General features: G+C 69.1%; 244 protein-coding genes, 4 tRNA genes, 1 other RNA gene and 1 pseudogene (2 of these 250 cut by a window edge). 178 read left to right on the top strand and 72 right to left on the bottom strand.

The window, feature by feature from the left end:
- A protein-coding gene (locus KY498_RS04530) for a hypothetical protein (RefSeq protein ID WP_223849521.1) crosses the window boundary here: on the bottom strand, positions 1-754 show its 5' portion. The gene continues 179 nt to the left of window position 1, outside the view; the window shows 754 of its 933 coding nt (coding positions 1-754); it begins with the start codon at positions 752-754; the stop codon falls past the left edge of the window.
- Between the two features lie 67 nt (positions 755-821).
- Positions 822-1,514 carry an NTP transferase domain-containing protein gene (locus tag KY498_RS04525; protein WP_060960196.1) on the bottom strand — a complete coding sequence of 231 codons (693 nt, stop codon included), beginning with the start codon at positions 1,512-1,514 and terminating at the stop codon, positions 822-824.
- A gap of 198 nt (positions 1,515-1,712) precedes the next feature.
- Between KY498_RS04525 and KY498_RS04520 the strand changes: the two genes are divergently transcribed.
- From KY498_RS04520 to KY498_RS04510, 3 genes are read left to right on the top strand one after another with little or no spacing between them, the layout of a single operon-like run.
- Positions 1,713-3,320: an ABC transporter ATP-binding protein gene (locus tag KY498_RS04520; protein ID WP_191008439.1), complete on the top strand. Its 1,608-nt coding sequence runs from the start codon at positions 1,713-1,715 to the stop codon at positions 3,318-3,320.
- Positions 3,296-4,849 (top strand): hypothetical protein, encoded by a 1,554-nt coding sequence (locus KY498_RS04515; protein ID WP_191008440.1) that lies wholly within the window; start codon positions 3,296-3,298, stop codon positions 4,847-4,849. The genes KY498_RS04520 and KY498_RS04515 overlap by 25 nt, the downstream gene beginning before the upstream one ends.
- A 55-nt stretch (positions 4,850-4,904) precedes the next feature.
- On the top strand, positions 4,905-5,180 hold the full coding sequence (locus KY498_RS04510) for a DUF3039 domain-containing protein (protein WP_060959143.1): 276 nt from the start codon (positions 4,905-4,907) through the stop codon (positions 5,178-5,180).
- A gap of 28 nt (positions 5,181-5,208) precedes the next feature.
- Here KY498_RS04510 and KY498_RS04505 read toward each other — a convergent pair whose 3' ends face one another.
- Positions 5,209-6,543: a nicotinate phosphoribosyltransferase gene (locus KY498_RS04505; RefSeq protein ID WP_191008441.1), complete on the bottom strand. Its 1,335-nt coding sequence runs from the start codon at positions 6,541-6,543 to the stop codon at positions 5,209-5,211.
- 94 nt (positions 6,544-6,637) lie between these two features.
- On the opposite strand from KY498_RS04505, the gene murI reads away from it, so the two are divergent.
- The 5 genes from murI (at position 6,638) to KY498_RS04480 (ending at position 10,621) form a co-directional block, all read left to right on the top strand.
- Positions 6,638-7,474: a glutamate racemase gene (murI, locus tag KY498_RS04500; protein ID WP_191008442.1), complete on the top strand. Its 837-nt coding sequence runs from the start codon at positions 6,638-6,640 to the stop codon at positions 7,472-7,474.
- Positions 7,471-8,208 (top strand): ribonuclease PH, encoded by a 738-nt coding sequence (gene rph, locus KY498_RS04495; protein WP_101306098.1) that lies wholly within the window; start codon positions 7,471-7,473, stop codon positions 8,206-8,208. The genes murI and rph overlap by 4 nt, the downstream gene beginning before the upstream one ends.
- The gene (rdgB, locus tag KY498_RS04490; protein WP_191008443.1) at positions 8,205-8,852 is read left to right on the top strand and encodes an RdgB/HAM1 family non-canonical purine NTP pyrophosphatase; all 648 of its coding nucleotides are present in this window, start codon (positions 8,205-8,207) and stop codon (positions 8,850-8,852) included. The genes rph and rdgB overlap by 4 nt, the downstream gene beginning before the upstream one ends.
- 65 nt (positions 8,853-8,917) lie before the next feature.
- The gene (locus tag KY498_RS04485) at positions 8,918-9,835 is read left to right on the top strand and encodes a cation diffusion facilitator family transporter (protein ID WP_191008444.1); all 918 of its coding nucleotides are present in this window, start codon (positions 8,918-8,920) and stop codon (positions 9,833-9,835) included.
- Positions 9,836-9,874: 39 nt separating this feature from the next.
- Entirely contained in the window at positions 9,875-10,621 is a 747-nt protein-coding gene (locus KY498_RS04480) for a spermidine/putrescine ABC transporter permease (RefSeq protein WP_223848913.1), read from the top strand.
- Between the two features lie 2 nt (positions 10,622-10,623).
- On the opposite strand, the gene KY498_RS04475 is transcribed toward KY498_RS04480, so the two are convergent.
- Positions 10,624-13,050, bottom strand: coding sequence for an ATP-dependent DNA ligase (locus tag KY498_RS04475; RefSeq protein ID WP_219879546.1), 2,427 nt, complete (start codon positions 13,048-13,050; stop codon positions 10,624-10,626).
- A 59-nt stretch (positions 13,051-13,109) separates the two neighbouring features.
- Between KY498_RS04475 and KY498_RS04470 the strand changes: the two genes are divergently transcribed.
- Complete coding sequence (locus KY498_RS04470) at positions 13,110-13,958, top strand: Ku protein (RefSeq protein WP_191008447.1); 849 nt, start codon at positions 13,110-13,112, stop codon at positions 13,956-13,958.
- Position 13,959: 1 nt separating this feature from the next.
- On the opposite strand, the gene KY498_RS04465 is transcribed toward KY498_RS04470, so the two are convergent.
- From KY498_RS04465 to KY498_RS04450, 4 genes are all read right to left on the bottom strand, one after another.
- Positions 13,960-14,685 carry a DedA family protein gene (locus tag KY498_RS04465; protein ID WP_060959151.1) on the bottom strand — a complete coding sequence of 242 codons (726 nt, stop codon included), beginning with the start codon at positions 14,683-14,685 and terminating at the stop codon, positions 13,960-13,962.
- A 132-nt stretch (positions 14,686-14,817) separates the two neighbouring features.
- Positions 14,818-14,899 (bottom strand) — tRNA-Leu (locus KY498_RS04460).
- Positions 14,900-14,911: 12 nt separating this feature from the next.
- Positions 14,912-15,739, bottom strand: a complete 828-nt coding sequence (locus KY498_RS04455) for a formate/nitrite transporter family protein (protein WP_060959152.1) — start codon at positions 15,737-15,739, stop codon at positions 14,912-14,914.
- 81 nt (positions 15,740-15,820) lie between these two features.
- A complete protein-coding gene (locus tag KY498_RS04450; protein ID WP_060959153.1) occupies positions 15,821-16,168 on the bottom strand; it encodes an Lsr2 family protein in 348 nt (115 codons plus the stop codon).
- 178 nt (positions 16,169-16,346) lie between these two features.
- On the opposite strand from KY498_RS04450, the gene KY498_RS04445 reads away from it, so the two are divergent.
- Positions 16,347-16,862 carry a hypothetical protein gene (locus tag KY498_RS04445; RefSeq protein ID WP_258186439.1) on the top strand — a complete coding sequence of 172 codons (516 nt, stop codon included), beginning with the start codon at positions 16,347-16,349 and terminating at the stop codon, positions 16,860-16,862.
- Here KY498_RS04445 and KY498_RS04440 read toward each other — a convergent pair.
- From KY498_RS04440 to KY498_RS04430, 3 genes are read right to left on the bottom strand one after another with little or no spacing between them, the layout of a single operon-like run.
- A complete protein-coding gene (locus tag KY498_RS04440; protein WP_219879545.1) occupies positions 16,859-18,514 on the bottom strand; it encodes a recombinase family protein in 1,656 nt (551 codons plus the stop codon). The genes KY498_RS04445 and KY498_RS04440 overlap by 4 nt on opposite strands.
- A complete protein-coding gene (locus KY498_RS04435) occupies positions 18,447-18,884 on the bottom strand; it encodes an ImmA/IrrE family metallo-endopeptidase (RefSeq protein ID WP_219879544.1) in 438 nt (145 codons plus the stop codon). The genes KY498_RS04440 and KY498_RS04435 overlap by 68 nt, the downstream gene beginning before the upstream one ends.
- 16 nt (positions 18,885-18,900) lie before the next feature.
- Positions 18,901-19,386 (bottom strand): helix-turn-helix transcriptional regulator, encoded by a 486-nt coding sequence (locus KY498_RS04430; RefSeq protein WP_219879543.1) that lies wholly within the window; start codon positions 19,384-19,386, stop codon positions 18,901-18,903.
- Positions 19,387-19,475: 89 nt separating this feature from the next.
- Here KY498_RS04430 and KY498_RS04425 point away from each other — a divergent pair, with 89 nt between their 5' ends.
- The 66 genes from KY498_RS04425 (at position 19,476) to KY498_RS04105 (ending at position 60,137) form a co-directional block, all read left to right on the top strand.
- Positions 19,476-19,739, top strand: a complete 264-nt coding sequence (locus KY498_RS04425) for a helix-turn-helix transcriptional regulator (protein WP_219879542.1) — start codon at positions 19,476-19,478, stop codon at positions 19,737-19,739.
- Positions 19,736-19,882 (top strand): hypothetical protein, encoded by a 147-nt coding sequence (locus KY498_RS04420; protein ID WP_219879541.1) that lies wholly within the window; start codon positions 19,736-19,738, stop codon positions 19,880-19,882. The genes KY498_RS04425 and KY498_RS04420 overlap by 4 nt, the downstream gene beginning before the upstream one ends.
- Positions 19,883-20,147: 265 nt before the next feature.
- A complete protein-coding gene (locus tag KY498_RS04415; protein WP_219879540.1) occupies positions 20,148-20,657 on the top strand; it encodes a hypothetical protein in 510 nt (169 codons plus the stop codon).
- The gene (locus KY498_RS04410; protein WP_219879539.1) at positions 20,654-21,076 is read left to right on the top strand and encodes a hypothetical protein; all 423 of its coding nucleotides are present in this window, start codon (positions 20,654-20,656) and stop codon (positions 21,074-21,076) included. Before KY498_RS04415 ends, KY498_RS04410 begins: the two co-directional genes overlap by 4 nt.
- A complete protein-coding gene (locus tag KY498_RS04405) occupies positions 21,073-21,582 on the top strand; it encodes a hypothetical protein (protein WP_219879538.1) in 510 nt (169 codons plus the stop codon). Before KY498_RS04410 ends, KY498_RS04405 begins: the two co-directional genes overlap by 4 nt.
- On the top strand, positions 21,579-21,791 hold the full coding sequence (locus KY498_RS04400; protein ID WP_219879537.1) for a hypothetical protein: 213 nt from the start codon (positions 21,579-21,581) through the stop codon (positions 21,789-21,791). The genes KY498_RS04405 and KY498_RS04400 overlap by 4 nt, the downstream gene beginning before the upstream one ends.
- Positions 21,779-21,910, top strand: a complete 132-nt coding sequence (locus tag KY498_RS16495) for a hypothetical protein (RefSeq protein WP_258186438.1) — start codon at positions 21,779-21,781, stop codon at positions 21,908-21,910. The genes KY498_RS04400 and KY498_RS16495 overlap by 13 nt, the downstream gene beginning before the upstream one ends.
- On the top strand, positions 21,907-22,431 hold the full coding sequence (locus tag KY498_RS04395) for a crossover junction endodeoxyribonuclease RuvC (RefSeq protein WP_219879536.1): 525 nt from the start codon (positions 21,907-21,909) through the stop codon (positions 22,429-22,431). The genes KY498_RS16495 and KY498_RS04395 overlap by 4 nt, the downstream gene beginning before the upstream one ends.
- 7 nt (positions 22,432-22,438) lie before the next feature.
- The gene (locus tag KY498_RS04390; RefSeq protein WP_219879535.1) at positions 22,439-22,753 is read left to right on the top strand and encodes a hypothetical protein; all 315 of its coding nucleotides are present in this window, start codon (positions 22,439-22,441) and stop codon (positions 22,751-22,753) included.
- Positions 22,753-23,361, top strand: coding sequence for a hypothetical protein (locus KY498_RS04385; protein WP_219879534.1), 609 nt, complete (start codon positions 22,753-22,755; stop codon positions 23,359-23,361). Before KY498_RS04390 ends, KY498_RS04385 begins: the two co-directional genes overlap by 1 nt.
- Complete coding sequence (locus KY498_RS04380) at positions 23,358-23,606, top strand: hypothetical protein (RefSeq protein ID WP_219879533.1); 249 nt, start codon at positions 23,358-23,360, stop codon at positions 23,604-23,606. The genes KY498_RS04385 and KY498_RS04380 overlap by 4 nt, the downstream gene beginning before the upstream one ends.
- Complete coding sequence (locus tag KY498_RS04375; RefSeq protein WP_219879532.1) at positions 23,606-24,490, top strand: PD-(D/E)XK nuclease-like domain-containing protein; 885 nt, start codon at positions 23,606-23,608, stop codon at positions 24,488-24,490. The genes KY498_RS04380 and KY498_RS04375 overlap by 1 nt, the downstream gene beginning before the upstream one ends.
- Positions 24,490-25,335: a hypothetical protein gene (locus KY498_RS04370; protein WP_219879531.1), complete on the top strand. Its 846-nt coding sequence runs from the start codon at positions 24,490-24,492 to the stop codon at positions 25,333-25,335. The genes KY498_RS04375 and KY498_RS04370 overlap by 1 nt, the downstream gene beginning before the upstream one ends.
- On the top strand, positions 25,332-25,664 hold the full coding sequence (locus tag KY498_RS04365; protein WP_219879530.1) for a hypothetical protein: 333 nt from the start codon (positions 25,332-25,334) through the stop codon (positions 25,662-25,664). The genes KY498_RS04370 and KY498_RS04365 overlap by 4 nt, the downstream gene beginning before the upstream one ends.
- A 50-nt stretch (positions 25,665-25,714) precedes the next feature.
- Complete coding sequence (locus KY498_RS04360; RefSeq protein ID WP_219879529.1) at positions 25,715-26,176, top strand: hypothetical protein; 462 nt, start codon at positions 25,715-25,717, stop codon at positions 26,174-26,176.
- 26 nt (positions 26,177-26,202) lie between these two features.
- Positions 26,203-26,547 carry a hypothetical protein gene (locus KY498_RS04355; protein WP_219879528.1) on the top strand — a complete coding sequence of 115 codons (345 nt, stop codon included), beginning with the start codon at positions 26,203-26,205 and terminating at the stop codon, positions 26,545-26,547.
- Entirely contained in the window at positions 26,544-26,954 is a 411-nt protein-coding gene (locus KY498_RS04350) for a hypothetical protein (RefSeq protein WP_219879527.1), read from the top strand. Before KY498_RS04355 ends, KY498_RS04350 begins: the two co-directional genes overlap by 4 nt.
- Positions 26,951-27,775, top strand: coding sequence for a helix-turn-helix domain-containing protein (locus tag KY498_RS04345; protein WP_219879526.1), 825 nt, complete (start codon positions 26,951-26,953; stop codon positions 27,773-27,775). Before KY498_RS04350 ends, KY498_RS04345 begins: the two co-directional genes overlap by 4 nt.
- Positions 27,772-28,089: a hypothetical protein gene (locus KY498_RS04340; RefSeq protein ID WP_219879525.1), complete on the top strand. Its 318-nt coding sequence runs from the start codon at positions 27,772-27,774 to the stop codon at positions 28,087-28,089. Before KY498_RS04345 ends, KY498_RS04340 begins: the two co-directional genes overlap by 4 nt.
- A gap of 193 nt (positions 28,090-28,282) precedes the next feature.
- Positions 28,283-29,512, top strand: a complete 1,230-nt coding sequence (locus KY498_RS04335) for an AAA family ATPase (RefSeq protein WP_219879524.1) — start codon at positions 28,283-28,285, stop codon at positions 29,510-29,512.
- A gap of 26 nt (positions 29,513-29,538) precedes the next feature.
- The gene (locus KY498_RS04330; protein ID WP_219879523.1) at positions 29,539-29,772 is read left to right on the top strand and encodes a hypothetical protein; all 234 of its coding nucleotides are present in this window, start codon (positions 29,539-29,541) and stop codon (positions 29,770-29,772) included.
- Positions 29,769-30,092, top strand: coding sequence for a hypothetical protein (locus KY498_RS04325; protein WP_219879522.1), 324 nt, complete (start codon positions 29,769-29,771; stop codon positions 30,090-30,092). The genes KY498_RS04330 and KY498_RS04325 overlap by 4 nt, the downstream gene beginning before the upstream one ends.
- Entirely contained in the window at positions 30,092-30,490 is a 399-nt protein-coding gene (locus KY498_RS04320; RefSeq protein WP_219879521.1) for a hypothetical protein, read from the top strand. Before KY498_RS04325 ends, KY498_RS04320 begins: the two co-directional genes overlap by 1 nt.
- Entirely contained in the window at positions 30,487-30,810 is a 324-nt protein-coding gene (locus KY498_RS04315; protein ID WP_219879520.1) for a hypothetical protein, read from the top strand. Before KY498_RS04320 ends, KY498_RS04315 begins: the two co-directional genes overlap by 4 nt.
- Positions 30,807-30,980: a hypothetical protein gene (locus KY498_RS04310; RefSeq protein WP_219879519.1), complete on the top strand. Its 174-nt coding sequence runs from the start codon at positions 30,807-30,809 to the stop codon at positions 30,978-30,980. Before KY498_RS04315 ends, KY498_RS04310 begins: the two co-directional genes overlap by 4 nt.
- Positions 30,980-32,044 (top strand): helix-turn-helix domain-containing protein, encoded by a 1,065-nt coding sequence (locus KY498_RS04305; RefSeq protein ID WP_219879518.1) that lies wholly within the window; start codon positions 30,980-30,982, stop codon positions 32,042-32,044. Before KY498_RS04310 ends, KY498_RS04305 begins: the two co-directional genes overlap by 1 nt.
- The gene (locus tag KY498_RS04300) at positions 32,041-33,843 is read left to right on the top strand and encodes a DNA cytosine methyltransferase (RefSeq protein WP_219879517.1); all 1,803 of its coding nucleotides are present in this window, start codon (positions 32,041-32,043) and stop codon (positions 33,841-33,843) included. Before KY498_RS04305 ends, KY498_RS04300 begins: the two co-directional genes overlap by 4 nt.
- An 89-nt stretch (positions 33,844-33,932) precedes the next feature.
- Complete coding sequence (locus tag KY498_RS04295; RefSeq protein WP_219879516.1) at positions 33,933-34,691, top strand: hypothetical protein; 759 nt, start codon at positions 33,933-33,935, stop codon at positions 34,689-34,691.
- 222 nt (positions 34,692-34,913) lie between these two features.
- A complete protein-coding gene (locus tag KY498_RS04290) occupies positions 34,914-36,011 on the top strand; it encodes a DNA adenine methylase (protein ID WP_219879515.1) in 1,098 nt (365 codons plus the stop codon).
- On the top strand, positions 36,011-36,265 hold the full coding sequence (locus KY498_RS04285; RefSeq protein WP_219879514.1) for a hypothetical protein: 255 nt from the start codon (positions 36,011-36,013) through the stop codon (positions 36,263-36,265). Before KY498_RS04290 ends, KY498_RS04285 begins: the two co-directional genes overlap by 1 nt.
- Before the next feature lie 154 nt (positions 36,266-36,419).
- Entirely contained in the window at positions 36,420-36,758 is a 339-nt protein-coding gene (locus KY498_RS04280) for a DUF4031 domain-containing protein (protein WP_219879513.1), read from the top strand.
- A complete protein-coding gene (locus KY498_RS04275; protein ID WP_219879512.1) occupies positions 36,755-37,060 on the top strand; it encodes a hypothetical protein in 306 nt (101 codons plus the stop codon). The genes KY498_RS04280 and KY498_RS04275 overlap by 4 nt, the downstream gene beginning before the upstream one ends.
- The gene (locus KY498_RS04270) at positions 37,057-37,296 is read left to right on the top strand and encodes a hypothetical protein (RefSeq protein WP_219879511.1); all 240 of its coding nucleotides are present in this window, start codon (positions 37,057-37,059) and stop codon (positions 37,294-37,296) included. Before KY498_RS04275 ends, KY498_RS04270 begins: the two co-directional genes overlap by 4 nt.
- A 340-nt stretch (positions 37,297-37,636) precedes the next feature.
- Positions 37,637-38,266: a GIY-YIG nuclease family protein gene (locus KY498_RS04265; RefSeq protein ID WP_219879510.1), complete on the top strand. Its 630-nt coding sequence runs from the start codon at positions 37,637-37,639 to the stop codon at positions 38,264-38,266.
- 308 nt (positions 38,267-38,574) lie between these two features.
- Positions 38,575-38,808: a hypothetical protein gene (locus KY498_RS04260; protein WP_219879509.1), complete on the top strand. Its 234-nt coding sequence runs from the start codon at positions 38,575-38,577 to the stop codon at positions 38,806-38,808.
- Positions 38,809-38,935: 127 nt separating this feature from the next.
- The gene (locus KY498_RS04255) at positions 38,936-39,100 is read left to right on the top strand and encodes a hypothetical protein (RefSeq protein WP_191008863.1); all 165 of its coding nucleotides are present in this window, start codon (positions 38,936-38,938) and stop codon (positions 39,098-39,100) included.
- A gap of 116 nt (positions 39,101-39,216) precedes the next feature.
- The gene (locus KY498_RS04250) at positions 39,217-39,519 is read left to right on the top strand and encodes an HNH endonuclease (RefSeq protein ID WP_219879508.1); all 303 of its coding nucleotides are present in this window, start codon (positions 39,217-39,219) and stop codon (positions 39,517-39,519) included.
- A 685-nt stretch (positions 39,520-40,204) separates the two neighbouring features.
- The gene (locus tag KY498_RS04245; RefSeq protein ID WP_191008862.1) at positions 40,205-40,687 is read left to right on the top strand and encodes a hypothetical protein; all 483 of its coding nucleotides are present in this window, start codon (positions 40,205-40,207) and stop codon (positions 40,685-40,687) included.
- Positions 40,599-42,167: a hypothetical protein gene (locus KY498_RS04240; RefSeq protein ID WP_191008861.1), complete on the top strand. Its 1,569-nt coding sequence runs from the start codon at positions 40,599-40,601 to the stop codon at positions 42,165-42,167. The genes KY498_RS04245 and KY498_RS04240 overlap by 89 nt, the downstream gene beginning before the upstream one ends.
- Positions 42,168-42,184: 17 nt before the next feature.
- Positions 42,185-43,471: a hypothetical protein gene (locus KY498_RS04235; protein ID WP_191008860.1), complete on the top strand. Its 1,287-nt coding sequence runs from the start codon at positions 42,185-42,187 to the stop codon at positions 43,469-43,471.
- On the top strand, positions 43,468-44,739 hold the full coding sequence (locus KY498_RS04230) for a head maturation protease, ClpP-related (RefSeq protein WP_191008859.1): 1,272 nt from the start codon (positions 43,468-43,470) through the stop codon (positions 44,737-44,739). Before KY498_RS04235 ends, KY498_RS04230 begins: the two co-directional genes overlap by 4 nt.
- Positions 44,740-44,753: 14 nt before the next feature.
- A complete protein-coding gene (locus KY498_RS04225) occupies positions 44,754-45,140 on the top strand; it encodes a capsid cement protein (RefSeq protein ID WP_191008858.1) in 387 nt (128 codons plus the stop codon).
- A 17-nt stretch (positions 45,141-45,157) separates the two neighbouring features.
- Complete coding sequence (locus KY498_RS04220) at positions 45,158-46,057, top strand: major capsid protein (protein ID WP_191008857.1); 900 nt, start codon at positions 45,158-45,160, stop codon at positions 46,055-46,057.
- Positions 46,057-46,242, top strand: a complete 186-nt coding sequence (locus KY498_RS04215; protein ID WP_191008856.1) for a hypothetical protein — start codon at positions 46,057-46,059, stop codon at positions 46,240-46,242. Before KY498_RS04220 ends, KY498_RS04215 begins: the two co-directional genes overlap by 1 nt.
- 17 nt (positions 46,243-46,259) lie before the next feature.
- Positions 46,260-46,622: a hypothetical protein gene (locus KY498_RS04210; RefSeq protein WP_191008855.1), complete on the top strand. Its 363-nt coding sequence runs from the start codon at positions 46,260-46,262 to the stop codon at positions 46,620-46,622.
- A gap of 32 nt (positions 46,623-46,654) precedes the next feature.
- Positions 46,655-47,041 (top strand): hypothetical protein, encoded by a 387-nt coding sequence (locus tag KY498_RS04205; protein WP_191008854.1) that lies wholly within the window; start codon positions 46,655-46,657, stop codon positions 47,039-47,041.
- 16 nt (positions 47,042-47,057) lie between these two features.
- Positions 47,058-47,429 (top strand): TM2 domain-containing protein, encoded by a 372-nt coding sequence (locus KY498_RS04200; protein ID WP_219879507.1) that lies wholly within the window; start codon positions 47,058-47,060, stop codon positions 47,427-47,429.
- 37 nt (positions 47,430-47,466) lie between these two features.
- Complete coding sequence (locus tag KY498_RS04195) at positions 47,467-47,751, top strand: HK97 gp10 family phage protein (protein ID WP_191008853.1); 285 nt, start codon at positions 47,467-47,469, stop codon at positions 47,749-47,751.
- The gene (locus KY498_RS04190; RefSeq protein WP_191008852.1) at positions 47,744-48,178 is read left to right on the top strand and encodes a hypothetical protein; all 435 of its coding nucleotides are present in this window, start codon (positions 47,744-47,746) and stop codon (positions 48,176-48,178) included. The genes KY498_RS04195 and KY498_RS04190 overlap by 8 nt, the downstream gene beginning before the upstream one ends.
- A gap of 75 nt (positions 48,179-48,253) precedes the next feature.
- Positions 48,254-49,108 carry a hypothetical protein gene (locus KY498_RS04185; RefSeq protein WP_191008851.1) on the top strand — a complete coding sequence of 285 codons (855 nt, stop codon included), beginning with the start codon at positions 48,254-48,256 and terminating at the stop codon, positions 49,106-49,108.
- Positions 49,109-49,199: 91 nt separating this feature from the next.
- Complete coding sequence (locus KY498_RS04180; protein ID WP_191008850.1) at positions 49,200-49,520, top strand: hypothetical protein; 321 nt, start codon at positions 49,200-49,202, stop codon at positions 49,518-49,520.
- A 68-nt stretch (positions 49,521-49,588) separates the two neighbouring features.
- Complete coding sequence (locus KY498_RS04175) at positions 49,589-49,882, top strand: hypothetical protein (RefSeq protein WP_112931213.1); 294 nt, start codon at positions 49,589-49,591, stop codon at positions 49,880-49,882.
- A 13-nt stretch (positions 49,883-49,895) separates the two neighbouring features.
- Complete coding sequence (locus KY498_RS04170; RefSeq protein WP_191008849.1) at positions 49,896-52,091, top strand: hypothetical protein; 2,196 nt, start codon at positions 49,896-49,898, stop codon at positions 52,089-52,091.
- A complete protein-coding gene (locus KY498_RS04165) occupies positions 52,091-52,912 on the top strand; it encodes a hypothetical protein (RefSeq protein ID WP_219879506.1) in 822 nt (273 codons plus the stop codon). Before KY498_RS04170 ends, KY498_RS04165 begins: the two co-directional genes overlap by 1 nt.
- A 9-nt stretch (positions 52,913-52,921) precedes the next feature.
- Entirely contained in the window at positions 52,922-54,226 is a 1,305-nt protein-coding gene (locus KY498_RS04160) for a hypothetical protein (RefSeq protein WP_219879505.1), read from the top strand.
- A complete protein-coding gene (locus KY498_RS04155) occupies positions 54,223-55,092 on the top strand; it encodes a hypothetical protein (protein WP_219879504.1) in 870 nt (289 codons plus the stop codon). Before KY498_RS04160 ends, KY498_RS04155 begins: the two co-directional genes overlap by 4 nt.
- A 3-nt stretch (positions 55,093-55,095) precedes the next feature.
- Entirely contained in the window at positions 55,096-55,590 is a 495-nt protein-coding gene (locus KY498_RS04150; RefSeq protein WP_191008178.1) for a hypothetical protein, read from the top strand.
- On the top strand, positions 55,587-56,471 hold the full coding sequence (locus KY498_RS04145) for a M23 family metallopeptidase (protein WP_219879503.1): 885 nt from the start codon (positions 55,587-55,589) through the stop codon (positions 56,469-56,471). The genes KY498_RS04150 and KY498_RS04145 overlap by 4 nt, the downstream gene beginning before the upstream one ends.
- Before the next feature lie 38 nt (positions 56,472-56,509).
- A complete protein-coding gene (locus KY498_RS04140; RefSeq protein WP_191008180.1) occupies positions 56,510-56,956 on the top strand; it encodes a hypothetical protein in 447 nt (148 codons plus the stop codon).
- Positions 56,943-57,371 (top strand): hypothetical protein, encoded by a 429-nt coding sequence (locus tag KY498_RS04135; protein ID WP_101305657.1) that lies wholly within the window; start codon positions 56,943-56,945, stop codon positions 57,369-57,371. The genes KY498_RS04140 and KY498_RS04135 overlap by 14 nt, the downstream gene beginning before the upstream one ends.
- On the top strand, positions 57,368-57,733 hold the full coding sequence (locus tag KY498_RS04130; protein ID WP_191008846.1) for a hypothetical protein: 366 nt from the start codon (positions 57,368-57,370) through the stop codon (positions 57,731-57,733). Before KY498_RS04135 ends, KY498_RS04130 begins: the two co-directional genes overlap by 4 nt.
- Positions 57,733-58,185, top strand: a complete 453-nt coding sequence (locus KY498_RS04125) for a hypothetical protein (RefSeq protein WP_191008845.1) — start codon at positions 57,733-57,735, stop codon at positions 58,183-58,185. The genes KY498_RS04130 and KY498_RS04125 overlap by 1 nt, the downstream gene beginning before the upstream one ends.
- A 24-nt stretch (positions 58,186-58,209) precedes the next feature.
- Positions 58,210-58,419 carry a hypothetical protein gene (locus KY498_RS04120; protein ID WP_191008844.1) on the top strand — a complete coding sequence of 70 codons (210 nt, stop codon included), beginning with the start codon at positions 58,210-58,212 and terminating at the stop codon, positions 58,417-58,419.
- A gap of 1 nt (position 58,420) precedes the next feature.
- The gene (locus tag KY498_RS04115) at positions 58,421-59,311 is read left to right on the top strand and encodes a hypothetical protein (RefSeq protein ID WP_191008843.1); all 891 of its coding nucleotides are present in this window, start codon (positions 58,421-58,423) and stop codon (positions 59,309-59,311) included.
- Complete coding sequence (locus KY498_RS04110) at positions 59,308-59,745, top strand: hypothetical protein (protein WP_191008842.1); 438 nt, start codon at positions 59,308-59,310, stop codon at positions 59,743-59,745. Before KY498_RS04115 ends, KY498_RS04110 begins: the two co-directional genes overlap by 4 nt.
- Positions 59,746-59,879: 134 nt before the next feature.
- Positions 59,880-60,137 carry a hypothetical protein gene (locus KY498_RS04105; RefSeq protein ID WP_219879502.1) on the top strand — a complete coding sequence of 86 codons (258 nt, stop codon included), beginning with the start codon at positions 59,880-59,882 and terminating at the stop codon, positions 60,135-60,137.
- Between the two features lie 334 nt (positions 60,138-60,471).
- On the opposite strand, the gene KY498_RS04100 is transcribed toward KY498_RS04105, so the two are convergent.
- Positions 60,472-60,771 carry a hypothetical protein gene (locus tag KY498_RS04100; protein WP_219879501.1) on the bottom strand — a complete coding sequence of 100 codons (300 nt, stop codon included), beginning with the start codon at positions 60,769-60,771 and terminating at the stop codon, positions 60,472-60,474.
- 60 nt (positions 60,772-60,831) lie between these two features.
- On the opposite strand from KY498_RS04100, the gene KY498_RS16490 reads away from it, so the two are divergent.
- From KY498_RS16490 to KY498_RS04060, 9 genes are all read left to right on the top strand, one after another.
- On the top strand, positions 60,832-61,074 hold the full coding sequence (locus KY498_RS16490; protein ID WP_258186437.1) for a DUF3263 domain-containing protein: 243 nt from the start codon (positions 60,832-60,834) through the stop codon (positions 61,072-61,074).
- Between the two features lie 112 nt (positions 61,075-61,186).
- Positions 61,187-61,852, top strand: a complete 666-nt coding sequence (locus KY498_RS04095; protein ID WP_375140950.1) for a CpaF family protein — start codon at positions 61,187-61,189, stop codon at positions 61,850-61,852.
- Positions 61,849-62,706, top strand: coding sequence for a type II secretion system F family protein (locus tag KY498_RS04090; protein WP_191008449.1), 858 nt, complete (start codon positions 61,849-61,851; stop codon positions 62,704-62,706). Before KY498_RS04095 ends, KY498_RS04090 begins: the two co-directional genes overlap by 4 nt.
- Positions 62,703-63,629 carry a type II secretion system F family protein gene (locus KY498_RS04085; protein ID WP_191008450.1) on the top strand — a complete coding sequence of 309 codons (927 nt, stop codon included), beginning with the start codon at positions 62,703-62,705 and terminating at the stop codon, positions 63,627-63,629. The genes KY498_RS04090 and KY498_RS04085 overlap by 4 nt, the downstream gene beginning before the upstream one ends.
- Before the next feature lie 224 nt (positions 63,630-63,853).
- Complete coding sequence (locus KY498_RS04080) at positions 63,854-64,849, top strand: hypothetical protein (protein ID WP_191008451.1); 996 nt, start codon at positions 63,854-63,856, stop codon at positions 64,847-64,849.
- Positions 64,850-65,888: 1,039 nt separating this feature from the next.
- Positions 65,889-66,068: a hypothetical protein gene (locus KY498_RS04075; RefSeq protein ID WP_191008452.1), complete on the top strand. Its 180-nt coding sequence runs from the start codon at positions 65,889-65,891 to the stop codon at positions 66,066-66,068.
- Between the two features lie 12 nt (positions 66,069-66,080).
- The gene (locus KY498_RS04070) at positions 66,081-66,470 is read left to right on the top strand and encodes a TadE/TadG family type IV pilus assembly protein (RefSeq protein ID WP_191008453.1); all 390 of its coding nucleotides are present in this window, start codon (positions 66,081-66,083) and stop codon (positions 66,468-66,470) included.
- Positions 66,471-66,474: 4 nt separating this feature from the next.
- Positions 66,475-66,927 carry a TadE family protein gene (locus KY498_RS04065; RefSeq protein WP_223848914.1) on the top strand — a complete coding sequence of 151 codons (453 nt, stop codon included), beginning with the start codon at positions 66,475-66,477 and terminating at the stop codon, positions 66,925-66,927.
- Entirely contained in the window at positions 66,924-67,349 is a 426-nt protein-coding gene (locus KY498_RS04060; RefSeq protein WP_101306109.1) for a pilus assembly protein TadG-related protein, read from the top strand. The genes KY498_RS04065 and KY498_RS04060 overlap by 4 nt, the downstream gene beginning before the upstream one ends.
- On the opposite strand, the gene KY498_RS04055 is transcribed toward KY498_RS04060, so the two are convergent.
- The gene (locus KY498_RS04055) at positions 67,342-68,013 is read right to left on the bottom strand and encodes a DUF6226 family protein (protein ID WP_191008455.1); all 672 of its coding nucleotides are present in this window, start codon (positions 68,011-68,013) and stop codon (positions 67,342-67,344) included. The genes KY498_RS04060 and KY498_RS04055 overlap by 8 nt on opposite strands.
- A gap of 35 nt (positions 68,014-68,048) precedes the next feature.
- Entirely contained in the window at positions 68,049-69,296 is a 1,248-nt protein-coding gene (locus KY498_RS04050) for an MFS transporter (protein WP_082734130.1), read from the bottom strand.
- 73 nt (positions 69,297-69,369) lie between these two features.
- Here KY498_RS04050 and prfB point away from each other — a divergent pair, with 73 nt between their 5' ends.
- The 4 genes from prfB to smpB all read left to right on the top strand — a co-directional run bounded on the left by prfB (position 69,370) and on the right by smpB (position 73,069).
- The gene (gene prfB / locus KY498_RS04045) at positions 69,370-70,482 is read left to right on the top strand and encodes a peptide chain release factor 2 (RefSeq protein ID WP_191008456.1); all 1,113 of its coding nucleotides are present in this window, start codon (positions 69,370-69,372) and stop codon (positions 70,480-70,482) included.
- Between the two features lie 90 nt (positions 70,483-70,572).
- Entirely contained in the window at positions 70,573-71,610 is a 1,038-nt protein-coding gene (gene ftsE / locus KY498_RS04040; protein WP_191008457.1) for a cell division ATP-binding protein FtsE, read from the top strand.
- Positions 71,607-72,521, top strand: coding sequence for a permease-like cell division protein FtsX (gene ftsX, locus KY498_RS04035; protein WP_060959356.1), 915 nt, complete (start codon positions 71,607-71,609; stop codon positions 72,519-72,521). Before ftsE ends, ftsX begins: the two co-directional genes overlap by 4 nt.
- A gap of 71 nt (positions 72,522-72,592) precedes the next feature.
- Positions 72,593-73,069, top strand: coding sequence for an SsrA-binding protein SmpB (smpB, locus tag KY498_RS04030; protein WP_060959357.1), 477 nt, complete (start codon positions 72,593-72,595; stop codon positions 73,067-73,069).
- A 65-nt stretch (positions 73,070-73,134) separates the two neighbouring features.
- On the opposite strand, the gene KY498_RS04025 is transcribed toward smpB, so the two are convergent.
- On the bottom strand, positions 73,135-73,791 hold the full coding sequence (locus KY498_RS04025) for an SIMPL domain-containing protein (RefSeq protein WP_191008458.1): 657 nt from the start codon (positions 73,789-73,791) through the stop codon (positions 73,135-73,137).
- Between the two features lie 84 nt (positions 73,792-73,875).
- Between KY498_RS04025 and ssrA the strand changes: the two genes are divergently transcribed.
- Positions 73,876-74,245: a transfer-messenger RNA gene (ssrA, locus tag KY498_RS04020) on the top strand.
- Between the two features lie 84 nt (positions 74,246-74,329).
- Here ssrA and KY498_RS04015 read toward each other — a convergent pair.
- Positions 74,330-74,929 (bottom strand): nitrate ABC transporter substrate-binding protein, encoded by a 600-nt coding sequence (locus tag KY498_RS04015; RefSeq protein ID WP_191008459.1) that lies wholly within the window; start codon positions 74,927-74,929, stop codon positions 74,330-74,332.
- 20 nt (positions 74,930-74,949) lie between these two features.
- The gene (locus KY498_RS04010; RefSeq protein WP_191008460.1) at positions 74,950-75,789 is read right to left on the bottom strand and encodes an inositol monophosphatase family protein; all 840 of its coding nucleotides are present in this window, start codon (positions 75,787-75,789) and stop codon (positions 74,950-74,952) included.
- A gap of 114 nt (positions 75,790-75,903) precedes the next feature.
- Between KY498_RS04010 and KY498_RS04005 the strand changes: the two genes are divergently transcribed.
- Positions 75,904-75,979 (top strand) — tRNA-Lys (locus KY498_RS04005).
- A gap of 123 nt (positions 75,980-76,102) precedes the next feature.
- Positions 76,103-76,546: a hypothetical protein gene (locus tag KY498_RS04000; RefSeq protein ID WP_191008461.1), complete on the top strand. Its 444-nt coding sequence runs from the start codon at positions 76,103-76,105 to the stop codon at positions 76,544-76,546.
- A gap of 54 nt (positions 76,547-76,600) precedes the next feature.
- Here KY498_RS04000 and KY498_RS03995 read toward each other — a convergent pair whose 3' ends face one another.
- Positions 76,601-77,836 carry an MFS transporter gene (locus tag KY498_RS03995; RefSeq protein ID WP_191008462.1) on the bottom strand — a complete coding sequence of 412 codons (1,236 nt, stop codon included), beginning with the start codon at positions 77,834-77,836 and terminating at the stop codon, positions 76,601-76,603.
- Positions 77,833-78,264, bottom strand: coding sequence for a MarR family winged helix-turn-helix transcriptional regulator (locus tag KY498_RS03990; protein ID WP_060959363.1), 432 nt, complete (start codon positions 78,262-78,264; stop codon positions 77,833-77,835). Before KY498_RS03990 ends, KY498_RS03995 begins: the two co-directional genes overlap by 4 nt.
- Before the next feature lie 155 nt (positions 78,265-78,419).
- Here KY498_RS03990 and KY498_RS03985 point away from each other — a divergent pair, with 155 nt between their 5' ends.
- The 9 genes from KY498_RS03985 to KY498_RS03945 are packed head-to-tail and all read left to right on the top strand — an operon-like array spanning position 78,420 to position 87,059.
- A complete protein-coding gene (locus KY498_RS03985) occupies positions 78,420-79,628 on the top strand; it encodes a substrate-binding domain-containing protein (RefSeq protein ID WP_191008463.1) in 1,209 nt (402 codons plus the stop codon).
- Between the two features lie 25 nt (positions 79,629-79,653).
- On the top strand, positions 79,654-80,442 hold the full coding sequence (locus KY498_RS03980) for an ABC transporter ATP-binding protein (RefSeq protein WP_191008464.1): 789 nt from the start codon (positions 79,654-79,656) through the stop codon (positions 80,440-80,442).
- Positions 80,439-81,149, top strand: coding sequence for an ABC transporter ATP-binding protein (locus KY498_RS03975; protein ID WP_191008465.1), 711 nt, complete (start codon positions 80,439-80,441; stop codon positions 81,147-81,149). The genes KY498_RS03980 and KY498_RS03975 overlap by 4 nt, the downstream gene beginning before the upstream one ends.
- A complete protein-coding gene (locus KY498_RS03970; protein WP_101306188.1) occupies positions 81,146-82,021 on the top strand; it encodes a branched-chain amino acid ABC transporter permease in 876 nt (291 codons plus the stop codon). Before KY498_RS03975 ends, KY498_RS03970 begins: the two co-directional genes overlap by 4 nt.
- A complete protein-coding gene (locus KY498_RS03965) occupies positions 82,018-83,160 on the top strand; it encodes a branched-chain amino acid ABC transporter permease (RefSeq protein WP_101306189.1) in 1,143 nt (380 codons plus the stop codon). Before KY498_RS03970 ends, KY498_RS03965 begins: the two co-directional genes overlap by 4 nt.
- A gap of 22 nt (positions 83,161-83,182) precedes the next feature.
- Positions 83,183-84,745 carry a class I adenylate-forming enzyme family protein gene (locus KY498_RS03960; RefSeq protein WP_191009685.1) on the top strand — a complete coding sequence of 521 codons (1,563 nt, stop codon included), beginning with the start codon at positions 83,183-83,185 and terminating at the stop codon, positions 84,743-84,745.
- On the top strand, positions 84,732-85,409 hold the full coding sequence (locus KY498_RS03955) for a TetR/AcrR family transcriptional regulator (RefSeq protein ID WP_191008466.1): 678 nt from the start codon (positions 84,732-84,734) through the stop codon (positions 85,407-85,409). Before KY498_RS03960 ends, KY498_RS03955 begins: the two co-directional genes overlap by 14 nt.
- Positions 85,402-86,154 carry a 3-hydroxybutyrate dehydrogenase gene (locus KY498_RS03950; protein ID WP_101306192.1) on the top strand — a complete coding sequence of 251 codons (753 nt, stop codon included), beginning with the start codon at positions 85,402-85,404 and terminating at the stop codon, positions 86,152-86,154. The genes KY498_RS03955 and KY498_RS03950 overlap by 8 nt, the downstream gene beginning before the upstream one ends.
- Entirely contained in the window at positions 86,151-87,059 is a 909-nt protein-coding gene (locus tag KY498_RS03945) for an alpha/beta fold hydrolase (RefSeq protein WP_191009684.1), read from the top strand. Before KY498_RS03950 ends, KY498_RS03945 begins: the two co-directional genes overlap by 4 nt.
- 121 nt (positions 87,060-87,180) lie before the next feature.
- Here the strand turns inward: KY498_RS03945 and KY498_RS03940 are convergent, their stop codons facing one another.
- Positions 87,181-87,969 (bottom strand): IclR family transcriptional regulator, encoded by a 789-nt coding sequence (locus tag KY498_RS03940; RefSeq protein WP_101306193.1) that lies wholly within the window; start codon positions 87,967-87,969, stop codon positions 87,181-87,183.
- Between the two features lie 107 nt (positions 87,970-88,076).
- On the opposite strand from KY498_RS03940, the gene KY498_RS03935 reads away from it, so the two are divergent.
- Genes KY498_RS03935 through KY498_RS03925 form a run of 3 tightly spaced genes read left to right on the top strand, consistent with a single transcriptional unit; the run spans position 88,077 to position 90,713 of the window.
- Positions 88,077-88,877: a CoA transferase subunit A gene (locus KY498_RS03935; protein WP_191008467.1), complete on the top strand. Its 801-nt coding sequence runs from the start codon at positions 88,077-88,079 to the stop codon at positions 88,875-88,877.
- Position 88,878: 1 nt separating this feature from the next.
- Positions 88,879-89,532 (top strand): 3-oxoacid CoA-transferase subunit B, encoded by a 654-nt coding sequence (locus KY498_RS03930; protein ID WP_174524650.1) that lies wholly within the window; start codon positions 88,879-88,881, stop codon positions 89,530-89,532.
- On the top strand, positions 89,529-90,713 hold the full coding sequence (locus tag KY498_RS03925; RefSeq protein ID WP_191008468.1) for an acetyl-CoA C-acetyltransferase: 1,185 nt from the start codon (positions 89,529-89,531) through the stop codon (positions 90,711-90,713). The genes KY498_RS03930 and KY498_RS03925 overlap by 4 nt, the downstream gene beginning before the upstream one ends.
- A gap of 40 nt (positions 90,714-90,753) precedes the next feature.
- Here the strand turns inward: KY498_RS03925 and KY498_RS03920 are convergent, their stop codons facing one another.
- Positions 90,754-91,380: a TetR/AcrR family transcriptional regulator gene (locus KY498_RS03920; protein ID WP_191008469.1), complete on the bottom strand. Its 627-nt coding sequence runs from the start codon at positions 91,378-91,380 to the stop codon at positions 90,754-90,756.
- A gap of 81 nt (positions 91,381-91,461) precedes the next feature.
- Between KY498_RS03920 and KY498_RS03915 the strand changes: the two genes are divergently transcribed.
- Both KY498_RS03915 and KY498_RS03910 read left to right on the top strand, forming a co-directional pair.
- A complete protein-coding gene (locus KY498_RS03915) occupies positions 91,462-92,970 on the top strand; it encodes an MFS transporter (protein WP_223848915.1) in 1,509 nt (502 codons plus the stop codon).
- Between the two features lie 74 nt (positions 92,971-93,044).
- A complete protein-coding gene (locus tag KY498_RS03910; RefSeq protein ID WP_060958415.1) occupies positions 93,045-93,485 on the top strand; it encodes a GNAT family N-acetyltransferase in 441 nt (146 codons plus the stop codon).
- A 42-nt stretch (positions 93,486-93,527) separates the two neighbouring features.
- Here KY498_RS03910 and KY498_RS03905 read toward each other — a convergent pair whose 3' ends face one another.
- Positions 93,528-93,782 (bottom strand): hypothetical protein, encoded by a 255-nt coding sequence (locus KY498_RS03905; RefSeq protein WP_060958416.1) that lies wholly within the window; start codon positions 93,780-93,782, stop codon positions 93,528-93,530.
- 43 nt (positions 93,783-93,825) lie between these two features.
- Between KY498_RS03905 and KY498_RS03900 the strand changes: the two genes are divergently transcribed.
- The 10 genes from KY498_RS03900 (at position 93,826) to serA (ending at position 104,646) form a co-directional block, all read left to right on the top strand.
- On the top strand, positions 93,826-95,244 hold the full coding sequence (locus tag KY498_RS03900; protein WP_060958417.1) for a trehalose-6-phosphate synthase: 1,419 nt from the start codon (positions 93,826-93,828) through the stop codon (positions 95,242-95,244).
- Positions 95,241-96,023, top strand: a complete 783-nt coding sequence (gene otsB / locus KY498_RS03895; protein WP_191008471.1) for a trehalose-phosphatase — start codon at positions 95,241-95,243, stop codon at positions 96,021-96,023. Before KY498_RS03900 ends, otsB begins: the two co-directional genes overlap by 4 nt.
- A gap of 9 nt (positions 96,024-96,032) precedes the next feature.
- On the top strand, positions 96,033-97,739 hold the full coding sequence (gene ilvD, locus KY498_RS03890) for a dihydroxy-acid dehydratase (RefSeq protein WP_060958419.1): 1,707 nt from the start codon (positions 96,033-96,035) through the stop codon (positions 97,737-97,739).
- Positions 97,740-97,798: 59 nt separating this feature from the next.
- Entirely contained in the window at positions 97,799-99,598 is a 1,800-nt protein-coding gene (locus tag KY498_RS03885; RefSeq protein WP_191008472.1) for an acetolactate synthase large subunit, read from the top strand.
- A gap of 1 nt (position 99,599) precedes the next feature.
- The gene (gene ilvN, locus KY498_RS03880) at positions 99,600-100,109 is read left to right on the top strand and encodes an acetolactate synthase small subunit (RefSeq protein WP_036290481.1); all 510 of its coding nucleotides are present in this window, start codon (positions 99,600-99,602) and stop codon (positions 100,107-100,109) included.
- 71 nt (positions 100,110-100,180) lie between these two features.
- Positions 100,181-101,206, top strand: coding sequence for a ketol-acid reductoisomerase (gene ilvC / locus KY498_RS03875; protein WP_060958421.1), 1,026 nt, complete (start codon positions 100,181-100,183; stop codon positions 101,204-101,206).
- A gap of 106 nt (positions 101,207-101,312) precedes the next feature.
- Positions 101,313-102,038: a copper homeostasis protein CutC gene (locus KY498_RS03870; RefSeq protein WP_061781832.1), complete on the top strand. Its 726-nt coding sequence runs from the start codon at positions 101,313-101,315 to the stop codon at positions 102,036-102,038.
- Positions 102,035-102,571 (top strand): DNA polymerase III subunit gamma/tau, encoded by a 537-nt coding sequence (locus tag KY498_RS03865; protein ID WP_191008473.1) that lies wholly within the window; start codon positions 102,035-102,037, stop codon positions 102,569-102,571. The genes KY498_RS03870 and KY498_RS03865 overlap by 4 nt, the downstream gene beginning before the upstream one ends.
- Positions 102,568-102,939 carry a bacitracin resistance protein gene (locus KY498_RS03860; RefSeq protein WP_191008474.1) on the top strand — a complete coding sequence of 124 codons (372 nt, stop codon included), beginning with the start codon at positions 102,568-102,570 and terminating at the stop codon, positions 102,937-102,939. Before KY498_RS03865 ends, KY498_RS03860 begins: the two co-directional genes overlap by 4 nt.
- Positions 102,940-103,041: 102 nt before the next feature.
- Entirely contained in the window at positions 103,042-104,646 is a 1,605-nt protein-coding gene (gene serA / locus KY498_RS03855) for a phosphoglycerate dehydrogenase (protein WP_191008475.1), read from the top strand.
- Between the two features lie 111 nt (positions 104,647-104,757).
- On the opposite strand, the gene KY498_RS03850 is transcribed toward serA, so the two are convergent.
- The gene (locus KY498_RS03850; RefSeq protein WP_101306205.1) at positions 104,758-105,300 is read right to left on the bottom strand and encodes a TetR/AcrR family transcriptional regulator; all 543 of its coding nucleotides are present in this window, start codon (positions 105,298-105,300) and stop codon (positions 104,758-104,760) included.
- A 67-nt stretch (positions 105,301-105,367) separates the two neighbouring features.
- Here KY498_RS03850 and KY498_RS03845 point away from each other — a divergent pair, with 67 nt between their 5' ends.
- The 5 genes from KY498_RS03845 to KY498_RS03825 all read left to right on the top strand — a co-directional run bounded on the left by KY498_RS03845 (position 105,368) and on the right by KY498_RS03825 (position 111,219).
- Complete coding sequence (locus tag KY498_RS03845) at positions 105,368-106,915, top strand: MFS transporter (RefSeq protein WP_061781816.1); 1,548 nt, start codon at positions 105,368-105,370, stop codon at positions 106,913-106,915.
- Positions 106,916-106,993: 78 nt separating this feature from the next.
- Positions 106,994-108,046 (top strand): 3-isopropylmalate dehydrogenase, encoded by a 1,053-nt coding sequence (locus tag KY498_RS03840; RefSeq protein WP_060958428.1) that lies wholly within the window; start codon positions 106,994-106,996, stop codon positions 108,044-108,046.
- Between the two features lie 49 nt (positions 108,047-108,095).
- Entirely contained in the window at positions 108,096-109,226 is a 1,131-nt protein-coding gene (locus KY498_RS03835; RefSeq protein WP_060958429.1) for a branched-chain amino acid aminotransferase, read from the top strand.
- Positions 109,223-109,990 carry a fumarylacetoacetate hydrolase family protein gene (locus KY498_RS03830; RefSeq protein ID WP_060958430.1) on the top strand — a complete coding sequence of 256 codons (768 nt, stop codon included), beginning with the start codon at positions 109,223-109,225 and terminating at the stop codon, positions 109,988-109,990. The genes KY498_RS03835 and KY498_RS03830 overlap by 4 nt, the downstream gene beginning before the upstream one ends.
- A 14-nt stretch (positions 109,991-110,004) precedes the next feature.
- Complete coding sequence (locus KY498_RS03825; protein ID WP_101307220.1) at positions 110,005-111,219, top strand: MFS transporter; 1,215 nt, start codon at positions 110,005-110,007, stop codon at positions 111,217-111,219.
- Positions 111,220-111,563: 344 nt separating this feature from the next.
- On the opposite strand, the gene KY498_RS03820 is transcribed toward KY498_RS03825, so the two are convergent.
- Entirely contained in the window at positions 111,564-112,616 is a 1,053-nt protein-coding gene (locus tag KY498_RS03820) for an aminotransferase class V-fold PLP-dependent enzyme (RefSeq protein ID WP_191008476.1), read from the bottom strand.
- A gap of 78 nt (positions 112,617-112,694) precedes the next feature.
- Between KY498_RS03820 and KY498_RS03815 the strand changes: the two genes are divergently transcribed.
- Both KY498_RS03815 and gltX read left to right on the top strand, forming a co-directional pair.
- Positions 112,695-113,645 carry a LysR family transcriptional regulator gene (locus KY498_RS03815; protein WP_191008477.1) on the top strand — a complete coding sequence of 317 codons (951 nt, stop codon included), beginning with the start codon at positions 112,695-112,697 and terminating at the stop codon, positions 113,643-113,645.
- Between the two features lie 73 nt (positions 113,646-113,718).
- Entirely contained in the window at positions 113,719-115,233 is a 1,515-nt protein-coding gene (gene gltX, locus KY498_RS03810) for a glutamate--tRNA ligase (RefSeq protein WP_191008478.1), read from the top strand.
- 12 nt (positions 115,234-115,245) lie between these two features.
- On the opposite strand, the gene KY498_RS03805 is transcribed toward gltX, so the two are convergent.
- A complete protein-coding gene (locus KY498_RS03805) occupies positions 115,246-117,279 on the bottom strand; it encodes a glycosyltransferase family 39 protein (RefSeq protein WP_223848916.1) in 2,034 nt (677 codons plus the stop codon).
- Between the two features lie 400 nt (positions 117,280-117,679).
- Between KY498_RS03805 and KY498_RS03800 the strand changes: the two genes are divergently transcribed.
- The 9 genes from KY498_RS03800 (at position 117,680) to KY498_RS03760 (ending at position 128,859) form a co-directional block, all read left to right on the top strand.
- Positions 117,680-117,751 (top strand) — tRNA-Gln (locus KY498_RS03800).
- A 214-nt stretch (positions 117,752-117,965) separates the two neighbouring features.
- Positions 117,966-118,193 carry a hypothetical protein gene (locus tag KY498_RS03795; RefSeq protein ID WP_060958434.1) on the top strand — a complete coding sequence of 76 codons (228 nt, stop codon included), beginning with the start codon at positions 117,966-117,968 and terminating at the stop codon, positions 118,191-118,193.
- Positions 118,194-118,920: 727 nt separating this feature from the next.
- On the top strand, positions 118,921-121,698 hold the full coding sequence (locus KY498_RS03790; protein WP_191008480.1) for a hypothetical protein: 2,778 nt from the start codon (positions 118,921-118,923) through the stop codon (positions 121,696-121,698).
- A complete protein-coding gene (locus tag KY498_RS03785; RefSeq protein ID WP_191008481.1) occupies positions 121,695-122,396 on the top strand; it encodes an alternate-type signal peptide domain-containing protein in 702 nt (233 codons plus the stop codon). The genes KY498_RS03790 and KY498_RS03785 overlap by 4 nt, the downstream gene beginning before the upstream one ends.
- Positions 122,393-123,304, top strand: a complete 912-nt coding sequence (locus tag KY498_RS03780) for a hypothetical protein (protein ID WP_191008482.1) — start codon at positions 122,393-122,395, stop codon at positions 123,302-123,304. Before KY498_RS03785 ends, KY498_RS03780 begins: the two co-directional genes overlap by 4 nt.
- A 77-nt stretch (positions 123,305-123,381) precedes the next feature.
- A complete protein-coding gene (locus KY498_RS03775; protein ID WP_191008483.1) occupies positions 123,382-124,194 on the top strand; it encodes an alternate-type signal peptide domain-containing protein in 813 nt (270 codons plus the stop codon).
- Between the two features lie 95 nt (positions 124,195-124,289).
- Complete coding sequence (locus KY498_RS03770) at positions 124,290-125,180, top strand: signal peptidase I (RefSeq protein WP_191008484.1); 891 nt, start codon at positions 124,290-124,292, stop codon at positions 125,178-125,180.
- A gap of 14 nt (positions 125,181-125,194) precedes the next feature.
- Positions 125,195-126,169 (top strand): LPXTG cell wall anchor domain-containing protein, encoded by a 975-nt coding sequence (locus KY498_RS03765; protein ID WP_219879499.1) that lies wholly within the window; start codon positions 125,195-125,197, stop codon positions 126,167-126,169.
- Between the two features lie 107 nt (positions 126,170-126,276).
- Entirely contained in the window at positions 126,277-128,859 is a 2,583-nt protein-coding gene (locus tag KY498_RS03760; protein WP_191008486.1) for a LuxR C-terminal-related transcriptional regulator, read from the top strand.
- A gap of 21 nt (positions 128,860-128,880) precedes the next feature.
- On the opposite strand, the gene KY498_RS03755 is transcribed toward KY498_RS03760, so the two are convergent.
- The 4 genes from KY498_RS03755 to KY498_RS03740 all read right to left on the bottom strand — a co-directional run bounded on the left by KY498_RS03755 (position 128,881) and on the right by KY498_RS03740 (position 135,048).
- On the bottom strand, positions 128,881-129,606 hold the full coding sequence (locus tag KY498_RS03755; RefSeq protein ID WP_060958442.1) for a hypothetical protein: 726 nt from the start codon (positions 129,604-129,606) through the stop codon (positions 128,881-128,883).
- Between the two features lie 79 nt (positions 129,607-129,685).
- Positions 129,686-131,353, bottom strand: a complete 1,668-nt coding sequence (locus tag KY498_RS03750; RefSeq protein WP_191008487.1) for a serine hydrolase — start codon at positions 131,351-131,353, stop codon at positions 129,686-129,688.
- 99 nt (positions 131,354-131,452) lie between these two features.
- Positions 131,453-132,892 carry a diacylglycerol kinase family protein gene (locus KY498_RS03745; RefSeq protein WP_223849523.1) on the bottom strand — a complete coding sequence of 480 codons (1,440 nt, stop codon included), beginning with the start codon at positions 132,890-132,892 and terminating at the stop codon, positions 131,453-131,455.
- A gap of 116 nt (positions 132,893-133,008) precedes the next feature.
- Positions 133,009-135,048, bottom strand: coding sequence for a DUF262 domain-containing protein (locus tag KY498_RS03740; RefSeq protein ID WP_191008488.1), 2,040 nt, complete (start codon positions 135,046-135,048; stop codon positions 133,009-133,011).
- A 135-nt stretch (positions 135,049-135,183) separates the two neighbouring features.
- Here KY498_RS03740 and KY498_RS03735 point away from each other — a divergent pair, with 135 nt between their 5' ends.
- The 5 genes from KY498_RS03735 (at position 135,184) to KY498_RS03715 (ending at position 140,233) form a co-directional block, all read left to right on the top strand.
- Entirely contained in the window at positions 135,184-135,957 is a 774-nt protein-coding gene (locus tag KY498_RS03735) for a hypothetical protein (protein WP_060958446.1), read from the top strand.
- A 157-nt stretch (positions 135,958-136,114) separates the two neighbouring features.
- Positions 136,115-136,897 (top strand): DeoR/GlpR family DNA-binding transcription regulator, encoded by a 783-nt coding sequence (locus tag KY498_RS03730; RefSeq protein WP_061781810.1) that lies wholly within the window; start codon positions 136,115-136,117, stop codon positions 136,895-136,897.
- Positions 136,894-137,841, top strand: coding sequence for a 1-phosphofructokinase family hexose kinase (locus tag KY498_RS03725; RefSeq protein ID WP_191008489.1), 948 nt, complete (start codon positions 136,894-136,896; stop codon positions 137,839-137,841). Before KY498_RS03730 ends, KY498_RS03725 begins: the two co-directional genes overlap by 4 nt.
- Positions 137,842-137,880: 39 nt before the next feature.
- Complete coding sequence (locus KY498_RS03720; protein ID WP_101306216.1) at positions 137,881-139,920, top strand: fructose-specific PTS transporter subunit EIIC; 2,040 nt, start codon at positions 137,881-137,883, stop codon at positions 139,918-139,920.
- Positions 139,921-139,960: 40 nt separating this feature from the next.
- Positions 139,961-140,233 carry an HPr family phosphocarrier protein gene (locus tag KY498_RS03715; RefSeq protein ID WP_060958450.1) on the top strand — a complete coding sequence of 91 codons (273 nt, stop codon included), beginning with the start codon at positions 139,961-139,963 and terminating at the stop codon, positions 140,231-140,233.
- Positions 140,234-140,305: 72 nt separating this feature from the next.
- On the opposite strand, the gene KY498_RS03710 is transcribed toward KY498_RS03715, so the two are convergent.
- Positions 140,306-140,944: an MBL fold metallo-hydrolase gene (locus KY498_RS03710; protein ID WP_101306217.1), complete on the bottom strand. Its 639-nt coding sequence runs from the start codon at positions 140,942-140,944 to the stop codon at positions 140,306-140,308.
- A gap of 121 nt (positions 140,945-141,065) precedes the next feature.
- On the opposite strand from KY498_RS03710, the gene KY498_RS03705 reads away from it, so the two are divergent.
- Positions 141,066-141,141, top strand: a tRNA-Glu gene (locus KY498_RS03705).
- Positions 141,142-141,218: 77 nt separating this feature from the next.
- On the opposite strand, the gene KY498_RS03700 is transcribed toward KY498_RS03705, so the two are convergent.
- Both KY498_RS03700 and KY498_RS03695 read right to left on the bottom strand, forming a co-directional pair.
- Entirely contained in the window at positions 141,219-142,349 is a 1,131-nt protein-coding gene (locus tag KY498_RS03700; protein ID WP_191008490.1) for a DUF4349 domain-containing protein, read from the bottom strand.
- Positions 142,346-142,909 (bottom strand): RNA polymerase sigma factor, encoded by a 564-nt coding sequence (locus tag KY498_RS03695; protein ID WP_191008491.1) that lies wholly within the window; start codon positions 142,907-142,909, stop codon positions 142,346-142,348. Before KY498_RS03695 ends, KY498_RS03700 begins: the two co-directional genes overlap by 4 nt.
- Positions 142,910-143,174: 265 nt before the next feature.
- Here KY498_RS03695 and KY498_RS03690 point away from each other — a divergent pair, with 265 nt between their 5' ends.
- The 7 genes from KY498_RS03690 to KY498_RS03660 all read left to right on the top strand — a co-directional run bounded on the left by KY498_RS03690 (position 143,175) and on the right by KY498_RS03660 (position 150,783).
- The gene (locus KY498_RS03690) at positions 143,175-144,242 is read left to right on the top strand and encodes a TerC family protein (RefSeq protein WP_191008492.1); all 1,068 of its coding nucleotides are present in this window, start codon (positions 143,175-143,177) and stop codon (positions 144,240-144,242) included.
- A 148-nt stretch (positions 144,243-144,390) separates the two neighbouring features.
- Positions 144,391-145,860, top strand: coding sequence for a 3-isopropylmalate dehydratase large subunit (leuC, locus tag KY498_RS03685; protein ID WP_191008493.1), 1,470 nt, complete (start codon positions 144,391-144,393; stop codon positions 145,858-145,860).
- Position 145,861: 1 nt separating this feature from the next.
- The gene (gene leuD, locus KY498_RS03680) at positions 145,862-146,458 is read left to right on the top strand and encodes a 3-isopropylmalate dehydratase small subunit (protein WP_101306221.1); all 597 of its coding nucleotides are present in this window, start codon (positions 145,862-145,864) and stop codon (positions 146,456-146,458) included.
- Between the two features lie 76 nt (positions 146,459-146,534).
- Entirely contained in the window at positions 146,535-147,893 is a 1,359-nt protein-coding gene (murA, locus tag KY498_RS03675) for a UDP-N-acetylglucosamine 1-carboxyvinyltransferase (protein ID WP_060958456.1), read from the top strand.
- On the top strand, positions 147,890-148,675 hold the full coding sequence (locus KY498_RS03670) for a 1-acyl-sn-glycerol-3-phosphate acyltransferase (RefSeq protein ID WP_060958457.1): 786 nt from the start codon (positions 147,890-147,892) through the stop codon (positions 148,673-148,675). The genes murA and KY498_RS03670 overlap by 4 nt, the downstream gene beginning before the upstream one ends.
- Before the next feature lie 13 nt (positions 148,676-148,688).
- A complete protein-coding gene (locus KY498_RS03665; RefSeq protein WP_060958458.1) occupies positions 148,689-149,801 on the top strand; it encodes an NAD(P)H-dependent glycerol-3-phosphate dehydrogenase in 1,113 nt (370 codons plus the stop codon).
- Positions 149,701-150,783: a D-alanine--D-alanine ligase family protein gene (locus KY498_RS03660; RefSeq protein ID WP_082734051.1), complete on the top strand. Its 1,083-nt coding sequence runs from the start codon at positions 149,701-149,703 to the stop codon at positions 150,781-150,783. Before KY498_RS03665 ends, KY498_RS03660 begins: the two co-directional genes overlap by 101 nt.
- Positions 150,784-150,816: 33 nt before the next feature.
- Here KY498_RS03660 and KY498_RS03655 read toward each other — a convergent pair whose 3' ends face one another.
- The gene (locus KY498_RS03655; protein WP_060958460.1) at positions 150,817-151,296 is read right to left on the bottom strand and encodes a DUF3515 family protein; all 480 of its coding nucleotides are present in this window, start codon (positions 151,294-151,296) and stop codon (positions 150,817-150,819) included.
- A 22-nt stretch (positions 151,297-151,318) separates the two neighbouring features.
- On the opposite strand from KY498_RS03655, the gene thiL reads away from it, so the two are divergent.
- The gene (gene thiL, locus KY498_RS03650; protein ID WP_191008494.1) at positions 151,319-152,299 is read left to right on the top strand and encodes a thiamine-phosphate kinase; all 981 of its coding nucleotides are present in this window, start codon (positions 151,319-151,321) and stop codon (positions 152,297-152,299) included.
- Positions 152,300-152,343: 44 nt separating this feature from the next.
- On the opposite strand, the gene rsmD is transcribed toward thiL, so the two are convergent.
- Together rsmD and KY498_RS03640 are read right to left on the bottom strand one after the other, a co-directional pair.
- Positions 152,344-152,901: a 16S rRNA (guanine(966)-N(2))-methyltransferase RsmD gene (gene rsmD / locus KY498_RS03645; RefSeq protein ID WP_101306225.1), complete on the bottom strand. Its 558-nt coding sequence runs from the start codon at positions 152,899-152,901 to the stop codon at positions 152,344-152,346.
- Positions 152,902-152,922: 21 nt separating this feature from the next.
- A complete protein-coding gene (locus KY498_RS03640; RefSeq protein WP_101307222.1) occupies positions 152,923-153,528 on the bottom strand; it encodes a 1-acyl-sn-glycerol-3-phosphate acyltransferase in 606 nt (201 codons plus the stop codon).
- A gap of 85 nt (positions 153,529-153,613) precedes the next feature.
- Here KY498_RS03640 and KY498_RS03635 point away from each other — a divergent pair, with 85 nt between their 5' ends.
- The 6 genes from KY498_RS03635 to mutM are packed head-to-tail and all read left to right on the top strand — an operon-like array spanning position 153,614 to position 158,776.
- A complete protein-coding gene (locus KY498_RS03635; RefSeq protein ID WP_191008495.1) occupies positions 153,614-155,791 on the top strand; it encodes an ATP-dependent DNA helicase RecG in 2,178 nt (725 codons plus the stop codon).
- A 43-nt stretch (positions 155,792-155,834) separates the two neighbouring features.
- Positions 155,835-156,332, top strand: coding sequence for a pantetheine-phosphate adenylyltransferase (gene coaD, locus KY498_RS03630; RefSeq protein WP_191008496.1), 498 nt, complete (start codon positions 155,835-155,837; stop codon positions 156,330-156,332).
- Between the two features lie 52 nt (positions 156,333-156,384).
- Complete coding sequence (locus KY498_RS03625; protein WP_060958465.1) at positions 156,385-156,933, top strand: DUF177 domain-containing protein; 549 nt, start codon at positions 156,385-156,387, stop codon at positions 156,931-156,933.
- 2 nt (positions 156,934-156,935) lie between these two features.
- Positions 156,936-157,145 carry a 50S ribosomal protein L32 gene (gene rpmF / locus KY498_RS03620; protein ID WP_005050211.1) on the top strand — a complete coding sequence of 70 codons (210 nt, stop codon included), beginning with the start codon at positions 156,936-156,938 and terminating at the stop codon, positions 157,143-157,145.
- A gap of 16 nt (positions 157,146-157,161) precedes the next feature.
- Complete coding sequence (rnc, locus tag KY498_RS03615; protein WP_191008497.1) at positions 157,162-157,854, top strand: ribonuclease III; 693 nt, start codon at positions 157,162-157,164, stop codon at positions 157,852-157,854.
- A complete protein-coding gene (gene mutM / locus KY498_RS03610) occupies positions 157,847-158,776 on the top strand; it encodes a bifunctional DNA-formamidopyrimidine glycosylase/DNA-(apurinic or apyrimidinic site) lyase (RefSeq protein ID WP_191008498.1) in 930 nt (309 codons plus the stop codon). Before rnc ends, mutM begins: the two co-directional genes overlap by 8 nt.
- A gap of 19 nt (positions 158,777-158,795) precedes the next feature.
- On the opposite strand, the gene KY498_RS03605 is transcribed toward mutM, so the two are convergent.
- Together KY498_RS03605 and KY498_RS16485 are read right to left on the bottom strand one after the other, a co-directional pair.
- Positions 158,796-159,881, bottom strand: a complete 1,086-nt coding sequence (locus KY498_RS03605; protein ID WP_191008499.1) for a GNAT family N-acetyltransferase — start codon at positions 159,879-159,881, stop codon at positions 158,796-158,798.
- Positions 159,882-159,939: 58 nt separating this feature from the next.
- Entirely contained in the window at positions 159,940-160,071 is a 132-nt protein-coding gene (locus KY498_RS16485; protein ID WP_255266054.1) for a hypothetical protein, read from the bottom strand.
- Positions 160,072-160,463: 392 nt separating this feature from the next.
- Between KY498_RS16485 and smc the strand changes: the two genes are divergently transcribed.
- Genes smc through KY498_RS03590 form a run of 3 tightly spaced genes read left to right on the top strand, consistent with a single transcriptional unit; the run spans position 160,464 to position 165,429 of the window.
- Entirely contained in the window at positions 160,464-163,973 is a 3,510-nt protein-coding gene (gene smc / locus KY498_RS03600) for a chromosome segregation protein SMC (RefSeq protein ID WP_191008500.1), read from the top strand.
- Between the two features lie 34 nt (positions 163,974-164,007).
- Positions 164,008-164,880, top strand: a complete 873-nt coding sequence (gene ftsY, locus KY498_RS03595; protein WP_060958470.1) for a signal recognition particle-docking protein FtsY — start codon at positions 164,008-164,010, stop codon at positions 164,878-164,880.
- A 48-nt stretch (positions 164,881-164,928) separates the two neighbouring features.
- On the top strand, positions 164,929-165,429 hold the full coding sequence (locus KY498_RS03590) for a DUF2004 domain-containing protein (protein ID WP_191008501.1): 501 nt from the start codon (positions 164,929-164,931) through the stop codon (positions 165,427-165,429).
- 122 nt (positions 165,430-165,551) lie between these two features.
- Here the strand turns inward: KY498_RS03590 and lipA are convergent, their stop codons facing one another.
- Both lipA and lipB read right to left on the bottom strand, forming a co-directional pair.
- Positions 165,552-166,577 carry a lipoyl synthase gene (gene lipA / locus KY498_RS03585; protein ID WP_191008502.1) on the bottom strand — a complete coding sequence of 342 codons (1,026 nt, stop codon included), beginning with the start codon at positions 166,575-166,577 and terminating at the stop codon, positions 165,552-165,554.
- Complete coding sequence (gene lipB / locus KY498_RS03580) at positions 166,574-167,221, bottom strand: lipoyl(octanoyl) transferase LipB (RefSeq protein ID WP_191008503.1); 648 nt, start codon at positions 167,219-167,221, stop codon at positions 166,574-166,576. The genes lipA and lipB overlap by 4 nt, the downstream gene beginning before the upstream one ends.
- Before the next feature lie 118 nt (positions 167,222-167,339).
- On the opposite strand from lipB, the gene KY498_RS03575 reads away from it, so the two are divergent.
- Complete coding sequence (locus tag KY498_RS03575; RefSeq protein ID WP_191008504.1) at positions 167,340-167,882, top strand: TetR/AcrR family transcriptional regulator; 543 nt, start codon at positions 167,340-167,342, stop codon at positions 167,880-167,882.
- Between the two features lie 32 nt (positions 167,883-167,914).
- On the top strand, positions 167,915-169,471 hold the full coding sequence (gene ffh, locus KY498_RS03570) for a signal recognition particle protein (RefSeq protein WP_061781802.1): 1,557 nt from the start codon (positions 167,915-167,917) through the stop codon (positions 169,469-169,471).
- A gap of 4 nt (positions 169,472-169,475) precedes the next feature.
- On the opposite strand, the gene KY498_RS03565 is transcribed toward ffh, so the two are convergent.
- On the bottom strand, positions 169,476-170,225 hold the full coding sequence (locus tag KY498_RS03565; protein ID WP_191008505.1) for an SGNH/GDSL hydrolase family protein: 750 nt from the start codon (positions 170,223-170,225) through the stop codon (positions 169,476-169,478).
- A 75-nt stretch (positions 170,226-170,300) separates the two neighbouring features.
- Entirely contained in the window at positions 170,301-171,464 is a 1,164-nt protein-coding gene (locus tag KY498_RS03560; protein ID WP_060958476.1) for a glutamate--cysteine ligase, read from the bottom strand.
- 185 nt (positions 171,465-171,649) lie between these two features.
- Between KY498_RS03560 and rpsP the strand changes: the two genes are divergently transcribed.
- Genes rpsP through trmD form a run of 4 tightly spaced genes read left to right on the top strand, consistent with a single transcriptional unit; the run spans position 171,650 to position 173,609 of the window.
- Positions 171,650-172,069, top strand: coding sequence for a 30S ribosomal protein S16 (rpsP, locus tag KY498_RS03555; protein ID WP_060958477.1), 420 nt, complete (start codon positions 171,650-171,652; stop codon positions 172,067-172,069).
- A gap of 5 nt (positions 172,070-172,074) precedes the next feature.
- The gene (locus KY498_RS03550; protein ID WP_191008506.1) at positions 172,075-172,305 is read left to right on the top strand and encodes an RNA-binding protein; all 231 of its coding nucleotides are present in this window, start codon (positions 172,075-172,077) and stop codon (positions 172,303-172,305) included.
- Position 172,306: 1 nt separating this feature from the next.
- Positions 172,307-172,915, top strand: coding sequence for a ribosome maturation factor RimM (gene rimM, locus KY498_RS03545; protein ID WP_191008507.1), 609 nt, complete (start codon positions 172,307-172,309; stop codon positions 172,913-172,915).
- Position 172,916: 1 nt separating this feature from the next.
- Entirely contained in the window at positions 172,917-173,609 is a 693-nt protein-coding gene (gene trmD / locus KY498_RS03540; protein WP_101306236.1) for a tRNA (guanosine(37)-N1)-methyltransferase TrmD, read from the top strand.
- Positions 173,610-173,640: 31 nt separating this feature from the next.
- Here trmD and map read toward each other — a convergent pair whose 3' ends face one another.
- Entirely contained in the window at positions 173,641-174,423 is a 783-nt protein-coding gene (gene map, locus KY498_RS03535; RefSeq protein ID WP_191008508.1) for a type I methionyl aminopeptidase, read from the bottom strand.
- A 52-nt stretch (positions 174,424-174,475) separates the two neighbouring features.
- On the opposite strand from map, the gene KY498_RS03530 reads away from it, so the two are divergent.
- The 8 genes and pseudogenes from KY498_RS03530 (at position 174,476) to KY498_RS03495 (ending at position 180,502) form a co-directional block, all read left to right on the top strand.
- A complete protein-coding gene (locus KY498_RS03530; RefSeq protein ID WP_060958482.1) occupies positions 174,476-174,970 on the top strand; it encodes a hypothetical protein in 495 nt (164 codons plus the stop codon).
- A 167-nt stretch (positions 174,971-175,137) separates the two neighbouring features.
- The gene (gene rplS, locus KY498_RS03525; RefSeq protein WP_060958579.1) at positions 175,138-175,482 is read left to right on the top strand and encodes a 50S ribosomal protein L19; all 345 of its coding nucleotides are present in this window, start codon (positions 175,138-175,140) and stop codon (positions 175,480-175,482) included.
- Positions 175,483-175,626: 144 nt separating this feature from the next.
- Positions 175,627-176,379: a signal peptidase I gene (gene lepB / locus KY498_RS03520; protein ID WP_060958483.1), complete on the top strand. Its 753-nt coding sequence runs from the start codon at positions 175,627-175,629 to the stop codon at positions 176,377-176,379.
- A complete protein-coding gene (locus tag KY498_RS03515) occupies positions 176,376-177,035 on the top strand; it encodes a ribonuclease HII (protein ID WP_101306238.1) in 660 nt (219 codons plus the stop codon). The genes lepB and KY498_RS03515 overlap by 4 nt, the downstream gene beginning before the upstream one ends.
- A 54-nt stretch (positions 177,036-177,089) precedes the next feature.
- Complete coding sequence (locus tag KY498_RS03510; RefSeq protein WP_060958485.1) at positions 177,090-177,413, top strand: DUF2469 domain-containing protein; 324 nt, start codon at positions 177,090-177,092, stop codon at positions 177,411-177,413.
- A gap of 117 nt (positions 177,414-177,530) precedes the next feature.
- On the top strand, positions 177,531-177,893 hold the full coding sequence (locus KY498_RS03505) for a YraN family protein (RefSeq protein ID WP_101306239.1): 363 nt from the start codon (positions 177,531-177,533) through the stop codon (positions 177,891-177,893).
- Positions 177,890-178,822 (top strand): annotated as a pseudogene (locus KY498_RS03500) (ATP-binding protein); the annotation flags it as partial. The gene KY498_RS03505 and the pseudogene KY498_RS03500, both read left to right, overlap by 4 nt.
- Positions 178,823-178,858: 36 nt before the next feature.
- Positions 178,859-180,502 (top strand): recombinase family protein, encoded by a 1,644-nt coding sequence (locus KY498_RS03495; protein WP_219879498.1) that lies wholly within the window; start codon positions 178,859-178,861, stop codon positions 180,500-180,502.
- A 183-nt stretch (positions 180,503-180,685) separates the two neighbouring features.
- On the opposite strand, the gene KY498_RS03490 is transcribed toward KY498_RS03495, so the two are convergent.
- The 6 genes from KY498_RS03490 to dprA form a co-directional block, all read right to left on the bottom strand.
- The gene (locus tag KY498_RS03490) at positions 180,686-181,282 is read right to left on the bottom strand and encodes a DUF4913 domain-containing protein (RefSeq protein WP_219879497.1); all 597 of its coding nucleotides are present in this window, start codon (positions 181,280-181,282) and stop codon (positions 180,686-180,688) included.
- Positions 181,283-181,291: 9 nt separating this feature from the next.
- The gene (locus KY498_RS03485; RefSeq protein ID WP_219879496.1) at positions 181,292-181,756 is read right to left on the bottom strand and encodes a single-stranded DNA-binding protein; all 465 of its coding nucleotides are present in this window, start codon (positions 181,754-181,756) and stop codon (positions 181,292-181,294) included.
- 47 nt (positions 181,757-181,803) lie between these two features.
- Positions 181,804-183,621: a TraM recognition domain-containing protein gene (locus KY498_RS03480; protein ID WP_219879495.1), complete on the bottom strand. Its 1,818-nt coding sequence runs from the start codon at positions 183,619-183,621 to the stop codon at positions 181,804-181,806.
- Positions 183,618-184,202, bottom strand: coding sequence for a hypothetical protein (locus KY498_RS03475; RefSeq protein ID WP_258186434.1), 585 nt, complete (start codon positions 184,200-184,202; stop codon positions 183,618-183,620). Before KY498_RS03475 ends, KY498_RS03480 begins: the two co-directional genes overlap by 4 nt.
- A gap of 155 nt (positions 184,203-184,357) precedes the next feature.
- Complete coding sequence (locus tag KY498_RS03470; protein WP_219879494.1) at positions 184,358-187,300, bottom strand: hypothetical protein; 2,943 nt, start codon at positions 187,298-187,300, stop codon at positions 184,358-184,360.
- A 141-nt stretch (positions 187,301-187,441) separates the two neighbouring features.
- A complete protein-coding gene (gene dprA, locus KY498_RS03465; RefSeq protein WP_219879493.1) occupies positions 187,442-188,455 on the bottom strand; it encodes a DNA-processing protein DprA in 1,014 nt (337 codons plus the stop codon).
- On the opposite strand from dprA, the gene KY498_RS03460 reads away from it, so the two are divergent.
- From KY498_RS03460 to nhaA, 3 genes are all read left to right on the top strand, one after another.
- Positions 188,397-190,061 carry a glycosyltransferase gene (locus KY498_RS03460; RefSeq protein WP_308813216.1) on the top strand — a complete coding sequence of 555 codons (1,665 nt, stop codon included), beginning with the start codon at positions 188,397-188,399 and terminating at the stop codon, positions 190,059-190,061. The genes dprA and KY498_RS03460 overlap by 59 nt on opposite strands.
- 89 nt (positions 190,062-190,150) lie before the next feature.
- A complete protein-coding gene (locus KY498_RS03455) occupies positions 190,151-190,540 on the top strand; it encodes a hypothetical protein (RefSeq protein WP_219879491.1) in 390 nt (129 codons plus the stop codon).
- Positions 190,541-190,623: 83 nt separating this feature from the next.
- On the top strand, positions 190,624-191,964 hold the full coding sequence (gene nhaA, locus KY498_RS03450) for a Na+/H+ antiporter NhaA (protein ID WP_219879490.1): 1,341 nt from the start codon (positions 190,624-190,626) through the stop codon (positions 191,962-191,964).
- An 84-nt stretch (positions 191,965-192,048) separates the two neighbouring features.
- Here nhaA and KY498_RS03445 read toward each other — a convergent pair whose 3' ends face one another.
- The 5 genes from KY498_RS03445 to KY498_RS03425 are packed head-to-tail and all read right to left on the bottom strand — an operon-like array spanning position 192,049 to position 197,534.
- On the bottom strand, positions 192,049-193,554 hold the full coding sequence (locus tag KY498_RS03445; RefSeq protein WP_219879489.1) for an ATP-binding protein: 1,506 nt from the start codon (positions 193,552-193,554) through the stop codon (positions 192,049-192,051).
- Positions 193,551-194,342 carry a hypothetical protein gene (locus tag KY498_RS03440; protein WP_219879488.1) on the bottom strand — a complete coding sequence of 264 codons (792 nt, stop codon included), beginning with the start codon at positions 194,340-194,342 and terminating at the stop codon, positions 193,551-193,553. Before KY498_RS03440 ends, KY498_RS03445 begins: the two co-directional genes overlap by 4 nt.
- A gap of 12 nt (positions 194,343-194,354) precedes the next feature.
- Positions 194,355-195,821: an SCO6880 family protein gene (locus tag KY498_RS03435; protein WP_219879487.1), complete on the bottom strand. Its 1,467-nt coding sequence runs from the start codon at positions 195,819-195,821 to the stop codon at positions 194,355-194,357.
- Between the two features lie 3 nt (positions 195,822-195,824).
- On the bottom strand, positions 195,825-197,234 hold the full coding sequence (locus tag KY498_RS03430; protein WP_191902606.1) for a conjugal transfer protein TrbL: 1,410 nt from the start codon (positions 197,232-197,234) through the stop codon (positions 195,825-195,827).
- A gap of 30 nt (positions 197,235-197,264) precedes the next feature.
- Positions 197,265-197,534: a DUF6112 family protein gene (locus tag KY498_RS03425; protein WP_024355940.1), complete on the bottom strand. Its 270-nt coding sequence runs from the start codon at positions 197,532-197,534 to the stop codon at positions 197,265-197,267.
- Positions 197,535-197,619: 85 nt separating this feature from the next.
- On the opposite strand from KY498_RS03425, the gene KY498_RS03420 reads away from it, so the two are divergent.
- Positions 197,620-198,525 (top strand): hypothetical protein, encoded by a 906-nt coding sequence (locus KY498_RS03420; protein ID WP_191902607.1) that lies wholly within the window; start codon positions 197,620-197,622, stop codon positions 198,523-198,525.
- 25 nt (positions 198,526-198,550) lie between these two features.
- Here KY498_RS03420 and KY498_RS03415 read toward each other — a convergent pair whose 3' ends face one another.
- The 17 genes from KY498_RS03415 to KY498_RS03335 form a co-directional block, all read right to left on the bottom strand.
- Positions 198,551-198,817 (bottom strand): DUF6112 family protein, encoded by a 267-nt coding sequence (locus tag KY498_RS03415; protein ID WP_191902608.1) that lies wholly within the window; start codon positions 198,815-198,817, stop codon positions 198,551-198,553.
- Positions 198,817-199,995: a M23 family metallopeptidase gene (locus tag KY498_RS03410; protein ID WP_219879486.1), complete on the bottom strand. Its 1,179-nt coding sequence runs from the start codon at positions 199,993-199,995 to the stop codon at positions 198,817-198,819. The genes KY498_RS03415 and KY498_RS03410 overlap by 1 nt, the downstream gene beginning before the upstream one ends.
- A gap of 6 nt (positions 199,996-200,001) precedes the next feature.
- Entirely contained in the window at positions 200,002-200,694 is a 693-nt protein-coding gene (locus KY498_RS03405) for a hypothetical protein (protein ID WP_219879485.1), read from the bottom strand.
- 79 nt (positions 200,695-200,773) lie between these two features.
- On the bottom strand, positions 200,774-201,841 hold the full coding sequence (locus KY498_RS03400; RefSeq protein WP_191902611.1) for a ParB N-terminal domain-containing protein: 1,068 nt from the start codon (positions 201,839-201,841) through the stop codon (positions 200,774-200,776).
- Positions 201,838-202,695, bottom strand: coding sequence for a hypothetical protein (locus KY498_RS03395; RefSeq protein ID WP_219879605.1), 858 nt, complete (start codon positions 202,693-202,695; stop codon positions 201,838-201,840). Before KY498_RS03395 ends, KY498_RS03400 begins: the two co-directional genes overlap by 4 nt.
- 500 nt (positions 202,696-203,195) lie before the next feature.
- A complete protein-coding gene (locus KY498_RS03390) occupies positions 203,196-203,879 on the bottom strand; it encodes a DUF2637 domain-containing protein (protein ID WP_219879484.1) in 684 nt (227 codons plus the stop codon).
- A complete protein-coding gene (locus KY498_RS03385; RefSeq protein WP_191902613.1) occupies positions 203,876-204,784 on the bottom strand; it encodes a bifunctional DNA primase/polymerase in 909 nt (302 codons plus the stop codon). The genes KY498_RS03390 and KY498_RS03385 overlap by 4 nt, the downstream gene beginning before the upstream one ends.
- Positions 204,784-205,866 carry an ArdC-like ssDNA-binding domain-containing protein gene (locus KY498_RS03380; RefSeq protein WP_219879483.1) on the bottom strand — a complete coding sequence of 361 codons (1,083 nt, stop codon included), beginning with the start codon at positions 205,864-205,866 and terminating at the stop codon, positions 204,784-204,786. Before KY498_RS03380 ends, KY498_RS03385 begins: the two co-directional genes overlap by 1 nt.
- 227 nt (positions 205,867-206,093) lie before the next feature.
- Positions 206,094-207,023, bottom strand: coding sequence for an AraC family transcriptional regulator (locus KY498_RS03375; protein ID WP_258186433.1), 930 nt, complete (start codon positions 207,021-207,023; stop codon positions 206,094-206,096).
- A gap of 173 nt (positions 207,024-207,196) precedes the next feature.
- Positions 207,197-207,556, bottom strand: a complete 360-nt coding sequence (locus tag KY498_RS03370) for a hypothetical protein (RefSeq protein ID WP_219879481.1) — start codon at positions 207,554-207,556, stop codon at positions 207,197-207,199.
- Between the two features lie 52 nt (positions 207,557-207,608).
- Complete coding sequence (locus tag KY498_RS03365) at positions 207,609-208,301, bottom strand: response regulator (RefSeq protein WP_191902617.1); 693 nt, start codon at positions 208,299-208,301, stop codon at positions 207,609-207,611.
- Positions 208,298-210,793 carry an ATP-binding protein gene (locus KY498_RS03360; protein WP_219879480.1) on the bottom strand — a complete coding sequence of 832 codons (2,496 nt, stop codon included), beginning with the start codon at positions 210,791-210,793 and terminating at the stop codon, positions 208,298-208,300. Before KY498_RS03360 ends, KY498_RS03365 begins: the two co-directional genes overlap by 4 nt.
- A 2-nt stretch (positions 210,794-210,795) precedes the next feature.
- Positions 210,796-211,410 carry a potassium-transporting ATPase subunit KdpC gene (kdpC, locus tag KY498_RS03355; RefSeq protein ID WP_067243073.1) on the bottom strand — a complete coding sequence of 205 codons (615 nt, stop codon included), beginning with the start codon at positions 211,408-211,410 and terminating at the stop codon, positions 210,796-210,798.
- A 26-nt stretch (positions 211,411-211,436) separates the two neighbouring features.
- Entirely contained in the window at positions 211,437-213,584 is a 2,148-nt protein-coding gene (gene kdpB / locus KY498_RS03350; RefSeq protein ID WP_191902620.1) for a potassium-transporting ATPase subunit KdpB, read from the bottom strand.
- Between the two features lie 3 nt (positions 213,585-213,587).
- Positions 213,588-215,261 (bottom strand): potassium-transporting ATPase subunit KdpA, encoded by a 1,674-nt coding sequence (gene kdpA, locus KY498_RS03345; protein WP_219879479.1) that lies wholly within the window; start codon positions 215,259-215,261, stop codon positions 213,588-213,590.
- Complete coding sequence (locus tag KY498_RS16620; RefSeq protein ID WP_035731468.1) at positions 215,261-215,350, bottom strand: potassium-transporting ATPase subunit F; 90 nt, start codon at positions 215,348-215,350, stop codon at positions 215,261-215,263. Before KY498_RS16620 ends, kdpA begins: the two co-directional genes overlap by 1 nt.
- Positions 215,347-215,514 carry a hypothetical protein gene (locus KY498_RS03335; protein WP_219879627.1) on the bottom strand — a complete coding sequence of 56 codons (168 nt, stop codon included), beginning with the start codon at positions 215,512-215,514 and terminating at the stop codon, positions 215,347-215,349. The genes KY498_RS16620 and KY498_RS03335 overlap by 4 nt, the downstream gene beginning before the upstream one ends.
- Before the next feature lie 350 nt (positions 215,515-215,864).
- Between KY498_RS03335 and KY498_RS03330 the strand changes: the two genes are divergently transcribed.
- The 3 genes from KY498_RS03330 to KY498_RS03320 are packed head-to-tail and all read left to right on the top strand — an operon-like array spanning position 215,865 to position 217,407.
- Entirely contained in the window at positions 215,865-216,299 is a 435-nt protein-coding gene (locus KY498_RS03330) for a hypothetical protein (RefSeq protein WP_258186432.1), read from the top strand.
- 5 nt (positions 216,300-216,304) lie between these two features.
- The gene (locus KY498_RS03325; RefSeq protein WP_219879478.1) at positions 216,305-216,844 is read left to right on the top strand and encodes a hypothetical protein; all 540 of its coding nucleotides are present in this window, start codon (positions 216,305-216,307) and stop codon (positions 216,842-216,844) included.
- Positions 216,844-217,407, top strand: coding sequence for a hypothetical protein (locus KY498_RS03320; RefSeq protein WP_067243083.1), 564 nt, complete (start codon positions 216,844-216,846; stop codon positions 217,405-217,407). The genes KY498_RS03325 and KY498_RS03320 overlap by 1 nt, the downstream gene beginning before the upstream one ends.
- Positions 217,408-217,477: 70 nt before the next feature.
- Here the strand turns inward: KY498_RS03320 and KY498_RS16585 are convergent, their stop codons facing one another.
- Positions 217,478-218,023, bottom strand: a complete 546-nt coding sequence (locus KY498_RS16585) for a DUF6611 family protein (protein ID WP_308813215.1) — start codon at positions 218,021-218,023, stop codon at positions 217,478-217,480.
- 291 nt (positions 218,024-218,314) lie between these two features.
- Positions 218,315-219,199, bottom strand: coding sequence for a DNA cytosine methyltransferase (locus tag KY498_RS03310; protein ID WP_258186431.1), 885 nt, complete (start codon positions 219,197-219,199; stop codon positions 218,315-218,317).
- Between the two features lie 467 nt (positions 219,200-219,666).
- On the opposite strand from KY498_RS03310, the gene KY498_RS03305 reads away from it, so the two are divergent.
- Both KY498_RS03305 and mobF read left to right on the top strand, forming a co-directional pair.
- Complete coding sequence (locus KY498_RS03305; RefSeq protein WP_219879477.1) at positions 219,667-220,470, top strand: hypothetical protein; 804 nt, start codon at positions 219,667-219,669, stop codon at positions 220,468-220,470.
- An 84-nt stretch (positions 220,471-220,554) separates the two neighbouring features.
- Positions 220,555-223,346, top strand: the 5' portion of a protein-coding gene (gene mobF, locus KY498_RS03300; RefSeq protein ID WP_219879476.1) for a MobF family relaxase. It continues 757 nt past the right edge of the window; 2,792 of the gene's 3,549 nt are visible here — the first part of the coding sequence; the start codon lies at positions 220,555-220,557; its stop codon lies beyond the right edge, outside the window.

Here is a 223,346-nt window from a genome sequence, read left to right as displayed (position 1 = left end):
GCGGCTCGAGCTCCGCCGGGTACGCGACGGGCGGCAGACCGAACGCGCGGTGGGATCCCACCACCACGCGGCGGCCGAGCAGGTGGTTTCCGGTTCCGCCGATGGCCGCACCGATGCCGAAGGGGAGCGCCTTGCCGATGACCGAGGCGCTGCCCTTGGTCGCGAACTGCCGGATGAAGGACGACTTGAGCCGGTCGACGAGCGGGCCGACGGCCGCGCGGGGCAGCGACTTCGTCACGAGCTCGCCCCAGTACGAGGTGCGCGAGCCACCGGTGCCGGCGACCTGTCGCCCGAGCTGCGCGACGAGGTCGACACCCTCCTGGCCGAGCATCAGCGTCAGCACGAGCGCGCGGGCGCGATCGGGATTGTCCACGCGGATGCCGTGCAGCTCGGCGAGCGACTGGGCGAACAGCGCCGTGGCCTCCAGGAACCCGACGGTCTCGATGCCCGAGAGGGCCAGGGTGACCCCGGTCCCGATGCCGGGTACGACCGCCGTCGCGCCGACGGCGGCGCCGCCGGTGGTCACCGCCGCCAGGTAGCGCCGCTCCAGCATCCGGACGATCTGCGCCGTCGTCGCCTCGGGATGGCGTAGACGGATGCTGCGCAGGTGCGCGATCACGACCGGGCGCTGGACCTGCAGCATCCGATCGAGCGCCCGCACGGTGCGCGGGTGCTCGGGCGATCCTTCCGGAGGAAGGCCACCGTCCCACGGCGCGTCGTCGGGGAGGGAGTGGATGCGATGGATCTTGGCCATGACGGCACGATCCTATGGACGGCCCCTGAGCGGCGGCTGAGCGGTCGGGGTGTCGTCGATCGTCCGGTCAGACGAACTGGTTGGCGCGCTCCAGATCTTCCGCGAAGTCGACCTCGACGGCATAGAGGTCGGAGATGTCGAGCGGTTCGAGCAGAAGGCCGTTCTCGGCGATGGCGAGCTCGAGCCCGCGCTCGAAGTAGTCCTGGTCGTCGACGCGGCTCAGCTGTGCGATCAGTGCGCGCTTGTCGGCCGCGGAGATGTAGTTGATCCCGACCGCTTCACCCACGCCGCCGCGGACGGTCTTCGACAGCTCGGCGATGAAGCCCTCCGAGGACACCGTGTACTTGACCTCCTCGTCGCTGACCGAGGAGGTGTTGACGGTCGCGAAGGACTGCTCGGCATCGATCAGGGGGCGGGCCCGGCCGAGCACCCGCGGGTCGAAGACGACGTCGCCGTTGAGCCACAGGACCCCGGCGCGCCCCGTCGCGCGGAGGGCCCGCAGAAGGCTCTTGGACGTGTTGGTCTGGTCGTAGCGCTCGTTGTAGACGTACTCGGAGTCGGGGAACGCATCGACGATGGCCTCGGCGCGGTAGCCCACGACGGTCGTGATGCGGGCGGCCGATCCGAAGGCGGCGCGGATGTTGTCGTGCTGCTGCTGCATGATGGTGCGGCCGTCGCTGAGTGCGGTGAGCGGCTTGGGCAGCGAGCGCCCGAGGCGCGAGCCCATGCCCGCTGCGAGGATGACGGTCTGAAGTGTCACGAGTGTGCTCCCGGGGAAGTGTTCACGGAGTATTCGGCGTTCAGCCACTTCCTTGTGCTCCGGCTATGGTAGCGGCTCGACCTGGGAAGGTGCGGGAAGTGGCTGATCCGTCAGGTTTTCGCCCCGCGAACCGCACGCATTGTCACGCTCTGTGGACGACTCGCGGCAATCGTCGGGCGTGCTTGCTAGGTTTGTCGGGTGAGCGCCCCCCAGCCGATCCCCCAGGACGACGACGGCGTGCACGCCCTGCCGCCGCTGCCCCCGGTCGCCGCTGCGGAGGCCGCCGCTCGGCTCGATCGGACGCCCTCGGATGCCGACGAGGCGCCCGCCGTCGACGCTCCGGCGCCCGCCGCTCCGCGCCCACGCCGCCCGCCGGCGAAGCGTGCGCCGCGCGCGCGGAAGCCGAAGGTCGCGACGCCGCCGCGCCCCGAGATCGCCCCGGAGATCGCCGCGGCGCGCTTCGAGGCCGCCGCGGCCGATCGCTCGGTGATCGTGCCCGCCGATTCCGACACCGCGCCGACGGTCGAGGAGCCGGCCGAGGACGCCGAGGAGCAGGTCCCGGTGCCGGACGCGGTCGAGTCGCAGGCGGACGTCGCAGAACCGGCGCGCCCGCATTCCGAGCCCGAAACCGAGGTCGCCGAGTCCGCTGTCGAGCCGGAGCCGGAATCCGCGGATGTGGCAGAGACCGAGACCGCTGCTGAGACCGTAGAGCCTGAGCCTGTGGCGGAGTCCGAAGCGGATGCCGCGGACCCGGAGCCCGAGGTGGTGGAGGCGCAGGCGGAGGCCGTGGAGCCCGAGCCCGAGCCCGAGCCGGACGCTGTGGAGCCGGAACCGCTGGCGGAGGCCGAGCCGGAGGCTGTGGAGGCGGAGTCCGAAGCGGACGCCGCCGACCTCGAGCCTGACCTCGCCCCGGCATCCGGACCGGAGCGGGAAGACGACCCGGCAGAGGTGCCCGAGCCGTCGGTGGCGGAGGTCTTCGGAGACCTGGCCGACGAGGTGTTCGTCGTGGCGAGCGAAGAGGCCGTGTCCGAGGCGGCGGCATCGCCGACGCCGGCCGTGCACGTGCGGGGCGTCACGAAGTCGTTCGGCGCGACGGTCGCGGTGGACGCGATCGACCTGCGCATCCCGGCGGGGACCTTCTACGGGATCGTGGGTCCCAACGGCGCCGGCAAGACGACCACGCTCTCCATGATCGCGGGCCTGCTGCGCCCCGACAGCGGCGACATCGCGATCGCCGGCATCGACCTCGCCGCGGACCCGCGCCGCGCGAAGCAGCAGATGGGGATCCTCCCCGACCGGCTCCGCACGTTCGACCGGCTCACCGGGCGCCAGTTGCTCCACTACTACGGCGTGCTGAGGGGACTGCGCTCCGCGGTCGTCGAAAGCCGCAGCGCCGAGCTCGCGCGCGCGTTCGACCTGACCGACGCCCTGGCGCGGCCCGTGTCGGACTACTCCGCGGGAATGACGAAGAAGATCATGCTCGCCGGCGCGATGATCCACTCGCCGCGGGTGCTGGTGCTCGATGAGCCGTTCGAGTCGGTCGATCCGGTGTCCTCCGCGGTCGTCCTCGACATCCTCTCCGCGTACGTGGCCCACGGGGGGACGGTCGTGCTCTCCAGCCACGGGATGGAGCTCGTGGAGCGGGTGTGCTCCGGCCTGGCCGTCATCGTCGGAGGTCGGGTCCTGGCCGAGGGGACGGTGGACGAGGTCCGCGGCGACCTCACCCTCGAGGAGCGTTTCATCGAGCTCTCGGGCGGCATCAGCGACGCGGAGGGGCTCGAGTGGTTGCACACGTTCTCCGACTGAGGCTCGATCTGCTGATCGGTGCGCTGCGGGGCGAGCGCCGACAGGCGGTGCGGACGGTCGTGGGGTTCGTGGTCGTGGCGCTGGCCGTCGGCGCCGTGTGGGCGGGCGCCCTGCGGCTGCGCTCGTCGTCGGACGAGGCCGCCTTCGCCGTCACGATGGTGGCGGCATCCGCTCTGACCGTCGGCTTCCTGGTGACGGCGCTCATCGGCGGCGTGGACGATCAGCTCGATCCGCGCCGGTTCTCCGTCCTCGGCGCCTCGCCGCGTGCGACGGCCGCCGCGACGCTGCTGGCGAGCGTGATCAGCGTGCCGATGATCGCGCTCATCGCGATCGCGAGCGCGCTGGCCACCCTCTGGTCGGAGCGCGGAGCGCCCGCGGCCGTCGTCGTGCTGTCGTCGATCGCCGGGGTGCTCACCTGCCTGCTCCTGTCCAAGATCGCCCTCGCGATCGGAGGGCTCCTGCATGAGCGACGGTCGCGGGAGCTCACGGGTGTCTTCCTCATCGCCGTGATCGCGGTGGTGGTGCCCGTCGTCGTCTTCCTCGCGTCGCTGCAGTGGGCCGAGGGCGTCCCGTCGGCCCTCACCGAAGCGGTCGACGTCCTGGCGCTGACGCCGTTCGGGGCGGCCTGGGCGCTCCCGCACCGAGCCGTCCACGGCGGACTGCTCGGGCCCGCGATCGTGGCGGTCCTCACGGTTGCACTTCTCGCGGTCTGCTGGTTCTGGGTCGTCGGGCGCCTGATGACGACGACGGAGCGCCCGGGCGCGGCCCGCGAGCGGCGCGGTCTGGGATGGTTCGACCTGACCGGAGGCACGCCGGCGGGCGGTGTCGCCGCACGGAGTCTCATCTACTGGTTCCGCGACCCGCGCTACCTGGTGAACATGATCATCGTGCCCGTGGCCGCGGCCGTGACGATCGTGCCGCTCGTGCTCGTCGGGGTGCCGCTGTCGATGGCGGTGCTCATCCCCGCGCCCCTCATCGCCCTCTTCCTCGGATGGCTGCCGCACAACGACCTCGCGTACGACTCGACGGCGCTGTGGATGCACATCGCCGGGGCGGTGCGCGGTGCGGCCGACCGGGCCGGGCGGCTCGCCCCGATCTCCCTCGTGGGCGTCGTGGTACTGGCGGTCGCGATCCCCGTCACCGTCTCCATACACGGCCGGTGGGCGATGCTCCCGGCGATGATCGGCGTGTGCGCCGGCCTCTTCCTCAGCGGGCTCGGCCTGTCCTCTCTGGCCTCGGTCATCGCTCCCTACGCCGTCTCCCGGCCCGGGGACAGTCCGTTCCAGCAGCCGCAGCGCACCGGCGGCGGTCTCTCGCAGGGCGTCGTGATGCTGGGAGCGCTGGCGTGCGGGGCTCCGGCGCTGTGGTGGGCCTGGCTCGCCCTGACGGTGGACGAACAGTGGTCGTGGACCGCGTTGTGGGGCGGCATCGGCATCGGCGCGGTGGTGCTGCTCGCCGGCATCCTCGGCGGCGGCGCCGTGTTCGATCGCACGGGCGAGCGGTTGATGGAGTTCGCGGAGTCGACCTGATCCGCTGTGGACGAACTCGGCCGGGCGGGTCGCCGCGCGGATAGAATCGGACACCATGAGCAGCCCTCTCGACAGCCCCGACGGCCCCGGCGACGGCGGCGTCGCCACCCTCGACCGGGAGCTCGAGGAACTCCTGCGCGAAGAGAACATCGAGCCCGGCGACCACGAGCGCTTCTCCCACTACGTCAAGAAGGACAAGATCCTCGAGTCGGCCCTGACGGGAAAGCCGGTGCGCGCCCTCTGCGGCAAGAAGTGGACGCCCGGCCGCGACCCGGAGAAGTTCCCGGTGTGCCCGACGTGCAAGGAGATCTACGAGTCGCTCATGAGCTGACCCGTTCACCGTCGGTCCGGGCCTCCTGTCACGCGTCGATGTAGACCGTCGGCAGCGCCGGGTCGGACCGGCTCAGCGCGAGTGCCGTCACCGGCAGCTCTTCGCGCACCAGGGCGTGGTGCGCGCGGGCCTGCGCGACACCGCCGGCGCCCTCGTACGCGGCATCCGGCTCACCGTGGTCCACGAGCGTCACCTGCAGCGCCCGGGCGTCGGGATGGTCGTCGGAGGTCTGCACGGCGTCGAACCCGTCCGACACCGCGATGAGCTCGCTGGTGGCCGTCCCGTGCGACAGGGTGCGGAACGCGGCCTTGCGTCCGCCCCGCGAGCCCTTGTCGGTGGACGCCTTCGCCACGGCGACCCAGCTGCCCGCCGCATCCTGGCGTGCGACCAGCTTGTAGACCATTCCGGCCGTCGGAGCGCCCGATCCGGTGACGACCGACGTGCCCACCCCGTAGGCGTCGACGGGGGATGCCGCCAGCGCCGCGATCGCGAACTCGTCGAGGTCGCTCGTGACCGTGATCCGCGTCGACGTCGCGCCGAGCTCGTCCAGCTGCGCGCGCACCTCCGCTGCGACGGTGGGCAGGTCGCCGGAGTCGATCCGCACCCCGCCGAGCCCCGTTCCGGCGACGCGCACCGCGGTCTCGACGCCGGCGCGGATGTCGTAGGTGTCGATGAGCAGCGTGGTGTCGATGCCGAGCGCATCGATCTGGCTGCGGAAGGCCTCCTCCTCGGTGTCGTGCAGGAGGGTCCACGCGTGCGCGGCCGTCCCCATCGTGGGGATGCCCCATTCGCGACCGGCTTCGAGGTTGCTCGTGGCGCCGAAGCCCGCGATGTAGGCGGCGCGCGCGGCGGCGACGGCCGATCTCTCGGCGGCCCGGCGCGATCCCATTTCGGCCAGGGGGCGGTCGCCGGCGGCGATGCTCATGCGGGCGGCGGCGTTCGCGACGGCGGAGTCGTGGTTCAGGATGCTGAGGGCCAGCGTCTCGAGCACCACGGCCTCCGCGAACGAGCCCTCCACGGTGAGGATGGGCGATCCGGGGAAGTAGAGCTCGCCCTCGCGGTACCCGCGGATGGTGCCCGTGAAGCGGTAATCCTCCAGGAAGCGCAGCGTCTGCGTGCCGACCACCCGGTGGTCGCACAGGTAGCGCAGCTCGTCGTCGCCGAAGCGGAACGCGCGCAGCTGCTGCAGCAGCCGCCCGGTGCCCGCTACCACGCCGAAGCGGCGCGCACCCGGCAGGCGTCTGCCGAACAACTCGAACACGCACGGTCGCGACGCGGTCCCGTCGCGGAGGGCGGCGTCGATCATCGTGAGCTCGTACCGGTCGGTCAGCAGGGCGGACGACGGGGCATCGGCGCGGGTCATTCCGTCACTCTAGCGACGCCGTCGAGGCCGTCGAGCGCTGGGCCGGGTCCGCGTGCGGAGATCCTCCCGGGACCGGCGGGTAGGGTGGAGGATCGTGAATGACGCGCCGATCGGGATCTTCGACTCCGGCGTGGGCGGGCTCACCGTGGCCCGGGCGGTCTCGCAGCTCCTTCCGCGCGAATCCGTGCTCTACCTGGGCGACACGGCGCACTCGCCGTACGGTCCCAAGCCCATCGCGGACGTCCGGCGGTACAGCCTCGACGTCCTGGACACGTTGGTGGAGCAGGGCGTCAAGATGCTCGTGATCGCCTGCAACACGGCATCCGCCGCCGTCCTGCGCGACGCGCGGGAGCGTTACGACGTGCCGGTCGTCGAGGTCATCGGCCCGGCGGTGCGCACGGCGATCTCGACCACGCGCAACCGGCGCATCGGCGTCATCGGGACGGTCGGCACCATCGGCTCGGGCGTGTACCAGGACATGCTGGGGGTCAACGAGCAGCTGGCGGTGTTCACGCAGGCCTGCCCGCGTTTCGTCGAGTTCGTCGAGGCCGGTGTCACGGGCTCGGCTGAGGTGCTGCGGGTGGCGGAGGACTACCTCGCGCCGCTACGGCACGCGGGCGTCGACACGCTCGTGCTCGGCTGCACCCACTACCCGTTCCTGGAGGGAGCCATCAGCTACGTGATGGGGCCCCAGGTCTCGCTCGTCTCGAGCGACACCGAGACCGCGAAGGACGTCTACCGACAGCTCGTCTCGCGCGACCTCCTCGCCGGTCCGGATGCGGTCGCCACCCACACCTACGAAGCGACCGGCGACTCCGCCGATGACTTCCTCCGCCTCGCCGACCGGCTCATGGGCCGCGGCGTCTCCAGCGTGCGCCTCGTGCAGACGGGCGCCATCGACCTGCCGGACCCCCTGAAGGGAACCCCATGACCGAGACCACCACCCGCGCCGACGGCCGCACGCCCGACCAGCTCCGACCCGTCACGATCGAGCGGGGCTGGAGCGCGCACGCCGAGGGGTCCGCCCTGATCTCGTTCGGCGGCACGAAGGTGCTGTGCACGGCATCCTTCACGGGGGGCGTGCCCCGCTGGCTGACCGGCAAGGGCAAGGGGTGGGTGACGGCGGAGTACGCGATGCTGCCGCGCGCCACCAACTCGCGCAACGACCGGGAGGCCGTCAAGGGCAAGATCGGCGGGCGCACCCACGAGATCTCGCGTCTGATCGGTCGTGCGCTCCGCGCCGTCGTCGACACCAAGGCGCTCGGTGAGAACACCATCGTCATCGACTGCGACGTGCTGCAGGCCGACGGCGGCACGCGCACCGCCGCGATCACCGGTGCCTACGTCGCCCTGGCCGATGCGATCGAGTGGGGCCGCGCGAAGGGTCTCGTCGGCAAGAACGCGAAGGTGCTGCTCGACTCCGTCGCCGCCGTGTCGGTGGGCATCATCGACGGCGAGCCGATGCTCGACCTGGCCTACGTCGAGGACGTCCGCGCCGAGACCGACATGAACGTCGTCGTCACCGGTCGCGGTCTGTTCGTCGAGGTGCAGGGCACCGCCGAGGGGGCCCCGTTCGACAAGCGCGAGCTCGACGCCCTGCTCGAGCTCGGCGTCGCCGGCTGCGCCGACCTCCGCGACGCCCAGACCGAGGTGCTCGCCTCGTGACCGGCGTCCCGAACTCCTCCACGGCGGACGCCGGACCCCGCCGTATCGTCTTGGCGACCCACAACCCGCACAAGGTGGAGGAGTTCGGCGCGATCGTCGCGCGCGTGCGCCCCGATCTGGAGGTCATCGGCTACGACGGCCCGGAACCCATCGAAGACGGCGTGACCTTCGCCGCGAACGCGCTCATCAAGGCGCGAGCGGCCGCGGCCCACACCGGGCTTCCCGCGCTGGCCGACGATTCCGGCGTCTGCGTCGACGTGCTCGGCGGCGCCCCCGGCGTCTTCTCCGCGTACTGGGCAGGGCACCGCAAGGATGCCCGCGTCAACCTCGAGCTGCTGCTGGACCAGCTCTCCGACATCGCCGACCCGCACCGGACGGCCCAGTTCGTTTCGACCATCGCCCTCGTGGTGCCCGGGCCCGACGGCCGCATCGTGCACGAGGAGACGGTCGAGGGCGTCTGGCCGGGCCGGCTCGCGACGGCGCCCTCCGGCGACGGCGGGTTCGGCTACGACCCGATCTTCCTGCCCGACGACCAGCAGGGGCGGACGGCCGCCGACCTGTCGGCGGAGGAGAAGAACGCGGCCTCGCACCGCGCCCGCGCGTTCGTCGCGCTCGCGCCGCTGCTGAGCGCGCTGGAGCGATAACCGCTTTCATTCCCGACTAGTGCGCGAGCGGGTGCGCGGGCGGCGCCGCGGCTTAGCCTCGTTCTATGCACGATCACGCACCCACCGGCATCCGGGACTCGAGCAATCGGCGACTGCTGACGATCTCGCTGTGTCTGACGGCCGGAGTGATGCTCGTCCAGATCGTCGGCGCGCTGCTGACCGGATCGCTCGCCCTGCTGGCCGACGCGGCACACATGTTCACCGATTCGTCGGCGCTGGTGATCGCCCTCATCGCCTCGGCGGTGGCCGGGCGACCGGCCGACGATCGCAACACCTACGGCTATCAGCGCGCCGAGGTCTTCGGCGCCCTCGTGAACGCGCTGATCCTCATCGCCCTCATGGTCTGGATCGCCGTCGAAGCGGTCCAGCGTCTCGTCGGACCGACCGAGGTCGAGGTCGCGGGAGGGCTGATGCTCCTCGTGGCCGCGGTGGGTCTCGTCGCCAACGCCGTGTCGATGTACCTGCTCAGCGCGGCGCAGAAGCGCAGCATCAACGTGCGCGGCGCCTACATCGAGGTGCTCGGCGACCTCATCGGCTCGGCGCTCGTGATCGTCGCGGCCGTCGTCATCTGGACGACGGGCTGGATGCCGGCCGACGCCCTCGCCTCGCTGCTCATCGCGGTGATGATCCTGCCGCGGGCCGTCGGACTCCTGCGCGAGGTCTTCTCCGTGCTCGGCGAGCGGGCGCCGCACGGCACCGCCGTGGCGGACATCCGCGACCACATCCTCGGCGAGCCCGGCGTCGTCGACGTGCACGACGTGCACGTGTGGCAGCTGACGCGCGGCGCCCCCGTCTTCACCGCGCACGTCGTCGTCGCGGACGACGTGCTCGCCGGTGACGCCGGAGGTGCGGGGGCGCTGCTGTCGCGTCTGCAGAGCTGCCTGTCGCGTCACTTCGATGTCGAGCACTCCACGTTCCAGCTCGAGCCGGCCGGGCACCGCGAGCACGACGCGCACGTGTAGCGACGAAGACCGCCCGGCGACTGTGCGACGATGCAGGGCATGGACGATGCCGATCTCCGTGAACTCTCCCTGCTGCGCACGCGCGCGTACGGACCGGATGCCGACATCGAGCGCGATCCGGACGCGCTGGCCCGCCTGCGGGTGCTGGAGGAACGGCGCCGCACGCAGGCCGCGGTGACGCCCGCGGCCACGCCTGTACCCGCGCCGGGCGCGACCGTCGAGACCGCCCCGGAGGACGGCGGCGCGCCGCCTCCCCGTCCGACGGAAGCGCCCGCGGCGATACCGCCCCGCATCGGACGTGCGCTGGCGATCGGATGGGCGGCGTCGATCGCGGTGGCGGCCGTCGTGGTGGGTGCGCTCGTCTTCGGTCTGGCCTCGCTCCGTCCGGTGTCACCGGTCACCGGAGCGCGGCAGGTCGCGAGCCTGGACGAGCCGTTGACCAGTCCGCCGGCGGCGATGCCGTGGTTCGGCGAATCCGAGGAGAACTCCGCCTACGCGTTCTCCGGGCTCGTGGTGGTCGCCGTCGCGCGTGACGTGCTGGACTCCTCGGGCGAGTGTCTGATCGTGAGGCCGCGGGTCCCGGCCGCCGACGGATCGCGGTTCGGGACCAGCGGCTGCGGCGCGGGGCCGTTCCACCCGACCGTCGCGCTGCTCGTCGCCGATGACAGCCCCGAGGAGCTGCGCGCCGCCTTCCCGGTGGGCACCGCGCTGCAGTTCGTGTGGGACGGGAACGCCGTCGCCGTCTTCGCGACCGACCCGCAGGGTCCGACCGCCGCGCCGGCCTGAGCTCAGTCTTCCCGGCGCACGTCTGCGGGATCCACATCCGGACGCAGACCGCGCCACCGGGCGTGGCGCAGGGTGCCGCTCGGCGTGAACTCCGCGTACTCCACCTCGCCGACGAGCTCCGGCCGCACCCACAGCGCATCGGCGGCGTCCGCGACCGGCACGCCGAGCAGGGGCGAGGAGTCGGTGCGCAGCGGCTCGAGCAGTGCCGCGAGCCGGTTCAGCTCGCGGTCGCCGAATCCGGTGCCGACGCGTCCGACGTAGTGCAGGCCGTCCTCGTCGGGGATGCCGAGCAGCAGCGATCCGATACTGCCGCGCCGTCCCCCTTTCCCGGGGCGGATGCCACCGATCACGACCTCCTGCATGGCCGTCAGCTTGACCTTGAGCCACTCCTCGGATCGGGCTCCGCGACGGTAGGGAGACCGAGGGTCCTTGACGACCACACCCTCCAGGTGCAGCTCCGCAGCGGCCGCCAGCGCATCGGAGACGTCGTCCGCGACCGGCGGCACGGCGACGGCGGCGATGGCGTCGGCCGCGATCGTCTCGAGGATCTCGCGGCGTTCGCGCAGGGGACGTCCGGTGACGTCCTCGTCGCCGACGCGCAGCACGTCGAAGAGGAAGTAGTCGACGGGGATGCGCTGCGCCTCCCGCGCGATCTCCGGCGCCGAGGTCAGGTGCATGCGCGACTGCAGCCGCGTGAAGCTCGGGCGGCCCGCGGCATCCCCGGCGACGATCTCGCCGTCGAGAACCGCCGGGCGGGGGCCGAAGCCGACGTCTCCGGAGGTCAGTTCGGGGTAGCGGTCGGTGATGTCGGCGCCGCTGCGCGCTCGCAACCGCAGGCGGCTGCCGTCCCACGTGCCGACGGCGCGGATGCCGTCCCACTTGAACTCGACCCAGGGGAGGTCGCCCCACCTTCGCGCGGCCGCCGCGGCGAGCGCCGGCGTGGTCGACACCGCGAGCATCGGGGCGTCGGGCCCGCTCGCCGTTCGCGCGGGCGCACGATGCCCTGCGCGCGCGGCGCGGACCGGCGGCGTGGCGGCATCCTTCGTGCGGTGCAGGAGCCACTGGGACTTCTCTCCCGAGCCGGCCGTGCGGATCAGGGCGATCCGCACACGTCCGAGCGGCCCGTCCGGCCGGCCGGAGAGGGTCGCGATCACCTCGTCGTCGCGCCACTTCTCCGCCGTGAACGTGCCGGTGTCCCAGACGGTCATCGTTCCCGCGCCGTACTCTCCGGCGGGGATCTCGCCGGCGAAGGTGAGGTACTCGAGGGGGTGCGCCTCGGTCATGACCGCGAGGTGGTTGCGATCGGGGGTCGCCGGGATGCCGCGCGGCACGGCCCAGCTGACGAGCACCCCGTCGTGCTCCAACCGGAGGTCGAAGTGCAGACGCGACGCGTGATGCTCCTGGATCACGAACCGCCACGACTCGTGCGAGCCGCTATGCCCCGCCGGGCCGGGGCGTGGCGGGTCGGCCAGGGCGTGTCGGTTCGCGGGCGCGGGAAAGGGTTCGGGCGTGGCGGAGGGGGTGCGCTTCGCCAAGTAGGAAGAGAGGGGATCGGGGGAGACGGGCGCCAGGGGCGCGAGCAGGTCGCCGTCGGAGGCGGCGCGGGCGAGCACCTCGTCGAACAGCAGGTGCCGCAGGTCGGGATCGTCGAGCTCGGCCCAGGTGCGGGGGGCGGCGACCGTCGGCTCCGCGCGTCCGCGGAGCGAGTAGGGCGCGATCGTGGTCTTGGCGGCGTTGTTCTGGCTCCAGTCGACGAACACCTTGCCGGGGCGTGCGTTCTTGCTCATCGCGCTCACGACGAGATCGGGATCGTCGGCTTCCAACGCGCGTGCCAGCTCGCGCGCGAACGCCGAGATCTCGTCGCTCGTGCGCGTCGCGTCCAGGGGTGCGTACAGGTGGAGGCCCTTCGACCCGCTGGTCACCGGCAGCGGGTCCATGCCCATGTCCGCCAGGATGCCGCGGGCCCGGCGGGCCACCTCGGCGCACTCCGGAAGCCCGACGCCGGGGCCGGGGTCGAGGTCGAGCACGAGCCGGTCGGGCGATCCGCGGCCGCCGCCGTCGAAGCGCCATTGCGGCGTGTGCAGCTCGAGGCTCGCGACCTGCGCGAGGTACACCAGGCCCGCGACGTCGTCGATCAGCGGGTAGTCCTTGGCTCCGCCGGAGTGATCGATCGCGCGGCGCCGGAGCCAGTCGGGTGCGCCGGCCTCCAGGTCTTTCGCGAAGAAGGGGGGCTCGCCGGTGCCGTCGGGCCACCGCAGCCGCGTGACGGGTCGGCCCGCGAGATGGGGGAGCAGGAGCGGAGCGATACGCGAGTAGTAGTCGATGACCTCGGCCTTGGTGGTGCCGGTCGCGGGGTACAGCACCTTGTCGAGGTTGCTCAGCCGGAGGCGTCGTCCGCCGACCTCGACGACCTGTGCTGCCTGTGCCATGGCGCCAGGGTAGCGGCCAGCCCCTGGCGAACCGGTGCAGGAGCCGGTTTGATGGGCCCATGAGATCGATCTGGAAGGGCGCGCTCACCTTCGGGCTCGTCAACGTGCCGGTGAAGGTGTACTCGGCCATCGAAGACCACGACGTGCCGCTGCATCAGGTGCACGCGGCCGACGGCGGACGCATCCGGTATCAGCGCATCTGCGAGCTCGACGGCGAGGTGGTGCCCTACGCCGACATCGACAAGGCGTACGACGACGGCGACCGCACCGTGGTGCTGACCGCCGAAGACCTCGCCTCGCTCCCGGCGGAGCGCAGTCGCGAGATCGAGGTCGTCGAGTTCGTCCCCAGCGACCAGATCGATCTGCTCACGCTCGACCGGCCCTATTACCTGGAGCCCGACTCCGCCTCGCCGAAGGCCTACGTGCTCCTGCGCAAGACCCTCGAGCAGACCGATCGCACGGCGGTGGTGCGCTTCTCCCTGCGCCAGAAGACGCGTCTCGCCGCGCTCCGGGTGCGGGGAGACGTCCTCGTGCTGCAGACGCTGCTCTGGGCCGACGAGGTGCGGGAAGCCTCGTTCCCGGCGCTGGATGAGCCGGTCAAGATCTCCGACAAGGAGCTCGAGCTGTCGGCATCCCTCGTGGAGAGCTTCTCGTCGGACTTCGACCCCGCGCAGTTCGTCGACGAGTACCAGCAGGAGCTGCGGACCCTGATCGACGCCAAGCTCGAGAAGGGCGACGCGCTCGATACGTCCGAGACATTCGGCGAGAAGGCCGAGAAGGATGCCGGGGGCGAGGTCATCGACCTGATGGCAGCGCTGAAGGCCAGTGTGGAGCGCAGCCGGGCCGCCCGTGCGGAGAACGAGAAGGTGGCCCCGCCCAAGAAGGGCAAGGCCACCAAGGCGTCGTGACTCAGGCTGCGGGCGTGCCGTCCTCGAGAGGCTCGACGGTCTCGGGCGCGAGGCCGGCGGCCTGCTCCTTCTTGACCTTGCGACGCTCGGAGAAGTAGTGCCACACGGTCACCAGGGCCGTGCCGCCGACGGCGGCGAGCAGGATGAGGTCGATGTAGTTCTCGACGAACGTGGCCACCGGCGGGATGAAGCCGATGAGGTAGCCGAACATCGTGAGGCCGAAGCCCCAGAGGACCGCACCGATGAGGTTGTAGAGCGAGTACTTGCGCCATGGCATGTGGCCGACGCCCGCCGCCACCGGGGCGAACGTCCGGACGATCGGCACGAAGCGGGCGAGGATGACGGTGAGGCCGCCGTAACGCTCGAAGAACGCGTTGGTGCGCTCGACGTTCTTGCGACTGAAGAGGCCGGAGTCCTTGCGTTCGAACACGGCGGGTCCGCCCTTGTGCCCGATGTAATAGCCGAGCTCGCCGCCGACGAAGGCCGCGAGGCCGATCAGCAGCGCCACCCACCAGACGCTGATGCCGAAGATCCCGTGCGGCAGCGTCGGCGTGGAGTGCGACAGCAGGCCCGAGATCACCAGCAGCGTGTCGCCGGGGAGCAGGAAGCCGACGAGCAGACCCGTCTCGGCGAAGACGATGAAGCAGACCACCAGCAGGGCCCACGGGCCCGCGTTCTGGATGATGGCCGCAGGATCGAGCCAGGGGATGAGGGCGAGAGCGTGCACAGGGTTCCCGTCGGTAGATCGGCGGTGGAAGGTCGCTCAGGGGAGCGGTCGCGGTCAGTCTACCGGCGCGGTTCCCGAGTGATTGCGGTGAATCGGCTGATCACACCGGCCGCTCTGCGGCGACGTCGTCCGTGCGGAAGGTGGGACTTGAACCCACACGCCCGAAGGCACAGGAACCTAAATCCTGCGTGTCTGCCGATTTCACCACTCCCGCGCGGCGACCAGTCTAGCCAGTGGTCTCGACCGACTCCGGAGCGGATACCGTCGACGCGGCTGCCAGACGGGGACGGCCGCCGATGATCCAGTAACCCAGACCGACGACGATCCCGCCGCCGACGAGGTTGCCCAGGCCCACCCAGAGCATGTTGTTGGCGAAGAGGCCCCATGTGAAGTGCGGGTCGCCGCTGAACAGGCCGATGCCGTACGTGGTCATGTTCGCGACGACGTGCTCGAAACCCGAGCTGATGAAAGCGAGGATCGCGGCGAAGATCAGGAGGATCTTTGCGACGTCGGAGCGCACGCGTGCACACATCCAGATCGCAAGGCACACGAGCACGTTGCAGAGGATGCCGCGGACGAACAGCTGCAGGGGGCCTTCCTCCGCCTTCGCGGCGAGCATGTCGGCGATCATCTTGCCGGCGGGTGCGTTGGCGTGCAGCACGCCCGAGGCGACGATGAGCGCGGCGAAGAGGAGGGCGCCGACGAGGTTGGCGAGGAAGGTGGCCGCCATGGTGCCGATCGCACGCCACCAGCCGACGGCTCCCATGAGGGCGCCCTGGGGGAGGATCATCATCGCGCTCGTGAGCAGGTCGGCCCCCGCGAAGACCACGAGGGTCAGGGCGACGCCGAACACGACGCCGGCGACCAGCTTGGCGAGGCCATCGCCCGCTGCCAGGAGGGGGCCGGCGGTGGCGACCATGAGGACGACGCCGATTCCGATGTAGGCGCCGGCCAGCATGCCGGAAACGGCGAAACGCCCGGGGGAGAGGACGCCGTCCGCCTTATGGACCGCCGCGTCGGCCTGCGCCTGAAGGGTCTCGGGAATCGTGAGCACGAAGAAATCGTACTCTGTGGTCAGACCACAACACAAGCAGGGCGCCGCGGTGGAGGATCCGCCCGCCCGCCGTCGGAGGAATCAGTGCGCGGCGTCGTACGCCTCCAGCAGGGACTTCGCCACTCGTCCGCGCGTGCTCACGGTGTGGCCGTTGGAGCGCGCCCAGGCGCGGACGGCCTCCAGATCTCGCGTGCGCGCTGCGGGAGCGGCGCGCCGCGCCGGCGCCGCGCCGAACGAGCGCACCCGTCGGGCCTTGTCGATGTAGGGGGCGAGGAAGTCATCCAGCTTCGTCGCATTCTGCCTCGACAGATCGATTTCGTACGCCTGCCCGCCGTAGCTGAATTGAATGCTGACGGAGTCCTCTTCGGGAATCTCCTCGCCGGTGAGATCGTCGACCACGATATACGTCTTGATTTCTCTGCGTGCCATGGCCGAGAGATTACCGCACCTTTTCCTGTTCTTCGACAGGGTTGTTTCTTTTCTGCTGCAACGGTAAAGGGCGGGGTTTCTTTTCTCTTGCCGCCCGTCCTCGGCATTCCGCGCGACGGCGCGGGAGCGCTGTGGATAGTCTCGGCGCGCCGGCCCTCGTCGATGTGAGGATGCCGCCATGACCCCCTCCGCATCCGCCCCCACGTCCGTCGCGCCGGAGGGAACGATCTCGGCGGCGGCGTCGACGATGGTGCTGCGCGCGATCGCCGACCGGGTGCGCGACCGCCTGCGCGATGAGCAGGCCGACCCGCTGCGGCATCCCGATCGCGCCGCGCAGCTGGCGACCGCGGAGGTGAGACACCACAATGACTACGCCCTCGCACGGGGACTGGAGTTCGTCGACGACGAGGACGCGGCGGTGCGCGAGGTGCTCGCGCGCGTCACCGGCTACGGTCCGTTGCAGGTGCTCCTGGATGATCCGCAGGTCGAGGAGATCTGGATCAACGGCCCGGGCGCCGTCTTCGCGGCCCGAGCGGGGCGAAGCGAGCGCGTGGCGATGCGACTGACCGACGAGGCGGTGCGCGATGTGGTCGAGAAGATGCTGCACGCCACCGGGCGCCGAGTCGATCTCAGTCAGCCGTTCGTCGACGCCTCGCTCCCGGACGGGAGTCGACTGCACGTAGGTGTGCGCTAACCGATGGGAGCCCACGTCGGGATGATCTCGACCCGCTCCCGCCAGACGCCCGTGCCCTGCCTGATCGGCTTGCGGATCCGCACCTGGCGAATGATCGAGCGGAGCATGTTCCGCTTCTCGATGACCGTCAGGCTTGCCCAATCGGCTGAGAGGCACGCTGCGACCTTCTGCGGGTCGACCTCGACGCGGTCGCGCGGGGCGGCCTTCTTGCGGCGCTCACGGAGCTCGGCGAGGTCCTCGTCGAGCTTGGCGATCGCAGCATCGTAGGCGTCGTCGGACATCTTGCTGCCCGGCGCCGACCAGCGAATCGTGATGCGACCCATGCGATCCTGCAGGTCGGCAATCTTGCTGTCGAGCGTCGCGACGTTGTCGAGCTGCACGACGCGGCGCTCACGCTGTTTCGCGAGCCGCTCCATTGCCCCGTCGACGTCGGCCGCGATCTCGTCCACCCAATCCCGGACGCGCTGCTCGACGAGGGCGCGAGTCATGTACATGCCCGGGACGTCTCGTCTCTCCATCGCCCGTGAGCACTTGTAGTCCTTCATGCCCTGGTTGCCGACGTGCATCGGCGCGCCGCAGTCGTCGCACACGATCAGCCCGGTGAGGAAGTACTTCGGTTCGACCACAGCTGGCGCCGCGGGAGCGTCGAGCCGCATCGCCATGTAGGCGTCCCACTCCGCTGCAGTGATCACGGCGGGGTGCGCGGCTGTGTGGAACGTCGCCTCGCCGATTCGCCAGTCCCGCCTCTGGCCCTGGGTGGGGCGCTGGATGATCTTCCCGGCCCCGAACCCGGCATCGAGGAGATGCGTCAGGACGACCCGCGACCATGTGCCGCCCTTCTTGGTCGGGTGCCCGGAGTCGTTCAGCCACTTCACGATCCGGGTGAACCCCTCGCCTCGCAGATACCGTCGGTACATCTCGGCGAGCACGGGAGCTTCGGTCGAGTTCGGCTGGTAGCTGCCGTCTGGCTGCTTGTCGTACCCGTAGCGGGGGCCGCCGTCCGCCGGAAGCCCCAGGCGCCGACGCCGGGCGTGCGTCTCCTTCCACTGCTCGCCGATCTGCTCCGACTGGAACGCGGCGTACTCGGTCATCACGCCGCGCGCGAACCGGCCGGATGCTGTCGCCGTGTCGAGCGGCTCCGTCGCCGACTCGATGCGGCCGCCGGCGACATCGCATCGGTCGATCGCGAGCGCCCAGTCCTTCCGGTTGCGCGAGAGGCGCGACCACTTCCACAGCACGATCACGTCTGCCGCCCCGTCGTCCACCATGCGCATCACGCGCTGGACGGCGGGGCGTTTCCATGTCCGCCCGGAGATCCCCGGGTCGGACTCGACCGCGACGACGTCGTAGCCGTGCCGGTGGCAGTACTCGCGTCCCGCAGCTTCCTGCAATTCGAGCGAGATCGACTCCTCGCGGTGCACCGACTGTCGCAGGTACAGAACGGCGCGCTTCCGGTCGAGGCGCGGCAACGGCTTCACGTTCACTGCCAGATGCCTCTCTGACCGGTTCGGCTCGACTGGCGGCGTAGTTGGTGCACGCCCACCAGAAATCGCGGCAGACGCTCTCGTGTGGTCGCTCGCGAGGTCATACGGCCACCTCGTGACGGTGTGACCACTGCCGAGCGCCCATGCGCGGCTTCGCGTACGTGACACCCCGGAGCTTGATGAGGCACGCCTGCATCCACAAGTTCAGGACGTCCACGGTCACGCCGAGCTCCTCGGCGATGTCGTGCTGGTGGAGGCCCTGCTGCTCGAGCTCGGCGTAGACCTTGGGGTCGATGAGCAGCTGCGCGGCGAACACGTCGGCTCGCTCCTCGACGTCGACGTCGCCCTCGCATCGGTCGCCGTAGTGGGCGTGGCCGAGCTCGTGCGCGATGGTGAACACCGCCTCGTCCGGGGACTGCGTGATGTCGAAGTAGATCTCGCGCTCGTCCTCGTACCACTCGCCGAGTGTGCCGGGCTCGAGGTGGGCGCCGTGCACGCTGATGCCGAGGCTGGCCGCGTATCGCAGGATCGTTCTCATCGGTCCACCTCCTGGACTAGTCGGCGTGCGGCGCGGTGTCCGCCTTCCGGGTGCCCTTGCGTGCCGCGGTGCGCTTCTTCGCGGGCGGCTGCTTGATCCCGGGCTCATCATCGTTCGACCCGCCGACACCGAACTTCCCGGAGACGATGTTGGATGCCGTGCGTACGGCGTCGCTCACGGGCGCGTCGAAGAGCGTGGATGCCCCGGCGATGCCGAGGCGACGGCCAACCTCCACGATGAGTTCTTCGTCGGTCGCTGACTGCAGTGCGACCTCGACGCCGCTGAAGCCGGCTTCCTCGGGCGTGATGTGCCCGTTGCTGACGAGCGCGGCAACGGGCGAAACGCCGTAGGCGCGCGCGAGCTCGATCGCGGTGTCCATGAGGAACCGACCCGAGGCGATCTGGCGGCTGAGCGTTGCGTGGCTCAGTCCAGAGCGGGCTGCGATGTCTCGGAGGGACTCGGTCGCTCCGATGGCCTTGAGCCATTCGTAGGGGGTGGGCATGTCCCAAGCATGAGACATAACCGTCTCAGTGTCAAACCAATTGGTGCATGCACCTTGACGTCATGTCTCGTTCATGTTTCCATCGTTCCATGACTGAACCACTTGGTACGACGGTGAGAATCCGTCCCGGTCTGCTGACCCGGCTGAAGCAGAACGCCGGCATCCGCAGCGATGAGGCGTTCGCCCGCACCATCGGCATCACCCGCGCCACGCTGGCCCGCCTGAACGGGGGAGAGGAGCCTTCGCTCCGCACGATCCTCGGCATCATGCAGGCGTTCGGCCTCGCCTTCGGTGAGGTCACCGAGGTCGTGCCGGCGGTCGAGGATGAGCGCGCCGAGGCGGTCGCGTCATGAGAAACGGTCCCTGGGGTGACCGCATCCCGACTCGCGAGGAGGCGATCGAAGGTGCGGCCACGGTCTACCTCGAGGCGAAGCTCCGCATCGAGACCGAGAAGGCGATCGCCGAGCTGACCTCAGCGCCGGAGCGTGCCGCGTGAGCGCGCGTCGTGTCCTGGCTGCGGCCGCGGTCATCGTGATCGCTGCTCTGTCGGCGCCGGCTGCTGCGGCTCCCGGGGTCAACTCCGCAGACCTGATCTGCATTCTTGCGCCGTTCGCGCTCCTCACGGTGTGCGTTGTGCGGCGTTCTCACGCTCCCGTCGAGGCTCCGGAGAGCCTTCCCCAGGGCGTACCCAGCCGGGGTCTCGACGGGTCTGAACAGGAGGGATGGGACCGATGACTGGTGTGGCGATGGAGGCTCGCCCGGTGATCACTCTCGAGGTGGCGCGGCATGTGCTGTATCACTTCGGGGATTCGAACCTTGGGCAGCAGCCCGGGCATTTCCTGCAGCGGCTGCTGATGCTCGCGTCGGCGGCGGACACGGAGAACTTCGAGAAGTTGCGCGCGGGGTGGCCGGAGTATGTGGCTGCGTTCGAGGCGGTGGCTCGGAAGCCGTGGGGTCTGGATTGGCTTCGCGGGATCGTGAAGGCGGATCTGGATGCGCGTGAGCGTGGCCTGGACTTCACGGCGGCGGATGCCAGCGTGGTCGGCCTCATCAAGGGCCAGCAGTACGTGGGCGCTGTCACCGGCATCCTGCGCGGCGAGCGTGTCAGCCGGGACGTGACGTTCACGGCTGCTCGTGATCAGGATCCCGAGCCGTTCATCCGCGACCGCGAGAACACGCCCGACCAGGATCGCGTGTTCGTCGTACATCCGCACGGCTCGGCGCCGCAGCTGTTCGTGACCGGTTCGATCCGCTCGGCGGTGACGTCGTGACTGCCGGGATCTGCCGGCAGTGGATCGGCACGGCATCGGGCGGGCACGTCTGCGGTGCGCAGGCGGAGGCTCTGAGCCTGTGCGCGAAGCACTACGAGCTCGCGAAGGCGAAGACGCAGCGGGGGCTCGATGCTCGTCAGGAGCGGCACGACCGGCAGGAGGCGGCGTGGCGTGAGCGTAACGCGCGGAAGGCGCCGGCGTGGCGTGCGCAGTTGGCGCAGGCGGAGCGGGAGTACGCGCGGCGTACTCAGTCGGTTGTTGCTGATCGTGCGGCGGTTGGTGGGGTGATGCACCCGTCGGTCGTGCGTGCTCAGCGGTCGGTGCTGGCGGATTCGAACGTGGCTCGGGTGGTTGAGCTGGAGCGGATCATCGGCCGGTTGAGGGCTGACCTGGCGCGCTTGAAGGGCGGTGCGTCGTGAGCGAGTTCACCGCATCCAACGGTGTGACGATCCACGAACAGGCCACGGGTACAGATAGGGGCAAGGGCGTCATCGTCGATGGCTACTTCCTGCCGCCGAACGATGTCATGGCGTTGCGTGAGTTTTTCCAGAAGGAGAACGACGACCGCCTCGGACGGTGGCGTTGGCGCGAGGACCCCGACTACGTCGTGTACCCGTTAGTCACTGGTCTCGTGGCGGTCGTCGAGGAGAAGAACGGCACCAGCGGGACCTTCTCCCGAATCGAACACACCAACTCCGGTCATGGTGATGCGGCGAGAGCATACTTCCTGGCTCACCCGGACCCGAAGCCGTGGGACGAAGCGAAGCCGGGCGAGGTGTGGGTCTTCACTCTCCGCGATGCGCCGGAACTCTCTCACGCGGCGGTCCTCGACGACTGTGCGACGTGGACGTGGACCGACGGAGGACAGGTCGATCTCACGACGATCACCAGCGGGCGTCGTATCTGGCCGGAGGTGGCGTCGTGAGCGCCCGCGCGGTGGCCGTGGCGCCGTCCGAGCAGCCGCCCGCACCGTTCGCTCCGTTCCCTGCTCGTCGTGCCGTGTCGGGCCCTGTGGTGGCGCTGGTGCGTGTGCCGGCTGCTGACCGCGCGGTGCGTGCGGTTGCGACGGTGACCGGTGTGAGCGTGCTCGTGCTGGCCGTCCTCGGATGGGTGGTGCTGTCGTGGCCGATCTGATCGTCCATTCCCGTCGCGGTGAAGCCGTCGTGCGGGTGACCTCGCAGGAGGAAGCGGAGAAGTATCAGCGGATCCTGAAGGGCGAGATCCGTCCCGCTGATGGTGGTGAGCAGTCGTGACCCGGTTCATCGGCATCGACTACTCGACGACGTCGTGCGGTATCGCGATCGTCGACGGTGGCCACTGGCAGACGTTCACGGTGAAGTCGAAGCCCGCTGGGGCGGGTCTGTCGGCGTACTACGAGCGGATCCAGGATCTGAGCTTCGACATCGTCGCGACCCTCGACCTGCACCTCGGCGACGTCATCGGGATCGAGGGGCTCGCGTTCGCCGGCCGCGGCTCGTCCGTCGACCGCCTGCATTACGCGTGGCATCGGACGGTCGAGTTCCTCACGAAGGTGAACCATGCGGAGCCGCTGGTCGTCACCACGAACCAGGTGAAGCAGCTCGCCACGGGGAGGGGCAACGCGGACAAGGATGCCGTGCTGCTCGCGACGGAGCGTCGCCTGCCTCAGGCGGACGTGAACGGAAATGACGAGGCCGATGCGGTGTGGATCGCGGTCGGCGCATCGATTCTCGCCGGGACACCGGTGATTGACCTGCCTGCGGCGCACATGCCGAAGGCACTGATGAAGGGATGAGGAACCCATGTCCGAAGGGATCAAGCCGACCGCTCTGAAGCGGGGGATGCCGGGGGAGCAGTCGAACGGGCTGCTCGGTATCGAGGAGGACCTGATCGAGCGTCCGGAGGGGGATCAGATCATCGCGATCGTGACCCTCACGGTCGATGAGGTGATGGAGAAGCGTCACGCGGGGGAGGTGTGGCCGGTCGTCGCGATCAAGCACATCGAGCCGTTGCACGTCGACGCGGACATCAAGAAGGCGATCGCGTTGCGCGACTCGGCGTACAAGAAGCGCACGGGCGCGAACACGCTCCCCGGGATCGACGGGGAGGACGACTGATGCCTACCGGGTACACGCAGCCCCTGTACGAGGGCACACCGATCACGTTCGAGCAGTTCGTGCTGCGATGCTCCCGCGCGATGGGTGCGGCGATCATGCAGCGCGACGATTCGCTCGACGCGGAGATCGCTCTGCGGAAGGTCAAGGACTACGAAGTCCAGCAGCTGCAGGAAGCGATCGCCGCGCTGGAGGAGGCGGCGAACATCACCGACGAGGAGTGGGCGGCGAGACAGGACGCCGAGTTCGCAGAGGCGGTGCAGTCGCGTCGTGAGGCAGAGGAGCGCCGGGTGGCGATCGGGGGGCGCTACGAGGCGATGCTCGAGCAGGTGCGGGCATGGGAACCGCCGACGCACGAGCACGAGGGGCTGAAGGACTTCATGATCAGTCAGCTCGAGGAGTCGCTGCGGTTCGACGCATCAAGGTTTCCGCTTCCGCCGCTCGAGATCCTCCCCGTGGACGCGTACCGCGCGACCCGGATCGAAGAGCTGGCGAAGACGGTCGCGATGCGCGCCGAACGCTACGCCGACGAGGTCGCTCGGGTGCGTGGGCAGAACGCGTGGGTGCTCGCTCTGCGCGCATCGCTGGGTGTCGCCGAGGGGGTGGCATGATGCGCGTCCGGCACTATGCGGCTCCGCGCCCGGTCGCGGTGGAGCGTCAGCGGATCGAGGGGAAGCTGCGCCCGTCGGCACGGGACTTGTTCCCGCTGCTGCGTGAGCGGCTACTGGCGTCCCGTCCGATCATCGGCGACATGCGACCCATCAAGGGTGCGGATGGTGTGAAGACGCCGCTGCGTCCCATGTACGGTGCGCCGACGTTCCGGAACCGTATCGACGAGAACGGGCGGCTGGTCTGATGGGCGGGCCGGCCGAGCTCGTCGCACCGGAGGTCGTGTCCGGCCGGTTCGTCGAGGGCATGAGCGAAGACGAGTACCACGCGCACCCGTCGCTGTCGTCCACGGGGATGAAGGAGCTGCTGCGTTCGGCGAAGTACTACCGGATGCGTCGTTCGTTGCATCGGGCGAAGGCGGAGTTCGACGAGGGGCACGCGGTCCACGCGCTCGTCCTGGGCGTGGGGGCTCCGATCGTGGAGATCCCGGCGAGCATCCTCGCGTCGAACGGTGCGATCTCCACGCGTGAAGCGAAGGCTTTCGTCGACGAGGCGCGTCAGGCGGGACAGGTGCCGTTGAAGCCGGACACGTTCGCGCGGATCACGAGGGCTGCGGAAGCGATCCTCGCGAACGAGAAGGCGCGTGTGCTGCTGGAGAAGCCGGGGTTCACGGAGGTGTCGCTGTTCGCGACGGACCCGGCGACGGGTGTGGATCTGCGGTGCCGGTTCGACCGGCTCACGGCGGACCTGCTGCCCGTGGATGTGAAGTCCACGACGGATGTGTCGGTGCGGAAGATCGAGCGGTCGGTCGTCGACTTCGGGTACGACGTGCAGGCGTTCGCGTACCGGTACGTGCTGTCGCTGGTTCTCGGTGTCGCGGTCGATGAGGTCGAGCCGATGACCTTCATCTTCGCGGAGAAGGACCTTCCTCATGAGGTGCGTGTGGTGCGCCTCGCTGACCCGGTGTGGGCGGCTGGTGGGGAACAGAAGATGCGCGCCGCGATCGACCTGTTCGCGTGGTGCACCGAGCAGGGCGTGTGGCCCGGTGATGACGAAGACGGCGGTCCGGTGATGGATCTGCCGGCGCCCGGTTGGTATCGGGCGCAGACGACGGAAGTGGAGGTGTACTGATGAGCGCTGGTGATGTGACCGCTGAGATCGCGGTGCGGGAGCAGGCGCGGCAGGAGGTCGCGGCGCGGTTCGATGGTGCGTCGGGTGCGATGACGACGTTCCTCGCTGACCTGCAGGTCGCGTACGAGATCGCGTCGCGTCTGGTGACGACGTCGTTCGTGCCGCAGTCGTACGCGAACAAGCCGCAGGAGGCGGCCGCGGCGATCGTCGCGGGTCAGGGTGTCGGCCTCGGGCCGATGGAGTCGCTGCGATCGATCGACATCATCCAGGGGACCCCTGCGATGCGTGCGATCGCCCTCCGAGCGATCGTCGTGTCCGCCGGTCATGAGATGTGGCTGGAGGAGTCGACCGCCACGCGGTGTGTGTATGCGGGTCGTCGGCGCGGGTCTGATGTGATCCAACGTTCGACGTGGGACATGCAGCGTGCGCAGGCGATGAATCTCACCGGGAAGGACAACTGGCGGAAGCAGCCGGGCGCGATGCTCGTGGCTCGTGCGACGGCGGAGTGCGCTCGGCTCGTGGCTGCGGATGCGCTTCTCGGTATCCCGTACTCGTCGGAGGAGCTGCAGGATCTCGACGCTCCGGCCGCTGCGACGCGGACCGCGCCTCGGCAGCTGCAGACCGTCGCTGCGCGGTCGCGCGCGGCCTCGGAGGCGCGAGCAGCGGTGGATACCCCCGCGATGACGGAACTGGCGCCCAGCGAACCCACACAGCCGCCCGTGTCGGGTTCCACGGAGGCGTTCCCGTGTGATCGGTGTGGTGAGCCGGCGGTGGAGAAGCCGGGTTCGATCTGTGAGCCGTGTGAGGCCGAGGTTGAGGCGGAGATCGCGGGGGCCGACGCGTGAGCGGGGTTGAGGCGCCGATGGTGCGCAACGAGCACCGCGCGATCCTCGGGGTCGACTACCGCCGGACGGACATGTCGCCGGTGACGGTGCCGGGGTGGATCGCGGTGGAGGCGGTCATGCCGGGCGACACGGTCCGGTTCGGGCGTGACGAGCTGGTGGTCCTGTCGAAGCTGTCGCGGGGTGCGGTGATGCACCTGCGGGCACGGACCACGGGTGGGGCGGAGATCGTGCACGAGCATGCGGCGGGGTCGTACGTCGAGGTGACCGCGGTCGGCGCGTTCGATCCGGAAGAGACTCCCGCGGGTCACTCGACCGATGGGAGGGAGTGATGGGGCTTGGGGATGAGAGAGCTGACGGCGGATACCGCGAGTCGGGTCTCGTGACCGCCGAGGTGGACGTTCTGACGTGGCCGGACGGGACGCTCGTCGATGTCGAGTCGATCCGTGCGAACACGGACGCGGCGCAGAAGGTCGCGGAGACGAACCCCGCTGACCGTTCCATCCGCACCCCGGACTGGGCTCTCGACGAGCTCACCCGGGTGTCGTATCACGCGGCACGGATGGTGGTGGTGATCGCGCATGCGGAGGAGTTGAAGCGGACCGCGGCGACCACCCTGGCTCGCGCGAAAGCGACGGCGCGAATCGCGTTGAAGGATCTCCCTGCGGCGCACCAGACGGCACGGATCGTCCTCGCGGTCGAGGTGGAGCAGGACGCGTACGACGTCGCGGTGACCGCTTTCGAGTACGCACGCCGGATCGGGAACCTCCTCTCGGATTACACGAGCCGGGTGCAGTCGATGGCGAAGCTCATCGACATCACCTACCAGCAGGGCGGTGCGTGATGATTCCGCACACGCAGACGACCTTCGTGAACGACCCCCGCGGTATCCCCGGCGACTGCATGCGCACCGCCGTCGCATCGCTGCTCGATCTGCCGACCGAGGCTGTGCCTCACTTCGTGCTCTTTGGTGCACCCGGCGTCTGGTTCCAGGTGTTCAGCATGTGGCTCGAAGGTCGCGGCCTAGGGATCAAGCCACTCACTCGCGACGCGGTCGACCGGGAGTGCCTCGCGATCGGAATGTCGCCCCGCGGCGTCGAGCACATCGTCGTGTGGGGGCCCGAGGGTCTCGTGCATGACCCGCACCCGTCTCGCGCGGGAATCGAGGCGCGACAGTTCTGGGCGATCGAGGCCGTGGGGGGCGAGAGGTCATGACCGCCGAGTACACCACGAAGCAGGTGCGGCACCTGTTCTTCGAGCGTGAAGGCCAGCGGTGCTTCTACTGCCGCCGCGTGCTGTCGTTCCAGCTGCGCGGGTCACTGCTCGACGGGGGATGGTCCATCCATCACCGCAAAGGCCGCGGCGCCGGGATGAACACCTACTCGAACGGGATCGTGCTGTGCGGAACGGGCGGTCCTGCGAAGTCCGGCCCGGTGAAGAACTGCCACGACGAGGTCACCCGTAACCCGTCGTGGGCGTACGAGATGGGACTCGCGATTCTCCGGAACGCGACGACGGCGGAGTACCAGCCCCAGAACGTCAGGGTCCGCGATCGCGCGGGCCGGTGGTTTCTGCTGACCGAGCACGGTCGAGCAGTCGAAGTGGAAGGACCGAACCGATGAGCGTCAAGGTGTCGAGCTGGGTGTGGCACGGCGACGAGTGCGCGACCCTCACCGGCAACGAGCTGATCCTGATGCTCGCGCTCGCCGATGTTGCGGGCGATGAGGGGCGATGCCGGTACCTGGACGACGAGTCCGACATGACCTACGGGGCGCTCGCGAAGAAGGTGCGGGTCGACAAGCGGACGATCATTCGCCTCGTCGCGAAGCTGCGTGCTGCGGGACTGCTCGAGCAGAAGCGTGGACAGAACGGACGGCCGAATGAGTTCACCGTCGTGGTCCCGTGGGCGTCCCGACGGACCGGTGACAACTTGTCACCAGTGCCCGAAGCCGAACCGGTGACACCTGTGCGCCAACCGGTGACACCGGAGACGCGAACCGGTGACAAAGTCCCCATCGACTCCTCTTATAGACGTATAGACGTAGAAGACGTATATACGTCGGACGTCGCAAGCGACGACCTCCCGAAGTACTCCTCCGAGATCATCCGACTCTGCGATCTCCTCGCCTCCCACGTCAGAGCGAACGGGCACAAGGTCGGTGTCGTGGGGGAGACGTGGCACGCCGCGTGCGACCGTCTCATTCGCCTCGACGGGTACACGGTCGAGCAGGTCGAGTGGATGATCCGGTGGGCGACCGCGGACGAGTTCTGGGCGGCGAACATCCGGTCGATGCCGACGCTGCGGGAGAAGTTCTCGACCCTCGTCCTGCAGGCGAAGCGGAAGGCGCAGCAGAGCCCCACGCATCGTGCCTCATCGGTGATCGACATGGGACGCCGGCTGCAGCAGCAGGCCGATGCGCAGCGGCGGGGGATCGCCTCGTGAACATCCAGCAGACCGCCGAGCTCCTCGCGATCATCCAGGTGATCGACTCCCGCCGTGTCGACGAGGCGACCGTCCTCGAGTGGCATGCGCTCGTCGGTGACCTTGACCTCGCGACTGCTGTGGAGGCTGTGCGGCTTCACCGGATGGAGTCGACCGCTTACCTCCTCCCCGCGCACGTCCGTGACGGGGTTGCGCGGATCCGCAACGCGGACCCGGAACCGACCGACCAGTTCGGTAACCCCCTCGACCGGGATCAGGCCGCGCTGAACGCGCGCGACCGGATCTCTCAGACACGGAAGGCGGTGACGGCATGACCGTTGCGATGTTCGACTCCCGCTGCGCTGACTGTGACGGGCAGATCAAGTCCGGCACGGAGATCACCTCGTCGGATGCGGGGTGGGTGCATGTGGTGTGCCCGCCGGCGCGTTTCGACCTGCAACGCCCGATCTGCCAGGTGTGCTTCACGGAGATCTCCGTGTCGGGTGCGTGCATGTGCGGAGCGGTGTCATGAGCGAGTACGACGACGCCTACGCGTCCGGGCCCGCTCCGATGTCGCCTTCGCAGCTCGCGGAGCGTCACGTCCTCGGCGCGATCATGTCGGACCCGTCCGTGCTCCGTGCGGTGCAGGCGGAGGTGGTTCCGGGTGACTTCGACGATCTGCGTCTCGCGGCGATCTACCGGGGCATCATCGGCATGGTCGCCGCGCAGGAGCCGATCGACTACCTGGCCGTGTTCGACCACCTGACCGACTGGGATGTCCGCGGATTGGACCTGCGGGACCTGGACGAGTGGTGCCGGGAGGTCCCGACTCGCACGAACGTCGCCTACCACGCACGCCGGATCCGTGAACGCTCCGTCGCACGGAAGCTCCGCCAGATCGGTGAGTCGCTGGTGCAGGCGGAGGATCCGGGTGTGGCGCTCGCATCTGCGATGACCCGTCTCACCGAGATCCGGGATCGGGATGTCGCGACGGATGCGCCGGCGCGGACGTTGCGGGATGTGCTGGCGGTTCCGGAGGAGGAGGACGTGTACGACTGGGTCGTCCCGAACGTCCTCGAACGCAACGACCGTCTCGTCCTCACGGGAGGGGAAGGCGCCGGGAAGTCGACGCTGCTGCGTCAGATCGCGGTGATGCCGGCGGCGGGGTTGCACCCGTTCACCCAGTCCCGCATCGACCCGATCCGGGTGCTCGTGGTGGATGCGGAGAACAGCGAGCGGCAGTGGCGGCGGGCAGTGCGGCGGATGGCGAGCCTCGCAGCGATCAACGGCTCCCGCGACCCGCAGGATCACGTCGCGCTCGAGTTCCTGTCGAAGTCGGACATCACGGACCCGGCGACGTTGGGCGGGATTCACCGTCGCATGGATCACGCAGCACCGGACCTGGTTCTGATCGGCCCCCTGTACCGGTTGGCGCCGGGGTCGATCAAGGACGACGACGACGCCGCACCGGTGCTGAACGCGTTGGACAGCATCCGTGAGCGTGGGGTGGCGATGCTCATCGAGGCCCACGCCGGCCATGAGACGTCTCGTCAGGGTGTCCGCAATCTGCGGCCGCGGGGTTCGTCGGCGTTGCTGGGGTGGCCGGAGTTCGGGATGGGGCTCGCGGAGGACAACGAGCGTGTCGGCGGGGTTCGCCGGTACTCGCTGGTCCGGTGGCGGGGGGATCGGGATGAGCGGGCGTTCCCGCACAAGTTCGTTCGCGGTCAGTCGTGGCCGTGGGAGGTGTCCGCGTGGTGAGCGGACAGGAAGAAGGGATGAGACGGATGGGTACTGAGACGAAGCGTCGCACGCAGGTGGATGCGATCGACGATCTGACCGCGGAGTTGCGCACGGCGAATGTGCTGGCGGCGCTCGCGCTGGGTGGGTCGGCGTTGGAGCACGACGCGAAGGGCGAACAGTCCCCGGTCGCGTCTACGGCGGCGCGCGCGAAGGTCCGCAACGCGCTGCGGCAGGTGGCCCGTGAGGGACTCGGGATCAAGAACGGAGACGCATCGTGAGCAAGAAGGAGCACCGCCCGATTCAGGTCGGTGACCGGTTCGAGACGCGGGACCGGCGGGACGCTGGACGCATCGTCGAAGTCGTGGAGGCACTGGGGATCCGCGATCGTGGCCGGCAGCGGCTGGCTCGCATCGAGGCTGGCCCTGATGTGACCTGCTGGGGCGAGGCGAAGGCTGATCTTCTCCGGTGGGTTCGAGAGCAGGAAACGATCTACCGGATCCGCACGATCACGAACCCGCGGGTGCCGCATGCCACCGGACGTCACGTGAAGGTGCAGGAGAACACGCTGCGCGCGAAGTACAAGCGGGTGAGCGACTGATGATCCTCCACGAGACGAAGACGGTCCCGATCGCTGAGGCCGATTGGACCGATGACGGGATGGTCGAACTCCTCACCTTCCCCACCCCGGACGGGCATCGGACGCACATGACCCCGGGGACGGCGCGTGCGCTCGCTGAGCAGCTTCGCCGGGCCGCGGATGACGCGGATGCGGCAGCGATGGTTTCGGGCGTCCAGCGACGCGACAGGGCCGTGCAGCACGGGTTTGATGTCGATTCGCGCGATGCGACTCGCGAGATCGTGTGTCGCGCGTGTGGCTTGCGTGCCTATGTCTACCCCGACGGTCATGGATTTCACTCCTCCGGCCAAGACCTTCCCCCGCTCGATTCGTGGGTCGCCCATGAGCCGGTCGAGGCAGAAGGGGATGGTCAGCCATGAGCGCGGTCCTGTCTCCGGCTGAGCAGCAGGAGGTCACCCGGTTCGGGATCCACGACGAAGACGTGATCGCCGTCATGGAGGCGCACCTCGACGACATCGTCCCGTGCAGCGCACCGTCCTGCACGAACGAAGCGCGCTGGCAGATCATCATGATCTGCTGCGGCGCAGCGTTCCCCATGTGCGGTGAGCACCTGACCCGTCACCGGGTCCGCGCATCGTTCATCCTCGACACCGCGAGGAACCGGACCTTCTGCAAGAGCTGCCTAGCGTCGCTGAACGGGCTCGACTATGACGAGGTGTTCCGGACGGTGACCCTGTGAGCGTCTCCACGGCCGCGAAGGACCGGGTGTGCGCTCCCGGCACCGCCACCCGGGGGACGCTCGGGAAGTCGTACTGCGGGCGTTCCAAGGTGCCCGTGTCGAAGTCGTGGCTGTCCGTGACCGGCTCCGACTGCAAGGCCGCGCGCAGCGCCGATGAGGGTGTGAACTGATGGGTGATCTGAAGGTCAGCGAACCGGCGTGGATGTGGTCCGACGCATCCATCCGCGCCGAGGACGCGGCAACCGTCCGCGCCGGTGTCAGCTCTCGGTTCAAGGGTGACGAACGGGACCAGATTCTCGGGATGCTCCTCGGCAGCACGCAGCCCACCATCCCCGCCGCGATCTCGAAGCTGCGGCAGGGCGACAAGCTCCCCGACGAAGCGAAAGCGCAGATCCTCGCGCTCGTTGCCACCGGTATGAGCGACGCAGAGATCGCCGACCAGCTCGGGGTCTCACGACAGGCGGTGACGGGCGTTCGCTCGCACGCGCAGAAGCGAGCGGCCAGGACCGCCACACGGGAGGAGACGACCATGGAAACACCCACGAAGACCCAGACCGAGGCGGCACCGATCCGGAAGCCGAAGCGGGGACCGAAGATCGCACCGACAGCATCCGGGCGGACGAAGGCGGAACTCGCGGAGATCCGCCAGTGGGCGAAAGACAACGGTGTGCCCCACACGGTCACCGGGCGGATGCCGCGCGCGACGATCGCCGCGTACGACGCCGCTCACGCCGCCTCGGAAGCTCGAGCCGATGACGGCGCGAAGCTCACGCCGCCTCGGAAGCTCGAGCCGATGAAGCCCGTCGAGCAGCCGGCCGCGCTCAAGGAGCCCGCCGCGCACGAACTGGCCGGTGTCGCTGAAGCGATCCAGGTCGCGATCGTCCACGGCGCCGTCGCACCCGACATGGAGACCCGCGCGGAACTCTTCAACGAGGGGTGGGAAGCGGCCGAGGAGTCGTACGGGCCCGTCGTCGACGATCTGCTCCGCACGGAGGCGTCGCTCGAGTTCGTCCTGCAGAAGTGGGGGGAGGAGTCCCGCCGTCGCCGCGCGCAGTCCGCGCTGCTCCGGTCGATGGCACGTCAGGTGATCCTCGCCGAGCAGGAACGCCGCGACGACGCGGAACTGCTCGCAGCGATGGATACAGCGCTCGCGGAGGCGTACGAGCGGATCGCGCAGCTCACCGCCGAGCTCGCCGCTCGTCCCGAGCCGTGGTGGAAGCGGTTCGCATCATGACGGCGCCGATCGGATACCAGCGCCCCTCGGTGCCGTGGAATGGCCTGACCGTCACGGACCTGTTCTGCGGCGCGGGCGGATCTTCGTCGGGCCTCGTGGAGGCGGGCTACAAGGTCGTCATCGCGGCGAACCACTGGCCGCTGGCGATCCAGTCGCACCAGGCGAACCACCCCGACACCGATCACGCGCAGGCCGACATCTCCCAGGTCGACCCCCGCTACTTCCCCCGCACCCACGTGCTGTGGGGCTCCCCGGAGTGCACGAACCATTCGATCGCGAAGGGCGTGAAGCGTCAGCGGATGCAGGATCAGGCTCTCTTCGAGCTCGACGGCACCCGCCCGCTGCCCGACGAGGCCGCGAACCGGTCCCGCGCGACGATGTGGGACATCCCCCGCTTCGCCGAGCACCACCGGTACATGGCGATCATCCTGGAGAACGTCGTCGACGCGTACCGGTGGGACCAGTTCCCCGCCTGGCAGATGGCGATGGAGGCTCTCGGCTACCGGATGCGGTTCGTGTGGCTGAACAGCATGCACGCGCAGGTCGGCGGGCTGCCCGCGCCGCAGTCCCGCGACCGCATGTACATCGTGATGTGGCGCTCCGACCTCGCCTCGAAGCGGAAGGCCGGGCCCGACGTCGCGAAGTGGACCCGCCCCCTCGCGTTCTGCCCCGAGCATGGCCAGATCAAGGCCGCGCAGGCGTTCAAGAAGGCCGAGCAGTGGGGCCGCTACCGCGCGCAGTACCTGTACCGGTGCCCGGAGTGCTGGCAGGTCGTGGAGCCGGGCTGGCTGCCGGCGTCGTCGATCATCGACTGGTCGATCCCCGCGCAGCGCATCGGCGACCGGGAGAAGCCGCTCGCGGAGAAGACGCGGGAGCGCATCCGCCGTGGCATCGAACGGTACTGGTCGCCGCTGGTCGTGAAGGCCGCGGGGAACACGTACGACGGCGTCACGACCGGGTCCGGCTACCTGCGGGTGTCGGACGTGCGGTCGCCGCTCCCGGTGCAGCTCGGCACGTCGGAGCACGGCGTCGCGGTCCCTCCGTTCCTGTCGCAGTTCCGCGAGCGGGACCGCAACACGCCCGTGAGCGACCCGCTCAACACGGTCGTCGCCGACGGCGCGAATCACGCGCTCGTCGTGAACCTCGTCTCGGGCGCGGACGACTCCCGCTCGAAGCCGGTCTCCGAGGTGCTGCCGTCGATCGTCGCCGGCGGCACGCATGCCTCGCTGCTGATCCCGGTCGAGGGCCGGGAGGGGAAGACCGCGCAGTCGAGCGGCGACCCGCTGCGGACGCAGTCGACGCGGAACGAGACGGGCCTGCTGGTGCCGTACTACTCGAACGGTGTCGCTCGTCCGACGTCGGAGCCGATGGGCACCGTGACGACCGTCGACAGCGCCGCGCTCGTGGTGCCGTTGCGCAACCACGGGGTCGCGAAGCCGACCGATCAGCCGATCGACACGGTGAGCGCCGAGGGCAACCACCACGCGCTTCTCATGCGGAACAACCTCGGCGGCGCGGAGATGTCCACCCCCGTGCACGAGCCGATGCGCACCCTCACGACGGGCGGTCACCAGTCACTCCTCGAGCCGGGAGCGCCGATCAGCCTCGACGTCGACGACGCCGGCTTCCGGATGCTCGAACCCCACGAGATCCAGCTCGGCATGGGCTTCGCCGCCGACTATCTCCTGCTCGGCACGAAGCGCGACAAGGTCAAGCAGGCAGGCAACGCGGTCACGCCGCCGGCCGCGCGCGACCTCGGCCACGCGGTCGCCGAGTTTCTCCTGGAGGTGGCAGCATGAGCGTCCCTCTGAATGCGATCGACCCGGAAGCCGCGTCGCTGCGTGAGCGTCGACTCTTCGAACACCACCTGGATCTTCTGGTTCCGGTGATGGATGCGATCGTCACGTCCACGGTTCCGAGTATCCGCGCGTCGGTGACGGACAAGGTGCTGGTGTCTGGTGGGGGACCGGTCGACAACATGACCGCGTTTCTGGCTGCCTTCGACCAGTCCAGTCAGGGGCGGGGGACGGGTGCGGGTGGTGCTGCTCGGGACGCCGGCTACCTGTGGTGGGAGGTCATCGAGTACACCCGTGCGGTGACGGCCTGGCTGAACGTGAACATCGCCGCCCCGTACGCACCGGACCTTCCCCCCACGTGGACGCACCGCGTCAACCCGGACCCCCTCACCGCCCGCGCGATCGCGATGACGACCGCCGGATGGTTGATCGACCGGTGGCACCTCATCCAACCGATCACCGAACTCACCCCGGCGATGGATGACCTGTTCACCGAGATCCGGCACATGCAGGGCCGGTACGGGGTGCACCCGAACCCGCGCCGACCCCGCGCCCGCTGCGCGACCTGCGGAGCCCTCGCCGTCGTCGTCACCTGGATCGACAACCCCAACGGCGGCGCGAAGCCCGTCAAGGCCGGGAAATGCCGCAACTGTGCAGAGACCTACACCGAAGCCCCCACGCCCGTCAGCAAGCCGCACACAGCCGCCCACGCGGTCCTGTCACCCGAGTGCGAACTGCTGAACCACGACCAGTGCATCAGCGTGCACTGCGAATGCCCCTGCGGGCATCCAACCGAAGGAGGAACCCGAGATGACCCAGACACCCAACCACACGGATGGGAGGAGCGATGACTGACCGACGTTGTTCGACGACGGCCCCGCAAAGGGAACTCCTCGCGTGGATCGTCTCGGCATGGCATTCATCTGGCCCGAGATGTCTTTGGCAGGCGAGCGGTTCTACTCGGTGCGATGCCGGTGCGGATGGGAAGGACCGATCACTTACGCGCCGGGCGACGCGGACTATGCCGCCGGCTATCACGACGCTCAGCACCATCGACCGAAGGAGGAGCCCGCATGGTCCAAGCAGAACAGTTGACTGCGCCGTTCCCGTACTTCGGTGGTAAGAGGCACGTCGCGCCCATGGTGTGGGACCTTCTGGGCGACGTTGAGGCCTACGTGGAACCGTTCGCCGGCTCGGCGGCCGTCCTTCTCGGGCGGCCGGAGGTGAAGGGACATCGACGCGAGGTACTCAACGACCTCGACGGGTGGATCACGAACCTCTGGCGCGCTATCCGTGACCGACCCGACGAAGTGATGTCCTATGCGGGCGGTCCCGTGATGGAACTGGACTTGCATGCGCGTCTCGCTTGGTTGCGGGAACGGAACAACGGCGAGCTGGCGGATTGGCTGGCAGGCGATCCCGAGCATTGCGACCCGAAGGCTGCTGCATGGTGGTTGTCTGCAACGATCGGAAGCATCGGCGGGGGAACCAACCGCGGCCCATGGAAGTCGGACGGCGAGTACTTACGCAAGACGCGGGGCGCGAAGGACGGCATCTGCCGCGCGATCCCGCATCTTGGGCAAGGGCGCGCAGGCATGCGAGTGCTCGCCGCTGATCTTCCGGCCCTCTCAGCGCGGATGAGGAACGTCGTTATCACCTGTGGTGACTGGAAGCGTCCGTTGTCGAAGAACCTCCGTCACTACACGACAGTTGGCGTCCTGCTCGACCCGCCGTACGAAGACAGCAAGCGTACGAGCGACGGTCAGGAGATCTACCAGCATGACAGCGCCGATGTTTCGGCGGAGGTGCGTGCTTGGTGCGCCAAAGCTCCACGGGACTGGCGAATCGTGTTGTGTGGATACGACGACGAACACGACGAACTCGTGGATCGGGGGTGGCGGAAGTTGACGCCGCCCAAGGCGGTCAGTTCGGGTTACAACGTCACTGATCTCAACTCTCAGCGTGACCGCCTGTGGGTGTCGCCGGCGTGCCTCGAACTGAACACACAGCAGGCGTTCGACTTCGACGCGCTGCTGGCTCACGGATCGGCCGATCCGTCGCCGTGCTGCGCAGCGTGCGATCGCTTCGGCGACGACGGAGACCCCACTGCACGCGGGTGCGGACTGCCCGGCTGCGGATGCCACAACCACACGAACGGTAGGAGCAGGTGATGAGCGACCAGATGACATCAGTCCACCTTCCCGAGTCTGGCTCAGGGACATTTAGCAGCGGATTCGCTGACCACGGTCGCCGTGATCCAGCCGAGATGATCGCGCGACTCCGCGCGATCGCACGCAGGGATCTTGACACAGCGCAGCGCATCATCGACGCACCTGATGAAGCCTTCATCGTGGAGACCTATACGGGACACCATGTGCAACGTAATCGAGTGCGCCTCTGGCCCGAGCAGGGTGATCCGTCATGAAGCGCCTCATCTGTTGGTGGTACGGGCATACCTATGTCTTCGGACGGGTCTGGTTCACCGAGGCTCTGGTGAATCACACTGGCCCGGCGTACCGCGCTGCCATTTGCCTGCGATGCGGAATTCACTCTCTGACCCAGGAACCGGGTGATCCGTCATGAGCGTCTACGTGGATGACATGTTCAAGAAGGCCACCGTTCCGAACGGTGCGCGAAGCGTGACGGGCGAGTGGTGCCATATGCAGGCCGACACCCGCGAAGAACTCGACGCGATGGCCGACAAGATCGGTCTGCGCCGTTCGTGGATTCAGTACCCCGACGACGATGTTAAGCGCCATTACGACGTGACGCGACCCCGACGAGCCGCCGCTGTCGCGGCCGGTGCGGTCGAGATCGGGATGCTCGACCTCGCGCGGCTGCGCGCGAAGTGGCGAGCTGACCGCAAGGCACGCAGTTCGGCTGTACAGGACCACACGAACGGTAGGAGCGCACGATGAGCACCGAGACTGATCCGCTCGTGTGGAGCGTAGACCGCTCCTGGGGCAATGTGAAGAAGAACCGCGACGGCGATATGTATCCGAGCGACTATCGCAAGTATCACGTCGACCGAGGTGACACGACGGCAAAGTGCAACAGCCGCATCTTCCTCAACTCGATGAAGCTCACTCGCCCGGTGGGCTTCGGGGGCGCGATCTATGACGACATGCCAGCGGGGCGGGCGTCCGAGTTGAACCGTGAGGACGTGTGTCGGCGGTGTGTCCCGTTGATGCCTCAACCGGCTGAACGGGAGTCGTCGTGACTCGTCGAGCTCTCTCATCCCTGACCCGCACGGACATCGGATCCCATCTGACCGCGCTGATCAACGGCACTCCTGTCGAAGGGACGCTCCGCGCGTTCACCCACGGGATCTTCAACGCCCCTCACCAGCAGCGGTACAACGTGCCCCTCGTCGGGATCACCGTGTACCGTCCCGGCTCCCACGAGACGGTGTGGGCGTCACCCGACACCACCGCAGAACTCACCCAGGAACCATGACGCACCAGATCCCCGACGACGAACCCGTCTGGCTCACCTACCGAGAGGCAGCGAAACGGGTCCAGCGGTCCGTCCGCACCATCAACAGGTGGCGCCGCGCCGGCATGCCCATGCGGCACGACGACGACGGACTACGAGTCGTCGAGGAGAAGGTGCTCCTGCGCTGGTGGCGAGCACGCCTGGACGCGTGGCCGCCCCACCAGTACCGGCTCCGCGCACTCGGCGTGGGCAAGCTCGCCCCGAAACCTTCGAACGTACAATCGAAAGAGCCCCCGGCGAGTGGTGGAACACTCCCGAGGGCCTGACCCTGAATCGAACATCACTCGATCGGAGGGCTGCGATGCAGTCTACCCACGCACCCGGCGCCAACATGTGCGGCATCATCCTTCCCGACGGATCCGACTGCCTCGGCCCGATCCCCGAAGAAGCGCCACTCAACCTCTGCGCAGTCCATCTCATCGAGGCTGCCACATGGGTGAACCGCAACGACGAGACCACCCGCCCCCGCACGCGCTGCACGCTCTGCGGAGAACGGGAAGCCAGACAAGACCCCGCGGGCGGCATCTTCTGCGGACGGTGTGGATACCAGTCACCCGACTTCGAAGGCACCGCCCGTCTCACCGCCGCTGAGCAGGACGAAACACACCCCATCCGTCAAGGTCGCCGGCCCGTCCACGTCGTCTACTACATCCGATTCGGCGACCGGGTGAAGATCGGAACCACCCGCAACCCGCACCGTCGCATGACCGAGCTCCCGCACGACGAGATCCTCGCTTTCGAACCCGGCGGCATCCACCTCGAAGCGATGCGACACCTGCAGTTCCGCGAGAGTTGTATCCGCGGGACAGAGTGGTTCCACGTCACACCTGAACTCCTCGCCCACGCCGCAGAGATGCGAGGCGAAGGCACCGCCTGGGACGATCTTCGTCGCATCAACCTCCGAAACGACACGCCGAAGAAAGCTGCTTGACTCGAAGTTCTGTCATAGATCAGTCTTCAATCGGAACAGTCCATCTACGGACCGAAGGCCCCGCCCACGCGCAGCGGGGCCTTCCCCGTTCCCGGCCGGTCGGCTGACACCACGCTCCTCATCCCGTGGTGATCGTGCGGACCGGCCCCACTCTCTCCCGGCACGCCGCCTGACACGCGACGCACTGTCGGTGAACGCGGCACCCGTGCCGCACAGACCCTCGGAACAGAACCCGGGGGAGCGAGCCGGGGCGGCCCTGAGCGGCCTCCACGCCGGGACCGCCCCCGCTCGCACACGGGAGCACCAGCATGAACCCACCCCCTGTCGACGTCGTCGACCGCAACCCGCCCGCCGTCGTCGAAGTCGCCGCGGACACGTGCGACGCGTGCCCCGCCGTGGCGCACGTGAAAGCGTTCGTGTTCATCCGACTGCGATCCGGCCGGTCACTCGCGTTCTGCGGATCCCACGGCGCCCACCACATGGACGCCCTCGTCACGGCCGGCGCGACCATCATCGACCTTCGTCATCTGATCGGCTCATGATCCCCCGAGGGTGGCGGTTGATCGCTTGCCTGCTCGGTGTGCACGCGTGGACTCGTGTGGTGGGTACGGCGACGTTCGCTCAGGCTTGCCGCCACTGCGGCTGGCCCCGCACACGATAGGAGCCACGATGAGCACCGCAACTCGCAAGGCCCGCAAGCGCGCCGGCGTCCCGTTCACCAAGCCCGCGAAGACCCCCACCTACGCCGGGGCCGACAGCAACGAGCACCGCGGCCTCGGGTTCACGTCCCGCGCGGAGATCCTCGCCGGCATCCTCATCCGGGGCACGCGGTGACCTGCCCGATCTGCGGCGCCCACCACCTCATCCCCGGAGTCTGCTGCGACCCCGCCGTCGAAGACGACGACGAGCAGGACAGCATCATCCGCTCCATCGACTGACGGAGGCACACCGTGAGCAACCGCCGCATCCGGGATGGGAAGGGCAAAGCCGCCTACAAGCGGAAGCGCGCAGCTCTGAAACGCCGCACCCGTGAAGAGAACCTCCCCTGCGGGTACGGGTCACCCCACGGCTTCGGATGCGGCGAACCGATCGACACCACACTCGACCGCCGCCACCCGATGTCGTTCACCGCCGACCACATCACCCCCCTCGCCCACGGCGGACACCTCCTCGGACCCCTCGTCCCCATGCACCTGTCCTGCAACAGCCGCAAAGGCGACAACTTCCCCACCGAGATCTGGGAAGCATCATGACCGACCCGTGCCCGTGTGGCGGAGATGACGACGCTTGCAACTGCATGTACGTCGACTCCGGGTACCCCTGGTGCCGCCCCTGCCATGAACACCACCGCCCACCCGAGTGCCCCATCGACCAGCAAGGCCAACCCCTCGCACCATGCGGCCACCCCTGGGCAACCCACACCCCCACCTGCCCCACCGCAGAAGAGCTCCGCCCCGACAAGCAACCCAAGGGCGGGACACGCCCCATCGGGCGCCCACGGAACCCACATCGGCAGGCATCGTGACCGCCGACTTCGAGCACCACCCACTCCAATGCCAGTGGGCGCACCCCGAGACCTGCGTACGGATCAACTGCGAAGACATGCCCACCGAGCTCCTCCCCACATAGACCGCTGCGCGCACGCAGATTGCATGGACCGGGACCAGTCCCCGGCCACAGGAACCACGTGCGCACAGCCCACCCGTGATCGGACTGGTGTGGTGGCTGACCGCTGAGAACGCGGCGTAAGGCATGGCCACCGACGCGCAACGCGTCACGCCCCTCGGGGCGGCAGGTTCGAATCCTGCGAGACGATCACGCCCCACCCCGCCGAAAAATCCATCAACACCCAACCCACGGCCACCTCCCGCGCGGCGTGTCCGCAAATCCCCCCGTCGCGTTTCGTGTGTCGTCGCGTTTCACTCCTGGGAGGTGCTCATGCCTCGTGTTGCCGCGGATCACGGGACGTATCGGGCGTATCTCCGGTGCCGGAAGCGCGACGAGGGTGCGTGCACGGCGTGCGTCGAGGCGAAGCGGGACCGGGCGGCGAAGGTGTCGAAGTCTTCGGCGTCGAGGATCGCCGCGGCGGCGGGCGCTGTAGCGGCACCGACAGAGCCGCCGCAGGTACCGGTGGGGGATGCCCCGCTGACCGAAGAGGGCCACATCTCGCGCCTGGAGGTGCTCAAGGAGCTGCTGCAGGAGCAGCGCGAGCTGGTTCCAGTTCTGAAACAGAAGGACCCGGCTCGGGCATACCTGCTCATGCGGGATCTGAAGGACACGATGCGCCAGATTGCCGAGATCCAGGGCAACGGTCAGGTGAAGGGGGTCACGCTTGCCGACCAACTCGCCGAAGCCCGAGCTCGTCGGGAGGCAGGAGCCAAGGCTGCTGCGGATCCCGGAGCGCGCGGGGTCGCTGGCTGACGAGGCTCTGGATCTCGCTTACCTGGCTGGGGTGGGGTGCGATCCCTGGCAGGAAATCGAGCTGGATGCGATCTTCTCGATCGACGCGTTCGGCCGGTGGGTGTGCACGGAGTACGGCAAGCTTGTGGCTCGCCAGAACGGCAAGGGCAACATCATCTTGCCGTTCGAGCTGGCTCACCTGTTCCTCTGGCCGAAGCCCGACGGTGAGCCGAAGACGATTGTCCACACCGCCCACGAGCTGAAGACCGCGAAGGAAGCGTTCCGACGCCTGAAGCGCGTCATCACGGGCTCGCCGATCCTCATGGGCGAGCTGCTCGGTGGTGAGCGCGGGATCAAGGACAACAACAACGAGCGCGGGTTCGAGCTGGCGAACGGCAACCGCCTGCTGTTCATCGCTCGGTCGAAGAACTCCGGTGTCGGCTTCTCGGTTGATGTGCTCGTGGTTGACGAGGCGCAGCAGACGCCCATGGCCGCGATGGACGCGCTCCTGTTCACGACCTCGGCCATGGACAACACGCAAGTGCTCTTCACAGGCACGGTGCCCGACGAGCTGAACGACGCGGAGTACTGGGAGGGTGTCCGCGATCGTGGTCGCAGCGGCTCGGACCCGCGCACCGGCTGGTCCGAGCACAACCCCGAAGGGTCCGACGACCCCGATCGTGCATCGCTGATCGACATCCGTGACCCCGAGAACTGGAAGGCCTCGAACCCCGGCCTCGGATACCGCGCGGGACTGAACCGCGCGACGATCGAGGACGAGATATCCCGGCTCACGCCCGATGCCGTCCGGCGGCTCCGGTTCTCGGTGTGGCCGAACCGTCGGCCGGCGGAGGCAGCGAAGCTGTCCGAGTTGGACCTCGAGGTGTGGAAGCGCCACGAGCGTGAGGACGCCGGCGTGACCGGTGATGGTGTGGTGCTGTCGCTCGCGCTGGGCCGCGGCGGTGGGTACGCGACGATCGGCGCTGCGGTTCGTGCCGACTCGGAGAGCATCGCGGTCGAGCACCTGCACACGGACCGCGGCACGCTGTGGGTTGCGCCGATGCTGAAGGAGCTGAAGGCGCAGCACGGGAACGCGCTCGTTGTCCTTGACCCGAAGAACGCGGCCTCGGTCATCGCGTCGTTGGATCAGGCGAAGGTGAAGTACCTCGCGATGAACCTCGACGAGATTGCCGCCGCGCACACCCTGTTCATCGAGCACGTCAACGCGGGTCTCGTCCCGCACCGTTCACAGGACGAGGTGACGAAGTCGCTGGAGCTTGCGACGACCCGCAACATCGGCCGCGCCGGGGTGACGTGGGAGCAGTCGGACCCGACGAAGCCTGTCTCTATGGCGCAGGCGGTCACGTGGGCTCTGTGGGGCGTCTTGAAGTCCGAGGCCAGCCCGAAACGTCAACCGGCACCTTTGCCGCCGTCACCGACCGTTGTGCGGCGTGCTGATGGTGGCCGTCATGAGGAAGATCTGCGGACTATCCGCTTCTAGACCGAGGAGGTCCGCCGTTGCCCGAGATCGGATATCAGGCGGACCCGGGTCTCACCGGGTGGTCGTCGCTGCTGAACTGGATGACGGAGCGGAACCCGGATCTGCAGTGGCCGCAGTCGGTTGAGGTGTTCGACCGGATGCGTCGTGAGGATCCGCAGGTGAAGTCGGTGCTCCGCGCCGTGACTCTCCCGATCCTCCGCACCGACTGGGTGATCGACGGGTCCGGGTGTCGCGACGTGGTCACGAACCACATCGCTGATGATCTCGGCCTGCCGGTGAAGGGTCAGCCGTTCGTCGCTCCGCTGCGGACGAAGGGTCGGTTCTCGTTCAAGGAGTTCCTGCGGCTCGCGGCGCTCGAGCTGGTGTACGGGCATTCGTTCTTCGAGCAGGTGTACGACATCGGGTCTGATGGGCTCGCGCACATCGGCAAGCTCGCGTGGCGGCCGCCGCGCACAATCTCGGAGATCGACGTCGCCTCGGACGGCGGGCTGGTCGCGATCAAGCAGCAGGCGCTGAAGGACGGCAAGGCCGTCATCATCCCGGTGGATCGTCTGGTCGCGTTCGTGAACGAGCGTGAGGGTGCGAACTGGTTCGGGGAGTCGTTGCTGCGCGCCGCGTACAAGATGTTCATCCTGAAGGACCGGGTGCTGCGGATCCAGGCTCTCACTGCGGAACGCAACGGCCTCGGCCTGCCGGTTTACAAGGCGCCGCCGCTGCCGGAGAACGCGGTCGACTGGACGTTCGAGCAGGCTTCGACGTGGCTCGACGATCAGATCGAGGCGGGCAAGAAGCTCGCCACCGAGGCGCGCGCCGGTGACGCAGCCGGTGTCGGGCTCCCGAACGGTGCCGACTTCGCCTTCATGGGCGTCACCGGGAAGCTGCCCGACACGGATGCGCTGATCCGGTACTACGACGAGCAGATCGCCGCCGGCGCGCTGCTGCACTTCCTCAGCCTCGGCGGCGACAACGCGACCGGTTCGTACGCGCTGGGGGAGACGTTCGCGACGTTCTTCACCGACTCGCTCAACGCCGTCGCGCAGCACCTCGCTGAGGTGATCCAGCAGCACGTCATCGAAGACCTCGTCGACGCGAACTGGGGACAGTCGGAGCCGGCGCCGCGGATCATCCCTGCGGTCATCGGTGAGACGCAGCCGATCACCGCTGACGCGTTGAAGGCGCTCGTCGACGCGCGGGTGATCTTCCCCGACGCGTCGCTCGAGGCGTGGACGCGCGCGAAGTACGGCATGCCGGTGAAGGATCCGGCGACATCCACCGCTCAACCGACACAGGGAGCTGCAGCATGACCACCGTCCGACAGAACCGCCCCGCTCAGACCGCGCCGGAAGCCTTCCGGGGCGACCGCCGGTACTGGGGGTCGGTGGAGCCGCCCACGTCGAAGGCTGCCTTCTTCGGCGCGGTGACCGCACCAGCCGCGGAGGGCGACGCCACCGTCGCGACGATCCGCATGTACGGCCCGATCGACTCGTGGGGCGGATGGTGGGGCATCTCCGCTGAGGACGTCGCAGGGGTTCTCGACGCGCTGCCCGCCTCGGTGGAGCAGATCATCCTCCGCATCAACTCGCCGGGCGGTGAGGTGTGGGAGGCGATGGCGATCCTCAGCATGCTCGGCGCGCACCGGGCTCGAGTGACCGCGGTGGTCGACGGGATTGCCGCGTCGGCAGCTTCGTTCATCGCTGCGGGCTGCGCCGAGACGGTGATGAGCAAGGGCAGCCAGATGATGATCCACTCGGCTCACTGCATCGCCTGGGGCAACTCCGAGGACATGCGGAAGACAGCGGACATCCTCGACGTGATGAACGCCTCCGCGATCGAGGTGTATACCGACAAGGCCGGCGAGAAGGACTGGGTTTCCCTCCTCGCCGCTGAGACCTGGCTCACCGCCACGGCCGCCGTCGAACTGGGCCTCGCCGATCGCATCGACGTTGTCCCCGACGCAGGCGTCACCGCGACCGTCGGCACGACCGACGACGTCCAGGAGGACGTGGTCGTCGTCGTGGTCGATGAGAACCCGGAGGACGCCGTGAGCGCCCGCATCCGTGCCGCGGCGGCGTCCGCGCGCGCGGCCATCCCCAAGCCCCCGAGCTCGTCCGAGCCGGGTACCCCCAACCGAAAGGAGACCGTCGTGGCAAACGACGAGCCCCAGGCTGGCGTTCAGGAGCGGCTCGGCGCGACCGAGACCGAAACCCCGGAGGTCGCTGCGGCGGCTCCCGAGGTGACCCCGACCGCCGCCGCCCCCACCGCTGGCCTCCCGGAGGGCATCGTCGCGATCGACGCGAACGTGCTCGCCGAGCTGCGCAGCAACGCTGCCCGCGGCGCCGAGGCCCGCGCGGAGCAGGACCGTGCACGCCGCGACGGGATCATCGCGACCGCACTGCAGGAGGGCCGCATCAGCGCGTCCTCGCGTGAGCACTTCCGGGCGCTGCTCGAGAAGGACGAGGAGGGCACCACCGCGGTGCTCGCCACGCTCGCGAAGAACACCGTCCCCGTCGAGGAGCTCGGCCACCAGGCCGTCGCGTCCGACGACGCCTACCCCGCGCACTGGGCGCGCTGAGAGGAGCCAGCATCATGGCAAACGAGTGCATCCCGGCGTACGAGCCGGGAACCCACCTGACCGCGATCGTCGGCTCCGGCGGCGTCACGGGCAAGACGTTCGTCGACATCTCGGCGGCCCTGTCGGTGTCGGCCGGTACGCCGGCGACCGTCGTCACCGCGACCGCGGCGGGCCTGTCCGTCGGTGTCGCGGTGCGTGACGCGGCCGCGGGTGCGAAGGTCCTCGTCTTCCGTTCCAAGGGTGCTGTGGTGCCCGTGACCGCCGGTGGGAACATCGCGGTCGGTGCGGAGGTCGAGATCGGTTCGAGCGGGCGTGCCGTCACGCTCGCTTCTGGCAAGGCCCGTGGCCGTGCCTGGTCGGCCGGAACGTCCGGCAACGACGTCTTCATCGAGCTCTACTGAGAGAGGAGAGCACAACCATGGCACAGAACGCTGCGGCGTACCCGCTCGCGGGCCCCACGGTCTCGGGCTCCACCATCACGGTGGAGACGATGCTGAACCAGCCGACTCGCATCACGCGGTACCTGTCGGACATCACGCTCCGCAACTACATCAGCCCTCTGTTCTTCTCGAGCCCGGGTGGTGTTTCGGGTGGTGCGGTCATCTACGACCAGCTCACCCTGAACGACCTGTTCCCGACTCGGGATGTGCAGGAGGTCGCGCCGGGTGGCGAGTTCCCGCTCGTCACGTCGGACAACGGCACCCCGAGTGTCGCGGCGGTCGAGAAGCACGGTGGCAAGTTCTTCGTCACCGACGAGGCTCGCGACCGCAACGACGGTGGTGTGATCCAGCGCGAGGGCCGCAAGCTCATCAACGCGATGATCCGTCGTCAGGACGCGCGCGCCATCGCGATCGTCGACGCGGCGATCGCGGGCATCGGCTCGCAGACCGTCGTCGGCCTGAACTGGAACAACACCGTCACCGGTGGTTCCAGCCAGTCGAACGCGTCGGCGTGGCCGGCTGCGGACTTCGCGAAGGTGCAGCTGCTCGCCGATCAGCAGGAGCTGGGCGTCGAGATCAACACGTGGGTTCTGAACCCGTCGCAGTACGCGCAGCTGCGGCTCGTGTACGGCTCCGACTTCGAGGCGGTCGCCGCCTCGTACGGTCTCACCTTCCAGCCGTCGAACCGTGTCGCCGCGGGCACGGCGTACGCGCTCGAGGCGGGTCAGCCCGGGGAGCAGCGGTACGAGAAGCCGCTGTCCACCGAGACGTGGCGCGACCCGGACCATCAGCGCACGTGGGTCCAGACCGACGCGCGCTTCGTCCAGTACGTCACGAACCCGTACTCGGTGTTCAAGGTGACGGGTCTGGCCGGCTGATGGCCAAGCGGACGATCCGGGCGGGCATCGCAACCTACCGGGCGGCCGATGGCCGTGAGGGCGTGTTCGGGTTCCTCGGCGACGAGGTCGACGTCCACAAGGACGATCTGGAGCGGTTTGACCGTCTCAACCCGGCGGAGCCCGAGAAGGACAACGACGACGGCGACGCTTCGGCGTCGGCCTGACGAGAGGGGGCGGTGGGATGGGTATCACACCGGATGTCATCGGCACGGACGAGGATCTCGTCCGTGAGGTGCTGGCGGAGGCTCGTTCCATCGCCCCCTGCATCTTCGCTCTCGACGAGACGTCGGAGGAGTGGAAGACGGCCGTGTCGATCCTGAAGCGGGTCTACGCGGATGTCGAGGACCGCGGCTCCCGGATGGTGAAGTCGGAACGCATCGGCTCCGCTGGTGTCGATTGGGCCGATGTGGTGTCGGCGTTCGATGGGTCGCGTACGCGTGCTCTGCGGTCGCTGTGCGGCTCTACGGTGGCGTCTGGTCTTCCGGTGGGTTCGTTCCCGTTGGAGCGGCCCATCAGTCGCTTGTGGCCGGAGCGTGACTGCTGATGCACCGGATGCGGTTCCCGTATGGGCGGACCGTGTGGCGGTTGCGTGGCGGTCCGGAGTGGGACGAGTACAGCGAGACGTACAAGCCGGAGGACTGGGAGCACCCCATCCTGCTCGCGCTCCCGAAGTCGTTCATCGCGCAGACGTCCACGGCGTTGCTGGCGACGGCGACGCGTGATCAGGCGTCGGAGTCGAAGTCGCTGTTCTGCGATGGTGCTCTCGACGTGCAGAAGGGTGACCGGATCTTCGACGGCACCTTCACCCCGCCGCTCCCGGAGTCGGCGACAGCGATCCCTGCAGGGACGGTGTTCGTGGGTGCGACGTACCAGATCGATGGCATCCCGCCGGCCGCGGATACGAACCCCTTCACTCGGTTCACGCCGCCGCGGGAGATCCCGCTGACGCGTTACGTCGGCTGACGATACGATCTCGCTCATGACGATCGATCGACCGAGCGCGACGCCTCCAGGGTGGTACCCGAACCAGAACGGCGCGCTGCAATGGTGGGACGGCGCGTCATGGGGTCAGCTTGCCCCGGCCGTAGCGCCGATCGTGATCCACACCCGTCCGATGAAGGACGCAGGTATCGGCTACCTGCTGCTCATCCTCTTGGGCGGGTTCGGAGCCCACCGGTTCTACCTCGGTCGCGCGGGCAGCGCAGTCGCAATGCTCCTGATCTGGTGGTCGGGCTGGGCTCTGACCGTGATCGGAGTCGGCATCTTCATGCTCCTCGCGGTCGTCATCTGGTGGATCGTCGATCTCTTCCTGATCCCTTCGATGGTCAACGAGTACAACACGCACCCGTAACAGCAGCGACGGGCGCCCGATGAGTCGGAGGCCCGCGATGCCAATCGATTTCAACGAGAGCTTCTTCGATCAGCTCGGACGCTCCCAGGGCGTGATCGACATCGTCGATGCTGCCACGGCAGCGATCGCCGAAACGGCACGCGAGACAGCACCCGAGGACAGCGGCGACTACAAGAACGGCATCGGCACCGCCGGGAAGTTCCAGAAGCGCTACGTCGGGCTGGTCGTCGCCTCTGACCCGAAGTCGATGATCATCGAGTCGAAGACGGGGAACCTTGCGCGCGCGCTCCGCAAGAACGCCAAGGGGCGCCGTCGTGCCTGACCCGATCCTCATCCACGATGACCTCGAGCTCTACCTCATTCGCAGGTTCCGCGAGCTACTGTCCAGCCGACCCGAGCCGGTGTGCTCGGACGTGAAGGTGGACAGGGTCGAACCGTCCGGTGAGTCCTCATCCTGGCCCGCGCGCGTCCTCATCATCCGCGACGACGGGACGACGGATCTCGAGCTTCACACAGGCGAGGCTTCAGTCGGGTTCACCGTTCTCGCCGGGACGAAGAAGAGTCCGAAGGAAGCGAAGGATCTCGCCGCGATCGTCCGCGGGCTGATCGACGAACTGCCGTCAGCTGACCCTTCGAACCCAGTCGCGGCCGTGACCAGCCGGTTCGGGCCGGTGATGGTCGCGGAGAACCAAGACCGTGCACGTGTGTACATCACTGCGACCCTCCGCGTCGTCGCACGCGCTCACTGAGCCACCCACAGGGCCTTCGCCCGACCACCCAACAATGCGCCCCGACCGGGGCGTTCTTCATTGAAAGGACAACCCATGACTGTCGACAGCTCTGGGAACGACATCGAAGCGGTCGGCGTCCCGGTCTCTGGCCGCATCGCGTTCGCTCCGTTCGGCACTCCGCTCCTGACGCCCTCGCAGGGCAACCAGGGCGACATCACGTCCCTGATGGGACTGTTCACCCCGATCGGTCTGTTGAAGACCGACGGGGGCCCTCAGTTCGCGTGGGCCGCCTCGGGTGACCCGATCGAGTTCTGGCAGGAGGGCTACTCGATCCCCAGCGGACTCGCAGACGTCACCCTGGGCATCACCGCCGCTGAGGCGCTCCGAGCGGCGGTGCGGGCGATCATCTCCGGCATGACTCCCGACGCCAACAACATGACCGTCATCGACGGAGGCGGACACGCGACCCGCTGGGTCGTGTACTCCGAGGAGATCTTCAAGAACGGTGCCGTGCGCCGCCGTCAGGCACCCAACGTGCAGCTCGCATCCTCAACCGAGGATCGCAGTGAGCGCGGCGGGGTCATGGGCAACGCACTCTCGTTCAAGATCAACCGCGACATCGGCATCGGGGGGCACTTCCGCGAGTGGGTCATCATGTCTCCCGCCTCCGGCGCGAAGACCGGATGGAACGTCACCCTCAACGGTTCGCCGACCGGGGGATCGTTCGCGCTCTCCGTCAACGGCGCGTGGACCGCTCCCATCGCGTACAACGCAAACGCCGCGGCGGTCGCTGCCGCGATCAACGCCCTCGCCGGCGTCACGGGCATCAGCGGAGTGACGGCCTCGGGTACCTCGCCGATCGCGCTGACGTTCCCGTCCGCGGTGCAGCTCGCCGCGAACGGCTCGGGCCTGACGGGCGGAACCTCGCCGTCGGTGACGGTCGCGTAACGACTGGCGGGTGGCGGCGATCGTGGGTGACGCCGCCACCCGCCTCTCATTTCACCCACTTCACCCACATCACCCACGGAAGGACACCCACATGGCTGAGAAGCCGATGCCCGAAAAGGGCAAGTACGACGTCATCGATGACGTGTTCCGATACACGTCCAAGAAGGGCGTCAAGTTCGTCATCGACCTCGATATGCCTGCCGAGGTCATGGAGGTCGCGACCGGCGGCGAGGAGAAGACCGAGGAGCAGCAGTTCGATGCCGTCGCTGAGTGGCTCGGCGCGGACGTCCAGGAGGCATACAAGGGACTCGGTGGGCTGGAACGAGCCCGCTTCATGCGAACCTTCTTCACCGAGTTCGCGAAGGCGGCGCAACTTCCCCTGGGGGAATCCCTGAGCTCCTCCGTTTCGTAGAGGAGCACCGCTCAGCACTCACATGGGACTTCAAGCGCTATCTCGGCGTCAGGTTGTCGCGTCTCGGCGTGGACTTCACCTACGGCGAGGCGCGCACATGGATCGAGGAGCTCGGCCGAGAAACAGGGTCTCACCTGGTCGCCGAGATGTCCGGGTTCGTGCGTGCGGCGACGCACGCAGAAATCGCGACCGTCCTGCAAGCGGAAGCCACGCTTAACCGCTACCGCAACACGAAGGCAGTTCCGGAGCCGATCGAACTCCCGCTGCCATGGCGTCGTCACGACAACAACGAGGATCTGACTCCGCAGATGCGGGCCGACCTCGAGCTGCGACTGAATGCGGTGTCCGCGTTCCCTGACTGAGCGGAGGATCCGGATGGCCGGTGATGGTCCTCAGGTTGGTCAGGGAACAGTCGCAATCGTCCCCACGTTCGTCGGGTTCCGGTCGGCGACGAACAAGGAGATGGACGCCGCGGCCCAGACCGGCAGCGCCGGTTTCAAGCGTGCGTTCGCTCGGACCGGGCAGGACTCTGGTAAGCAGGTCGGCGCAGGCTTCAAGGCCGCGTTCGACCAGCAGTCGACCGGGTTCTCCGACAAGGCGGTGCGTGACCTTCAGGCCAGCGTCACAAAGGCCACGCGGACGCTCTCGGCGGCACGTCTGAAGGAGCAGGACCTCGCCGGCAACGTGCGTGTCGCGGAGGCACAGCTCGCGGAGGCGCGCACGAAGTACGCTTCCGACTCGTCTCAGGTTGTGCGAGCCCAGGAGCGGCTCGCAGCAGCCGCGCGGAAACTCGGCGTGGCACAGGACACGACGCAGGCGTCGACCGAGGATCTCCGCGCCGCACAGAAGCGCCTCGCCGATGCGGCCGACAGCGCCGGCGATCAGCTTGCACAGGCGGGCCGTCGCGGCGGCGAAGGATTCAAGTCCGGCTTCCTCGGAGGACTCTCTGGCCTGAAGGCCGGTGTCGTCGGCGTGATCGCCGCGATCGGGCTGGGACGGATCATCGAATCCGCCGTCAGCGGTGCGCGCGATCTCGTGGTCGGTTCGATCGAGATCGCTTCTGACCTGAACGAATCCATCAACGCAGTTCAGGTCGCGTATGGGGATGCGTCCTCGTCGGTGCTGAAGCTCGGCGACAACAGTGCGAAGTCGTTCGGGCTCAGTAAGCGGGAGCTGAACTCTTACGCGACCCAGTTCTCCTCGTTCGTTCAGACGATCGCGGGTCCAGGCGGCGACATCGCGGGAACATTCCGCGAGCTCGTTGGGCGAGGGTCCGACTTCGCGTCGGTGTTCAACATCGATGTCGCTGAAGCTCTTTCGACGTTTCAGTCTGGCCTCGCTGGCGAGTCGGAGCCGCTGCGCAAGTACGGCATCGATCTGTCAGCGGCGACCGTCCAGGCGTTCGCGTACTCGCATGGAATCGCCGCTGCCGGGTCCGAGCTGACGGAAGCGCAGAAGGTGCAAGCCCGTTACGGGGCGTTGCTCGCGCAGACGTCAAAGGTTCAGGGCGACTTCGCGAACACGTCGGATCAGCTCGCGAACAAGAACCGCATCAACGCGGCCTCGTGGGATGACATTCAGGCGAAGATCGGGACGGCTTTTCTGCCGGTTGCTCAGTCGCTCGCGACGATTATCGGTGATGATCTGCTGCCGGTGATCGCTGATCTCGCGGAGAAGCAGGGGCCGGCGCTGGCTATGGCGTTCAAGGATGCGCTGCCGGCGTTCCTGCAGTTGGCGAAGGATGTCCTGCCGCAGCTGCCCGGACTGTTCACGTCCGTCGCGGAGTCGCTGCCCGCGATCATCCAGCTCACGCAGATCCTCGTTCCGCTCCTACTGGGTATCGTTCAAGGCACCACAGACGCGACGGCGGCTGTGGGCGCGTTCTTCGACCTGATCACAGGCAACAAGAGCATCGACGAGATCTCGGCTCAGATGGCGGGCCTTACTGGTCCGATCGGTGATGTGATGCGTGGCGCCGAGTTGCTCGGAGCGCAGTGGGGTGCGTCGATCGGCAGCATGGTGGCGCAGGGGCAGCTGCTGTCCGCTCAGATCGGTGCGCGCATCGGTGAGGTTGTCGGGTTCGTGCAGTCCCTGCCGGACCGTGCGGCTGCGGCACTTGCGGGTGCGGGTGATCGGCTCGTGTCGTCGGGGCGTGCGATGATCCAGGGTTTCATCGACGGGATCAACGACATGCTCGGACCCGCCGGTGATGCCGTGAACGGTGTCCTGTCCTGGGTCGCCGGGTTCTTCCCTCACTCGCCCGCGAAGCAGGGCATCTTCTCAGGGTCGGGATGGACGGACCTCCCGAAGTCTGGCACCACCCTTCTCGAGCACTGGTCTTCGGGGTTCTCGGCCGGAGTCTCGGACCCGTTCACGTGGGCATCCTTCGCTTCGTCCGGTACGACTTCGGGCGGCGGTACGAGCGGGATCGGATCGGATGTGATTCCTGTCACTCGTGACGATCTCACGTACTTCGCGCAGCAGATCGTCGCTGGCATTCAGGGGCTCCGGTCGGTGGATGCGCGGGCTTCGGAGCAGAAGGCTCTTCGTGGGTGGGATGGGGGCATCTGATGGTGTCGACCGCTGTGGCGTTCACGGACATGCTCCCGTCGCCTCGGGTGCAGCTCGATATCGACCCGACCGACCTTGATTCTGCGGCGGTGTCTGTCACGGTGTGGCAGACATCGCCGTGGGGTCAGGAGAAAGTGAACCGTACTCGGCGACTGGTCGCGGGTGGTGCTGTCATCGATGACTTCGAAGTCCCCGGTGGTGTGCCTGTGGTGTACCGGGTGGAGCAGTTCGACGCGTCGGGGGCGACGCTCGGGTTCGCCCTGAACCTGCCCGTGCAGGTGTCGTGGGATCCGGGTGATGTGATCCTCTCCGACCCGTTGGATCCCGGGAATGCGGTCCGTGTGCGGGCGGAGAAGTTGTTCGCGGGGTCGCTGGAGCGTGGCCGTTCTTCCTCGCTCTACCGGGCTGGCTCGAAGACGTTCGTGATGGCGGGGCCGATGTCGGGGTTCCAGAAGGTGTCGCTCCGGGTGGTGACGGAGAACGATGCTGATCGGACCATGCTCGGGCTGATCACCGAGCAGGCGACGATGCTGGTGCGTGCGATGCCACAGACCCGCCTGCCGGGCGTTCTGTACGTGTCGGTACCCACGGTCCCGATGGTCCCGTTCAACGCGCGTACGGGCGGAGACGTGGACGTGTGGGACATGGCCGGTGACGAGGTGTCACGACCGGAGATCGACATCGTCGTGGCCGTGTACTCGTACGACCTCTTCAAGGCGTACCTGGATGCGAAGTACCCGCCGGAGGCGACGTACGACGATGCGGCGACGGAGTGGGCGACGTACGTCGATGCGGCGCGGACGCGCCCGTCACCTGTGTAGGGGGTGCTGATGCTCACCGTTCCCGCCGACGTGGCTGCCGCGCTGAACGACGTCGAAGTGGTGTCGGAGGTGTCGGCGGTCGCCCAGTATGGCGGCCGGAGCGTCGATCTGAGACTGCACACCGATGGTGGCCTCACGTGGGATGCGAATGGGGAGCTGCAGTGCACCGGTGACCTGCGTGCGTTCGGCTTCGGGGAGTCTCTCGTGCCGAAGGCTCGGGATGCGTTCCTCGCCCCGTTCGGGCAGGAGGTGACCGTCTCCCGTGTCGTGAAGATGCGCGATGGGGACTACCCGATCCCGCTCGGCGTGTTCCGGATCACTGGGAACGACGGCGGCCGGGAACGGTTTCGGGTCCGCCAGGTGGAGACGAAGGTGCCCGCGGTGCTCGGCCTCATTGAGGATCCAGACCGACCGGGGACGTTCATCCTGACGACGGGGGAGTCGATCCCTGAACCCTCGCCGGGTGTGTTCTCGTTTCCCGAGGAGTGGGTGACTGCCGATCCGGATGGGGTGTGGACGATCGTTGGTCCGGTGGTGACGCCGGCATGGTCCTACTTCACCCAGGAGCTCACGAGCGTCGTGGAGGACTGGGAGGTGGGGGTCAGCCTCGCCGACCGGCTGCGGATGCTGCAGCGCGCGAAGATCGTGAACCCGGCATCCCCGCCGGCGGGTGCGACGGTGTACTCGGAGCTGCAACGGCTGACGCTGTTCCCGCTCGAGCGGAATCCGGCGGTCGCCGATCAGCTGGTGCCGTCGGGGACGGTGTACGACGATCGGCGCTCCGCGGTGTCGCTGCTGGCTGGCTTCGCGGGCGCGAAGGTGCGGGTCACCCGGCAGGGTGCGCTGACGTTGCGTCCCGCTGACCGGTGGGCGTACGAGACGGTCCTCGACTTCGACATCGATGGTGTCGTCGAGCTGTCCGATGAGCAGTCGGACGAGTTCTACAACTTCGTCTGGGCGCACAATCCGGACGGGTCGGTGTCGGCGTTCGCATCGTTCCTCGACGACACAGACCCTCGCTCTGTGGGTCGTGCGGGGCCTTCCACCTACGAGCATTCGTCGCCCGTGTACACGACGCAGGCGCAGGCCGAGGCAGGCGCGTGGACGGTGCTGTCGCGGCTGCTGAACCGTCGTTCTCGGGTCGCGACGGTGAAGGTCGGCGCGGAGGGTCTGCTGCTTGACCTGTCCGACTACGGCCGCTTCACCGACACCGCGACGGGACGCACGGTGACTGGTGAGGTATCGGGCTTGCGGGTGCAGAACGATCCGACGGCGTTGGTGGAGGTCACTGTGATCGTTGCGGAGAACTCATGAACGATCAGCAGCGTCTCTACGAGCTCGGCCAGGGCCGCGCAGATTCGACCGAGGGCATCTGCACCGCCGTCGACTGGGCGGCCGGTGAGGCCGTCGTGAACACGAACGGGCAGGAACGTCGCGCCCGGTTCGCGGGGGAGCCGCCGTGGCCGGGTGACCGGGTGCGGGTCATGCAGGCGGGTGTCGGGAATCTGGTGTGCGTCACGATCTACGGGGCACCGATGGGCACCGTGATCACCACCGCCTCGGGCCTGGCGACGGTCCAGGGTGACGATGATGCGACGTACCAGTACCCGTACCGGGGGACGGCCCCGGCGAACGGTGCACGCGTCCGCATCGATCATGCGGGCCGGTGCATCCCGCCGGGTGCGTACTCCGTTGAGCCTCCAGGGTCGACCTTCACGACCCCCGACGCGCCGCCTGTTGTGGGCGGTGCGGCAACGTTCACGGCTTCCTGGTCGGGGTCCTGGCGGTACGACGTCTACGACAGCGCCGGAATCGAGTCGTCGTTTTCTCGCGTCGCGGGTTTCGGGTTCTCCTCGACCGTCGCTGACACGATCCCCGACACGGCGACGGTGAAACGCGCCGAGCTGCAGTTGACGCTCGACTGGAACCGGTCGGGCTCGTCAACGGCGGTCCGGTTCGGGTCGCACGGTTTCGGGGATGCGCCCGGGGTGCTGTCTGCGGGGAGCCTGTCGGGCTCACTGTTCGTGCCGCAGGGGGTTCTGGCTGTGGACGTGCTCGCGTTCGCGGATGCGCTGAAGACGGGCGCGGTGAAGGGGTTCGGGATCTACCCGAACGAGGCGTACTGGATTCGCTACTCGCCGGCCCCCAACGGTGCCCGGCTGTACATGGAATGGGAGTGACCGATGGCTGATGTGACTGGTGGTACGCCGCCGACCGGGGCTTCCCCGTTCCGCCCCCCAGAGGACATCGCCGCGGTCTACGACCACTTCGGCGACGGGAGCTTGTTCGCCGTCGCGAACGCTGCCGCGTTGCCGGCGTCGGGGAACTGGCCGGGACGCACGCTGATGGTTCAAGACCTGAACGTGCTCTACATGTGGACCGGTTCGCAGTGGATCGTCGCGGGCCTGCGTCCGCGGAGCCTCACCCCGTCTCCGACGTTCTTCCAGATGGGACGCACGACCGTCACGAGCGACGCGAACGGGCTGTTCGAGGTGACGTTCACGACCCCCTTCCCCAACAACTGCGACTTCGCGATGGCGCAGTCCGGCAGTCCGACCGACTTCTACGGTGGCGTCGCGATCAGCGGCACGATCGCGACGAAGTTCTCCGGCCGGCTGCAGCTGCCGGATGGGGCGTCGAAGACGATCGCGATCGTCTGGATTGCGATCGGCCGATGAGCGGGCTCGCATTCTGGGCCGAGGATCGGTGGACGCGCCCGTTCGGATACCGGCCGGGCCCGAACGAGGACAACCCGTACACGCTCGGCTACCACATCGGGCAGGACGTCGGCGGGCGGGCCTGGTTCGACCCGGTGCCGGTGCTCGTCAGCGGGATGGTGGTGCAGTCGGGGCGGGGTGCTCTGATCGGCGGGTACGTCGTCGTGCGCGTCAGCGACGGCACCTTCCACACGTACTGCCACCTGCGCACGGGGAACCTCCCCGGGTACGGGACGCAGCTGACGGCAGGCGACGATCTCGTGCCGCTCGCGCGGTCGACGAACCCGTACGCGGGCGACGACTACATGGGCTCCGCATCCGACGGGGCCCACTGCCACTTCGTCGTGTCGACGAATCCGGCGACGGCGTACAGCCCGCGCGCGGGCACCGTGATCGACCCGCGACCCATCATCCGAGCCGCACTGGGCGGCGACACGGCGGGCTCGAGCTCGCGACCGTTCGAGGAGGACGACATGTACACCGACGCTGACCGTGCCCGCGACGACCAGATCGCTGCGCTCGTCGCCTATCTCGACCCGATCATCAAGAACGGCGAGCCCGGGGTCGACCTGTCGCGTCCGCGGTTCGACAACGCGATCTCCGCGATCCTCGAGCTGCGTCAGCGGTTCATCTACCGGGACGCGAACGGGACGCCGACGTACGATCTCGCGCAGCTCACGGCCAACGAGATCAAGCCGATGCTGCTCACCCTCATCGCCGCCGTCGGTCGCCCTTCGGGCAACCCCGCCGCGCCGATCGATGTCGCTGCGCTCGCGTCCGCGATCCGTGAGGGCCTCGGTGAGGATCTGGTCGCGGCGCTCGCGAAGCAGCTGACGAAGTGATCCGCCGGCTCTGGTCCGCCTCTGTGTGGGCGCCCGGAGTGGTCCCTGTCGACGACTCCTGGCGCACAGCGAAACGGGTGTGGCTGCCGCTGTACGACCTGATCCTGATCGGGGCGGGCATCACCGCTGTCGTGTTCGGGTCGCGGCTCCTGGACCGCCTCTACGGCAACTTCACCGACGTGATCGGGACGGTGTTCGCGCTGGTCGCGTTCGCCTGTCTCCTCGGCGTCGGATGGCCGCGACTGTGGCCCGTGGAAATCGTCGGGAAGATCCTGCTGGTCGGGATGATCGTCGGGTACGTGTTCGCGATCATCTTGTCCCCGTCGCCGGAGCAGCTCGCGGCGAAGGAGGCGCCGTCCTGGTTCATCACGTGCATGCTCGTCGGTCTCACCCCGCTCCCGCTGGCTCGGCTGGATCGGCTCATCGACGAATGGGTGCGCCGCCGGGCGGTGAGACGGCGGGAGGCGCTGAATGCAGTCCTCTGACACCGGCATCATCATCGCTGCGCTCTCGTTTCTCGCGAGCGTCGTCCTCGCGCTGCTGACGTGGATCCGGTTCCGTCGGAAGGATCGCGCCGACACGCAAGCTGTCGAGTCCGGGACGATCTCCGGCCGGTTCAAGGACGCCGACGCACTCGTCCGCTACATCAACGACCGTGTCGACGCGGCGACGAAGGAGCTCCGCGAGGAACTCGATCAGGCCCGCGCGGACTTCGACGCCTTCAAGAAGGCCGCCGATGGCGTCCACGGCGCTGTCCGATCGAACTTCTACCAGCAGTGGATCTGGGACCGCAGCGGACGCCCCGGACCTCTCCCGCAGCTGGCTGAACCGATCCTCGCTCTGCTGGGGATCTCCGACCCCCTCGAAGACACTCACCCATCCCTGAAGGAGCAGTCATGACCCCCTCCATCGCGTTCACCCTCGACCCGCTCGCGGTCGTGCAGATGATCGTCGCGTTCATCCTCCCCGTCCTCGTCGGCCTCGTCACGACCCGCGTCACCTCGCCGGCCGCGAAGGCGTGGCTCCTCGCCGGGCTGAACCTCGTGACGTCGCTGCTCACCGAGCTCGCGCGCGCGCTCACCTCCGCCACCGTGTTCGACGTCGGCGCGGCGCTGACGGCTGCGCTCCCGTTCTTCGTGGTGTCGGTCGCTTCCTACTACGGCCTGTGGAAGCCGACCGGCGTCGCCGGCACGGTGCAGGACGTCGGCGTGACCCCACGCGACCCGCAGAAGCTGCTCCGCCGTGATCTGAAGGGCGACTGATGCCCGTTCTCGATGTCACTGCGGTGGCTCGGGAACTCGGCGGTGACGCACCTCTGCTGGCCGGTGTGGTGCGGGTCCGGTACTGGTCCGCGCCCACCGTGCCCGCAGCGACCGTCGACGGGACACAGGTCCGGTTCTCCCCGGAACTCGAGGTGCTGATCGTCAACGGGGTTCCGGTCGCTGAGCTGGAGGTGCCCGCGACCGATGACTCCTGCTACGCGACCATCACGATCCAACCGACTGGTCCCTCCGTCGACATGGGTCGGTATCAGTCGGGGCCGGTCGCGATCCCACCGTCGGCGACGAGTCTCGCTGATCTGATCCCGGTGAACCCGATCTCGTACGCACCATCACCGGCACCGTCTTTCCAGCAGGAGTTCGTTCGTCTGCTGGCCGCATCGTTCATCGAGGACCCGGCGCGTCCGGGGACGTTCATCATCGGGGAGGCCTGAGTGTCTGCGTACCGTCCTGTTGGGGTGGATGAGGAGTGGAACCTCCCGCCCGAAGCTCGTGTGGCTCTCGCCGGCTCGGCTGAGCTCTCCGCCGTGTTCGTGGCGGTGCGGACTTCTGATGGTCACCCGCTTCCGCCGAACACGATCGTCGTGCTCACGCTCGACAAGACCCTGGCCCAGGTCACCGCCGCCCCCGCCGCGAACATCGCCAACATCAGCTTCGAGGAGACCTGATATGACCCGTCTCACCCAGGATGCGGACTTCCGCACATTCAACCTGCCGCCCGGCCTGCTGCCCCTCGGGTACGACCAGGTCATCTCCGATGACACGTTCAACGACGGGTACAACGGGTGGCAGGACCATTCGGAGCGGAACGGCTCGGCCACGTCGTGGAACCCGCCGATCGGCCTGTCGCAGCAGCGGACCTTCAACGGTTCCCGGCATTCGCTGAAGCTGTCGACGGGAACGTCGACGACGGCGAACGCCGCGTATGGCGGGTCGTGCAGCGCGTACAAGCGTGGTGCCCGCACCCACGAGACCGGGTTTCTGCTGCTGCTGCAGTGGATCGCGTACCGTGGCACGGCGGAGCAGGCCGCTCCCCGGTCGATTCACATGGGCATCGACACGCAGAAGATCGACAACTCCAGCCGTATGTTCCCGAAGCTGATCCTTCAGCGGTGGGTCGGCTCCGGCCCGGACGTGTTCGCACCGAAGTACTCGATCATCGACGACTCCAGCAACTCCGTCGACATCCCGGGGGCTGCGGCCGCGAGCGAGACAAGCCCGACCGCCGGAAGCGGTGTCGTGTTCGGGTGGAACGAGAACAAGGCCGGGTTCTTCCCGCAGGCCCTCGTCGTCAGCCTCGACGCGAACGGCGGTGTCGGCGCGTACCACCGGGCACTCCTCGGGGGGAAGTGGTTCGACCTGACGGGCCTCGCCGCGGGTCGTGGGGCGCAGTCACCGCAGCTCACCACCGGCGGCGGGGGCACCTCGTACGCCGGCGGTCAGAACATCGGCAACTCGATCTTCAACCGCACCGCAACCGCTGACGGGCCCGCTGCCCTGTTCATCGGACGGTCCACGCTGCTCCACTACCCGGCAGGAACGGAGTTCCCCACATCATGACCGCACACACGATGGTCCTCGGAGCCGACCGCACTGTCGACTCCGGCAACAACGCGACCCGCTACTTCCCGCAGAACCCGATCGAGTTCGGGATCTACTCGCGGGTCACGTTCCAGATGTACTGCTCCGCCGTCACCGGGTCACCGTCCGACTGGTCGATGACGTACAAGTTCCAGTGGGCGATGGAGCACACGACCGGGGCGCAGTTCGCGGCCGCACCGTCGTGGAAGGACTTCTCCGCCGCGGACATCGCCACGTTCGTCGTGGGCGGTGCGGACTGGACTCCCATCACGACCGCGGACGCCAACCCTCGCATCCAGCAGCGAACGCTCCTGCGCCCGCCGAGCCTCGTCCGGGTGATCGCGACGCCGTCCTACACGGGCGGCTCCTCACCCTCGAACACCGTCACCGGCCTCGCGATCTGCGAGTTCTGACACCGACAGGCCCCGGCGCTCCTCTCAGGAGATCGCCGGGGCCTGTTTTGGCTCGTGATCGGGGAGTATCCTAAGAGTGGACCCCCGCACCTGCGTGAACAGGCCGGGGGCATGACCGGCTGGAAGGAGCCGATATGACCAGTGTAGAAGACTCGCTGCACCCGCTTCGTGTGGGCAGCGACCACAAGCTCGTCCTCAACCAGGCGTACCCTTCAGGAGCGGAACGAGTTCTCTCTGACGCGGAACTTGGCCTGGGCGCAGGTTGGAACGAGCGCAAGCGATGCCTCCCACGTGCCGTCCGGATTTACGAGGTCGGGGACATTGGTCCTTGGGTGCTCACGGTGGACGACTTCGAGGGCAACAAGATGATCGAAAAGGTCCGCGCTTCGTGACCGGGGAAGGAGCCAAAGAACTCGAGTTCCCCTATGCCGTCGAGGCCATGTTCACGGGTGACGGGGCGTCGCCGATTGAGCGGATCGCTGAACCGTTCCTCGGTAGGCGGGGTGTCTTCCGCCGGCTGTGGCTGATCGAACCCGAAGACAGCGCGAGCCTCGCCGGACAGTACGCCTGGGCAGTGCCCAGAGAGTGGGTAGATGAATCCGACGGGCGACTTGCCTGGGTCTGGTCAGGGGCGCTGAGCGAGGTGCGTCCGGTCCCAGATCCCTGGATCTAGGAAACGGCCCCGGCTTTCTCTTCGGAGAGACCGGGGCCGTTTCTGCGTTGTCCCTACGGTCGCACCTGTGGTGCGCCGTGTACGGGAGCTTCACGCCGCTCCCGCCCGAGCGTCACCCACGAGTCCGCGCCGGGGATGCCGAGGAGCGCGTGGCTGAGCGTCCGGGTGTACTCGTCGCCGTAGTACCCGACCCATGATCCGGCGACGCGCGCGAGGATGTCGAGACGGGCGCCGGCGATACGGTGCAGCTCGGCGATGACGGGCGCGGCATCCGTCGTGTACCGGTGTCGGGAGCAGGTCGCGGAGAGGAGCACGTCGAGGGCGGTGTCGGGGTCGAGGCCGTGGCGGGACATGCGGTGAGCGTAGAAGGCACCGTCGACACCGGTGTCGGTGGCCGCGCGCACACTCTCGCCATGCCTACTCCGACGATCCCGCAGCTGCTCGACTTCGCGGCCGCGCACCCGGTCGTGCGCGGTGAGGTGGAGAACCAGATCCGCCGCACCCTCGGCATCACCCCGGCCCGCTACTTCCAGCTCCTCGGACGCGCGGCCGCGTCGCTCGAGGGCCAGGCGCACGACCCGATCACCGCTCACCGCGAACTCCGACGCTTGCAGGAGAGCGCGGCGGGCCGGCAGATGCAGGTTGCTGCCATCTGACCCGCATCAGGACGCCTCGCGCGACAGATCACGGTTCCGCGCGCGTCGTCCTATCGGTTCGCGATATGCAGTGCACGTCGTGATTCCGGATATCACACGCGCGCATTTCGCGGTGAACATCCGCAAATTCCTGCCGGCTCGGCGCTCCCTCGACGATCTCGTCCGCGCCGGATCGCTTCCGCTCGACGTAGCCGACCTGTTGCGCGACGCGATGACCGGCGGTCGCAACGTGCTCGTCTCCGGCGCCACGCACGCAGGAAAGACGACGCTGCTCGCCGCGCTCATCGGCGCGTGCGCGCCTGAGCAGCGGATCATCACCGTGGAGGAGACCTTCGAGCTCGCCGTGACGGCTCCCGACATCGTCGCGTTGCAGGGGCGCCAGCCGAGTCTGGAGGGCACCGGCTCCGTGAGCCTGCGGCGGCTGGTCAAGGAGGCGCTGCGCATGCGCCCCGATCGCCTCATCGTCGGCGAGGTCCGCGATGCCGAAGCCCTCGATCTCCTGCTCGCCCTGCACACGGGCGTTCCCGGAGCCGCGACGATCCACGCCAACTCGGCGGCCGACGCCCTCGCACGCCTGGCGACGCTGCCCCTGCTGGCCGGGCGCAACATCGATGCCGCGTTCGTCCAGCCCGCGATCGCGACGGGTGTGGACCTCGTCGTGCACTGTCGCCGGGCGCCCGACGGCGAACGGTTCGTCGAAGAGATCATCGAGACGACCGGAGCGGTCTCGGCGGGGGTGGTGGAGACGCACGTGCTCTACCGCGGGGCGCGCGCGTGACCATCTTCTGGGGTGCGCTCCTGGCGGCGGGCCTGCTGCTCGCGCTGTCGCCCTGGCTGTGGCCGCTGACCGCCCGTGCGGAGCGCGCCGGCTCCGAGGGGCCGATCGCCCGGCTGCTGCAGGAAGCGGGCTTCGCGCACGCCTCGGTGGGCCGTCCCGTGCTCATCGGCGCCGTCCTCGCCGCCGTCGGCGCGTCGCTCGCGTGGGTGATCACGGGGCTGGGCGCCGTGGCTCTCGTCGCCGCAGTCGCGGCCGGCGCGGCGCCGTTCTCCTGGCTGCGGGCGCGGGTGCGCCGACTGCGGCGCTCACGTCGCGCGCTCTGGTCGGACGTCTGCGACCTGCTGATCTCCTCGGCGCGCGCCGGCACGTCGCTGCCGGATGCCGTGTCCGCCCTCGCCGTGAACGGACCCCCGCCGCTGCGACCGGCGTTCGAGCGGTTCCGCGCCGACATGGCGGCATCGGGGCACTTCGATTCCAGCGCCCGGCGGCTGAAAGCGGCACTGGGCGATCCCGTCGCCGATCGCATCATCGAGACGCTGCGGATGGCGCGGCGAGTGGGAGGCACGGAGCTCACCGGCGTGCTGCGCGCACTCTCGGCATCCGTGCGTGCCGACGCGATGCTCCGCGCCGAGGTCGAGGCGCGTCAGTCGTGGGTGCGTGGCGCGGCCGTCGTCGGTGTCGTCGCGCCGTGGATCGTGCTCGGCCTGCTCGCCCTGCGGCCCGAGGGAGCAACCGCCTACGGCAGTGCGGCGGGGGTCGCGGTCGTCATCGGCGGTGCGGTGGTGTCGGTGTGCGCGTACCGGCTCACCCTCCGCATCGGGCGCCTGCCCGAGCCCCGGCGGTGGTTCGCATGAACGTCGTCAGCCTCGCGGCATCCGCGGTGATCCTCGGCGCCGCGCTCGGCACGGGGCTGCTGCTGGCGCTCGGGCGGATGCCCCGGTGGGCGGCCCCGTCGTTGACGAGGCGTGTCGCGCCCTATCTCCGCGACATCGCCGATCCGCGCGGCCTCACGCCGCTTCCCTCCACCACCGTCACCTCTCCCTGGCGGCTCACCCGCGACCGCCTCGCCTCGACCTGGGTGGGCGTGGGCGGAGCAGGCACCGTCGCCCGCCGCCTGCGACAGGCCGGATGGGCGCAGGACGTCGTCGCCTTCCGTGCGACCCAGCTCGGTTGGGCCGTCGGTGGCCTCGCGATCGGCGCCGTCATCGTGGTGATGCTGTCGATCGTGGGACGCGGCGCGCCGGCTCTCGCCCTGGTGCCGCCGCTGCTGGCCGCCGCGGGCATCGTCGGATGCGACAACCGCCTCAGCCGGGCGGCGCGCGCGCGGATCACGCGTGTCGAGGAGGAGCTGCCGACGGTGCTGGAGTTCCTGGCCCTGTGTCTGGCCGCCGGTGAGGGCCTGCGCGATGCCCTGCGGCGCGTCGGCGAGGTGGGGTCGGGCGTGCTCACGGCCGAACTGCGCGGGGCGGTGCTTGCCAGCGGCACCGGGTCGAGCCTGCCCGACGCGCTGCTGGCGGTGTCGAAAGGACTCGACGTGCCCGCGCTCTCGCGCGCGGTCGAGCACCTGGTCGCCGCGATGGACCGCGGGGCGCCGCTCGCACACGTCCTCCAGGAGCAGGCCGTCGACGCGCGCGAGGACGCCAAACGGGGGCTGCTGGAGATGGCCGGCCGCAAGGAGATCCTCATGCTCCTGCCGCTCGTGTTCCTGATCCTGCCGCTGTCGGTGCTGTTCGCGATCTTCCCGGGCATCGTGATGCTGCGCCTCGGCGTCGGCTGACCGCGCGCGGGGGAGCTGTGGATAATTCCCACGCCGACGCGCGTATCTCGCGACACTCGAGGCATGGCCGGTTCACAGCGATCCTCTGTCCGCGATCTCGCCGAGGACGAGACGGGAGACGTTCCCGGCTGGGTGCTGGTTGCAAGTCGCGTATGACCGTTGCACAGGCCTAGGCGAGAACCGCGCGACTGGGCGATGCCCGATAGCCTGCCATCGGAGGCAAAATGCTTGAGGAACGCATCGCACAGTTCCGCGCGAGGATGGAAGAGCCCGACGTCAACGTCAAAGAAGACACACGAGCCATGGCGTTGGAGCTATTGCGGCTGATCGCCGAGAGCTACGCGAGTGTGAAGCAAGCGGAGCCAGTGGACCATCCGGATGGAATGACTGTCGGGTTTGTCCGCCAGAATCTGAAGAACACTTCCGACCTTCTAACGACGATGGTCGACCGCCTTCGGGATTCGTTGGGTGGCCCCCACTCCGAGGTCGATGCGGCGCTTCTAGCGTGGGTCCAAGGGCAATCTCTGTCGGTCGGTGAAGCGTTACGTCAGATCGATTCTATGATTCCCCACTTGGAGCCCACCGGGCTCATAAGTCAGTTGCGGCAGTGGCAGGTGTCGCTGAGGCTCTTGCAGGACCGGCTAACGGTGCGGCTCGATACCGATGCCTTGCGGCGGCGCGCGAATGAACTCGTCGAGAGAACCGAGGCGGCGTTCCAGCGCGCCCAGGAGGCGAGCAGCAAGGCACAGGACGCTGCTGGCCTTGCAGGCAACGCTTCGCTGGGGACCTACTTCTCCGACTACGCCGAAAAGGAATTGATCGCCGCTCGATGGTTCCGTGGGCTCACGATTGCTGCAATCATTCTTGGCCTTGGTGGGGTGCTCGCTCAGGGGCACCTGGAACCCGCGGACTGGACCGGGGTGACTTTCAGGGTCGCGATCGCTGCGGGCGCGGGCACGCTCGCGGCTTACTTCGGTCGGCAGTCTGGTCAGCATCGTCGGCTATACAACTGGGCGCGCTCCACTGAAGTCCAGTTGGAGTCGTTCCCGGCATTCATCGAGGGGGTTCCTGCAGAGGAGCAGGGTGAGGTTTACCGCACCCTCGCGCGACGTGTCCTCAGTGCTCCGCCCGAGAAGGAAGGCGACACCTCCGAGGATAGCGTTGGGTCAGCTCAGCTCCTCGACATCGTGGCCACATTGGCCCGACGCCAGCTTTCCTAACGATTCACGACACGCCGGAGTTGCTACCAACTTCGTGTTTCAGGATCGATAACCTGATGACGCCACTGGTAGAGATCACTCCCTGTGGATAACTGGTCTTGGTCGGTACTGATTGTGCGTTTGACCTCAGGTTCTTTTGCGCTCCGTGAAACCGACTTCGGTGGACGACACAGTGGAGGGACTGTGGAGAACGTGCGACGTCACGATGCAAAACCACACGGTTGTAACTACAGGCTCGCTCAGTCGTTTATAAGTCGGGCCTGCGCGGTACGATGAAGGGACCGGCAGCAGCCAAAGAAACAGCCCCTCGGCTCAGGTGCAACTGATCGAGGGGCCGGACGATTCTCTTTACAGGGCGAATCTTCCTCCAAGGTACGCGGACCGGCGGCGCCGAGCAAGTTGCCCGGCGTGTCGAACAATTCCTGAGGAGGAATTATGGGTACTCCCCACAACACCGGGCTTCGTCCCGGCCAGTCGGCGCCGGATTCCGGCCAGTACGTTCAGGTTGGTCCCCGTGGGGGCCTCGGAGCGGAGCGGACCGTCGTCCGCGGGGAGCCGTTGCCCCCGACTCCGCGTCCCAACATGACGTACACACTCGTCGACCGGACGCGGCACTGATGGTCACCCGGCGGGTCAATGGCCCGCTTACGGTCAACTGTCCGTACTGCGGTGCCAAGCACGGTCCGTTCACCCGTCTCTCGATGGGCAACTGGAACTGCTCGCACTGCAAGCGCACCTTCCGGGTCGCTTAGCGTTACCACCAAACGTGGGGTGCGCCGTCTTCGGGCGACGCACCCTTCGTCGTTAACCCTGGAAGATCAGCACCGGCGTCCCGTCCAGTTCGGACCCGAGGGTGACGTTCGGTGTGATCGTCACGGCGCCGGTCTGTCCGTTCACACTCGTAACGGCGGGTGCGCTGCCGACCATAGGGTGTCCAATTCACCCGTCCGGGATGAGGTCGAAGTCGGCGTCGGCTGACCGCGCGGGGGAGCTGTGGATAATTTCCGCGCCGACGCGCGTATCTCGCGACACTCGAGGCATGGCCGGTTCACAGCGATCCTCTGTCCGCGATCTCGCCGGGGAGGAGACGGGAGACGTTCCCGGCTGGGTGCTGGTGACGCTGATGACCGCCGGCTTGGTGGTCGCGATCTGGACGCTCGCCGGGCCCGCGCTGGCCGACCTGTTCGAGCAGGCGCTCAGCCGCGTCTCCGGATTCTGATCGGAGCGAGCGATGCACGCGTTGCGCGATGACGAACGCGGTTCCAGCACCGTGGAGTTCGTTCTCGTCGGAACGCTCCTGACGCTCCTCACCCTCGGTGTGCTGCAGCTCGCGCTCGCCGTCTACGTCCGCAACGTCGTCCACGACGCCGCGGTGGAGGGCGCCTACTTCGGTGCGCTCGCCGACACGGATGCCGCGGCCGGCGCGACCCGCACCGCACAGCTGATCGAGACCGCCGTCGGCGCCGGCATCGGCGCGGAGGTCACCGCCGCCGACACGGACTCGGCTCGCGGCCCGGAGGTCGAGGTGCGCGTCGTCGCGACACTGCCGCTGGTCGGCTTCCTCGGCGTTCCCGCGGGATGGGAGGTGACGGCTCGTGCCCCGCGCGAGAGCTTCGACTGATCCCGTGCGCCGCAGCCGGCGTGTGCTGACCGACGAGGGCGGCTCGGCATCCCTGGAGTTCATCACGGTCGGGCTCATCCTGCTCGTTCCCCTCGTCTACCTCATCGTCGCCCTCGGAACCATCCAGTCGCAGGCGCTCGGCGTCGAGACCGCGTCCCGGCAGCTCGCACGCACGATCGCATCGGCGCCCGATGCCGCGACCGCCGAGCTTCGTGCCCAGCGCGTGCGGGAGGCGATCGCCGCCGAGTACGGCATCGATCCGTCGCGCCTCGACGTGCAGGTGCGGTGCTCGACACCCGGTCCGTGCCCGGCGGCGGGGGCGGTGGTGTCGGTGACCGTCGCCACGGAGGTGGCGCTCCCGCTCGTGCCGCCCGTGTTCGGTCTCGACCAGGTGTCCCGCGTGCCGGTCACGGCGACGGGGGTCCAGAAGGTCTCGCGTTATGGGGCGCAACCGTGAGAGCGCTCGCTGCGGCCTGCCGCGACGACGAGGGCGGCAGCGTCCTGGTGCTCGCGCTCGGCTACGCCGTGATCGCGATCGTCCTCGTGCTCGTCTGCGTCGACGCGAGCAGCCTCTACCTCGCCCAGAAGCGCCTGGATGCCGCGGCCGACGCGGCCGCTCTCGCCGGTGCCGACGGCTTCACGCTGTCGACCGACGGGGGCGTGCCCGCCGCGCGCCTGACCGACGCCGGCGTGTACGCGCAGGCCGCCGACCTGCTCGCCGCCGTGGGGACGGCGGAGCTGGTCGCGGCATCCGCGCCGGACGGCGTCTCGGCCCGGGTCACCGTGGCCACCACCTGGCATCCACCGGTGCTCACACTGTTCGTGCCGGACGGATGGCCGCTGCAGGCCACCGCGACGAGCCGCACGGCTCTCAGATAGCGGAGGCGCCCTCCGCGGCGGGCCGGCGGCGCGGCCACGCGGCCCATCCTGGCGGCAGCTCATCGAGAACGCGCTGCGCCGCGGCGAGACGGTCCGGAGGGAGGGTGGTCGCGCTCGAAGAGCCCCCGGACGACCCGGTCGGGTATCGCAGCCGGTACCACGCCGTCGGTGCGCCGCCCCGGTGACCGACGCTCTCGCTGTAGCCGCCGGAGACGATGGCGACGACGCGCTCTTCCAGGTCGTCGGCCTCGCTCTGCCAGGTCGTGTCGCAGGCGTCGCACCCGCACTGAGGGAAGCGGAAGTCGTGCAGCACACCCGCGTGGAGCAACAGTCCGGGGAAGGCGGTGAAGACGAACGTCAGCGGAGCGCAGGCCGGATCCCGCGGACTCATGCGCACCGCACGCGGCACCTCCCAGCTCGGGGGAGCCAGGAGGTCTGCGACGACCCCGTCGCCCTCCTCGATCTCGACGTCGTACGTGTCGCGGAGGTGCTCGATGAGCGCCGCCGCGACCGCGTGCAGCGGCGCGTACCGCTCGGGGTGCGCGGTGACGGAGTACGCCTCGTCCGGCGGCGAGCCCTCCCACCGCCGGCCGTACTCGATGACCTCGCCGTCCGCGTCGACGAACACCTGCGGCTCGATCGACGGGCGGACGTAGGCGCTCATGCCGTCATCCTGCCGCAGGCCGCCGCGGGGCGCACTCACCGTTCGCGCGGGACGAACCGGGGCACCCAGCGGATGAAGCCCGCCGCGCCCGCCAGCCCGATCACACCGATCACGCCGGTGGCCACCGACAGTGACACCGCCGCCGCCACGGCCGACACGAGCAGCGGGGCGATCGCGCCGCCGGCATCCGTGAGCGTGCGCCACGACCCGAGGAACGCCGCCGGATCGTCCTGCGGGGCGACGTCGGCGCCGAGGGTCAGCAGGATGCCGCTCGACAATCCGTTGCCCACGCCGAGCACCGCGGCGAACAATGCGAACCACATCGCCGCCTGCGACAGGTCGTGCGTGAAGGCCAGGGCGAGGAAGCCCGAGCCCATCAGCACCATCGCGGGAAGCGCCGCCCACAGTCGGCCGAAGCGGTCCATCACCTGCCCGCTCGCGTAGAAGAGCGCGAAGTCGATCGCGCCCGAGATGCCGACCACGAGCGCGATGGTCTGGGCGTCGAGCCCGATCGACACGCCCCACAGCGGCAGCACCACCTGACGCGCCGAGCGCACCGCCGACAGCGACGCGGCCGCCAGCCCCAGCCGCGACAGCACGCCCCGATAGCGCCACATCGTGCGGAACACCCCGACACGCTCGGGGACGGGGATCGATCCGGTCACGGGTTCGCCGGTGTCCTCCGCGAGCCGGGAGTCGCCGGTGGTGGTCGTCCGGGGCAGCGGCGCGGCATCCTCGGGGTCGGGCCCGAAGACGAGCAGAGCGATCGTGGCGACGAGGCACGCGCCGAAGAACCACACCGTCGAGTGCTCGTCCTGGAAGATCGCGATGAGCGCGGCGGCGATGAAGGGCCCCACGAACATGCCGAGCCGGAACGTGCCTCCCAGCAGCGACAACGCCCGAGCGCGGTATGCCAGGGGCACCCGCGTCGTCATGAACGAATGGCGCGCGAGGCCGAACGCGGCCGCGCAGAAGCCGATGAGGAACACGGCGGCGGCCAGCACCGGCAGGCTCGGGGCGAACAGCATCCCCGTCACGCCGCCGATCGCGAGCACGCCGCCGATGATCATCGTCAGCCGCTCGCCGATGCGGCCCACCGCCCAGCCGGCCGGGATGTTGCCGCACAGCTGGCCGACGACGAGAGCGGATGCCACGAGTGCGGCCGTCGGCACGTCGGCGCCGAGCTGCGCCGCGATCACCGGGAACAGCGGCACCACCGCGCCCTCGCCGAGCGCGAAGAGCACGGTCGGACCGTAGATCATCGGGGCGAGACGCCAGAGCATCGGCCCCATGCCGGGCGCGGACGCGGGGTCGGGCATGCGGGAGCTCACCCGATCCACGTTAGTCTGGAGTGTCATGCTTGATTTCGATCCTTCCGCCGACATCCAGGCGCTGCGTTCCACCTTCTCCGACATCCAGGCGGTGGTCGACGTCGAGGGGCTGCGCGCGGAGATCGCGCGACTGTCGGAGGAAGCCGGCGCCCCCGACCTCTGGGACGACGTCGAGAAGGCGCAGAAGGTCACCAGTGCGCTCAGCCACCGCCAGGCCGACCTCAAGCGCGTCGCCGATGTCGAGCAGCGCCTTGACGACCTCGACGTGCTGGTCGAGCTCGCCCACGAGATGGACGACGAGGACACCGCCGAAGAGGCGCGCCGCGAGATCGCCGCGCTCCAGGACGTCATCGGCCAGCTCGAGGTGCAGACGCTCCTGGACGGCGAGTACGACGACCGTCCCGCCGTCGTGACGATCCGCTCGGGCGCGGGCGGCGACGACGCCACGGACTTCGCCGGGATGCTGCTGCGCATGTATCTGCGCTGGGCCGAGCGGCACAAGTACTCCGTGAAGGTGATGGACACCTCCTACGCCGAGGGCGCGGGCATCAAGTCGGCGACCTTCGAGGTCGACGCGCCCTACGCGTACGGCACCCTCTCGGTCGAGGCGGGAACGCACCGTCTCGCCCGTATCAGCCCGTTCGGCGGCGCCGACAAGCGCCAGACGTCCTTCGCCGCGGTCGAGGTCATCCCCGCGCTCGAAGAGGCCGTCGAGGTCGAGGTGCCCGAGAACGACATCCGCGTCGACGTGTTCCGCTCGTCCGGCCCCGGCGGACAGTCGGTCAACACCACCGACTCGGCCGTGCGCATCACCCACCTTCCGACAGGCCTCGTCGTCTCGATGCAGAACGAGAAGAGCCAGATCCAGAACCGTGCGGCCGCCATGCGGGTGCTCCAGACCCGTCTGCTCCTCCTCAAGCGCGAGGAGGAGGCGGCCAAGAAGAAGGAGCTCGCCGGCACGATCACGGCGAGCTGGGGCGACCAGATGCGCTCCTACTTCCTCTACGGTCAGCAGCTCGTTAAGGACCTCCGCACCGGCTACGAGGTCGGAAACCCCGCCGTCGTCTTCGACGGCGACCTCGACGGTCTGATCGCCGCCGGCATCCGGTGGCGCAAGCGCAAGGACGCCGACGACTGATCAGCTCCGCGATCACCCGCGGCGTGCAGTCGACACGCGGCGAGTGTCGCACCCGGCATCCGACGGGGGTCGACGTAGGCTCGTCGAGTCATGATCCGGTTCGAGCACGTCACCAAGAAATACCGAGGGACCAGCAAGCCGGCGCTGAGCGACGTCGACTTCGAGGTGCAGCGCGGGGAGTTCGTCTTCCTCGTGGGCGCGTCCGGCTCGGGGAAGTCGTCCTGTCTGCGTCTGATCCTGCGGGAGGACAGCCCGAGCGAGGGCCGCGTCGTCGTGCTCGGTCGCGACCTGAAGACGCTGTCCACGCGCAAGGTCCCCTATTTCCGCCGACACATCGGCTCGGTCTTCCAGGACTTCCGGCTGCTGCCCAACAAGACCGTCTTCCAGAACGTCGCCTTCACGCTGCAGGTCATCGGATCGTCGCGAGGGTTCATCCAGCAGGCGGTGCCCGAGGCGCTCGCCCTCGTGGGCCTCGACGGCAAGGAGAAGCGACTGCCGCACGAGCTCTCCGGCGGTGAGCAGCAGCGCGTCGCGATCGCACGGGCGATCGTGAACCGCCCGCAGATCCTCCTGGCCGACGAGCCCACCGGCAACCTGGATCCCGCGACCTCCATCGGGATCATGCAGTTGCTCGCACGCATCAACGCCGGCGGCACCACGGTGGTGATGGCGACCCACGAAGCGGGCTTCGTCGATCAGATGAAGCGGCGCGTCATCGAGCTGCGCGGCGGCGTGATGATGCGCGACGACCGTCACGGCGGCTACGGCGACACGTCGTCGCTGCCGTCGCTCACCCCGCAGGCGGAGAAGGGTGCCGCCGCGACCGCGGCGTTCAGCGCCGTGCTCGAGCTGCAGCGCGAGATCGCGCAGGCGCCCGTCGAGCCGGTGCCCGCCCCGCCGACGGTGGATGCCGCGGCATCCGTCCCCGCCGAGCGCACCCCGCCCGTGCAGCGGCCCGCGGCCGACGCCGCCGAACCGGCCCCTACGACGAGACCGATCGCGATCAACGCCCCGGACGTCGACCTCGGCCAGCTCGGCCTCGGTGACATCGACCTCGGCAGGCTCGGCGTGGCCGATCGCCTCCGCCGCGAGACCGACGAGAACGACGAAGTGGGACCGACCTCATGAGGATGCAGCTGATTCTCGCGGAGGCGCTCACGGGGCTGCGCCGCAACGCGTCGATGGTCATCTCCGTCGTGCTCGTCACGTTCGTCTCGCTGACGTTCGTGGGTGCGGCGATGCTGATGCAGATGCAGATCGGCAAGATGCGCGACTACTGGGTCGATCGCGCGCAGGTGTCGATCCTGATGTGCCGTGACGACTCCACCGCGACGACCTGCGCGGACGGCGCGGCGACCCAGGAGCAGATCGATCAGGTCTCCGAACGGCTGTCGAGCTCGGCTCTCGGCGGCGTGGTCCGCGACGTGCGCTACGAGTCCGCCGACGAGGCCTACCAGAACCTCATCGACCTCTACGGCGACGAGTACAAGGACTACGTCACCCCCGCGCAGCTCGGTGAGACCTACTGGGTCGGGCTGGTCGATCCCGGGAAGGCGGATGTCATCACCGAGGCCTTCCAGGGCATGGACGGCGTCGAGGGCGTCAAGAACCAGATGCAGTACCTCGAACCGCTCTTTTCGGCGCTGACGATCGCGACCTACATCGCGGTCGGCATCGCCGTGCTCATGCTGATCGCCGCGGTCCTGCTCATCGCCACCACGATCCGCCTGTCCGCCTATGCGCGACGGCGGGAGGTGGGCATCATGAGACTCGTCGGCGCCTCGAACAGATTCATCCAGACGCCGTTCATCCTCGAGGGCGTCTTCGCGGCCTTCATCGGGTCGGTGATGGCGGGGGCGGCGATCGTCGTCGGCGTGCACTTCGGTGTGGGGGAGTACCTCAAGGGACGCGTGACCTTCATCACCAACTGGGTGAACATGGGGGATGCCGCGATCGTCATCCCTCTGATCATCGTCATCGGCCTGGTCCTCGCGGCACTGTCGGCGGGCTTCGCGATCCGCCGGTGGCTGCGGGCGTGAGATAGACTGACGGGCTGCCGTGTCCGCGGCATCCCGTCGCATGCGGCGGACCACACGACGAAGGATCAGCCATGCCCAGGGAACGCGGGGAGAAGGTCATCGCGACCAACCGTCGCGCGCACCACGACTACACCATCGAGAAGACGTACGAGGCGGGCCTCGTGCTGACCGGGACCGAGGTGAAGTCGCTGCGTCAGGGGCGGGCCAATCTGACCGACGGATACGCGTACATCGACGGCGGGCAGGCGTTCCTCGACGCGGTCCACATCCCCGAGTATTCGCAGGGTCACTGGACCAACCACGCTTCGAAGCGCACGCGGAAGCTCCTCCTGCACAAGGAGGAGATCGTCAAGCTGTCACACGCCGTCAGCGCGGGCGGGTACACGCTCGTCCCCCTGAAGCTGTACTTCTCCGACGGCCGTGCGAAGGTCGAGATCGCGGTGGCGAAGGGCAAGCGCGAGTACGAGAAGCGCCAGACCATCCGCGAGCGTGAGGACAAGCGCGAAGCCGAGCGGGCGATGCGCAGCCGCAACCTCCGCGGCGAATAGTCGCGGACGGCCGGGCGTTTCGAATCGGCGCTCGGCGCCTTGCTCGACGACCGAGGGCGCGCCCGTTACCGGGCGGTGAAGCGGGCCTCCACCCCGGCGGAGACGACGATCTCCTCGGGGCGGAGCACGACGGCCGCACCGGCGGAGTCGAACGCGGCGGCCTTCGCCATCATCCGCGGGGCCGCGGGCGCGGTCGCCGATCCGAGCAGTCCGAGGTCGGCGATCTCGACCGGGGCGACCTCGTGGCGCCCGATGGCCGCTGCGTAGGCGGCGGCGCGGTCGACGGCGACGGCCACGGCATCCGTCGCGACCTCGCGCTCCAGGCGGGCCCGCGTCGCCGGGGTGAGCTGCCACTCGATCGCGCGCACCTGCAGGCCATCGGTGAGGGCGATGTCGTTCAGCCAGTCCGACAGATCGGTGGGGTCGACGAAGGTCGCCGTGAACTCGACGGCGGCGTGGTGCACGAGATCGAGCTGGCGACCCTCGTTGTTCCATGGACGATCGGCCCACACCGACAGGCGCTGGCTCGACCACTCCGCGACCGCCCCCGTCGCGGCACGCGCCGCCAGTTCGCCTCGAAGCGGCTCGGCGAGTGCCGAGACGCGCTCGATGACGGCGGTGCGTTCCGGGCCGTCGGCGGTCGCGGTGACGTGCGCGACCGCCCGCTCCGGAAGCACACGGGCATGGCTCTCGCCGCGGACGGTGATCGTGACATCGGTCATGGGGTAAACTGTAATGCTCGGGTGCCTTCGGCATCCGGTGACAACTCCACAGCGTGACAGTGGCTCATTCGCCGCAAGGCACACGGGGCTGATCGGTTTCGACAGCGTCTGTGAATCTGCGAGAAGCGGGCCGAGGATGCAGGGTTATCTCGTAAACGATCTCTGCAAAACTACAAGTGCCGAATCCAAGCGCACTGACTTCGCCCTCGCTGCCTAAGCGAGCCCGATAGTCCGTCAGACCGTGTGTGACCCCGCCACGGACCCTGGCGTCATCTAGGGGTCTTGCTGTGTGACGGCGCCTGGACGTCACGCGGGACTCTTCCCAGGCTGGGCTCGTCGACTTAGGTGTCTGTGACAAAGGTCGGAGCCGAGCAGAACGTCTGCACAGACTGCGCCCGGAGAAGACGCAGTATCTCAGCGTTGGACGGGGGTTCGATTCCCCCCAGCTCCACGACGTCACTGTCACCGCCGAAGGCCCCGGCATCCGTTTCGATGGATGCCGGGGCCTTCGTCGTGGGAGAGCCGGGTGGCCGCGTCGTCAGCCGGCGGTGGCGGGGATGAGCAGCAGGTTCTGCTTCGTGTCGGAGACGGCGACCCAGCCGTCGCCGAACTGATACGTCATGCCGTAGCCGTCGGCATCCGTCGTGAGCGCACGAGCGGAGTCCTGCGTGATGTAGAAGCCGTCGTCGGAGGGCTCGCGGCGCCACCCCTCCTGCACGAGCTGCTCCGCGATCGTCTCCGCCTCGTCCGCGGTGATCGCCGACCAGCCGAACTCGATCAGGTTCCCCGACGCCACCGAGTAGTTCGCCCAGGTGCAGATGAGACCGCCGTCCAGCGCCGAGCTGGGCGGCTGGGTCTCGAACGTGAACGGGGTCTGCTTGAACGTCCATCCCTTGCTCTTGAACTCGGCGAGCGTGTCGGGATCGATCATGCCCTCGCAGCTGTCGGTCGACCCGGCGGACGCCGAGGCGTCCGGCGTCGGCTCCGGAAGGGCCCCAGTGGGCGTGGGCGAGACCGCGTTGCCCGTCGTAGTGGGATCGGCGGCGGACGGCGCGGCGGAGGCGCACCCCGTGAGCACCAGCGCCGTGGCGAGGGCCAGAGCCGGAAGGGCGAGAGGCGCGAAGCGAGAACGTGTCATCGGTGGGGGGGCCGATCGGGTCAGCGGGCGGCGGGGGAGGCGCCGAGGAGGGTGAGGAAGTCGTCGTGCAGGCGCCCATTGGTCGCCAGGGACGAGCGCGACGCGATCGAGTCGGCGCCGTCGATGTCGGTGAAGCGCCCGCCGGCCTCGTGCACGATCGGCACGAGCGCGGCGATGTCGTACTCCTTCACGCCGAACTCGGCGACGAACTCGAGGCGACCCTCGGCGAGCAGCATGTAGGGCCACGTGTCGCCGTAGCCGCGGTCGCGCCAGACGGCACGGCTGAGGCGCAGCAGGTCCTCGGTTCGGCCGACCTCGTCCCACTGGGCGATGGACTGGAAGCTCACGCTCGCATCCGCGACGCTCGCCACGCTCGAGACCCCGAGGCGGCGGCTACCGCCGTCGGGGGTGTTCGTCCACGCGCCGTGTCCGGATGCCGCCCACCAGCGCCGGCCGAGTGCCGGCTGGCTCGCGACGCCGACGCGCGGCACGCCGTCGATCGCGAGCGCAATGAGGGTCGTCCACATCGGGATGCCCTTGAGATAGTTGGCCGTGCCGTCGATCGGGTCGATGATCCACTGCCGCGTCTCGTCGCCCGATGCGCCGTACTCCTCGCCCAGGATGCCGTCATCCGGTCGCTGCGTCGACAGCAGGTCGCGCAGGGCCCGTTCGGTGGCGAGATCCGCCTCGGTCACGTGCGACGCGTCGGCCTTGAGCTGGACGTCGAGGTCGGCGGCGTCGAAGCGCGCCATCGTCACGGCATCCGCCGCGTCGGCGAGTCGCAGCGCGAGCTGCAGGTCGTCGGTGAGGTCACCGTCGAAGGGCGTGCTCCAGGGAGACGCGGTGGCGGGGGAGGTCACACACTCAAGGATACGCGCCGCGGTCGTCTCGATTCGCGGTGAGCCTTTCGGGATGGTAACGTTGTCCCTCGGTTCGCCAGTGATCTTCTCGAGGATCCGGCGGCCGAACGGAACGCACCTCTAGCTCAATCGGCAGAGCAACTGACTCTTAATCAGTGGGTTCTGGGTTCGAGTCCCAGGGGGTGCACCACCGAGACAGTCCCCCGATCGCAAGGTCGGGGGACTGTCTGCATCTGCGTCCGATCGACGGTCGCGAGTTACTGACGGCGCTGCGCATCACGGCGGTGCGAACCGCGTCGATACGCTCGAACGCATGGGCTTCTCGCCTCTCGGCCTCGTGCTCAGCATCGCTCTGTTCGCGCCCAGCCTCCTGCTCGTACGGTTTCCGCCGCGCCCCGCGCCGACGAGCGTCGGGGTCCCGCGCAGCCTGGTCGCGCTGGAGCGTGTGGGGCAGGTGCTGTGCGTGACGGTGCCGGTCATCACCGTCGGCGGGGATGTGCGCTGGTGGTGGGCCCTGCCGGTGTCGCTGCTGGTCGTCGCCTACGGGGCGCTGTGGATCCGCTTCGTCGCCGGCGGGTGCCGGCTGGATCTCCTCTTCGGCCCCGTGTGGCGAGTTCCCGTGCCGATGGCCGTGCTTCCCGTCGCCGCGTTCCTCGCCGGTTCCGCGTGGCTCACCAATCCGTGGATGGCGGTCGCCGCCGTCGTGCTCGCGGCGGGGCACCTCCCGAGCTCGCTCTTCACGGCGCGGTCGCTCTGAGGCGGATGCGTCGGCCCGACGAGGCCGATCAGCGCCGACGCATCCGCCACCCGCTTACGCGGCGTCGCCGACGAGCACCGCGGCGGCCTCCTCCGTGGTATCCGCGTCGTGGGCGTCGATGCGGGCCAGTGCCCGCCGGCCGATCAGGATGGTCGCCGCGGAGATCAACACTGAGACGGCGGCGAACACGAACGGCACCGAAGCGTTGAACGCGTGCCACAGGGCGGCGGCGATCGGGGGAGCGGCGGCCCCGCCGAGGAAGCGCACGGCGGAGTACGCCGACGATGCCACCGAGCGCGGCAGGTCGGTCGCCTCCATCACCGACTCGGTGAGGATCGTGTTCATCAGACCCAGCAGCAGACCGCCGACGATGATGCAGGTCACCAGCCCCGCGGGGGAGGTGACGACGACGGCGGCGACGAGCAGATCGATCGCCAGCAGCGGCAGCACCACCAGCATGGCCGTGCTGCGGGACAGGCGACGCAGCAGGATCGGAGCCACCCACACGCTCGTCACGGCGAGAGCCACGCCCCAGCCGAAGAAGGTCAGACCGATGCCCATCGCGCCGAATCCCAGCGGGAACGGCGAGAAGGCCAGCAGCACGAAGAACCCGATGTTGTAGAACAGCGCCGCGATCGCGAGCACCGCGAGCGCGGGCTGGCGCAGCGCCTGGAACGGCGCCGACAGCTTCACGGGTGTGCGCTTCTCCTCGCCGCCGCGCAGCAGCACGAGCACCGCGATGAAGGCGATCGCCATCAGCGCGACGACACCGAAGAACGGGCCGCGCCAGCTGATCTCACCCAGGATGCCGCCGAGCAGCGGTCCGATCGCGATGCCCAGACCGAGCGCTGCCTCGTACAGGATGATCGCCGCGGCACTGCCGCCCGAGGCTGCGCCGACGATCGTGGCGAGAGCGGTCGAGATGAACAGGGCGTTGCCCAGACCCCATCCGGCGCGGAAGCCGATGACGGCGTCGACGCTGCCGGCCAGGGCGCACAGCAGGGCGAACACGACGATGAGGCCGAGGCCGATCAGCAGGGTCGCCTTCGTGCCGATGCGCGACGAGATCCAGCTCGTGACGAGCATCGCCAGGCCGGTGACCACCAGGTAGCTCGTGAACAGCAGCTCGGTCTCGACGGGGCTCGCCTGCAGCGACTCGGCGATGGCGGGAAGGATCGGGTCGACCAGACCGATGCCCATGAAGGCGATCACGCACGCGAACGCGACTGCCCACACCTGCGCGGGCTGACGCCAGATGTTGACGCGGGAGGATGCGGGGGAGGCGCTCATCGGGCGACCTCCGCGACCCGCGTGCGGGCATCGACGATGTCGGCGGCGCGACGGATCGTCGCCCACTCCTGCTCGTCGAGGTCGGCGAAACGCGGCGCGAGGGCGGCGCTAAGCACCTGCAGCCACTCGTCGAGGGCGCTCATCCCGGCATCCGTCGCCGACACGAGAGTGGCGCGCGAGTCGCCCGGGTCGGTGGTGCGCTCGACGAGCCCGGCCTCGGCCATCTGCGTGACCAGCCGCGTCATGCCGGGCTGGGTGACGCGACTGAGCGTCGCGAGATCGCCGATGCGGAGGGGGCCGTTGTCGCGGAGCAGGACGAGGGTCCGCCACTGGGCGGCGGGGGCTTCGGTGCGGGTCTCGAGCGACGCGACGCGGGTGAGCGCGTGCGCGCCGACGAGCAGCCGCAGGATGTCGTCGGTGTGTTGCATACCCACAGTATATACCGATGGTATGGAAAGGGGCGGGTTACCGGATCGTGACCACCGGCTCGCCCGCGGTGTTTGACATCGGGGAGAGACCTGAACATGATGGCAGTACCTGAATCAGTTCTCAGGTCTTCCTTCCAATGGTGAAAGGCACGCACATGCGGGTTACGAAGAAGTTGCTCCACGCGAGTTTTGTGGCCGTCGTCGCGACGACGGCCATCGCTCTGTCGGCCTGCGCGCCGCAGGACGGGGCCGCAGGCGGCGGCTCGACCGAGGGCTCCGGCCCGGCCGAGATCACCGTGGGCGTCGTCACCAGCGAGACGGGCCCCCTCGCCAGCTACGGCAAGCAGTACCTCGACGGCTTCAAGGCCGGGCTCGACTATGCGACCGACGGCTCGAACGAGGTCGACGGCACGAAGATCACCGTCGACTACCGCGACGACGCGGGCGACCCCGACACCGCCGTCGGTGCGGTCAAGGAGCTCATCGGCCAGGGTGTCACCCTCCTCGCCGGCAGCGCCTCGTCGGGTGTCGCCGCCGCCGTCGCAGAGCAGGCCGGTCAGAACAAGGTGCTCTTCATCTCGGGCCCCGCCGCCGCCGATGCGCTCACCGGCGTCAACGCCTACACGTTCCGCAGCGGTCGGCAGTCGGCGCAGGACGTCGCCACGGCCGGCACGTTCCTCGGCGACCTCAACGGCAAGACCGTCACCGTGTTCGCGCAGAACACCGCGTTCGGCAAGGGCAACGAGGCGGCGGTCCAGGCGATCCTCGGGGCGAAGGGCGCGACCGTGAACAGCGTGCTCGTCGCCGAGGACGTCACCGAGTTCACGCCGTTCGCACAGCAGGTGCTCGCCGCGAAGCCCGACCTCGTCTTCGTCGCGTGGGCCGGCGCCACCTCGGGGGCGATGTGGCAGGCGATGAGCCAGCAGGGCGTGCTCGACGCCGTCCCCGTCGTCACGGGCCTCGGCGACTCCGCCACCTTCGGGGCGTACGGCGCGGCATCCGAGAAGATCAAGTTCCTCAACTACTACTTCCCGGGCGCGCCCGACAACGAGGTCAACACCGCCATGGTCGATGCGGTGACCACGGCCGGGGGCACTCCCGACCTGTTCACCCCCGACGGATTCAACGCGGCCCTGATGGTCGTGCAGGCGGTCAAGGAGGGCAAGGGTGACGTCGAGGCGATGGTCAAGAGCCTCGAGGGCTTCACCTTCCAGGGCCCCAAGGGCTCGCTGACCGTGCGTGCCGGCGATCACGCGCTGATCCAGGACATGTACCAGGTCAAGCTCGTCGCGTCCGGCGGAAGCTTCGCTCCCGAACTGGTCGACACCGTCCCCGCGGACGAGGTCGCACCGGCCGAGAAGTGACCGGAACGAAGCGAGGCGCACCCGCATGAGCACCCCCGTCCCGTCCGCGCTGTCGATCGAAGGCCTCGGCCTGCAGATCGGCGGAGCCACCATCCTGAAAGACGTCGACCTCGACATCGCGCCCGGCAGCACCGTCGGCGTGATCGGTCCGAACGGCGCCGGCAAGACCACGCTGTTCAACGTGATCTCCGGCGTCATCCGGCCCACCTCCGGTCGCATCCTGATGGATGGCGTCGACATCACCCGCGCGTCGGTTCCCCAGCGCGCGCGGGCGGGACTGGGGCGCACGTTCCAGACCTCGAGCCTGTTCCCACGCCTGAGCGTGCTGGAGAACGTACGCCTGGCCGCGCAGGTCGGTCTCGGCGGCAACTACTCGCTGCTGCGGTTTCCCCGCCGGACGGATGCGGCGACCGCCCTCGCCCTCGAGCAGCTCGTCAAGGTGGGTCTCACCCACAAGCTCGACACCGCCGCCGGCGACATCTCGCACGGCGACAAGCGCAAGCTCGAGATCGCGGTGCTGCTGGCTACCGAGGCGAAGATCGTGCTGCTCGACGAGCCGATGGCGGGCGTCGCGTCGGGTGATGTCGCGGGACTCGTGGACACGATCCGCGAGATGCAGGATGCCACGGGCTGCACGGTGCTGATGGTGGAACACCACATCGACGTGCTCATGGGTTTCGTGCAGAAGGTCGCCGTCATGTACTCCGGGTCGATCATCGCGTTCGACGCGCCCCAGCAGATCATGGAGAACCCCGTGGTGCAGAGCGCCTACCTCGGCCGCACCGGAGAGCCGACGCAGGAGTCGGCCGCATGAGCGCACCGATCCTCACCGTCTCGCACCTGTCGGCATCCATCGCCGGGCAGCAGGTCGTCGAGGACGTGTCCTTCCAGGTCCCGGCGACCGGCATCACCGCCGTCCTGGGCCGCAACGGCGTCGGCAAGACCTCGACGATCCGCGGCATCCTGGGTCTCATCTCGCGTCGCGGCGAGGTGACGCTCGCGGGCGAGCGCATCGACACCCTTCCGACGTATCGTATCGTCCAGCGCGGCGTCGGCTACGTGCCCGAAGACCGGGAGGTGTTCGCCGCTCTCACGGTCGCGGAGAACCTCGCCCTCGCCGAACGCGACAAGAACCCACGACGCGAGTTCGTCGCGGAACTCTTCCCCGACCTCGTCGCCCGCCGCGGCCAGCTCGCGGGCACCCTGTCCGGAGGTCAGCAGCAGATGGTGTCGGTGGCCCGCGCGCTGCTCAACGAGAACCGGATCCTGCTCGTCGACGAGCCGACAAAGGGTCTCGCCCCGAAGATCGTCGGCGAGGTCGCCCAGGCGCTCCAGGAAGCCGCCAAGATCGTCCCGATCCTGCTCGTCGAGCAGAACCTCGACGTCGTCCGCCGCCTCGCCGACGACGCGATCGTCATCGCGGGCGGCCGTGTCGTGCACACCGGAAAGGCCCGCGAGATCCTGGACGACGACGCCCTCACCACCCGCCTCCTCGGCGTCAGCGCGGAGGCCCACGCATGAGCAGCATCGTCCTCATCCTGCTGACCGGTATCGGACTCGGCGCCCTCTACTTCCTGGTCGCGTCGGGGCTCAGCCTCATCTACGGGCTCATGCACGTGCTCAACTTCGCCCACGGCGCGTTCCTCACGCTCAGCGCCTTCATCGGCTGGCAGGTCGCGCAGGCGCTCGGCACCGCCTCGTGGGGCTCGTTCGTCGTCTCGATCCTCGTCGGCGCGCTGGTGGGAGCGGTGTTCGCCACGCTGACCGAGCTGGTGCTCATCCGGCCGCTGTACGAACGCCACATCGAACAGGTGCTCGTGACCGTCGGCCTCTCCTTCGCCGCGGTGGCGCTGTTCGAGGGCATCTGGGGGACGGATGCCGTGAACATCGCCGGTCCTGCCTGGCTCAAGGAGACCACCGAGATCCTCGGCGCCCGCATCCCGAACACCTATTGGGTGCTGATGCTGGCCGCCGCCCTCGTATTGATCGCCCTGGTGCTGTTCCTGAAGAAGACGCGGTACGGCATGATCATCCGCGCGGGTGTCGAGAACCGATCGATGGTCACCGCGCTCGGCATCGACGTGCGGCGGAGCTTCACGCTCGTGTTCGCGATCGGAGGCGCGGCGGCCGGCATCGGCGGCGTGCTCGCGATGCACTACACGACGTTCGTCTCGGCCCACCTCGGCGCAACGCTCCTGATCTTCGCCTTCATCGTCACGGTCATCGGCGGGCTCGGCTCGCTGACGGGGGCGGCGATCGCCTCGGTGCTGGTGGCCGTGCTCCAGCAGTTCGCCAACGTGTACCTCAGCGGCACGGGCGACTTCATCGTCGTCGTGCTGCTGGCCGTCGTGCTCCTCGTGCGACCCACCGGCCTCATGGGGAGGAAAGCATGACCGTCACCACCGGGGTCCCCACCCTCATCCCGGGCCGCCGCGGCGCGGCCCTGCCCTTCGTCGTCGGCGCCGCCCTCGTCGTGGTCATGGCCGTGCTGCCGCTGCTGAACATCTCGATCCCCGGCATCCTCCCCGGTGCCACCTACACACCCGGCACGCTCGCGCTGCTGTCGCTGTGCATGGTGTTCGCCGCGCTCGCGCTGTCGTACAACCTGCTGCTGGGGACCTCCGGGATGCTGTCGTTCGGTCATGCGCTGTACTTCGGTGCCGGCGCCTACGGGCTGGGCCTCGCGCTGAAGCTCGTCGGCGTGCCGCTGTGGCCCGGGGTGCTCATCGCGCTCGTGGGCGGTCTCGCCATCGCCGCGTTCACCGGCGCGATCTCGATGCGGGTGTCCGGCATCCCGTTCGCGATGGTGACGCTCGCGTTCGCCCAGGCGGGATCGGTGCTCGTCCGCCGCAATCAGGACGTCACGGGCGGTGAGGAGGGGCTGCGTCTGCCCGTCGACCAGATCCCCGCGTGGCTCGTCGGCGTGTCGAACACCCGCAACCTCTACTGGGTGACTCTCGTCGTGCTGGTGATCGTGTACCTCGTGGTGCTGTGGGTCGATCGGTCGCGGCTCGGCCACCTGGCCCAGGCGACGCGCGAGAACGAGCTGCGCGTGCAGGTGCTCGGCCTGCGCCCCTACGCCGCGAAGCTGCTCGTGTTCGTCGCCGCGGCGCTGTGCGCCTCCCTCGCCGGTATCGCCTACATGCTGCTGCAGTCGGGCACGCAGCCCAGCGCCGTCGGCGCCGATCTGACGATCACCGTGCTCGTGATGGTCGTGCTCGGTGGCGTCGGGTTCCGGTGGGGTGCCATCGTGGGCGGCGTGCTCTACACGATCCTCGACCAGCGGCTCACGGTGCTGGCGCGCGCGGAGTGGATCCGCGACCTTCCCGACGTGCTGCGCATCCCGTTGTCGGAGCCGTTGTTCCTGCTGGGCGTACTGTTCATCCTCGTGGTGATGTTCCTGCCCGGCGGCATCGCCGGAACGATCGATGCAGCGGTGCGCCGTCGTCGCGGCGAGCGCACCCGCTCGCAGCTGCGCCAGATCGACGACGCAGACGACGCCGTCGCCGAGCCCGCGCAGGTGCGCGCGTGAGCGGCGGGAGGGGGCGAGGGTGATGACCGGCGACCTCGACGGCGCGCACACGATCGGCCGCTGGCTCACCGATCGCGCCGGCGGCACGCCCGACCGCACCGCCATCGACGACCGCGGCGTGCGGATCGGCTACGGCGACCTCGAAGCGCGGGCCCGCGAGCTCGCGGCATCCCTCCGTCGCGCGGGCTACGGCCCGGGCGATCGGCTCGCGACGATCACCGGCAACTCGATCGACCACGTCGTGGTGTTCTTCGCCTGCGCGAAGGCGGGCATCGCGATGGTGCCGCTGTCGTGGCGGCTGTCGTCGCGGGAGTTGAGCGAGGCTCTGCTGCATGCGGCCCCGTCGCTCGTGGCGATCGAGGACGAGTACCTCGGCGTGGCGACCGACGCGCTGTCGCGCGTGGCCGCGCCGCCACCGACGGCACTGCTCGGCACGACCGGCATCGAGGCGGCCGTCCCGCCGCGCGGCGATGCGAGCGCGGCCGCGCCCGCCCGCGCCGTGCGCGACGACGATCCGCTTCTGGTCATCTACACCTCCGGCAGCGAGGCGGCGCCGAAGGGTGTCGTCCTGACCCACGCCAACTGCTTCTGGAACAACCTCGCGCTCGCGGGCGTGGCGCAGCTGACCGCCGACGACGTCGTGCTGGCGGTGCTCCCGCAGTTCCACGTGGCCGCCTGGAACTGTCAGCCGCTGCTGGCCTGGTGGGTCGGCGCGACGGTCGTGCTGGAACGCTCGTTCCAGCCGCGGCGTGTGCTGCAGCTGCTCGCCGAGCGGGGCGTGACGGCCATGATGGGCGTGCCCACCCAGTACCGGCTGCTGATCGACGACCCCGGCTTCGACGCCCTCGCCCGCGGACGGCTGCGTCAGGCGCTCGTCGGCGGCGCGACGATCCCACCGGCGCTCGCGGCGCGGTGGGCGGATGCCGGTGTGCCGCTCACCCAGGGGTACGGCCTGACCGAGGCGGCTCCCAACGTGCTGTGCCTGCCGGCATCCGAAAGCGGTGTCCATCCCGGAGCGGTCGGGCGGCCCTACCCCCACGTCGACGTGCGGGTCGTCGATCCCGACGCGGGCCTCGAGCTGAGCGGGGAGGCGACCGGCGAGCTGTGGGTGCGGGGGCCGAGCGTGTTCGCGGGCTACCTCCACGACCCCGCGGCGACCGCGCGGGCGATGACGGGGGACTGGCTGCGCACGGGGGACGTGGTGCACCGCGACGCGGACGGCGTCTTCCGCATCGTCGACCGCAGGAAGGACATCTTCATCTCCGGTGGCGAGAACGTCGCCCCCGCCGAGGTGGAGCGCGCCCTCCTCCTGCATCCGGCGATCGCGGATGCCGCGGTCGTGGGCGTGCCCGACGACGTGTGGGGCGAGCGCGGCGTCGCGTTCGTCGTACGGGCGGAGGGCGCGGCGCTCGGCGCCGACGAGGTGCTCGCCCACGCCCGCGCGGAACTGGCGGGTTTCAAAGTCCCCGTGCGCGTCGCGTTCGTCGACGACCTGCCACGGTCCACGATCGAGAAGCTGGCCCGTTCTCGACTGCGCGCTCGGGCCGCCGACCTGGTGAGAGGAAGTGCTCGTGAGCACAGTTGAGCAGTTCGAGCCCGAAGCGGCCTTCTCCGCGGCCGGGAAACCGCTGACCAAGCGCGGCGAGGCCACCCGTCGCAAGCTCCTGGAAGCCGCGGAGGATGTCTTCGCCCACCTCGGCTACCACGAGGCGTCGATCGTGAAGATCACGGAGCGCGCGGGGATCGGGCTCGGCACCTTCTATCTCTACTTCGACAGCAAGCAGCAGGTCTTCGAGGAGCTGGTCGTCGATCTCAACCGCCGCGTACGCCACGCGATGGCCGAGGCGATGGCCGACACCGACAACCGCATCGACGCGGAGCGCGCGGGCTTCGAGGGGTTCTTCCGCTTCACCGCCGCCCACCCGGCGCTGTACCGGGTGGTGCGCGAGGCGGAGTTCGTCTCGCCCGAGATGCTGCGGCTGCACTACACGCGCATCGTGGAAGGCTACGAGGCCGGTCTGCGCGCCGCGCAGGCATCCGGTGACGTCGACACCGGGCTCGACCCGGAGGTGACCGCCTGGGCTCTCATGGGCGCCGGTGAGCTGATCGGCATGCGCTTCCTGCTCTGGGAGCGCGATGAGGAGGGGCAGCCTCCGGCGGCGATCCCCGACGCCGTCATCGACGGCATGATGCGCTTCATCCGCAACGCGCTCGCGGCACGCGGCGAGAGGGGACAGGACCATGACTGAGCAGGACCTCGCCGGGCGCCGCGCCGTCGTGACCGGCGGCGCGAGCGGCATCGGCCTCGCCTGCGCCGAGGAGTTCGCGCGCCGCGGCGCGCACGTGGTGATCGCCGACTTCAACGGCGACGCCGCGCAGGAGGTGGCGGAGCGCCTCGGCGGCGAGGCGTGGGTCGTCGACCTCTCCGCGACGGCGGCGCTGGACGACCTCTCGCTGGATGCCGACATCCTCGTGAACAACGCGGGTGTGCAGACCGTCGCGCCGATCACCGAGTTCGCGCCCGAGCGCTTCCGGTTCATGCAGCGGCTCATGGTCGAATCGCCCTTCCTGCTGATCCGCGCGGTGCTGCCCGGGATGTACGAGCGGGGATGGGGACGCATCATCAACATCTCCAGCGCGCACGGCCTGCGCGCCAGCGCCTACAAGTCGGCCTACGTGACCGCCAAGCACGCCCTGGAGGGGCTGTCGAAGGTGACGGCGCTGGAGGGCGGCCCGCACGGGGTGACCAGCAACTGCATCAACCCCGCGTATGTGCGCACGCCCTTGGTCGAGAAGCAGATCGCCGACCAGGCGAGCGTGCACGGCATCCCCGAAGAGGAGGTCGTGGAGAAGATCATGCTCACCGAATCGGTCGTCAAGCGCCTGATCGAGCCGGCCGAGGTCGCGTCTCTGGCGGGCTGGCTGGCGAGCGATCACGCCGGGATGGTCACCGGCGCCAGCTACACGATGGATGGCGGATGGACGGCACGATGAGCACCCGCGCGGCGCGCGCCGTCGATGTCGCCGTCCCCGGCGGTTCGCTGCGGGTCGGTGTGTGGGAGGCCGAGCCGGGCGCCCCGACGATCCTCGCCGTCCACGGGGTCACCTCGTCGCACCTCGCGTGGGAGCTGCTCGCCGAGGCGCTGCCGCACGTGAGGATCGTCGCGCCGGACCTGCGCGGTCGCGGTCGCAGCAACGGCGTGCAGGGACCGGCGGGCATGGCGGCGCACGCCGACGATCTGGCCGCCGTCTGCGCGGCGCTGCAGCTCGTGCCGGACCTCGTGGTCGCGCACTCCATGGGCGCGTTCGTGTCGGTGGTGTTCGCGCACCGGCATCCCGACCTCGTTGCGCGTCTCCTCCTCGTCGACGGGGGACTTCCGCTGGTCGCCCCGGCCGACCTGACGCCGGACGAGCTGGTCGCGGCCATCCTCGGGCCGACGGCCGCGCGGCTCTCGCGCCGCTTCGCCGACGTGGACGACTACCTGGCGTTCTGGCGCGGGCACCCCGCGTTCGCGGCCGACTGGTCGCCCGCCCTCGAGCACTACCTCGCGTACGACCTCGACCGCGAGGCCGACGGCTCGTTCCGACCGGCGACGAGCTACGCCACCACCGTCGAGGACACCGTCGACATGAACACCCGCTCGACGGTGCGCGACGCCCTCGAGGCGCTCACGGCGCCGACCACCCTCGTCACCGTGCCGCGGGGGCTGCAGGACGAGGTGCCGGGGCTGTATCCGCCCGCGCACCTCGCCGCGCTCCTGCAGACGTATCCGTCGGTGGCGCACGTGGCGTGGCCGGAGTTCAACCACTACACGGTGGTGCTCTCCCACGCCGGTGCCGACCGCCTGGCCGCGCTGGTGGAGGAGCAGCTCGCCGCCTCCGTCCCGCTCACGCCGTAGCTCCGCCGCCCGCGGCATCCCGAGAAACCACCGGCGTCTCGACACATCACCGCTGCGGTGGTTTCTCGGGGTGGCGGTGGTTTCTCGGCAGGGGATGCCGGGGCCGCGGCAGAGGCGGCGGCTAGTGGGCGCCGGCGGCGACCCGCGTGGTCAGCTGGTGCGCGTGGGCGAGGAGCGTGCGTCCGAGATCGGGAATGCGCTCGGGGGAGAACCGGAAGTCGACCCCCGTGAGGCTCAGCGCCCACTGCGGGTGCCCCGCGCGCGTGAACACGGCCGCTCCGATGCCGTAGCTGCCCTCGACGATGAGTCCCGGGTTGAGGGCGTAGCCGCGGGCCTGCGTCTCGCGCAGACGCGCGCGCAGACGCGGCTCGGCGTGCGCCGCGCCGTGGCGCTCGGCGAGCTCGGGATGCCGCTCGAAGTACGCGTCCACATCGTGGGGCGGCAGGAACGCGAGGATGGCGAGCCCCGCCGACGCGACGCCCAGGGGGAAGCGCACGCCCTCCGACAGGACGAACGAGCGGATGGGGAACGCGCCGTCCTCGCGGATGAGGCACACCGTCTCGTCGCCGCGGCGCACCGACAGGAACGCGCTCTCCTCGGTGCGCACCGCGAGCGAGCGGACGATGTCGCGCGCGATGGCGGTGATGTCGTAGCGGGATGCCGCGACCGTCCCCATGAGATAGAGCTCGGGTCCCGGCATCCACGCGCCGGTGCGCTCGTCCTGGTCGACGAGTCCCTCGTGACGCAGCGCCGTGAGCAGACGGTGCGTGGTCGGGCGGGTCAGCTCGGCGCGGCGGGCGATCTCGGCGACCGAGAGTCCCTCCTCGCCCGCCGACGTCACGAGCCGCAGCAGCGCCGCCGCCCGCGCCACCGACTGCGCGCCGGGAACCGTTCGTCGCGCGGTGTCCATGATGTGGACAGTACGCGCCGCGGCATCCACATGGCAAGCGCCGACGTGCGCGGCCGGGTGCGACGGCGGAGGATGGAGGCGGACACGCGGTGACAAAGGAGTGATTCGTGATCGACAAGACCTACCCGTCGGCCGCCGATGCGGTGGCCGACATCCCGGACGGCGCATCGCTGGCCGTCGGCGGATTCGGCCTCTCGGGCAATCCCATCGCGCTCATCGAGGCGCTGCTGGCCCAGGGCACGCGCGACCTGTCGATCGTCTCGAACAACTGCGGCGTCGACGACTGGGGCCTCGGCGTGCTGCTGAACGCGAAACGCATCCGCAAGATGACCTCTTCCTACGTCGGCGAGAACAAGGAGTTCGAGCGGCAGTTCCTCTCCGGCGAGCTCGAGCTGGAGCTGACGCCCCAGGGCACGCTCGCCGAGAAGCTCCGCGCCGGCGGCGCGGGCATCGCGGCCTTCTTCACCCAGACCGGCGTCGGGACCCAGGTCGCGGAGGGCGGACTGCCGCGCAAGTACGACGGCGCCGGGGGCATCGCGGTGGCGTCGCCGCCGAAGGATGTCCGCACCTTCGCCGTCACCGGCGAGGAGCGCGACTACGTGCTCGAAGAGGCGATCGTCACCGACTTCGCGCTCGTGCACGCCGCGAAGGGCGACACCCACGGCAACCTCGTCTTCCACAAGGCCGCCCGCAACTTCAATCCGCTCGCCGCCATGGCCGGGAGGATCTGCATCGCGCAGGTCGAGGAGCTCGTCGCCCCCGGCGAACTCGATCCCGACGGCATCCATCTGCCCGGCATCTACGTGCACCGCATCGTGGAGGTCGGCACCGACATCGAGAAGCGCATCGAGCGCCGCACCGTCACGGTCGACGACAGCGCCGACCGCGACATCCCGGAAGGAGCCTGAGATGGCGCGCACCCGCAACGAGATGGCCGCACGTGCGGCCGCGGAACTGGCCGACGGGTCGTATGTGAACCTCGGCATCGGTCTGCCGACGCTCGTGCCGAACTTCGTGCCCGACGACGTCACCGTCGTGCTGCAGTCGGAGAACGGCATCCTCGGCGTCGGTCCGTACCCGACCGAGGCCCACGTCGACCCCGACCTCATCAACGCCGGCAAGGAGACCGTCACGGTCCTCCCGGGCGCCGCGTTCTTCGACTCGGCGCTGAGCTTCGGCATGATCCGGGGCGGGAAGATCGACGCGGCCATCCTCGGCGCCATGCAGGTGTCGGCCGCCGGCGACCTGGCGAACTGGATGATCCCCGGGAAGATGGTCAAGGGTCCGGGGGGCGCCATGGACCTCGTCCACGGCGCGGAACGCGTGATCGTGCTGATGGAGCACGTCGCGCGCGACGGCTCGGCCAAGATCGTCGACGCGTGCTCGCTGCCGCTCACGGGACGCGGAGTCGTCGACCGGATCATCACCGACCTCGCCGTCATCGACGTCACGGCCGACGGGCTCGTGCTCGTGGAGACCGCTCCGGGTGTCAGCGTCGCGGAGGTCGTCGCCGCCACCGAACCCCACTTGATCATCGCCGACGCACTCGAGGAGATCGCATGAGCACCGACGACATCGTCATCGTGGCCGCCGCCCGCACGCCGCAGGGCCGGCTCAAGGGGCAGCTCGCCTCCTTCACCGCCCCGCAGCTCGGCGGGTTCGCCATCGCCGGTGCGCTCGCACAGGGTGCCCTCCCCGCCGACGCCGTGGATGCCGTGATCATGGGACAGGTGCTGCCGGCCGGTTCCGGACAGAACCCGGCGCGCCAGGCGGCCCTCGCCGGCGGACTCGGCTGGGACGTCCCGGCATCCGCCGTCAACAAGGTGTGCCTGTCGGGACTGACCGCGATCATCGACGCCAAGCGGATGATCGCCTCCGGCGACGCGAGGGTCGTCGTCGCGGGCGGCATGGAGTCGATGACGCGCGCGCCGCACCTGCTGATGGGCTCGCGCGAGGGCTGGAGCTATGGATCCGTCGAGGTGCTCGACCACATGGCCTACGACGGTCTGACCGACGCGTACGACCGCGAGAGCATGGGCGCCTCGACCGAGCGGCTGAACCCACGGTTCGAGGTGACGCGCGAACAGCAGGACCGCGTCGCCGCCCTGTCGCACCAGCGCGCCGCGGCGGCGCGGGATGCCGGGGTCTTCGACGCCGAGATCGTCGCGGTCGAGGTGGCGCAGCGCCGCGGTCCCGCGGTGACCATCACCACCGATGAGGGCATCCGCGACGAGACCACCGAGGAGACGCTCGCCGGTCTTCGCCCCGCGTTCTCGGCCGACGGGTCGATCACGGCCGGCAACGCATCGCAGATCTCCGACGGCGCGGCCGCCGTGGTGCTGACCACGCGTGCGCACGCCGACGCGAGCGGCTGGCCCGTTCTTGCCGTGGTGGGCGCGGCCGGTCAGGTCGCCGGCCCCGACAACTCGTTGCACGCGCAGCCCGCGCGTGCGATCGCCCAGGCCCTGCAGCGCCAGCATCTCGCGGCATCCGATGTGGATCTCATCGAGATCAACGAGGCGTTCGGCGCCGTCGTCGCCCGCTCGCAGCGCGAGCTCGGGGTGGGGGAGGACGTCGTGAACGTCCACGGCGGCGGCATCGCGCTCGGTCACCCGATCGGCGCTTCCGGCGCGCGGCTCGTCGTGCACGCCGTGCACGAGCTCGTCCGCCGCGGTTCGGGCACGGCAGCCGTCGGCCTCTGCGGCGGGGGCGGTCAAGGGGAGGCGCTGATCCTCACGCGCTGAGCACGGCGGCGTGCGCGGGGCGACACTCCCGCGCGCCGGGTCAGGCGGGGCGCAGCCCGAGTGCAGGCAGGAGGATGTCGTCGACCAGGGCCATGATGTAGTCGCGGTCGACGGCGGTGCCGAGCATGAGGGTCTTGTACGCCGTCATGGCCGGGATCACCTGCGCCACGAGGGCGACATCGACGTCGGGCGCGACCTCACCGCGTTCGATCGCGCGCTGGATGAGCACGCGCAGCGCGGCGGAACGGGGCTCGACGATGACCGCGCGCGCGGCGTCGGCGAACTCGGGAGACTCCGACATGAGGGAGACCATCCCGGCCATGATCCGGAGCTTGCGCTCACCGTCCTTCATCACGGGAGCCTTGATGTTGGCGACGAGGTCGCCGCGCAGCGAGCCCGTGTCGGGGAGATCGGCGGGGGAGGCGCTCTTCATGCAGGCCACCGCATCGATCACGAGCTCGGCCTTCGACGGCCAGCGTCGATAGAGGGTCGCCTTGCCGGCGCGCGCACGCGCGGCGACCATGTCGACCGTCATGCGCTCGTAGCCCTTCTCGGCGAGGATGTCGAGCGCTGCGGCGAGGATCTCCGGATCCCGCGAGTGATCGCGCTTGCGCCCGAGTTTGGGGGCGGGGTCGACGTCCTCGGCGCTGAGGGTGGTGTCAGTCATGAGAACAGTGTAGTTCAGGAACCGTCGTGTTCAGGAACTATTTGGTTTCGGAACTGGCGAGTGTCGTATAGAGTCTCCCGCATGACCTCACCCTCACCCGAAGCCGCTGCGGCGGCGCACTCCAGCCGGCGCTGGCTGACGCTCGCCGTCGTCGCGCTGGCCCAGCTGATGGTCGTGCTCGACGCGACCGTCGTGAACATCGCCTTGCCCGCCGCGCAGGCCGACCTGCAGTTCTCCGACGGCGACCGGCAGTGGATCATCACGGCCTACTCCCTGGCCTTCGGCTCCCTGCTCCTGCTCGGCGGCCGCCTGTCGGATCTCATCGGACGCAAACGCGCCTTCATCATCGGACTCCTCGGCTTCGCGCTCGCCTCCGCCCTCGGCGGCATGGCCGACACCTTCGGACTCCTCGTCTTCGCCCGGGCGCTGCAGGGCGCCTTCGGTGCACTGTTGGCGCCGACGGCGCTCGCAGTGCTCACCACGACCTTCACCGATCCCAAGGAGCGCGGTCGCGCCTTCGGCGTCTTCGGCGCGATCGCCGGTGCCGGCGGCGCCATCGGGCTCCTGCTCGGCGGCATCCTGACGGAGGACCTGAGCTGGCGCTGGAACCTCTACATCAACGACGTCATCGCGGTGGTCGCCGTGATCGGCGCGATCTTCTTCGTGCACACGATCCCGCGGACGGGACCGCGTCCGAAGCTCGACGTGCCGGGGACGGTGCTGGTGTCCGGTGCCCTCTTCGCCCTGGTCTACGGATTCGCCCACGCGGAGACCGACGGCTGGGACGCGCCGCTGACGTGGGGCATGCTCACCGCGTCGGGCGTGCTGCTCGTCGCCTTCGTCCTGTGGCAGCGCCGGTCCGCGCATCCGCTGCTGCCTCTGCGTATCGTCCTCGACCGCAACCGGGCGGCCGCGTACAGCTCGATCCTCATCGCCGGTGCGGGGATGTTCGGGATCTTCCTGTTCGTGACCTACTACCTCCAGACCACGCTCGGCTACTCCCCGATCCAGACCGGGCTGTCGTTCCTCCCGATGATCGCGATGCTGGTGCTCAGCGCGCAGCTGTCGACGAACATCTTCCTGCCGCGGTTCGGTCCGAAGACGATGGTTCCGATCGGCATGCTGCTGGCCATGTCGGGCATGGTGCTGCTCACGTTCCTGGATCGCTCCAGCGTGTACGCCGCGAACGTGCTGCCGGCCCTGATGCTGCTGGGGCTCGGCATGGGATCGATCATGCCGCCGTCGATCCAGACGGCCACCCTCGGCGTCGACCGCGAGTTCGCCGGCGTCGCCTCCGCGATGGTCAACACCTCGCAGCAGGTGGGCGGCTCGATCGGCACGGCACTGCTGAACACCCTCGCCGCCACCGCCGCGGCGGACTTCGTCGCCGCGCACACGCCCGTGACGCCGGACGTGCTCGCGGACGCGGCCATCCACAGCTACGCGACGGCGTACTGGTGGGGTGCGGGGGCATTCGGCCTCGGTGCGCTCATCTCCGCGGTGGCCTTCCGACGCAAGGGCGCCGCTGCGGCGGGGGATGCCGGCGCCCCGGCGCCCGACGCGGCATCCGAGCCGGTGCTCGCCCACTGAGGCGGCCGTCGCGCGCCGTCCGGACGTCGCCTCGCGACGCCGGGCGGCGCGCGTCGTCGCGATAGTCTCACCGGATGGTGACCATCGCAGCGCTGACCGCCGCCGACCATGACGAGTGGGCCGCCCTCTGGGCCGGTTACCTCACGTTCTACGAGAGTGAGCTGACCGACGAGGTCACCGCGGACGTCTTCCGCCGGCTCGTGGAGGGCGGGGCGCTGCGCGGGGCGATCGCGCGCGACGACGACGGACGTGCCGTCGGCCTCGTGCACTGGCTCTTCCACCCGTCCACCTGGAGCATCGGTGCGTACTGCTACCTCGAGGACCTGTTCGTCTCGCCGGATGTCCGTGGCGGCGGCGTCGGGCGTGCGCTCATCGCCCACGTACGCGACCGCGCGCAGATCGAGGGGGCGGCGAAGGTCTACTGGCTCACCCAGAGCGGCAACGCGACGGCGCGCACCCTGTACGACCGCGTCGCCGAGGACACCGGCTTCGTGCACTACCAGATCGCGCTCTGACCCGGCATCCGTCGGCCGCGGACGCGCAGAGGGGGCCCGCCGTCAGCGGGAGAGGCGCTTGGCGAGGAGCTTCTCCTCGCTGCCCCGCAGCGGCGAGTCGGTCGCCACGAGCTTTCCGCGCGAGGCGCGGTACGTGTCGACGATCGTGCCGATCGACAGCGCGAGCGTGATGCCCCAACTCAGCCACGCGAGAGCCTGCCGCCACGTGAAGGGCACGTCGCCACGGAGGCCGCGCAGCAGGGCGAGGCCGCTGGTGACGGCGGAGATGATCCCGGTCCCGAACAGGTACTTGCGCATGGGACCACGTTAGCCTGGACCCACGCCTGCCGAGAGGAGCCGCGTGAGCGACCGGAAGTCCAAGGCCGACGTGATCGTCGTGTCGAACCGTTTGCCCGTAGACCACGACCCGAGCGTCGAGGGCGGGTGGCGGCGCTCGCCCGGAGGCCTCGTCGCCGCGCTCGAGCCGGTGCTGCAGCAGACCGGGGGTGCGTGGGTCGGGTGGCCCGGGACCGCGGGGCTGGAGCTCGAGCCGTTCGAGCTCGACGGCATGGAGCTGGTCCCGGTGACCCTCACCGATGAGGACGTCGAGCTCTACTACGAGGGCTTCTCCAACGACACCATCTGGCCGCTGTACCACGACGTCATCTCGCCGCCGGCCTACCATCGCGAGTGGTGGGAGGCCTACGTCCGCGTCAACGAGCGGTTCGCCGAGGCCGCGGCATCCGTCGCCGCCCCGGGCGCCATCGTGTGGGTGCAGGACTACCAGCTCCAGCTGGTCCCGCGCCTGCTGCGCGCGCTGCGCCCCGACGTCGTGATCGGCTACTTCCACCACATTCCGTTCCCGGCATACGGCCTGTTCGCCCAGCTGCCGTGGCGCAGACACGTGCTGTCGGGACTTCTGGGCGCCGACGTCATCGGCTTCCAGCGGGTGCAGGATGCCGGCAACTTCACGAACGCGGTCCGTCGCCAGCTCGGCTTCGAGACCAAGTCCGGCACCATCCGCATCGTGGCCGACGACGGCTCGGTGCGCACCGCGGTCGCGAAGGCGTATCCGATCTCCATCGACGCGCAGCTCTACGACGAGATCGCGCGCCGGCCCGAGGTGCAGGCGCGCGCGAAGGAGATCCGGGAGAGCCTCGGCAATCCGCAGACGGTGCTCTTCGGCGTCGACCGCCTCGACTACACCAAGGGCATCGGCCACCGGCTGAAGGCCTACGGCGAGCTTCTCGAGGAGGGCCGCCTGGAGGTCGAGGACGTCACGCTCGTGCAGGTGGCGAGCCCCAGCCGGGAGCGCGTGGCCGCCTACATGCAGCTGCGCGACGAGATCGAGCTCACCGTCGGGCGTATCAACGGCGACTACGACACGGTGGGGCACACCGCGATCAGATACCTGCACCACTCGTATCCGCGCGAGGAGATGGTCGCGCTCTACCTGGCCGCCGACGTCATGCTCGTCACGGCGCTGCGCGACGGGATGAACCTCGTCGCGAAGGAGTACGTCGCCAGCCGGGTCGACAGTCGCGGCGTGCTCGTGCTGAGCGAGTTCACCGGCGCGGCGGACGAACTCGCCCAGGCGGTGAAGGTCAACCCCCACGACATCGACGGCCTCAAGGACGCGATCATGACCGCGATCGACATGCAGCCCGCCGAACAGGCGCGGCGGATGCGAGGACTCCGCCGCCGCGTGCGGGATCACGACGTCGCGGACTGGTCACGTCGTTTCCTCACCGACCTCGACGCCGTGAAGGCACGGTCGTGAGCCTCGCTCCGGCCGTCGCCGCGCTCGCGCGGACCGAGCGTCTGCTGGTGGCGCTCGACTTCGACGGCACCCTCGCGCCGCTGATCGACGAGCCGATGGCGGCGCGGATGAGCGCGGACGCCCGCGCCGCGGTCGACGCTCTCGTGCGCGCGCCCGCGACGACGGTCGCCCTCGTCTCGGGGCGCACCCTGCACGACCTCCGCATCATCGCGGAGCACGACGACGCCTCGCCGGTGCTGCTCGCCGGATCCCACGGCGCCGAGCACTGGCCCGCCTCTGACGACGATCGCGACGCCGACGGTGCGGATGCCGCGCTCCTCGCCCTCCGCGACGACCTGCGCCGCCGCGCCGAGGCGCTGGCTGCGCAGGCCGAGGGCGCATGGATCGAGCCGAAGCAGTTCGGGTTCGCGCTGCACACACGGCTGGTCGCCGACCCGGCCCACGCGGCGCGGGCGCACGACGCGATCGCCGGGCTCATGGCCGTCGAGGCGCCCGACTGGCGCCGCCGCGACGGCCACGACATCCTCGAGTACGCGTTCCGCACCGAGGGCAAGGACGGCGCTGTGGCGCGGTTGCGAGAGCGCACCGGTGCGACCGCCGTGCTGTTCGCCGGCGACGACGTCACCGACGAGGACGCCCTGCGCAGCCTCGAGCCCGGCGACGTGGGTGTGCGCGTCGGCGGGGGAGCGACGGCCGCCACGGTGCGTGTCGACGGCATCCCCGAACTGGCGGCGCTGCTGTCGGGTCTCGCGCGCGAACGCGACACCCTGCGGGAATAGACTTCGAGGATGCCGGACAGCGATCCCACCATCGACATCAAGCCCCGCAGTCGTGTCGTCACGGACGGCATCGAGGCGACCACCTCCCGCGGCATGCTCCGTGCGGTCGGCATGGGCGACGAGGACTGGGACAAGCCCCAGATCGGAATCGCCTCCAGCTGGAACGAGATCACCCCCTGCAACCTGAGCCTCGACCGGCTCGCTCAGGGAGCCAAGGAGGGCGTGCACGCCGGCGGCGGCTACCCCCTGCAGTTCGGGACCATCTCCGTCTCGGACGGCATCTCGATGGGTCACGAGGGCATGCACTTCTCGCTCGTCTCGCGCGAGGTCATCGCCGACTCGGTCGAGACCGTCGTCATGGCCGAGCGTCTGGACGGCACCGTGTTGCTCGCCGGCTGCGACAAGTCGATCCCGGGCATGCTCATGGCGTCCGCTCGCCTCGACCTGTCGAGCGTCTTCCTCTACGCCGGCTCGATCGCCCCCGGCTGGGTGAAGCTGTCGGACGGCACGGAGAAGGACGTCACGATCATCGACTCCTTCGAGGCCGTCGGCGCCTGCCTCGCGGGCAAGATGAGCGAAGCGGACCTCAAGCGCATCGAGTGCGCCATCGCCCCGGGCGAGGGCGCCTGCGGCGGCATGTACACCGCCAACACGATGGCCTCGGTGGCGGAGGCGCTCGGTCTCAGCCTTCCGGGCTCGGCGGCCCCGCCGTCCGCCGACCGTCGCCGCGACTACTACGCGCACCGCTCGGGCGAGGCCGTCGTCAACCTCCTGCGCCAGGGCATCACGACCCGCGACATCCTCACGAAGGAGGCGTTCGAGAACGCGATCGCCCTCGCGATGGCGCTCGGCGGCTCGACCAACGTCGTGCTGCACCTGCTGGCCATCGCGCGCGAGGCCGAGGTGGAGCTCAGCCTGCACGACTTCAACCGCATCGGTGACCGGGTCCCGCACGTGGCCGACATGAAGCCGTTCGGGAAGTACGTCATGAACGACGTCGACCGCCACGGCGGCATCCCCGTCATCATGAAGGCCATGCTCGACGAGGGACTGCTGCACGGTGACGCCCTCACGGTCACCGGCAAGACGCTCGCCGAGAACCTCCGCGAGCTCGACCCCGACCCCATCGACGGCACCGTCATCCACACGTTCGACGACCCGATCCACGCGACCGGCGGCCTGACGATCCTGCACGGCACCCTCGCCCCCGAGGGCGCCGTCGTGAAGACCGCCGGCTTCGACGCGTCGGTGTTCGAGGGCCCGGCCCGCGTGTTCGAGCGCGAGCGCGGCGCGATGGATGCCCTGGAAGCCGGCGAGATCGAGGCCGGCAGCGTCATCGTCATCCGCTACGAGGGTCCCAAGGGCGGCCCCGGCATGCGGGAGATGCTCGCGATCACCGCGGCCATCAAGGGCGCGGGGCTCGGAAAAGATGTACTACTCTTGACGGACGGCAGATTCTCAGGCGGCACAACCGGCCTGTGCATCGGCCACATAGCACCCGAAGCGGTGGACGCAGGTCCTATCGCCTTCGTGCGCGATGGTGATCTGATACGGGTCGATATCGCGGCTCGCACTCTCGACCTACTCGTCGACGACGCAGAGCTGAACTCCCGCCGTGACGGCTGGGAGCCGCTTCCCCCGCGCTACACCCGTGGCGTTCTGGCCAAGTACTCGAAACTCGTGCGCTCCGCAGCGGAGGGCGCGACGACCGGCTGAGGCCGAGACTCCAGGGCGGGAAGCCGCCCTCACACGCATCCGACACCCGAGGTACCACTATGTCTCTCGACACCGCGGCCGTGCCGCGACCACCCGCCCGAGGATCCTCCGCACCGGTGCTGACCGGCGCCCAGGCCGTCGTCCGCTCGCTCGAGCTCCTCGGAGTGACCGACGTCTTCGGCCTGCCCGGCGGCGCGATCCTCCCCGTCTACGACCCCCTGATGGACTCGACGGCGCTGCGCCACATCCTCGTGCGCCACGAGCAGGGCGCCGGCCACGCCGCCGAGGGCTACGCCGCGGCATCCGGCAAGGTCGGCGTCGCCATCGCGACGAGCGGTCCGGGCGCCACCAACCTGGTGACCGCGATCGCCGACGCCTACATGGACTCGATGCCGATCGTCGCGATCACCGGCCAGGTGTTCTCGACCCTGATGGGCACCGACGCGTTCCAGGAGGCCGACATCGTCGGCATCACGATGCCGATCACGAAGCACTCCTTCCTCGTGAAGGATGCGTCGGAGATCCCCGGCGCCATCGCGGCCGCCTTCGAGATCGCCTCGACGGGCCGTCCGGGCCCCGTGCTGGTGGACATCACCAAGGACGCGCAGCAGGCCGAGGCGCCGTTCGTGTGGCCGCCGAAGATCGAGCTGCCCGGATACCGCCCCGTCACGAAGGCCCACGGCAAGCAGATCCAGGCCGCGGCCCAGCTCCTCGTCACCGCGCGCAAGCCGGTGCTGTACGTCGGCGGCGGCGTGGTCCGCGCCGGGGCGGCCGCCGAGCTGCGCACCCTCGCCGAGACGACCGGCGCCCCGGTCGTGACGACGCTCATGGCGCGCGGCGCGTTCCCCGACTCGCACCCGCAGCACCTGGGGATGCCGGGCATGCACGGCACGGTGCCGGCGGTGCTGGCCCTGCAGGAGTCCGACCTCATCGTGGCGCTCGGCGCCCGCTTCGACGACCGCGTCACCGGCAAGGCGGCGCTGTTCGCCCCGAACGCGCAGGTCGTGCACGTCGACATCGATCCCGCCGAGATCTCGAAGATCCGCACGGCCGACGTGCCGATCGTCGGCGACGTGCGCGACGTGCTCGTCGACCTCGACGCGGCGTTCCGCGGGGCGGCGGAGGGGCAGAAGCCCGACATCGCCGAGTGGTGGTCGTACCTCGACGGCCTGCGCGACGAGTTCCCCCTCGGCTACACGCAGCCGAGCGACGGACTGATGTCGCCGCAGTACGTGATCTCCCGCATCGGCGCGCTCACCGGCCCCGAGGGCGTCTACGCGGCGGGCGTGGGCCAGCACCAGATGTGGGCCGCGCAGTTCATCACGTACGAGCGCCCCAACGCGTGGCTCAACTCCGGTGGCGCCGGCACGATGGGGTACTCCGTCCCCGCCGCCATGGGGGCCAAGGTCGCCGAACCCGACCGCGTCGTGTGGGCGATCGACGGCGACGGCTGCTTCCAGATGACCAATCAGGAGCTCGCCACCTGCGCGATCAACAACATCCCGATCAAGGTCGCGATCATCAACAACTCGAGCCTCGGCATGGTGCGCCAGTGGCAGACGCTGTTCTACGACGGCCGCTACTCCAACACCAACCTCAACACGGGCCACGGCAGCATCCGCATCCCCGACTTCGTGAAGCTCGCGGAGGCCTACGGGTGCCTCGCGATCCGCGTGGAGAAGGAGGAAGACGTGGATGCCGCCATCCAGACGGCGCTGGAGACCAACGACCGCCCGGTCGTGATCGACTTCGTCGTCTCCGCCGACGCGATGGTGTGGCCGATGGTGCCGCAGGGCGTCAGCAACAGCTACATCCAGTACGCGCGCGACCACGCCCCGAGCTTCGATCAGGAGGACTGAGATGAGCCGTCATGTCCTGAGCCTTCTGGTGGAGAACAAGCCGGGCCTGCTGACCCGCGTCGCGGGGCTGTTCGCCCGTCGTGGGTTCAACATCGAGTCCCTCGCGGTGGGCGTCACCGAGGTGCCGGGCCTGTCCCGCATCACGGTCGTCGTCGACGTCGAGGAGCTGCCGCTGGAGCAGGTGACCAAGCAGCTCAACAAGCTGATCAACGTCATCAAGATCGTCGAGCTGGAGCCCGCGGCATCCGTGCAGCGCGAGCACATGCTCATCAAGGTGCGCGCCGACAACCAGACGCGCTCCAACGTGATCGAGGTCGTGAACCTCTTCCGCGCCTCGGTCGTCGACTACGCGACCGATGCGCTGGTCGTCGAGGTGACCGGCGATCGCGGCAAGATCGACGCGATCCTGCGCGCGCTCGAGCCGTTCGGCATCAAGGAGCTCGCCCAGTCGGGTCTGCTCGCGATCGGCCGCGGCGGCAAGTCCATCACCGAACGCGTCCTGCGCGGCTGAACCTCTCGCGGGCGCCTCGACGTGCTGCGCCCGCTCAACGACCGGAAAGAAACCAAGGAGAAACACACACCATGGCTGAGATCTTCTACGACTCCGACGCCGACCTGTCCATCATCCAGAGCAAGAAGGTCGCGATCGTCGGCTACGGCTCGCAGGGGCACGCGCACGCGCAGAACCTCCGCGACTCGGGCGTCGAGGTCGTCATCGCGCTCAAGGACGGCTCGAAGTCCATCGCGAAGGCGCAGGAGGACGGCTTCGAGGTCAAGAGCGTCGCCGACGCGGCGGCCTGGGCCGACCTGATCATGATCCTCGCGCCCGACCAGCACCAGCGAGGCATCTACCGCGACAGCATCCAGCCGAACCTCGCCGCCGGCAAGACGCTCGCCTTCGCCCACGGCTTCAACATCCGCTTCGGCTACATCGACGCGCCCGAGGGCGTCGACGTCATCCTCGTCGCCCCGAAGGCGCCGGGACACACGGTGCGTCGCGAGTTCGTCGCCGGTCGCGGCATCCCCGACATCATCGCCGTCGAGCGCGACGCGTCGGGTCACGCCTGGGAGACCGCGCTCTCGTACGCGAAGGCCATCGGCGGCACCCGTGCCGGCGTCATCAAGACGACCTTCACCGAGGAGACCGAGACCGACCTCTTCGGCGAGCAGGCGGTGCTGTGCGGCGGTGTCTCGCAGCTCGTCCAGTACGGCTTCGAGACGCTGACCGAGGCCGGCTACCAGCCGCAGATCGCCTACTTCGAGGTGCTGCACGAGCTGAAGCTCATCGTCGACCTCATGTGGGAGGGCGGCATCGCGAAGCAGCGCTGGTCGGTCTCCGACACGGCCGAGTACGGCGACTACGTCTCGGGCCCGCGCGTCATCGACCCGCGCGTCAAGGAGAACATGCAGGGCGTGCTCGCCGACATCCAGTCCGGGGCGTTCGCGGAGCGCTTCATCGGCGACCAGGACGCCGGTGCGCCCGAGTTCCAGGAGCTGCGCGCGAAGGCCGCCGCCCACCCGATCGAGGCCGTCGGCAAGGACCTGCGTGCCCTGTTCGCGTGGAAGCAGCAGGACGCCGACTACACCGAGGGATCCGCCGCGCGCTGATCCCGTCCAGACCCTCGGCACACCCGCCGAGCAGGCTTGCGAAAGCCACACGGGCCCGGCCCCCTCACAAGGGGGTCGGGCCTTCGCTTTTGCTAGCGTGGCGGTCATGACCGTCGCCGTCGAGATCGCCGTGCAGGATGCCGCGGGCTCCCGCGCCGCGATGGATGCCGGAGCCTCCCGTCTCGAACTGTGCCAGGCGCTGGGCGTCGGCGGCCTGACACCCTCGATCGGACTCGTCGAGGCCGCGGTGGCCGGCGTCGGGGGAGAGCCGGTCAATGTGCTGGTGCGCCCTCGCGGCGGCGGGTTCGTCTACGACGCCGAGGAGGTCGCCCTGGTCGCCGCCGACATCGCCGCGGTCGCGCGTGCGGGCGCCGGGGGCGTCGTCGTCGGTGCGCTGACGGCCGCCGGCGCGGTCGACGCGGAGGCGCTGCGTCGCTGGCGTGAGGCCGCCGGCGACCTCACGCTCGTCTTCCACCGGGCGATCGACGCGTCCGCGGATCCGCTCGCGGTGCTCGAGCGCCTCGCCGAGCTGGGCGTCGACCGGGTTCTCACCTCGGGCGGGGCCGACCGTTCCATCGACGGGGTCGGCGCGCTGCGCCGCTTCGTCGCACTCGGGGCGGGCGTGGAGATCATGGCCGGCGGCGGCATCCGCGTGCCCGACATCCCGGCCATCGTGGCGACCGGCGTCGACGCCGTGCATCTGTCGGCGCGAGCCGTCGCCGGCCGCGACACGCCCGCCGGGCCCGGCGGCGGCACGAGCGGCCACGACGTCACCGACGCGGCGGTCGTGGCGGCGGCGGTGGCCGCGGTCGGCGCTACGCTCGAAGCGTGAGCACACCACGCGACGACGACGCCCTCAGCTGGGACGGCGACGACGACCCCACGCTCGATGTCGGCCACCGGCCCGGCGCCGACACGGCGGTCGCGGACGGCGCGCCGATCGAGGACGATGAGCCCGCGGCGGAGCCCCTCGCCCTCCCCGACGGCTACACGGCCGTGGGGAAGGGGAGCGCGGAGGTCGGCCGCATCGAGGCCGACGGCACGGTCACCATGCCCGACGAGCCCGCACAGCTGTCGAACGCGATGCTGGTGACGGTCGGCATCCTCGCCGGCGCCTACCTCCTCTTCACGATCGGCTGGATCATCGGCGGACTGCGGCTGCAGGGCACCGCCCAGTTCCTGGTCAGCCCCGTCGGGTACACGGTCGCGTTCTGGCTCGCCGTCGCGGCGCCCGCGCTGTGGTTCCTGACGGTGTTCGTGCTCACCCGGCTCGCCAAGGCCTGGGTCCGCGTGCTGCTCCTGCTCGGCGGACTCGCGCTCCTCGTGCCGTGGCCCTTCATCCTGGTCGGGGCGGTGGGACGATGACCCCGGACACGTCCTCCGCGACGACCCCCGTGGCCGCAGGGAAGCGGCGCGCGCTGCCGACCTGGCTGATCGTGACGATCTCGGTGCTCTTCGGGCTCTTCTACGCGTACTTCGTCTGGAACGCCGCGGACTTCCTCGTCCAGGCGGCATCCGGCGCACAGCCGCTCAACGGCTACGGCTGGTTCGTCCTGCTGCTGTCGGTGGTCTTCCCGCTCGTCGCGTTCGGCGTCGCCTTCGCCGTGGGCTGGCGGCGTCCGTGGTGGCAGTTCTCGCTCGTGCTCGTCACCGGGCTGTGCGTCGTCGCGGTGTTCTGGTTGAACATCCTGACCTACAGCGTCGGGCCCTCCGGCACATCGATGATCGGCTGAGAGCCGGGTTTTCCCGGCCGTCACACGGTCGGGGGCAGGGCGGCACGACCGGTAGGCTGGCATCCTTCCACCGATCCCATCCTTCGCAAAGGTCCTGCCGCTGTGTCCAAGCCCGTCGTCCTCATCGCCGAAGAACTCTCACCCGCCACGATCGACGCCCTCGGGCCGGACTTCGACGTCCGTCAGGTCGACGGCACCGACCGCCCGGCGCTGCTGTCGGCGATCGCCGAGGCGCACGCGATCCTGATCCGCTCGGCGACGAAGGTGGATGCCGAGGCCATCGCCGCCGCTCCCGTGCTCAAGGTCGTGGCGCGTGCGGGCGTGGGCCTCGACAACGTCGACATCAAGGCGGCGACGGCCGCCGGCGTCATGGTCGTCAACGCGCCGACCTCGAACATCATCTCCGCGGCGGAGCTGACCGTCGGGCACATCCTGAGCCTGGCGCGCCACATCCCGGCCGCGCACGCGTCGCTCGCGGCGGGCGCATGGAAGCGCAGCTCGTTCACCGGCACCGAGCTGTTCGAGAAGACGGTGGGCATCATCGGCCTCGGCCGCATCGGGGCGCTCATCGCGGCCCGGCTGCAGGCGTTCGGTGTGACGGTCGTCGCGTACGACCCGTATGTCACCCCCACGCGCGCCCAGCAGCTCGGAGTGAGCCTGCTGAGCCTCGACGACCTCCTCGAGCAGAGCGACTTCATCACGATCCACATGCCCAAGACGCCGGAGACGACCGGCATGATCGGTGCCGAGCAGTTCGCGCGGATGAAGCCGACCGCCTACGTGGTCAACGTCGCCCGCGGCGGACTGATCGACGAGGAGGCGCTGTACACGGCCCTCACCACCGGTGAGATCGCCGGGGCCGGTCTCGACGTCTTCACGAGCGAGCCCCCCGCGCCCGAGGGCACCGCGTTCCCGCTGCTGTCGCTGCCGAACGTGGTCGTCACCCCGCACCTGGGGGCCTCGACGGACGAGGCGCAGGAGAAGGCCGGCATCTCGGTCGCCCGCTCCGTCAAGCTCGCCCTCGAGGGCGACCTCGTGCCCGACGCCGTCAACGTCGCCGGTGGCGTGATCGATCCGTTCGTGCGTCCCGGTATCGCGCTCGTCGAGCAGCTCGGGCAGGTCTTCTCGGGCCTCGCGACGAGCGCGCTCACGAGCCTCGACATCGAGGTGCGCGGTGAGCTCGCCGCCTACGACGTGAGCGTCTACCGCCTGGCGGCGCTCAAGGGGATCTTCACCAAGATCGTCAGCGAGAACGTGTCGTACGTCAACGCGCCGCTGTTCGCCGAGCAGCGCGGCATCGAGACCCGCCTGATCGTCGAGGCCGACAGCCCCCTGTACCGCAACATCACGATCCTGCGCGGCACGCTGTCCGACGGATCCGTGCTGACGGTCGCCGGCACCCTGGCCGGCACGCGCATGGTGCCGAAGATCGTCGGCATCAACGGCTACGAGATCGAGGTGCCGATCGAGAAGCACCACCTCGTGATGCGCTACGCCGACCGTCCCGGCATCGTCGCGATCTACGGACAGAAGCTCGGGGAGGCCGGCATCAACATCGCGGGCCTGTTCGTCGCGCAGCCGGATGCCTCGGGTCGCGCCCTCTCGGTGCTGACCGTCGACCAGCCCGTGCCCGACGCGATCCTGGACGACACGCGTGCAGCGATCGGCGCCGACCTGTTCCGGCAGCTGGAGATCAGCGAGGCCTGAGGCCCGCAGGGCGTTTCGACTCGCGGCGCTCGCTCGACGACCGGGGGAGCCGCCTCTTCCCGGTCGTCGAGCGCGGAGCGCAGCGACGAGTCGAGACGCGGTGCCCCCGGGTCAGCGGACCGCGCGCTCGACCAGGGCGACGAGCGCGTCGAGCGCGTCGCCGCGGGGGACCGGCCCGGGGATCGAGCCGCCCGACAGGGCGTTGTTGAAGTACAGGCCGTCGCCGACGAGCATGACCAGATCCAGCGCGGCGCCGTCGGGGGCGTACGGGCGCAGGGCGTCCGCCCACTTCTCCCGCACCTCGCGCAGCGCTTCCGCGGCCTGCGCGTTCCCGCCCTGCGCCAGGCGCGAGGCGGCGAGGATGGCGCGGTCGATCGGGTCGTTGGACATCACCGACGACCGCAGGTAGTGGGCGATGGGGCCGCCCGGGTAGCTCGACATCGCCGCCACGTCGTCCTCCACGAGCGCGCGGAGGCGTTCGATCAGGCCGGCCTCGAGCAGTTCCTTCGAGGCGAAGTGGTAGAGCAGGCCGCCCTTCGAGACGCCCGCTGAGCGGGCCGTGGCATCCATCGTCGCCGCGCGTTCACCGTCGTCCACGAGGATCGCCTCGAAGGCGTCCAGCACCTTCTCGCGGGCCAGGGGAGGGCGACTCATGGTCTCGATGCTATCCAGCGCGTGATCTCCATCTCTGTTACTATACCGGCTGGACGGTAAAGAAATCATGACTTTGACAGAAGAGATCACCCTGGCCGAGGCGAACGGCAAGCGCGTCGGATGGCGCGGCTGGCTCGCGCTCGTCGTGCTGATGCTGCCCGTGCTGCTCGTGTCCGTGGACAACACGGTGCTGAGCTTCGCGCTGCCCGACATCGCCCTGAGCCTCAACCCCTCCAGCGCGCAGCAGCTCTGGATCATCGACGCCTACCCCCTCGTGCTCGCGGGCCTGCTCGTGACGATGGGAACCCTCGGCGACAGGTTCGGCCGACGGCGGATGCTGCTCATCGGCGCGACCGGATTCGCGGCCGTGTCGGTGCTCGCCGCGTTCGCCCCCAGCGCCGCCTGGCTCATCGCCGCACGCGCGGGCATGGGTGTCTTCGGCGCGATGCTGATGCCGTCGACCCTGTCGCTGCTGCGCAGCATCTTCACCGACCGCGACCAGCGCCGCATGGCCATCGCGGTGTGGGCGTCGATGTTCTCCGCCGGCGCGGCGCTCGGTCCGATCGTCGGCGGCATCCTGCTGGAGCACTTCGCGTGGGGCTCGGTCTTCCTCATGTCGGTGCCGGTGCTCGTGCCGCTGCTGGTGTTCGCACCGCTGCTGGTGCCCGAGAGCCGCGACCCGCACCCGGGGCGCATCGACCCCGTGAGCATCGCCCTGTCGATGCTGACGATGGTGCCGATCGTCTACGCCATCAAGGAGGTCGCCGTCCACGGGTTCGGCGTGCTGCCGGTGGTGCTGACCGTCGCCGGCGTAGCGTTCGGCGTACTGTTCGTGCGTCGCCAGCTCGGCTCGACGCAGCCCATGCTCGACATGCGCCTGTTCTCGCGCGGCACGTTCAGCGGTGCGCTGCTGGTCAACCTCCTGAGCGTGGTGTCGCTGGTGGGCTTCCTGTACTTCGTCGCACAGCACCTGCAGCTGATCGTCGGGCTGTCGCCGATGGAGGCCGGCTTCGCGCTCGTCCCCGGAATGGCGGCCATGATCGTCGCCGGGCTCCTGGTCGTCCCGATCGCGCGTCGCGTCTCGGCGCGCGTGGTCGTGCCGATCGCGCTGACGTTCTCGGTGGTGGCGTACCTGCTCGTCCCGGGCGCCGTGGGCGACGGCGCGCTGCCGCTGCTCGTGGCCGCGTTCGTGCTGCTCGGCATCGGCATCGGAGCGGCCGAGACGGTCTCCAACGAGCTGATCCTCGCGAGCGCGCCCCCGGCGAAGGCGGGTGCCGCCAGCGCCGTCTCCGAGACGGCCTACGAGCTGGGCGCCGTGCTCGGCACGGCCGTGCTCGGCGGCATCCTGACCGCGGCCTACCGCAGCGGGATCGTCCTGCCCGCGGGAGTCGAGGGGGCGGCCGCGGATGCCGCGCGCGAGACGCTCGCCGGCGCGATGACGGTCGCGGGCACGCTCGACACCCCGACCGCCGAGGCCCTGCGCAGCGCCGCGGCGCACGCCTTCGATGCCGGCGTCGGCATCACCGCCGTCATCGGCGCGGTGCTCGTCGCCATCGCGGCGGTCATCGCGGCCACTACGCTGAAGGGGTCCCGCAGCGCGCACGTCGAGCACTGAGCCGTCCTCCCGGACGACGACGCCGACAATGCCGCGCGTCGACGGTTCGGGCAGTTTCGAGCAGTTTCGAGGAGTTCCATGTCGCGTGTCATCAAGCTCGCCGTCATCCCGGGTGACGGCATCGGTCCCGAGGTCGTCGGCGAGGCGGAGAAGGTGCTGGATGCCGTGACCGCGGCATCCGACGTGACCTTCGACAAGACACGGTTCTCGCTCGGCGCGGCGCGTTACCTCGAGACCGGCGACACGCTCACCGACGACGACCTGGCCGCGATCGCCGCGCACGACGCCATCCTGCTGGGGGCCGTCGGCGGCGTGCCGGGAGACCCGCGGCTGAAGGACGCGAACATCGAGCGCGGGCTGCTGCTGAAGCTCCGCTTCTCGCTCGATCACTACGTGAACCTCCGCCCCTCGAAGCTCTACCCGGGAGCGCCCGGCCCGCTGGCCGACCCCGGCGCGATCGACTTCGTGGTCGTCCGCGAAGGCACCGAGGGGCCCTATGTCGGCAACGGCGGATCGATCCGCACGGGCACCCCGCACGAAGTCGCCAACGAGACGTCGGTCAACACGGCCTTCGGCATCGAGCGCGTCGTGCGCTACGCGTTCGCGCAGGCCGAGCGTCGCCGCAAGAAGGTCACGCTCGTGCACAAGACCAACGTCCTGGTGCACGCGGGCGGGATGTGGAAGCGGATCGTGGATGCCGTGGCCTCCGAGCACCCCGACGTGACCGTAGACTATGTGCACATCGACGCGGCCACCATCTATCTGGTCACGAACCCGGGCCGCTTCGACGTGATCGTCACCGACAACCTCTTCGGCGACATCCTCACCGACTTGGCCGGCGCCGTCACCGGAGGCATCGGCCTCGCCGCTTCGGGGAACATCAACCCCGACGGCGCGTTCCCCTCGATGTTCGAGCCCGTGCACGGCTCGGCGCCGGACATCGCGGGACAGCAGAAGGCCGACCCCACGGCCGCGATCCTCTCCGTCGCTCTCATGCTCGATCACCTCGGGCTGGCCGACGAAGCCGCGCGCGTCACCCGCGCCGTCGAAGCGGACATCGCCGCCCGGGGATCGCAGCCCCGCACCACCGCCCAGGTCGGCGACGCCATCGCCGCCGCTGTCCAGGCGTAGCCTGGAACCGCCGCACGTACGCCGACCGCTCACACCCTCAGGACTAGACATGAGCCTCACCTACGAACCCGACGCCGGACTCGCCCCCCTGGAGTTCGCGGTCACCCGCAACCTGGCGGCGAAATCCGCCGCCGAGCGCGAGCAGCTGCTCGCCGACCCGGCCTTCGGCACCACCTTCACCGACCACATGGTCGACATCTGCTGGTCGGTGCGCGGCGGTTGGCACCGCCCCCGCGTGCAGCCCTACGGGCCGCTGTCGCTCGACCCCGCCGCCGCCGTGCTGCACTACGGCCAGGAGATCTTCGAGGGCATCAAGGCCTACCGCCACGCCGACGGTTCGGTGTGGACCTTCCGTCCCGACCAGAACGGTCGTCGTCTGCAGCGCAGCGCCCGTCGCCTCGCGCTGCCCGAGCTGCCGGTGGAGTACTTCGTCGAGTCGCTGAAGGCGCTCATCGCGGTCGACGGCGCCTGGGTGCCCTCGGGCGCGGACCAGAGTCTGTACCTGCGCCCGTTCATGTTCGCCAAGGAGGCGTTCCTGGGCGTGCGCCCGGCCAACAAGGTCGGCTACTACGTGATCGCCTCCCCGGTGGGCGCCTACTTCAAGGGCGGCGCGAAGCCGGTGTCGATCTGGCTCAGCGAGGACTACGCCCGCGCCGGCAAGGGCGGCACCGGCGCCGCCAAGACCGGCGGCAACTACGCCGCGAGCCTGCTCCCGCAGGCCGAGGCGTACGAGCAGGGCTGCGACCAGGTCGTCTTCCTCGACCAGGATCGCAACGTCGAGGAGCTCGGCGGCATGAACGTCGTGTTCGTCTACAAGGACGGCACGATCGTCACTCCCCAGTCCGACTCGATTCTCGAGGGGATCACGCGCGACTCGATCCTCCAGCTCGCGGCCGACCGCGGCCACAAGATCGAGGGACGCGCCGTGTCGATCGAGGAGTGGCGCTCCGGTGTGGCCTCGGGCGACATCGTCGAGGTGTTCGCGTGCGGAACCGCCGCGGTCGTCGCGCCGATCGGCGTGCTGAAGGGACGCGACTTCGTCGACGAGCAGCCCCTCGGACCGCTCGCGCTGTCGCTTCGCGAGGAACTCACCGACATCCAGTACGGGCGGCGCGAAGACACCCACGGCTGGCTGCTCCGGCTGGACGAGCCCACGACCGCTGCGGAGCCGGCGGAGTGAGGATCGTCCGCTTCAGCCATCACGACGCCATCCGTTTCGGCATCGTCGACGGCGCCGAGCTCGTCGTCCTCGCGGGCGATCCGCTGTTCGCCGGCTTCGACACCACCGGTGAGCGTGTGCCGCTCGGCGAGGCGGCGCTGCTCGCGCCGGTGATCCCGCGGTCGAAGATCGTGTGCGTGGGCAAGAACTATCGCGACCACGCAGCGGAGATGGGTGGCGAGGCCCCCGAGGCGCCGCTGCTGTTCCTCAAGCCCAACACGGCGGTCATCGGTCCCGGAGATGCCATCGTGCGCCCGCCGCAGTCGCAGCGCACCGACTTCGAGGGCGAGCTGGCCGTCGTGATCGGCCGGGTGGCGAAGAACGTCCCGGCATCCGCGGCGCTCGACTACGTGTTCGGCTACACGATCGGCAACGACGTCACCGCCCGTGACCTGCAGAAGTCCGACGGCCAGTGGGCGCGCGCCAAGGGCTTCGACACGTTCTGCCCGCTGGGGCCCGCGATCGAGACCGAGTTCGACCTGGACGGCGGTGCCCGCATCGTCACCCGGGTCGACGGGGAGGTCCGCCAGGACGGTCCGATCTCCGACATGGTGCATTCCGTGCCGGACATCATCGCCTACGCATCCGCGGCGTTCACGCTCCTTCCCGGCGACGTGATCCTCACGGGCACGCCCGCGGGCATCGGGCCGTTCGAGGCCGGTCAGAGCGTCGAGGTCGAGATCACCGGACTGGGGACACTCCGCAACACCGCGCGAAACGCGTGACCGTCGAGCCGGAGCTGGATGCCGCGACCGTCGGCCGTGTGCAGCGGCGAACGGTCGGCGTGCTCGCGGCGGGCCAGGTGCTGGGCGGCATCGCCTTCGGCGCCACGGTGTCGCTCGGCGCCCTGCTGGCGGCGGATCTGTCCGGGCAGGAGGCGCTGTCGGGGCTCGCCACGGCATCCGTCACGCTCGGTGCCTCCTTCTGCGCCATCCCGCTCGCGCGTCTCGCCGCGCGACGCGGACGCCGGGTCGCCCTCACCCTCGGCAACCTCTTCGCGCTCGTCGGCATCGCGGTGGTCATCACGGCCGCCGCGGTGCGGAGCTTCCCGCTGCTGATCGTGGGCGTCATCCTGATCGGCGCCGGCAACGCGGGCAACCTGCAGTCGCGATTCGCCGCGACCGACCTCGCGCCCGCCGAACGACGCGGACGAGACCTGGGCACGGTCGTGTGGGCCACCACGGTGGGAGGGGTTCTCGGGCCGCTGCTGCTGACGCCCGGGGAGGCGGTGGGCTCCGCACTCGGGATGCCGCCGCTGACCGGTTCGTACGCGTTCTCGATCGTCGCTCAGCTCGCCGCGTTCGTGCTGTACGTCGTGGCCCTGCGGCCCGATCCGCTCGTGCTCGCGCAACGTCTGGCCCGCAGCGGCGAGGCCCGCCGGGAGCGCATCGTCGAGGTCGATCGCCCGGTCGCGGCACGTTACGCCGTCTTCGCCGTCGCCGGCTCGCACGTCGTGATGGCATCCGTCATGGCGATGACGCCGATCCACCTCGCTCACCTCGCGCCGGATCACGTCACCGTCGTCGTGGGCACCACCATCGCGCTGCACGTGTTCGGGATGTACGGACTGTCGCCGCTGTTCGGCGTGCTCGCCGACCGGTGGGGCCGCATCGCGACGATCCTCCTCGGACAGGCGCTGCTCGCTGCCGCCCTCGTGCTCGCCGCCGTGGCCCCCGACTCGCAGTGGGCCGTGCTGGTCGCGCTGTTCCTGCTCGGCGCCGGGTGGAGCGCGGCGACCGTGTCGGGGGCGGCGCTGCTGACCGAGAGCTCGCTGACGGCTCTCCGGCCGCGACGGCAGGGGCTCAGCGACACGATCATGACCTTCAGCGCTGCCGTGGGTGCGGTTCTCGCGGGTGTGGTGCTGAGCCAGGTCGGCTACGGCGGTCTTGCGCTGGTCGCCCTCGTCGTCGTTGCCGCCGTCACGGTGCTCTCGCCCTACGCGCGGCGCGCCTGACCCGCCCGGGGTGCCGGTGTGCCGGGGTGCACGGGGCGGATGCCGAGGAGATGGCGGATACCGAGGGTGATCTGACACGGATCGGTCCTCTGATCCCGACATCTCCGCGGAATCGGCGTCGTGCGCACGCCCAGCGCAGCGCGCTCGACGCGCATCGGTCCGCCGACGCCGACCCCGATTCCCGTGCCAGGTCGTCCAGCTGGCGTGCCGTATTCAGTCTCGCCGGCGCCGGCGAGCCCCGGCGCCCGCGTGATTCCGCGGGTGCAGGGGTCCTGTCCGGGCGCGCAGACTGAGTACGGCACGCCCACGGCGCACGCCGGGGGGAGAACGCACCCGCGCGAGGGTCAGCGGCCGAGGGCGGCGACGGCGCGCTCGACGTCGTCGGCGTCGTTGAAGACGTGGAACGCGACGCGCGCGCGACCGTTGCGGCCGGATGCCGTGATGCCGGCGGACTGGAGGCGCGCCAGGTCCGCGCCGTCGGGATCGAGCCAGGTGACGATCGCCGTCGCGGTCTCGGGCTCCTCGATTCCCACCGCGGCGCGGAAACGGGCAGCCAGGCCGGTCGTGTGGGCATGCACCGCGTGCACGTCCGCCGCGGCGAAGGCGCGCAGGGCGGGTTCGGCTCCGACGAAGGCCTGCCACGCGGGCGACACGTCGAAGCGTCGCGCGCAGGCGGCGAGGTCGGCGCCGCCGCCGTAGCAGGAGGCCCACGGGTCGTCTCCCGCATACCAGCCCGCCTGGACGGGCCTCAGCGTCCGCGCGTAGTCCTCGCTCAGCACCAGGAAGGCGACGCCCCGCGGGCAGCAGAGCCACTTGTACGCGTGGCAGAGCAGGGCGTCGACGCGCCCGGCATCCACCGGCATCCAGCCGACGGCCTGCGTCGCGTCGCACACCGTCCTCGCACCGACCGCGGCGGCCGCGTCGCAGATCGCGTCGAGGTCGGCGACGTGCCCGCACGCGGACTGCACGAGCGAGAAGGCGACGAGGTCGGTGTCGGCGGTGATCGCGTCAGCGAGTCGCGACAGCGGCGCGGTGCGCACGCGGATGCCGCGGCCCGCGTGCACGAAGGGGAGCACGAGAGACGAGAACTCGTCCTCGGGGACGAGCACGTCCGCGCCGTCGGGAAGTGTGGCTGCGAGGAGCGCGACCTGGACCGAGGTCTGCGAACCGATCGCGACGCGGTCGGCGGTGACGCCCACCAGGTCGGCCAGATGCGCTCGAGAGGCCTCGACGGCACGGCTGTAGGCGGCGATGTCGGGCGTGCCGCAGAGGTCGGCGGTGACCGCGCGACGGGTGGCGTTCATGGGCAGTCCGACAGTGCACGCGGCGAGGTAGCCGGCGGCCGAGGGGAACTGTGCGCGCAGGTCCGCGAGAGGCTCGAGGTCGACGATGCTCATGGTTCCAGCGTGACGCCGCACCACGCATGCGTCTACGGCAAGTGATGCATGAAACGCATGCCGTGACATTATGTTTTCATGACGCCAGACGCACCCGACCTCGACGTCCAGGTGCTCCGCACCGTGCGGGCGATCGCCGACACCGGTTCGATCACCGCCGCGGCCGCCGCCCTCGGGTACAGCCAGCCGGCGATCAGCCAGCAGCTGCGCCGGCTCGAGGCGCGCCTGGGCGTCGCGGTCGTGGAACGGGTCGGGCGGGGCGTGCGGCTGACGGAGGCGGGCCGGGTGCTCGCCCGCCACGCCCCCGCCGTCACGCATGCGTTCGATGCCGCGGCGGAAGAGCTCGCCCAACTGCGGGGCCTGCGCACCGGCGTCGTCCGGCTGGTCGCCTTCCCGTCGGCGTCGCCGGTGCTCGTGCCGCGCCTGATCGCGGCGCTCGCGGTCGCGCATCCGGGCCTGTCACTGACGTATGTCGAGGCGGAGCCGCCCGAAGCGGTCGAGGCGATCCGCGAGGACCGCGCCGACATCGCACTGACCTTCAGCTATCCCGGCGACCGCGACGATCCGCACGGGACGAGCGCCCGCGGCCTCTCGGTGCGCAGCGCGGGTCGCGACGAGCTGCTGCTGGTGCTGCCGGAGGGGCACGGCGCCGTGTCCGACCTGGCCGACCTCGCCGCGGCGACGTGGATCGCCGGATGCCCGCGATGCCGCGGTCACCTGCTGGAGCTCTGCGGACGCGCGGGGTTCGAGCCGCGCATCGGCTTCGAGACCGACAACGCCGTGGCGGTAGAGGGACTGGTCGCCCAGGGGATCGGGGTCGCGACGCTTCCACGGATGGCCGTCGCGTCGTTCCCGGTGCTGCCCGGCGTCGTCACCGCGCCCCTGCCGGCATCCGAGGCACGTGGCCTGCACGTCGTGACCGCACGCGATGCCGAGCGCGTGCCCTCGGTGCGGGCCGTGCTCGATGTCTTGATGGAGCAGGTGAGCGCGCTGCACCGCCGGGTCTCCGACGGCGCCGAGAGCGCATGACCGACCCGGCGTCCGGCCGATCGCCGAGCCGCGAGCCGCAGGACGGGGGAGGGCGGCAACTAGACTGAGACGGATGTCTGCCGCGATCCATCCCCGTACCACCACCGCCTCCGGAACCGACGTCCGCGTGCGGTTCTGCCCCTCGCCGACGGGTCTTCCGCACGTCGGCATGGTCCGCACCGCGCTCTACAACTGGGCGTACGCACGCCACACCGGCGGCAAGCTGATCTTCCGCGTCGAAGACACCGATGCCGCGCGCGACAGCGAGGAGAGCTACCGTCAGCTCGTCGACGCGCTCACCTGGCTCAAGATCGACTGGGACGAGGGGGTGGAGAAGGGCGGCCCGCACGAGCCGTACCGCCAGTCTCAGCGGCGCGACATCTACGCGGGCGTGCTGCAGACGCTCATCGCGTCCGGTGCGGTGTACGAGTCCTACTCCACGGCAGAGGAGATCGACGCCCGCAACGAGGCCGCGGGTCGCGCGAAGCAGCTCGGGTACGACAACTTCGACCGTGACCTCACCGACGAGCAGAAGGCCGCGTTCCGCGCGGAGGGGCGCGAGCCCGCGTGGCGTCTGCGCGTGCCGGACGAGGACCTCACCTATGTCGATCTGATCCGCGGCGAGGTCACCTTCCCCGCCGGCTCGTTCCCCGACTTCGTCGTCGTGCGCGCGGGCGGTCAGGCCCTGTACACGTTCACCAACCCGGTGGACGATGCGCTGATGGGCATCACGCACGTCATCCGCGGTGAGGACCTCATGCCCTCGACCGCCCGCCAGCTCGCGCTCTACGGCGCTCTCATCGAGGCCGGCGTCACCGATTTCATGCCGCGATTCGGTCACATGCCGCTGGTCCTCGGCGAGACCGGCAACAAGAAGCTCTCCAAGCGCGATCCGCAGGCCGACCTGTTCCTGCACCGCGAGCGCGGCTTCATCCACGAGGGACTGCTGAACTACCTCGCTCTTCTCGGCTGGTCGATCGCCGCCGACCGTGACGTGTTCTCCCTCGAGGAGTTCGTGGCCGCCTTCGACATCGTCGACGTGAACCCCAACCCGGCACGCTTCGACCAGAAGAAGGCCGAGTCGATCAACGGCGACCACATCCGCATGCTGGATGCCGAGGACTTCGCGGGCCGCCTGGTGCCCTATCTGCACGCCGCGGGTCTGGTCGAGGCCCCGCCGACGCCGGCGCAGCAGGCGACGCTGGATGCCGCGGCCCCGCTCGTGCAGGAACGGATGCAGCTGCTGGGTGAAGCGCCGGGCCTGCTGGGATTCCTGTTCCGCGACGAGGTGGAGTACGACGACGACGCGCTGAAGGGCCTTCCCGCCAATGCGGGGGAGGTGCTCGTGGCATCCGTCGGCGCGCTCGAGCTGGTGCCGGAGCACGGGTTCACGGCCGCGGCGGTGCAGGACGCGCTGTCGCAGGCGCTGATCGAGGGTCTGGGACTCAAGCCGCGCGTCGCGTACGGTCCGCTGCGCGTCGCCGTGAGCGGCAGGCGCGTGTCGCCGCCCCTGTTCGAGTCGCTGGAACTGCTCGGCAAGGCCGAGTCGATCCACCGCCTCGACGCGCTCGTCCAGCGGGTCGGCTGATCGCCGACGCGCTCACGCGCCGCAGGAGTACAGCCCGGAGACCGGCGCGTCGGTGACCTCGGTGCAGTTGTCGAGCACCCACGTGCGGATCTGCCCGGCGGCGGTGGACGCGGCATCCGTGCCGCCGAATCCCGCGCCGCCGAAGCCGCCGCTCGATCCTGCGATCACGTAGCGCAGCTCACCGTCGGCCACGAGGCGCTGGAACGTGGCGAGGGTCGGGGCAGGATCGCGCTCGTTGAACCCGCCGATCGGAAGGAACGATCCGCCGTCTGACGCGAGGATGAAGCCGGCGGCGCTCTGGGCGCCGAACGCGGCCGCGAGGTAGGCGGTGCCCTGCTGATGCTCGGTGAGCCAGGCCACCGTCGCCGCGGTGGCCTGGCTCGTCCCCCCGCCGCCCGTCGTCCCCCCGCCGCCGGCGACACCGCTGCCCGTGCCGCGGCGGACCGTGGATCCGCCCGCGTCGGTGCGCGTCGAGCCGTCGCTGCGAGGCGTTCCGGACCGGGCGGAGCCGAAAGGCCCGGAGCCGGATGCGCCCGCCGCCTGTCCGGGCGCCCCCATCCCACCGCGCGCGAAGCCGCCCATGCCGCCGATCCCGGACGTCGCGGCGACGCCGGCTGCCGTGGGGTTGGTCGAGTTGGGCGACCACATGGTCACGACGGACCAGGCCGCCGGAGTCAGCAGCATCGCGACGACGGCGACCGCGGCCGTCAGAGGCACGGGCCGGGCCCGCCGGTGCTCGATCACGAGGAGCACGACGGCGAGTCCCAGCACGACCACCTGCACGATCGCTACCGGCAGCGAGAACGCGGCGCCGCGATCGGCCGCGACGGCCACGCCGATCAGCACCGCGGTCATGGCCGCGACGGCGGGCAGAGCGATCTGCGCCCACAGCGCACGGCGTCGACGCGCCCAGGCGAAGCCCGCACCGATGAGCAGAGCCATCGGAATGGCCAGCGACGCCGTGTAGAACTGGTGCATCCCCGCCACCACGGAGAACATCACGGCGAAAGTGCCGAACCAGACCGCCCCGAAGACGAGCAGCGGCGTGCGGAAGCGCAGCACGGCGAGCACCACGACGGCGAGGATCGCGGTCGGGATCATCCACCCGATCTGGTCGGCGAGCGCCCCGTTGAGCAGCCGCACGACCGACGGCTCGCCGGAGAACGGGGGAGTGAACGAGCGGTACGCCTCCGTGTCGGCCGTGCTCGCGCCGAACCGGCCCAGGCCGTTGTATCCGAACACCATCTCCCACGGGTTGTTCGACAGGGTGCTGCCGATGTAGGGGCGGTCGGATGCCGGCACCAGCGCGACCGCCACGATCCAGACGAGGGAGGCTGCCAGGCTGACCACGCCGGCGACGGCGACGTGCCAGACCCGGCGCCACCACGGCTGGCGGGTGCAGAGGTAGGCCGCCGCGAGGCCGGGCCACACCGCCCAGGCCTCGAGCATGTAGGTCTGGAAGGCGGCGGCGATGAACAGGCCGGAGAGCAGGAGCCAGCCGAGGTGGGCGCGGCGGAGGGCGTGGGTCGCGGCCCACGCGGTCAGCGCCAACGCCAGGACGAAGAAGGTCTCGGGCTGGTTCGAGCGAGCGACGGCGACGAGGATGGGAGTCGTCGCGACGACGGCGCCTGCGATGACGCCCGCGGTCCGTCCCGCCCACCGCCGCGCCGTGATCGCCGTGATGACCGCCGCCGCGGCGGCCGCCAGCGCATTGGGCAGAATCACGGCGGCGGGGGAGAACCCGAACACGCGCACGACGAGGGCCGGGATCCAGAACGAGCCCGGGATCTTGTCGAGGGTGACCGTGCCGGCGGGATCGAACGACCCGAAGAAGAAGTCGGGCCAGCTTCGGCTCATCGACAGCGCGATGGAGGCGTAGTAGTCCGACATCGACCCGCCGACACCCCACGCGGTGAGCACCAGCGCGACCAGGCCGATGCCGAGCAGAGACCAGTGCCAGGGCGTCCCGAGCCGCCGGCGCACGCCGGTTCGGGCGCGCGTGGAGGAGAACGGCGTCGACGGCGCCGACGCGGAGAGAACGGTCACGACGGTCACGCTAGGACCGCTGCGCCCGATGTCTCGCAAGCGCGAGCTATGAATACGCCGCGACGCGCGGCATCAGTCCGACGCCCAGGTGGCCCAGATCACGTCCTCCCCGTCGATCTGCTGCGGGCCCGTGTCGCCGACGAAGACCGCGCCCTTGCGTGAGGTCCCTCCGAAGTCGTCCACCACGGAGCAGGCGGGATCCGCCGAGCGACCCGGATGCCGTGCACCCGGTCAGCAGGAGCAGGAGGGTGATGGCGCCCACGATGGTGGCGCGGATGGTGGTCCTGCGCTCAGTGCCGCCGGGGCGTCGCCCGACGGGCAATGCGGGATCCGGCTGGTTTGGACACGGCCTGTGTGTGGGCTAAGCTTGACCCTCGGTACGACTTCGGTCGTCACCCCCTGGGGTATGGTGTAATTGGCAACACGGCTGATTCTGGTTCAGTTGTTCTTGGTTCGAGTCCAGGTACCCCAGCAAGCACATCACTCTCGAAACAGCAAGCTGTGTGCACGTCTGACCACCTCCTTCGACGCTCATGTCGAGGGAGGTTCTTTGTTTCAGAGGCGTGTGCCTGTTGCCGTGTCCGGCGGGCATCCTCACTGAGCTGATCGGCTCACCCGGGCATTCCAGGCCCCGCGGCGGGTCATACACCCTCGCCAACGGCGATCGCCGAGCCTATGCTGACCGCATGACCGAACCCACGCAGGAGCAGCTCGAGTCGTCGGACAAGGTGGTCAAGCGCACGGTCGGCGGTGAGATCCGCTACTACCTCAAGGACATCAAGGCTCACTGGCCGGCCGTCGTCGAGCAGCATCCGGATGCCGCAGGTCACGAGGCGTGGTGGACGGCCGATGGCCGGTTCCATGCGACGCACGCGCAGCTGCGTCGCGACGCCATGATCGGCGGGATCGTCTAGCGCGATCCGTGCGGGGGAGGGCAACTCATCCTTCCCCGCGACTTCTTCTCTGGCGCGTTCTCGCGTCTCCGGCCCGCGGGGTGCGCTCCATCGCGGAGTCGGTACTCCGCGCCGAGCGATGCTCGCGGCATCCCGGGCTCTCCCGAGCGACCCGCAGGCAGACTGCTCGTCCTACGCAATCGGTCGGACCGACTACTCATCATGTCGGTGCGACGGTACTGAGTCCCCGCGCGCGCCGGCGGCGGTCCGTAACGTGAAGGGCGTCCCGATGTGGTCGTTCCGTTCACACGGCGACAGCAGCAGAACGTTCCCAGCTCCGGCACCGGACCTGACTCCCCAAGGGCAGGTTCCGATCCCACTGCCGGAAGGTCATGTCCTCGGGGCGAGGATGTGACCGAAGGAGGGCACCGGCCGGCCGGTGCCCTCCTTCTTTGCGTTCGCGCGCCGATCCGGCTGCGCCGCAACGGGGGTCCTCCTCGCGCTCTCGCCGCCGCCGCAAGGCCACGCGGCGCCGGCTACGCACACCGTCGCGGAGGCTACGGAGGCTCTCACCGTGACTACGGCGATCGCACCCGGCATCTACCCAAGGCCGGCGGAATCGATCTCCGCGTTGTTACCAACCGGTCAGGATTTGATCTGACGCGTACGCATCAAGAAGACCCATGCATCGAGACGGAGGCCGGCGATGAACCGACCCAGCAGTAGACGGAGCGCCGACACGGCGGGGGTGAAGCCTCGACGTCGCTGGCGTGCCGTCGCGACCGCGCTCGCGACGGTGACGGCGATCGTGGTGGGTTCCTTCGTGGTCGCCGCGAGCGCTCAGGCGGTGTCGTACACCTTCGTCATCGACTCGCTGGACGGCACGGCCGCCGCGCGTGACACCAATCCCGGAGACGGCGTGTGTCAGACTGCCGCCGGCACGTGCACGCTGCTCGCCGCCATCGAGGAGTCCAACGCGCTGAACGCCCCGGCGGGTGCCGTGACGATCACGGTCGCCGATGGCCTGAACGGCAACATCGACGCCCTCGCCGCATCCGCGATGCGCACGACACGCATCTCGAATCAGGATGCGGGCGCTCACTTCGAAGTGACGGCACCGGTGACCATCGATCTGCGCGGCACGGTGACGGCACAGACCTCCCGTGACACCAGCTACGCGCTGTTCCACATCAACACGTCGGGCGTCACCTTCCTGAACATGAACCAGATCCTCTCCGGAGAGTCGACGTTCGTGATGGGCCCGAACGCCGACGGCTTCGTGCTCGACGGGGGTTCGGTCGTGACCGACCAGAACTACTTCCCCGAGCGCTTCATGGTCTTCCGCGAGGGTTCGCAGAACATCACGGTCCGCAACTACCGGATCCAGGGCTACTACCACGCCACCAACGTCACGGCGATCTTCTACTTCAACGCGCAGAACTCGACGCCGATCCGCAACATCAGGATCGAGAACGTCGCCATCAGCTACGCCGACGGCAGCGGGCGATGCAACTCGTCCGACGGCACGGGATGCCGCACCGACATCGTGCAGTTCCTTCCGCGCAATCAGAACGTCGTCCTCGACGGGTTCTCCTTCGTCGACTCCGCGGTCCACAACCTGACCGATCGCGCCGGCTTCCCCTTCGCGACCAGCACCACGTTGGGCTCCAGCGTCCGCGCCTCGAACATCGACATCTCGAACAACAGCTTCCTGAACGTGCAGGGCCGGGGGACGGGCGTCAACAACGCCTTCATCACGATGCCGTTCGGATCGCTCGAGGGCGTCAACCGCATCACCGGGAACGAGTTCGTGCGGGCCACGAGCGGGCAGACGTACGCGGTCGTCTGGAACGGCGGGACGACGACCGGCAACGCCGGCAATCTGACGATCGCGGGGAACTACTTCGACGGATACACCGCCTCCTCGATCGGGCTGACCAACACCGGCACGGTCACCGTGGAGCAGAACACCTTCGGATCCCGCAGCGCCAGCCAGGCACGTCCGGCCACGGCCGAGGAGACCCGCAACGGCACCTCGACGCTCCTCAACAACGGAACGAACGCCAACGGGCGCATCAACACCTGGTTCCCGACCGCCGACGCCCAGGTTCTGACGGGCGACGCGCCCACCGGAACCGTCAATGCCGTGTCGCCGCTGCCGGAGGGCACGGGCATGTGCCTGGCCACGGTCGCGGTGAGCGCGCCCACCGCCACACCTCTTCCGGCATCCACCGTGGATCTGGACGTGTACTGGACCGCTGACCGCACCGCGGAGGTCTACCTGGGCCGCGCGAGCGCCGTGAGCGGCGAGAGCGCCACCGTTCAGATCTCCCTCCCCGTGGGTCCGCAGGAGTTCCCCACGACCGTGGTCGGCGGCACCCAGCAGCTGACGATCGTCGACGAGACCACGGGAGTGGCGGGCGGCTACATCCGCCTCCAGACCCAGTCCGAGGGTGCGTCCTCGCAGTACTCCCGCATCGTCGGGTTCAGCGGAAACTGCCGTCCCGAGCTGACGGTGACCCAGGCGGAGGGTCAGAACGACCCGACGCTCGCCCGCGACCTGCACTTCCGCGTCACCTCGACTCTCCCGCTCGACCCGGCGTCGGTCGGCGCGAGCGCCGTGCAGATGACGGCGGATGCCGTGGACACGACGATCGACGCGGGACGCATGAACCCCCGCACCGTCTCGGTGACGCCCGTCGAGGGCGCCCAGAACCGTGAGTTCGATGTCATCGCCCACGTGGACGACTCGGCACGCGTCACGGCGTCGATCCCCGCGGAGACCGTCCGCAGCGTCGGCGGCCTCACCAACCGACTGCCCGCCACGGGCGCGGACCAGTCCATCGAGTTCCAGAACCCCGTCGCGGTGCGGCCGGCCGGCTTCACGCTCGTGACGGGCGACACCGCCGGACAGCAGTACGCGTTCCAGCTCCTCGCCGGTGCTCCCGCGGTGACCTCGCCGCTGGAGTTCTCCTCCACGGTCGACGCGGTCGGCGTCGAGCACGGGGTCAGCCTGTCGACATCGCAGACGGTGATCGCCGCGGGCGCCACCGGCAGCGACCGCATCCGCGTGACCGCCGCCGCCGGTGAGGTGGAGTCCAACACGCCCGTGATCATCTCGAGCACGCTGGTCTCGGCCGACACCAACTACGACGGACTCGTCGTCGCCCCGCTCACCGCACGCTTGTTCTCGACCGATCCGTCGGTGCGCATCGTGAAGCGCGCGTACATCGGCGCGACCGACACCTCGTCGCCCGAGCGGATCATGGCCACCGGCACCGAGCTGCTCAGCGGAGCGCGTGCGACCGACGGTCAGGGCGTCTGCTTCGTCTACACCGTCACGAACACCTCGTCGGATGACTGGGCCACCGTCCTCACGGACGTCACGGTCCGCGACAGCGACCGCCGCCTCGGAGACGACGGCGTCATCGGAGTGATCCCGCGTCTCGAGATCGGTGCCAGCGCACAGGTGGCCGCGTGCGGCACCCTCATCCCGGTCGACACGACGGTCGGCGGTGTCGGATGACGGCCCTCTCAGCGACCGCCGGGTCACGCCAGGGACGGCGCACCCGCCGCCGCACACGCACCCGTCGCCGCGTCGTCGTGATGACGGTGGCCGCCGCAGCCGCGCTGCTCGTCGGCGCCGGCGGCGCCACCTTCGCCCTCTGGTCGTCCGACACGGTCTTCAGCGGCGGGCCCCTGAAGACCGGCGATCTGCACCTCACGCGTGGTGACGGGGTGTGGCGCCAGGTCACGCCGGGCGTCGAGTCTCCCGCCTCGGGCACCCTCGCCGCCGGCACGGGCTCGTTCGCCAGCATGCCGGGCGACATCGTGGAGGTCATCGTCCCGATCCAGACCACCGTCATCGGCGAGAACCTGCGCGCACGCCTCACGGTGGATGCCGGGGTCGTCCTCTCGCCGGAGCTCCAGGCCGGCACCGTCACCGCCACGTATCGCGTGGAGAAGGAGACGGCGGAGGGGAGCGTCGCCGCCTCCGCGGAGACGCCGCTCGGCACCGCCGCGGATGTCGTCGGTCTCGACGGCGCGGACGGCGGCGCGATCGCCGACTGGAACGTCGTGGTGACCGTCGAGATCGGCGGCCCGCACATCTGGCAGGCCGTTCCGCAGGCAGGACCGGCCGCGTGGAGCCTCGATGACTTCGTCATCGGTCTCGTGCAGGTCCGTCCGGCCCCCGCGATCGACGATGCGGGTAGGACCTCATGAAGCGGCCCGCGACCTCCACGCTCACCGGCGCCGGCGCGCTCGCGCTCGTGCTGGCCGGCACGCTGACAGCGCAGGCGCTGTGGAGTTCCTCGATGACCGTCGACATCCCCACCGTGTCCGTCGGATCGGTCGCCTTCAGCGCCTCGCCCTTCGGTGCCGCGGCGGCGGAGGCCCAGGTCTCAGCGAACGGCGAAGCCGTGAGCGTGAGCTTTCCCGGAGCGCAGCTGGTGGAACTGACCGAGCGCACCATCGACGAGCCCGGCCCGATGATCTGGAGATTCGTCGCCCGAGGCGGCGCGCTCGGGATCGCCGGAATGGACTACAGCGTCGCGGTGACCGCCCAGCAGGGCGCCTCCGAGACCCACGATCTCTCCTCGGGCATCGCCAAGCCGGGAACCCTGCTCGAAGGCTCGACGCTCAAGGTCTACCGGGCCGCCCTCGGCGGCGACTGCTCGGCGGTTCCGGAGACTCCGCAGAGCGCTGAGGGCGAGACGCCACGCAACGTGTACGTGTTCGGCGGCGACGACGTCGTGCTCCAGGAGCCCGGCACGGCCGTCGAGGGTCAGCAGAGCGAGCAGGAGTGGTGCGTCGCCGCGACGTGGAACTCCCCGCCCGACGAGCGCTACCGCAACGACGCCACGGTCACCGCGATCGCGGTGGACGGCGGCGTCAACGGCGCGATCGACTCGTGGCACGCGCTCATCGGGTTCCCGCCCGCGCTGGCTCTGCTCGGCACGTACACGAGCGAGGCTGCGGCCGAGGCCCTCGCGATGGATGGCACGCGTGCCCGCGGTATCAACCGCTGGGGCGCCGAGATCTATCCCGACCCGTCCGGCGAGCCGGACGTCGTCATCACCCTCACCCCGACCGTCACCAGCTCCCGAAGCGCCGTCGCCTCAGGGACCTGACACCGACCTCGGCGGCGTCGACGAGCGCCGACACCGCCGCCTACCCGAGCGCTCGATCACCAAGGAGAAACAACAACATGACGAACAACGATCAGATCATCATCGTGACCGAGGAGAAGAAGCGTCGCCGCGGCCTGATCTGGGTTGCCGCCGGTGCTGCCGCACTCCTCGCCGGGGGCTCCACTTTCGCGCTGTGGTCCGCGTCCGACACCTTCTCGGGCGGCACGATCACCGCCGGTGACCTGAACATCGCACAGCTGCACGACACGTCCTTCTGGGACGTCTCCAACGACCGTCTCGACGCGACCGAGATCGTGGGCGCGACGGACGGCTCGCAGCCGGGCCACTCGATCACCGACATCGACTCGTGGCGCATCGCCCCGGGCGACAAGATGGCGGCCTCCTTCGAGACGACGGTCACGCTGGACGGCGACAACCTCGTCGCCCGTGTCGGTCTGGACGGTCTGCAGGACCTGCAGTCCAACATCACCGGCATGAACTACAGCTACGAGGTCTACTACGGCGAGAAGCTGCTCGTGAAGGAGACGGCCCTCCCGACGACCGCGGACGCGCCGCTCCTGTACCTGGCGGCGACCACCAACGGTCAGGCGGCCGGTCTCGACGACGCCACCAACGGCATCCTCGGCTCCACCGCGACCGCCGTCGACGGCGTCGCGGCTCAGACGGCGGTCTTCGGGATGCCGACGACGTCGGAGACCTTCAACGTCGTCATCTACGCGTCGTTCTACGAGGACCTCGACGGCGACTTCCGCTACTCCGCCACGGACACGACGGTCACCGACCGCGTCGACGTGAACCTCGTCGACACGCTGGGGTCGCTGACCCTGAAGCTCTCGCAGGTGCGCGACGCCGGGGCTCAGTTCAACTGATCGGATGCCGTCGCCGTGCCGGTGCTCCCCGTGGGGCGCCGGCACGGCGGCGGATATGCCACGACCACACCACCATCGGAAGGGACCACGTGAAGATGACCAGCACACGTATCGGTAGAGCGGGCGCGCGTCGCGCACGTCGTGACGCCGTGCGCGTGGCCGGGTCGTCGTGGTTCGACTCGCCGTGGCGTATCGCCGGTCGCGCCGTGTCGTGGGCGCTGATGACCGTGGTGGTGGCCCTGGTCCTGGGTCTCGCGGTCGTCCCCCGCGTGCTGGGCGGCGACGCGCTCACGGTCCTCTCCGGATCGATGGAGCCCACGTTCTCTCCCGGCGACATCGTCGTGGTGCGCGGCACCGACGAGTCCGCGGTGTGCCGCGACGTCTCGATCGGAACGATCGTCACCTACTTCCCGACGCCGAACGACCCGACGCTGATCACGCACCGCGTCGTCGGCAAGACGATCGGCACCTTCGACGACGGCACCCAATGCCGCCTCATCACCCAGGGCGACGCGAACAGCGCGGTCGACGAGCCGGTCTCTCCGCGTCAGGTGCGCGGCGTCTTCCTGTACGGCGTTCCGGGACTCGGATGGGCGCGTCAGTGGATCGGCCAGAACATCACGGTCGTCGCGATCGCAGCGGCGGCCGCCCTGATCGGCTGGGGGCTGTGGAGCAGCTTCCGGCGCCCGCGCTCGACCGTCGTGAGCGTGCCGCGCCCCGACGCGCCCGCCGCGCCGCCGGCGCCGCCCGTGCCGCCCGTCGCCGTCGAGGCCGATCCTGCGCTGGACCTCCGCGAGCGCGAACTCGCGCTGCGCGAGCGCGAGCTGGCGCTGCGGGAGCGCGAGCTCGACTATGCGCTGCAGTGCGCGACCTGGTCGCTCGACCCCTCATCCGATCCGGTCCCGCACGCGCAGGGCGAACCGCCCACGCCGCCGCAGCCGGCCTCCCGCGTGCCCCAGGGCGCGACCCCGTCCTCTTCCTCCTGAAGCGAGCACCCACCGTGAGCATGATTCCCTCTTCTCCCTCTCAGCGGGTCACCGTCGTGACCGGTGGCGACGGCGCCCTGTCGGCTCGAGGCTGGCGTATCGCCGCCGTGCTGACCGTCGTGCTGCTGCTCACCCTCGTCGGCGGCCTCGCCGCGGCGGGCGCGCTTCCCTTCACCGGTCAGCGCCCCGCGACGGCCGAAGACGTCCCGGCATCCCGTGACGGCAGCGCGGGCAGCGCGCAGAGCGCGGGGGAGTCGCGCACGGCGACGTCGCAGGGCGCCGTCGGACACGACGGCACGATTCCCGCGCAGTGGGAGGGCCCAGCCGTCAACCTCGACTGGCAGGGACGCGAGTACGCCCGCGCCGAGCTGGGCTTCATCGGCGATCGCATCGCGGTGCCCGGCGACCGCGTGCACCGCACACTCGACGTGACCAACGCCGGGCCGGGCGCGGCAGCGATGACGGTGACTCTCCGGCTGCGTCAGGACATCCCCGCCGAGGCGCTCAACGCCGACTTCGGCTCCGATGTGACTCTCTTCTGGGAGGTCAACGGCGTGACCGGCAGCGGCAGGTTCGCCGAGCTCGCGCGCGAGGGTGAGATCCAGCTCGGACAGTCCGCGCTCGCCCGCGGCCAGTCGGCACAGATCATGCTCGGCTTCGAGATGGACCGCGACGTCGAGACCTCCCGCGCTCTCGGCGTGCAGTCGACGACGCTGGAGCTCATCGACGCGAGAGTCGACATGCGCGGCGACGGAGCCACGCAGCTTCCGGTGACCGGCGGCGTGCTGTCGTGGATCCCGCTCATCGCCGGCGCACTCCTGCTGCTGCTCGGGTCGCTGCTGCTGTTCGCCGTCTGGCGACGCCGACGGGTCTGCCGCGACTGCGACGAGTCGATCCCGCGCTGGCAGCCGCGGGTCGAGATCCGCGAGAGCGGCCGTGCGCGCACCGTGCTGTGTCTGGACTGCGCCGCCGCGACGCTCGGAACCTAGGGCAGGAGCGTGCGGAGCGATGTCGATGCCGACCGTCGGGCGGAAGGAACCGGGGTGCTAGCGTGACACCCGGGTGGCCACAGCGACGAAGGGGTGAGACGCACAACGTGAGAGGGCGCGAGCGAAGTCTCGCCAAGGCGCAGAGCCTCATCGATGCGGGAGTCAGCGTCGATGTCGTCGGAAGTCGTGGCAGCGGTCGCACGGCATTCCTCGGTGCGCTCGGGACGCGGCTGGAGTCCGCCGATTGGGCCGTTCACTCGATTCGCGGCGTCGCGTCTCTGCAGCCCCATCCGTTCTCGGCGCTCGCGCTGTCCGGGCTCGTCGACCCGCTGCCGCCCCGCGGACGCGGGGCCATGATCGACGAGCTCGCCCGCCAGGTGCGCTCGCGCGTGCGGGGCGAGCGCACGGTGTTCCTCGTCGACGACTGGAACGACCTCGACGAGTCGTCGTGGGGGGTGCTGGACTACGTCCGCAGCGAGACGGGCGTGCCTGTGGTCATGTCGCGCCTGCAGGGCCTCGCGGCTCGGCACACGCCGTCGGGCCTGCAGGCGTCCACGCTCGCCCCGACATCCGTGATCGACATGCTGCCGTTGCGGTTCGAGGACCTCGAGGACGTCATCGCGACGACGCTCGGAGGCCCCGTGGATGCCGCGACGTCGCGACGCATCTACGCGAAGTGCGGCGGCAACGTGGGCCTGTCGCTCGCCCTCGTCGAGGCCGGCCGGCAGGAGGGGACTCTGGTTCCGCTGGCCGACGGCGTCTGGACGGCAGTGGGAGAGCTGTGGAGTCCCGGGCTTCGCTCCGTCGTCGAGATGCACCTGGAGGAGCTGGACGCGACAGCCCGCGACGCGTTGGAGATCATCGCCATGATCGGCCCCGCCGATGCCGACGCGGTCCGGCGGCTCGTCGAGTGGGAGGCGCTGGAACTGCTCGAAGAGCGCGGCATGATCGCCTTCGTGCGCGCCGTGCCCAACAACCTCGTCTCCGTCATCCCGCCGCTGTTCGTGAGCTACTTCCGTCACGGAACCCTGACCTCGCGACGCATCCGACTCACCGAGAGGATCGTCGCGGCACTCGGCGACGGCCGCGTCGTGCCCGACCCGGCGACGACGTGGATGGGCGAGCCGGAGGCGGAGACCCGCCACGCCCTGTTCGCGGGGATGCTGCGCGAGAGCGCGAACACCAAGAGGCTGCTCACCGCGTTCGAGTGGGAGCACACTCCGAGCGTGCGCACCGCGACGGCCTACGTCGAGTCGCTCACGCAGTCGACGATCGAGGATGCGCCGGAGCTCATCCGTCGCGTGTTCGACGAGACCGATCCGCACACGGGCGACATCGCGTCCCGCGCGGAGTACTACCGCCTGCGTGGGCTGTGGATGGCGTACGGCCTGGGCGAGGTGGAGGAGGCCGTCGCCTTCCTCGAGAGGGAGAGCGCAGAGCTCGCCGTCTACGGCCGGATCCTCGACGCGGCGCGACTCTCCGTGCTCGCCGATCTGCGCTCCGTCCCGGCGGACGTGGAGGAAGCCCTCGATGTCGCGGACGGCCTGCCGGCGTCCGTCCACATCGCCCTCCTCGAGGCGCAGATGCACGTATTCCTGATCACGGGGCGACTCGCGGACCTCGATCGCGCCTACGACGAGCTGCGGTCGCTGGATCCCCGCGGCGAACGCGCGTTCGCCCGCATGCTCGCGGCGATGGCGCTGCTCGCGCGCGGCGCGCTGATCGAGGGACATCGCGAGCTCGTCAACGGCTGGGAGGAGGCGCGCGGCGCCCTGGACGTCGACGCACTGCACACGTTCTCGATCGGGCTGTCGTACAGCTTCCTCCATATGGGCGACATGGACGAGCTCGCCGACATGGTCGACATGGCCCTGTCGATCGGCACCGTCGCCCCTCTTCCGCCGGGAGCGCGAAACTCGATCCTCATGGCCGCCGCCGTGCGGGCCGTCTCGCAGGGCCAGGTCGATCTCACCGAGAAGTACGTCGCGGTCGCGCGGATGTACGCCACCCCGAGCGGTGCGCTGCCCGGCGGATCGCTCGCCTGGCTCGACGCGATGTCGGCCCTCGCGCACGGCCGGCAGGAGGATGCCGCCGAGATCCTATGGCACGATGCCCGCGCGCTCGAAGCACGCGGTGCGCACTTCGCCGCCCAGCTGCAGATGCTCTCCTCGCTGGAGATCTCGTTCGACGCCGACCGTCTGGCCGAGGTCGATCGTCTCCTTCGCGCCTCACCGGAGACGAGCGTGCTCGCCCAGCAGCGCGATTACCTGCGGGCGCTGTCGCGCCACGATGCGCGGGCGGTGGTGGACGCGGGTCGCGGGCTCGAAGCATCCGGCCGCTACGGCATCGCCATGGCGGCCTACCGTCGGGCGATCGACTGGGCGGCCGCCGACGACGCGACCGCCCTCGTCGAGGAGGCCGAAGAGGCGGTGTCGGCGTTGTCGACCCAGCTGTCCGGGAAGACCCTGAACGTGTCGCGCTTCGGCATCTGGCTCGCGCTGCTGACGGCCCGGGAGCGCGAGGTGGCCGAGCTGGTCGTGGCCGGGATGAGCAACCGGGAGATCGCCGCGCGCCTCGTGCTCAGCGTGCGGACCGTCGAGAGCCACGTCCTCAACATCATGCGCAAGCTCGGCGTCGGAAGTCGCGAACGCATCGTCGGGCGGCTCTCCGAGGCGGCGACGCCCGGGTGACGCGTTCTCGCGGGTGACGTGTCAGCCCGCGCCGTCGGTCGCCGTCCGTGCCGCCGGGGCAGACAGGAGCGTCGCGAGACGCTTCTTCTTGCGGTTCTCGCGGATGATCCACGCGACATCGGGATCGCTCTCGTCGAGGGCTGCGAAGACGGGGAGCCCTCGGACGGGGTCGGCGGCGATGGCGACGCTCCAGCAGTAGCCGAGCGCCTGCCGCAGGGTGCGCGCCCCGTCCTGCCTGCGGTGGGAGGTGTCCGCCGCGGCGAGGTGGGCGGTCGCACGCGCGCACGCCGCCAGCCCGGCGCGGGCGGCGTCCGGTGTCCGCAGCAGTCGCGGCTCGCAGATCGCGGCGACGGCGGCGCGCTGCACGAGCGGGTCGGGGTCGTCGACCCAGTCCGCGACCAGCGCCCTGAGGATCGCGGGGGAGTCGTCGCCGAGCAGCTGCAGTCCGATCGCCACGCCCTCGCGTACACGCCACCGGTCGTCGGCGGCGAGGGCGCGCGCATGGCGGGCGTCACGCGGTTCGCCCGCCCGTCGGCCGAGAGCTGCGGCGGCGCACATGACCGGGTATTCGCGTCCATCTCGAAGGAGCGCGTCGATGACGGCTGCGTCGGCGGTGCGCGCCGCCGCGTCGACGAGTGCGAGATCCGCGCGCGGACCGGGCAACCCGGAATGGGCATCGAGGAACGCGGCCCAGCTGAGCGGGTCCATTCCTGACAGCTGGGCGATCCACGCCGGCACGCTCGTCATGCGTGCGACGCTATCGCGCCGGGCACTGCCGTCGCTGCGTCGCGTGCCGGGTCAATTCCACTCGCGCCGATGTCCGATCTCAGCCCGACCTCGTGAAGACCCCCAACCCCGATGGCGTCGGGATCTGCGCATAGCGGTTGAGGAAGGTGAGGGTCACGGAGGTCACCCGTCCGTCCGCGCGGGTGAACACGACCGACGAGAGGGAGCCCGGCAACGCGTTCTCGCCCGTGGGGACGTACGCCATCGTGTCGCCGTCCCACGGCGTGATGTCGAACACGGTCTCGCCCTTCGGCCCGAGCGAGCCGCGGAGGCCGGTGCCCGCCGAGGTCACCGTCAGGGTGCCGAAATACGGGCTGACGTACGTTCCGGTGTAGTCGGCGACGGGCCCGGATGCCGCGGCATCCGCCGGTGCCTGCATGCCGGCCAGGTCGCCGGACGGCGCGTTGTAGGACGCGAAGAAGCCGTGCATCGTGTCCACCCAGTCGCGGGTGGAGTGCCCGTACATGACCTCGTCGAGGAACGTCTGCACGACCGCTTCGGGAAGGCCGACGGGGGCGCCGTTGGTGAGGACGACGATGCCGAGGTCGAGATCGGGGACGAGGGTCGCGGCGGTCGCGGCGCCGAGGCCGAAGGCACCCGAGTGGCTGAGCGTGACGCGGCCGCCGGCGCCGGAGCCCACGTTGATGCCGAAGCCGTAGTGACCGGGCCGTTGATCCAGATCGCCCGGGTGGGAGCTGACGATCTGCGCCGACAGCGCCTCGTTCAGCGGCCCCGTGGCGATGAAGGCGGAACCGCCTCGCTGCCCGTCGGACAGCAACAGCTGCATCCACGTCGCCAGGTCGCCGACGGTCGAGGATGCGCCGCCCGCGGGCGCCTCGGCATCCGCGTCGCGGTCGAACAGCGGCTGGAAATCGTCGTCGCCGATCCGTGCGTGCAGCACGGCGCGGTCGTCGGCAGCGAGGTAGTCGGCGTGGCTCATACTCGTCGACGTCATGCCCAAGGGCGTGAACAGCAGCTCCTGCGCCGTCTGTTCCCACGTCTGACTGCGGGAGGCGGCGACGGCCTGCGCGCCGGCCGTCAGACCGAAGTTCGAGTACTGATAGGTCGAACGGAACGGCTGCAGGGGGATCTCACGGAGGTGGTCGAGGATGTAGTCGCGGTCGAATCCGAGGTCCTCGAGGTCGTCTCCACCGCCGGTGGGGATGCCGGTGCGGTGGGCGAAGAAGTCTCCGATCGTGGCGTTCTGGGTGACGTACGGGTCATCGAGCGCGAAGTCGGGCATGAAGGTGCGCACCGGCGTGGACCACGAGAGCTCGGGGTTCTCGGTCATGGCCTTGGCGACGATCGTGGCCGACAGCGGCTTCGACAGCGATGCCAGCTCGAACACGGTGTCGGTGTCGACCTTGACGCCGGTGGACACGTCGCGCACGCCGAACCCGCCCTCGTACAGCACGGCATCGTGCGAGACGACCGCGACGGCGAGCCCCGGAACCTTCGATCGACGCAGTGCGTCGTCGATCTGGCCGGGCAGAGCCGTGAGGGCGGCGGCGACGGCGCTCTCACGATCGGTGTACAGCGCGACGACGTCCTGATTCGGGAAGGTCCCCGTGGTCACGGCGACCGTGGGCGCCGGCTCGGGCGGGGAGCTCCACGCGCAGCCGGAGAGGGCCAGCCCCACGGCCGTCGCCGTCACCGTCGTCGTCAGCAGTCTCGGTCGGCGCCGCGCATCCGCCATGGTCGAAGCCATCCTCGTGCCCCCTCATGCGGCACGCCGACGTCCCGCTCGTGTCGAGGATAGGGCGACCGCGACCGTGCGGTCCAGCATCGGCCGGCGCCGCTGCGCCGATCAGCGCGACGCCGAGGCGGGCGCGATCACGGTGAGGGCGCGCGGGAGGACGCGCGCGGAGAGGTGATCGACCTCTTCGCCGAGCTCCCCGTCGCGGGCGATCCGGTAGGGCCCGTCGAGCAGTTCGAGATCGAACTCGGCATCCGAGAACTCCTGGTAGCGGCGGTTGCGCGAGATCCGCCCCGTGAACAGGTCGAGGACCACGCGCGCGCGGGAGCCGCGACGCGACACACCGAGCACGCGCAGATCCAGCCGCGCGTCGTCGAGCGTCGCGCGGTGGACGGGGGCGAACCCGCGCGGCTCGTACCGGCCGTTGCCGAGGAAGAGCAGGCTGAACCGCGCGTCGACGGCGCGACCGTCGAGGTCGCGGACGCGCACGCGCACCGCGCGGGCCCGTCCCAGCGTCCGCACCGCCGCGACGAGGGCGGCGAGAGGCTTGCCGATGCGGTGCTCGTACCGCTCGCGGATCGCGACGAAATCGGTGTACGCGCCGACGCTGGCGGTGTTGACGAAGATCCTGCCGTTCACCTCGCCGAGATCGACCTTCGCGACGGTGCCGGCCCGGACGGCGTCGATGGCAGCCGACAGCGGGTACATCCCGAGGTCCTTCGCGAAGTGGTTGAAGGTGCCCGCCGGCAGAACCGCCAGCGGGATGCCGTTCTCGTGGGCGGCGGCCGCGGCCTGCTGCACCGTGCCGTCGCCGCCGGCGACCGCGAGGACCTCGCACTCCTGCGCGGTGCGGCGGATCACCTCGGCGTAGTCGTCGTCCGCACCCAGCTCGACGATCCGCAGCGCCGGCAGCGTGCGGCGCACCACCGGGAGGATCCGCGCCGCGCGCCCCGAGCCCGATCGAGGGTTGATGACGAGCGCGATGCCCGCGCCGTCCGGCCGCGGCGTGCCCGCGTGCACCGCGAGCGCGTCCTGCAGCGGGTCCACGCGCTCCACCGGCACGATCCGCGTCGTCAGCCAGGCGACCGCCTCGCCGAGCGCGAAACCCGCCGCGACGTCCGACGGGTAGTGCGCTCCGGTGGCGACCCGCGAGAAGCCGACGAGGCCCGCCAGCATGCGCAGCGGCACGGTCAGGATCGGGGACTCGGCGGATGCTGCCGCGGCGAACGCCATCGCGCTGGCCGAGTGGCCGCTCGGAAACGACGTCGAGGCGGGGATGCGGTGGGCCAGCCGCTGCACCGGCACCTGCGTGATGGCCGGCCGCGGGCGGCGGTGCAGACGCTTGGACACCTGGTTGGCGAGGAGGCTGGTGAGCCCGATCGCGGCGAGGCCGCGCACCGCGGCCCGGCGCGCCCGGGGCCGACCGGTGGCCGCGAGGAGCGCCGCCACCCCCATCCAGAGCACGGAGCGGTCGGCGGCCCGCGTGAGCGGCGGCATCGCCCCGTCGAGGATCGGGCTGCGCGTGCCGGCGATCGCGGTGAAGGTGGCCACGTCGAGCGCGTCCACTTGGCGCCGGACGGAGCGCCATCGCCGCGTGTCGCCCCCGTCGTCTCGGGAGGCACGTGTGCGAGCGGACGGTGGTCGACGCCGGGCCATGATCGCTCCGATCAGTTCATCGCGTTGCCGATGTAGGAGTACTTGACGAACACCTCGGAGGCCCAGCCGGCCTCGTCGAGCACGCCCTGCACCGCCGTGAGCATGTACTTGGAGTCCCACCCCATGTAGAGGTACTGGCCGTCGCCCAGCTCATCCCACTGGCCGTTCCACGCCTTGGCCGGGTAGACGGGGCCGCCGCGGCGTGCGCTGAAGTCGATCACGCTCTGTCGCGAGTCCGCCCACAGCCGTTTGAAGATGCGGTTGAAGAGGTAGCGGATGTCGGGAACCTCCCAGTGCTCACCGCGGAACTCGACGTAGTCGAACTCGCGCTGCCAGCCCCGAGGCCATCCGCGGCGCTTGCGGGCGTCGAGGATGGGTGTGAGGTTGTCATCGTCGATGGAGACGACGGCGGGTCGCTTCCAGACGCTCAGGAAGAGGTCGGTCAGCTCTTGCGTGCGCGCCGCGATCGCCGCGGTCGACCACGCCTCGGCGTCCGCGACGGCCTGCGTGACGGCGAGCGCGCTGTCGCGGTAGGCGTTCCGCTTCTGCGGGAACGAGGCGTCGAACGCGCGGTCGAAGAGCTCCCGTTCGAGCAGCGTCAGGTTTCCCAGGGTCTGGGCCAGCGCACGGAAGCTGTTCTGCTCGTCGTCGGAGAGCTCGGCCCAGCGGCGCGAGCCGTCGGGCGACCACTCGTCGGACGGTGCGAGCGGCACGATGTGCTCGAGATCCAGCGGCGCCGTGTCGATGTCGCCCGCGAGCCGCCCCAGCACGTAGGCGGGGTGGGGGAGCGCGCTGAACTTCAGACCCACGCGGGTGCGCTCGTCGGAGGGCGTGATCCGCGCGATCGCCCGGACCAGATCGTCGCGTGAGAGCGCCGCGGCGCGGCAGAGGCGAGCGACGAGCCGGTCGGTGGTCACCCCGACGACGGTGCGGCGCATCAGCAGCGACTGCAGCTGCTCGAGCGACGTGATCAGCTCCGAGGTCGGGAGCTGTCCGGAGCGATGCTCGTGGAGCAGGCGCAGAGCGAGCGGATACATGCCGCGGCCGAAGGTGTTGAGCAGGGCCAGCTGCTGCCCGATCGCGACGTCGGCGACGCGCGCCGGGTCGAGGAGGGTGGCGTAGAGCGCGGAGTAGTCGCGCCACTGCGCGGCGCGCTCGCGCAGCGTCGCCATGTCGAGGTGCGGGAACTCGGCGCGGAAGGTGTCGTAGACGCCCCGCTCGCCGGCCACGGTGACCTCGCGGCCGGTGAGCATGACGAGGTAGTGCCGCCAGAAGTCGCCGATCTGCTCGCCGGTGTTCTCCTCGATCGGAACCCAGTAGTGGTCCTCGATCTCGCTCTGCTGGGCGTGGGAGAGGCCCATCAGCACGTAGTTGTGGATCAGCTCGTGGTCGCGCAGCGGTTCGCCCGTCGAGTTGAGGCTCTCGAAGGTCTGCTGCGCGTTCGCCTCGGGCCCGAGGGTGATCGCGACGTGCTCGAGGCGTTGGAGGCCCCGCCAGATGTGGGCGGCCTCGTCGGGACGGATCTGGCTGCGGAAGAACGCGTAGTTGTCGTCGAAACGCGACACGCGCGTCTCATCGTCGGGCGTCCGACGGTCGCGCACGACGCTCTCGAAGACCTCCGCCCAGGCGCGATGCGGCCGGAGTTTCGTCCGTGCGGGATCGTCGTCGCGGACGAGCACCCGCTCGAGCTCGGCGGCCAGCTCCGGGTCGTCGTCACGCAGGGTGTGGTGCAGGGCGGCGACCAGCAGCATGAGCGTCGTGATGCGCTGCTGTCCGTCGATGAGGACCAGATGGGCGTCATCGTCGTCGGAGACCGAGGCGGTCGAGAGGATCGAGCCGATGAAGTGCGTGTGGCCGGCGCCTGCATCCGCCACCGCGCGCACATCGCCGAGGAGCTGCTCGCAGCCGCCGATGTCCCAGCGGTACTGCCGCTGGTAGACGGGAACGACGATGGTGGTGTCGGATGCCGAGAGCCACGCGATCGTGGCGACGGCGGTCGCGGAGACGTGGGACGCGGAGACCGAGGGGGCGAGGTTCGTGCCGGTGCTCATGTTCTCCGTGTCGCCTCCGCGCTCGCTCTCGATGACCGCCGTCGAGTCTAATCGCGTTCCCGGGACCGCTCGGTAGGCTTGCCTCGGCCGGGCCTGTAAAAACTTCGCTTGTCCGGCAGAAAGGTTGGATCCGTCATGGGTTACATCAAGAGCGCGGCCCTCGAGGAGACCGGTTACGTCGTCCTCGACCGCTACAACAAGGAGATCGACCCGAAGGAGTGGCTCGACGTCGAGTACGTCGACTGGAAGTCCTCGGGCGACACCCGGTTCGCCCCGTTGGCCTCCGCCAAGGGCGAGATCGAGTGCAACGGCTTCTGGAACCACAAGCCGCCGCGCACCGACAAGGACGGCGTCTGGATCGACGCGCAGACCGCCATCGCACCGACGCTCACCGCGCGTGCGCAGGAGCCGGGGGCGAACGTCGGCCGCTGCCGCATCATCGAGCTGCAGCCGAACACGTATGCCGACTGCCTCTACAACCTGCACCAGGACGACAACAACCGTCTGAACCCGGACGGCACCGGCTGGGTCGTGCGCGGCTTCTTCAACCTCACCGACGACAAGACGAGCTACTTCGTGCTGCGGGAGAACCGCACCGATCCGAGCGAGGAGACCCGCATCGCCCTGCCCGCGGGCGCGCAGCTCATCGTCGACACCCAGCGCCTCTGGCACGCCGCCGCCCACTACGGCGACGAGCCGCGCTACTGCCTCATCACCTCGTGGGAGTCGGGCCCCGAGCTCGACGCCTACATCGCCAAGTACAACGGGGTGAACAAGGTGGACAGCTACCCGGTCGACCAGGAGACGCTGGATGCCGGGCAGATCGAGCAGGAGCGCCGCATCGCCGCCCGTGCCGCCGCCCTGGCCGCCCGCGGCCAGCAGGAGGTCACGGTGATGAGCGAGGCCTGAGCCTCGGCATGCACCGCGGACGTCCCGTCCGCACGAAGGGCCCCGATCTTCGGATCGGGGCCCTTCGTCGTCCGTGGCCCTCGTGTGGTTTTCGACGGAGCAGACTGTTGTTATATCTGTGTTTGTGTTGTACCGTGTGGATATTCAAGGAGGATACGTGTACGCAACGGAGCGACAGCAGCTCATCGAGCATCTGGTCAGCACAGACGGACGCGTCGCCGTCGTCGACCTGGCGCGCCGCTTCGGCGTGACCACCGAGACCGTGCGCCGCGATCTCGACCAGCTCGAGACGGCGGGAATCGTGCGTCGCGTGCACGGCGGGGCCGTGGCCCGCACCCGGGTCAGCACGGTCGAGACCTCCTTCGTGGAGCGCACGCAGCGCCGCAGCGACGCGAAGCGCGCGATCGCGGAGCGGGCCCTGGAGGCCATCGGCGCCGATGGCGACGGATCCATCTACATCGACGCGGGGACGACGACGGCCGCCGTCGCCGGACTGCTCGCCCAGCGCCCGGTCACCGGGCATCCGCTCGAGGTCGTCACCCACTCGATGACGGTGGCGCACCTGCTGGCCGGAGCGCCCGGGCTCAACCTCACCGCCATCGGCGGCCGCGTGCGCGGGCTGACCGCGGCGGCCGTGGGCGCCCAGACGGTCGATGCGATCTCCCGGCTGCGCCCCGACCTCGCCTTCATCGGCACCAACGGCCTGTCCGCCACCTTCGGACTGAGCACACCCGATCCCGACGAGGCCGCAGTCAAGCGCGCCATCATCGCCTCGGCGCGCCGCATCGTGGTGCTCGCCGACGCCGAGAAGTTCGACGGGGAGCTGCTCGTCTCCTTCGGCCGGCTCGCCGATCTCGACATCCTCGTCACCGATGCGCCGCCGCCCGCCGACCTCGTCGCCGCCCTCGACGACGCCGATGTGGAGGTGTGGACCGCATGATCGTCACGCTCACCGCGAACCCGTCGCTCGACCGGACGGTGACCCTCGCCGAGGCCCTGCGCGTCGGCGAGGTGCAGTCCGCCGTCGCCGTCCGCGAGGATGCCGGGGGGAAGGGCATCAACGTCACCCGTGTGCTGACCGGATCGGGGGTGATCAGCACCGCGGTCCTCCCGCTCGACGCCGACGACCCGTTCGCATCCGTGCTCCGCTCGGCGCGCGTGCCGGTCGTCGCCGTGCCCCTGCCCGGAACCGCGCGGGCGAACCTCACGCTGACCGACCACGACGGCGTGACCACGAAGGTGAACCTGCCCGGTGTGACGCGCAGCGACGCGGATGCCGCGACACTCATCGCCGCGACGGTGCAGGCGTCGGCGGGTGCGCGATGGCTGGTGCTGGCGGGGTCGCTGCCACCCGGACTGCCCGACGACTTCTACGTCGACGTGATCACCGCCGTCCGCGCGACCGGCCCCGAAGCGCCGCGCATCGCCGTGGACACGTCGGGGGCCGCCCTGCGGGCCGTCGTCGAGCGCGGAGCGCCCGATCTCATCAAGCCCAACGACGAGGAGCTCGTGGAGCTCGCCGGCGTCCCCCTCGACCCGGCGCTGCCGCTGGCGGAGGCCGTCCGCGCCGTCGCCTCGCAGCTCGTGCCCGAGCGGGTGGGCGCCGCCTTCGTCACGCTGGGTGGCGACGGCGCGGTCCTCGTGACGGCCGACGGAGCCTGGTTCGGCACGCCGCCGCCGACGCGGGTGCGCAGCACCGTCGGTGCCGGAGACAGCTCGCTGGCGGGCTTCCTCCTCGCCGACGTCGCGGGAGCCGCTCCCGACGAGCGGGTGCGCAGCGGCATCCGCTACGGGTCCGCGGCGGCCGCGCTGCCCGGAACGCAGGCCCCGACGCCCGACGATCTGCTCCCCGGCGACGTGCCGGTGAGCCCTCTCGCCCCCTGAAAACCCCATCCTGAACCCACTCGACCACTGGAGGTCACCGTGTCAGAGATCATCACGCCGGCGCTCGTCAGCCTTGACGCGTCGCTCGGCACCGACAAGCGGGCCGTCATCGACGCCCTCGCCGCGCGCGTGGCGGCGACGGGGAGGGCGAGCGATGCCGCAGCCCTCGCCGCCGACGCCTGGAAGCGCGAGCAGACCGACGAGACCGGTCTGCCCGGCGGCATCGCGATCCCGCACGCCAAGAGCGCCGCGGTGCGCGAGGCGACGCTCGCCTTCGCCCGTCTGAAGCCGGGCATCGACTTCGGCGCGGAGGACGGTCCGGCCGACCTCGTCTTCCTCATCGCCGCCCCGGACACGGCGGCCGAGGAGCACCTCGCCGTGCTGTCGCAGCTCGCGCGCAGCTTCATGCGCGAGGACTTCACCGCGGGACTGCGCGCGGCCGAACGGCCGGAGGACGTCGTCGCCCTCGTGACCGCGGCCGTGTCGGGCACCGCTGCTCCGGCAGCATCGACGGCGCCCGCCGCGACGGCGAGCGCGGACAGCGCGCACCTGATCGACGGACGCCCCGCCCGGATCGTGGCGGTCACGGCGTGCGCGACCGGCATCGCCCACACCTTCATGGCGGCCGACGCCCTCACCGCGCAGGGCGGCAAGGACGGCGTCGACCTCATCGTGGAGCCGCAGGGATCGAGCGGATACAAGGCGCTCGACCCGAAGATCATCGAGGCCGCCGACGCCGTCATCTTCGCCGTCGACGTGGACGTGCGCGAGCCGCAGCGCTTCGCCGGCAAGCCCGTCGTCCGCGCCAGCGTCAAGCGCGGCATCGAGGCGCCCGGTCAGCTGGTGGCCGAGGCCATCGCCGCTGCGAAGAACCCGAACGCGACCCGCGTCAGCGGATCGGCCGCGGCGGCATCCACCGCCACGTCGGGCGCGGGGGAGTCGTACGGCGCGAGCATCAAGCGCGCGCTGCTGACCGGCGTCAGCTACATGATCCCCTTCGTCGCCGGCGGCGGTCTGCTCATCGCCCTCGGCTTCCTGCTGGGCGGCTATGAGATCGCGTTCAACGCGGACAAGATCCTGGGCGCGTCGACGCTGTGGAACCTCGGCGACACCTCGCTGATCGTCTACCTCGGCGCCGTGCTGTTCAAGATCGGCGCGCTGTCGTTCGGCTTCCTGGTGCCGGCCCTCGCCGGTTACATCGCGTACGGCATGGCCGACCGGCCGGGTATCGCCCCCGGTTTCGTCGCCGGTGCCGTCGCGGGCTTCATGGGCGCGGGCTTCCTCGGCGGCATCGTCGGTGGTCTGCTCGCCGGTGTCGCCGCCCGCTGGCTGAACGGCCTCGACGTGCCGCGCTGGCTGCGCGGTCTCATGCCGGTCGTGATCATCCCGCTGCTGGGTTCGATCTTCGCCTCCGGTCTCATGCTGCTGGTGCTCGGCGGTCCGATCGCCTGGCTCACCAAGGCCCTCAACGACTGGCTGTCGGGCCTCACCGGCGCCGGCGTGATCATCCTCGGCATCATCCTCGGCCTGATGATGTGCTTCGACCTCGGCGGTCCGGTCAACAAGGTGGCCTACGCCTTCGCGACCGGCAACCTCGCCGCGGGCATCGCGGGCGACGAGCGCTACCTGCAGATCATGGCGGCCGTCATGGCTGCGGGCATGGTCCCGCCGCTGGCGATGGCCCTGGCATCCACCGTCATCGACCGCAAGCTCTTCACCGAGCCGGAGCGCGAGAACGGCAAGGCGGCCTGGCTGCTCGGCGCTGCGTTCATCTCCGAGGGTGCGATCCCGTTCGCGGCGGCCGACATCTTCCGGGTGATCCCGGCGATGATGCTCGGCGGCGCGGTGACCGGTGCGCTCTCGATGGCGTTCGCCGTCACGAGCAAGGCGCCCCACGGCGGCATCTTCGTCTTCTTCGCGATCGACAACTTCTGGCTCTGGCTGCTCGCCATCGCCGCGGGAACGGTCGTCTCGGCATTCACCGTCGTCGCGCTGAAGCGCTTCGCACGCCGTGGATCGGCCGTGAACGAGGGTATTCCCGGTGCGTCCTCGGTTTCTCCCGAGGCCGTGAACGCCTAGTCTCGATGGAGATATCCCAACACGATCCAAGGAGGATCCCATGGCAGAACGCCAGGCCACCGTCGCCAGCAGCTCGGGTCTGCACGCGCGCCCCGCGAAGCTCTTCGTGCAGGCGGTCCAGCAGACCGGCGTCCCCGTGACGATCGCGGTCGAGGGCGGTCCTGACCTCAACGCCGGCAGCATCCTCACGCTGATGGGTCTGGGCGCCACGCAGGGCACCGTCGTCACGCTCAAGGCGGAGGGCGAGGGCGCCGAGGCGGCCCTCGACACGCTCGTCGCGTTCCTCGAGACGGACCACGACGCCGAGGCCTGATCGGACACGGATCCACGGATGCCGCGACCCCCGGATGCTCTCCGGGGGTCGCGGCATCCGGCGTTCGGGGCCTCAGAGATCGATGGCGTCGCCCGGGTCGAGCGGGCTGAACCGACCCCCGCCCTGTTCGGCCGCCCACTGCAGACGTCCGCGGTGCATGTCGAGTCCGATGCGCGAGAGCGTCATGTCGTGCGTCGCGAAGGCGTGCTCGGGCCGCACGGCGAGGACGAAGTCGATCGCCTCGCCGATCTTCAGCCACGGCGCGCCCACCGGCGCGGCGAGGAGCCGGACCTCGACCCCTTCGGGGACCGCGTAGGAGTCGCCGGGGTAGTAGAGCTCGTCGTCGACGAGCACGCCGACGTTGTCGATGACGGGGATCGACTCGTGGATGACGGCGTGCCGCCCGCCGAAGAAGCGCAGCGCGAACGGGCCGGCGCTCACGCTGTCGCCCGGAGCGACGACGGTGACGCCGAACTCCGCGGCCGCATCCGCGACACCCTGCGGCCCGTAGATCGGTACGTCGGGCGCGTGCTCACGGATGCGACGGAGGTGCTCCGGCGTCCAGTGGTCGGGGTGCTCATGGGTGAGCACGACGCCCACCGTCCCGGCCAGATCCTGCAGCGGAAGAGTGAAGGTTCCGGGGTCGATGATCAGCTGGCTTCCTTCGCGCTCGAGGCGCAGGCAAGCGTGTTCGTGTTTGGTGACGCGCATGTCGCTCAGTCAACGCCTGTCCCGCGATCCGGGCAAGCCGGACTCGCATCCGGGCCTCGATTTGGCGAGGGGTCGTTCGCCATGGCATAATCGAACGGTTGCTTACGCAGCGAAAAGGTACGGCCCCATCGTATAGCGGCCTAGTACGCCGCCCTCTCACGGCGGTAACGCGGGTTCGAATCCCGCTGGGGTCACCACCGCAGAAGCCCGGTCCACACGGACCGGGCTTCTGTCGTCGGCGGGTCTGTCGCGACGCGACAGACCCCGAGGTGGGTCAGGCTGCGGGACCGGCCTCGTCGACGGTCTCGGGCGCGCGGGTGCGGGCCCGACGACGGCGGACGACCCGGCGCGCACCCCACACGATCAGGGCGGCGAACGCGATCAGGCCGAGCCAGGGGAGCAGGAACCCGATCGCGATGACCAGGCCGTTGAGAGTCGCGACGAGACCGTTCCAGCCGGCCGCGACGCCGTCGCCGAATCCCGCCGGATCGGCGGTGACGGCGGGGGCGGGCGTGACGAGCGAGACGCTCAGCGTCGACATCTCGACCTGGGACTGCACCCTGGTCAGCTGCTGTCGGAGGGACTCCAGCTCGGACTGACGCTCCGACAGCGCGGATTCCGCCGCGATCAGATCGGCGGTCGACGACGACTGCTGCATCAGCTCCGTGAGGCGTGCGACGGAGGACTCGAGGGCGGAGACCCGGGCGCGCAGGTCGACGGCCTCCGTGGTCACGTCGCGCCGGTCGGTCTGCGACGAGGTCACCGTCCCGTAGGCGGACAGTCCCGCGACCGTCTCGGAGAGGCGGTCGGCGGGGATGCGGACGGTGATCCACGCGCCCGACGGCATCGGCATGACGACTCCCGTTCCCGACATGACGTCGACGGGCGCTCCGGCGCCGGTGCTCTGGGATTCGACGTAGCCGCCCGCAGCGACGGCTGCGGCCGCGATGCCCTCGGCCGCGGCAGCGGCGTCCGCGACCTCGACGGCCGCCGAGGCGGTCGTCGCGATCTCGCGTCCCGCGCTCCCGGTGGCGGCGTCGGCCGCCACGCCGGCTCCGCTCATGCCGCCGGCCGCGGCATCCCCGGCCCGTCCGTCGGTCAGCCCGAGCTCGGCGGTGCTCCCGCCCGGTGCGATCACCGCGGGAAGTGCGGCGGACGACGCCCCGGACGTGCCCTGCAGGGTTCCCGCGATCGACGGTGCCATGATCGCCGCGACCGCCACGACGGCGGCGGCCGCCGCCCCGCCCATCCAGATGCGGCCGCGCCGGACGGCGCGGATCCGTTCGCGTTCGCTGCGCTCCCACTGCGCGCGACGTTCGTCCGCGATGCGTGCGAAGAGCGCGTGCTCGATCGCCTCCACGCGATCGTCGCCGAGCTCGGGCAGTGCGGTGTGTGCGGTGGTCATGACCCCTCCGATGCGATGGTGGTGCGCAGTGAGCTGCGGATGCGGGAGAGACGATTGCGGACGACGCCGTGCGTGACGCCGAGGTGCTCGGCCGCCGCCTGGTAGCCGTAGCCCTCGGCGGCGCACAGACGGAAGATGCTCTGGTCGAGCTCGCTGAAGGTGGCGACTTCCGCCGCGATCCGATCGGCGAGGTCGGCGTCGATCACCTGACGTTCGATGTCGACGCCGTCCGGCACGGATTCGTCGACGGGCGCTCCGAGATGCGCGCGGTCGCGGTGCTGGCGGCGCACACGGTTCGCCGCTTGGAAGCGGCAGACCGTGACGAGCCAGGGGAGCAGCGACGCGCTGTGCAGCTCCAGTTCCCGGAGCTTGCGCCACGCGGCCAGGAACGTCTCCTGGGTCACGTCCTCGGCATCCTGCGCCGTGCCGACCAGGCCGTGCGCGATCCAATAGACGGGTCGCGCATAGGCGCGGTAGAGCGTCCGGAAGGCGAGCTCGCTGCCGGCGGCGGCCTCCGCGACGAGCTCGGCATCGGTGCGCGTGCCGGTGTCCTGGGTCATCGTGTCCTCATCGTCTCTCACTCAGGAAGTGTCGGCCGTGGAGGAATCGTCTCAGATCCGATCGCCGCCGGCCTGCGGGCCGACCGGCGGGGAGCGCCTCCGGGGTGCGAGCCGGTATCGTGTCCTGAGCGAGAGGGAGTATCCCGTCCTCGCGCGTCCGTCATCACGGGCCCGTCGTCGGGACCCCGGGCGCGCGCCGCCGCCGCCCGACGGGCGGTCGCGGGGGAGAGACTTTCGACGTTTCGTCATCCCTCGAAAGGCCTGCATGGACCTCCCCGTCTGGTTCGAGATCGGCTCGCTCGTCGTGCTGGTGCTCATCCTCGTCGCCGACCTCGTGCTCATCGCGAAGCGACCGCACATCCCGTCGCCCAAGGAGTCGAGCCTGTGGGTCGTCTTCTACGTCGCCCTCGCGCTCGTGTTCGCGGGATTCATGTGGTTCTTCGCCGGCGGCGAGTATGCCGGGCAGTTCGTCGCCGGGTGGCTCACGGAGTACAGCCTCTCCATCGACAACCTCTTCGTCTTCGTGCTGATCATGAGCCAGTTCTCGGTGCCGCGCCGGTACCAGCAGAAGGTGCTGATGGTGGGCATCATCATCGCGCTCGTGCTCCGGGGACTTTTCATCCTCGCCGGAGCGGCGATCATCGAGCAGTTCAGCTGGATCTTCTACATCTTCGGGGCTTTCCTCATCTACACCGCCTGGAAGCAGGCCTTCCCGGGCGGCGACCACGAGGACGAGGTCAAGAAGGAGTCGTTCATCGTGCGGCTGCTGCGGCGCACGATCGACATCAGCGACGACTACGACGGTCCGAAGGTGCGCACGGTCGTCGACGGCAAGCGGATGTTCACGCCCATGATCATCGTGTTCGTGGCCATCGGCATGACCGACCTGCTGTTCGCGCTCGACTCGATCCCCGCGATCTTCGGCATCACCCAGAACGCGTTCATCGTGTTCACGGCGAACATCTTCGCGCTGATGGGGCTGCGCCAGCTCTACTTCCTGTTGGGCGACCTGCTCGACCGGCTCAAGTACCTGCACTACGGCATCGCCTTCATCCTCGCCTTCATCGGGGTGAAGCTGATCGCGCACGCGATGCACGAGAACGAGCTCCCGTTCATCAACGGCGGCGAGCACATCGCGTGGGCGCCCGACATCTCGACCTGGATGTCGCTCGGAGTCATCGTCGTCTCGATGGTCGTGGCGACCGGGGCGAGCCTCGTGGCCTCCGCGCGGGAGCGCGGCGCCGAGCCCGCGGACGCGCCCCGGACGCCGGCAGCGGCGGCCGACGCAGTCGCCGACGAGAAGGGCACGCCGCCGACCGTCGAGGGGCGCTGAGGGCGACGGCGATCCGCGCGGTGGTATTCTGAGGCCGTGCGGATCGCTCGTCTTCTCCTTAGCGGCCGCGACGAGACCTCGTTCTGAGCCCTCACTCGTCGCGGAGTCCGTCGCGGGCTTGATCCTCTTATCTGGAGAACGAGACAGCATGAGCATGACGATTCCCGACCGCCCGCGGACCCTCGCCGAGAAGGTGTGGGACGACCACCTCGTGGTCAAGGGCGAAGACGGCCAGCCCGACCTGATCTACATCGACCTGCACCTGGTGCACGAGGTCACGAGCCCGCAGGCCTTCGACGGCCTGCGTGCGGAGGGCCGCCCGGTGCGGCGACTCGACCTCACGATCGCGACCGAGGACCACAACACCCCGACGCTCGAGATCGACAAGCCGATCGCCGACCTGACGAGCCGGACGCAGATCGAGACCCTGCGTCGCAACGCGGAGGAGTTCGGCGTCCGCCTGCACTCGCTCGGCGACAAGGAACAGGGCATCGTCCACGTCGTCGGGCCCCAGCTGGGCCTGACCATGCCCGGCATCACCGTCGTCTGCGGCGACAGCCACACCTCGACGCACGGCGCGTTCGGTGCCATGGCCTTCGGTATCGGCACGAGCGAGGTCGAGCACGTCCTGGCCACGCAGACCCTGCCGCTGAAGCCGTTCAAGACGATGGCCATCACCGTCGAGGGCGAGCTGAAGCCCGGGGTCACCGCGAAGGACATCATCCTCGCGATCATCGCCAAGATCGGCGCGAACGGCGGCCAGGGCTACGTGCTCGAGTTCCGCGGCAGCGCCATCCGGTCGCTGTCGATGGAGGGCCGCATGACGATGTGCAACATGTCCATCGAGGCGGGCGCCCGCGCCGGCATGATCGCCCCCGATGAGACGACGTTCGCGTACGTGAAGGACAAGCCGCACGCCCCCCAGGGTCAGGACTGGGACGACGCCGTCGCCTATTGGCGCACGCTGCCGAGCGACGAGGGCGCCGTCTACGACGCCGAGGTCTTCCTCGACGCGAACGAGCTCGAGCCCTTCGTCACCTGGGGCACCAATCCCGGGCAGGGCGTCTCGCTGTCGGACGTCGTTCCCGACCCGGCATCCTTCACCGACGCGAACGAGCGCGCGGCCGCGGAGCGTGCGCTGGAGTACATGGATCTCGCCGCCGGCACGCCGCTGAAGGACGTCGCGGTGGATGCCGTCTTCATGGGCTCCTGCACGAACAGCCGCATCGAGGACCTGCGCGCCTTCGCGTCGGTCATCGAGGGGCGTCAGAAGGCGGAGCACGTGCGGGTGATGGTCGTCCCCGGCTCGGCGCGCGTGCGCCTGGAAGCCGAGGCGGAGGGCCTCGACAAGGTCTTCACCGCGTTCGGCGCCGAGTGGCGGTTCGCGGGGTGCTCGATGTGTCTGGGCATGAACCCCGACCAGCTCGCCCCGGGCGAGCGCTGCGCCTCCACCAGCAACCGCAACTTCGAGGGCCGTCAGGGCAAGGGCGGGCGCACGCACCTCGTGTCGCCGCTCGTGGCCGCCGCCACCGCGGTGCTGGGCCGCCTCGCGAGTCCGTCCGATCTGCCCCGTATCGACTCACCTGCGGAGCGCGCGACGACCGGGATTGGAGCCTGACGTGGAGAAGTTCACGACCCACACCGGCGTCGCCGCCGCGCTGAAGCGTTCGGCGGTCGACACCGACCAGATCATCCCCGCGGTGTACCTCAAGCGGGTGACCAAGACCGGTTTCGAGGACGCACTGTTCGCCAACTGGCGACAGGACCCCGAGTTCGTCCTGAACCAGCCGACGTTCTCGCACGCCTCGGTGCTCGTCGCGGGTCCCGACTTCGGAACCGGGTCGAGCCGCGAACACGCCGTGTGGGCGCTGCGCGACTACGGCTTCCAGGTGGTGCTGAGCCCGAAGTTCGCCGACATCTTCCGGGGCAACGCCGGCAAGCAGGGCCTGGTCACGGGCGTGATCTCCGAGGCCGACCTCGAGGCGATCTGGGCCGAGATCGACGCGCATCCGGGCGCCGAGATCACCGTCGACCTCGTCGAGCGCACCGCGACGATCGGCGAGCTCCGGGTCTCGTTCGAGATCGACGATTACACTAGGTGGAGACTCCTCGAAGGCCTCGACGACATCGGGCTGACCCTGCGCAACGAGGACAGGATCGCGCAGTTCGAGGCGCGCCGCGAGGCGTGGCGCCCCCGGACGCTGCCGGTCCGCTAGGACGGACCCGCCCCCGATCGGGGCATGCCCGCCCCTCTCCTTTCCCGTCCTCGACACACGATGTGAGGTTCGATCCATGAACACCCTCCTGAGCGCTTCGGCGTCGACACCCGCCGGAGGCGAGGGCTCGGTCCTCGAGATCCGGGGCGGGCGGCCGCTGACCGGACGCGTCGAGGTGAAGGGCGCCAAGAACCTCGCCACCAAGGCGATGGTCGCGGCGCTGCTCGGCGAGACCGAGAGCGTGCTGCGCGACGTACCCGACATCAGCGATGTCCAGGTCGTGCGATCGCTCCTGGAGGTGCACGGCGTGACCGTGACCGACGACGGCGACGGCGTCCTGCGTCTCGACCCGCGCGGAGCGGTCTCGGCGCACATGGAGGAGATCGACGCCCACGCGGGCGCGTCGCGCATCCCGATCCTCTTCTGCGGACCGCTGCTGCACCTGCTCGGCCAGGCCTTCATCCCGGACCTCGGCGGATGCCGCATCGGCGACCGTCCGATCGACTTCCACCTCGACGCGCTGCGCGCCTTCGGCGCGACGGTGGACAAGCTGCCCAGCGGCATCCGCCTCTCCGCTCCGAACGGGCTCTCCGGGGCGAACATCGCCCTGCCGTACCCGAGCGTGGGAGCGACCGAGCAGGTGCTGCTGACGGCCGTGCGCGCGAAGGGCACCACCGAGCTTCGCAACGCGGCCATCGAGCCGGAGATCATGGATCTCATCGCCGTCCTGCAGAAGATGGGCGCGATCATCTCCTACGAGCCCAACCGCGTCATCTTCATCGAGGGTGTGGAGTCGCTGCGCGGCTACGACCACCGGAGCATCTTCGACCGCAACGAGGCCGCATCCTGGGCCTGCGCGGCGCTGGCCACGGACGGCGACATCTTCGTCGGCGGAGCGAAGCAGCAGGAGATGCTGACCTTCCTCAACGTCTTCCGCAAGGTGGGCGGCGACTTCGACATCCACGAGGACGGCATCCGTTTCCGCCGCGGCGGTGCGCTCAAGCCCGTCGTCGTCGAGACCGATGTCCACCCCGGTTTCATGACCGACTGGCAGCAGCCCCTCATCGTCGCGCTCACGCAGGCCGAGGGCGTCTCGACCGTTCACGAGACGGTCTACGAGAACCGTCTCGGCTTCACCCAGGCCCTCAACAAGATGGGCGCCGACATCGTCGTGCACCCCGAGGGCATCGCCAGCGCCGACCGCCGCGTCCCGCGCCGCGCGCTGGAGCAGGCCGCCGTGATCACCGGCCCGACGCCGCTGCACGGCGCCGACGTCGTCGTTCCCGACCTGCGCGGCGGCTACAGCTACGTCATCGCCGCCCTGGCCGCGGAGGGGACCTCCCGCGTCGCGGGGGTGGACATCATCCGCCGCGGCTACGAGAAGTTCCTCGAGAAGCTGACGGCGCTGGGCGCCGACTTCGACGTCGTCGGATGACCGGCGTGGCCCGTCCCGCGCGGCGACGCGCCTCCGCCGAGAAGACGCGGCCCAGCGCCTTCTGGCCGCTCGCCGCGCTCATCGTGCCGGCCGTCGGATGGTTCGCGAAGATCGAGATCACCGGCGCCGAGCACCTGCCCGCCGAGGGGCCGTATGTGCTGGCCCCCAACCACTACAGCGAGTTCGACCCGCTGATCCTGGCGGTGGGCACGTGGCGCATGGGCCGCGCTCCGCGGTTCATGGCGAAGGAGAGCCTGTTCCGCGTCCCCGTCCTGGGCGCCGCCCTGCGGGCTACCGGCATGGTCCCCGTCGCCCGGTCGTCGTCGTCCGCGGCGGCGAAGCAGACGCTGCAGCAGTCCGAAGACCTCGTGACCCACGGCCGCGGCGTCATCGTCTACCCGGAAGGCTCGCTCACCCGCGACCCGGACATGTGGCCGATGCGCGGCAAGACCGGGGCCGTGCGCCTGGCTCTGGCCGCCGCGGAGCCCATCCCCGTGATCCCGGCCGCGACCTGGGGCGTGCAGCAGATCCTCCCGCGCTACGGCAAGCTCCGCCTCTGGCCACCGCGGCGTCGCGTGCGGCTGGCGCTGGGTCCCGCCACCGATCTCTCCGCCTACACCGGCGCCGGCGCGATGGGTGCGGCGAACCTCGTCGCGGCCACGGATGCCGTGATGGCCGACGTCGCCGCGCTCCTCGGCACCCTGCGCGGCGAGGAGCCCCCCGCGGAGCGCTGGAACCCGGCCGCCCACGGCCAGAACGAGACGGGTCGCCTTGAGTCGTAGGGGCGAGTCGGCGATGCCCCGGGTCGCCGTGATCGGCTCGGGCAGCTGGGGCACGACGTTCGGCAAGGTGCTCGCCGACGGGGGAGCGCACGTCGTCATGTGGGCTCGTCGTGCCGAGCTGGCCCAGGAGATCCAGGAGGGCCACCGCAACAGCGAGTACCTGCCCGGGATCAACCTGCCGCGCGCCATGTCCGCCACGACGCACCTGTCCGAGGCGCTCGAGGGGGCGTCGCAGGTGTACCTCGCGATCTCCAGCCAGGCCCTCCGCCAGAACCTCAAAGCGGTGCGCCCCCTCGTCGCCGACTCCGACGCGCCGATCGTGTCGCTGATGAAGGGCGTCGAGAAGCGCAGCGGTCTGCGGATGAGCCAGGTCATCGAGCAGGAGCTGCACTGCGACCCGACGCGCATCGCCGTGGCATCCGGGCCGAACCTGGCCCTGGAGATCGCGCGCGAGCAGCCGACCGCGGCCGTCATCTCCTCGACGAGTCGGGAGACGGCCGAGGCGGTGGCCCGACGCGCCCGCAACGACTATTTCCGCACCTTCGTCAACACCGATGTCATCGGCACGGAGTTCGGCGGCGTGCTGAAGAACCTCATCGCCGTCGCGATCGGCATCGTCGACGGCGTCGGCTACGGCGAGAACACGAAGGCCTCGATCATCACGCGGGGTCTCGTCGAGATGACCGACTTCGCGGTCGCGCAGGGCGCCCAGCAGGAGACCCTGCAGGGGCTCGCCGGCCTGGGCGACCTCATCGCGACCTGCCAGTCGCCGCTGAGCCGCAACAACACCGCGGGCCGGCTGCTGGGCCAGGGCTACAGCTTCCAGGACGTCGTGAAGCAGATGAACCAGACCGCCGAGGGACTCGCGTCGGTCGCCCCGGTGCTGCAGCTCGCGCGGGAGTCGGGTGTGCACATGCCGATCGTGGAGCAGGTCAAGATGGTCCTGGACGGCACGATGAACCCGCGCGACATCGCGCCCCACCTGACCACCGACGACGACAAGCCGACGGGCGAGAGGACCCAGAATGGACAAAGCGGTAGTGGCGGTGCTCTTCGGAGGGCGTTCCAGCGAGCATTCGATCAGTTCCGCCACGGCGGGGGGAGTGCTGCGGGCGATCGACCGTGACCGCTTCGCGGTCATCCCCATCGGCATCACCCGCGAGGGTGCTTTCGTCCTCGAAGACGACGACCCCGACAAGTTCGCCCTCGACCCCGGGCACCTGCCCGAGGTGGTCGACAACGGCACGCGCATCGTCTGGCCGGATTCCGTCCGCTCGCGTGAGCTCAAGGTCCAGGATGCCGACGGCATCCGTTCGCTGGGTCCGATCGACGTGGTCTTCCCGATCCTGCACGGCCGCTTCGGCGAGGACGGCACCATCCAGGGCTTCCTCGAGCTGCTCGATCTGCCGTACGTCGGCGCGGGCCTGCTCATGTCCGCGATCGGCATGGACAAGCACACGACCAAGAGCGTCCTGAAGGCCGCGGGCGTGCCGGTCGTGCCGTGGGTCACGGTGACGGAGCGCGACCTGGCGCGCGACCACGATCTCTGGCACCGCCGCATCCGCTCGCTCGGCCTGCCCGCCTTCGTGAAGCCCGCCCGCGCGGGCTCGAGCGTCGGGGTCTCGAGGGTCTCCGACTGGTCGGAGCTGGACGCCGCGCTGGCGACGGCCTTCGCCGAGGACGACACCGTCCTGGTCGAGCAGGCCGTCGTGGGTCGCGAGGTGGAGTGCGGTGTGCTGGCCGGCCGCGACGGCGAGCCGGCGCGGGTCAGCGTGGCCGGTGAGATCGTCATCAGCGGCCGTGAGTTCTACGACTTCGACGCGAAGTACCTGGATGCCCCCGGCATCGACCTCGTGTGCCCCGCCGACCTTCGAGAGGGCGAGCTCGCCGAGATGCAGCGCATCGCGGTGCGCGCGTTCGAGGCGGTCGGCGGCGAAGGACTCGCGCGCGTGGACTTCTTCTTCACCGGGACGGAGTTCTTCGTCAACGAGGTGAACACGATGCCCGGCTTCACGCCCATCTCGATGTTCCCGAAGTGCTGGATCGCGTCGGGGATGAGCTACCCGGAGCTGATCAGCGAGCTGATCGACCTCGCCCGCGTGCACTGAGCGGGCGCGAGCCCCGCAGCGGGAGATCGACGCTCAGGACGTCGGACGGTCGGTGCAGGATCGGCCGTCCGTGGGCAGCTGCTGCACCGCCGACGACAGCGCGCTCAGGACATCGCGGCCGCTCACGAGGTCGTAGTCGAGATAGACCTCGGCGGCCGGTGTGCGGCCGAACGTGGTGAAGCGGTAGTGCGGCGCCTCCGCGTCGTCGACGAGCCAGTCGATGCCGTCCACGGTCTGGCAGACCAGGGTGCTCGGGCCCGGCGCCGCGAGTCCGCACGTGAGCAGGACGCTCGCGGGGGAGCCCCATGCTCCGGTCGCCTGGGCGTCGGTCCACCGGCGCTCCTGGCCGTCGACGGTCGCGGGAAGGCGCGCCGTGACCGCGGCGCAGGCGGGGTCGTTGGCGCTCTTGGCCGGGGTCATCGACACGGTGGCGCTGCACCCGGTGACGCCGAGGGCGACCGCGACGGCGAGCACCGCGGTCGCCGAGATGACGAGCGGACGCGAAGCAGGCACCCCTCCAGGCTACCGTGGAGGAATGACCCCGCCTCCCACCGAGACCGTGCGCGACCTCGGCGAACGCGAGCTCCTGCGACGCATCCTGGGGGTCTTCGAGGGGTCGTCGCGGGCCGTCGTGGGCCCCGGGGACGACGCCGCGGTGCTCCGCGTCGACGACGGGCGGGTCGTGGTCTCGACCGACACGCTGGTCCACGGTCCCGACTTCCGTCTCGCGTGGTCGTCGGGCTTCGACCTGGGGTGGAAGGCGGCCGCCGTGAACCTCTCCGACATCGCCGCGATGGGCGCCCGTCCGACCGCGCTGTTCGTCGCGCTCATGCTCCCCGACGACACGTCGGCCGACCTGGTCATCGACATCGCGCGCGGAATGCGCGCCGCGTGCGACGCCCTCGCCCCGGGGTGCGCGGTCGAGGGCGGCGACCTGGCGGCATCCGACACCCTGAGCATTGCGGTCACCGTGCTGGGCGTGCTGGACGGTGCGGCGCCCGTGCGACGCTCCGGTGCGCGCGTCGGCGATGTGGTCGCGGTCGCGGGTGATCTGGGGGCGGCGGGCCGAGGACTCGCGCTGCTGTTCGATCGCTTCCGCGACGACCGCGGGCGGCCCATCGCGGTGGATGCCGCGCCCCTCACTCCGGCCGAACGCGCCGACGTCGAGGCGCAACGGCGTCCGCGGCCGCCGATCGCTCTCGGACCGGTGGCGGCCCGTGCCGGCGCCACCGCCATGATGGACGTGTCGGATGGTCTGCTGCTGGACGCGTCACGGATGGCGGACGCCTCGGGCGTGAGCATCGACCTCGACGACACCCTCGACGACATGGCGCTGCGCGGCGGCGAGGATCACGCCCTGCTGGCGTGCTTCGGGGCGGGAGCCGACCTGCCCGACGGCTTCCGGCGCATCGGCCGCGTCACGGCCGGCGACGGCGTCGTCACGGTCGGCGGCGCCCTCCCCGGCGGCAGAAGCGGATGGGATCCCCACCGCGACTGGGACGCCGGACGGGGATAGCCCGGGCGAGTGCCACGGGATCGGGCCCCGGGAGCGGGCCGTGGTCAGGCCGGTCGCACCCACCAGAGCGTGGTGTCGCCGTAGGCGCGGTCGCGCTCGGGGACGAGCGACGCGGGGAGCATCGGCGCTCCCGACCGCGTCGCCCGCTCCACGATCACCACGGCATCCGCCGACAGGCGCGGAGCCAGCGCGTCGAGCGCGCCGCTCAGCTCGTCTTCGGGAAGGTCGTACGGAGGATCGAGGAAGACGAGATCGAACGCGGCCGTGCTCGCCCGCAGGAACGCGTCGACCGACGAACGGTGCACGCGTACCGAGACCCCCGGCACGGCCTTCGCGACGGCGCGTACGTTGCGCTCGGCGACCGCGGCGGCGCGGGGCGCGCGCTCGACGAGATCCGCCGAGGCGGCGCCGCGGCTCACTGCCTCGAGCCCGAGCGCACCGGAGCCCGCGTACAGGTCGAGCACCGCCGCCCCGGCGACCAGATCGGCCGCGTCGAGCGCGCCGAACAGCGATTCGCGCACGCGGTCGCTGGTGGGTCGTGTCCCGGCATCCGGGACCGCGAGAGCCAGCGAGCCGGCGCGGCCGGAGATGATGCGCGTCACGGCTTCACCTTAACGGGCACCTCACGCCGCGGGCGCGTCGGCCCGCTCGCCGGCGGCGCCGTCGTCCTCGCTGCGCAGTCGCGGTTCGGTCCGCCATTCGGGGCGGAATCCCGCCTTGTCGGCGTAGAACGCGCGGATGCGGTCCATGTCGCTCGCGACGTCGCCGGTGAGCTCCACGGTCGGACCGAGCCCGGTCGTCATCGTCGTGCGATCGACGTAGCCGAGGGTCAGCGGCATGCCCGTCTCCCGGGCGATGCGGTAGAAGCCGCTCTTCCAATACGCGTTCGCTCCGCGCGTCCCGTCGGGCGTGACGACCAGCCCGAACACCTCACCGGCACGGATGCGGGCGACGATCTCCTCGACGACGCGACCCGCATCGGTGCGATCGACGGGGATGCCGCCCAGCGCGCGCATGAGCGGCCCTCTCCAGCCGGCGAACAGCGCGTCCTTGCCGAGCCAGTGGATGCGCATGCCCAGGCGCCACGAGATCGCCAGCATGAAGACGAAGTCCCAGTTGGAGGTGTGGGGCGCGCCGATGAGCACCGTCGGCCGCGTGGGGGCGGGGGTGGATCGCAGGCGCCACCGGCTGCACAGCCAGAAGAGTCGGGAGAGGAAGCGTCGGAGCACCACGCGACTCTACGGGCGCGGGCTGTGCTCCCGCCGAGCGCGGCGGGCCGTGCTCGGCGTCGGCGGGCCTGAATAGACTCGGTGCATGCCCGCGTTCACGCTCGACACCGCTCTGGTCGATGCGCTGGGGGCCCCGACCGCGAAGCTGTTCGAGCGTGCGTTCGGCATGATCACGGTGGCCGATCTGCTCACCCACTACCCGCGCCGCTACGCCCGTCGCGGAGAGCTGACGCCGATCGACTCGCTGCCGCTGGGGGAGCAGGTGACGATCGTCGCGGAGGTGCGCTCGGTGTCGTCGCGGCAGATGCGTCAGCGCCGCGGCTCGCTCCTGGAAGTCGTCATCAGCGACGGGGCGGGAGCGCTGACGCTCACCTTCTTCAACCAGGCGTGGCGCGCCAACGACCTCCAGGTCGGTCGCCAGGGGATGTTCTCCGGCAAGGTCGGACAGTTCCAGGGCCACCAGCAGCTGGCCCACCCCGACTACACGCTCTTCGAGGACGTGGACACGGCCCGTCTGAACGCCCAGGCCCAGCAGCACACGCCCATCCCCATCTACCCCGCGACCAGCACGGTGGCCACCTGGCAGGTGCAGAAGGCGGTCGGCGTCGTCCTGCAGAGCCTCGCGGGGGTGGCCGACCCGCTTCCCGAGCCGCTGCGCCGCCGGGAGGGACTGCTGGAGGCGGATGCGGCGCTGCGCCGCATCCACGCCCCCGAGAGCTTCGAGCAGATCGACGACGCCCGCCGCACCCTGCGCATGCACGAGGCCTTCGTCCTGCAGACGGCGCTGCTGCAGCAGCGCGAGGCCGTGCGGGAGATGGCGGCGACGGCACGGCGCCCCGGGCGGCTGCTCGCCGAGTTCGACGAACGGCTGCCGTTCGCGCGCACGCCCGACCAGCTCTCCGTCGGCGACCGCATCGCCGCCGACCTCGAGGGCGACTGGCCGATGAACCGGCTCGTGCAGGGCGAGGTCGGATCGGGGAAGACGCTCGTGGCGCTGCGGGCGATGCTGCAGGTCGCGGAGTCCGGCGGTCAGTCGGCCCTCATCGCGCCCACCGAGGTGCTCGCCGCCCAGCACGTGCGCTCGATCGCACGGATGCTGGGACCCCGACTCGCCCCCGAGCTCATGCCGACGCTGCTGACCGGTCAGCTGCCCGCCGCGGAGCGGCGCAAGGCGGCCCTGCGCGTGGCGTCGGGGCAGGCGCGGATCGTCGTCGGGACGCACGCGCTGCTGAGCGCGTCGACGACCTTCGCCGATCTCGGGCTCGTCGTCGTCGACGAGCAGCACCGCTTCGGCGTCGAGCAGCGGGAGACCCTGCGCGCGAAGGGCACCGCGCCGCACGTGCTCGTCCTCACCGCCACGCCGATTCCCCGTACCGTCGCGATGACCGTCTTCGGCGACCTCGACGTGTCGACCATCCGCACGATGCCCAGCGGCCGTGCCGGCATCGCGACCCACGTCGCGCCTCTCGCCGAGAAGCCGGGCTGGTTCGGGCGCGTGTGGGAGCGGGCAGCGGAGGAGGTCGCCGCCGGCCACCAGGTGTTCGTCGTGTGCGCCGCGATCGACGCCGAGGCCACGGGCAAAGACGCGCGGGATGCCGCGGACGAGGCTCCCGCCGGCGCGCCGCCGGTCGAGGGCGAGCAGCCCCGCACGCGGTGGGGCGTCGTCCAGGTGGCCGCGCTGCTGGCGGGCATCCCCGCGTTCGACGCGCTGCGCGTCGAGATCCTCCACGGACGGATGCCGGGTGAGCAGAAGGATGCCGTCATGCAGGCCTTCGCGCGCGGTGAGATCGACGTGCTCATCGCGACGACCGTGGTGGAGGTCGGCGTCGACGTGCCCAACGCGTCGGCGATGATCATCCTGGAGGCCGATCGGTTCGGCGTCTCCCAGCTGCACCAGCTGCGCGGACGCGTGGGCCGCGGCGAGGTGCCGGGCCTGTGTCTGCTGGTCACGGAGGCTCCGGAGGGAACGCCCGCGCGCTCGCGGGTCGAGGCGGTGGCCGCCACGACCGACGGCTTCCTGCTCGCCGAGGTCGACTTGGAACTGCGCGGCGAGGGCGATGTCCTCGGCGACGCGCAGTCCGGCGCGCGCACGTCGCTGCGGCTGCTGAGGGTGGTCGCCGACGCCGATCTCATCGCCTCGGCGCGCTCCGCCGCCGAGGACGTCCTGGCCGAGGATCCGACGCTCTCCCGGCATCCCGGGCTGGTCGCCGCGATCGAACGCCGGGTCGGGCAGCAGGAACGCGCCGCGCTGTCCAAGAGTTGAGTCCTCAGGAGGCTCCCCGGGCCCCGCCGCTAGGCTGATCCGCATGAACAACCGCATCGCGGTGGTCCCGGGCTCCTTCGATCCGCCGACCCTCGGTCATCTCGACGTCATCCGCCGCGCCGCGGCCCTCTACGACGAGCTGCACGTGCTGGTCGTGCACAATCCGGGCAAAGAGGCGATGCTGCCGATCGCGCAGCGGCTGAGCCTGCTCGAGCAGTCCATCGCCGAGGAGGGCGTCGAGGGTGATGTCATCGTCGCGTCCTGGAGTGTCGGACTCCTCGTCGACTACGCGCAGGACGTGGACGCCGGCGTGCTCGTGAAGGGGATCCGCTCGCAGGTGGACGTCGCCTACGAGACCCCGATGGCCATCGTCAACCGTCACCTCGCGGACATCGAGACCGTCTTCCTGCTGCCCGATCCCGCGCACGCGCTCGTATCGAGCTCGCTGGTGCGTCAGGTCGCCGCTCTCGGCGGAGACGTGTCGCCGTTCGTGCCCGGGCCGGTCGCGCGCTTCCTCGACACGGGCGCGGGGGAGAGCTGACGGCCCTCTCGGGCGCACGGACGACTAGCATTGCGTGGTGGTCAGAAAGCATGTGAGCGGTCCGTTCGTCTTCCCCGTTAGGGACATCGCCCATCGCGCGGGAGAGATGCGTGAGTTCGACGTCGAGGTCCCTGCACCGGCGAAATGGGGCGAAGGACTCGTCTCCATCGCGCAGGGCGAGCCGATCGATCTGGCGGTGCGTCTGGAGTCGGTGCACGAAGGCATCCTCGTCACGGCGGAGATCGACACCGCGTACTCCGGCGTCTGCGGGCGGTGCCTCACCGACATCGTCCAGCCTGTCGAAGTCGAGATTCAGGAGCTCTTCGGGTATCCTGGCACGGAAGCGATCGACTTCGAGGTTCAAGACGACCACGTGGATCTTGAAACTCCGGTCAGGGATGCGATCGTCCTCTCGCTTCCGTTCCAGCCGGTGTGCCAGCCGGACTGCCCGGGGCTCGACCCCGTCACGGGCGAGAAGCTGGCCGCAGGAACCGCGCCGGAGATCCCGATCGACGAGCGCTGGGCCGCGCTGAAGGCCCTCACCCCAGACCCTGACGACGAGGCTCCGCGCCCTGTCGTCACCGACACAGAGAAGAGCTAGCCATGGCAGGTAACCCCCCGAAGCGGAAGGTCTCCCGCTCCAACACTCGTTCGCGTCGCGCGCAGTGGAAGGCCGAGGCCCCCACGCTCGTCAAGACCGTCGAGAACGGCAAGGTCGTCTACAGCCGCCCGCACCAGGCGAAGGTCGTCACCGACTCGCAGGGCACCGAGCTGTTCCTCGAGTACAAGGGCCGCAAGGTCGCCGACATCTGATCGCCGCGGCCATCTGATGGCGGATGCCGTGATCGAGCACCGTGTGCTCACCGACAAGCTCGGGGTCGACATCGACCCCGAGCTTCTGTCGGTTGCGCTCACGCACCGCTCGTTCGCGTATGAGAACGGCGGCGTGCCGCACAACGAGCGGCTCGAATTCCTCGGCGACTCGATCCTCGGTCAGGCCGTGACGGTGCATCTGTTCGTCGCGCACCCCGACCTCGAGGAAGGCGCCCTCGCCAAGCGCCGGGCGAGCGTCGTCTCGACGGTCGCCCTGGCCGAGGTCGCGCGCGGTATCGGGCTCGGCGGGCATCTCCGCCTGGGCCGCGGCGAGGACCAGACCGGCGGACGCGACAAGGACTCCATCCTCGCCGACACGATGGAAGCCGTCATCGGTGCCACCTACCTCTCGGCGGGTCCGGACGCGGCCACCGCGCTCGTGCTGCGGCTCGTGCAGCCGTTGATGGCCGATCCCGACCGGTACGGTGCGGCGATGGACCCGAAGACCAGCCTCCAGGAACTGGCCGCGCGTCTCGGGCTCACGCCCCCGGTCTACGAGATCGCGGCCGAGGGCCCCGACCACAACCGCGTCTTCACCGCCACCGTGTCCGTCGGAGACACCGCCGGCCGAGGAGTGGGATCGAGCAAGAAGCAGGCCGAGATGGCCGCGGCGCTCACCCTGTGGCGCACGCTCAGCGAACGTGCCTGAGCTTCCCGAGGTCGAGGTCGTCCGCGCCGGTCTCGCACCGGCGGTGGTCGGGGCGCGCATCGTCGCGGTGGACGCGCGCGATGCCCGCGCGCTGACGCGTCACGACGGCGATGCCGGCTCTTTCGAACGCGCGTTGACCGGCCGCCTGATCACCGGCGTCGCGCGACGCGGCAAGTTCCTCTGGATGCCGCTGGCTCCGGCATCCGCAGACGACGCCCCTCGCGGCGCCGTCATCGCCCACCTCGGCATGAGCGGACAGATGCTTCTCCGGGCATCCGGTGCCCTGGTGGAACGGCACGAGCGGGTGCGCCTGGACGTCCATCACCCGGATCACGGCGACCTGGCCGTCGTGTTCGCCGATCAGCGGACCTTCGGCTCGTTGGCGATCGACGATCTGGTGCCCACGGCCGACGGGCGCGTCGGGGGATGGGGGAGCGACGAGGCGCTCGTCCCCTCGCAGGTGGTCCACATCGGCCGCGATCCGCTCGACGACGCCTTCGACGAAGCCGCGGTCGTCGCCCGGGTGCGCGCGAAGCGTTCGGCGGTCAAGCGGATCCTCCTGGATCAGACCGTGGTCAGCGGCGTCGGCAACATCTATGCGGACGAGGCGCTGTGGGCGGCCCGCATCCATCCCGAAACGCCGGGCGATGCCCTCAGCGTCCGCGCGGTGCGCCGCCTGTTCGCCGAGGTGCGCGCGGTGCTGCTGAAGGCGCTCGCGGAAGGCGGCACGAGCTTCGACGCGCAGTACGTCAATGTGAACGGCCAGGCCGGTTACTTCGCGCACTCGCTCAACGCCTACGGCCGGGACGGCCTGCCGTGTCCGCGGTGCGGTCGCCCGATCGTGCGGGACTCGTTCATGAACCGGTCCAGCCACTACTGTCCGCGGTGCCAGCGCCCCACCGGGTCGGCGCCGCTGCGATGAGCGGCGCCGACCCGGCGACTCACGCGAGCACCTTCTTCCACGCCCCGTTGTAGGCCACCGGCACGAAGCCGATGGCCTCGTTGATGTCGAGCATCGGCCGGTTCTCCTCGGCGTTGTAGGTGATGACCTTCGGGGATGCCGGGGCGATCTCGCTGCGCCAGGTCCGCAGACCGGCGCACTTGACCAGCTGACCGAGCTTGTGTCCCCGGTGCTCACGGAGCACGAGGGTATCCTCCTGGTGGCTGGGCCCGGTCGGATCGGTGCCGAGCACGAGCTCGTTGAAGGCCACGAGCGCGCCGGTGCCGATGTGCTGGGCAGCGGTCACGAGCTTGATGCGACCCGACTCGGCGTACTTCGCATCGTGACGCGCGAGACGCTCGGCATCCCACACCTCCTCGTCGAACTCGAGATCGGCGCTGGGGGCGTCCGTGGACATGCGCGACTTCATCCAGGCGAACCCCTCGGCGTACTCCGCCGGTGTCGGCGCCTGCCACTGCACGACGCGATAGCCCGCCGACGCCGAGGCCGCCTCGTCGAGGAGCCTGGCCACCGTGGCGTCGCTCGCGGGCAGATCGAGTTCGCTCTGACGCTCGATCTGCTCGAGGGCGTAGCCGTGGCGCAGGTAGAAGCGCGCCGCGTGATCCTTCGGGATCGAGCCGAACCCGGTCGGCGCCTGCAGGCGCTCGCCCGCGGCGTCGGGATGCTGCGCCCACGACTGCAGGACGGTGCGCCCGTGTGCGCGCGCCGCCTCTTCGATGAGCGCGTAGCCGGCGGAACCGATGCCGCGCCCGTGGTGCGCGGCGAGCAGCTCCACCAGCCAGAAGGCGTTGCGCGACCCGCTCTCGAGCGGGATGTCGATGCCGACACGGCCGACGACCTCGCCGTCGGACAGCGCCATCCAGGCGATGCGGATCTCGTCCGGATCCGGCTGGTAGTGGGGGAGCAGCTCCTCCGGCGTCAGCGCGTCGTCGTCGTTGCCGGCGATCTCGCGGTAGACGAGGTTGCGCACCCGGGTGAACTCGCGGAAGTCGGCAGCGTCGTCACCGCTCATCGATGTCGGGACGTTCAAGGGGCGGAAGCGGAGCTCCGCGGCGGTGGTGGTCATGTTCTCTCCTTGGTGGTGAGGGCCGGGGGCGACGGTCGTCGTCGCCCCCGGGCGCGGGTCAGAGATACGGAAGGATCTGTCGGCGGCGCTGCCATTCGAGCTCGCGCTGCTCGCGCTCGCGCTCGGCGAGACGGATGCGGCGGCGTTCGGGATCGTTGGCGTGCAGAACCGACGCGATGAAGGTATGCATCGTGGTGCTTTCGGTGAGTGCGCGCAGATGCGCGCGAGGGCAGGTGTCTGGCCGGGCTACGGCGGTGGGCACACGCAACGTGGACGTCGGTGCCGGAGGACTGCGCGAGGTCGCTCTCGCCCGCGTGACGGGCGGAGTTCTCCTGTGTTCGCGTCAGCAGACGCCGCGGAAGGCGTCGAAGGAGACGGTCCCCGTCGGCTCACGGAACGGAAGGGCGCGCATCGCGAATGCGGCGCTGCCGGTGGCGTTCAAACGAATCATGTCGGGGACCTCCTTTCTCGACTTCAGACGCGATCTGTGACGATAGCGGCTGTTCTCGTCGCGCGTCAAGCCGGCGTTCGCGTGTCGTTCCGATAGCGTGGTTCGCACACCCACCCCTGGAGGACGCCCGAATGCACCTGAAGAGCCTGACGCTCAAGGGCTTCAAGTCGTTCGCGCAGCCGACCACCTTCGCACTCGAGCCCGGTGTGACCTGCATCGTCGGCCCCAACGGGTCGGGGAAGTCGAACGTCGTCGACGCCCTGGCCTGGGTGATGGGCGAGCAGGGGGCGAAGACCCTCCGCGGCGGCAAGATGGAAGACGTCATCTTCGCCGGGACTTCCACCCGCGGACCCCTCGGCCGTGCCGAGGTGCAGCTGACGATCGACAACAGCGACGGCGCGCTGCCGATCGAGTACAGCGAAGTGACCATCAGCCGCACCCTCTTCCGCAACGGCACGAGCGAGTACGCCATCAACGGGGTCGGCTGTCGCCTCCTCGACGTGCAGGAGCTGCTCAGCGACTCGGGGCTCGGACGCGAGATGCACGTCATCGTCGGCCAGGGCCGGCTCGACAGCGTGCTTCAGGCGAGTCCGGAGGACCGGCGCGGCTTCATCGAGGAAGCCGCGGGCATCCTCAAGCACCGCCGCCGCAAGGAGAAGACGCTCCGCAAGCTCGAGGCGATGGAAGCGAACCTGACGCGGTTGAGCGACCTCGCGGGCGAGCTGCGCCGGCAGCTCAAGCCGCTCGGGAAGCAGGCCGAGATCGCCCGAGAGGCCGCGACGATCGCCGCGGTCGTGCGTGATGCGAAGGCGCGCCTGTTCGCCGACGAACTCGTGGGGCTGCGGGCGCAGCTGGCCGACCACGCCCGCAACGAGCAGGAACGCAGCGCGGAGCGGCTCGTGCTCCAGGACTCGTCCGAGCAGCTGAAGCTGCGGATCGACGCGCTGGAGGCCCAGCAGCGTTCCGAGGCCGTCGACGGCGCCCGGGCCGTCGCCTTCGGCCTCGAACGCGTGCAGGAGCGCCTGCGCGGACTCTTCTCCCTGGCCGGCCAGCGGCTGGCGCTCCTGGAGGACGACGGCACACTCGGCATCGAGGTGGCGACCGTCAGCCAGTCCGCGATCGATGAGGCGCGCGCCGAGATCGACGAGATCTCCGCGGGCCTGGGCGGTGCTCAGGATGCCGCGGAGGCGGCGGCGCGCGACGTGATGCGCGCCCGCGCCGAGCTCGACGCGCTGGACGCCGACATCGCCGCGCAGAGCGCTCTGGTCTCCGCCCACGACATGCGTCTCACGAAGCTGCGCGGTGCCGCGGATGCCGCCGCGTCCCGCCTCGACGCCGTGCGCGCAGCGGTCGAGCGTCAGCAGCGCGCCCTGGATGCGGCGCTCGCCCGGCGATCGGAGGTGGCCGAGGTGCTCGCCGGGGTGGATCCCGATCTCTCGGCGGAGGGCTCCTCGGCCGAGCACACCGCCGCGTACGAGCGTGCGCAGCGCGACGCGACGACGGCGGAGAACGAGGTGACCGCGTTGCGCGAGCGCCTGCACGCGTCGGAGCGGGAGCGCGAGTCGCTCACGGCCCAGACCGCGGCCCTCGGGCGCGCGCTGGACGTTCGCAACGCCGCGGCCGAGCTCATCGCCCGCGGTGGCACCGGCATCCGCGGACTCGTCGGTGACGACGTGAAGGTGCGCCCGGGCTACGAGGCGGCGATCGCGGCCGCCCTCGGCGCCCTCGCCGAGGGCGTGCTCGTCGACGACGTGGAAGCGGCCGTCGCGCTCGCGCGTGCCGCGGGCGCCGCCGATCTCGGGCGGGTCGACATCGCCGTCGCCGATCTCTCCGCCGGATCCGCTCTGGCCGTCGCCGGCACCGCGGCGGTGAGCGCCCGGGACGTCGTCACCGCCCCCGACGGCATCCTCGGCATCCTGTCGAGGGTCGCCATCGTCGAGGACCTCGACTCCGCGCACGCCGCCGGACGCGCTCTGGCGGCGGCGAACGGCGGTCTGCCCGTGACCGTCGTCACCCGTCTCGGCGAGGTGGTGACCGAGTACACGATGCGGGCCGGGTCGGGCGCCGGCCGGTCCCGCCTGGAGCTGGCCGCCGAGCGCGACGCGGCCGCGGAGCGCCTGTCGGAGATCACCGTGGTCGCCGACTCGCTGCGCGAAGCCCTGGCCGAGGCGCAGGACGGGTGGAACGCGGCGCGCACCCGAACCCGCGACGCGCTGCAGAGCCTCAGGGAGCACGACGCCGCCCTCGCCGCCCACACCGAGCAGGTCAATCGTGCGACGGTGCGCCACGAGGCGGCCGTCGCGGAGTGCGAACGCCTCGAGGCGGGCCTCGCGCAGGCGTCGGCCGCCGTCGCGGATGCCGAGAAGGCGGCGCGTGCGGCGAACGACGCGCTGGAGAGCGCACAGCAGGCACCCCGCCCGATGCTCGACGCCTCCGCACGCGACGGTCTCCTCGACGCCCTCGAGGCCGCGCGCGACCGGGAGATGCGTGCCCGTCTCGACGTCGAGACGCTCCGCGAACGGGTACGGGCGGGTGAGGCCCGCGTCGATCAGCTGGTGCGTCAGCGCGAGCGGGAGCGCGCCGCGGCGGCAGAGGCCGCGCGTCGCGCCGTGATCCGCCGTGCGCAGCGGGAGCTCGCCGCCGACGTCGCCGACGCGCTGCCTCCCGTGCTCGACTCGGTCGACCGGTCCGTGACGCAGGCTCGCGTGGAGCTGCAGCTCGCCGAGCAGGCGCGCACCGCGTTGACCGCGGAGCTCACGACCCTCCGGGCGGAGGAGGCGACCGTCCGCGAACGCCTCAGCCGTCTCACCGAGAGCGTCCACGGCCTCGAGCTCCAGATGCACGAGAAGCGCCTCCACGTGACGAGCCTGCTCGAGCGGGTCGCCTCCGAACTGAGCCTGGACGAGAATATTCTCGTCGCGGAATACGGTCCCGACGTGCCGATCCCCACCGGGGATGACGCACCGCCGGAGACGTACGACCGTGCCGCGCAGCGAAAGCGCCTCCAGGAGGCCGAACGCAAGCTCGTGCAGCTGGGCAGGGTGAACCCGCTCGCGCTCGAGGAGTATGCGGCGCTCGAGCAGCGCCATGCGTTCCTCACGGAGCAGCTCGCCGACCTGGTGCAGACGCGCTCCGATCTGCAGACGATCATCGCCGAGCTCGACGAGCGGATGCAGACGATCTTCGTCGCGGCGTTCGAGGACACCCGCGTCGCGTTCGGCGAAGTGTTCCCGATCCTCTTCCCCGGAGGCTCGGGGAGCATCTCGCTGACCGACCCCGACAACCCGCTCACGACCGGCATCGAGGTCGCCGTGCGCCCCGTGGGGAAGAAGATCGAGCGCCTGTCGCTGCTCTCCGGCGGTGAGCGCTCGCTCGCCGCGGTGGCGCTCCTGACGGCGATCTTCATGGCCAGGCCCAGCCCGTTCTACATCCTCGACGAGGTCGAGGCGGCGCTCGACGACGCCAACCTCGGCCGGCTCCTGGGCGTGTTCGAACGGCTCCGCGCGTCCAGCCAGCTGATCGTGATCACCCACCAGAAGCGCACGATGGAGATCGCCGACGCCCTCTACGGCGTCTCCATGCGCCAGGACGGCGTCTCCGCCGTCGTCGGCCAGCGGGTGCGCGAGCGCGAGAGCGCCTGACGGCGTGCGCCGCGCGGGCATCTAGGCTGAAGTCATGGCGGAGAATCCCTGGTCGCTCGGTCGCGCTCTGCGCGGCATGTTCGTCAAGCCCACGATCGACGAGAACACCTGGGACGACCTGGAGACGGCACTGCTGACCGCGGACTTCGGCCCAGACATCACCGAACGCATCATCGATGAGCTGCACGAGAAGGTCGACCGCTTCCGCACGACCGACCCGCGCGATCTGCAGCGGATGCTGAGGGAGACCCTCGAAGAGCACTTCGCGAAGTTCGACACGACGCTGCGGCTCACGGAGCGCCCGGCGGTGGTGCTCGTCGTCGGCGTCAACGGCGTGGGCAAGACGACCACGATCGGCAAGTTCGCGAAGTTCCTGCAGCGCTACGGCCGCTCGGTCGTCGTCGGCGCAGCGGACACCTTCCGTGCCGCCGCGGTCGACCAGCTGGCGACGTGGGCCGAACGCGGGGGAGCGACGATCGTCCGCCCGCAGCAGGAGGGGCAGGATCCGGCATCCGTGGCCTTCCAGACGATCGACTACGCGAAGGCCCACGGCACCGAGATCGTGCTCGTCGACACCGCGGGACGCCTGCACACCAAGGGCGGCCTCATGGACGAGCTGACGAAGATCCGTCGGGTGATCGAGAAGCAGGCCCCCATCAGCGAGGTGCTCCTCGTCCTCGACGCCACGACGGGCCAGAACGGCGTCATGCAGGCGGAGGCGTTCCTCGAGCACGCCGGCGTCACGGGACTGGTGATCACCAAGCTCGACGGCTCCGCGAAGGGCGGGTTCGTGCTGGCGGTGCAGGAGCGCACCGGCATCCCCGTGAAGCTCCTGGGACAGGGCGAAGGCATCGGAGACCTCACCGGCTTCACGCCGCACGTCTTCGCCGCCGCGCTCGTCGACTGATGACGCCGCGGGGTCGCGCACGGGCGCCGAGGGTGGTTGCATAGGGACATGGCGATCGAGCACGACTACTTCGGACTGCTGGAGTCCGGGCCCGACGGATCGATCTTCTGGTCCGAGGTGGTCGACTTCGCGGATCAGCGCGTGACGGTGGACCTCACGGCGCCCGATCAGGACGACGTGTCCGCGGCCGCGCTCGACGTCGCCGCGGCCATGATCAACGCGCTCGAGCAGATCGACCTGCAGGCCCGGAACGCCATGGTGGCGGAGCTGGACGACCGCACGAGCGAGGTGACGGAGTACCTGCTGCAACAGCAGGAGACCCTCGGAGACGACCTCGAGGACGTGCTCGTCGACATCTCCGGCGACGTGCACATCGACATCATCCGCTCGCTGCAGCTGGTGAGCATGACGATCCTCGCCGACGAGCACGGCGGTTCCGACCCCTTCGCCGTGCTCGAGTACGCGCTCGACCCGGACGCCACCGACGAGGTGCTGCTGGTAAACCTCACCAGCGACGGCGACGTCAAGTCGGTCACGAGCGCCGACTGACCCCCCCCCCCCCCCCCCCCCCCCCGCGAGCCGCTACGCCCTGGCCGAGCCGCTACAGCCCGGACGGCACGCGCGATGGCGGTTCGGACGCGCAGTAGCGGCTCGCGGACGGAGCGGCGGCGTCAGACGGCCTGGGCGAATCCCAGCTGTGCGTCGGCGAGGTGCGACAGGTGCGCCGGGATCTCGCGGCCCTTCGCCGTCATCGACTGCGCCCAGAGGCGGCCGGCACGGTAGGAGGAGCGCACGAGCGGACCGGCGAGGACGCCCAGGAACCCGATCCGCTCCGCCTCCTCCTTGAACTCCACGAACTCCTGCGGACGCACCCACCGCGCCACCGGCAGGTGGCGGGGCGTCGGGCGGAGGTACTGCGTGATCGTGATGATGTCGGTGCCGGCGTCGTGAAGGTCCTGGAGGGCCTGGACGACCTCCTCCGGCTCCTCGCCCATGCCGAGGATGAGGTTCGACTTCGTGATCAGCCCGGCCGCGCGCGCCTGGGTGAGCACATCCAGGGAGCGCTCGTAGCGGAATGCGGGGCGGATGCGCTTGAAGATGCGCGGCACCGTCTCCACGTTGTGCGCGAACACCTCGGGGCGCGCGGCGAAGACCTCGTCGAGGAGACGTGGCTCGCCGTTGAAATCGGTCGCGAGCAGCTCCACACCGGTTTCCGGGTTGACGGCGTGGATCTGGCGGATGGTCTCGGCGTTCAGCCACGCCCCGCCGTCGGGGAGGTCGTCGCGGGCCACGCAGGTGACCGTGGCATACCGCAGCTGCATCCTGCGCACGCTGTCCGCGACGCGCCGGGGCTCATCGGTGTCGTAGTCCGCCGGCTTGCCGGTGTCGATCTGACAGAAGTCGCAGCGCCGTGTGCACTGCGATCCGCCGATGAGGAAGGTCGCCTCGCGATCCTCCCAGCACTCGTAGATGTTGGGGCAGCCCGCCTCTTGGCACACGGTGTGCAGTCCCTCGTCCTTCACGAGCGACTGCAGGGCCTGGTACTCGGGGCCCATCTTCGCCTTCGTGCGGATCCACTCGGGCTTGCGCTCGACCGGCGTCTGGGCGTTGCGCACCTCCAGACGCAGGAGCTTGCGGCCCTCCGGCGCGTTGGCCGGACCGGTGTCGCCGCTGGGGGTCACTCCGCACGCGCTCATGCCGCGACCTCCGCGGCCTCGACGAACGACGCCCGGAAGGCATCGGCCACGAGATCCTGCACGTCGGCGGGGGAGACGTCGCGCCCGAGCACCTCGCTGATCGTCGTGACTCCGGCATCCGAGATGCCGCACGGGACGATCTGGGAGAAGGGCAGGAGGGAGTTGTCGCAGTTGAGGGCGAACCCGTGCATCGTGACACCGCGCTGCACGCGCACCCCGATGGCGGCGATCTTGTCCTCGGAGAGGGGGCGGCGCACCCACACGCCGCTGCGCCCCTCGACGCGGTAGCCCTCGACGCCGAGGCCGGCGAGCACCTCGATGAGGATCTGCTCGATGCGCCGCACGTGGGCGACGACGTCGACCGGCTCGGTCAGCCGCACGATCGGGTAGCCGACGAGCTGCCCGGGGCCGTGCCAGGTGATCTTCCCTCCGCGGTCGACGTCGACGACGGGCGTGCCGTCGGTCGGACGCTCGTTGCGGGCGGTGCGCGCGCCCGCGGTGAAGACGGGCTCGTGCTCGAGCAGCAGCAGCGTGTCGGGGCGTTCCCCGGCGACGACGCCGGCGTGGATCTCCCGCTGCAGGCTCCAGCCGTCCGTGTAGGGGACGAGATCGGGCGCGAGGCCCACGGTCTGCACATCGAGCATGGTGTGCTCCTCCGGTGTCGGTGGGTGAGGAGGCAGAAGGGATGCCGGTGGCATCATTTCTGCACGGCGTCTAAAAACACGATCGGGAACCCACAATACGCCCCAGTAGGGTGAGGGGATGAGCTCCGGTCGCCCGCGCGCCACATCTCGGGCGACGATCGCCGAGGCCGCCTCGGAGCTGTTCCTCGAACGCGGCTACACCGAGACCACCGTCGCCGACATCACGACGCGCGCCGGAGTCAGCCGCTCCACCTTCTTCAATTACTTCTCCTCCAAGGCCGACGTCCTCTGGAGTGGATTCGACGAACGCGCCGACACGGCGTGCGCGACGCTCGCGGCCGGCGCCGACCCGGTGTCGGCCCTGCGGGCACTCGTGGACGGCTTCGCCCCCGACAGCCTGGCCCTCGCGATCACGCACGCGACCGCGATGGGCATGGAGCCCGACCTCGCCACGGAACGAGCGCTCCGCACGGCCCGGCTGGCGCGCGCCGTCAGCGACGGGCTCGTAGACCGCGGCGAGGGTCGTCTCGCCGCGGACGTCCGCGGCGGCGCGCTGGCCGGCGCCCTGCTCGCCGCCGTCTGGGCATGGGCGGTCGCGGGGCCGGGACGGTCGGCGCTCGCACCGCTCTGGGAGGACGCGCTGGCGCTCGCGAAGGGCTGAGGGCGAGGCCGGTCCCGTAGAATCGGGGCATCATGGCGACTTTCGGCACCCTCAGCGATCGGCTGACAGAGACCTTCCGCAATCTGCGCACCAAGGGCAAGCTCACGCCCGCCGACGTCGACGGGACGGTCCGCGAGATCCGTCGGGCCCTCCTCGACGCCGACGTCGCGCTGATCGTGGTCAAGGAGTTCACCGCGAAGGTGCGCGAACGCGCCCTCGGCGACGAGGTGAACCGGGCACTCAACCCCGCGCAGCAGGTCGTGCAGATCGTCAACGAAGAGCTCGTCGCGATCCTCGGCGGTCAGCAGCGCCGGCTGCAGTTCGCGAAGAACCCGCCGACCGTCATCATGCTGGCCGGTCTCCAGGGATCGGGCAAGACGACCTTCGCCGGCAAGCTCGCGAAGCAGCTCGAGAAGGACGGGCACACCCCCTTGCTCGTGGCCGCCGACCTCCAGCGTCCGAACGCCGTCAACCAGCTCCAGGTCGTCGCCGAGCGCGCCGGTGCGGCGATCTACGCGCCGGAGCCGGGCAACGGCGTCGGCGACCCCGTGCGGGTCGCGCGCGACGGCGTCGAGACCGCGCGCCGCCAGCAGCACGACGTGGTCATCATCGACACCGCCGGTCGCCTGGGTGTGGATGCCGAGCTCATGAAGCAGGCCGCGGACATCCGCACGGCCACCGATCCCGACGAAGTGCTGTTCGTGATCGACGCGCTCACCGGTCAGGATGCCGTGAACACCGCCAAGGCGTTCCAGGAGGGCGTCGATTTCACCGGTGTGGTGCTCAGCAAGCTCGACGGCGACTCTCGCGGCGGCGCGGCCCTCTCGGTCGCGTCCGTGACGGGCCGTCCGATCATCTTCGCCTCGACGGGCGAGAACCTCGAGGACCTCGAGGCCTTCCACCCCGATCGCATGGCCAGCCGCATCCTCGACCTCGGCGACATCCTCACCCTCATCGAGCAGGCGCAGCAGGCCTTCGACGAGGAGGAGGCGCGGAAGGTCGCCGAGAAGCTCGCGACCGAGCAGTTCACCCTCGAGGACTTCCTCGACCAGCTTCAGCAGATGAAGAAGATGGGGTCGATGAAGAAGATGCTCGGCATGCTGCCGGGCATGGGCCAGATGAAGCAGCAGCTGGAGAACTTCGACGACCGCGAGATCGACCGCACCGAGGCGATCATCCGCTCCATGACCCCGGGAGAGCGCCGCAACCCCAAGGTGCTCAACGGCTCCCGTCGCCTGCGCATCGCGCGCGGCTCGGGGATGACCGTCACCGATGTCAACCAGCTCGTGCAGCGCTTCGAGCAGGCCGCCAAGATGATGAAGACCGTCGCACGGGGCGGAGTGCCCAACATCCCGGGCATGGGGCCGGTGGGCGGAAGGCCCGGCGCGTCGAGCAAGCGGGGCGGCAAGCAGAAGGCGCGCAGCGGCTCCCGCTCCGGCAACCCGGCCAAGCGCGCCGCCGAGAACGCGGGCCTCGCGGCCGCGGCGCCGAGCGGCCCCGCCGGGTCGGGCTTCGGCCTCGGCGCCTCCGCGCCGCAGCCGACCGAGGCGGAGCTCGCGGAGATCCAGAAGCTCTTCGGGAAGGGCTGACCCGTCAGAGGGTGATGCCGGCCTCGTCGAGGGCGGCCTCCACGGCATCCGCCAGGACGACCTGTCCCTCGGCGGTGGGGTGTTCGCCGTCCCACTGCAGCAGGTCGGGTCGCCCGCGCAGCGGCTGCCCGATGGAGACAAAGACACCGTCGTCGGCGTCGAGGGCGCTCTGCAGGGCGTCGCTGGCCCAGCCGATCGCGTCGGGCTCGTCGTCGTCGATGTGCCAGAGGGTGTCGATGCCGATCAGTCGCGCATCCGGGAGGCCGGCGCGGAGCCGGTCGACGGCCGCCCGCGTGGCGTCGTCGATCTCGTCCTGCGCCGCGTCCACGTCGTTGTCGGAGGACTGGATGATGACCACCGCGGGGTCCATCGCGATGGCCTCGTCGACCAGGCCGCCGAGATCATCGCCGCAGTCGCCCTCGATCGTGAAGCCCGCGCCGCTGCACGACAGGTTCACGATGTCCGCGCCGGTGTCGCGCGCCAGCAGCGCGGGCCAGGCCTCGTCCTCGTCCAGACCGAGCCCGGCCATGATCGAGTCGCCGATGGTGACCACCAGGCCACCGGTCGCACTCGGCGCGGCCGCGCGTGCGGCGGGTACCGGGGCGGCGGTCGGCGCGTCGCGGGCGGGCTCCGGGCGCCGCGCGTCGGCGGAGCCGTCCGGAACCGCCGCGGCGCACCCGGACAGGGCGAGCGCTGCCACGGCGATGACGGCGCCGGAGACGGCGGCGACCGGAACGAGCCTGCGGGTGCGCACCGCTTCACTCTAGGCTCCGCCCGGTGTGAACACGCCCGGGTGATCCGATGCGCGGGCCGAGAGCGCCGACGCCGCTCAGTCGGCCAGGCCGGCGAGGTGCTCGTGCAGTGTGGGTCCGGCGCGGAACTCGCGGATCAGGTGGTGCACCACGGCGCGGAGGTCCCCTCCGGCCGCGTCCGCGACGAGCAGCTGACGAGCGGAGCTGCCGCCCTCGTCGAGGATGCGGCCGACCCCCGCGAACTCGCGCGCGCAGTGCAGATCGCGAGCGACGTCCTCCAGCGCGGCGAGCGTCTCGCGCAGGTGCTCGGCCACGGGGCGCTGGGTTCCGTCGCGATCGACGATGACGCGCGCCTCGGTGCCGTAGCGCGCCGCCCGCCACTTGTTCTCCCGGACGAACCACGGCTGCAGTGCGGGCAGGGTGCGCCCCGCGTCGAGCTCGCGCGAGAAGTGCTCCACCAGCACCTGGACCAGCGCCGCGACGGCGGCCAGTTCGGGAAGCGTCGACATCCCGTCGCACGCGCGCACCTCGATCGTCCCCCAGCGCGGTGCCGGGCGGATGTCCCAACGGACCTCGGTGGCGTCCTCCATGACCCCCGTGCGCACCATGTCGTCGAGATACGACTCGTACTCCGGCCACGCGGTCAGCGGCCAGGGCAGTCCTGCCGTGGGCAGCTGCTGGAAGACGAGGGCGCGGTTCGAGGCGTATCCCGTGCGTTCGCCGGCCCAGAAGGGGCTGGATGCCGACAACGCCTGCAGATGCGGCAGATAGGCGGTGAGGGCACCGATGATCGGGAAGACCTTGTTGACGTCGTCGACGCCGACGTGCACGTGGATGCCCCAGATCATCATGTTGCGGCCCCACCACTGGGTGCGCTCGATGAGCTTGTGGTAGCGCGTCTTGTCGGTGACCTCCTGCTCGTACCACTGGGCGAACGGATGGCTTCCGGCGCACAGGAGCGCGATGCCGCGCGGATCGGTCTCCCGGCGGATCGCCGCGATGGCGTCGGCGATGTCGTCGACGACCGCCGCGACCGTGTCGCCGACGCCGCTGGTGACCTCGATCGTGTTCGTCAGCAGCTCGCCGGTGATCGTGTGACGCTCCAACGACGTGGAATCGCCCAGTGCGGCGAGGATCTCCGGCGCCCGGGGGACGAGGTCGCCGGTCTGCTCGTCGGCGAGCATGAGCTCCCACTCGATGCCGACAGTGGACCGGCTGGATGTCGCGAAGGGCACCGTCATGGCCCACAGTCTGACACGCGGAGTACGGCGTGTTCGCGGCATCCGTCACGATCTGGCAAAATAGACCGTTGGACCGCTCGCTCGACCCTCTATCCGGCGATCGCGTCCACCCTAGAGCTTCCGCCGGGTGTGCACCCCACAGCCCGAGCGTCGTTCATCACCTCACAACACCATTCAGGAGAATTGTGGCTGTCAAGATCCGTCTCAAGCGCCTCGGCAAGATCCGTGCGCCCTACTACCGCATCGTCGTCGCCGACTCGCGCACCAAGCGCGACGGTCGTGTGATCGAGGAGATCGGCAAGTACCACCCCACCGAGGAGCCGTCGTTCATCGAGGTCGACTCGGAGCGTGCGCAGTACTGGCTGTCCGTCGGCGCGCAGCCGACCGAGCAGGTCGCCGCGCTGCTGAAGCTCACGGGCGACTGGGGTCGCTTCAAGGGCGACGCGAACGCCGTCTCGACCGTCAAGACGGCCGCGGCCAAGGAGGAGTTCCAGATCGACTCCGCCAAGAAGTCGGTCATCAAGCCGAAGGCGGAGAAGAAGGCCGAAGAGCCCGCCGCCGAGGTCGAGGCTCCGGCCGAGGCCGAGCAGACCGACGCAGAGTAAGACCGTTGCTCTCCGCCGCGCTCGAACACATCGTCAAGGGGATCGTCGATCACCCTGAGGATGTCATCATCCGTTCCTCCTCGTCGCCGCGTGGCGACGTCCTCGAGGTGCGCGTGCACCCCGACGACCGAGGTCGGGTGATCGGGCGCGGCGGACGCACGGCCAAGGCGCTGCGCACCCTCGTGTCCGCTCTCGCCGACGGTGCCCGCGTCCGCGTCGACGTCGCGGAAGACTGACATGGCGACGGCCGGCCCCGCACGCACGCAGCTGCGCGTCGGGCGTCTCGTGAAGGCCCATGGCCTGAAGGGCGCCCTCAAGCTCGAGCTGTACACCGACGACCCCGACGGACGATTCGTCCCGGGCGCCGTCTTCACCCTGCAGGTCCCCGAGTCCTCCCCGTGGCACGGCAAGACGCTGACGGTGCGCGAGTTCCGCTGGATGAACTCCCACCCCGTCGCCTTCTTCGAGGAGGTCGAGGACCGGACGGCCGCCGAGAGCATCGTGCGCGCCATCCTCTGGATCGACCAGGACGAGTCGGCCGTGGCCGAGGACGACGCCTGGTACGACCACCAGCTGGTCGGGCTCACGGTTCAGCGGGACGGCGAGCCCGTCGGCCGTGTGATCCGCGTCGACCACCTGCCGGCCCAGGATCTGCTCGTCGTGCGCCCTCTCAGCGGCGACGACGAGATCCTCGTGCCCTTCGTGGCCGCGATCGTCCCCGACGTCGACATCGCCGCCGGCACGATCACCGTGACACCCCCCGCCGGGCTCTTCGAGGAGCTCCCGGGCGACGACGACGCCCCCGAGGCGGACGCCGACGCCGAGGCTGCACCCGCCGAGGACTGACGTGCGAATCGACGTCGTCACGATCTTCCCGGCGTTCTTCGACGTGCTGGAGGTCTCGCTCCTCGGCAGAGCCCGTGGCGCCGGCATCCTGGACGTGCGGGTCCACGACCTGCGCGACTACGCGCACGATCGTCACCGCACCGTCGACGACACGCCCTACGGCGGCGGGGCGGGGATGGTCATGAAGCCGGAGCCGTGGGGCGAGGTGCTCGACGCGATCGCCGCGGATGCCGACGGGCCGCTGCGCTTCGTGTTCCCGTCGCCCGCGGGCACCGTGTTCACGCAGCGGACCGCGCGAGACTGGGCGTCCGCCGAGACGCATCTGGTGTTCGGCTGCGGCCGCTACGAGGGCATCGACGAACGCGTGTTCGCCTACGCCGCCACCCTCGGCGAGGTGAGCCTGACGAGCATCGGCGACTACGTGCTCAACGGGGGCGAGGTCGCCGCCATGGCGATGATCGAAGCCGTCGGACGGCTCGTCCCCGGCGTCGTGGGCAATCCCGAGAGCCTCGTGGAGGAGTCGCACGAGGACGGGCTGCTGGAGTACCCGTCGTACACGAAGCCCGCCGCCTGGCGCGGCTACGACGTGCCCGACGTGCTGCTCAGCGGCCACCACGGCCGCGTCGCCGATTGGCGACGCGCGCAGCAGGTCGAACGGACCCGCGCGCGCAGGCCGGACCTGCTGGCGGACTGAGCGGCGCGGCGGACCGGCCGCGATCCGCTCCTCAGTCGACGCCGAGGAACGAGCGATCCGTGAGGATCAGCGGACCGTCGTCGGTGATGGCGACGGTGTGCTCGGCGTGCGCGCCGCGCGAACCGTCGGCGCTGCGGAGGGTCCAGCCGTCGGGGTCGGTCACGAGCTCGTCGGTCGTCTGCAGGAACCACGGCTCCAGGGCGACCACGAGCCCGGCCCGCAGCGGGTAGCCGCGATTCGGCTTGCCGTCGTTGGGCACGTGCGGGTCGCCGTGCATCGTGCGTCCGACTCCGTGCCCGCCGAAATCGGTGTTGATCTCGTAACCGTCGGCGCGCGCGACCTCGGCGATCGCGTGCGAGATGTCGCCGATCCGCCCCCCGACGGATGCCGCGCCGATCGCGGCGTCGAGGGCGCGCTGCGTCGTGTCGATGAGCGCCAGATCCTCGTCGCGCGCCGTGCCCACGACGAAGGAGACCGCCGAGTCGGCGACCCAGCCGTCGATCGACACGGCGAAGTCGAGCGTCACGAGGTCGCCGTCGCGCAGCGCGTAGTCGTGGGGGAGGCCGTGCAGGACGGCGTCGTTGACCGAGGTGCAGATCACCTTGCCGAACGGGCTGGCGCCGAACGACGGGTGGTAGTCGATGTAGCAGGACTCCGCGCCGGCGCGTCGGATGAGCTCGTGCGCCCGCCGATCGATGGTCAGCAGGTTGGTGCCGACCTTCGTGTCCTCGCGGAGGGCCACCAGCGTCTCGGCGACGAATCGTCCCGCGGGACGCATCGCCTCGATCTCGGCGGGGGTGCGCAGCTCGATCATCGTGATCCTTTCGTCAGGATCTATTCTGTCCGACCGGCGTAGCATCGAAGGTATGTGGCTGCGACAGACGTTCTTCCGGTGGCTCGTTCCGGCGGCGTTCGTCCTGCCCTTGTGGCTGGTCGTCGGCTGGATCGTGTTCGGTGCGAGCCCGTGGGCGCTGCTGTGGGTGCTGCTGTCGGCGCCGATCGTGTTCGTGTGGCAGCTGATCCTCGCGCTGCTCGTGCGGGCGCGCGGCACCGTGCGGGCCGAGCGTGCCGTCTCGTGGCGCGATGCCGGGGTGATCGGCGCGTGGCACGTGCTCGTCGTCGCTCTCGGCGTGTTCGACGGCCGGTGGTGGTGGCCCGTCTTCGCGGTGACCGTCGCGTTGGGCGTCGCGGCCATGTGGTCGTCGCTGTCGCAGCTGTGGCGCGAGGCCGGTCCGCGGGTCTCGATCCTGCGCACGCCGTCCGGCATGGGGTACGTGGCCCCGGCGCGCGACGACGCTCCGCGCGCATCCGAGCCGGAGGAGATCATCGTCATCCGCGAGAACACGCCCCCGTCGTCCTGACCGACGCGGTTTGGATGCACCCGGCATCCATGGCAGAATGGCTGTTTGTGCCCTGAACAGGCTCTGCCTCAGGGGAGCACGGCGTCGGCAACGATCGCCTCGGGCACACGAATCCTTACCATCCCCATCTCGCGATCGACCTGTGGCGGTCGCAGGAAGTGACGATCATGCAGATTCTCGACGCCGTCGACGCGGCATCGCTGCGCAGCGACATCCCCGCCTTCGCCCCCGGTGACACCGTCAAGGTGCACGTGAACATCACCGAAGGCAACCGTTCCCGCATCCAGGTCTTCCAGGGCGTCGTCATCGGCCGCTCGGGAGACGGAGTGCGCGAGACCTTCACCGTCCGCAAGATCAGCTTCCAGGTCGGCGTGGAGCGCACGTTCCCCGTGCACAGCCCGGTGATCGACCACATCGAGGTCGTCACCCGTGGTGACGTCCGCCGCGCGAAGCTCTACTACCTGCGGAACCTCCGCGGCAAGAAGGCCAAGATCAAGGAGAAGCGCGGCTGACGCGTTCCTCCTCACGGATGCCCCGGACCTCTGCGGTCCGGGGCATCCGTCGTCCCGGCGAGGCGTGTGGAGCCGACGGCGCGCGCATGTGCGACCCTTGAGGGGCGGTACCGACGGGCGGCTCCGAGATCGAGAAAGACAGGCATGACTTCGGACAACATCACGGCTCCGGACACGGCGCTCCCTCCTCGCCAACGCCGCCGTCGAGGCATCTGGATGCTGCTGCGCGACGTGCTGGTGATCGTGCTGATCGCCGTCGTGGTCTCGTTCGTGATCAAGACGTTCCTGGTGCGGTCGTTCTACATCCCGTCGGGCTCGATGGAGCAGACGCTGCTGATCAAGGACCGCATCCTCGTCGACGAGCTCACCCCCCGCTTCGGCGGGTACGAGCGCGGTGATGTCGTGGTCTTCCGCGACCCGGGCGGCTGGCTCCCCGCGGCGCCGGCCACGCCGGATCAGCCGCCGCTCGCCCAGGCCGCCGACTGGCTGCTGTCTCTCGTGGGCATCACGGCCTCCGACAGTGACGAGCACCTGATCAAGCGCATCATCGGCGTCGGCGGCGACCACGTGGTCTGCTGCAACGCGATCGGGCAGGTGACCGTCAACGGCACCCCGATCGACGAGACCCCGTACCTGAACCTCTCCCCGGGCCAGAGCGCGCCCCAGCCGGTCCCGTTCGACGTCGTCGTGCCGGAGAACTCGCTGTGGGTCATGGGCGACAACCGCGACCACTCCCGCGACTCGCGCTACAACATGGATCAGCCCAACAAGGGCTTCGTGCCGCTGGACAACGTCGTCGGGCGCGCGTTCCTGATCACCTGGCCGTTCGACCGCTTCGGCACGATCGACGGGCACCACGCGGTGTTCGCGGGGGTGCCGGCGCCGGGAGCGGAATGAGCGTCGTCGCTCCGCGTCTGACCGTCGAGCGCCGGCTGCTCAAGGAGCACGCGCTGGTCATCGCGTGCGACGAGGTCGGGCGGGGAGCGTTGGCCGGCCCGGTGGCGGTCGGCGCCGCGGTGATGGATGCCGCCGGCGCGCGGCGCCGCATCCCCGAGGGCCTGCGCGATTCCAAGCTCGTCGCCGAGCACCGCCGCCCGGACGTGGCCGCTCGCGCGGCCGCGTGGGTCGGTGCGTCTGCGGTGGGCTGGGCGAGCGCCGCGGAGATCGACGAGGTCGGGATCATCCGCGCCCTGGGCCTCGCCGCGCTGCGCGCCATCGCGGATCTCCGGGCCGCGGGCATCGTCCCGGAAGAGGCGATCGTCATCCTCGACGGCAACCACGACTACATCACCCCGGCGGGAGGGTCCGGTCTGCGGGTGCGTCCCATCGTGAAGGCGGACCGCGACTGCGCGTCGGCGGCGGCGGCCTCCGTGCTCGCCAAGGTCGCCCGCGACGACCTCATGACGCGCCTGCACGACGAGCACCCCGTCTACCGGTGGGAGCGCAACAAGGGGTACGCGAGCCTGGAGCACCGCGATGCGATCCGCGCGCACGGGCTGAGCGCGCATCATCGGGCGTCGTGGGCCATCGCCGACGCGCCGACGCTGTTCTGACGCGGATGCGGCGGCATCCGCCCGCCCCCGCCGCCCGCATAGGATGGGAGCACCATGGACGACGAGGGCTTTGACGACTACGACCGCGAACTCGAGCTGGCGCTGTACAAGGAGTACCGCGACGTGGTCTCCCAGTTCGCCTACGTCATCGAGACGGAGCGCCGGTTCTACCTCGCCAACGACGTGAACGTCGTGCGCCGCGACACCGAGCACGACTTCTACTTCGAGATCTCCATGACCGACGTGTGGGTGTGGGACATCTACCGCGCCGACCGGTTCGTGAAGTCGGTCCGCGTGCTCACGTTCAAGGACGTCAACGTCGAGGAACTCCAGCGCCGGGACTTCCAACTCCCCGACGAGCTCTCGCTCGACTCCTGAGCGCACCCGCGCCGCGGACGAGACGTCGGCTCCTCCCCAGCGCCGGACGCCGATCGACCGTCCACCGATCCCGTCGCCGCGCCCGCGCACGGCCGCCGATGACGCCAGTCTGCTGCCATGGCAGACAAGGACGAGCTCGGTCGGGCGGGTGAGGATCGCGCCGCGCGACACCTCGCGCTGAACGGATACACGGTCCTCGATCGCAACTGGCGGTGCGCCGTGGGGGAGATCGACATCGTGGCCGTCGACGGCGGCGACCTCGTCGTCGTGGAGGTGAAGACACGACGATCGGTGATGTTCGGGCACCCGTTCGACGCCGTCGACGCGCGCAAACGCGCACGCCTGTGGCGCCTGGCCCACGCATGGGCGTCGGCGCATCCCGACCTCTCGCGTCGACGCCGCACACGTGTGGATGTGATCGGGGTGACCGGCGACGATCCGGCCACCGCCGTGCTGGAGCACCTGAAGGACGTGCGATGACGGTCGGCCGCACCTGGGGCGTCGTGCTGACGGGCCTGCGGGGTGATCTCGTCGAGGTCGAGGCGGACCTGTCGAATCAGACTCCGGGGTTCTCGATCATCGGCCTCGCCGACAAGGCCATCGGCGAGGCCCATCAGCGGGTGCACAACGCCTGCGCGAACAGCGACCTGCCGCTCCCGCGACGCAAACTCACCGTCAACCTGTCACCGGCGAACCTCCCGAAGCAGGGGTCCGGTCTGGACGTCGCCATCGCGATCGCGTCGCTCGCGACCGAGCACGCGATGGATGCCGCGTCCCTCGCCGCCACGGTGCACATCGGCGAGCTCGGCCTCGACGGGCGGGTTCGTCCGGTGACCGGGGTGCTGCCCGCCGTGGCCGCGGCGGCACGCGCGGGCGTGCGCAGGGTGGTCGTGCCGCACGCGAACCGGGAGGAAGCGGCGCTGGTGGACGGTGTCGAGGTGCTGGGCGCGGCCTGCCTGCGCGACGTCGCCCGCTGGCACGGGCTCGACGTCGACGACGTCCCGGTGGAGCCCGTGCCGCATCCGGCGGCTCCGCGGCGCGGTGCGGCCTCGCCCCCGCCGGATCTGGCGGACGTGATCGGGCAGGCCGATGCCGTGGACGCGCTCACCGTCGCCGCCGCCGGTGCGCACCACGTGCTGATGAGCGGACCGCCCGGTGCGGGCAAGACCATGCTGGCGCGCCGCCTTCCCGGCATCCTCCCCGATCTGGACGACGACGACGCGGTCCACGCCGCCTCCCTGCGCTCGCTCGCGGGGGAGGCGGTCACCGACCTCTGCCGCACTCCGCCGTTCGAGGCACCCCATCACAGCGCCAGTGCGGCGGCGCTCGTGGGAGGCGGCAGCCGTGCCGTGCGCCCCGGCGCGATCGCGCGGGCGAGCGGTGGGGTGCTCTTCCTCGACGAGTTGGGAGCTGGAAAGTGCACCTCCTGATCAAGGAGGCAACTCATGAAGACTCTGGAGCGTCGTCCAGGCTTGAATGCTCGTCCGGGTCGTACCACTCGATCCGTGGTGTATCCCGCGTTTGCTCGAACCGGGCCGGAAGCGCCCCTTGCAGGGACGCAGCCGATCTACCTGTACCTGCGCCTGTCGAAGTATCACAAGGACAAGGCAGACGCGATCGAGCGGCAGCGGATCGATCTCATCCGGATGCTCGCCGCGGAGGGCGGTTGGACCGTGATGGGCGAGTACATCGACAATGACTCCGCGAGTTCATCGGCGGTCAAGACCCGGAAGGGATGGCGGCAGCTCAACCTCGACATCAAGGCCGAGAACGTGAAGGCGGTTGCGTTTTGGAAGCTCGATCGCACGAACCGCATTGCTGCGCATTGCATCGAGTGGATCGGTGATTGCCAGCGTGCGGGTGTGGTGTTGCGATCGCATCAAGACTCGACCGACGAACTCAACACCGCGACGGCGGGCGCGAAACTGGTCACCGGGATCAAGGCGCTGTTGGCCGAAGTCGAAACAGATTCGATGAGCGAACGGCAACTGGCCGCGAAGCGGCACTTGGCCGAGGCCGGTTTCCATCATGGTGGGACTCCGCCATTCGGATGGAAGTCTGGGCCACGTGTGACAGACGAGCTGGGCCGTACGGGGATTCGGCTCGTTCCTCACCCTGTCGAGCATAAGGCGTTGAAGGACGCAGTTGACATGGTTCTCGCGGGTAAGAGCTTGTCTCAGATCGGTCGCTATTGGAGGGAACGCTACGACATCACGACGGCCTCGGGCGCGTACGTGTACGAAGCGACCATCTACAGGTCGCTGGTATCCCCTCGGATGATCGGCTATCGGATGAGGCAAGTGCCAGAGCATCAGCGAGGTGTGAAGATTGATTTGCTCGACTACATCGCGCGGGACGCGAACGGCGAGCCTGTGATTTCTCAAGAACCTGTGTGCGACCGGGCTACCTGGTTGCGCGTGCGCCGTTTGTTGGAGCAAGCAAAGACGTCCAAAGCTCGGAAGCCCTGGGGATCTCACGAATGGCTTTTGTCGGGCCTCCTCTTCTGTCGATGCGGTGGGCACCTCTATGGGCACCAGAAGAAGCGGGAACGACCTGGCGGCGATGTTGAGACCGAGTATGTGTATCGCTGTATGACGAACCGGCACCGCGGGCCGGGGAACTGTCCTGGCGGTTGTACGGTGAGTGCGGTGAAGGCGGAAGCTTACGTGCTGGGCTGGTTCTTCTCCCAGATCACTGACGAAGCACTAACAAGGGCCAGAGCCAGGAGGAAGCTCGCGCGGGCTGACAACGAGGTAAACGTTCTGCTCACCCAGCTTGATGAAGCAACCGCAGAAAAGAACACGCTCCTGGCTAAGCAGGGCACCGGTGCATACAAGGGAACGATGGTGACCGTGTTGCTCGGACTGATCGAGGACGCTCAACAGCGAATCGATGCACTCCAACGCCGCATCGAGGCGGTCGAGTCAGACGAGTTGGTCGTAGCTGACGGCCCTGACGTGATTCGTTCGTGGAGTAGCAAGGGGATCAAAGAACGGCGGAACTACCTGCGCCGGATGATCCTCCAGATCGACGCGCTGCCGGGACGCGGGCCCATCGAGGAGCGGATAAGGATCACGCCGGCGGGCTGATTCTCTCCACCAGGGCTGCTGCTTCAAGAAGTAACGCAAGGTCTTCGAGTACCTCGATCGGTGCGGGGCTCGCGATGCACCGGGAAACCCCATCGCGCCACCCCGCACCGAACTCGGCATACTCGCTGTCACCGATGAGCGTCGCCACATCGGTGGCCGGCGGGCAAGGAACCGGCTCGTTCATCAGAACTCGCCCGCCAGTCGGCTGTAGAAGGCATCCTCCTCAGCACGTCGTGCTTGCACGTCTGCGTGCATGTATTCCACGAAGTCTTCCTCGCGGTTCGGGATCATCACGTCCTCGACTGGTTCGACGGGTTTCTCTCCGGGCCAGATGATCTGGCGGGTGGGGCGGTCGGTGTTCAGTCGGGTGCCGCAGGCTGAGGTCCAGTCGCGGAGGCGTTCTTGGGCTTCGGCGAAGTCGCGGTGCCAGACGAGTATCGCGGAGCCTTTGGCTTCGGGGTGGATCGCGCACAACCAGTGAATGTGCAGCGCGGAGAGCTCCCAGACGAGTTCGGGGTGGCGGTGCCAGAACGGCGGAACCACGGCGACGGGCAGGCCGTAGGTGTGGCGGAGCCAGTGCACCCATTCGTTGAGCGCGAGCCATTCCTCTTCCGCGGCGTCGGCGGTGAGGAGGTTCCAGTTCACCGGCCCCGGAGGCCCGGCTGACTCCTCGTTCTCGGTGCCGGGGGTTTCGGTGTCGAGGTCGTAGCTCTCATCGAACTCGTCCTCCGCCATCTCGTCGGGATCAGCGTTGCTCTGCTGGGGCAGTTCATCGGTCATGATGTGCGTTCACCTCCCGACTACAGCAGTGCTGGCGGATGTGCGGCGTTCGGTGTCGGGTGAGAGTGCGGCGTTCTCGAGTCCCGCATCCAGGGAATCGGTTGCTGGGGTCCGGCGGGGCCGGTCGACGGTGTAGCGGGTGCGGGCGAGGTCGTGACCGATCTTCTTCGCAACGAACTCCTCCGCCTTGACCTGCCGCCCGTTGTCGTCAGTGTGGTCGTACTGGTGCACGTACCCTTCGGCGATGAACTTGTCACCCTTCTCAAACCGCTGGTGCGCGCGTTCGGCGGTCTTCCGGAACGCGACGAGGTCATGGAACGTGGTCTCGGTCTGCGTGAACGAGCCATCGTCTTCCCGCCGGTAGTGCTCCTGCCCGATCTTCACGAACAGACGCGCGTCACCTTTCTCGGTGAACGACAGGTGGGGTTCGGAAGCGATGAACCCGGACAGGGACTCTTGCGTATGGATGGCCATGGGACACTCCTGGTCAGTAACGGCATCCCCAGGGCTGGGGTGCTCTATCACTCAGGTGCGCCCGCCACCCCCTGCGCACCGGTCGAGGCCGGTGTTCCTGCTTGCAGCAGTTCCTCGACACGGCGGCGCTGCGACTGCAGCTCGTCCGCGTCTTTGCGGCGGGTCCACGCACGCAGACGCGCGATGATCGGTGGTGCGGCGCGGAGGAGGATGAGGCCGGTGCCGAATGGGAGGGTGCGGATCACGTCGGGTGGCATGATCGGCACGCGCCGGATGGAGCGTTGCGCGGTGCGGGACCCGTGGTCGCCGACCGTGGTGGAGTCGGTGATCTCGTCACGCTCCCCGATGAGCGTGGTGAGGTCTTGGAGGTCGCGGGAGTTGGAGGCGCCGCCGAGGATGATCTTCACAATCGACGCGTCCCAGATCGCGCCGGCCGCGTTGTCCGACCACTTTTCCCTCGCCTGGGCGAGGGACTGTAACACCGGCATCGTCGTGATCCCCGTGCCGCCGCCTTCCGCCATCAGCGTCGGAAGGGATGGGAGTGGTGCGAGGTTCCCGATCTCATCGAGAGCGAGTAGGAGGGGTGGGTCGAGGCGTGCGGCGGGTGATCTGGCGGCGAGGCGGCGTGCGGCTTCGACGAGGTCTTCCACGAACGCCGATACCAGTGCGGCGCTGTTGTTCGCTCCCGCACCTGTTGCGAGGAGGTAGACGGTGCCGCGCTTGCGGAGGAACTCTTCGGGATCGAACCGCTCATCCGGGCCGGGACTCACGGCGTCGAGAACTCTCGGGTCAGCGAGCGCCGCCAACGACAGCGACACGCCTTGCCAGATGGAGTCGCGGGTTCTCGGGTCTGCATTGATCATTGCCTGCAACGAGTCCGCCCATCCAGTGGCCACGTTCGGGTTCGCGGTGAGGATCGCGACCGCATCCGACGCGGCAGCCGGGTCGAGCGTCCACCGGAACAACTCGGCTGGCGTGCGGTGATCCAACGCGGCGGCATGGAGGAGGGCTTGGAGTGCGGTGCGGGTTTTCCCTTCCCAGAAGTCGCCGCCTTCGACTCCGCCGGCGGAGAGGCCGGTGCCTGCGGCAAGTCCGGTGGCGCGGATCATCGCGGTCAACGGGTCCTCGCACCCCCGGATCGGCGACCACCGGAGCCCTGCCGGGACGCCTTCTGTGAGGTGTTGTGGGTCGAACACCGCGACCGGGCGTCCGTCGGTGCTGCGGGCGGTGAGTGTGGCGGTGAGGTTGTCGGGGCGGGTGGAGGTGGTGACGACCGCGCCGGGGGCATCGAGGATCGCGTTGACCACCACATGCAGACCCTTCCCCGACCGGGGCGGACCGATCAGCAAGATCGAGTCCTCCACACTCGCCCACACATCCACACCCCGCGACGCACCAAGGAGATAGCCCACATCCCCGACCGCCGGGTGCTGGATTGACGGGCGGAGCTGCCCCGCGCGACGCAGCAACGATTTCTCTGATGCAGCCGCGGTCACATCGGTGCGGGTGGCGATCCCAGCGATCCGATACGGGTCGACCTTCGTCCGCCGTGCCTGCTCCCGGAACGTCCGCCAGACCCACCACCCCGCCGCCCCGACCGCGAGGATGAGGGTGCCGGCGACGATCCAGTAGACGACAGCATTGAGCCCGTCGGCGCCGAGCGCGGCACCCGGATCACCCGGATGCAGGAGCACCCCAAGGCCGGCCTCGATCCCACCCGAAGGCTGCGCAACCCCGGTAGCCCAGGCGGTGATGCTGCCGGCGATACGGAGCAAGACTGCCAGGGCGGCGGCGGTGATGAGGGCGATGATGCCGAGGTTCGCCAGCTCATCACCGATCGCCCCGCCCTGCCTGGGGGTGCTCATTGGATTCTGCCGATAGTGAGAGTGCCGGAGACGCGGCCGACGAGGATCACTTCACCCGTCACCGCAGCCGCCGCCTGCTCAGCCGTCAGCAGGGCACGAGCGCTCCCATCTTGGGCGGCGTCGCTGTGGGCGTGGATGATCGCAACGGCGACATCCTCACCCGGCACAAACCCCGAGCCCGCCACCTGATGCAGCACCGGGAGTACCGCAGGCAGAGGCGGCGACGCGGACGCCGGCGGTGTTTCCCACGGCTTCGGGCCTGGTCGTTCGCGAGGTGGGGTGATGATGTCGGTGAACGCTGATCCGTCCGCCTCCCGCACCTGCACCCTCAGCGGCGTCCGGTAGCGGGCGGTGAGGGTGTCGAGGATCGTCGGGAACGACTCGCGCCGCCAGCCGGGCGCGAACGGATCCGGCAGATACGGCACCCCATCCACCGTGACTGTCATCGACCCGTCGCCGTCGATGGTGAACTCCACGACCGGCACGACCACCGGCCCGCCCGATTCAGACTTCGGCGACTTTGCCATGTGTGAGGGTTGGTGGTCTGGGCGGGTGCGGCGGTAGCGCGGCTTCGGCGTCACAGAGGATCCTTCCAAACGGTGTAGGGGGTCGCCATGCAGGTGCGCTCGCAGAGCCCCGGACGTAGAAAGAGGTGGGAGGGCACGAACCTGGGGGTGGTTCGTGCCCTCCTGTGCTGACCCGCCGTGTTGGGGGTGCCAGCGGATCAGCAGCTTCGTTAGTCCTCCTTTGCTCCCTCGAACTGGGCCTTGAACTCCTCGAACTCCATGTCCTCTTCACGGACATGGCCGTTGCGTTCGCGGGCGATCGCGAGGCGACGCCCGAACAGCAGCACCCCGCCCGTCGCGGCGGCGATCAGGCCACCGGCGAGGCCGAGCGGCCACCAGTCACCGCCGCCGGTGTGCGCGAGTTCGCCCGGTGTGCCTGGCGTGCCGGGCTCGTCTGGTGAGTCGGTGACGGTGGTGGTTTCGTCCGGTGCGCCGCAGATGCCGCGGTGCAGGATCGTGCCCTCGGCGTCGGTGACGGTCTCCACCCAGTAGTAGACGCCGACCCGGTCGAAGATCACCTCTTCGGAGCGATACTCACCCGGCCCGTCCAACTCGATCACCGTCGAAGTGAACACCAGTTCCTCCGGGGTGCAGGTCGCGGTGTCACCCTCCTGTCGGTACGCCTCGAACCGGAGCTGCGCGCCAGTGGGGACGGTGCCGGTGACAGACGCGACATCATGCGCCGGATCACCCAACGTCACGGTCGGCACAGCGTTCGTCTTCACGGACAGGTCCTTCGGTTGCTCCTTGACGACCGTCGTCTCACCCGGAGCCCCGCACTCGCCCTCAGCGAGGGTCTCGCCGTCGCTGTCGTAGAGAGTTTCGATCCAGTACACGTTCCCCGCCGTATCGACGCTGGTAGTGCCGGAGTAGTAGATGCCGGCCTGGGTGACGGGAGTCTCCTCGCTCTCAAAGAACGGCACCTCACACACCGGGTCGGTGTCTGCCGGGTGCGGCCCGTAGGCGCGGAACACCAGGTATGCGCCGTCGGGAATCTTCGTGCCCTGCACGAGCGCGGTATCCGAGAACGGTTCACCGACGAGCGCTTCCGGGGTTGCCTGCGTGATCACCGACACGGGGATGTCGGTGCCGGTGGGCGGGACGTAGAAGCGTTCCAGCACGTCCGCCGGGGACGACTGATACGGCTGCACCCGGTCGTCGCCGGTGAAGGTGGTGACGAGGACGTAGAAGCCGGGCTCGGTCGGCATGATCTGGTCTTCATCCGTGTACCCGAGCTTGTAGACCCCGTTCCGTGCCGGCGTCGTCAGCTCGGCGAGTACTGGTGCGGTGGTGAGGTCGAGATTGTCGGTGAGTTCCGCATCGGTGGTGAAGGGGCCGTAGACGGTGTGGCGGAGCTCATCGACATCCGCACCCCAGTACCCGTCACCGGCGAAATCACCGTGGTTCGCCGGGAACCCCGACACGGTCACGACATCGAAGGCGCGTCCGCCGGGGTGCACGTTGTACTCCCGCATCACTGAGGTCGTGGTGATCGGCCACCGGACCGAGGTTGTCTCCACGTTGATGCCGTAGTCGTCCTGCCAGTCGGCGGCGAGGTAGTCGCGCACCCATTCCGGCTGCGACGACTTCCGCACTTCCCACACCCAGGTCACGAACCCACCCGACGGCGCCACCACCGACGGCGACGTATACACGCCAGGGCCATCAGCCGTGACGGTGACCGTGCCGAGCGGCACCGCCGCAGCATCAACCGCCGCGTTCTGCGTGGGAGGGAGGGTGCCGGGGACTTGGTAGGCGGTGCCCTCAAACACCACCGGAATGAACGCGCCGTCCTTCTTCAACCAGGCACCATTCGAGCTCGACACCGTGATCGTGTCCGTGAGCGCATCGCCGGGGACGGCGAACCGCTGATCCGCCTCCGACACCGCGACCGGCTGGAACGGCACCACCGACGTCTCCGTCACCTGCCCGTACCGGTCGGTGAAGGAATCGGTGAGGTACTTCGCGTGATCCCCGTGCGCGTCCTTATCGATCGCCCACACCCAGGTGTAGAACCCGGACTCCGGAGCGATGATCGTCCCGGGCGAGATGTATGAGCCGGCGCCGGTGAGCGTCACGGTCTCCGTGCCCGCGACGGGTGCGCCGGCGGGTGGGGTGTCGGCCTCTGCGGGTTGCTCATCGAACGGCCCGTACAGGGTGCCGGTCGCGGTCACCTCGACCGGTGCGCCGTCCAGGTGAATCCAGGTGCCCTTCGACACCGACACCGTCAGCCCGTCCACGAACGCGTCACCCTCAGCGACGAAACGGGAGGCGACCTGGGTGGTGATCTCCGGCTGGAAGTCCAGCTCGATCACCGGCGACTCCGCCGACGCCGACAGCCCGGTGGAGGAACCTGCCACCGCGGCGATCAGACGCTGCGCGCCCGGCGTCACATACAGGTCCAGGGCTGCCCCATAACCGGCGGCAGCGATATTCATCGACGCACCGATCCGGTACGACGGCACCCCGTCCGCTGGGGTGCCCGTGATCGGATGCGCACCCGCGCCAATCGTCCGCGACGACGACCCGTCCACGAACACCGCGTCCGACAGCGTCGCCGTGCCCGTGAGCCCTGCGGGGTGGGTCGCGATGTTGAGGGTCCCTGCGTACTGATCCGCCATGTCCAGACTCAACGACAACGACGGGTCGGTCACCGCGTAGATAGCGGCTTCCTGTCGCATGGTGGCGAGGTTCGCGAGGATGGTGCCCCGCTCCGACGCAGGCGCGCGGGCAACGTAGTAATCGTCACCGGACATGCCGTGCGAGTTGTAGGTGCCGGCGCTCGTGATCGACCAGACGTGCAGGGCGACGGCAGCGGTGATGTTCGGATCACCAGACTGTCCCCACCGGTCCAGGACGTAGTTCAGTTCCGCGAGTTGCTGCCGCGACAGCGAGTCCAGCGAGGTGACAGTTTCGGGGCCGTAGGTCTGTGAGAAGGGAGAGTCCGCGTCGAGGTCGGCGCAATACGCTTGCCGGCCATCGACGTCGGTGTTGTACGCGCCGAGGAACCCCATCCCGATGTCGTAGCCGACACCGAGACTGCCCGCCTGAGCCGGTGGAGTGTTCAGCGCGAACGACCCGGCGAGCAGGAACAGCGCCAGCAGGACGGACAACCATCGACGCACCCCCGTTCGCGGTGGAGCAGCAGGGGGCTGCGAGATATGGGTGAGTGATCCTGACACGAGAGGCCTCCTGACGTTCGCGAACAGCGACCCGGGAATCCGGTCGCCTTCACGGCAGGTGCACCACCACCCTCACAACCCCACACCGTGCCCCTCCCGCCTGCCACCGGGCGGGTCGGTGTCGAGGGGATCGTTCTCGAGCCCCGCCCGCTCACGCACCCGACGCTGCACCCCGTCACGAACCATGGACAGCAGCTCGCGAATGTCGTCATACCCAGTGATCACCGTGGCGAGGCCATCGCGCATGAGCCGGTGACACCCCGCCGAAGCCGCACTCGTCACCGGCCCCGGCACCGCCCCCACCGGCCGGCCGAGCTCAACCGCGCGGGCAGCGGTATGCAGGGTGCCCGACCGGTAGCCCGCCTCTGCGATGATCACGGTGCCGGAGAGGGCTGCGAGGAGTCGGCCGCGTTGCAGGAACCGCCACTTCGTCGGCGCCGCCCCCGGCGGCACCTCCGACAACAAGAGCCCCTGCTGGCTGACGCGGGTGAGGAGGTCGGTGTGCCCGGCCGGGTAGAGCCGGTCAAGCCCGCCAGCCAGCACCGCGATCGTTGGGCCACCGGATGCGAGTGCGGAACGGTGCGCGGCACCGTCGATCCCGTACGCGCCACCGGAGAACACCCGATGCCCCTCATCTACCGCGGATTGCACGAGCTCCGTCGTGACGTGCTCCCCGTACCCGGTAGAAGCGCGCGCCCCAGTAACGGTGAGCCGTTCCCAGACGGGTTCCGTCAGCAGCTCGGTGTCGCCTTTCGCCCACAGCGCGAACGGTGCACGGTCACCGAGGGCGTCGATCCCGGACGGCCAGTGCTCATCGCCAGGGATCAGCACATGCATCCCATGATGCTCCGCATCCGCGATGACTCGCCCGGTGTGTGCGGCGTCGATACGGGGTGCGAGACGCCGCTGCCAGGTATCACCATCCGGCCCCACCGGAACTCCCGCTCCGATCGCTCGCGCGACGGTTTCGGAAGCGCCGACGGTGCGGATCATCCGACCTGTGACGGTGTCTCCGGGTTCGGAGGCGATGGCGAGGATGATCCTCGCGATGCGCTCATCTGCTGCCAGCTCGTTGATCGTGTCCATTGCTCCTGCTCCCTTGCTCGTTGTGCCTGTTGAGCGACAGGTGAGCCTGTGTGCTCGTCGCGAGGCTGCGCCGCACGAAGCGAACGCTGGGTCACGCGGGGCGCGTGGGGAGAACAGACAGCGGCTGCTCAAAGTCTCTAGTCGCCGTTGTCGCCCGATCGCAGGAGATGCGCATCCTTCGGGTAAAGTGATCCCTGGTGCGTCGGGAAGTCTGGTCGACATTGACGCCGACCGTATCCGGTTGGCAGTTGCGACCGGAGGACACCATGCTTCACATTTTGATCGTGCAGGGCGCGAGTATCCGATTACTTGGCCAGTTCTCGCTGCCTTGTTGTGCAGGTTCTTCAAGCGGCGAGTCGCGACAGTGATCGGGCGGCGAGTCCTGGACTCGCAGTTGCGGGTGCTGTTGCTAACGGCTGGTAGCCGTGGTGACGTTGAACCGTTCGTGTCGCTCGCGTCTGCTCTGCGAGAGGCCGGGCATGCTGTCCGAATATGCGTGCCAGACGACCCGGACGCTGAGTACGGCCCTGATCATGTCAGCCTTGGGGTGAGCTTTTCTGCCCTCGCCCTCGCTGTTTCTGAGGTCGGAGCGATGCGTGCCTATCGCGAGCACATTGTTCCGGCGATGAGCAAGATCCTGAGTCGCGTGGTGGACGAGGCGACCGCATGGCAGCCCGATGTGATCGTTTCTCACCCCAAGTTGCTCACTGTGCCGATCGTGGCAGAGCGTCTTCGCATTCCGTACCTCACGGTCGAGTTGGCACCGGTGCTGACAGCCACAGCCGAGTTTCCTGCTGCTGGCGTCCTTCGCCGCTCGTACGGACCGGTCCTCAACCGGCTGAGCTACCGTATCCCTGCCTTAGGTGAACGCATGTTCGCCACTGATATCCGCGCCGCTCGGCAACGCCTCGGGTTTGCCCGCTCTCAGCGGGTATCACCGTCTGCGGGATCGCTTATCGCGGTGAGCCCATCTCTACTGGCTCGTCCCCTGGACTGGCCCGCAAAAGCCCATATGACTGGCGACTGGCCACGCCAATCTCAACCGGGTGAAGTCTTGGACGCCGAGGTTTCGGAATTCCTGTCCGATCCTGCGCCGTTTGCATACGCCGGGTTCGGGTCGATGCGGGGTGGCGACCCCGCATCGCGGGCGGAAGCGATCATCGAGGGGGCGCGGAAAGCGGGACTACGGGTACTGCTTGCAACTGGGTGGGGTGGTCTTGAGCCGCCTCGGCGATGTGTTGGGCGAGATCTCTTGACCGTGTCGTCGGTTCCACACCACCTGGTGCTGCCGGAAGCGTCGGTCGCGATTCATCACGGCGGCGCGGGAACTGTCCACGCAGCATCACGGGCAGGGACGCCGTCGGTTCTCGTTCCCTTTCTCGGCGACCAACCCTTTTGGGCGAGGACGCTGCAACGGTCCGGTCTTACCGGCAAGCCCTTACACCGAGATCGTCTCTCTTCGCAGAACGTTCGTGCGGCGATCGCGGACGCCGTTGGCCGTCAGACCGCCGTGCATAGTGTCGCGGAGCGGATGTGGACAGAGGACGGGCTTGGCGTTGCGGTCGCCGAAATCGTGCGAGTTGCGGTAGGCGGCACGCGGAGGTGACTGGGACTGTCGTTTTCTTGGGCGACCCGCTTCATATTTCGGCGCCATGCGCGACGCGAGAAGTGGAAAATCCCCGCACCCTCGTGTGGGTGTGCGATCTGCGCACTACCGGCGACAAGCGGTCAGCCCGCAAGCGACTGAAGCAAGCAACCGCAGCGATGTTCGATGTGTGCCGGGTTCGCCGGACGGTACGCCATTTACTGGTGGCGTACACAGTCCAGTCATCCTGCTCGGCGAGCATCGACGATGTGGCGTGGACGCTAGCGACACGGCTGCACGCGCAGCTTGAGCTCCGGAGTGGACGAGATATCGATGTCGTGTTCGTGAACATCTCCAACCTCGACGATCAGAAGCTGCTGTCCGACAGAGCAGTTGAATGGTCTTCGCAGCTCGACGGCCTCGCTGGAGCTGCTGTTCTTGACTGGGGCGACATCAGGAACGAGAGCATTCGTCGAGCCGCGAACCGGGCATATCTATAACGCCGCACAGTAGAATAGGGATTGGCGCGTCGGGAAGTCTGGTCGACATTTGACTGTTTGTCGACTCCTGATCGGATCTGCCTATGACTTCTCGTCCTGCCCACCCCACGCCTCGGCGTTCGCTGTTCCCGAACCGAGGCTCCTATACCGAAGCCGTGCGCATCGGAGCCTTGCTCCGCAAGGAAACCGTGGGCGGTGTGCTGCTCGTGGTCTTCGCTGTCGTCGGCATCGTGTGGGCGAATTCGCCCTGGGCAGAGGGCTACTTCGCGTTGCGGGACTTCGAGATCGGGTACGAGCCTTGGCATCTGAAGCTCAGCCTTGGCGCATGGGCGGCCGACGGACTGCTCGCAATCTTTTTCTTCCTCGTCGGCCTCGAACTCAAACGAGAGTTCGTCGCCGGAGACCTCCGCCGATTCTCCACCGCGATCCTCCCGGTCGCTGCTGCCGCCGGTGGCGTCGTCGTGCCCGCACTCGTCTATGTCGCGATCGTGGCACAGAGCCCGGAGTTGCTGCGCGGTTGGGCGATCCCGACCGCAACAGATATCGCGTTCGCTGTCGCCGTTCTCGCCCTCATCGGCTCGCACCTGCCCAGTCCGCTGCGCATCTTCCTCCTCACCCTCGCCGTGGTCGACGACCTCATCGCGATCACGATCATCGCGGTGTTCTACACCGACAGCATCCAAATCCTCCCGCTGCTACTCGGGCTTCTCACCATCGCCGTGTACGGCGTCCTCGCCCAGCGATACCGGCAGTTCTTCCACCTCAAGCCCTCCGCAGCCTGGCTCGTCCTCCTGCCCATCGGCGTAATTGCTTGGGCATTCGTGCACGCCTCCGGCATTCACGCAACGATAGCGGGTGTCCTCCTCGGATTCACCATCCCCGTCCTTCACCGTCGCCGCGACCACACACCAGACACCAAACCTGGCCTCGCAGAGGTCTTCGAGCATCGATTCCGTCCCCTCTCGGCGGGGGTCGCGGTCCCCGTATTCGCGTTCTTCTCCGCAGGCGTCGCCCTCGGTGGTGTCGATGGTTTCCTCTCCGCGCTCGCCGATCCCGTCACGATCGGGATCGTGATCGCACTCGTGGCCGGAAAACCTGTGGGCATTGTCGCCGTCACCTGGCTCACCACCCGAATCCGGGGCATCAACCTCGACCCCGCCCTGAAATGGGTAGACCTCATCGGGGTCGGACTCCTCGCCGGAATCGGGTTCACCGTCTCGCTGCTCGTTACCGAGCTCAGCTTCTCCGCCACCGACCCGCACCACGACCACGCGAAAGTCGCGATCCTTCTCGCCTCCGTACTCGCGGCTCTCATCGCATCGATCCTGCTGAGCACCCGCAACCGTCGCTACCGCCGCATCGCGCAGGAAGACGCCATCGACGAAGACGGCGACGGGATCCCGGACGTGTACCAGCAGCGGTAGACAGGGGTCCTCTCACAGCGCATGTGAGGATGCTGTCTGTTCGTAAACGGGGTTCCAGCGCAACGCGCGAGGCAAGCAGAACCCTCAGACCTGATGCTTCGTGCGCTGGGAAATAGATGTCATTCGCTGGGTGGTATCGAACGCAGCCAGCTCGGCCGGGTGGAGTTGGTGCTGGACGACGAAGGATCGTTCCTTGATCCGCCAAAGCCCCTGTCCGGTGCCGAGCCCTGGGAGGAGTTTCTGTTCGGTGCCGGTGAGGCCGAGGGCGGCGGCGGTGGCTCCGAGTTGGTCGGGTTCTTGCCGGTAGATGATCCGCGTCTCCGCGTTCGCCAGTAGCGAGTTCGCGAGGGCGCGCATGGCGGAGCCGGAGTCGCCGACGTTGTCGAGGTCGGTGAGTTTGTGGAAGATCAGCATGTTCGCGATCCCGTAATGCCTCGCGAGTCGCCACTGCGCATCCATCCGACGCAACAGGGCCGGGTAGGCCATGAGCCGCCAGGCTTCGTCGTAGATCACCCACCGGTGCCCACCGTTCGGGTCCATCAGCGCCGACTCCATCCACGCCGAAGAGCAAGTCATCAGCACCGAGATCAGCGTGCTGTTCTCCGCGACCCGCGACAGATCAAGACTGACCATCGGCAGCAACGGGTCGAACCGCACCGTCGACGGCCCGTCGAACAACCCCGCAAGGTCACCCGCGACGAGCCGCCGGAGGGCATGCCCAACGAGTCGACCGTCTTCCGCCAGCCGCCCATCGGTATCGGTCGCCGGCTCAGGGTTGAGGACGCGGTCGACGACCATCGGCAGGATCGGCACCTCGGACGAGCGGACGGTGTCTCGGAGGGCGAGGTCGATCGCGGTGTGCTCCAACGGTGACAGCACCCGATCCAGCACCGTTTCCGCCAGCGCCCCGATGAGTTCCCGACGACGTGAGGCGACTTGTGCCGTCCATTCCGCGTCGCTGGTCCCGGAGGGGCGGTGGCCTTCATCGAGCGGGTTGAGCCGGTTGCGGAGTCCGTGGCCGAGGACGATTGCCCGTCCGCCGACGGCTTCGGCGACGGCGGTGTGTTCGCCTTTGGGGTCGCCGGGGACGTACACGCGGCGTCCGAACGGGATCGACCGGGTGTAGAGGGATTTGGCGAGGGAGGATTTGCCGGAGCCGACGATGCCGGCGAGGACGATGTTGGGTGCGGTGATGATGCCGCGGGCGTAGAGGGTCCAGGGGTCGTAGACGAATGATCCGCCGGAGTAGAGGTCTTGTCCGATGAATACGCCGTCGGCGCCGAGGCCGCCTTCGGCGAGGAACGGGTATGCGCCCGCGAGGGTCGCGGACGTGTCTTGATGCCGAGGCAACCGAAACCTCCCCGGTGTCCTGAGCGCCGCAACTCCGGGCTCGCCCGCGGCGGGCAGGTAGGTGGTGTTGCGCCGCTCGGCACGCTCCGCCGCGACCCGAGCGCGTTCTTGCGCTTGCTCGGTCTTGCGGGCTGCCGCTTCGATGCCCGCGGCGGCGTGCTTGCGCGCTTTCCGGTGTTTTCGGCGTTCCCCGGCGGGTTCGACCAGCGCCGCCGTGTGGAGCTTCTGCCGGTCACTCACAGGGCCCGCCCCCGAGATGGTGACGACGCCTGCGAGGGCGCGAACCAGTCGTCTTCTTCCTCGACAGAGGGCACGGTGCGGCGCGCTCTCGCCGGCGCCGCCGTCTTTGCCTTCGCCTGCGGTGTTTCGAGTTCCCGCGCTTCGGGGTGTGTGCGGAGTAGGGAGACGTGTCCGTGGTCGTGGTTGTACGTCAGCACGTAGCCGCCCTGCTCGATCACTCGGTCGAGGGGTCCGGTCGGGGGTTCGTCGTAGACGTAGCCATTGACCAGTGCCGCTTGCGTGGTCTCCTCGCCCATGTCGAACCCGGCCAGGTGCTCGATCGCCGCATCCGTGCCGTCTCGGTCGATGATCGCCAGCACCTCGTCGGCGTCTTGGCCTTGCAGGAACACGACGCTCACCCACCGTGACGACTGGGATGCGGGGTCGGATTCGGGTTCGGGTTCGGGGCGCCAGGCGATGCGTCCGGAAGCAGACATCGCCGCATCCACGCGGTCATGCACCCCATCCAGCAGCGCCGCTGCCTGTTGCAGCTCGGCGGTCGCGGCGAGAGCGTAGGTTGCACCACTGCTCTGGTCGCCGGCGTCGTCATATGCGCGCACGCGGTTCGTGACATGGGCGGTAGCGAGCTGGTCGAGAACTTGCCGGAGGGAGCGCACACCCGCGAGGAGGTCACCGAGCACCGCGTAGGTGTCGGCGGGCTCACCGAACACGCGGGTGGCGTGTGCGAGTCCGCGGAGCGCTTCGGAGGCTTCCGCAGCATCAGCGGTGGGGTTCTGAAAGGTCGGCATCACTTACTCCTGTCAGACGGTGCGGCACAGCGGCAACGCTGCGACGGTGAACGCTTGGGCTTGCTGTCCGACGAGGCGGCGGGTCTCGCAGGAGGCTTGGATAGCGGCCTGCTCGATCGCGGCAACCGCGGTGTCGAGTCCTACCGGGGTCGGAGCAGAGATAGAGATGAGGCCGGTGTAGCGGAGGACGCCGTGGCCGGCGGTGAGGTCGGCTTCTTGTTGCAGCACGTCACCGTATTCGGCGGTTTGGGAGGCGTCTTCGATCTGCCCCATCTTCTGCCGTTGCGCCGCGTCCGAGATCAGCTCGGTCTTCTTCTTCCGAATGTCCCGTGCCGCCTGATCCGACCGGATCGGCGTGCACACCAGCGAGAACGCCCGCTGAATCCCAGAGGACAGCAGCACCGGGGCGAGGAACCCCGGATACACCTGCGACCTCGGCCACTCACTGACCCACAACACTGCATGATGTGCAGAGTCCGACCGCATCCGATCCCACGACTCCGTCACCGCGACCGGGCCTGCGGTGGCGAGCGTCCGGCCGATGTCTGTGTGGCGTTCCAGGATCGCGGCGGTTGCGGGGTCGTAGGCGGAGCGGAGGATGACCGCGACCTGGGCGGGGGTGAGCCACCCAGTGACCGTGAGTTCCGCGGCCCGTAGCGCGGTGACGAGGGTGGTCATTTCTTGGCGGAGGACGGCGGCTGCGCCTTTGATGCCGCCACCGTTGGTGCGGACTTGTCGGGCTGCGGCTTTGAGGTCGAGGGCGAGGCTGATGGTGGTGGCGTGGCGTTCCCCGGCGGGACCGGCACGGTCGATGAGTTCCCGGTACACGGTCGAGGTCCAGGACCCGTCGTCGCGGCCGTGGCGCTGCCACCACTCCACGAGACCGGAGCCGCCGTCGGGGAGGGTGCGTTCGCAGACTTGGAGGCGCGCGATCCGCCCGGACCGGCAGGTGGTGGCAAGCACCCGGCCCCAGGTGGCGACGCGGCGTTCCTGCTCGCCAGGGTCGAGGAGCACGAATGCGGGGTGTGAGACGGCGACGATCACGGTGAGGGTCTGCTGGTGCGGGTCGTGGATCATCGCCGCCCCGGTCTCCGGGTCCTCCCACTCCCTGAGCGCGGCCGCATCACCCGGCAACGCGAGCGTCCCCGCCGGGCGAGGCTTGACTACGCGCTGGCGGAACATGGTCTGCCGGTTTTGGGTGCGGGCGGCCCACCGGAAGGTGACGGGTACCCACTCGATCAGTTTCCGGCCGCCGACTGGGGTCCATGCGAGCGCTGCGCAGAGCAGCCAGACGGGTGCGGTCCAGGCGAGGAGGATGCCGCCGCCGGCGTAGAGGGCGCCGACGATGGAGAGGACACCGGTGGCGAGGACGATCAGTTGCGGGAGGGAGAGCCCGAGGAGGATGCCGCGGCGGGTGAGGCGGGAGAACTGCACCGCCCGCAACCCAAACTCCGTGCTTGTGGACTGTTGAGACGACATCGACTATTCCTTCCCGACGGACGGCTTCGGAGCGGGCGGCGGTGGCGATTTCGCCGGGGGCACCGAGGGCGCCGGCCTCGTAGGTACAGCCGGTGACGGGCTGGGCTGCGGCGCGGGTTGCACGGTCTCGCCAGCACCCGCCGCGTGGCCTTCTGCCGCGCCGCCGACGGCGCCGCCGAGTTTCGGTCCCGCGGTCGCGGCGGCCTTCGCCACCTGCGCACCCACCACGACCGCAGCAGCAGGCCCCGCCGCCGCAGCCCCCGCACCAGCCCCAGCGCCCGCCGCACCGGCTCCACCACCCGCGCCACCGGCAGACGCTCCGGCACTTCCACCCGCAGCCGCGCCGCCACTTCCGGCGGCAGGCGTCGCTGTCGAAGCGTGAGGTGCACCGCCTGCCGGTGCTGCGCCGCCGCCCTGGCCACTACTCGCGGGGGTGTCGCCAGCCCCGTCGAGCACCTTCTTCGCGCCATCGGCTTTCGGCGCGGATGGGACGGGTATGGGGCGGTTGAGGGCGGATTTTGCTTCTTGTTCGGCGCTCATCGAGTGGTACATATCGAACCCGATGAACGTGACGAACTTATAGGTCATATACGGGGCGAACGCGGCGATGAACATCAGCACGACACCAGCGATGGGGTCACTGATCGACGCAAGATCAAGCTCAATCGGGGCCGAGACTTGGGTGATGGCGACGAGGAAGATCACCACGAGCACGAGTTTGGAGAGGATCAGGGCGATCACGAACGTCGCCCACTTCCCGAACCACCCCTTGGTCGCATCCCACGAGAACCCGGCCAGGGCGATCGGGGCGAACACGATCGCGACCAGCAGGAGTGCTTTGCGGATCAGGAGCGAGAACCACACAATCGCCGCCGCCGAGATTGCGAGCCCGGCAAGGAAAATCGTCACGATCGCCCCGACACCGGGGGCGGCGATGTTGATCCCCGCGAATCCCGCGGCAAGGAGGGTGATGCGGTCGCCGATGGATTCCATCGTGTTCCCCGTCGCCTGCACGATCCCGACGGCAAGCTGATCGGTGATCTCCAAGAGGAGGCCGGTAAGACCGATAGCGACGAACGAGCCGAGGATGCTTTTCGCAGCGCCCAGGGCGGCGCGGGTGAGGGCAGTGGGGTCGCGGTGGATGAGACCGGTGATCAGTTGCAGGCAGAAGAAGATCAGCACCACGAACACCGCCACCCCGAACAGGATGTTGTACACCCCGACATAGCCGGGGTCTGACACGTCGACGAGGGTGGTGGTGTCGAACACCGCCCACACCGCCTCGAACAGCCACGCAGCCGCGCCGCCCATTGCCTGGGCGAGCCAGTCGAACGGTGCCGCGATCAACGTCGCAGCGCCTTGCCCGACGGTGTCGCACACGGCCGAGATCACCGGCACATCACACACACTCATCGCATCCTCCTTCCCTCGCGAAAGATGGGGCTAGACGGCTTGGCCGACGCCCCAGAAGAAGTTGATGAGCGTCACCGACGCCCCGCAGATGATCGCCGCCCCACATGACACGAGCACCCCGACCTTCCCGCGCGACGCGAGATGCGGGTTGCTGCTGTTCGCGCCGAAGCCCCACACGATCGCCGAGACGATCAGGGCGAGGACGGAGAGGATCAGACCGACAGTCATCACCGCGCCGACGATGATGCGCAACTGCTCGATACCGGGAAGCCCAGTACCGTTCGGATCGATATCAATCACAGGGTGCTCCTTCAGCTCACAAACGCCAGAGATGGCGGACTTGCCAGCCAGGTGCGCGCTTCTATACCGCGAGTAATCTGAAGGGATGGCAGAGCCGATTCCTTCGAGCGCGGCTGGGACAACCCAGCACTCAGGCGCACGCGATCTGTCACGTTGGCTGGTGCATCTCACTCGGACGCCCCAAGATCTCGCGAGTGTGCTGACACAGGGGCGAATCGAGGCGCGCAATCCCTTCGGGATCGCCAAGAACCTTCAGGCCTCCGTCGGAAATCAGAAGGCCGTCTGCTTCACCGAAACGCCATTGACCGAACTGCGCCGTATGACCAGTCGAGGTCGAAGATGGGGCGTTGTCTTTGACAAAGAACTGCTCCGCGAAAGGCAAGGTGCTCAACCGGTCTGGTATCTCAGCGATCCTTCACCCCAGTGGGACGCTGCGAAGCAGCTTCTATCTAGGTCCCTGGACGCACACCGGAAGCCGCTCAATGTGGAAGATGCGTACTGGAAGATGACGCCGTTCATCGATCCCGTACGCTCGACTGACTCCACTCGACCTCACGATTGGCGATGGGAACGAGAATGGCGGGTCATCGGAGATGTCCGGTTCGAGCTCTCTGACATAGCCTTCATCGTCTGGCCCGAAGGAAATGATCTCCTTTGGGAGAGCAACTTGACGCTGGGGTCTCTGTTCGTCGGACACGATGGCGACGAGTTCTGGTCAGGGTCGCCACTCGATGAACTCGACCTGAAACTGGACGAGATGCTTGAAACAATCTCGAACGAATACATGACCGTTGACGATGCGGGCCTTCCGTGGGACTCAGAAGATCAAGAGTATGTGGCGATCGTCGAAATTCTTGACGCTTACGACGTCGTCTCCGAGGTCTTCGATGACCTGCCCGTAGCAGTGCTGGATGCACTTGTAGATGCTCTCTGGAGACGCAACGGTGATATGTGGTGTCGTAGCTCCGATCTGCAAACCGTGCACGAGTAGACCGCACCACTAGGGTCACGCATCGTCAAAGTTGATCTCCCACATCAAGGAGGAAGTTCACCCACGCGACCCCGGCGCCGGCAAGAGCGGCGGCCCCGAGAGCAACCCAGACTCCGAGGCGGGCTTTGGTGGCGGTGTGTGGGTTGCCGGTTGAGGAGGCGATGGCCCAGATGATCGCGGAGACGATCAGCATGAGCACCGCGATGACCAGCACGAACATTAACAGGGCGCCGATGACGGTGCGGAGGTCGTCTGCGGCTCCGACGCCGCCGAAGTCGGGGAACACGTCCATCAGCGTCCACTTCCGTTCAGGGTGCAGGATGCTCGTGAGGTGTTGCCGCCGGTGATGCCTTCGGCTCCGTGGTCGGTGAGCCATTGGTCGGCGTCGATCGCGGGCTGACCGGTGCCGCCGGGCCGGATTTCGAGGTGCAGGTGGGGTCCGGTGGACTTCCCGGACGACCCGACGTCGCCGATGTGTTGTCCTGAGGTGATGGTCATGCCTTCGGTGACGTGGATGCCGTGCTCCCACATATGCGCGAAATACGAGGCGATGCGTTCTCCGCCGACGGTGTGCTCGATGATGATCAGCCCGCCCCAGTTGCCGGTGTAGCCAGCGTGGGTCACGATCCCGTCAGCGACGGCATAGATCGGGGTGCCGTCGGCAGCGCCGAAGTCGCTTCCGGAGTGGAATGCCTGTTCGCCGGTCATGGGGTCGGTGCGCCACCCGAACGGGCTGGTGCGCACCCAGGTGCCTTCTGGCAGAGGGAACACGACCCGCGTGGTCTCCGGCACCACCACCTCACCACCACCGCCTCCGCTTGACGGTGCGGGTGTGGTGAGGGCGGTGAGGATCGCTTCGGCGACCGGCTGGTAGTTCTGATACCGGTCCGGGTACGCCGACACCTCGACGGCTTGCGCTGCTTCGCCGGGGTCGAGTTGCTGCCAGCCGGGGATGTCGAGCAGGCCCCGTGGTGAGGGGTAGTTGGGTCCGGTGGGTCCGCCGTAGAACGCGCGGGCCTGGTAGTTCGGGTCCATGAGCTCAGCGACCGTGCCCCACCCGGCCTGCGGGCGCATCTGGAACAGGCCGAGGGAGTCGTGATCGGAGGCATCCCCGTCGTTGGGGTAGTTCGCGGATTCGGGGTAGGTGCCGGTGTTGGCGAGCATCCGCAGATGCGACTCCGTGAGTGCCGCCATCAACGCGATCACCACCCCGGGCCGTCCGACGCCGTCGGTTTGTCCTCCGACGGTGATGATCGTCGCGGCGTGGGTGAGTGGCTGACGGTTCAGCGTCATTGTCTCCCCGTTCTTGGTGGTCGCGGTCAGCGAGTCTGGAATCGGTCCCACGATCAACGACCCCGGCGAACACGCGGCGACAGCGGGGTTGGCGAGGACAGCGACGGACAGGAGAACGGTCGCGGGGCCGAAGCAGACAGCGGCGATGGCGAGGGCGGCGAGGAGCTTCTTGAGCATGGCTGGTCACCGCAGCGGGTTGTCGAGCTGCGACAGCCGCAACAGCGCACAGTTCTCGATGATCGGATCGGCTGGCGCCGGAGCCGGGTTTCGTTCGGGGGTGCAGGTGAGGAACACCGTGAACGCGACATCATGGGTCGTGGTGACGGGGTCGGTGCCCCAGTAGCCGGTGCGGTGACGGGTGCCGGTGATCGTGTACGCGACCGCACCATCCGGAATCTGCCCCGGCGCGGCCTGCTCGACGGCGTCCTCCCACGCATCCGGGATCTCGATCGTGTCGACGGTGAGCCACTGCCTCGTCTGGTGCGTGCGGAGCTGCGCCCATGCCTCCGGTGTCGGCAGATACGCGCGCACGTCGGAGGCTGCCGCGTCGGCTTCGCTGTCGGCGGTGACATCGGCGAGCATCTGCGCGTAGTCGGCCGGCCCGTACCCGCTGCTCGTGTCCCAGGTGAACAGCGCCTCCGCGACCGCCACCGCGAACTCCTCCGGTCCGCCCAATCCGATCACCGGCTCCGGGTCGGCAGGCTCGGCGACGGGAGAGGTCGCAGTCGGCTGATCCGAAGGCACCGTGTCATCAGACTCGGTGGGCTGCGGCCCGCGGATGAGCCCGTACACGCCGACACCGACGAGGAGGATGAGGATCAGACCGCCGGCGATAGTGGCGATGAGCATGGTGCGGCGGCGAGCGGTGGGTTCCATCCTGGTGTCCTTCCGGGCGAATACGGATCACCAGGAAGGTGCACCAAACCGCTCAGCAACGCTGAGCTCACCGGAGGGTTCAGGCGGTGTCTCGACGCGCGTTCCGCGCCACACGTGCGGCATCGAGAAATGCGATCGTGGCGGCGACGGCGTTCTCGAACATCGACCACTGCTCATCCGACAATGCCGGGCCGATCATGTCGGGGTCGTAGCGTTCGGACCAGGTGGAAAGCTCATCCCAGAGGTAGACGAACGACCGCACTGGCAAGAACTCACGCGCGGGTTCCTCCACCGCATGGAGCCGCGCCTTCGCGAGCTGTGCGGGACGCTTCTTAGTCGCGGTCTTCGCGCGCTCGACGGCGAGTTCAGCCAGCCGTTCCAGGTCAGCGGGTCTTGCGGTGTGTTCGAGTTCTCGCAGGCGGGCGGCGCCGGCTGCGGCAGTATCGCGGATACGGGCGGGTTGCGCGGGGTCGCCCGCGAGGGTGTCGAGTTCGGCGAGTGCCTGGGCGGCGCGGATGCGATGCCTCGCGCCGGTGATCGACCCGCCGGCGTCGATCCGGTCGAGCTCTTCCTGTGCTCGCTGGCGCACATCCTCTGTCTCGGCGGGGTCAGCGGTGAGGCGTTGCAGGTCGTTGATGCGTTCCAGCGAGGTGTAGGCGTTGCGGCCAGTGACCATGAGTGCCGCTTGCTGCCGCGTGTCGCCCTTCTGCGGTGCCGCCACGGTGGCGGCACCGTGTGACCTGGGGTTTTCTTGGTTGGAGGTGAACCGTGACGCTTCCTGCCGGCCTGCCGCATCCTCGACCATGAGTGCTTTCAGCTCGGCGTAGAGGGTGGCTTCTTCGGTGCGGGTGAGGGGCTTGTGGAGCAGGTTGTCGTCTTGCTCTGCGAGGAGCAGGCCCAGGGTGGTGGAGATACCGGAGCGCACCCACACGTTCACGGTCTTCCACCCGAGCTTGCGGATCGCAGCCAAACGTCGGGCGCCGCAGATCAGCATCCCGTCGGGGGTGATCGTGATCGGCTGCAACAGCCCATCCCGCACGATCGACTCGATCAGGGCGTCGACGTCGCCGTAGTCCTCGCGGTGCCGTCGGCCGGCCCAGATTGAGGCGACCGACCGTTCCAGCTCGATGTGTCCTGGCTCGCTCATGGCCGGCCTCGCATGACGCCAGGGGCGGCAACCTTGATCGCTGCGCCGAGCTCGGCATCGTCCATGAGATGCCGCAACGATTCACCGATCAGTAGCCGCAACAGCACGCCCCGACCCGCACTGGTGCCGGTCAGGTGCCTATCCGGTGCGCCGAGGATGATCCGCAGTAGCCGGTACCAGGACGGTGCGGGGATGTCGAGCAGCGCACGGGCGTGACGATCCCGCCGCAGCGACTCATACGCGCCCGCCCGCGATACCGACTCGGTGAGGCGCGCACAGACGCACTCGATTGCGGCCCGCGCGATCTCCGGCTCCCACCCGTGCCAACACAGCAACGCGATCGTGTCTTCAAGAGCGGACTCCACACCCGTGCACCCCGGCTCCTTAATCGCTTCATCGTCGTCGGTGGCGAACGGGTCAGCGTGGAACGCGGGGTGGTAGTCGGTGAGGGGGTTCTCCCGGTCGGAGAACCGTTCCGCGTCATGGAAACTCGAGTACCGGGGCCGGCGTGCCTGGTGCACGGAGCAGAGCAGCCCGTTGGCGCGGTTCTCGGCGATGCAGGTGATCTGCACGGCCCGGGTGATCACCGCCCACGGGTCATCCGCCCGCCGGACAGCGGCAGTGCGCATCGCCTCGAACGCCGCACCCGCGGCTTCCCACGGGTCGAGCCCGTGTTTGCGGGCGAGGGCGGCGTATTTCTGGGCGGCGTGCTGCATGAGCGCCGCCACCTCCGGATCACTCCGCCAGGCGTCAGGACCTGCGATGTGAAGGCGAGTGAGGAGTTCGCGGAGTCGTTCTGAGTTCTCGAACCCACGACGGTGATCGTTGCGGCGCGGGGTGTGGGGTTGTGGCATGGTGGCACCTCCTGACAGGAAGGTGCGCACCGGCTGCCCGCCAGCGCCGTCCCACAGTTGCCTGTCCACGGCGGCTCACCCCAGTCCGATCCCCGACGGCCGAACCCACGACGACGACCGGGGCCGATCCTGCGGCTCGAACACGTCGAACGACTCGAACACTGACGACTCCGGCGCGACTCGGGCGGTACGTCGATCATGGAGGTCGCGTGCGCGGTTCCGGGTCGCACGGTACGTCTGGCCGGGGACGCGGCGGACGCGATGCGCGAGCTCCGCCTGAAAGTCGATGCCACGGCCCGCGAGCCGTGCGCTGCTTGATGCCATCAGATCAGACGGCCGCACCCACGCGATCCCGCGCCCCACCCGCGAACTGCCATCCCCGGCCGTGGTGGTGAGTGAGGGGTCGCGGTGGACGGCGAACGCTGACCGCTCCGCCTCTGAGCCCGCCGCTTCGTGTCGGGCTTCCGGGGCCTCAGTGCGCTCTACCTCTGCATGCTCGTTCACGGTGCCTTATCCTTCGTCTCGCCGATGGGCGGGGCGAACCAGCGCCCCACGGTTGAGGGATGCACGCCCAGATGCCTGGCAATCTGCTTGTTCGACCACCCCTCCACCTCCCGCAACTGCGTCGCCTCCGCACGCCGTTCGCTGGCAGGAACCACGGAAATATCCACCTCCTGCGCCGCCGGAATATCCGCAGTGGCGGCTTCGTCCGGCATGGCGCTGACGGTCATGTCCTCTCCACGCGCACGAAAGGCGGACTCGGAAACCGGGCGGGTAAGGACGACGGTGAGGTGTGTGATCGACAGCAGCACCAGTGGCGGGATCGCAGCGACAGACGCGGCGAGCACGCTGGGCACGTCGGTGTCGGCGGCGATGATTGCGTGGATCGCGTTCGCCGTCACCGACACCACCGCACCCGCCGCCAGCAGCGTCCACGGATACCAGGTCGGGCGACGCTGACTGGCAAGGGCGACGACGGCGACCGTCGCGACGACAATGATGCCGTCCACAATGAGCGGCCACGCCCACGCCTGGCCTGCATCGATCCCTGACCGGCGTGCGAGATCGGCGAGCGCGGTGAACGACAGCCAGAACGCCCCGGCAGCGATGAACACCGTCCCCGTGATCGCCGTCACCACCGCCAGGCGGCGACCCCGCGGCGAGGCAGATTCGATGGTGCTCATGACAGCGCCCGTCCCGGTGATCCGCGCATCACGCGACGCTCATCCATCACCGGCTCCGCCGCGGTTCGGGGTGCGGGGTGGGTGGTGCGGTAGGCGGAGCGGATCGTCGCCATGATCTCCCGCGCACCGAGCCCCGCATGCTCCGCCGCAGGCCCCAACGCGTCGAGCGTTGCGTCGGGCGGGGTACCGGCTTCGGCGAGACGGCACGCAGCCCAGAACAGGCCACGGTTCCGCTCGCCCTCACCACGACCCGCCACCCACCCGGCGAGCACCTTCGCGTCCGACCCCTGCTGGCCGACCCGAGCCGGACGAGCACGGTCAATGGAGGTCGGGGGGCTGGGGTCCAGGAACTCGCGCAGCCGCGCCGCATCCACCGGTGCCGGTGTGTCGCCGGAGGTAACGATCAGTCGATACGGTGCCCGGACGCCTCCGTGGCGCAGCACTTGGGAGGGTGGCGCGATGATGTAGCCGCCGTCGCCACGGAAATCGACATGCGCCCGCGCCGCCTGCCACGACGACTGCACACGCTCAGAGTCCGTCGGATAGTAAACGTGCAGCCCGCCGGATGGGGTGCGCACGAGCGCCGCCCACGCCGCTGCGTATCCTTCACGGTGTGCAGCACGGAAGGCGGGGAATCCGGTGCCGGTCTGGTGTACGTCGACATCGACGACCTCGACCCCGGATGCGGCACCGGTGGGGATGCCGATGTTGGCTGCAGGCCACCTTGACCACCACGCCGCAACCTGCCCGGCATCTGTGCTCGCGTCATGGAACCCTCGGCGCACGAGCGGGCGCTTCTCGCCCGGCACACACGGAAACACCGGCACCCCGGCAGCCGCGAACCGCGCGGCAGCATCAGCGAGCCGCATCCCGTTCACCTCAGCGAACACGTCGATCGCGCCCATCACAGACTCCTCACCGAGCTCGCTGCGACACGGCGCGGCTCCTCCGTCAGCGGATCAGCATCGGGTGCCCGCTCAGACGCAGGAGATTTCTGGAACTGCGCATCACGGTTCAGACCGGGAGGGTCGCCATTGGCGATCTGCTCGGTCGGGAGTTGATCGAGGATCGACGCCGCCGTCTTCCGCACCCGTTCGCCGGTGGCTTGGACGACCTCCACCGGGGACTTCTCCGGCACTGTCGCTGCCCACCCCGACACATAGGGGATCGTGTAGTCGGAGGTGTCCATGCCGTGAGCGGCAGCGACCATCAACGCGACGGAGTCCGCCTCCACCTCAGCGATCCCGCGATGCCCCGACGCATCCGGGTTCTCTGGGCCGTGGAGGAGGACGTGTGCGAGTTCGTGCACAAGGGTCTTCACCTGTGCCGCGTCGGGCATGTTCTCTCGCACCGCGACGGTCTTCGCGCCGAAGTCGGTGAGGCCGTTGGCGCCGTGGATCATGCCCTCATGCGGCACCCGCAACACCGTGAACCCCTCCGCCTCCACCAGCTGGGCGATGCCCTCCCAGAGCCCGCCAGGTGCTTCACCTTCCAGGAGCCGCGGCGAGGGCGGCGTGGGGATCGGGTCACCGGCCGTTTGGGAGACATCCCAGACATAGGCGGGGCGAACACCGACCATGAGGGACCGCACCACCTCACCCGGTTTCGGCTGCTCGAACCGGCCGAGCCTGCGCCACGACTCCGCCACCTTCGGCGTGAACGACGCGAACCTGCCCGTGACCGGGGCGAGGACCATGTACCCCGACTGGCCCTTCTCGACCTGTCGGCCGAGCGTCTGCCATTGCTTGAAACCCGCCACATACGTCGGCACCGGCTCGGGCACCCTGCCCGCCTCGAAAGCGCTCTGGTGCTGCACGAAGATCAGCAGCGTGTTGTTGAACGAGCGGGCACGGAACCTGGCCGCGAACTCCAGTGCCTGCTTCCAGTCCTCACCCGACACCAACGACTCCACAGCGCCGGTGAGTCGCTCGTGCAGAGCATTGAGCTTCGCATCCCGCTCCGGTCGCGCCTCTTCGCTGGTTGCCATCGTCGTCCTCCCTCCGCAGGCACCCGTGCACGGCGGGTGACCTCTGCGACCAGAAGGTGCGCGAAGGGTGTCAGGGGACGCGATCGAGACGGACGACGGACAGAAAAGTGAGCGACCGTCAGGTGCAGCTCTGAACCCGACGTGGTCAAACTCGGTCTACATCATCCGCTGGCGCCCTGACGATCTGAGCACCAAAACATGAGCGTTTCGCCTGGGCATACGCGCGTTCAGTCAGGGTTGGAGCGTGCCGGAGCACTACTGGTGATTCTGCGATACTCCGACGGGGACACGCCGATGCTCCTGCGGAACTGACGTGCAGCGAAGTCAGGGTCGTTCCAACCCACCCTGGCGGCGATGTCCGAGATAGGTGCATCCTCGACGCGCAGGAGGTGGGCCATTCGTTCAGCACGGAGCATCGTCAGGTACGAGATCGGTGATTTCCCAAATGCATCGACGAACACTCGACGCAGCTGAGACACCGACAAATGCGCTCGCGCCGCGAGCTCGGTCACCGTCCAATGACGATCCAACTCCACACGCAAGGAGTGTGCAATGTCCAACACCTCAGGACGTACAGGGCGGAAGAGGCGATGCCGCGGCACGGTGGGAACCGACGCGCTTCGCCGCGCGACAGCGGTTCCCTCATTGGCGACCACGAGAAACGGAACCAAGACATCGAACACGGCAGAGACTAGCGATTGCGCCCGATAGAAACGTTCAGGAGGCACGCCCTCGACACTCAAGGCAGTCAACTCGTCGAGCCACGGCATCATCAGCCCCGCCCGGTGCTTACCGATGCGCAGAACCTGGGTGGGTTCCGCATAGTGCGTATCGAGGAACTGGCTCGCGTTGAGTCGCTCCTGGAACCGTGAAGCATACTGCCAAAACACTTGGTCAATGACATAGTCTCGGTCGAGATAGAGCGTCGTGGTCGCTACCCATCCGTCGGGCTCAGCGCCACAGAGAGTGTTTGCCGCCAGAACAACGACATCACCGACGCTGACAAAGTGCGCGCCAAACTCGCTGAAGAGTCGAGCTCGACCCGCCCGTATGACAATGAACTTGACGCAATCGAAAGCGATTGGCTCAACTGGAGCGTGCGCGACTTGCGTTCGGGCGAGCAACGGCGAGAACGCGGCCACCGGCGCCGCCGGCACACCAGCAGGCTTCGTAGGCCCTTCCCACCGAACACCGCCAGTCATAGTTGGCAATCGAAGGGCACTCGCGTCTGAGAATCGAGTACCCCTAACGATACTCATATGACGCTTGCCAGAACCCTAACGGCTACCTCACGTTGAACAGTTTGTGTGCAGCTTGCGCCGAGGTAAGGTCACCAGACCATCGGGAGGAGAGATGCGAGGAATCCTACTGCTGCTGTGCTGAGCATGGTGATTGCGAGGGTGCGGCAGTGACGTTCCGGGTGGGAGCGTTTGTGCAGGTGGAGTCGGTCGGGCCGGCGTTCGGGAACGTATCCGGTGACGGTGGTCGAATCGTGGTTGCGAAGATCATCGCGGGATGTGAGGGGGCGGGTATAGGTGCGTTCCTTCACGCTCCATATCGCGATCCGCTGCTGATCGAGGTCCTCGACGACGGTGACGTTCGTTGGGGTGCGAGGACCATCGATGGCGGTGATGATGAGCGCTGCGACCAGGAAGGGGATGCCGATGATTGCGCCGATCCAGGACAGCATTTCGCCGATGATGCCGATGGTCGAGAATGCTCATCTCTGGGGGTGCTGAGCGTCAGGTGGTCATGCCGTCGAGCCGGTAGCCCATGCCGGGTTCGGTGAGTAGGTGGGCGGGGTTGGCCGGGTCTTCTTCGAGTTTGCGGCGGAGTTGGGAGACGTAGAGGCGAAGGTAGCCGGTGTCTTCGGCGTGCTCGGTGCCCCAGATGGTGGTGAGGATGGTTTGGCGGGTGACGAGTTTCCCGGCGTTGCGGATGAGGATGTCGATGAACTGCCACTCTGTGGGGGTCAGCCGGATTTGACGTTCCCCTTCGGAGGTGTCGCGGGTGACGCTGCGGGCGGCGAGGTCGATGGTGACGCTGCCGAGGTGCACCACGGGCGTGGCGTCTTCTTGGGGAACACGTCGGGTCAGGGCGCGGATGCGAGCGAGGAGTTCTTCGACGGCGAAGGGTTTGGTGATGTAGTCGTCGGCGCCGGCGTCGAGGGCTTCGACCTTGTCGGCGGCGCCGGCGCGGCCGGACACGACGAGGATAGGCGCCTGGGACCAGCCGCGGATGCCGTGGATGACTTCGATACCGTCGAGTTCGGGCATGCCGAGGTCGATGAGGAAGATGTCCGGGTGATGGTCGATGGCCGCTGTGATCGCCTGGGCACCGTCAGCTGCGGTGAAGATCTCATACCCCTTAGCGGTGAGGGTGATGCGCAGGGCGCGAAGGATCTGGGGGTCGTCGTCGGCGATGAGGATTTTCATGACGGCTCCTGGCTCGTGCGGATCGTAGGGAGGGAGATGACCATGGTGAGTCCGCCACCGGGGGTGTCTTCGGGGGTGAGGGTGCCGTGCATGGCTTCGATGAATCCGCGAGATAGGGCGAGGCCGAGTCCCAGGCCGGTGGTGTTGTCAGTGTCGCCGAGGCGTTGGAAGGGCAGGAAGATGTCGTCCAGTTTCTCAGGCGGGATGCCGGGGCCGCGGTCGATGATGCGGATTTCGAGCCGGTCTGCGAACGTGCTGGTGCTGACGTGGATGGGGGTGCCGGCCGGGCTGTAGCGGTGCGCATTGGTGAGGAGGTTGACGAGCACGCGTTGGAGCAGGACAGGGTCGGCGTGCGCGACCGCGTCACCGTGATTGAGCGCGAGGGTCACATCGGTGGGGCCGAGGTGGAGTTCGTCGAGGGCGGGCGCGATGGTCTCGGCGGGATCGGTCGGGATCTCCGCGATAGTGAGTACGCCCGCCTGCAGCCTGCTGACGTCGAGGAGGTCAGTGACCAGAGTCGCGAGTGCGCCGAGGCTTTCTTCGGCGGTGTCGAGCAGTTCCCTCTTCTGCGCGGACGCCAAGTCGTGTCCTGCCGCTTTGAGACCCCCGACAGCGGCGGACGCGGCCGCGAGTGGGCGACGCAGATCATGGCTGAGCGCCGAGAGGAGCGCGCCGCGCACCCGATCCGATGCAGCGATCGGCTCGATCTGTCTCGCTGTCTCGGTGAGGTGCTCGTGTTCCAGGGTTGCGGCGAGTTGTGCGGTGACGACGGCAAGGAGGCGCTGCTCGGACGCGGCAAGGTCCGGACCGTGCAGTTCTAAGGTGGTGTCGTCGGTGATCCGTATGCTGGCGTGATGGTTATCCGGGAGCGGTTCCCCGGACCGGGCGAGGACGTCCTCGCCGCGCATCAGCCGGACCCCGGGGAGTTGGAAGGCTTCGCGGATGCGGTCTACGAGTGCTTGGATCGCGTTGTCTCCGCGCAGCACACTGCCAGCGATGGTCTGGATGAGTTCGGATTCGGCGGCGGAACGGCGGGCGGCGCGGGTGTACCGGGCCGCCCGGTCAACGACGAAACTCACCAGGCTCGCGATCAAGACATACAGGATCAAGGACGCGAGATGGTGCGGCTGATAAATGTGAATCGTGAACAGCGGCTCGATAAACAGGAAATCGAGTGTGATCCCCGACAGCACCGCAGCGAACAGGGCCGGCCAAATGCCGCCGACGAGCGCGACGACGACGACGAGGAGCTGGAAACTGAGGACATCCGTGGTGATCGAATCCTCGCTGCGGAACACGCTCAGTAGGGTGGTAAGCGCAGGCCCGCCCAGGAGCGCAGCGACGAAGCCGAGGATGCGGCGTTTGCGGGTGAGCGCCCCGGTCAGCGGGGGCAGGGCGAAACGTCTGCCGGCTGCGGCATGGTTGACCATGTGCACGTCGATGTCGCCGGACTCACGGACGACGGTCGCACCGATCCCGGGTCCGGTGAACGCAGCGGTGACACGTCCACGGCGGCTGGCACCCAAGACGAGCTGGGTGGCGTTGACAGAACGGGCGAACTCCACCAGCGCGGTGGGGATGTCTTCCCCGATGACCTGATGGTAGGTGCCGTTGAGTTTTTCGACGAGCGCACGCTGCTCGGCAAGGGTCGCCGGGTTCCCGGTGCGGAGTCCGTCTTGACTGGTGATGTGCACGGCGATGAGCTCGCCGCCGGCGGAGCGGGCCGCGATCCGCGCGCCGCGGCGCAGCAGCGTCTCGCCTTCGGGGCCGCCGGTGAGGGCGACGACGACGCGTTCGCGGGCTTCCCAGGTGCTGTCGATGCCGTGGTCTTTGCGGTATCCCTTCAGCGCCTGATCGACTTCGTCTGCGAGCCAGATGAGGGCGAGTTCGCGTAGCGCGGTGAGGTTCCCGAGGCGGAAGTAGTTGGACAGGGCTGCGTCGATGCGTTCGGCCGGGTACACGAATCCGCCGCTGAGCCGGTCGCGGAGCGCTTGCGGTGCGAGGTCGACGACCTCGATCTGTTCCGCGCCGCGGAGGAAGCTGTCGGGGACGGTCTCTCGCTGGGGGACGCCGGTGATCTGTTCGACGACGTCGTTGAGGGATTCGATGTGCTGGATGTTGAGGGTGGAGATGACGTCGATGCCTGCGACGAGGAGTTCTTCAACGTCTTGCCAGCGTTTGTCGTTCTTCGAGCCGGGCGCGTTGGTGTGCGCGAGCTCGTCGACGAGCGCGATCTCGGGGCGGCGGTCCAGCACCGCCTGCAGGTCCATCTCCTCGAGCGTGACCCCGCGATGTTCGATGCGTGTGCGCGGGACGGCTGGGATTCCCGCGGTCATCGCCGCCGTCGCGGCGCGGCCGTGGGTTTCCACGATCCCGACGACGACATCTTTCCCGTTCCCGAGGAGGCGTCGCCCTTCTTCCAGCATGGTGAAGGTCTTGCCGACGCCGGGGGCAGCGCCGAGCAACACCCGAAGCTGCCCCCGTTTCGGCATGATCAGTCCTCCAACTCGTCCAGGGCGAGGTTCAGTTCCAGAACGTTCACCCTCGATTCTCCCAAATACCCGGCATCCGGGCCCTGGGTGTGTGCCGCGACGAGTTCCCGTACCTGCTCGGCGGGGATCCCGCGTGCGTCGGCGACCCGGTCAATCTGGATCTGCGCGTAGGCGGGGCTGATGTGCGGGTCCAGTCCCGACGAGGACGCGGTGACCGCATCCACGGGGACTTCGGCCTCGGTGACGCCGTTGAACTCCGCAACCTGGGCTTTGCGTTCGGTGATCGCGGCGATCAGGTCCTCGTTCTCCGGCCCGTAGTTCGACCCGGAGGAGGCGCCGCCGTCGTACCCGTCGCCGGCGGCGGAGGGCCGCGGCTGGAAGTACTCCGGCAGCGGGTTGCCGTCCGCGTCGGTGAAGGACTGGCCGATCAGCGACGACCCGACCGGGTCGCCGTCCTGGTTGGTGATGATCGACCCGTTGGCTTGGGCGGGCAGGGCGACTTGCCCGATGCCGGTGATCAGCAGGGTGTAGCCGACACCGAGGGCGAGGGTCAGGAGCGCCATGGCACGGGTGGCGACCCAGATGGTGCGCCCGATTCCACGAGCTTGTGTGTTCATGATGTTCTCTTCTTTCCGAAGGTGTGTCAGAAGCCGGGGATGAGGCGGACGAGCAGGTCGATCAGCCAGATCCCGACGAACGGGGCGATCACGCCGCCCAGCCCGTAGATGGCGAGGTTGCGGCCGAGGATGCTGGACGCGTTCCCGGGCCGGTACTTCACTCCGCGCAAGGCGAGCGGGATGAGGAACACGATCACGATCGCGTTGAAGATGATCGCCGACAGCACCGCCGAGGCCGGCGAGTGCAGGCCCATGATGTTCAACGCGGCGAGCTGCGGGAACACGCCCATGAACATGGCGGGGATGATCGCGAAGTACTTCGCGATGTCGTTCGCGATCGAGAACGTCGTCAACGCTCCCCGGGTGATCAGCAGCTGCTTCCCGATCCGCACCACGTCGATGAGCTTGGACGGGTCGGAATCGAGGTCGACCATGTTCCCGGCCTCTTTCGCCGCCGACGTGCCGGAGTTCATCGCGACCCCGACATCGGCCTGCGCGAGCGCGGGCGCGTCGTTGGTGCCGTCACCGGTCATCGCGACCAGATTCCCGCCCTCCTGCTCCTTGCGGATGTAGGCGAGCTTGTCCTCCGGGGTGGCTTCGGCGAGGAAATCGTCCACACCGGCTTCCTTCGCGATGGCGGCCGCGGTGAGCGGGTTGTCGCCGGTGATCATCACCGTGCGGATGCCCATCGCCCGCATCTCGGCGAACTTCGCCGGCAGCCCCTCCTTGACGACGTCCTTGAGGTGCACGACCCCGAGCAGGTGCCCCGCACCGGTCGCGTCCTTGGTGGCGACGACCAGCGGGGTGCCGCCGGACTGGGAGATGTGCTCGACATACTCGTCGAGCTCCGCGACCAGCGACGACGGCAACCGGTTCCCGCCCTCTTCCAGCCACGCCATCACGGCGGAGCCGGCGCCCTTACGGATCTGGGTGCCATCGGGCAGGTCCAGGCCCGACATGCGCGTCTGCGCCGTGAACGGGACGATCTCCCCAGTGGTGTTCCGGTCGAACTCTCCGTGCTCCTGCTCGGCGAGCTCGACGATCGACACGCCCTCCGGGGTCGGGTCGGCCAGCGAGGACAGCGCGGCGGCCCGGACCAGCTCCTGCTCCCGCACCCCGCCGAGGCGGACGAACGCGCTGGCGCGCCGGTTGCCGTAGGTGATGGTGCCGGTCTTGTCCAGCAGCAGCGTGGTCACATCGCCTGCGGCTTCGACCGCGCGCCCGGACATCGCCAGCACATTGCGTTGCACGAGCCGGTCCATCCCTGCGATACCGATCGCGCTGAGTAGCGCCCCGATGGTGGTCGGGATCAGGCACACCAACAGCGCGACCAGGACGGTGACGCTCACGGGGGCGGCCGCGTAGGACGCGATGGGGTTCAGGGTGAGGGCGACGACGACGAAGATGATCGACAGCGACGCGAGCAGGATGTTCAGCGCGATCTCGTTCGGCGTCTTCTGCCGTGCGGCACCTTCGACGAGGGAGATCATCCGGTCCACGAACGTCTCACCCGGCTTGGAGGTGATGCGCACCACGATCCGATCCGACAGCACCCGGGTGCCGCCGGTCACGGCGGAACGGTCACCGCCGGACTCGCGCACCACAGGGGCGGACTCACCCGTGATGGCCGACTCGTCTACCGAGGCGATACCCCACACGATGTCCCCGTCGCCCGGGATCAGCTCGCCCGCGGTCACAACAACCACATCACCGAGCGTGAGATCCGAAGAGGACACCTGCGTGGTCGCGGCCCGCTCTGCAGCGGCATCGGCCTTCGAGTCGTAGCCGCTGACGCGGTTAGCCATGGTGCTGGTACGGGTCTTGCGCAGGGTCTCCGCCTGCGCTTTGCCGCGGCCTTCGGCGACAGACTCGGCGAGGTTCGCGAACAGCACGGTCAGCCACAGCCACACCGCGATCGCCCAGGTGAACGACCACGGCACGACCGTGCCGCCGGAATCGGCAGGTCCGCCGATGAACGGTTCCGTGACGGCGAGGACCGTGGTGAGCGTGGCACCGACCCAGACAAGGAACATGACGGGGTTGCGCCACTGCTCTTTGGGGTTGAGTTTGCGGAACGCGCCGGGTAGGGCGGCCCGGACCTGTTCCCAGGTGAACCCGCCCTTCCGGGTGGGGGTGCCCGCCGTTTTCGGGCGGGGTTCGGTGATAGTGGACATGGTTTACATCAGCCCTTCCGCTAGCGGACCTAGCGCGAAAACGGGGAAGAAGGTCAGTGCGGTCACCAGGATCGTGACCACGGTCAGCAGCCCAATGAACATCGGGCGGTGCGTGGGGAGGGTGCCGGAGGTGGTCGGAACCTTGTCCTGAGCGGCGAGAGAGCCCGCCAGGGCGAGGACGAACACGATCGGCACGAACCGTCCCAGCAAGATCGCGAGCCCCAGTGTGGTGTTCAGCCACGGCGTGTTCGCGGTGAGACCGGCGAACGCGGAACCGTTGTTGTTCGCTGCGGACGTGAACGCGTACAGCACCTCGGACATGCCGTGGATGCCGGGGTTCCAGATCGACGTGTTCTCCACCTCTTCCCGGACACCGGGGATCGCGAAGCTCAGCGCCGTTCCGGCCAGCACCAGGGTGGGCATGACGAGGATGTAGAGCGCGGCGAGCTTGATCTCGCGCGGGCCGATCTTCTTGCCCAGGTACTCCGGCGTGCGTCCGATCAGCAGACCCGAGATGAACACGGCGATGACCGCGAGGATCAGGATCGCGTAGATCCCGGAGCCGACGCCGCCCGGGGTGACTTCACCGAGCATCATGTTCAGCATCGGCATCATCCCGCCCAGGGCGGTGTACGAGTCGTGCATCGAGTTCACCGCGCCGGTGGAGGTGCCGGTGCTAGTGGTGGCGAACAGGGTCGATCCGATGATCCCGAACCGCTGCTCCTTGCCTTCCATCGCGCCGCCGGCAAGGCCGGGGGCGGTGCCCATGCCGGCCGATTCCAGCGCGGTGAGGATGCTGAACGACGCCACGTACAGGATCGCCATCACGGAGACGATCGCGTAACCCTGACGGTTGTCACCCACCATCCGCCCGAAGGTGCGGGGCAGGGAGAATGGGATGACGAGCATCAGCAGCACCTGGAACACGTTCGTCCACGCGGTGGGGTTCTCGAACGGGTGAGACGAGTTCGCGTTGAAGAACCCGCCGCCGTTGGTGCCGAGCAGCTTGATGACCTCCTGCGACGCCGTCGGCCCGCCGGGGATCGTCTGTGTGGCGCCGGTGATCGTGCTGACGGTGGTGAACCCGTTGAAGTTCTGGATCACTCCGCCGATCATCAGCACGATCGCACCGACCACGGCGATCGGCAGCAGAATGCGCAGCGTGCCGCGGATCAGGTCGACCCAGAAGTTCCCGATCGTGCCTGAGCGCCGGTAGGCGAAACCGCGCACCAGAGCGATCGCGACCGCGATACCGACTGCGGCGGACACGAAGTTCTGCACCGCGAGACCGGCGAACTGGACGGTGTAGCCGACGGTGAGCTCCGGCGAGTACGACTGCCAGTTCGTGTTGCCGACGAACGATGCCGCGGTGTTGAACGACAGATGCTCCGAGGGAGCCGTCAGGCCCAGCGAGTACGGCAGCCACTGTTGGAGGCGTTGCAGGCCGTAGACGATCAGCAGGCCGATCGCGGAGAACGCGAGCACGCTGCGCAGGTAGGCCTGCCAGGTCTGCTCGGTCTTGGAATCGACGCCGATGATCTTGTAGATCCCGCGTTCGACTTTCCAGTCCTTGCGGGACGTGTAGACCCAGGCCATGTAGTCACCGAACGGGCGGTGCAGGATGCCCAGGATGATGGCGACGGTGGCGAGGGCGAGAAGCGCGTACACCCAGGTCATCAGAAGCGCTCCGGTTTCACGAGAGCGAACACGAGATACACGATCGCCGCGACCCCGAGACCGGCGGCGAGAAGTTCAAAGACGATCACAGCTTCTCCACCGCCTTCCCCAGCAGCCCGACGACGACGAACAAGGCGATCACGCCCAGCACGTAGACGATGTCAAGCACAACAAGCTCCATTCGGATAACAAGCGACAGCAGGACCACTAGCCGCGCAACCCGAAACAGCGGGTGCAACTCACGATCAAACACCCGCCCACACCCCCGAAACAGGCGTCCTAACAGAACCCATACGAGGATCGGGCGGACTCTGACGGGCCGCTAACACCACAGGCCCGCAGAGCGCGCCGACGGCACGGACGCGAGTGGCCGCGCCCTCTGCGTGGTGCTGTTAGCGGCAGGCCGAGAAGGCGCATGAGTTCCGTGAGGGGCTGTTCCCTGCCCGGTGGTTGCCGCGTAGAAGTGGAGGCATGACCCTCACCGCCATCCTCCCCTCCCTCAGACGCAGCATCCCCGACCCTCTCCAACCCCGACGTTGGCCCGAGCACACCGTCCCCACGGTCTCGGATGTCGTGATCGGCGGAGTGTCCCTGAGGCGACTGGTGGACATCACCGGCACCCCGGCGCTACTCACCGGGGACCTGCCGCACCCGAAACCGGCCCAGGCGCACGCCCAGGGGATCGGCAGCGACGTCACCGTCCTGGTCTTCCAGGTCACCCTCCGCGTCGACACCGACACCGATAAACGCATCGCCCTCACCGACTGCGGATTCGACCGGGTGGCCCCCTACTGGGACGAGTGCCGGCTCATCGGCCGCACGTCGACGGCGAAGAACACCACCATCGAACTCATCCCCGGCGAAACCGGGTCTGCGCCGTGGCCGTACCCGATCGTCACCCTTCCCGCAGACATCCACCAAGGCGACCTTCTCGCCGTCCCCTGCGCCGGCGCGGTCACGCTCAGCGACGTGCGCCCACGCCCACAGGAAGCCTTCGTACGCGCAGAACAGGTCCGGGAACTCGCGGTGACCCGATGAGCATCATGCACACCCTGATCTCGTCCCGGGCGATGGCTCTTGCCGCCCTGTACGAGGACTGCCCACCCTGGCCCGCAGACACCGCCTTCGCCGACCGCGACATCAGCATCGGCGCGCAATCACTCACCGCCCTCGCAGCACAGCGCGGCACCCCCAGGGTCCTGATCGCGCCCAGCAGCGCGTCGGCGCGAGGAGAGGAGTACCGCACCGTCATCGTCACCACCATCCTCGCCCGCACATCGCGCCGCGGGCTGCGGCACCCCTTGGAACTGACGGTCGACTGCGACCTGGCCGCCCTCGACTCCCGCGTCCTCGACGTCCTGCCCCTGCAGTGCCCGAACGCGCGGCACCGCAAGACGACCCTGCTGCGCTCCCCGCACACGCAGACCGCCATCAGGGTGCTGCTTCCGCAGACCTGCGCCCCCGGTGACCTCCTCGCCCTCACCTGCGAAGGCACGATCGCACTCGGGCAGATCACCAGCCACCCCACCCGCATCCACCCGGGCAGTGACGACGAGGAGTGGCAAGGCAGGTGCCTCAAATAATGGACACCATCCGACACACCACCCGCTCGTCCCCGGCAGGCCCGCAGTCTGGGAAGGCTCGTTTGCTCCTCTACGGCGACTCGCTCGACAGCCTCGCCTATCTTGCCATGCCCGTTCCTTACGATCACGACGCACTCGACGACCGGAGGGCGCGAACCATGATCGTGGGAATCCGCGTGCCCGACACGAACCACCCTCGGCAAGCGCTCCGGAGTCAGCTCCGGGCAGCGCATGACATCCTCACGAAGCCGCTGCGCACGCACCCCCTGGTGCGGCACATCTTCTACATCGTCGAAGTCCCGTCTGACTCACCGACCCCTGACCGCGCCGTGAACGCATTGTCCGCAGCCATCTGCGCACACCACGCTGAGATCGAAATGCGCCACGGCCGCGACATCTGCATCACCGGAATCATCACCACCCCCCACACCGACCCCGTGACACTCACCGAACGCGTACACCAAAGGATCACCACCACACCCTTCGAGAGCTACTACGCGACCTCCTGGGACCAAATCGCACACAGATCCATTGCCGCCGCCGCCGCAGAAGCACTTCTCTAGCGTCGCCGAATGCCTACCCGTGGACCCATCGATGGTCACGGGCGCCAGCTCCCAGCGCGAATCCGCGTGCTTACTTATCTCGCGCGTGAGACAGTGCATGCGTCTCCTCGTAGACGGCCATCCACACGCGGTCGTACACGCTTCGCGTGATCCTCCCGTGACGAAGATCCTCTGTTGCGCGCTCCATCAGCAACGACAGCGTCGTGATCATCTCTTCACGATCCTCATCATCACGACGAGGCCAGAACACGAATCGGCTTGACCACGCCATTGCCACCCGTCCACGAAGCGGACGTGCCTTCCACCAAAGGAACACTCCGGCCGACACCCCCACCAGCACGATCCCGACCGCCGACGCCTCAGGAGACGCGCCAACTGCGATAAGCACAAGCCACAGCAGCAGACCCATCCTCAGGGCCGCCGGCACGAAAGCACTCGCCAACCGTGCCCAGAACCGTTCACGCTCCGACGACACCGGCGAATACACGACCAGGCGGGACGTCCCCACACCGTGACGCGCGACAGTGTGACAAACGGATCCCCAGCGCACGGGTCGCGGCAACCGGGAACCGCTGGGCTGTCGCGACCGGCCAGCTGTGGGACTTACACGAGACATGCACTGATGCTCACCCGCTCACGGGACCGCCGCGAGAGCGCCATACGGAGCCCATGCAGCAAACCGGCAGATCACCGCGGTTCGCTAACGCATTCCCAACACTAACGCCCCCGTTTACCGGGCACATCCGACGCCCGAGCACCGCGCCGCAGGGGGCAGCCGGAGCCGCTGATCGTTCCCAATCCCTTGGCTCTCGCGTACGGATCGAGCGCGATATCGGCAGCAGCTTCGCCATGCTCCGCGTCGGTGAGCATGCTGGCAACAAGCAGGTCCTCACAGTGCTGGTGTATCTCAGAAGTTGAGCATCTTCCGGGCCGTTCCCAAAGCCGCGACAGCTTGCCTCGGGAGAACACCGTTCCCGAGCGACGCAAGTTGTTGGTTGGCGGTCAGCCCATGACACGCATCGGTCACCCATCCGGCCGGTAGCCCCATAAGCCATTCGACGAACGGGGGCGCCGGACGCGGACCGGTCTTGTCGCTCAGAAGCGCCGGTGACGGAGCGGAGCGGCCAGTGATTCGCTCCCATCTGGTCACGGCTTCGGCGTATCGTCCCCAGCGTCGAAGAGCTGCCCGATCAACGACCACAGGCTCTCGGGCTCCTGGGTGCGCGGGTATCCGTGTGGTCCGTGGAGGGCGAGGTCGATAATCTGATGGCTCAGAGCGATCGTGCCCCGCCGTGCTTTCACCTGTTGCAGGGTCTCCCCGCCCCGAGACGCGTCCGACGCGAGTGGGGTCCGGAACAGCGCGGTGGGCGAGGATGAAGACCCGGTATCGGGGATGAGGTGCGCCGATAGCGGAAGCGGGCAAACCGATCCATTGCGCGTCATACCGGAGGTCGGCCAGGTCTCCCAAAACTGCTCCCGCTGCCCGAAGAGGTCGAGTTGCGGTTTCTCCCAAATGCCACGAATCGGATTCCACACTGCGAGAGGCTGCGTCGCTGGGGGTTGCGTCTTTGGGGTTGCGCTGCTCATCGTTGTCTCCTTCGGGAATCGCGCGGATCGCGGGTGCAGATAGCAGCCCGCGCACGTTCTCGATCACCACCCGTTCCGGTTGCAGAACGTCGATCGCTGCTGCCATGTGCGCCCAGAGTCCGGATCGAGTGCCGAGTTTCAGGCCGGCCATCTTCCCGACCGTGGATACGTCTTGGCATGGGAACCCGCCGCAGAGGATGTCCACCGGCGGGACAGTGTTCCAGTTGATGGTGGTGATGTCGCCGAGGTTGGGGCGTCGGGCCAGTGGTGGGAGAAGACGCGGGCAATGGGTTCGTTTATCTCAGAGAACCAGATCGTTTTCGCCCCGAACACTTCCTCGACGGCGAGATCGAGTCCGCCGTAGCCAGAGAACAGCGACCCGACGCGTAGCGGCGCGGCCGGGTCGCTTGGAACCATATTTGCCATCGGCGAGCCTCCTGGGTCGGTGATCCTCGGAGCCGTGATGCTGCTCCGAGCTGGTCACCAACGAGGTGCACGGTCGGCCCCACCGGCCTACGCCCAGGCCGCTCGCCACGCCCCCGCGTGCCGCGCCCAGAAGTTCGCTCGTCTGACCCCTTCGCGGTTCGCTCAAACGTGTTGTCACGCGTCTTGCAAGCGAGGTGTGAGGCGCCGAGTCACAGCCAAATAGGCGTCCGCTCTACGCTTGGATGCATGGTGAAGCGCTCCGCAATCGGGACCATAGGTGGTGCCGTCTCTGGCTTTCGTGACTTTTCGGCGACGGTGAAGGCTGGCGTGCCGATGGTTCGCCCCGGCTCAGTCGCCGAGGAAGACCAAGCACTAGCCGGCAACGTAATCGTTCCGCACGGCATTGTTGCGGGACTGGTGGGGGCTGTTGCGGACCATCTGTCGGCATGGGCGGAACTGGCGGACAGCCCGAAGAGCGACGAGCTGCTGCTTCATTTGCAGGCCGACTACACGCTTTTTCGCCCGATCCTGGAAGGCCTTGTGGAGGTCATCTGGATTCTGGACGGTGCAGATTCCCGTACTCGCATTCGCCGTGCTCTCGAAATCGCCAGGATCGAGTACAAGCACGGTTTGAAGCTCACTTCAGCCCTCAACAGGGCGCAAACTCCCGATGAGAAGACGGAGCAAGGCATTGCGGCATTGGGGCGAATCATACGAAGCACCGCGGAGGCGCTCGGAGCAGATGTGGAATCGCTCGTAGACGCCCCGCTGACCGACCCATCCGCGATCACGAAGAAGATTGCACAACGTGTGCCAGGCCCAACGTTGCGAACTTACCGATACTGGGCAATCACATCTGCGCACGCACACGGACAGCTCATCACCACGTTACGATATGCAATTGAAACGCAACTCTCTGCACCCGAAGCGCCCGGTGCTCTGTTCGAGCCGGATGAAGAGCTTCTCGCCGAACTCATTGAGTTCGTTGCCGAGCTTCTCAAGATCGCAATCGACCAACTGAATGCTCAGGGGTATGAACTTCGGCATTGATCGAAGTCCCTGACGTGATGCAGGCCGCCGCCGCGTTTGCCACGCCGTCGCGCACCTCCCTGGTATGCGACACGTGGAAGCTCTATGACGGTTTCGATGCGGGTGATGTCTGCCGGCGACGGCTACAAGTACCTGCTGCGCACCGTCGCCTCCGGCGACGGCGATCGTGCTCTCTCGACCCCACTCACGAGGTACTACACCGATGAAGGAACACCACCAGGGCGGTGGATTGGGTCGGCTGTCACAGTCCTCGGCGGCGGGTCACTCACTGTCGGCGATGAGGTCTCCGAGGAGCAGCTTCAACGCTTGATAGGTCAAGGCCGCGACCCAGTCACCGACCAGGCACTGGGGCGTCCGTATCGGAAGTACCCGACGGTGACCGAGCGGATCGAGCGCCGCACCGCACGGCTCGACGCCGGCCTCCCCGTGACCGAGCGTGCGGAAGCGGTTGCCGCAATCGAGGCCGAGGAGAGTGCTCGTGGGGTGCGGAAGGCGGTTGCGGGGTTCGATTTCACGTTCTCGATTCCGAAGTCCGCGTCGGTGTTGTGGGCGGTGTCGGATGCGGGGACGCAATCGTTGATTGCGGAGGCGCATCATGCGGCGGTTGCGGAGATGGTTGCGTTCATCGAGCGCGAGGTTGCGGCAACCCGTGTCGGCGCGGCGGGACGCAATGGGGCGGTTGCGCAAGCTGATGTGTCCGGGGTGATCGCGACCGCATTCGATCACTACGACTCTCGGGCGGGCGATCCGCATCTGCACACGCACGTGGTGATCTCGAACAAGGTGCAGACCGTCCACGACGGCAAATGGCGATCCCTCGACGGCCGCCCCCTGCACGCCGCCACCGTCGCGCTCTCCGAACTCCATGAAGCCGTCTTCGCTGACCACCTCACCCGCGCGTTCGGTGTCGAGTGGGAAGCCCGGGACATGGGACGCGACCGCAACCCCGGCTGGGCGATCACGAAGGTGCCGGAGAAGCTGGTCGCGGAGTTCTCGTCCAGGTCCCGGAAGATAGACGAGGAGAAGAACCGGCTCATTGCCGAGTACGTCGCCCGTCACGGCAGACAACCATCGCTTGCGACGGTGATCAAGCTGCGCGCGCAGGCGACGTTGGCGACGCGGCCGGATAAGCAGGTCCGTTCTCTCGCGGATCTCACGGGCGAGTGGCGGGATCGGGCGTCGCACCTTCTCGGTGAAGACGCCACCCGCTGGGCTCGCACTGTCACCGCGAACGACGCCCCGCTGTTGCTTCGCGCGGATGACGTGTCGTTGGACGTGATCGACTCACTCGGGCGCAGCGTAGTTGAGGTTGTCGGCGAGAAGCGTTCGACCTGGCGGAAGTGGAACCTCACCGCTGAGGCCGCACGCCAGACCATGCCCTACCGGTTCGCCACCACGCAGGATCGTGAAGCGATCGTCGGGATGGTCGTCGACGCAGCCGAACGTACGTCGATTCGGCTCACCCCGCCGGAACTGTCCTCGAGCCCTGCCGTGTTCCGACGGGCCGATGACACCAGCAGGTTCCGACCAGTGGGATCAACGGTCTACTCCTCACCGGGCATCCTCGCCGCAGAAGACCGACTCCTCAACCGCGCCCGCAGCACCACTGCACCCGTCGTCCCGGTCGAGTCAATCGAGAAGGTCGCCCAACGCCCGGACCGTGAGGGACGCCTACTCAGCGATGACCAGGCCACAGCACTTTCCGGGGTGGCAATCTCCGGTCGGGCGGTCGATGTCTTGGTCGGTCCGGCCGGGGCAGGGAAGACGACCGCGATGCGCGCGTTACGCACAGCGTGGGAGCGTGAGCACGGGCGCGGCAGCGTCGTCGGGCTCGCGCCGTCCGCGGTCTCCGCGCAAGTCCTCGCCGACGATCTCGGTATCAGGACGGAGAACACCGCGAAATGGTGGCAAGACCACCAGAACGCAGGCGCATCGTTCCGCAAAGGTCAGCTCGTGATCGTGGACGAAGCCTCCCTCGCCGGCACCCTCTCCCTCGACCGCATCACCGAACATGCCGTGGATGTGGGTGCGAAGGTGCTGCTGGTGGGCGACTGGGCGCAACTGCAATCCGTCACCGCCGGCGGCGCGTTCTTCCTCCTCGTCCACGACCGCAACGACGCACCCGAACTGGTCGACGTACACCGCTTCGTCAACGACTGGGAGAAAACCGCCTCCCTCGACCTCCGACACGGCCGCCCCGAAGCAATCGACTCCTATTCCGAGCACGACCGCATAACCGGCGGCGACACCGAGGCGATGATCGACGCCGCCTACACCGCTTGGCGCACCGACACGCTGGCGGGGGTCTCGACGGTGTTGATCGCGGACTCCAATGACTCCGTTCACGCCCTGAACCAGCGCGCTCGCGCAGACCTGATCCTCGACGGCACAGTGGATGCCCGCCGCGAAGTCGCTCTCCAAGGAGACGCCCGCGCAGGAGTCGGTGACACGATCATCACCAGGAAGAACGACCGCCGCCTCCACACCCCGCGCGGGTGGGTGCGCAACGGTGACCGCTGGACGGTCACCGACATTCGAGACGACGGATCGCTCACCGCCCGCCGCGCCGACAGCCGCGGGACAGTGATCCTCCCGGCCGGCTACGTCTCGGATCACGTTGACTTGGGTTACGCAGTGACGGCACATAGGGCTCAGGGCGTCACGACCGATACCTCTCATGTTCTTGTTAATCCGTCTACGACGAGGGAGAACCTGTATGTCGCGATGACCCGCGGCAGGCACGCGAACCTCGTCTACGTCGCTACCGACCGCCCCGGCGACAACCACACCACCCCACACCCCGCCGACGACCCGGCAGCGACCGCGCGGAGTGTTCTCTACGGTGTGCTGCAGCATGTCGGTGCTGAGCTCTCCGC

It is taken from the genome of Microbacterium sp. PAMC21962 (assembly GCF_019443465.1).
GTDB lineage: Bacteria > Actinomycetota > Actinomycetes > Actinomycetales > Microbacteriaceae > Microbacterium > Microbacterium hominis.
This window is presented reverse-complemented; position numbering and strand designations above follow the sequence as displayed.

Coding starts and splice junctions, on each gene's coding strand:
- KY498_RS04245 (WP_191008862.1), top strand. CDS start 40,205: ATGCCTCGTGTTGCCGCGGATCACGGGACGTATCGGGCGTATCTCCGG.
- rph (WP_101306098.1), top strand. CDS start 7,471: ATGACCGAGACCACCACCCGCGCCGACGGCCGCACGCCCGACCAGCTC.
- KY498_RS03885 (WP_191008472.1), top strand. CDS start 97,799: ATGTCTCTCGACACCGCGGCCGTGCCGCGACCACCCGCCCGAGGATCC.
- KY498_RS03665 (WP_060958458.1), top strand. CDS start 148,689: ATGCCCCGGGTCGCCGTGATCGGCTCGGGCAGCTGGGGCACGACGTTC.
- KY498_RS04255 (WP_191008863.1), top strand. CDS start 38,936: ATGAGCACCGCAACTCGCAAGGCCCGCAAGCGCGCCGGCGTCCCGTTC.
- KY498_RS04335 (WP_219879524.1), top strand. CDS start 28,283: ATGAGCGAGTACGACGACGCCTACGCGTCCGGGCCCGCTCCGATGTCG.
- KY498_RS04345 (WP_219879526.1), top strand. CDS start 26,951: ATGAGCGTCAAGGTGTCGAGCTGGGTGTGGCACGGCGACGAGTGCGCG.
- KY498_RS04145 (WP_219879503.1), top strand. CDS start 55,587: ATGAGCGGGCTCGCATTCTGGGCCGAGGATCGGTGGACGCGCCCGTTC.
- KY498_RS04350 (WP_219879527.1), top strand. CDS start 26,544: ATGACCGCCGAGTACACCACGAAGCAGGTGCGGCACCTGTTCTTCGAG.
- KY498_RS04110 (WP_191008842.1), top strand. CDS start 59,308: ATGACCGCACACACGATGGTCCTCGGAGCCGACCGCACTGTCGACTCC.
- kdpA (WP_219879479.1), bottom strand. CDS start 215,261: ATGACCTGGGTGTACGCGCTTCTCGCCCTCGCCACCGTCGCCATCATC.
- ilvD (WP_060958419.1), top strand. CDS start 96,033: ATGCCGGACAGCGATCCCACCATCGACATCAAGCCCCGCAGTCGTGTC.
- KY498_RS04000 (WP_191008461.1), top strand. CDS start 76,103: ATGGGCTTCTCGCCTCTCGGCCTCGTGCTCAGCATCGCTCTGTTCGCG.
- KY498_RS04260 (WP_219879509.1), top strand. CDS start 38,575: ATGAACCCACCCCCTGTCGACGTCGTCGACCGCAACCCGCCCGCCGTC.
- KY498_RS04075 (WP_191008452.1), top strand. CDS start 65,889: ATGGCCGGTTCACAGCGATCCTCTGTCCGCGATCTCGCCGGGGAGGAG.
- KY498_RS03710 (WP_101306217.1), bottom strand. CDS start 140,944: ATGCGCGTCACCAAACACGAACACGCTTGCCTGCGCCTCGAGCGCGAA.
- KY498_RS04195 (WP_191008853.1), top strand. CDS start 47,467: ATGCCAATCGATTTCAACGAGAGCTTCTTCGATCAGCTCGGACGCTCC.
- KY498_RS04480 (WP_223848913.1), top strand. CDS start 9,875: ATGGACGATGCCGATCTCCGTGAACTCTCCCTGCTGCGCACGCGCGCG.
- KY498_RS03495 (WP_219879498.1), top strand. CDS start 178,859: ATGAAGACTCTGGAGCGTCGTCCAGGCTTGAATGCTCGTCCGGGTCGT.
- KY498_RS03755 (WP_060958442.1), bottom strand. CDS start 129,606: ATGACGAGCGTGCCGGCGTGGATCGCCCAGCTGTCAGGAATGGACCCG.
- KY498_RS04305 (WP_219879518.1), top strand. CDS start 30,980: ATGGGTGATCTGAAGGTCAGCGAACCGGCGTGGATGTGGTCCGACGCA.
- KY498_RS03905 (WP_060958416.1), bottom strand. CDS start 93,782: ATGCGCAAGTACCTGTTCGGGACCGGGATCATCTCCGCCGTCACCAGC.
- KY498_RS03590 (WP_191008501.1), top strand. CDS start 164,929: ATGGCGATCGAGCACGACTACTTCGGACTGCTGGAGTCCGGGCCCGAC.
- KY498_RS03740 (WP_191008488.1), bottom strand. CDS start 135,048: ATGAGCACCGGCACGAACCTCGCCCCCTCGGTCTCCGCGTCCCACGTC.
- KY498_RS04210 (WP_191008855.1), top strand. CDS start 46,260: ATGGGTATCACACCGGATGTCATCGGCACGGACGAGGATCTCGTCCGT.
- coaD (WP_191008496.1), top strand. CDS start 155,835: ATGAACAACCGCATCGCGGTGGTCCCGGGCTCCTTCGATCCGCCGACC.
- KY498_RS03670 (WP_060958457.1), top strand. CDS start 147,890: ATGACCGGCGTGGCCCGTCCCGCGCGGCGACGCGCCTCCGCCGAGAAG.
- KY498_RS04070 (WP_191008453.1), top strand. CDS start 66,081: ATGCACGCGTTGCGCGATGACGAACGCGGTTCCAGCACCGTGGAGTTC.
- KY498_RS03815 (WP_191008477.1), top strand. CDS start 112,695: ATGACGCCAGACGCACCCGACCTCGACGTCCAGGTGCTCCGCACCGTG.
- KY498_RS03480 (WP_219879495.1), bottom strand. CDS start 183,621: ATGAGCACCCCCAGGCAGGGCGGGGCGATCGGTGATGAGCTGGCGAAC.
- smpB (WP_060959357.1), top strand. CDS start 72,593: ATGCCCAGGGAACGCGGGGAGAAGGTCATCGCGACCAACCGTCGCGCG.
- KY498_RS03415 (WP_191902608.1), bottom strand. CDS start 198,817: ATGGACGTGTTCCCCGACTTCGGCGGCGTCGGAGCCGCAGACGACCTC.
- prfB (WP_191008456.1), top strand. CDS start 69,370: ATGCTTGATTTCGATCCTTCCGCCGACATCCAGGCGCTGCGTTCCACC.
- KY498_RS03440 (WP_219879488.1), bottom strand. CDS start 194,342: ATGCCGACCTTTCAGAACCCCACCGCTGATGCTGCGGAAGCCTCCGAA.
- KY498_RS03970 (WP_101306188.1), top strand. CDS start 81,146: ATGAGCAGCATCGTCCTCATCCTGCTGACCGGTATCGGACTCGGCGCC.
- KY498_RS04160 (WP_219879505.1), top strand. CDS start 52,922: ATGCTCACCGTTCCCGCCGACGTGGCTGCCGCGCTGAACGACGTCGAA.
- KY498_RS03515 (WP_101306238.1), top strand. CDS start 176,376: ATGAGCGTCGTCGCTCCGCGTCTGACCGTCGAGCGCCGGCTGCTCAAG.
- KY498_RS03365 (WP_191902617.1), bottom strand. CDS start 208,301: ATGAAAATCCTCATCGCCGACGACGACCCCCAGATCCTTCGCGCCCTG.
- KY498_RS04380 (WP_219879533.1), top strand. CDS start 23,358: ATGATGCGCGTCCGGCACTATGCGGCTCCGCGCCCGGTCGCGGTGGAG.
- KY498_RS04315 (WP_219879520.1), top strand. CDS start 30,487: ATGAGCGCGGTCCTGTCTCCGGCTGAGCAGCAGGAGGTCACCCGGTTC.
- KY498_RS03505 (WP_101306239.1), top strand. CDS start 177,531: ATGGCAGACAAGGACGAGCTCGGTCGGGCGGGTGAGGATCGCGCCGCG.
- KY498_RS03775 (WP_191008483.1), top strand. CDS start 123,382: ATGACGAACAACGATCAGATCATCATCGTGACCGAGGAGAAGAAGCGT.
- KY498_RS04085 (WP_191008450.1), top strand. CDS start 62,703: ATGAACGTCGTCAGCCTCGCGGCATCCGCGGTGATCCTCGGCGCCGCG.
- KY498_RS03430 (WP_191902606.1), bottom strand. CDS start 197,234: ATGAGTGTGTGTGATGTGCCGGTGATCTCGGCCGTGTGCGACACCGTC.
- KY498_RS03370 (WP_219879481.1), bottom strand. CDS start 207,556: ATGCTGTCCTGGATCGGCGCAATCATCGGCATCCCCTTCCTGGTCGCA.
- KY498_RS04485 (WP_191008444.1), top strand. CDS start 8,918: ATGCACGATCACGCACCCACCGGCATCCGGGACTCGAGCAATCGGCGA.
- KY498_RS04450 (WP_060959153.1), bottom strand. CDS start 16,168: ATGGCACGCAGAGAAATCAAGACGTATATCGTGGTCGACGATCTCACC.
- murA (WP_060958456.1), top strand. CDS start 146,535: ATGAACACCCTCCTGAGCGCTTCGGCGTCGACACCCGCCGGAGGCGAG.
- KY498_RS03860 (WP_191008474.1), top strand. CDS start 102,568: ATGACCCCGGACACGTCCTCCGCGACGACCCCCGTGGCCGCAGGGAAG.
- KY498_RS03870 (WP_061781832.1), top strand. CDS start 101,313: ATGACCGTCGCCGTCGAGATCGCCGTGCAGGATGCCGCGGGCTCCCGC.
- KY498_RS03850 (WP_101306205.1), bottom strand. CDS start 105,300: ATGAGTCGCCCTCCCCTGGCCCGCGAGAAGGTGCTGGACGCCTTCGAG.
- KY498_RS03960 (WP_191009685.1), top strand. CDS start 83,183: ATGACCGGCGACCTCGACGGCGCGCACACGATCGGCCGCTGGCTCACC.
- KY498_RS03770 (WP_191008484.1), top strand. CDS start 124,290: ATGACCAGCACACGTATCGGTAGAGCGGGCGCGCGTCGCGCACGTCGT.
- rnc (WP_191008497.1), top strand. CDS start 157,162: ATGGCGGATGCCGTGATCGAGCACCGTGTGCTCACCGACAAGCTCGGG.
- KY498_RS04390 (WP_219879535.1), top strand. CDS start 22,439: ATGTCCGAAGGGATCAAGCCGACCGCTCTGAAGCGGGGGATGCCGGGG.
- KY498_RS04435 (WP_219879544.1), bottom strand. CDS start 18,884: ATGAGAACGATCCTGCGATACGCGGCCAGCCTCGGCATCAGCGTGCAC.
- rplS (WP_060958579.1), top strand. CDS start 175,138: ATGCAGATTCTCGACGCCGTCGACGCGGCATCGCTGCGCAGCGACATC.
- KY498_RS04225 (WP_191008858.1), top strand. CDS start 44,754: ATGGCAAACGAGTGCATCCCGGCGTACGAGCCGGGAACCCACCTGACC.
- KY498_RS04295 (WP_219879516.1), top strand. CDS start 33,933: ATGGATGCGATCGTCACGTCCACGGTTCCGAGTATCCGCGCGTCGGTG.
- KY498_RS03605 (WP_191008499.1), bottom strand. CDS start 159,881: ATGACCACCACCGCCGCGGAGCTCCGCTTCCGCCCCTTGAACGTCCCG.
- KY498_RS03735 (WP_060958446.1), top strand. CDS start 135,184: ATGGGTTACATCAAGAGCGCGGCCCTCGAGGAGACCGGTTACGTCGTC.
- dprA (WP_219879493.1), bottom strand. CDS start 188,455: ATGGACACGATCAACGAGCTGGCAGCAGATGAGCGCATCGCGAGGATC.
- KY498_RS03965 (WP_101306189.1), top strand. CDS start 82,018: ATGACCGTCACCACCGGGGTCCCCACCCTCATCCCGGGCCGCCGCGGC.
- KY498_RS03690 (WP_191008492.1), top strand. CDS start 143,175: ATGGACCTCCCCGTCTGGTTCGAGATCGGCTCGCTCGTCGTGCTGGTG.
- KY498_RS03925 (WP_191008468.1), top strand. CDS start 89,529: ATGAGCACCGACGACATCGTCATCGTGGCCGCCGCCCGCACGCCGCAG.
- KY498_RS03910 (WP_060958415.1), top strand. CDS start 93,045: ATGGTGACCATCGCAGCGCTGACCGCCGCCGACCATGACGAGTGGGCC.
- KY498_RS03945 (WP_191009684.1), top strand. CDS start 86,151: ATGAGCACCCGCGCGGCGCGCGCCGTCGATGTCGCCGTCCCCGGCGGT.
- KY498_RS04025 (WP_191008458.1), bottom strand. CDS start 73,791: ATGACCGATGTCACGATCACCGTCCGCGGCGAGAGCCATGCCCGTGTG.
- KY498_RS04100 (WP_219879501.1), bottom strand. CDS start 60,771: ATGTCCCGCCACGGCCTCGACCCCGACACCGCCCTCGACGTGCTCCTC.
- KY498_RS03460 (WP_308813216.1), top strand. CDS start 188,397: ATGGCGAGGATGATCCTCGCGATGCGCTCATCTGCTGCCAGCTCGTTG.
- KY498_RS03990 (WP_060959363.1), bottom strand. CDS start 78,264: ATGCAACACACCGACGACATCCTGCGGCTGCTCGTCGGCGCGCACGCG.
- ftsX (WP_060959356.1), top strand. CDS start 71,607: ATGAGGATGCAGCTGATTCTCGCGGAGGCGCTCACGGGGCTGCGCCGC.
- KY498_RS03575 (WP_191008504.1), top strand. CDS start 167,340: ATGAGCTCCGGTCGCCCGCGCGCCACATCTCGGGCGACGATCGCCGAG.
- KY498_RS16490 (WP_258186437.1), top strand. CDS start 60,832: ATGCCTACTCCGACGATCCCGCAGCTGCTCGACTTCGCGGCCGCGCAC.
- KY498_RS03940 (WP_101306193.1), bottom strand. CDS start 87,969: ATGGACACCGCGCGACGAACGGTTCCCGGCGCGCAGTCGGTGGCGCGG.
- ftsY (WP_060958470.1), top strand. CDS start 164,008: ATGGCGGAGAATCCCTGGTCGCTCGGTCGCGCTCTGCGCGGCATGTTC.
- KY498_RS16585 (WP_308813215.1), bottom strand. CDS start 218,023: ATGTCTCGTGTAAGTCCCACAGCTGGCCGGTCGCGACAGCCCAGCGGT.
- KY498_RS04180 (WP_191008850.1), top strand. CDS start 49,200: ATGGCTGAGAAGCCGATGCCCGAAAAGGGCAAGTACGACGTCATCGAT.
- KY498_RS04150 (WP_191008178.1), top strand. CDS start 55,096: ATGGCTGATGTGACTGGTGGTACGCCGCCGACCGGGGCTTCCCCGTTC.
- KY498_RS03995 (WP_191008462.1), bottom strand. CDS start 77,836: ATGAGCGCCTCCCCCGCATCCTCCCGCGTCAACATCTGGCGTCAGCCC.
- KY498_RS04420 (WP_219879541.1), top strand. CDS start 19,736: ATGAGAAACGGTCCCTGGGGTGACCGCATCCCGACTCGCGAGGAGGCG.
- KY498_RS03390 (WP_219879484.1), bottom strand. CDS start 203,879: ATGAGCACCATCGAATCTGCCTCGCCGCGGGGTCGCCGCCTGGCGGTG.
- KY498_RS03530 (WP_060958482.1), top strand. CDS start 174,476: ATGTGGCTGCGACAGACGTTCTTCCGGTGGCTCGTTCCGGCGGCGTTC.
- KY498_RS04290 (WP_219879515.1), top strand. CDS start 34,914: ATGGTCCAAGCAGAACAGTTGACTGCGCCGTTCCCGTACTTCGGTGGT.
- KY498_RS04285 (WP_219879514.1), top strand. CDS start 36,011: ATGAGCGACCAGATGACATCAGTCCACCTTCCCGAGTCTGGCTCAGGG.
- gltX (WP_191008478.1), top strand. CDS start 113,719: ATGTCTGCCGCGATCCATCCCCGTACCACCACCGCCTCCGGAACCGAC.
- kdpC (WP_067243073.1), bottom strand. CDS start 211,410: ATGAACACACAAGCTCGTGGAATCGGGCGCACCATCTGGGTCGCCACC.
- ftsE (WP_191008457.1), top strand. CDS start 70,573: ATGATCCGGTTCGAGCACGTCACCAAGAAATACCGAGGGACCAGCAAG.
- KY498_RS04105 (WP_219879502.1), top strand. CDS start 59,880: ATGACCAGTGTAGAAGACTCGCTGCACCCGCTTCGTGTGGGCAGCGAC.
- KY498_RS03985 (WP_191008463.1), top strand. CDS start 78,420: ATGCGGGTTACGAAGAAGTTGCTCCACGCGAGTTTTGTGGCCGTCGTC.
- KY498_RS03400 (WP_191902611.1), bottom strand. CDS start 201,841: ATGAGCGAGCCAGGACACATCGAGCTGGAACGGTCGGTCGCCTCAATC.
- KY498_RS03325 (WP_219879478.1), top strand. CDS start 216,305: ATGCACACCCTGATCTCGTCCCGGGCGATGGCTCTTGCCGCCCTGTAC.
- KY498_RS04370 (WP_219879531.1), top strand. CDS start 24,490: ATGAGCGCTGGTGATGTGACCGCTGAGATCGCGGTGCGGGAGCAGGCG.
- KY498_RS03725 (WP_191008489.1), top strand. CDS start 136,894: ATGATCGTCACGCTCACCGCGAACCCGTCGCTCGACCGGACGGTGACC.
- KY498_RS04170 (WP_191008849.1), top strand. CDS start 49,896: ATGGCCGGTGATGGTCCTCAGGTTGGTCAGGGAACAGTCGCAATCGTC.
- KY498_RS04185 (WP_191008851.1), top strand. CDS start 48,254: ATGACTGTCGACAGCTCTGGGAACGACATCGAAGCGGTCGGCGTCCCG.
- rpmF (WP_005050211.1), top strand. CDS start 156,936: ATGGCAGGTAACCCCCCGAAGCGGAAGGTCTCCCGCTCCAACACTCGT.
- kdpB (WP_191902620.1), bottom strand. CDS start 213,584: ATGTCCACTATCACCGAACCCCGCCCGAAAACGGCGGGCACCCCCACC.
- KY498_RS03785 (WP_191008481.1), top strand. CDS start 121,695: ATGACGGCCCTCTCAGCGACCGCCGGGTCACGCCAGGGACGGCGCACC.
- KY498_RS03915 (WP_223848915.1), top strand. CDS start 91,462: ATGACCTCACCCTCACCCGAAGCCGCTGCGGCGGCGCACTCCAGCCGG.
- KY498_RS03795 (WP_060958434.1), top strand. CDS start 117,966: ATGACCGAACCCACGCAGGAGCAGCTCGAGTCGTCGGACAAGGTGGTC.
- KY498_RS16485 (WP_255266054.1), bottom strand. CDS start 160,071: ATGCATACCTTCATCGCGTCGGTTCTGCACGCCAACGATCCCGAACGC.
- KY498_RS03490 (WP_219879497.1), bottom strand. CDS start 181,282: ATGACCGATGAACTGCCCCAGCAGAGCAACGCTGATCCCGACGAGATG.
- KY498_RS04470 (WP_191008447.1), top strand. CDS start 13,110: ATGAGATCGATCTGGAAGGGCGCGCTCACCTTCGGGCTCGTCAACGTG.
- KY498_RS03930 (WP_174524650.1), top strand. CDS start 88,879: ATGGCGCGCACCCGCAACGAGATGGCCGCACGTGCGGCCGCGGAACTG.
- KY498_RS04015 (WP_191008459.1), bottom strand. CDS start 74,929: ATGACACGTTCTCGCTTCGCGCCTCTCGCCCTTCCGGCTCTGGCCCTC.
- ilvN (WP_036290481.1), top strand. CDS start 99,600: ATGAGCCGTCATGTCCTGAGCCTTCTGGTGGAGAACAAGCCGGGCCTG.
- KY498_RS04280 (WP_219879513.1), top strand. CDS start 36,420: ATGAGCGTCTACGTGGATGACATGTTCAAGAAGGCCACCGTTCCGAAC.
- KY498_RS03845 (WP_061781816.1), top strand. CDS start 105,368: ATGACTTTGACAGAAGAGATCACCCTGGCCGAGGCGAACGGCAAGCGC.
- KY498_RS04445 (WP_258186439.1), top strand. CDS start 16,347: ATGACCCCCTCCGCATCCGCCCCCACGTCCGTCGCGCCGGAGGGAACG.
- KY498_RS03635 (WP_191008495.1), top strand. CDS start 153,614: ATGCCCGCGTTCACGCTCGACACCGCTCTGGTCGATGCGCTGGGGGCC.
- lipA (WP_191008502.1), bottom strand. CDS start 166,577: ATGAGCGCGTGCGGAGTGACCCCCAGCGGCGACACCGGTCCGGCCAAC.
- KY498_RS03320 (WP_067243083.1), top strand. CDS start 216,844: ATGGACACCATCCGACACACCACCCGCTCGTCCCCGGCAGGCCCGCAG.
- ilvC (WP_060958421.1), top strand. CDS start 100,181: ATGGCTGAGATCTTCTACGACTCCGACGCCGACCTGTCCATCATCCAG.
- KY498_RS03380 (WP_219879483.1), bottom strand. CDS start 205,866: ATGGCAACCAGCGAAGAGGCGCGACCGGAGCGGGATGCGAAGCTCAAT.
- KY498_RS04385 (WP_219879534.1), top strand. CDS start 22,753: ATGCCTACCGGGTACACGCAGCCCCTGTACGAGGGCACACCGATCACG.
- KY498_RS04320 (WP_219879521.1), top strand. CDS start 30,092: ATGATCCTCCACGAGACGAAGACGGTCCCGATCGCTGAGGCCGATTGG.
- KY498_RS03840 (WP_060958428.1), top strand. CDS start 106,994: ATGTCGCGTGTCATCAAGCTCGCCGTCATCCCGGGTGACGGCATCGGT.
- KY498_RS04330 (WP_219879523.1), top strand. CDS start 29,539: ATGGGTACTGAGACGAAGCGTCGCACGCAGGTGGATGCGATCGACGAT.
- lepB (WP_060958483.1), top strand. CDS start 175,627: ATGACTTCGGACAACATCACGGCTCCGGACACGGCGCTCCCTCCTCGC.
- KY498_RS04230 (WP_191008859.1), top strand. CDS start 43,468: ATGACCACCGTCCGACAGAACCGCCCCGCTCAGACCGCGCCGGAAGCC.
- KY498_RS04130 (WP_191008846.1), top strand. CDS start 57,368: ATGACCCCCTCCATCGCGTTCACCCTCGACCCGCTCGCGGTCGTGCAG.
- KY498_RS03820 (WP_191008476.1), bottom strand. CDS start 112,616: ATGAGCATCGTCGACCTCGAGCCTCTCGCGGACCTGCGCGCACAGTTC.
- KY498_RS03385 (WP_191902613.1), bottom strand. CDS start 204,784: ATGGGCGCGATCGACGTGTTCGCTGAGGTGAACGGGATGCGGCTCGCT.
- KY498_RS03975 (WP_191008465.1), top strand. CDS start 80,439: ATGAGCGCACCGATCCTCACCGTCTCGCACCTGTCGGCATCCATCGCC.
- KY498_RS04505 (WP_191008441.1), bottom strand. CDS start 6,543: ATGACCCGCGCCGATGCCCCGTCGTCCGCCCTGCTGACCGACCGGTAC.
- KY498_RS03980 (WP_191008464.1), top strand. CDS start 79,654: ATGAGCACCCCCGTCCCGTCCGCGCTGTCGATCGAAGGCCTCGGCCTG.
- KY498_RS04200 (WP_219879507.1), top strand. CDS start 47,058: ATGACGATCGATCGACCGAGCGCGACGCCTCCAGGGTGGTACCCGAAC.
- KY498_RS03950 (WP_101306192.1), top strand. CDS start 85,402: ATGACTGAGCAGGACCTCGCCGGGCGCCGCGCCGTCGTGACCGGCGGC.
- KY498_RS04510 (WP_060959143.1), top strand. CDS start 4,905: ATGAGCAGCCCTCTCGACAGCCCCGACGGCCCCGGCGACGGCGGCGTC.
- KY498_RS03695 (WP_191008491.1), bottom strand. CDS start 142,909: ATGACCCAGGACACCGGCACGCGCACCGATGCCGAGCTCGTCGCGGAG.
- KY498_RS03750 (WP_191008487.1), bottom strand. CDS start 131,353: ATGGCTTCGACCATGGCGGATGCGCGGCGCCGACCGAGACTGCTGACG.
- KY498_RS03405 (WP_219879485.1), bottom strand. CDS start 200,694: ATGGAACCCACCGCTCGCCGCCGCACCATGCTCATCGCCACTATCGCC.
- KY498_RS03560 (WP_060958476.1), bottom strand. CDS start 171,464: ATGACGGTGCCCTTCGCGACATCCAGCCGGTCCACTGTCGGCATCGAG.
- KY498_RS03920 (WP_191008469.1), bottom strand. CDS start 91,380: ATGACTGACACCACCCTCAGCGCCGAGGACGTCGACCCCGCCCCCAAA.
- KY498_RS03420 (WP_191902607.1), top strand. CDS start 197,620: ATGGCAGAGCCGATTCCTTCGAGCGCGGCTGGGACAACCCAGCACTCA.
- KY498_RS04155 (WP_219879504.1), top strand. CDS start 54,223: ATGAACGATCAGCAGCGTCTCTACGAGCTCGGCCAGGGCCGCGCAGAT.
- ffh (WP_061781802.1), top strand. CDS start 167,915: ATGGCGACTTTCGGCACCCTCAGCGATCGGCTGACAGAGACCTTCCGC.
- nhaA (WP_219879490.1), top strand. CDS start 190,624: ATGACTTCTCGTCCTGCCCACCCCACGCCTCGGCGTTCGCTGTTCCCG.
- KY498_RS03360 (WP_219879480.1), bottom strand. CDS start 210,793: ATGCCGAAACGGGGGCAGCTTCGGGTGTTGCTCGGCGCTGCCCCCGGC.
- KY498_RS03715 (WP_060958450.1), top strand. CDS start 139,961: ATGGCAGAACGCCAGGCCACCGTCGCCAGCAGCTCGGGTCTGCACGCG.
- KY498_RS04300 (WP_219879517.1), top strand. CDS start 32,041: ATGACGGCGCCGATCGGATACCAGCGCCCCTCGGTGCCGTGGAATGGC.
- smc (WP_191008500.1), top strand. CDS start 160,464: ATGCACCTGAAGAGCCTGACGCTCAAGGGCTTCAAGTCGTTCGCGCAG.
- KY498_RS04275 (WP_219879512.1), top strand. CDS start 36,755: ATGAGCACCGAGACTGATCCGCTCGTGTGGAGCGTAGACCGCTCCTGG.
- KY498_RS03700 (WP_191008490.1), bottom strand. CDS start 142,349: ATGACCACCGCACACACCGCACTGCCCGAGCTCGGCGACGATCGCGTG.
- KY498_RS03435 (WP_219879487.1), bottom strand. CDS start 195,821: ATGTCGTCTCAACAGTCCACAAGCACGGAGTTTGGGTTGCGGGCGGTG.
- map (WP_191008508.1), bottom strand. CDS start 174,423: ATGATCGAGCTGCGCACCCCCGCCGAGATCGAGGCGATGCGTCCCGCG.
- thiL (WP_191008494.1), top strand. CDS start 151,319: ATGACCCCGCCTCCCACCGAGACCGTGCGCGACCTCGGCGAACGCGAG.
- rimM (WP_191008507.1), top strand. CDS start 172,307: ATGGCGACGGCCGGCCCCGCACGCACGCAGCTGCGCGTCGGGCGTCTC.
- KY498_RS04375 (WP_219879532.1), top strand. CDS start 23,606: ATGGGCGGGCCGGCCGAGCTCGTCGCACCGGAGGTCGTGTCCGGCCGG.
- KY498_RS04125 (WP_191008845.1), top strand. CDS start 57,733: ATGCCCGTTCTCGATGTCACTGCGGTGGCTCGGGAACTCGGCGGTGAC.
- lipB (WP_191008503.1), bottom strand. CDS start 167,221: ATGCTCGATGTGCAGACCGTGGGCCTCGCGCCCGATCTCGTCCCCTAC.
- KY498_RS03780 (WP_191008482.1), top strand. CDS start 122,393: ATGAAGCGGCCCGCGACCTCCACGCTCACCGGCGCCGGCGCGCTCGCG.
- leuC (WP_191008493.1), top strand. CDS start 144,391: ATGAGCATGACGATTCCCGACCGCCCGCGGACCCTCGCCGAGAAGGTG.
- KY498_RS03485 (WP_219879496.1), bottom strand. CDS start 181,756: ATGGCCATCCATACGCAAGAGTCCCTGTCCGGGTTCATCGCTTCCGAA.
- KY498_RS04135 (WP_101305657.1), top strand. CDS start 56,943: ATGCAGTCCTCTGACACCGGCATCATCATCGCTGCGCTCTCGTTTCTC.
- KY498_RS04430 (WP_219879543.1), bottom strand. CDS start 19,386: ATGCCCACCCCCTACGAATGGCTCAAGGCCATCGGAGCGACCGAGTCC.
- KY498_RS03395 (WP_219879605.1), bottom strand. CDS start 202,695: ATGCCACAACCCCACACCCCGCGCCGCAACGATCACCGTCGTGGGTTC.
- KY498_RS04265 (WP_219879510.1), top strand. CDS start 37,637: ATGCAGTCTACCCACGCACCCGGCGCCAACATGTGCGGCATCATCCTT.
- KY498_RS04425 (WP_219879542.1), top strand. CDS start 19,476: ATGACTGAACCACTTGGTACGACGGTGAGAATCCGTCCCGGTCTGCTG.
- KY498_RS04220 (WP_191008857.1), top strand. CDS start 45,158: ATGGCACAGAACGCTGCGGCGTACCCGCTCGCGGGCCCCACGGTCTCG.
- KY498_RS04165 (WP_219879506.1), top strand. CDS start 52,091: ATGGTGTCGACCGCTGTGGCGTTCACGGACATGCTCCCGTCGCCTCGG.
- KY498_RS03510 (WP_060958485.1), top strand. CDS start 177,090: ATGGACGACGAGGGCTTTGACGACTACGACCGCGAACTCGAGCTGGCG.
- KY498_RS03660 (WP_082734051.1), top strand. CDS start 149,701: ATGGACAAAGCGGTAGTGGCGGTGCTCTTCGGAGGGCGTTCCAGCGAG.
- KY498_RS04115 (WP_191008843.1), top strand. CDS start 58,421: ATGACCCGTCTCACCCAGGATGCGGACTTCCGCACATTCAACCTGCCG.
- KY498_RS04050 (WP_082734130.1), bottom strand. CDS start 69,296: ATGCTCTGGCGTCTCGCCCCGATGATCTACGGTCCGACCGTGCTCTTC.
- KY498_RS03305 (WP_219879477.1), top strand. CDS start 219,667: ATGGTGAAGCGCTCCGCAATCGGGACCATAGGTGGTGCCGTCTCTGGC.
- KY498_RS04475 (WP_219879546.1), bottom strand. CDS start 13,050: ATGGCACAGGCAGCACAGGTCGTCGAGGTCGGCGGACGACGCCTCCGG.
- KY498_RS03410 (WP_219879486.1), bottom strand. CDS start 199,995: ATGCTCAAGAAGCTCCTCGCCGCCCTCGCCATCGCCGCTGTCTGCTTC.
- KY498_RS03835 (WP_060958429.1), top strand. CDS start 108,096: ATGAGCCTCACCTACGAACCCGACGCCGGACTCGCCCCCCTGGAGTTC.
- KY498_RS04080 (WP_191008451.1), top strand. CDS start 63,854: ATGCTTGAGGAACGCATCGCACAGTTCCGCGCGAGGATGGAAGAGCCC.
- KY498_RS04215 (WP_191008856.1), top strand. CDS start 46,057: ATGGCCAAGCGGACGATCCGGGCGGGCATCGCAACCTACCGGGCGGCC.
- KY498_RS04055 (WP_191008455.1), bottom strand. CDS start 68,013: ATGAGCGCCTACGTCCGCCCGTCGATCGAGCCGCAGGTGTTCGTCGAC.